Below are 225,209 nucleotides of genomic sequence, written 5' to 3' on the forward strand. Positions count from 1 at the left end.
CTGTGCGAAACGACGCTGGCCTTCGGCAAGGCCGAGGAACCGGCGCCGTCGCTGTCGCGCTTCAACCTCTCGGCGCTGGTGGCCGAGGTGACCGAGGGCGAGGCCATGGCCGCAGACCGGCTGGACGGGGCCGAGCCGATCGAGTTCCTGACCGACATCCCGCCCAGCCTGACCATCCGCGCGGACCGCGACCAGTTGTTCCGGGTGCTGTCGAACCTGGTGCGCAACGCCCGGCAGGCCATCGAGGCCACGCGGCAACCCGGCACCATCGAGATCGGCGCCGGCGAGGACGAGACGGAATGGTGGATCCGCATCGGCGACACCGGCCCCGGCCTGCCGAAGAAGGCGCGCGACTTCCTGTTCCAGCCCTTCTCGGGCGGCTCGCGCAAGGGCGGCACCGGGCTGGGCCTTGCCATCGCGGCGGATCTGGTGCGCAACCATGGCGGCCGTCTGGAGCTTCTGCGCAGCGACGAGGAGGGCACGCAGTTCATCCTGCACCTGCCGCGCCAGCTTGCCATGGTCGCGCCGCGCCCGGAATCCGCGGTGGAATGAGGCGCAGGGGGCGGTGCCGGAAAAAGATTTCCGAAATGGTGATTTTGGGTCTTGCACCCCCCCGGCACTGTCTCTAGATAACCGCCTCACAGCGGACCCGTAGCTCAGCTGGATAGAGCACCAGACTACGAATCTGGGGGTCGGGCGTTCGAATCGCTCCGGGTCCGCCATGTAATCCCCCAAAAAACTGTGAAGCGTCGCCCGGCTTTGTGACGCTCCGGCTCGCGGCCGGGGGCCTGTGTCCCATGAAAAAGGCCGCCATGCAGGCGGCCTTTCGGTCCCTTACCGGGCCGCCGTCACTGGCGCGCCAGCCATTCCGTGATGCAGCGGCGCAGGTTGGTCTCGCCCAGATCGCGGGCATCGTCGATCACCCGCCGCAGCTCGGCCAGGTTCACGCGCCGGATCAGGTGCTTGACCGGCCCGATCGAGGCCGGGCGCATCGACAGCCGCCGGAAACCCAGCGCGGCGAAGGTCACCGCCTCGATCGGCCGGCCGGCATCCTCGCCGCAGAACGACACCGGCACCCGCGCCTCGTCGCAGCGCTGCACGATCTGGTCCAGCAGGGTGATGAACGAGGTGTTCAGCGTGTCGTAGCGCCGGCGCACCCGCTCGTTCTCGCGGTCGGCGGCAAAGAAGAACTGCTTCAGATCATTGCCGCCCACCGAGATGAAATCGCACATCTCGAAGAACTTCTTCGGCGCGAAGGCCAGCGAGGGGGTTTCCAGCATGGCGCCGACCCGGATGTCCGAGGGCATGGCATGGCCGAGCCGCTGCTCGCGCGCCAGCTGCTCCATCAGCAGCTTATGCGCCTCCTCGAACTCGTGCATCTCGGTGATGAAGGGGAACATCACGTGCAGCGGCCGGCCCACCGCGGCGCGAATCAGCGCCTGCAACTGCATCCGCAGCACGCCGCGCTTGTCGAGACCCACCCGGATCGCCCGCCAGCCCATCGCCGGGTTCGGCTCGTCCTGCGGTTTCATATAGGGCAGCACCTTGTCCGAGCCGATATCCAGGGTGCGGAACATCACCGGCTTGCCATGGGCATTGTCCAGCACATGCGCGTAAAGCGCCGCCAGCTCGCCCCGGCGCGGGACGCGGGTGCGGGTCAGGAACTGCAGCTCGGTGCGGAACAGGCCGACGCCCTCGGCGCCCGAGCTTTCCAGGCTGGGCAGGTCGGCCATCAGGCCCGCATTCATGTAAAGCTGGATCGTGGTGCCGCAGGTCGCGGTCGCCGGCAGGTCGCGCAGGCCGGCATAGCGCTTCTGCGCCTCGGCCTGCATGGCCACCTTGTCGCGAAAGGCCTTGGTGATCGATTCCTCGGGGCGCAGATGCACGGTGCCCATGTCGCCGTCCACCAGGATCTGGTCGCCGTTCAGCGCCTCGGAGGTGATGCGCTCGGTATGGATGACCAGCGGGATCGCCAGCGCCCGGGCGACGATGGCGGCATGGCTGCCGACCGAGCCCTCTTCCAGCACCACGCCGCGCAGCCTGCGGCCGTAATCCAGCAGCTCGGCCGGGCCGATATTGCGGGCGACCAGGATCGGATCCTCGGGCATTTCGGCGCCGGTGTCGCGGCCCTGCCCGGTCAGGATGCGCAGCAGCCGGTTCGACAGGTCGTCGAGATCGTGCAGACGGTCGCGCAGATAGGGGTCGGCGGCGCTTTCCAGCCGGGCGCGGGCCTGGCTCTGTTCTTTCTCGACCGCCGCCTCGGCCGACAGGCCCAGCTCGATCGCCTCCTCCATCCGCCGCAGCCAACTGCGGGAATGGGCGAACATGCGATAGGTCTCCATCACCTCGGCCGAATCGCCCGACCCCATGTCGGTGGCGGCCAGCAGGGAATCGACCGTGGTGCGCAGCATGGCCACGGCTTCGACCAGGCGCGCCTTCTCTTTCAGCGGATCGTCGGCGACCGGATTGGTCACCACCACGCGCGGCTCGTGCAGCCAGACACGGCCCTCGGCGCAGCCCTCCTGCCCGGTGCTGCCGCGGAACATCACCGGGAAACGGTGCTGCAGGGGCAGGCTGTCGGCCTGCGAACCAAGGAAGGCGCCCAGCTCGGCCATCTCGGCCAGCACCATGGCGACGACCTCGAGGCCATAGACCTCGTCCTCGGAAAACTGGCGGGCGTCGCGGGACTGCACCACCAGCACCCCCAGCCTTTCGCCGACGCGCTGGATCGGCACGCCGAGAAAGCTGGAAAAGATCTCCTCGCCGGTCTCGGGCATGTAGCGGAAGCCGGGCTCGGCCGGGGCGTTGGCGGTGTTCACATGTCGGCCGGTGCGGGCGACGCGGCCCACCAGCCCCTCGCCCAGCCGCAGCCGGGTCTGGTGCACCGATTCGGGCTTCAGCCCTTCGGTGGCGCAAAGTTCCAATGTGTCGGGATCGCGGAAAAGATAGATCGAGCAAACCTGCGTTCCCATCGAATCAGCGATGTGATGGGTGATCTGATCGAGACGATGCTGGCCGCCCCCGGGGGCGGCCAAGGTTTCGCGCAGCCGCAGCAGCAGCTTGCGCGAGTCACTGTCCTTGCGTTCGGGCATAATCCTCCCGCTTCAGCCTGTCGGGCCGGGCTCAGGCCCGTTCCAGTTCGAAGGCATCATGCAGCGCCTGCACCGCCAGTTCCATATATTTGCGGTCGATCAACACCGAAATCTTGATCTCGCTGGTGGAGATCACCTTGATGTTGATGTTTTCATCGGCCAGCGCCTTGAACATGCGCGCGGCGACCCCGGCATGGCTGCGCATGCCGATGCCCACCACCGAGACCTTGGCGACCTCGGTATCCACGACCAGCTCGTCATAGGCGATGGTGCCGGCGGCCCTGGCCTCCTCCATCGCCTTCTTGGCGCGGGCGACCTGGTTCACCGGGCAGGAAAAGGTCATGTCGGTCACCGCGCCCGGGTGATCCTCGTAATCCTTTTCCGAGATGTTCTGGACGATCATGTCCACGTTGACGCCGGCATCGGCCAAGGGGGCGAAGATCGCCGCCGAGATGCCGGGCCGGTCCTCGACGGTGACCAGGGTGATCTTGGCCTCTTCACGGGAATAGGCGACGCCGCTGACGACTTTCGATTCCATGATTTCATCCTCATCGCAGACCAGAGTGCCGCTGGTCTCATCCGTATCCTCGAACGAGCTGAGCACCCGCAGGCGGACCTTGTAACGCATGGCCAGCTCGACCGAGCGGGTCTGCAGCACCTTGGCGCCCAGGCTGGCCAGTTCCAGCATTTCCTCGAAGGCGATCCTGTCAAGCTTGCGCGCCTTCGAGGTGATGCGCGGATCGGTGGTGTAGACCCCGTCCACATCGGTATAGATGTCGCAACGCTCGGCACCGAAGGCGGCGGCGAAGGCGACGGCGGTGGTGTCCGAGCCGCCGCGGCCCAGCGTGGTGATGCGGTTGTCCGAGGCCAGCCCCTGGAAGCCCGCGACCACGGCCACCCGCATGCCCTCGGCGAATTTCTGATTGATGTTGTCGCAGGGGATCGACACGAACCGCGCCGAGGAATGCTGCGCGGTGGTGTTGATCGGCACCTGCCAGCCCTGCCAGCTGCGCGCGGGCACGCCCTGCTCCTGCAGGGTCAGCGCCATCAGCCCGGCGGTGACATTCTCGCCCGAGGCGACCACGGCGTCGTATTCGCGGGCATCGAACAGCGGCGAGGTCGCCTCGACCCAGCCGACCAGTTCGTTGGTCTTGCCCGACATGGCGCTGACGATGACGATCACGTCATAGCCGCGCTCGACCTCGCGTTGAACCTTCAGTGCGGCATTCTTGATGCGGTCCAGGTCGGCCACCGAGGTGCCGCCGAATTTCATCACCAGAAGCGGCATTCCCTTGCCCCCCAGCAGTTTCCGGGGCGGGTTCTATGGGCGGGCCGGGGAAAGAACAAGGGGCGGCGGGTATTTCCGCCCCTGTCCGGCGCATTTTTTGCCGCGCGCCCCGGCCCGGACCGCGACCGGTCTTGATGGCGGGGCGGCGGGGCCGCAAAAGGCGGCCATGAAAGCCACCCATGACGAATCCACCTTCACCCTGACCGGCAACATCTGGTCCGCCACCTATCCGCTGGAGGAGCTGCCGAAATGGCTGGACTTCTATCGCGACCGGTGCGAGCGCTTCCCCAGGGCCGCAAGCAGCTACGCCGCCACCATCGCGGCGCTTGAGGCGCTGGAGAAGGCGCTGGCTGCGCAGACATGACCCCGACCGGCTCAGGTGCCGGACAGATCCCGCCAGCGGCTGTGGATGTTCTCGCAATGCGCGTTTTCCGCGAATGCCCGATCCATCAGGGCCATGAAAGCCGTCCGCCACAAAGACGGCGGCTGCCGATAGACCCGCGAACAGAGGGGCTCGGACTGCTGTCCTCCAAGAATCCTGTTGATGCGGACTGACGTGCTCCACCAAGCGTTCATGGGAACCTCGTTTACTCTTCAAATGCCTTCCAACAGAAAAAGGTGACGCCTTTGAAACAGGCGGCGGCCCCTTGGAACATGAACCGCTTCTGATGCAACAAAGTCACGCTGGCTTTTTGGTCAGGCGGATAGTCCACCGGCCCGAAAGCGGTTGACTGGCCGTCGCCGAAAAGAGGAATGGTCGGGGCGAGAGGATTCGAACCTCCGGCCTACGGTACCCAAAACCGTCGCGCTACCAGGCTGCGCTACGCCCCGAACCTGAGCCGCTGTCTAGCGGCTGGCCGCGCGGGGGGAAAGGGGAAAAGCGGCCGCCGCGCTTAGTCGCAGGGCGCCAGCGCGGTGGCCTGCGGCAGTCCGGGATGGGACAGCGCCATGCCCTTGAAGATGCCCAGCCGGGCGGCGTCGCCCCCCGGCACCTCAAGCACCATCAGCCGATCCGGCGCCGGATCGCCGGGTGCCGCGCCGGGAATCGCCGTCTCGTCCAGCGGCCGGGCCATCGGATGGACATGCCGCACCTCGCCCCGCGCGTCGATAAAGACCAGATCCAGCGAAATCAGCGTGTTCCGCATCCAGAAGCTGACCGGCTGCGGTGTTTCATAGATGAAAAGCATCCCCTGCCCCGGCGGCAGATGCCGGCGGAACATCAGGCCCCGCGCCCGCTCCTCAGCGGAATCGGCGATTTCGACCTGGACCCGGACCGGCGCGCCCCGGCCGCTGAACAGGGCCAGGTCGGATTGGCAACCGGCCGCCTGGGCCGGGGAAGGACTGGAATTTAACTGAACCAGAGCAAGAAGAACCGCAACGGCTCGTAACTTCATACCGCGCCCGCAACCAGCCGCAATTTAGCGAGCGCGGCCGCCCCCCCCGGTTGCACCAACCGCGCCTCGATCGCGGCTCGTTCCCAAGAGAGGATTTGCGCGGCCATCATCCCCCGCCGGCCATCGACGACGCGAATGGCGATCGCCTCGCCCACCGCCAGGTCGGAAAAGCCCGAATGCCGCAGCACCTCGATATGCAGGAAGACATCGGCCTTGTCGGCGAAGACATTGGCAAAACCAAAACCCTTGGCCTTGTCGAACCATTTCACCCGCGCCGGCAGCAGCGGCAGCTGCGCCACTTCCTCGGGCGTGGCCGAGCACAGGTCGGCGATGGCCGGCATCGGCTCGGCCGCCGGCGGCGTGATCTCCAGCACCGCGACGGCCTGCATGCCGCGTGGGGTCTTCTGAATGATGGCCGTGACATGCGAACCTTCGGCGACCGAGCTTTGGCCGAAGTTCCTCAGCACGTTGGCGTGCAGGAGGATGTCGGCCCCGCCATCGGGATCGGTCAGGAACCCGAAGCCCTTGCCGCCATCGAACCATTTCACGACGCCCGCAATCTTACGCTGTTGTTCGTCGTCTTCGTCCATCTCTCTTCATCACCCGTCTGAAAACCAGAAACGACCCGAAACTCCGGCTCTCTCCCTCATGCAGAACTGAACGAAGGCGTCGCCGGGTTGGTCAGGTTTTCCATACCATGGATAAATCGCGAACCCGCATCAAGGGCTAAGACGGCTGACATGCCAGAAACTTTGCACGATTTCCTGATCGCCCCCCTGCAATAGCCTGTTTTCTTGGTCATAATCCTGTCTTGTCCAGCGAAAGCGGTCATGCAGGCGGAAGGCGCCGTCCGCCCAGAACTCGATCTGGACCGGACGGATGCGATACCCGCCCCAGTGAGGCGGGCGCGCGGGGTGCAACCCAAGATTGATTCCCTGCCGCGCCACCTCGGCCATCAGCGCGCTGCGGCTGGCCAGCGGCCGGCTCTGGCGCGAGGCCCAGGCGCCGATCCGCGACTGCAGCGCCCGCGACCGGTAATAGGCATCGGCCAATTCGTCCTCGACCCGGCTGACATGGCCGCGCACCCGCACCTGCCGGCGCAGGGATTTCCAGTGCATGACGAAGGCGGCGGCGCCGGTGGCTTCGATCTCGGCCGCCTTGGCGCTTTCGAGATTGGTATAGAAGACGAAGGCGCCGTCGGTGCCGGCGCCCTCGATCTCCTTCAGCAGGACCATGCGCACATCGGGCATGCCCTGGGCGTCCACGGTGGCCAAAGCGATGGCATCGGGGTCGTTCGGCTCGGTCCGCACGGCCTCGGCCAGCCAGCTTCGCGCGATGGCAAAAGGGTCGTCGCCCGCGAAAATTCCGCTACGATCGCTCACGGCAGCCTGCTTACCGACACTTGATGCCCCCTTGCAACTGTCCTAATCCTGCTGAAAACTGAAGAAGCGCAAGGGGCAGCATCATGTCAAGTGAAGCCGGTATCGGGCTGATGAAAAGTCGCCGCGGCCTGATCATGGGGCTAGCGAACGACAAGTCGATTGCCTGGGGCATCGCCAAGGCACTGGCCGACCAGGGGGCCGAGCTGGCCTTTTCCTATCAGGGCGAGGCGCTGAAGCGCCGGGTCGAGCCGCTGGCGGCGCAGGTCGGGTCGGATTTCCTGGCCGAATGCGACGTCTCGGACGAGGCCTCCATTGACGCGCTGTTCGAGACGCTGCGCGGGCGCTGGGACAGCCTGGACTTCATCGTCCACGCCATCGGCTTTTCCGACAAGGAGCAGTTGCGCGGCCGCTATGCCGAAACCACGCGCGACAACTTCCTGATGACGATGGATATTTCCGTCTATTCCTTCACCGCCGTCGCCCGCCGCGCCGCGGCGATGATGCCGAATGGCGGCTCGATCCTGACCCTGACCTATTACGGCGCCGAACGCGTCATGCCGCATTACAACGTCATGGGCGTCGCCAAGGCGGCGCTGGAAGCATCGGTGCGCTATCTCGCCGAGGATTTCGGCAAGGACGGCATCCGCGTCAACGCCATCTCGGCCGGGCCGATCAAGACCCTGGCCGCCAGCGGCATCGGCGATTTCCGCTATATCCTGAAATGGAACGAGCTGAACTCGCCCCTGCGCCGCAACGTCAGCCAGGAGGATGTCGGCAAGTCGGCGCTCTACCTGCTCTCGGACCTGGGCTCGGGCGTGACCGGCGAGACGCATCACGTCGATTCGGGCTATCACATCGTCGGCATGAAGGCGGTGGACGCGCCCGACATCGCCACGACGAAAAAGGACTGATCCCCCGCGATGAGCGCCGAGCAGGTCATCGCGCTTGTCTCGGCGCTGTCGCTGGCGATCCTGACCCCCGGCCCGGCGATCATCGCCACCGTGCAGACCGCTTTCGCCCATGGGCGCGAGCGCGCCCTGCCCTATGCGCTGGGGCTGGCCGTCGGCGCATCGCTGTGGTGCATCGCGGCGCTCGGCGGGCTGGCGGTGCTTTTCAAGCTGCATCCGGGCTGGTTCGCCGGGATGAAGATCCTCGGCGGGCTCTATCTGCTGTGGTTCGCCTGGCGGCTGTGGCGCGCCTCGACCCGGCCGCTGCCGCAGGCGGCGGGCGGCGCCTCCAGGGGGTTCTGGGGCGGAATCGCGCTGAATCTCTCGAACCCGAAGCCGGCATTGTTCTATGCGGCGCTGATCCTGTCGGTCTTTCCCGAGCCGATGGGCGCCGCGCGCCAGACGCTGATCTACGGCATCTGCCTGGCGACCGAACTGTGCTGGTACGCGCTGGTCGCGGTTCTGATGTCGACAGCAGCGATGCGCTCGCGCTATTTTGCCGCCAAGTTCTGGATCGACCGGGCCGCCAGCATCGCCATGGCGCTGTTGGGCCTGTTGTTGATCGCCAACCACTAAGGAGCCAGCATGAACGATCGCCTGCCCCATGAACGCGGATTCCACATCAGTTGGGATCAGATCCATCGCGATTCCCGCGCGCTTGCCTGGCGCCTGGAAGACCGCGAATGGCGGGCGATCCTGGCCATCACCCGGGGCGGGCTGGTGCCGGCGATGATCGTCGCCCGCGAGCTGGACATCCGCGTCATCGACACGATCTCGGTCAAATCCTATCGCGGCAAGGGCGGGCAGGAGCGCGGCGAGGTCAAGGTGCTGAAGGCCCCCGACCCGGCGGTGATGCAGGACGGCGACGGCATCCTGGTGGTGGACGACCTGGTCGATTCCGGGCGCACGCTGGAGCATGTGCGGACCATGTATCCCAAGGCGCATTTCGCCACCGTCTATGCCAAGCCCAAGGGCCGGCCGATGGTGCAGACCTATGTCACCGAGGTCAGCCAGGACACCTGGATCTTCTTTCCCTGGGACATGGCGCTGCAATACGTCCAGCCCTATCGCGGCGAGGATTGATGAAGCATATCAAGGGGAAGCACGGACCGCTGCACTGGCTGTTCGAGTCGACCCTGCTGCTGAAGGCGACCTTCGCGCTGTTCGAGGTCATGGCCGGCGCCGGCTTGTGGTGGCTGCCGCACCGGCGCCTTGCCGATTTCACCGCATGGCTGACCCGCAACGAGCTGATCGAGGGCCATCGCAGCCCGGTCTATGGCCGCGTGGCGGCGGCGCTGGCCGAGTTCTCGGCGACGAGCCAGCATTTCTATGCGCTCTACCTGCTCGGGCACGGCGCGATCAAGCTGGTGATCGTGGCCCTGCTGATGCGGCGGGTGGCCTTCGCCTATCCGCTGGGGATCGCGGTCTTTTCCGGCTTCATCGCGATGCAGATGCACCGCTGGACGCATACGCAGGCGCCCACCCTGCTGGCGCTTTCGGCCCTGGACGCGGTGGTGATCTGGCTGACCTGGCGCGAATGGCGCGGCAAGGCCGGCTAGGCGCGCAACGGCAGCGTGCGTTGCGCGCTGCCGCGCGGCGGGACGCAAGCGGAAAATCCCAGCATTTGCTGGGATTTCCGCTGTGACCGGCGTGCAGCGCCCGTACACCGCGCGTACACGGGGCGTGCACCGCAGAACCCGCAGGGAGTCTTTTCCGGCTTGGGGCCGCAATGCCGCCCCGCCCCCGCGTCAAGGTCCGGGGCGGCGACGGAGACGGCGGGACGGCGGGACGGCGGGACGGGACGCGGGGGACCGAGACGGGGACGGGGACGGGAACGGAGACGGAGACGGGAACAGCGGCGCCGGAGGGCAACCGGCTTCATCCCGGTTGGGTGACGATGATCGCGCCGCGGTCGGTCGCCACCACCGTATGCTCGTATTGCACCACGGCGGCGCGCGGCTCGCTATAGAGCGTCCAGCCGTCCGCGCCGTCGGTCGCCCACATCCCGCCCATGGACAGGAAGGGTTCGACGGTCAGCACCAGCCCCTTGCCGATCCGCCGCCGGTCGCCCCGGGTGGGCCAGGTGGCGATCTCGCCCGGGTCTTCGTGCAACGCCCGGCCGATGCCGTGGCTGGCCAGGTTGCGGATCAGCGTGTAGCCGCGACCGGCGGCGAAATGCCCGATGGCCTTGCCGATCCCCGCCAGCGGCTTGCCGCTGCCGACCTGCGCGATGCCGATCTGCATGGCCCGCCGGCCGTCGCGGCAAAGCCGGTCCAGCGCCGGCGGCGTGGGCGCGACGCGGAATGTCGCCCCGGTATCGGCGAAATAGCCGTCCTTCGAGGCTGACACGTCGATATTGACCAGATCTCCGGCCTCGATCCGGCGTTCGCCCGGAATGCCATGGGCGACTTCCTCGTTCACGCTGATGCAGGTGGTGCCGGGGAAGCCGTAGGTCGAGCGCGGCGCGGAAACCGCGCCCTCGGCCTCGAGCATGGCGCGGCCGATCTCGTCCAGCTCGCGGGTGGTCATGCCGGGCTCCATCGCCCTGGCCATGGCCTGCATCGTATTGGCGACGATCCGGCCGACGGCCTTCAGGCCGTCCAGCTCGTCCTGCTTGGTGATCGTCATTCCCGCATGCTCCCGACCATGGTGGCCAAGGCCGGCATAGCACAGGATGGCAGCCCTGTCCCGCCGGCCTGCACCGCCCGGCCTGTCCTGCCGCGCCTAGCCGTTCCCGCGCACGAAACGCGCCGCTTCCTCGGCGGCGCGGCGCAGGGCGCGGCTCTTGTTCACCGTTTCCATGAACTCGGCCTCGGGGTCGCTGTCATAGACCACGCCGCCGCCGGCCTGGATGTAAAGCTGGCCGTCCTTGATCACCCCGGTGCGCAGGGCGATGCACATGTCCATTTCGCCATTGGCGGCGAAATAGCCGACGCCGCCGGCATAGACGCCGCGCTTCTCGGGCTCGAGCTCGTCGATGATCTGCATCGCCCGGACCTTGGGCGCCCCCGAGACGGTGCCGGCCGGCATCCCCGCCAGCAGCGCCGACAGCGCGTCCTCGCCCGCGCGCAGCTCGCCCACCACGTTCGAGACGATGTGCATGACATGGCTGTAACGCTCGACGATGAACTGCTCGGTCGGGGTGACGGTGCCCATCTTGGCGACCCGGCCGACATCGTTGCGGCCCAGGTCCAAGAGCATCAGATGCTCGGCCAGTTCCTTCTGGTCGGCCAGCAGGTCGGCTTCCAGCGCCCGGTCCTCCTCGGGCGTGGCGCCGCGCGGCCGGGTGCCGGCGATGGGGCGGACGGTGACCTGGCCCTCGCGCAGCCGCACCAGGATCTCGGGCGAGGCGCCGACGATCTGGAAGCCGCCGAAATTCAGGAAGAACATGAAGGGCGACGGATTGGTGCGCCGCAAGCTGCGGTAGAGCGCGAAGGGCGGCAGCGGGAAATCCATCGCCCAGCGTTGCGAGGGCACCACCTGGAAGATGTCGCCGGCGCGGATGTAGTCCTTGGCCTTTTCCACCGCGGCCAGATAGGCTTCCTTGCTGAAATTGCTGCGCAATTCGCCGATCTTCAGGTCGTGGCCCAGGGCGCGCGGCTCGCTGGGCTGGCGATCGAGCGAGCGCAGCGCCTCCATCAGCCGCTCGGCCGCCTGGGCATAGGCGGCGCGGGCCGGCGTGGCCGCGTCGTGCCAGGCGGGGGCGCAAAGCGCCACCTCGCCCTTGACGCCGTCCAGCACCGCCACGACCGAGGGGCGCATCATCATCGCGTCGGGCAGGCCAAGGGGGTCGGGGTTCACGTCGGGCAGCCGCTCGACCAGCCGGATCATGTCATAGCCCAGATAGCCGAACAGCCCCGCCGCGCCGGCCGGCACGCCGTCGGGCATGTCGATGCGGCTTTCGGCGATCAGGGCGCGCAGGCTGTCCAGCGCCGGGCGGTCGTCTTCCGCGTATTCGTCCGAATAGCGGGCGTTGCGGTTGATGCGCGCCTTGCCGTCCCGGCATTCCCAGATCAGGTCCGGCTTCATGCCGACGAAGGAATAGCGGCCGCGCACCTCGCCGCCGGTGACGGATTCCAGCATGAAGGAATTCGGCGCCGCCTCGGCCAGCTTCAGCATCAGGCTGACCGGCGTGTCGAGGTCGGCGGCCAGGCGGATGGTCAGCAACTGGTTGCGGCCCTGCGCCCAGCCGCGCTCGAACGCGGCATATTCGGGGGTGATCTCCATCACTGGACCTGCGCGTTCACCGCATCCACGGCGGTCTGGTTCAGGGTGACGCCGCCCTGGGCCTGCAGCGCGCGGGCGAAATAGTCGAACACGTCCTGGCGCAGCGAATCCGCCAGCCGGTTGGCGATGCCCTCGCGCACCTGCTCGGCCTCGTCGCCCTCGGTCACGGCAGGATGGATCTTGTCGAGCGTGACCAGGAACACCCGGTTCTCGGCATCGACCACCTCGGCATCGCCTTCCCTGGCGATCTCGAAGGCCTGGCTGACCAGATCCTGCGGGGCGTCGCTGATGAAGCCGCCGCGCGCCAGGTCGGTGACGGCGGTGCCGGCATCGGGGCCGGTCGCCGGGTCGGTCGCGGGGGCGGTGGGCGGCGCCTGCGGCGGGGTGACGGCGGCATTGCCGGCGGCGGCGCCGACGGCCTGGGCCACCGGCGCGGTCGCCGCCGCCGGGGCGGGCTCGGCGGCCGCCTCGGCCTGGACCTTGCGCTCCTCGGCCAGGGCCAGAAGCTGGCGATGGGTCTCGTTCCGGCTCCAGTCCTCGGCCACGCGGTCCTTCACCTCGGCGAAGGGGATCAGCGCCGGCGGCTGGATGCCGTCGAGGCGCAGGGCGAAGACGCCGCCATCGTCCAGTTCCAGCAGTTCGGGGAAGTCCTTCTCGCCGATCTCGGCGGCCTTCTGGCGGAAGACCGGATAGGCGTCGATGCCGTTCGGATCGGCCTCGGCCCCGGCGCTCCAGTCGATCTGGCCCAGCTTCATCGGGGTTTCCTTGGCCATGTCCTCGAGCGTGGCGCCGCCGGCCAGCATGTCCGAGAATTCGGCCGACTGGTCCTCGATCACCCGGCGGGCGCGGTCCACCGCGGCCTCGACGCGCAGCTCGTCCTTGGCCTGCTCGAAGGGGATGTCGACCGGATCGAGGATCGCGTTCATCGAGAACAGCGCCGGCCCCAGCTCCGAGCTGGCCGGGCCGGCCACGCCGGGCTCGTCCAGCGCGAAGACCGCCTCGCCGGCGGCACCCAGGTCGGCCTGGCTGACCTCGCCCAGGTCGATGTCGTTCAGCGTCAGGCCGCGCGCGGCGGCCAGCTGCTCGAAGGTGATCTCGCCGCCCTCGATGCGGGCCTTGGCTTCCTCGGCGGCGGCCATGGTCGGGAAGACCAGCCGCTCGACCATGCGGCGCTCGGGCTGCTGGAACTCGTCGATGCGGTCCTGGTAGAGGTCGCGCAGCGCCTGCTCGTCCACCTCGACCTCCTTCTCCAGCATCTCGGGGATCAGCCAGATATAGGTGATCTTGCGGGTCTCGGGCGCGGTGAAGCGGTCGGCATTGGCCTTGTGCCAGGCTTCCAGCGTCGCGTCGTCCGGGGTGGCGATCGGCTCGGGCAGATCCTCGGGCTTCAGCTCGCGCCAGCGGATGTCGCGGGTCTCCAGCAGCCAGCCCTGGGTCAGCGCGGTGACGGCCTGCGGCGCGCTGACCCCGGCCAGCGCCGCCTGCTGCAGGATCAGCCGCGCCTCGTCCATGCGCAGGTCGTGCTCGAACTCGGCCTCGCGGATGCCTTCGCGGCGCAGGGTGTCGGCATAGAGGCTGCGGTCGAACTGGCCGTTCATGCCGCGGAAGGCCGGCGAGCCGGTGATCTGCTTGGCCACCGCCTGGTCGCCGACCGAGATCCCCAGCCGGTTCGCCTCGGCCTCGAGCGCGGCGCCGGTATAGAGCCGGGCCAGCGCCGCCTGGTCGATGCCGAGAGCCTTGGCCTCGGCCGCGTTGACCTGCCGGCCGGTGCGGGCGGCGAAGTCCTGCATCTCGGCGCGCAGGGTGCGGGCATAGTCCTGCGACGAGATCCCGACCTCGCCCACCGAGCCGATATCGGCCGAGCCGCCCGAGAAATTGGTGACGCCGAAGCCGCCCAATCCCAGGACCAGCATCCCCATAAGCAACCAGACGATCGTCGATTTGCCCTTGCCGCGCATGATGATGCCGTGCCCCGCCACTTGTTCTTGTCAGTCAGCGCAAGTCTTTAGGGCGCCAAGGGCCCGGCGGCAAGGGCCGCGGTGCCCGTGCCGCCGCCTGCTGCGCTTCACGATCCGGTTGGCGCCATCAGGGCCGGAAGGCCTCCAGCCGCCGCATCAGCGCCGCGATGCCGTCGCGGTCGGCATTGGCGAAGGCGATGCGCAGGTGGCGCGCGGCCTCGGGATCGTCCGCGGGCATGAACATGCTGCCGGGCAGCAGCAGCACCCCCGCCTGACGCAGCAGGCGTTGCGCCAGCTCTGGCGCGGGCATGGCGAAGGGATGTTCGACCCAGGCGAAATAGGCGCCGCAACCCTTGACGCGCCAGCCCGGCAGCGCCGCCATGCCCTGGGCCATGGCGCGGCGGCGGGCCAGGATCTCGGCCCGCTCGCCGGCCAGCCAGTCGCGCAGATTCGCCATGCCCCAGGCGGCGCCGATCTGGCCGAGCTGGCCGGCGCAGATGGCGACGGTGTCGAGGAACTTTTCGACCTCGGCCATGCGGGCGGGACTGGCGATCAGCGCGCCGACGCGATGCCCGGTCAGCCGATAGGCTTTCGAGAAACTGTAGAGATGGATCAGCGTGTCGCCCCAGTCGGGATCGGCGAACAGGTCGTGCGGCGCACCTTCGCGCGCGTCGAAATCGCGATAGGTCTCGTCGAGGACCAGCGCCAACCCGCGCGACCGCGCCAGATCGAAGAAGCCGCGCAGCAGTTCGGCCGGGTATTCCGCGCCCGAGGGGTTGTTGGGGCTGACCAGCACGATGGCGCGCGACCGGTCCGAGACCAGCCGGGCGGCCTCGGCCGCGTCAGGCAGCATGCCCGGACCGCAGCGCAGCGGCACGGCGCGGATGCCCTGCATGTCGAGCCACATCTTGTGGTTGAAATACCAGGGCGTGGGCAGGATCACCTCGTCCCCTGCCCGGGCCAGCGTCTGGATGGCGGCGCAGAACGCCTGGTTGCAGCCCTGGGTGATCGCGACCTCATCGGCGCGGATGGTGCCGGCATAGGCGCGGCTCCAGTCGCGGGCCACCGCCTCGCGCAGGTCGGGGCGGCCCAGCACCGGACCGTAGAGATGCGCGTCGGGCCGCTGCAGCGCCGCCTCGGCCATGGCGCGGCGCAGGGCCTCGGGCGGCGGCTCGACCGGCGCGGCCTGGCTGAGATTGATCAGCGGCCGCTCGGGCGGGAAGGTCAGCCCTTCCAGCCAGCGGCGGGCCTCCATCACCGGCGGGCGGAAGGTGGCGGCCAGGGCGGGGTTGAGCGGCAGCATGGGCAGGTCTCAGTCGGTGAGGCGCAATCCGCCGAAATCCGGCGGCGTGGACAGGTCGAAGCCCGAGCCGGCGGCGGGCGGCGGGGCGGCGGCTGCCTTCGGGCCCGGCTCGGCCGGGGCAGCCTCGGCCGGCGGCTCCGGCGGGCCGGCGGCCGTCGGGGCAGCGGCGGGCAGCGCCCGCTCGGGCACCCGGTCGAGGCTGGGCACCACCACCCTGCCGGGCGGCGGCACCGGGATCGGCGCCTCGGCCGCCGGGTCGGGCAGATCGGCGGGGCCGGCCTCGGGCGGGGCCATCTCGGGGGCGCTGGGGGCCTCGGCCGGGGTTTCGGGCCGGCTGTCGGCGGCATCGGCCCGGGTCGGCGCGGCCTCGCCGGCGGGCGGCGGGGCGGCGGGGGCGGCGGCCCGCGCCGGCGGCTCGGCGGCCAGCGGCGCGGGGCGCTGCGGCTGCATGTCGGTGCCGCGGGCAAATTCGGATTCGGCCGGCACCGAGAGCGCGGTGGTTGCCGGCGGTTCGGCGGGTCCGACCGGGCCCGGCCGGGCGGCCGGTTCCGCAGGCTTCGCCACCTGGTCTGCCGGCGGTTCGGCGGCGGGCGTGACGGCGGGCGTGGCGGCGGCCGATTCCGGGGGCTTTTGCGGCGCAACCGGCGGTTTCGCGTCCCCGCCCCGGTCGGTGGCGGGCAGCGCGGCCGGGCGCGGCGGCTGCGGCAGGGCCAGCGACAGCGCCGCAAGCCCCAGCCCGCAGATCAGCGCGCCATGAACCAGACCTGCCGCAAATCCCCTCGCCATGCCTCGACCGTCCCGCCCTTGGCTTTCACGCCGGTTTTTCTTGCCCGCGGTCTTGACCCGCCGCAAGGCTTTAGCCCATCTATAGCCGCAGATTTCCCGGGGTTCACCCCCCAATGCAAGGCGCCCGCCATGATCCTGCTCATCGACAATTACGACAGCTTCACCTGGAACCTGGTGCATTACATGGGCGAGGCCGGGGCGGATGTGGTCGTGCGCCGCAACGACATGCTGACGGTCGAGGAGGCGCTGGACATGGGCGCGCAGGGCATCGTGATCTCGCCCGGGCCCTGCGACCCGGCCCAAGCCGGGATCATCGTGCCGCTGATCCGCGCCGCTTCGGACCGCGGCCTGCCGCTGCTGGGCGTCTGCCTGGGCCATCAGGCCATCGGCGAGGCTTTCGGCGGCAAGGTGGTGCGCGCCGCGCGCATCGTGCATGGCAAGACCGACGCCATCAGCCATGACGGCAGCGGGGTCTTTGCCGGCCTGCCCTCGCCGCTGACCGCGACGCGCTATCACTCGCTGACGGTCGAGCCGGAAAGCCTGCCCGACTGCCTGCGCGTCACCGCCACCGCCGCCGACGGCACCATCATGGGGCTGGTGCATCGCACGCTGCCGGTCGAGGGCGTGCAGTTCCACCCCGAAAGCATCGCCTCGGAATACGGCCATGACATGATCCGCAATTTCCTGCGCCGCTGCCAGAACCTGGGCGCCGCCGCATGAGCGCCGCCGCCACCGACATCCGGCCGCTGATCGGCCTGGCCGCCAGCCGGCCGCTGACCGGGACCGAGGCCGAGGCGGCCTTCGGCGCGCTGTTCGAGGGCGCCGCCACCCCCGCCCAGATCGGCGGGCTGCTGATGGCCATGCGCGTGCGCGGCGAGACCGTCGAGGAGATGGCCGCCGCCACCCGCGCCATGCGGGCGCGGATGAACCGCATCCAGGCGCCGGCGGGCGCCATGGACATCGTCGGCACCGGCGGCGACGGCAAGGGCACGCTGAACATCTCGACCGCCACGGCCTTCGTGGTCGCCGGCGCCGGCGTGCCGGTCGCCAAGCACGGCAACCGCAACCTGTCGTCCAAGTCGGGCTCGGCCGACGCGCTGACCCATCTGGGGCTGAACGTCATGTCCACCCCCGAGATCGCCGAGCGGGCGCTGGCCGCCACCGGCATCTGCTTCATGATGGCGCCGGTGCATCACCCGGCCATGCGCCATGTCGGCCCGGCGCGGGCGGAACTGGGCACCCGGACGATCTTCAACCTGCTGGGGCCGATGACCAATCCCGGCGGGGTGCGGCGGCAGCTGACCGGCACCTTCGACCGGGTCTGGAACCGCCCGATGGCCGAGACCCTGCGCGAGCTGGGCAGCGAGGCGGCCTGGCTGGTGCATGGCGGCGACGGCACCGACGAGATCTCGATCGCCGGGCCGACCTGGGTGGCGCAACTGAAGGACGGCGAGATCACCGAGTTCCAGATCGCGCCCGAGGATGCCGGCCTGCCGGTGCACCGGTTCGAGGCGATCCTGGGCGGCGACCCGGCGCAGAACGCCGCGGCGCTGCGGGCGCTGCTGGACGGTGCGCCGGGCGCCTATCGCGACGCGGTGCTGCTGAACGCCGCCGCGGCGCTGCTGATCGCCGGCAAAGCCGCCGATCTGCGCGAGGGGGCCGAGATCGCCCGCGACGCCATCGACAGCGGCAAGGCCAAGGCCAAGCTGGCCGCGCTGGCGGCCCGGGTCGGCGCCCCGGATGCCGATGGCTGAACCCCGCATCCCCGGCGCCTGGGCCGAGCTGCCGTTCTTTCGCCAGGACTGGCCGGCCATCGCCGCCCGGCTGCGCGGCGGCGACTGGCTGCCCGGCCCCGGCCGCGTCTTCGCCGCGCTGGAACTGACCCCGCCCGAGCGGGTGCGGGTGGTGATCCTGGGTCAGGACCCCTATCCGACGCCCGGCCATGCCAACGGGCTGGCCTTTTCGGTCACGCCGGAAACCGCGCTGCCGCGCTCGCTGCGAAACATCTATGCCGAGATGCGCGACGACATCGGCGCCGCCCCCCCGAACGGCGACCTGAGCCATTGGGCGCGGCAGGGGGCGCTGCTGCTCAACACCTCGCTTTCCGTGCTGCCCGGACAGGCCGGGGCGCATGCGAAATGGGGCTGGGACCGGCTGGCGCGACAAACCGTCGCGCGGGCGCAGGCCGAAGGGCCGCTGGCCTTCGTGCTTTGGGGCGCCCAGGCGCAGAAGGCGCTGGCCGGGCTGCCGCGGCCGCAGGATCTGGTGATCGAAAGCGCGCATCCCTCGCCCTTGTCGGCGCGGCGCGGCTTCTTCGGCTCGCGCCCGTTCAGCCGGGTGAACGACTGGTTGCGGGCGCGGGGCGAGCCGGCGATCGACTGGGCCCTTTCCGAAACCGCCGCCGCGGGGTAAACCGACATCATGGACATTCTCGAGCGCATCAAGGCCTACAAGCTGGAAGAAATCGCCGCCGCCAGGGCCGCCCGGCCGCTGTCGGACATCGAGGCCGCGGCCCGCGCCGCCTCGGCCCCGCGCGGCTTTGCCCGCGCGCTGGAGGGCAAGGCGGCGACCGGCCATGCGCTGATCGCCGAGATCAAGAAGGCCAGCCCCTCCAAGGGCCTGATCCGCCCGGATTTCGACCCGCCGGCGCTGGCCCGCGCCTATCAGGCCGGCGGCGCCGCCTGCCTGTCGGTGCTGACCGACGCCCCCAGCTTCCAGGGCGCACCCGAGTTCCTGACCGCCGCGCGCGAGGCCTGCGACCTGCCGGCGCTGCGCAAGGATTTCCTTTACGACCCCTATCAGGTGGCCGAGGCCCGTGCCTGGGGGGCCGATTGCATCCTGATCATCATGGCCTCGGTCGATGACACGCTGGCCGCCGAGCTCGAGGATGCGGCCTTCCATTGGGGCATGGACGCGCTGGTCGAGGTCCACGACCGCGCCGAACTGGACCGCGCGCTCAGGCTGAAATCGCCGCTGATCGGGGTGAACAACCGCAACCTGAAGACCTTCGAGGTCAGCCTGGACGTAACGCTGGAACTGGCGCCGCATGTGCCCGCCGACCGCGAGCTGGTCTGCGAAAGCGGGCTGTTCACCCCCGCCGACCTGAACCGCATGGCGGCGGCCGGGGTCCGGCGCTTCCTGATCGGCGAAAGCCTGATGCGGCAAGCCGACGTGACCGGCGCCACCCGGCAGATCCTGGGCCTTGCGGCATGAGCCTGACGCATTTCGACGCCCAGGGCCAGGCGCATATGGTCGATGTGTCCGAGAAGCCCGAGACGGCGCGCGAGGCGGTGGCCGAGGGCGTGGTCATCATGGCGCCCGAAACCCTGGCGCTGGCGCAGGGCGGCGCGGCCAAGGGCGACGTGATGGGCGTGGCGCGGCTGGCCGGCATCATGGGCGCCAAGCGCACTGCGGACCTGATCCCGCTCTGCCACCCGCTGCCGATCACCAGGGTCTCGGTCGATCTGGCGGCGGACCCGGCGCTGCCCGGCATCCGCGTCACCGCCACGGTGAAGACCGCCGGCAAGACCGGGGTGGAGATGGAGGCGCTGACCGCCGTTTCCACCGCCTGCCTGACCGTCTACGACATGCTCAAGGCCGCGCAGAAGGACATGCGGATCGAGGGCATCCGCCTGCTTTCCAAGACCGGCGGCAAATCGGGCGCGTTCCGCGCGCCCTGAGGGGGAAGAATGATCAGCGTCGAAGAAGCCCGCAGCCGCGTCCTGGCCCTTGCCCGCGCCCCCGAGCCGGAACAGGTGGCGCTGGATCAGGCGCTGGGCCGCGCCATGATCGCGCCGGGTGTCGCCCGGCTGACGCAACCGCCATTCGACGCGGCGGCCATGGACGGCTATGCGCTGCGCTCGGCCGAGCTGCCCGGCCCGCTGACGGTGATCGGCACCGCGGCCGCCGGCGTGCCTTACGAGGGCGAAACGCCGCCCGGCAGCGCCATCCGCATCTTCACCGGCGCCCCGGTGCCCGCCGGCTACGACCGCGTGGTGATGCAAGAGATCGTCACGCGCGACGGCGACCGGATCAGTATCGCCGATGTCGGGTCCAACCTGAACATCCGCCGCAAAGGCAATGATTTCGCCGAAGGCTCGACCTTTCAGCCGCCGCGCCCGCTGCGTCCTGCCGATCTGGCGCTGCTCGCGGCGATGAACGTGCCGCGGCTGACGGTCGCACGCCGGCCGCGCGTCGCGGTGCTGGCCGGCGGCGACGAGCTGGTGCGCCCCGGCTCGGACCCGGCGCCGGGCCAGATCATCAGCTCGAACGACATCGCCATCGCCGCGCTCGCACGCGAGGCGGGGGCCGAGCCGGTGGTCCTGCCGCTGGCCCGCGACACCGAGGAAAGCCTGCGCGACCGCTTCGCCGAGGCCGAGGGCTGCGACCTGATCGTCACCATCGGCGGCGCCTCGGTGGGCGACCACGACCTGATCGCCAAGGTCTCGGCCGAACTGGGCATGGAGCGCGCCTTCTACAAGCTGGCCATGCGCCCCGGAAAGCCGCTGATGGCCGGCCGCATCGGTCCGGCCGCCATGCTGGGTCTGCCGGGAAACCCGGTCTCGGCCGCGGTTTGCGCGAAACTCTTCATGCAACCGCTGATCCGCGCCATGCAGGGCCTGCCGCCGGGCCCCGAGCCCCTGCAGGCCGTGCTGACCCGCGACCTGCCGCCCGAGGGCGACCGGCAGCACTACCTGCGCGCCCGGCTTGTGCCCGGCGACGGCCTGCCCGGGATCGAGCCTTTCCCCGACCAGGATTCCGCCCGGCTGTGGGTGTTGGCCGAGGCCGATGCACTGCTGATCCGCCCCGCCGGCGATCCGGCACGCAAGGCCGGCGAGCGGATGAGCTATCTGCCGCTTTAGCCGGTTAACCGGAAATTTACCCGAATCGCCATAAAGATTGACGCAAGGGATCGGCCGCGCTAGAACATTCGATGAACATGATGGCGGCCGCAGCAGATCGGGGGCAGAGCATGCTGACGAAGAAACAGATCCAGCTTCTTGAATTCATTCAGGCGCGGATGGCTCGCGACGGGGTGCCGCCCTCGTTCGACGAAATGAAAATCGCGCTGGACCTGCGCTCGAAATCGGGAATTCATCGCCTCGTGACCGCTCTTGAGGAACGCGGATTCATCCGCCGCCTGCCGCATCGCGCCCGCGCGCTGGAAATCGTCCGCCTGCCCGACAGCCTCAGCAAGGGGCCCGGATTCCAGCCCCGGGTGATCGACGGCGACGCGCCCGAACGCCCGGCGCCGCTGCCGCGCGGCGCGATGGAAATCGCCGTTTCCGCCGTGGAACTGCCGGTCATGGGCCGCATCGCCGCCGGCGTCCCGATCGAGGCGATCTCGGAGGTTTCGCATCACATCGCCGTGCCGGGTTCGATGCTCTCGGGCCAGGACCGGCATTACGCGCTGGAGGTGCGCGGCGATTCGATGATCGAGGCCGGGATCAACGACGGCGACGTCGTGGTGATCCGCGAACAGGACACGGCCGAGAACGGTGACATCATCGTCGCCCTGGTCGAGGGTTTCGAGGCGACGCTGAAGCGCTATCGCCGCAAGGGCGGCATGATCGCGCTCGAGGCCGCGAACCCGGCTTACGAGACCCGGGTGCTGCCCGAGGACAAGGTGCGCATCCAGGGCCGGCTCGTCGGGCTGATCCGCAGCTACTAGACCGGCGCCGGCCGTTCACTTGCCCGGCACAGGCGGCCCTGCGGCGTTGCGGGTTCCGGCCCGCTGCGCTAACCATGGCGCAAACGCGACAGGTCAAGGACAATCCATGCGCGCACTGACGTTCCGCATCTTCGCTCTGATCATGGTGCTGGCGCTGCCGGCGCAGGCATTCGACACCAATGCCCGCGCCGCTTGGGTCTATGACGTGGCGACCGGCACCGTGCTGATGGAGAAGAATGCCGACGAGCCGCTGCCGCCCGCCTCGATGTCCAAGCTGATGACCCTGAACATGCTGTTCGAGGCGCTGGCCGACGGCCGGGTGGCAATGGACACGACTTTTCCGGTCTCGACCAAGGCCTGGCACATGGGCGGCTCGAAAATGTTCGTCGAGCCCGCCGACCGCCCCGCCGTCGAGGAGCTGATCCACGGCATCATCATCAATTCCGGCAACGATGCCTGCGTGGTGGTGGCCGAAGGGCTGGCCGGCACCGAGGAAGCCTTCGCGCGGCTGATGAACGACCGCGCCCGGCAGCTTGGCATGATGGATTCGCATTTCGCCAACGCCTCGGGCTGGCCCGATCCGCAGCACCGGATGTCGATGCATGATCTCGGCCTGCTCGCCACCCGGCTGATCACCGAATTCCCCGAGCTTTACAAGAATTTCGCGCTGACCGAATACAATTACAAGGGCCGGGTGCCCTCGAATGCGAACAACCGCAATCCGCTGCTGCGCCTGGGCACCGGCGACTGGAAGGCTGACGGGCTGAAGACCGGCCACACGCAAGAGGCAGGCTATGGCCTTGTCGGCTCGGCGGTGCAGGGCGACCGGCGCATCGTCTTCGTCATCGCCGGCTTGCCCAGCGAAAAGGCCCGCGCCGAGGAGGCCGAGCGGATCGTGAACTGGGCCTATCGCCAGTTCACCATGCGCACCATCATTCCCAAGGACGAGATCGTGACCCAGGCGCCGGTCTGGCTGGGCGACAAGGGCCGCATCGGCCTGACCACCAGGGACGGCGTCCGGGTGCTGATCCCGGCCGGTTCGCACGCGGGCGTCAAGGCCGAGGCGGTTTTCAGGGGCCCGATCGAGGCGCCGATCGCCAAGGGCGACCAGCTGGGCGAGCTGATCGTGGACATTCCCGGCGTCGGCCAGTCGCGCCTGCCGCTGCTCGCCGCCAGCGACGTGGCCCGCACCGGCGTCTTCGGCCGGATCCAGAGCGCGGCCTTCCGCCTGGGCGAGCGCGCGATCCAGTCGGTACGGAACTGAACCCGCGCGGCCATGTTCATCAGTTTCGAGGGCATCGACGGATCGGGAAAGTCCACCCAGGCGCGCCGGCTGGCGCAGGCATTGAACGCGCGCGGTACCGAAACCGTGCTGACGCGCGAGCCCGGCGGCAGCGAGGGCGCCGAGGAGATCCGCCGCCTGCTCGTCGAGGGCCGGAGCGAACGCTGGTCGCCCGAAACCGAGCTTCTGCTGTTCACCGCCGCCCGGCGCGACCATGTCGAGCGGCTGATCCGGCCGGCATTGGCACGCGGCGCCTGGGTGGTCACCGACCGCTTCGCCGATTCCAGCCGGGTCTACCAGGGCCTCGCCCGCGCCGATCTGCGCCAACTGGTCGAGGAGCTGCACCGGCTGACCATCGGCATCGAGACGGACCGGACCTTCGTCATCGACATCGACCCCGAGATCGCATTGACGCGCGGCCAGGCCCGCGGCGGGGTCGAGGATAGGTTCGAGACGCTCGGTCTCGACTTCCAGCGGCGGCTGCGTGACGGGTTCCTCGCCCTCGCCGCCGAGTTTCCGGCGCGTATCCGCGTGATCGACGGCAGCGGCAGCGGGGACGAGGTCGCCGGCCGCGTCCTGGCGGCGCTGGCATGAGCGACGAGCCGCTGCCCGAGCCCGACCGCGTGCCCGGCGCCCCGCATCCGCGCGAGGCTCTGCGCATCATCGGCCAGGACGCCGCCGTCGCGGATTTCCTGGCCGCGGCCAAGGCGCATCGGCTGCACCATGCCTGGCTGATCTCGGGCCCGCGCGGCACCGGCAAGGCGACGCTGGCCTGGAGCATCGCAAAATGGCTGCTGAGCGGCGGCGCGGAATCCGGCCTGTCGACCGCGACCGACGATCCGGTGGTGCGCCGCATCCGCGCGCTGTCGGAGCCGCGGCTGCATCTGATCCGGCGGCCCGTCGACGAAAAGACCCAGCGGCTGCGGGCCGAGATCACCGTGGACGAGATCCGCAGGCTGCAGGGTTTCTTCCATATGAGCGCGGCCGAGGGCGGACGCCGCGTCGCGATCATCGACGCCGCCGACGAAATGAACCAGGCCGCCGCCAATGCGCTGCTGAAGCTGCTCGAGGAGCCGCCGCCGGCGGCGACGATCCTGCTGGTGGCGCATCAGCCGGCGCGGCTGCTGCCGACCATCCGCTCGCGCTGCCGCGAGCTGCGGCTGCACCCGCTGGGCCCCGAGGACATGGCGGGGGTCTTGCAGGGCCTGGGCCTTGACCAGGACGCGGCGCGGCTTGCGGCGCTGTCCGGCGGCTCGGTCGGCGAGGCGCTGCGGCTGGCCGGCCAGGACGGGCTGGCGGTCTATCAGCGCCTGATCGGGCTTTTCGCAGAATATCCCCGCATGGACCGCCGCGCCGCCGCCCAGCTGGCCGAGACGGCGGCGGGCCGGGCCAGCGCCGATGGCGACCCGTTCGACCTGGTGGTGACGCTGATCGACCGCTTCCTGACCCGCGCCGCCCGAACCGGCCTGATGGGCGCCCCCCTGCCCGAGGCAGCCGAGGGCGAGGCCGAGGTGCTGAGCCGCATCGCCCCCGGCCCCGCAGCCGCGCGGCTTTGGGCCGGGGCGCAGGCCGAGCTTTCGGCGCGGGCCCGCGCCGGGCGGGCGGTCAACCTTGACCCTTCCGCGCTGGTGTTGGATATGCTGATCGGGCTTGCGAACCAGCCCGCCCTCTGACGGATCAGCCGATGTCTGAACATCCTCCCTTCGCCCTGGTGGACAGCCATTGCCACCTGGACTTCCCCGATTTCGCCGGCAAGCAGGCCGAGCTGGTCGCGCGCGCCCGCGCGGCGGGCGTCACCCGCATGGTGACGATCTGCACCCGGCTGAAGAACGAGCCGGCGGTGCGCGCCATCGCCGAGGCGCATCCCGAGGTGTTCTATGCCGCCGGCACCCATCCGATGTATGCCGCCGAGGAGCCGCTGGTCACGGTCGAGGATCTGGTGGCCCTGGCCGCGCATCCGAAATTCGTCGGCATCGGCGAGACCGGGCTCGACTATCACTACACCGCCGACAGCGCGGCGGTGCAGGCCGAAAGCCTGCGCATCCATATCGAGGCCGCGCGCCGCACCGGCCTGCCGCTGATCGTCCATGCGCGCGATGCCGACGCCGACATGGCCCGCATCCTGACCGAGGAGCATGGCGCCGGCGCGTTCTCCTGCGTGATGCATTGCTATACCAGCGGCCCCGAACTGGCCCGGGCGGCGCTGGACCTGGGCTTCTACCTATCCATGTCGGGGATCGCCGCCTTTCCGCGCTCGACCGAGATCCGCGAGATCTTTGCCGCCGCGCCGCGTGACCGCGTCCTGGTCGAGACCGACGCGCCCTATCTTGCCCCGCCGCCGCATCGCGGCAAGCGCAACGAGCCGGCCTATGTCGCCCATACCGCCCGGATCGGCGCCCAGGCCCTGGGCCTGACCGAGGCCGCGTTCGCCGCCCTGACCACCGCGAATTTCGAGCGGCTGTTCGCCAAGGCCGCGGCATGATCCGCGCCACCATCCTTGGCTGCGGGTCTTCGGGGGGCGTGCCGCGGCTGGGGAACCGCTGGGGCGAATGCGACCCAGCCAATCCGCGCAACCGCCGCCGGCGCTGCGCGCTGCTGGTCGAGCGTTTCGGCCATGATGGCGCGACCCGGGTGCTGATCGACACCGGCCCGGATTTCGTGCCGCAGATGCAGGATGCCGACGTCGGCGAATTGGACGCGGTCGCCTATACCCATGCCCATGCCGATCATATCCACGGCATCGACGACCTGCGCCAGATCGTCTTCAACATGCGCCGCAAGATGCCGGTCTGGGCCGATCGCCCCACCGCCGCGGCGCTGATGACCCGCTTCGGCTATATTTTCGAGACGCCCGCGGGTTCGTCCTATCCGCCGATCTGCGAGTTGATGCCGATCACCGGCCCCTTTGCCGTCGAGGGCGCCGGCGGCACCATCGAGCTTGCGCCCTTCGCGGTCGATCACGGCGACATCGCCGCGCTCGGCTATCGCATCGGCGGCATGGAGCAGAGCCTGGTCTACCTGCCCGACGTGCTGGCCATCCCCGAGGATGCCTGGCCGCTGATTGCCGGCTGCGACGTGTTCATCTGCGACGCGCTGCGCCGTATCCCGCATCCCAGCCATGCGCATCTGGCGCTGGCGCTGGACTGGATCGCGCGCTCGGGCTGCGCGCAGGGCATCATCACCAACATGCATATCGACCTGGATTATGACGACGTCATGCGCGAGACGCCCGAGAACGTCATCCCGGCCCATGACGGCATGCGGATCGAGCTGATATGACCGCGCTGTTCGATGTCATCCTGCCGGTCTTCCTGGTGGTCGGCTTCGGCTATGTCGCCTGCTGGCGGCGGATGCTGTCCGAGGTCGCCGTCGACGGCATCATGCGCTTTGCCCAGACCTTCGCGGTGCCGGTGCTGCTGTTCAACGCCATCGCCCATCTGGACCTGGGCACGAATTACAACCCGCTGCTGCTGCTGGCCTTCTATGCCGGCGCATTCCTGTCCTTTGCCCTGGGCATGGGTCTGGCGCTGCGCTGGCTCAAGCGCCCGGTCGAGGATGCCATCGCCATCGGCTTCGTCTGCCTGTTCTCGAACTCGCTGCTGCTGGGCGTGCCGATCACCGAGCGCGCCTATGGACCCGAGGCGCTGGTCGGCAACTTCACCATCATCTCGATCCATTCGCCGCTGCTCTATACCTTCGGCATCACCGCGATGGAGTTCGCGCGGGCGCGCGGGCACGACCTGTCGCTGGGCCGGGTGGCGCTGCGCGCCCTGTCGGGGGTGCTGCATACGCCGATGGTGATCGGCATCCTTTGCGGTTTCGTGATGAACCTGCTGATCCAGGCCGGGCTGGTCATGCCCGAGGGTTTCTGGGGCGCGGTCCGGATGATGTCCAGCGCCGCCCTGCCCGTGGCGCTGTTCGGGCTGGGCGGCATCCTCTATCGCTACCGTCCCGAGGGCGAGGCGCGGGCCATCGCGCTGTGCTGCGCCGGCTCGCTGCTGCTGCATCCGGCTGTGACCTTCGGGCTCTCCAAGCTGTTCGGGCTGGGCGTGGCCGAGATCCGCTCGGCCGTGGTCACCGCTGCCATGGCGCCGGGGGTGAACGCCTATCTCTTCGCCTCGATCTACGGGGTGGCGAAGCGGGTCTCGGCCTCGGCGGTGCTGGTGGCGACGGCGCTGTCGATCCTGACCATCTGGTTCTGGCTGAGCATCCTGCCCTGACGGCGGACGCCGCCCGGCAAGGGGCGGCGTCGCTGGCCTTTCGCGGCGTCCGGCCGATCAGCTTGGCGTGAGCCCCCGGAGCCGTTCCGACCGGCGGCGCAGCAGTTCCACCGTGGTCAGCAGGGCGATGGAGAAGATGACCAGCAGCGTCGCCACGGCAAGGATGGCCGGCGAGATCTGCTCGCGGATGCCGTTCCACATCTGCCGCGGGATGGTCTGCTGGTCCGGCCCGGCGATGAACAGCACCGCCACCACCTCGTCGAAAGAGGTCACGAAGGCGAAGAGCGCCCCCGAGATCACCCCGGGCAGGATCAAGGGCATGGTGATGCGGAAGAAGGTGGTGCGCGGGTTCGCCCCCAGGCTTGCCGCCGCCCGGTTCAGCGACTGGTCAAAGCCGATCAGCGTCGCCGTCACCGTGATGATGACGAAGGGAATGCCCAGCGTGGCATGGGCCAGGATCACCCCCAGATAGGTGCCGGCCAGCCGGCCGCATTCCGGGTTCAGCCCGATCCAGGTCAGCGGTTCGCAGGGGTTCGAGTAGAAGAAGAACATCCCGGTCGCGGTGATGATGATCGGCACGATCATCGGCGAGATCAGCACCGCCATGATGATGCGGCGGAACGGCATCTCGGGCCGCGACAGGCCCAGCGCCGCCAGCGTGCCCAACACCGTGGCCAGGATGGTCGAGAAGAAGCCGATGATGATCGACGACTTCGCGGCGTTCACCCATTTCGCGTTCTGCCAGGCATCCGCCCACCAGCTGAGTCCCCCCGGCGCGTCCGGATTGGCCATGCCGAAGGTCAGCAGGCTGCGATACCAGCGCATGGAATAGCCCTCGGGGTCGAAGGACAGCATCTTGTCGGTGAAGGTGAAATAGGGCTCGGCGTTGAAGCTCAGCGGGATCACCACCACGATGGGGGCGATCAGGAAGAAGAAGATCGCCGCGCAGAGCGCCAGATAGGCATAGTGCCAGACCTTTTCCAGCGGGGATGCGTAAGTCGGAAGCGCCATGGCGGTTACCCCAGTTTCAGATTGTCGATGCCGACGAGACGGTCATAGACCCAGTAGAGGATCAGCACCCCCGCCAGCAGCAGCGAGGCCAGCGCCGCCGCCATCGACCAGTTCAGCGTCTGCGTCATGTGCATCGCGATCAGGTTCGAGATCAGCTGCCCCGACGAGCCGCCGACCAGCGCCGGGGTGATGTAATAGCCCACCGCCAGGATGAACACGAGCAGCGCCCCCGCCCCCAGCCCCGGCAGGGTCTGCGGGAAGTAGATGCGACGGAACGCCGTCCAGCTTGTCGCGCCCAGCGAGCGCGCGGCGCGGACATAGCTGGGGTTGATGGTGCGCATCACCGAATAGAGCGGCAGGATCATGAAGGGCAGCAGGATATGGGTCATGGCGATGATCGTGCCGGTCTGGTTGAAGATCATCTGCAGCCGCTGGTTGTTGCCGATCACCCCCAGCCACACCAGCACGTCGTTGACCACGCCCTGCTGCTGCAACAGCACCATCCAGGCCGTGGTCCGGACCAGCAGCGAGGTCCAGAACGGCAAAAGCACCAGGATCATCAGCAGGTTCGACTTGCGCATCGGCAGCGTCGCCAGCAGATGCGCGATCGGAAAGCCCAGCAGGAAGGTGGTGAAGGTGATGACCAGCGACAGCCAGAAGGTGCGCTGGAACAGCGTCAGGTAGATGCGCTGCTGCTCGGGTGCCTGAACGATATTGCCGGCATCGTCGCGGGTGCGGTCGACGGCGGCGAGGTAGAAGTTCGTCGTATAGGCCGAGGAGGCCTCGCGCATCACCGACCACAGCTTCGGGTCGCCCCATTTCTCGTCCATCTCGAGCATGGCCGCGCGATAGGGCGGCTCGATGCCGCGGCGGGCCTTGCGCCCGGCCGAGGTGAACAGCGAGCGGGTGCCCGGCATGTCGTAATTGACGCGGGTGCCGATGACGCCGACGGTGCGCGCCTCGGCGGCGGCGGTCAGGTCGGCGGCCAGCGCCGCCCAGGCCGCCTCGTCCGGCTCGGTGCCGCGGGGATGCTCGGCGAACCAGGCCGAGAGCTGCGGCATGTTGGCCGAGAAGCCGTCGTTCTTGACCGAGCGCTGCAGCATCTGCCCGATCGGCAGGACGAAGGTCAGCAGCACGAACAGCAGAAGCGGCAGCACCAGGAAGAACGCCCGCCGCCGCGCCCGGCGCGAGCTGCGCGCCAGCGCCGCCTTCAGCGGGCGACCGTCCGCGGTTCTCAGTGTTCCGCCCTGGTCGAGGCCGCCGGCCTCGGTCACGATGGCGGCATGGGGGTCAAGCGCGTTGGACATCTTGATCCTTCGTCGGGCAAGAGCTTCGTCGTGGGGCTGCCGCCCGATCCCCCGGGCGGCGGCGCGGGATCAGTTCGCGGCCAGCCAGGCGTTGAAGCGCTCGGCCATCTCGGCGTCGTGGTCGGCCCACCATTCCGGGTCGTCCATGACGGCGGTCTTCATGTGCTCATCGCTGGTGGGCATATGCGGCGCCATCTCGGTCTTGCCGTCCTGATAAAGCCCGACCAGCGCCGCCGAGCTTTTGCGCGACGGGCCATAGGCGATCCATTTCGCCTGATCGGCCAGGCGCTGCGTGTCGGTGGCAAATTTCAGATAGGCCATCGCCGCCTCGGGGTTGGGCGAGCCCTTGGGAATGGCGAACATGTCCATGTCCATGAACTGCCCGTCCCAGATGATCTCGAAGGGCTTGCCCTCGGCCACCATGGCATCGAAGAAGCGGCCGTTATAGCCGGTGGCCATGGTCACCTCGCCATCGGCGAGCAGCTGCACCGGCTGGGCGCCGGCTTCCCACCAGACCACGCTGTCCTTGATGGTGCCGAGCTTGGCGAAGGCGCGGTCCACGCCTTCGGGCGTGTCCAGAACCTCGTAGACCTGATCGGGCGCCACGCCATCGGCGATCAGCGCCAGGTAGAGCGTGCGCTTCGGGCTCTTGGGCAGGCCGCGCTGGCCCGGGAACTTGGCGGTGTCGAAGAAATCCGCGGCGGTGGTGGGCGGACCGTCGGGGAACTTGGTCTTGTCATAGGCGATGACCGTGCCCCAGAAGATGTTCGCCACCGCGCAGTCGCGCAGCGCGCCGGGGATGAAGTCGTCGGCGGCCGGGGTGCCGTCCGGCGCCGGCGGCAGGCTGGCCGGGTCGATCTCGACCAGCGCGCCCTCGTCGCAAAGCCGGATGGCGTCGGAAACCTCGATGTCGAACACGTCGCCGGTGATGTTGCCGGCCTCGATCTGCGCCTTGAGCGGCGCGGCCGGGTTGTCGGCGGCGATCATGTTGACCTTGATGCCCGTTTCCTTGGCGAAGGGGATGTTATAGGCCTCGACCTGCGATTTCTCGTAGGCGCCGCCCCAAGAGACCACGTTGACCTCCTTGTTCTGCGCCTGGGCCGCGAAACCCAGCCCGCACAGGGCCGTGGTCAGGATAAGCAGTCTGTTCATGTCTTTCCTCCCGTTGGTGTTCTTCGGCGCGTTGGCCGTTTCCTGCCCGTTCGGGCTTGGCGTGCCGCGGCGGGGTCGGCCCCGCCGCGGCGATGCGTCAGTTCGCCGCCAGCCAGGCGTTGAACCGCTCTTGCAGTTCGGCGTCGTGATCGACCCAGAAATCCAGGTTCGAGGCCAGCGCCTGCTTCATGTTGTCGGCAAAGGTCGGCAGGTTCGGCCCCATGGGAACCTCGGTGCCCTCGATATTGCCGACCAGCGCGGCGGCCGACTGGCGCGGCGGGCCGTAGCTGATGAACTCGGCCGCGCGGGCCTGCGGCTCGGGCGAGGTCGAGTAGGTCACGAACTCCTTGGCGGCCTCGAGATGCGGCGCGCCCTTGGGGATGACCCAGCCTTCCATCTCGTAGATCTGGCCGTCCCAGACGATCTTGAAGGGCTTGCCCTCTTTCTGCGCGGCGTCGAAGATCCGGCCGTTGAAGGCAAAGGCCATGCTGACCTCGCCATCGGCCAGAAGCTGCGGCGGCTGCGCGCCGGCTTCCCACCAGATCACGTCGTTCTTGATGCTGTCGAGCTTGGCGAAGGCGCGGTCGACACCCTCGGGGGTGCCCAGCAGCTCATAGACCTGATCGGGTGCCACGCCATCGGCCATCAGCGCGAATTCCAGGTTGAACTTGGCGCCCTTGCGCATGGTGCGCTTGCCGGGGAATTTGGCGGTGTCGAAGAAATCCGCCGCGCCGGCCGGCTTGGCATCGGGGAATTTCGTGTCGTCATAGGCCAGGATCATCGAATAGACATCGGTGCCGACGAAGCAGTCGGTCACGGCGCCCTCGATGAAATCCTCGGTCGCCGCCGTGCCATCGGCGGCCGGGGCCAGGATCGCCGGGTCGATCTCCTCCAGCAGCCCCTCGTCGCAGAGGCGCACCGCGTCGGCATATTCGACCGAGGCCACGTCAGTGGTGACATTGCCCGCCTCGACCTGCGCCTTGAGCGGCGTCGCGGGGTTGTCGGCATCGGCGATGGAAACCTTGATGCCGGTCTTTTCCTCGAACGGCTTGGCATAGGCCTGGACATGGCTGTTGCCGTAGGCACCGCCCCAGGACAGCAGGTTCACCTGCTTGTCCTGCGCATGGGCGGTCGCCGCGACGGCAACCAGCGCAGAGGTCAGGATCAGCGTGCGTTTCATCGTAACTCCTTGACTTGTAAGCGAAATCATACCGGATCGAGGGCGCGGGCATCCTCGGGGTGCCAGCCGATGCGGATGGTCTGGCCCGGCGACAGCCGGACCTGGCCAAGCGTGTTGCGGTATTTCATGACGAAACCGTCCTGGCCGGCGACATGCAGCCGCGCGCGCAGGATATCGCCCATATAGATCACATCGCGCACCTGCGCCTCGATGGTATGGGCGCCGGCGGGCATCAGCTCGGGCTTGAACTCCACCCGCTCGGGCCGGATCGAGACGGTGGTGGTCTGCCCGACCTCGCGGATATTGACGGCGGTGGCGTCGATCAGCTCGCCATTGCCGAGCCGCACCAGCGCCTTGTCGCCGTCGAGCTGCTCGATGCTGCCGCGCAGGGCGTTGTTCTCGCCGATGAAGCCGGCGACGAAGCTGTTGCCGGGCTGTTCGTAAAGCACCGGTGGCGGCGCCAACTGCTGGATGCGGCCGTCGTTGAACACGGCGATGCGGTCCGACATGGTCAGCGCCTCGCCCTGGTCATGGGTGACATAGACCACGGTGATGCCCAGCCGGTCGTGCAGCGCCTTGATCTCGAATTGCATGTGCTCGCGCAGCTGCTTGTCGAGCGCGCCCAGCGGCTCGTCCATCAGCACCAGCTTGGGATCGAAGACCAGCGCCCGGGCCAGCGCGATGCGCTGCTGCTGGCCGCCCGAAAGCTGCGCCGGGCGGCGGGTCTTGAACTTGCCCATCTGCACCATGTCCAGCGCGCGGCTGATGCGGCTCTCGCGCTCGGCCTTGGACATGCCGCGCACTTCCAGCGGAAAGGACAGGTTCTCGCCCACCGTCATGTGCGGGAAAAGCGCGTAGTTCTGGAACACCATGCCGATGCCGCGCTTGTGCGGCGGCACGTCGTTGATGTTCCTGCCGTCGAGCCGGATTTCGCCATGCGTCGCCGTCTCGAATCCGGCCAGCATCATCAGGCAGGTGGTCTTGCCCGAGCCGGACGGGCCGAGCATGGTCAGGAATTCGCCCTTGCCGATGGAAAGGTTCAGGTCTTTGACGACAAGTGTCTGGCCGTCATAGCTTTTCTGGACATGGTCAAAGACAACGAACGCGTCGTTGCCGGATTGCGCTGTCACGATGCGGGCCCCCTGTTTCTATTGGTTCTTTGTTCCGCCGGATCAGACTAATCGGCGGTCCTTGCCGATTGCAACCGGCTTCTGCGGGGGCACACGGAACCGGCGCGACGAATGTCATGTCTGGCCGCGTCACCGGCCTTTCGCTCGGCGTCAAGATCAGCTTGCGGCCGGCAGGGCGCGCGGCCGCCCGGCCTCGTCCAGGGCCACGAAGACGAAGGTGGCCTGCGTCACCTTCTGCGTCTCGGCCCCGTCGCGCGAGCGGCGCCAGGCCTCGACATGCAGTTGCATGGAACTGCGCCCCTCGCGCAGGATGCGGGCAAAGACCGACACCTCGTCGCCGACCTTGACCGGCAGGTGAAAGCTGAAGCTGTCCACCGCCACCGTGGCGCAACGCCCCCGCGCCCGCCGCGCGGCGACATTGCCCGCCGCCAGATCCATCTGCGACATCAGCCAGCCGCCGAAGATGTCGCCCGAGGGGTTGGTATCGGCCGGCATGGCCATGGTGCGAATCGCCGGCTGGTCCTGCGGATAGTCGTCCTGTGTCATACGCATCCCTTGTTGCTTGCCCGCCGCTTGCCAAGGCGCCAAAACGGCCGCCCGCGCAGGCTGGCCCGCCGCCGCGGGTGCCGTCAATGCCCCGCGGGATCAGCGGAAGCGATCCGGGCCGACCTCGGGATCGGCGTGGCCGTCGATGCGCCGCGCGGGCACTTCGGCAGCGAGGTCAGGTCGAGACGATCCGATGATGCGCCGGGACGGGTCGCGGCAGGAACACGTGGCCGGTGCGCAGCCGCCGCTGGCCGGCGCGGCGCGCGGCGGTCACGACTTTTTCGCCCAGGCCATTTCGCCCGGCGGCAGCGCCGGCGGCTGGTAGAGCCCGGCCATGCCGCCACGGTCCCGAGTCAGCACCGACAAGGCGCCATTCGCCTCGATGATGGCGAACTTGATCTCGTTCAGGTCGGTGATGCCCTTTTCACGCAGCTTCAGATAAAGCTCGCCCTCGCCCATGCCCAGGCGGCGCAACCGGCCCCCGTGCACCCGCCCCTCGGTGACGACGATGCGCGGCCGGCCTTCGAAGATCCGCGACAGCAGGTCCGAGGACAGGATCGCCTCGTCCACCAGCTTGTTGAAGGCGGCGACCAAGAAGATGGCGAACATCGCCGGCAGCATCGGCACGTCGGGATAGAACAGCGAATCGCCCACCGCCGAGCCGATGGCGATGACCAGCAGGAACTCGACGATGGAAAGCTGCGCCACCGTGCGCCCGCCCAGCCAGCGCATCAGGGCCAAGGTATAGAAATAGATGATGAGGGTGCGCAGAAACACCTCCCAGGCGAAACGAAGCTGCTGATCGCCCAGGAAGATGCGGTTCAGTTCTTCTAGCATGGCGGCTGTCCCCTGCCCGCGCCGAAGCTGGCGCCAGAAGACAAGCCGGGATGCCCGGTGCCGGTTCCCCCCCGGGGCCGAAAGCCGGAAGCGCCTAGACCGCCAGGAAACCGCCATCCAGCGGCAGCACAGCGCCCGAGACCATGCTGCTGTCCGTGGACAGCAGCAGCGCGATGCCCTGCGCCACCTCCTCGGCCTCGGCAAAGCGGTTGAGCGGATGGCGCACCATCATCGGCTGGCTTTTCGCCGGGTCAGACCAGGCCTCGGCCGCCAGTTCGGTCAGGGTGATGGTGGGCGCCACGGCATTCACGCGGATGCCATGCGCGCCCAGCTCCTTGGCCAATACCCGCGTCGCGCCCTCGAGCCCCGCCTTCGAGGCGGCATAGCACAGGTGGTCCTGGAAGCCGCGATGGCCGGCGATCGAGGTGATGTTGACGATGGCGCCGCCGCCGCCCGCCGCCACGCGGGCGCGGGCGAATTCCTGGCAGCAGATCAGCGCCGCGCGCAGATTGATGCCCAGCACCGCCTCATAACCGGCCTCGGTCATGTCGAGCACGCTTTCCAGCACGTTGATGCCGGCGCTGTTGATCAGGTAGTCGGCGGCCCCCGCCTGCGCCATGGCGGCGCGGGTTGCGGCCGGGTCGGCCAGGTCGACGCGGATGCCGCGCGCGCCGATCTCGGCCGCGAGGCTGTCGAGGTCGGACTGGGTGCGGCTCAGCGCCACGACCCTGGCGCCGCGCCCGGCCATGAGCCGCGCGCAGGCGCGGCCGATGCCCTTGCCGGCGCCGGTGATGATGACGGTCTTGCCCGAGAATTGCATGGTTCCTCGCAGGTTCGGTTCGGCGGCAGGGCCGCCGGTGTTCAGTTTTGCGGCAAGGCCGCCATGGCGGCGCGGATCTGCCGCGCCGTGGATTGCAGCGCCAGGAAGGCGGCGTGACGCGCGTCCTGCCGCGCCCGGCTGGCGGGATCGGGGGCGCAGCGCGCGGCGATGCGCGACATGGCGGGCATGGCGCTGTGCAGGTCGGGAAACAGCCCGGCCGCCACCGCACCCAGCATGGCCGAGCCGAGCAGCACCGGCTCGGGGCATTCCGTGACCTCGACCGGCAGCCCGGTGGCATCGGCCAGCACTTGCCGGGTCAGCGGATGCGTGCCGGCGCCGCCGCTGACGCTGATCGTTTCGACCGGAGCGCCGTTCTGCGCCTGGGTCTCGATGATCTGTCGCAGCCCGTAGCCAAGGCCGCAGATCCCCGCGACATAAAGCGCGACCAGCGAATCCGGCCCGGTCTCCATCCCCTGCCCCATGATCACGGCGCGGGCATGGGGATCGGCGAAGGGCGCGCGGTTGCCCAGGAACTCGGGCACCACATGCAGGTCATCGGCCAGCCGCAGGGCGGCGCTGGCAGAGCCCGCCAGTTCCAGCGCCCGGTCGGCCAGCCATTGCGGCAGCGGCTTGCCCGCCGCCGCGGCCAGCGCCGTCGCCTCGGCCGTGGCGGGGTGCAGCTGCACCAGCTGGTCGATGGCAGCGCCGGCGGCGGATTGCCCGCCCTCGTTCAGCCACATGCCGGGCACCATGGCGGAATAATACGGCCCCCAGACGCCCGGCACGAAGGCCGGCTCGCGCGTGGTGGTCATGGTGCAGGAGGAGGTGCCGAAAACATAGCCCAGGCAGGCCGTGGCGTCGCCCCCGGCCGCGACCGTGCCGACGCCGCCGGCATGGGCGTCGATCAGCCCCGCCGCCACGGCGATGCCGGGGCGCAGCCCCATCGCCTCGGCCGCGGCCTCGGTCAGCCCCTGACCCAGCGGCGTGCCGGGATCGACGACGCGGGCGCCGATGCGGGCGAAACCGTCATCGGCCAGGTCGCCCAGGCCGATCTGGCGGAAATAATCCGCGTCCCAGCGCCCCTCATGCGCCAGATAGGTCCATTTGCAGGTGACGGTGCAGGCGGACCGCTCCAGCGCCCCGGTCGCCTTCCAGGTCAGGAAGTCGGTCAGGTCGAAGAAATGCGCCGCCGCCGCATAGACCTCGGGCCGGTTCTCGCGCAGCCACAAGAGCTTCGGCGTCTCCATCTCGGGCGAGATGCGGGTGCCGACATATTTCAGCACGTCGTGCCCTTGCGCATTGATGCGCTCGGCCTGCTCGACGGCGCGGTGGTCCATCCAGACGATGATGTCGCGTTCGGGATGGGCGGGGTCGCCAACCGGCAGCGTCGCCTGCCCAGCCCCGCGCACGACCAGCGAACAGGTGGCATCGAAGCCGATGCCCGCGACGCCGGCCGGGTCGATCCCGGCCAGCGCCACGCATTCCCGGACCGAGTCGCAGACCGCAAGCCAGACCTGCTCGCTCGACTGCTCGGCGATCACGCCGCGCTCGCGATGCATCTCGATGGGGCGCTTGGCGGTGGCAAGCAGGTGGCCGGCCCGGTCGAAGACCCCGGCCCGCGCCGAGCCGGTGCCCACGTCGATGCCGATCAGATACTGGTCCATGGCGGTTCTCCGTTCCGGGCGCTTCGGTCAGACGCGGTCGAAATTGGTGGGCAGCACCAGCATGTCGCGGATGGTGACGGTGCGCTTGCGGGTCAGCATGTATTCGACCGCGTCCGCCACCTCTTCCGGGTCGATCAGGCTGCCGGATTCCTTGGCCTTGCGCAGGTTCTCCTCGGGCCAGTCGGCCAGCAGCGCCGAGACCACCGGGCCGGGCGAGACCTGCATGACCCGCACGCCATGCGGGATCATCTGCCGGCGCATGCCCTGCACGAAGCTGGTAATCGCCCATTTCGAGCCGGAATAGACCGGTTCCCACCAGGTCGGGAAATGGCCGGCGATGGAACAGGTGACGACGATGTCGCCGGTTTTGCGTTCGATCATGTGCGGAACGACCGCGCGGACGTTCTTCATCACCGCGTTGACGTTGAGGTTCAGCATCCGGTCGATGGCCTCGGGCGTCGACTCGGTCAGGTCGCCGCCGATATAGGTGCCGGCGTTGCAGTAGAGAATGTCGATGTGATCGACCTTGGCCAGGATCCCGGGGATCATGGCGTTGCAGCTTTCGGGGTCGAGCAGGTTCGTCACCTGCGGGATCGCCTTGTCGCCCAGCCGGGCGGCCAGCTCGGCCAGCGCCGCCGCGTTCCAGTCCACCATGACCACGGTGGCGCCGCGCCCGAGCAGCCGCTCGGTGGTGGCAAGCCCGATCCCCGAGGCCGCGCCGGTGATGACGGCGACCTTGCCGTCCAGCGATTCAGACATTCCGTTCTCCTGTCTTTTGAATGGGTTGGGCGGGGCTCAGCGCCATTCGCGCCCGATATAGATGGCCAGCAGGATGATCGCGCCCTTGATCACGTCCTGCAGATAGGGGTTGATGCCCATCAGGTTCAGGCCGTTGTTCAGGATGCCCAGCAGCACCGCGCCGATCAGCGTGCCCAGGATCAGCCCGCGCCCGCCGGCGATGGCGGTGCCGCCCAGCACCACGGCGGCGATGGCGTCCAGTTCGAAGCCCACGCCGGCATTGGGCTGGCCGCTCATCAGCCGCCCGGTCAGGATCACCGCCGCACAGGCCGAGGTCAGGCCCGAAATGCCATAGACCGCCAGCTTGACGCGCTGGGTCTTGACCCCCGAAAGCCGCGCCGCCGTCTCGTTGCCGCCCAGCGCATAGACATGGCGGCCGAAGGCGGTGCGCTGCAAAAGCACCCAGGCCAGGGCATAGATCACCACCATGGCGATGACCGGCACCGGGACCACGCCGACGCGGCCGACCCCGAACCAGGAAATCCAGCTGGGAATGCCGCTGATCGGATAGCCGCCGGAATAGATCAGGCCCAGGCCGCGCGCCATGCCCATGGTGGCCAGCGTGACGATGATGGCCGGCATCCGGCCCCAGGCGACCAGAACGCCGTTCGCCAGCCCGATGCCCAGGCCGACCAGCAGCCCGACCAGCAGCGCGGCCGGCGCGGGCCAGCCCATATTGACCATCAGCCCGGCGCTCAGCGTGCCGACCAGCGCCATCACCGCGCCGACCGACAGGTCGATGCCGCCGGTCAGGATGACAAAGGTCATGCCGACCGCCAGGATGCCGACGATGGAAACCTGGCGCAGCACGTTCATGATGTTGCCCAGGCTGAAGAAATTGTCGCTGGCCAACCCCATCAGGCAGGATACGACGATCAGCCCGATCAGCGGCAGCGCCAGCGGCGACTGCAGCAGGCGGCCAAACGAAAAGCCGCCGGTTTTCCCGGCCGCGCCGGTGTTTGCGTCATGCGACATGGTCAACTCTCCCGGTCGTGGCATGGGTCATGATGGTTTCGGAATCGATCTCGGCGCCCTCGACCGTGGCCACGATCCCGCCCGAGCGGAACACGCAGACCCGGTCGGACATGCCGATCACCTCGGGCAGTTCGGACGAGATCATGATGATGGCGCCGCCCTTCTCGGTGAAGGCGCGCATCAGCGCATAGATTTCCGCCTTGGCGCCGACGTCGATGCCGCGCGTCGGCTCGTCGAAGATCAGCACCTGCATGTCGTGGTTCAGCCAGCGGGCGATGACGACCTTTTGCTGGTTGCCGCCCGACAGCGTGTCGACGCGGGCGTGCGGGCCCTGCGCCTTGACGCGGACCTGCGCCATGGCGGTCTCGGTCGCGGCCAGTTCCTTCTTCAGGTCGATGAACCAGTGGTTCTTGCGATACTTGCCGTAATTGTTCAGCGAGACGTTCTGCAGGATCGAGAAGCTGGTGATCAGCCCCTGCTCCTTGCGGCTTTCCGGCAGCAGGCCGATGCCATGCGCCAGCCCCTCGTCCGGGCCGCGGAAGCGTTTCTCGATCCCGTCCACCTTCAGCTTGCAGCGTTGGGCCGGATATGCCCCCAGCATCGCCAGCACGGTTTCGGTGCGGCCCGAGCCGACCAACCCGGCAAAGCCCAGGATCTCGCCCTTGCGCAGGGCGAAGCGCGAGACGGGGCCGCCCTTCTTCAACTGCACCTCCTCGACCTCGACCACCGGGGCGGCGGCCGCGGCGGCGGCAGGCTTGGGCGGGAAGTTCTGCTCGATGCGGCGGCCGACCATCATCTCGACCAGCCGGTCGTTGTCGACCTCGGAAACCGCGCAGGAGCCGATGAATTCACCGTCGCGCAGCACGGTGATGCGGTCGCAGATCTCGAAGATTTCCTCGAGGTGATGCGAAATGAAGATGATCGCCACGCCCTGCCGGCGCAATTCGCGCATGACCTTGAACAGGTGCTCGACCTCGGAGGGGGTCAGGGTCGCGGTCGGCTCGTCCAAGACCAGGATGCGGGCGTTCAGCGACAGGGCCTTGGCGATCTCGACGAATTGCTGCTCGGCCACCGACAGGCGGTGCACCGGCACGTCCAGCGGTACGTCGACGGCCAGCTGGCGCATGATCTCGGCGGCGCGCTTGCGCATCGCCCTGCGGTCCAGCATCCCCAGCGGCCCGCGCATCTCGCGCGCCAGGAACATGTTCTCGACCGCGTCCAGATAGGGGATCAGGCTGAATTCCTGGAACACGATGCCGATGCCGGCGGCGATGGCCTGGTCGTAATCGGCGAAATGGCGCTCGGTCCCCTCGATGCGGATCGTGCCCTTGCTGGGCTGGATGATGCCGCAAAGGATCTTCATCAGCGTGGACTTGCCGGCGCCGTTCTCGCCCAGCAGCGCATGGACCTCGCCGGCGCGGACCTCCATGTCGACGCCGTGCAGGACCTCGATCTTGCCGAAGCTTTTTCGGATTCCGTTCAGTTCCAGCATGATGCCCTCCTGAATGGCTGGGAAATGTCCCGCCCCCGCGACATGCGGGGGCGGGCGCGGGGAGGAACCGTTACCAGCTGAACTCGGCAGCGTTCTTGGCGTCCACGACCATGACGTCGATCGGCACTTCCTTCGGCACCACGCGGGCGCCCCATTTCTGCGCCAGCGCCATGGCCAGGCCGACCCGGACCTGGTCGCGGGGGAATTGCGCCGTGGTCTCGATGAACGGGCCGCCGTCGGCGATGGCCTTGACCGCCTCGGGCGCGCCATCGACCGAGGTCAGCTTGATGTCCTTGCCCGAGCCCTGGATCGCCGCCAGCGCGCCCATGGCGCCGCCGTCGTTGACCGAGAAGATGCCGGCCAGATTCGGCTTGGACTGGATCATGTTCTCGACCACGCCCAAGGCGACCGAACGGTCCTGCCGGCCGTTCTGGGTGTCGACCAACTGGATCTCGGGAAATTCCTCCAGCGCGGCCTTGCAGCCTTCGACCCGCTGCAGGATCGGCACGACCGGGATGCCGTCAAGGATCGCCACCTCGCCCTTGCCGCCCAGGGCCTCGCCCAGATACTTGCAGGACATATAGCCCGCGTCGCGGTTCTTCGAGCCGACGAAGGTGTCGACCGGGCCGTTCGCGTTCGCATCGACCGCGACCACGATGACGCCGGCGGCCTTGGCGGCGTGCACGGCGGCCTCGATCCCGGCGCTGTCGGTGGGGTTCAAAAGCAGGATGTCGATGTTTTGCTGCAGCATGTCCTCGACATCCGAGATCTGCTTGGCGACGTCATGGCCGGCATCGGTCACGACCACCTCGGCGCCCAGGCTGGCGGCGGCCTCGTTCAGCGCCTCTTGCATGGACACGAAATAGGGGTTGTTCAGCTCCTGGAAGGTCATGCCGATCTTCAGCTTGTCCTGGGCCAGCGCCGGAGCCGCCACGAGCGCCAGCGCGGCCGATGCGGTGAGCAGTTTCGATTTCATCGGGGTTTCCCTCCCATCTGGATGAAAGCAGGCATGGCCTGCGCGTCTCCGGGCAGCGCCGCGCCGCCCGAATTGGTGAAGTTCGCGTTGCGGGTCGTCGTCAGTCCGCCATGACCAGCGCCTTTTGCGCCGCGAATGTCGCGCGGAATTGCGAGGGGGACATTCCCTTGAGCTTCAGGAAATGCCGGTTGAAGTTCGACAGGTTCGAGAAACCGACCTCGTAGCAGATCTCGGCCACCTTGATGTCGGGATCGGTCAGCAGCATCTGGCAGGCCAGATCGACGCGCAGCTGATTGCGATAGCGCACCAGCGTCGTGCCGGTATGGCGCTTGAAGGCGCGCGAAAAGGCGCTTTGGCTTTGCCCGACCATCTCGGCCAGCTCGCCCTCCTCGACCTGCTCGGTCAGGTGCTCGCGCAGATAGGCCAGCGCGCGGTTGATGCCGCCGTCATGGGTGCGGGTCAGGTCAAGCTCGAAGCTCAGGCTGGCCAGCACCTCGTATTCCGAGGCGTTGGCCAGGATGTCCAGGATCTCCCAGAACAGCGCCAGGCGGCGGATACCCTGCGACTCGATCAGCCGCTCGACCAGCGGGCGGATGCGGGCGCTGGTCTCGTCGCCGAAAAGCAGGCCGCGGCGCGAGCGCTCCAGAAGCGGGCGCAGCGCCGCCATCTCGGGCATGGCGGCGCAGGCATCCTCGATGAAGGGTTCGGGGAACTGGATCACCAGCGAGCGCAGCGGCACGATCTCGCCCGGCGGGATATCGCTGATCCAGTTCTGCGGCAGGTTCGGGCCGGTCATGATCAGCTGGCCGGGCCGGAAGCTGCCGACATGATCGCCGACATAGAAGGTGCCCGAAGTGGCGACGACCAGATGGATCTCGTATTCGGGATGATAATGCCAGCGCACCGTGCGGAACGGATAGCCATGCATCCACGCGGCGAAGGATTCGCCCTTGCGGATGTGGACCAGTTCCAGATCGGGTTGCATCGCCTTCCTCCCTGCCCGTCTCGAAGCCTGACGGGCCGTCGCGGACGTTCGGCAACCATAGGCTTGCGACCGGCCGGCGATCCACATCAGCGCGGAAAAAATACCGATACTTTTTTGATCGAAATCACGCAGGAATTGAAGATCCCCGCCACCGGCCGGACGAGAGAAGCTCGCTGCACAGCAGAAAGCCTATGCCGCATTGCAGCGACATGGGCTTGCTTTCCGGGGAAAACCCTTGATGCCGCTATTGCGCGGCAGGTCCGGTCAAATCCCGCAACCGCGGATAAGCGGTGTGATAGCGCTCATACTTTTCCGCATAGGCTGCGGCCAATCCGGCATCAGGCACAACTTCGGCGCGAATGGCCGGCTTGGCAAAGACGCGTTCGGAAGTATCGCCCGTCGCGCATGCCGCCGCCAGCTTGGCGGCGCCGAAGGCCGCGCCAAAATCGCCGTCCTCGGGCTCCAGCAGCGTCAGGCCGGTGGCCGAGGCCATGATTCGCAGCCAGTCCCGCGACCGCGCGCCGCCGCCCACCGCATAGGCGGCCTCGATGGGCGTGCCGGCCTTGCGTAGCGCATGGACGCAATCGGTGAAGGCCATGGCCACGCCTTCCATGGCCGCCTGCGCCAGATCGGCCAGCCCGGTGGCGCGGCGCAGGCCCAGGAAGGCGCCGGTGGCCTCGGGATCGTTCAGCGGCGTGCGCTCGCCCGAGAGATAGGGCAGGAACAGCACCGGCGAGGGTGCGGTCACGTCGCCCACCAGCGCGGCGAGTTCCGGCACCGTCTTGCCGGTGATCTCGGACAACCAGGTCATGCTGTCGGTCGCCGACAGGATCACCCCCATCTGGTGCCAGGTGTTCGGCACGGCATGGCAGAAGGTATGCACCGCATCGCCGGTATTCGGCGCGTAAGTCTCGGTCGCGGCAAACAGCACGCCCGAGGTGCCCAGAGACAGAAAGCCGGTGCCGGGCGTCATCACCCCCATGCCGCAGGCGGTCGCGGCATTGTCGCCGCCACCGCCCGCCACCGGCACCCGCGGGATGCCCCAGCGCTCGGCCAGTTCGGCGCGTAGATGACCGGAGACATCGCTGCCCTCGACCAGCCCGGGCATCTGGGCGCGCGTCAGCCCGGTCGCGGCCAGCAACGCATCCGACCAGTCGCGCTTGCCCACGTCCAGCCACAGCGTGCCCGCCGCGTCCGACATCTCGGCCACATGCTCGCCGGTCAGCCACAGCCGCAGGTAATCCTTGGGCAGCAGCACCTTGACGGTCCGCTCGAAGATCGCGGGCTCGTTCTGGGCGACCCACAGCAGCTTGGGCGCGGTGAAGCCCGCCATGACCAGATTGCCGGCGATGCCGTGAAAATCGGCCCGCGCCGTCAGTTCCGCGCATTGCGGACCCGAGCGGCCGTCGTTCCACAGGATGCAGGGCCGCAGCACCCGGTCCGAAGCGTCGAGCAACGTCGCGCCGTGCATGTGCCCGGACAGGCCGATGGCCTGAAGCCGCGCCATCGCGGCCGGATGTTCGCGCGCGAGCTGGCCGATGGCGGCTTCGCAGCCGGCGATCCAGTCAGCGGGCGCCTGCTCGGACCAGCCGGGATGCGGCCGGCTGACGCTCAGCCCCGCATGGGCGACGCCGACGGTCGCGAAGGTCTCGTCCACCAGCATCGCCTTGATGCCCGAGGTGCCAAGGTCGATCCCCAGATACATGGCATTCACTCCGGCATGACGATCTGCAGCTTCACATCGGTCTCGCGCGCCTCGACGGCACGGTCGAAGCCGGCGATGCTGTCCGCGAAGGGGATCGAGGCCGAGATCAGCGGCTTCAGGTCCACCTTGCCCGAGGCGATCAGCGCGATGGCCCGGTCATAGACATTGGCATAGCGGAATACCGTCTCGACCCGCAGTTCCTTGGCCTGCAGCCCGACGATGTCGACCGGCACCGGATCGACCGGCATGCCGACCAGCACGATGGCGCCACCCGGCCGCGCAAGCTGGTGCATCGACAGGATCGCCGGCGCGGCGCCCGAGCATTCAAAGACCAGGTCGGCGCCCCAGCCGTCGGTCGCCTCGGCCACCGCCTGAGCCAGCGGGCGGTGGCGGATGTTGACGGTCTCGATGCCGTCATAGGCGCCGATGATGTCCAGCTTGGGCTGGGCAAGATCGGCGACGATCACCTTGGCGCAACCGCCGGCCAGCGCCGCCAGTGCCACCATCATGCCGATCGGGCCGGCGCCGGTGACGACAGCGATGTCGCCGGGCTGGATGCGGGCCCGCAAGGCCGCCTGCATGCCGATGGCAAAGGGCTCGACCATCGCGCCCTCGGCAAAGCTGACACGCTCGGGCAGCTTGTAGGTGAAGGCGGCGGGGTGGATCACCTCGGGCGTCAGGCAGCCATGCACCGGCGGCGTCGCCCAGAAGGTCACGGCGGGATCGACATTGTAGATCCCCAGCTTGGCGGCGCGCGAGGTCGGGTCCGGAATCCCCGGCTCCATGCAGACCCGGTCGCCGGGCTGCAGATGCGTGACCTCGGCCCCCGCCTCGATCACCGTGCCGGATGCCTCGTGCCCCAGCACCATCGGCTCGCGGACCACGAAATGCCCGATCTTGCCATGGGTATAATAATGCACGTCCGAGCCGCAGATGCCGACCGTATGCGTCCGGATCCGCACGTCCCTGGGCCCCAGCGTGGCAGGGATGTCGAAATCCCGCAGCGTCAGCTTGCCCTTTTCTTCCAGCACCAATGCCTTCATCGCCCGTTCTCCTGATCGCCGCGCCGCCTCGGGCGCCCTCGACTCGCGTCTTTGGCGGCGAGTCGGGACGCATGTAAACAAAAACCCGCGCCACGCGCGAGCTTTTGCCCATCAGAAGAATAATTGTATCAGTTTCGAGTCGTGAAAGCTATGCGCCCCGGCTCCGGCGATGCGCCACCCGCCCCGAGCCGGGAGAATCACGTCACTTCATCAGCCGGTCCTTGACCACCGGGCCGACGGCGCCGAAATCCATCTGCCCGGCATGGCGGCTGCGCAGCTCGGCCATGACCCGGCCCATGTCGCGGATCGACTCGGCGCCCAGATCGGCGATGGCCTTGTCGATGGCGGCGCGGGTCTCCGCCTCGTCCAGCTGGCGCGGCAGATAGGATTGGATCACCCTGATCTCGTCCTGCTCGCGCTCGGCCAGCTCCAGCCGGCCGCCCTCTTCATAGGCCCTGGCCGATTCCTGGCGCTGCTTGACCATTTTGGACAGGATGGCGGTCAGGTCGGCCTCGCTCAGCCCGGCCTCGTCGCCGCTTTCGGTGCGGGCGGCGATCTCGCGGTCCTTGATGGCGGCCGAGATCAGCCGCAGCGTCGAGAGCCGCGCCGTCTCCTTGGCTTTCATCGCGTCCTTGGTGTCGGCCAGAATACGCTCGCGCAGTCCCATGTGATCCTCGCTGAATGAATTCCGCCGGGTGGTGCCCGGCTTCGCCCCCGCCGTCAAGCCGTGCCCTCAACCCCGGCCATCCGTCAAAGTTCCGCGCGCCGCCGGTTCCCGCCTTGACGCCCGCCCGCCCTTTACCTAGGTTCCCGCCGATTTACCCGGAGAGTGACGATGCCCCAGAAACCGACCGCATGTCTTGCGCTTGCCGACGGCACCGTGTTCCACGGCCAGGGCTTCGGCGCGGTCGGGGAAGTGGTGGCCGAGCTGGTCTTCAACACCGCGATGACCGGCTATCAGGAGATCATGACCGATCCCTCCTATGCCAGCCAGGTCGTGACCTTCACCTTCCCGCATATCGGCAATACCGGCGTGACCGAGCAGGACGACGAGGCGCCCGAGCCGGTCGCCTCGGGCATCGTGGTGAAATGGGACCCGACCGAGCCCTCGAACTGGCGCGCCAGCGCGGACCTGGTCGACTGGATGGCGCGGCGCGGCCGCATCGGCATCGGCGGCGTCGACACCCGCCGCCTGACCCGGGCGATCCGCCAGCAGGGCTCGCCGCATGTGGTGCTGGCCCATGATCCGCAGGGCAATTTCGACATCGCCGCCATGGTCGCCAAGGCACGCGACTGGCAAGGCATCGTGGGGCTGGACCTTGCGAAAGAGGTCAGCTGCCGGCAAAGCTATCGCTGGGACGAGGGTCTGTGGTCCTGGCCCGGAACCTTCGGCCAATCGGAGGAAAAGAAGCCCTTCCGCGTCGTCGCCGTCGATTACGGCGCGAAACGCAACATCCTGCGCTCGCTGGCGCAAAGCGGCGCCGAGGTGACGGTGCTGCCCGCCACCGCCACCGCCGAGGAGGTGCTGGCCCATGATCCCGAGGGGGTGTTCCTGTCGAACGGCCCGGGCGACCCGGCCGCGACCGGCACATATGCCGTGCCGATGATCCGGGAGCTGCTGGACCGCGACCTGCCGATCTTCGGCATCTGCCTGGGCCACCAGATGCTGGCCTTGGCGCTTGGCGCCAGCACCATCAAGATGAACCACGGCCATCACGGCGCCAACCACCCGGTCAAGGACGTGGAAACCGGCAAGGTCGAGATCACCTCGATGAACCACGGTTTCGCGGTGGATGCCCAGACCCTGCCCGAGGGCGTGATCGAGACCCATGTCAGCCTGTTCGACGGCTCGAATTGCGGGCTGCGGGTGGCGGAAAAGCCGGTCTTCTCGGTGCAGTATCACCCCGAGGCGAGCCCCGGCCCGCAGGACAGCACCTATCTGTTCGAGCGTTTCACCGAGGCGATGCGCGCCCGCCGCGCCTGAACCCGGCAAAAAGCCGGCGCGATTAACCCGTTCTTAACCCTCTGCATGGCAGAGATCGGGTCGGAATGACCTGGACCGGGAAACGCGCTATGGCCCGCACCGCTGTTATCAAGCCCTTCCCGACCGGGCCGGCCCCGGTCGTCCCGGCCGCGCCCGCGGCGACGCTGGTCGCGCCGCGCGACCTGCGCCCGCTGGGCCAGATCCTGATCGAGGACGGCGCAGTCGATCCGCGCAACCTGCTCAAGGCCGTGGTCATGCGCCGCCGCCAGCAGGCGCGGCTGGGCGAGATCCTGCTGGCGAACGGCTGGGTGCAGGAAGAGGCGCTGACCCGCGCCCTGTCCCGGCAATGGCGCAGCAGCGTTCTCGACCTCAAGGCGCTGCCGCCCGATCCGCGCCTGGTCGACGCCCTGGGCGCGCAGCTTTGCCTGGCCGAGGGCGTGGTGCCCTGGCGGCGCGTCGGCGGCGTGACCTTCATCGCCACCGCCCGGCCCGAGGATTTCGAGGCGCTGCGCGCCCGCCTGCCCGCCGGCTTCGGTGCCGTGCGCATGCTGCTTTGCTCGGAAAATGCCGCGCGCGAGGCGATCCTGACCCTGCGCCGCACCGCGCTGATCCGCCAGGCCGAGACCCGGGTGCCGGCCCAGGAAAGCTGCCGCACCCGCAACGAACGCCGCTTCGGCCGAATCGCCATGGGCGCGATCGCGGCGGCGGCGCTGGGGCTGCTGCTGGCGCCGATCGCGGTGATCGCGCTGCTGACCGCCTGGGCGGTGCTGACGCTGATCGCCTCGGCCTCGCTGAAGCTCGTCTCCTTCGCCGCCATCCTGCGCCGGCACCGCCGCGACCGGATGCTGGCCAAGGCCATGGCGCGCGGAGCCGCCCCGCGCGCCGAGATGACGGCGCCGCTGCCGGTGATCTCGGTCATGGTGCCGCTGTTCGCCGAGGCGAATATCGCCGACAAGCTGATCGGCCGGCTGTCGCGGCTGGACTACCCGCGCGAGTTGATGGACATCCTGATCGTGGTCGAGGCGACCGACCGCATCACCTGCGAGGCGCTGGAGGGCGCCCGGCTGCCGCGCTGGCTGCGGGTGGTGACGGTGCCGGACGGCCCGATCCGCACCAAGCCGCGGGCGCTGAACTACGCGCTGAACTTCTGCCGCGGCGCGATCATCGGCGTCTGGGACGCCGAGGACCGGCCCGAACCCGACCAATTGCACAAGGTCGCGCGCGGCTTTCATTTCGCGCCCGCCGACGTGGTCTGCCTGCAGGGCGTGCTGGACTATTACAACCCGCGCAGCAACTGGCTGGCCCGCGCCTTCACCATCGAATATGCCTCGTGGTTCCGGGGCACGCTGGCCGGGGCGGCGGCGCTGGATCTGGTGGTTCCGCTGGGGGGAACGACGCTGTTCTTCCGCCGCGAGGCGCTGGAGGCGGTCGGCGCCTGGGACGCCTGGAACGTCACCGAGGACGCCGATCTGGGCGTCCGCCTGACCCGGCGCGGCTATCGCACGCAGATGCTGGACACCGTAACCCATGAAGAGGCGAATTGCCGGCTGATCCCCTGGGTCAAGCAGCGCTCGCGCTGGCTCAAGGGCTTCGCCATGACCTGGAGCGTGCATATGCGCGATCCGGCGGCGCTGTGGCGCGACCTGGGCCCGCGCCGCTTCATCGGGCTGCAGGTGCAGCTTTTCGCTTCGGTCTCGCAATATCTGCTGGCGCCGGTGCTGTGGAGCTTCTGGCTGCTCAGCCTCGGCCTGCCGCATCCGATGCGCGGGGTGCTGTCGGGCCTGCTGGGCGGCCATGCCATCGCCCTGCTGTTCACGCTGTTCGTGGCCTCGGAATTGCTGAACATCGCCATCGGCTGCTGGGCGGTGCGCGGGCGCCGGCATCGCCATCTGCTGCCCTGGGTGCCGACGCTGCACCTGTATTTCCCGCTCGGCTGCCTGGCGGCCTGGAAGGCGATCTACGAAGTGGTGGCGAAGCCCTTCTACTGGGACAAGACCCAGCACGGCCTCTTCGACGCCGGCCAGGACGAGACGCCGGACGCCGCGCCCGTGGCGAAACCGGGCCAGCTGATTCCCCTGCATCACGGGACCGAAGCCGAGTCGGCCGCGAAACCTTCCGACGGGGGGCGGTCGCAACGGCTGGTGCCCATGCTGGGCGAGGTGAGCTAGAACCGGCCGCAGGCCGAGCCACCGCCCCTCTGCCACGAAGCGCGCTTCTGATCCGGCCGCCGGGTGCTCTCGGCCGGTCAAACCCGATCCGCGGCCCCCCGGCTGCGCCCGGCTAGCCGGCGGCGGCCCGCGCCTCCACCCCGGCCAGAATGCCGTCGATGACGCCGCCGGCCGTCTCGACCGTCCCGGCCAGCCGGGCGGCGAGGTGCTCGAGCGTATCGCAGCCGGTCTCGCGCAGCAGGAAGGCCTGCCCGCCCTTGCCGAGATTGTCCATGTCCAGCGGTTTTTCGGTCAGCAGCCGGCCCGCGCATTGCAGGTTCCACAGGAAGCGCCGGGCCGCGGCAAGCCTTTCCGCCTCCTCGCGCCCGACCAGGCCGGCGCGCGGGCCGGCGCGCAGCTGTGCCGGCGCCGCACGCGCCGCCGAACCGGCGCGCAGCGCGAAACATTGCGCCAGCAATTCGATGTCCTGCAAGCGGCCGCGGCCGATCTTGGCCTCCCAAGCGCCGTCCGGGGCCTTGGCGGCGAAGATGCGTGCCCGCATCTCGGCCAGGTCGGGCAGGACGCGCGGATCGCCGCCGCGGCTCTGCAGCACCTCGACGCGCAGCGCCTCGACCTCATCGGCCAGCGCGGCGGCATCGGCGCCGCAGATGCCGATGACCCGGGCACGGGTCAGGGCCAGATGCTCCCAAGTCCAGGCCTCGGTCATCTGGTAGTCGCAAAAGCTCTGCACCGAGGTCGCCACCGGCCCCTGCCGCCCCGAGGGCCGCAGCCGCATGTCCACCTCGTAAAGCCGTCCGGCCGAGGTCGGCGCCGAGATCGCGGTGATCACCGCCTGGGTCAACCGCGCGTAATAGGCCCGCGTCGCCAGGGGCTTCGTCCCGTCCGAACTGTCCTGACCGGCGGCATCGTAGATCACGATCAGGTCGAGATCCGACGCGGCATTGAGCTGCCGGGCCCCCAGCGAGCCCATGCCCAGCACCACCGCCCCGCGACCCGGCGCCGGGCCGTGCCGGCGCGCGAATTCCGCCGCCACCACCGGAAACAGCGCCGCCACCGCCGCATCGGCGATGTCGGCATATTGGCCGCCCGCCTCCTCGGCACCGATCAGGCTGCGCAGGTGATGGACGCCGACGCGGAACTGCCATTCATGCGCCCAGCGCCGCGCCGCATCCAGCGCCTGTTCATAGCCGCCGTTCGGCGCCGTCAGCGCCGAGGCCAGCACCTGGTCAAGCTGGCGGCGCAGCTCGGCCACGCCCGGCCAGGCCGCGAAGAAGCTGCCGCCCAGCACCGCGTCCAGCACCTCGGGATGGCGGGCGAGATAGGCGGCAAGCCCGGGCGCGGTGCCGCAGATGTCGACGATCAGCTCGATCAGTTGCGGATTGGCCTCGAAAAGCGAGAAAAGCTGCACCCCGGCCGGCAGCCCGGCCAGGAAGGCATCGAACCGGGCCAGCGCCTCGCCGGCATGGGCGGCGGCGGTCAGCCGGGTCAGCAGGTCGGGCTCGATCCGGGCAAAGACCTCGCGGCCGCGGGCCGAACGCAGGGCGGGATAGCCGCGCCAGCGTTCCACCATCGCCTCGGCCTCGGGCGAAAGCTGCGGGCGCGCCCGCCGCTCGCCGGGGGCGAAGAAATCGCCGGTCAGCGCCTCGACCCGGCGCAGGCGGTCGGCCAGGCGCGTCGACCAGGCGGCGGAATCGGCCTCGCCCATCATCCGGGCGATGGTGTCCAGCCCCTCGGCCGAGTTCGGCAGCGAATGGGTCTGGGCGTCGTTCACCATCTGGATGCGATGCTCGATCTCGCGATGCTCGCGGTAATGCGCGGTCAGTTCCTCGGCCACGTCAGGGGGCACCCAGCCCTTTTCGGCCAGCCGCGCCAGCCCCTCGACCGTGCCGCGCACCCGCAGCTCGGGGTCGCGGCCGCCGGCGATCAGCTGACGGGTCTGGGTGAAGAACTCGATCTCGCGGATGCCGCCCTGACCCAGCTTCATGTTGTGGCCGGGCACTTCGATGCGGCCATGCAGGCCCTTGTGCTCGCGGATGCGCAGCCGCATGGCATGGGCGTCCTGGATCGTGGCGAAATCCAGGTGCCGGCGCCAGACGAAGGGCCGCAATTCGCGCAGGAAACGCTCGCCCGCCGCAAGATCGCCGGCACAGGGACGCGCCTTGATATAGGCGCTGCGCTCCCAGGTGCGGCCCTCGGCCTCGTAATAGGCCAGCGCCGCCGAGAGCGAGATGCAGACCGGCGTCACCGCGGCATCGGGCCGCAACCGCAGGTCGGTGCGGAAGACATAGCCCTGATCGGTATTGTCCGAGATGGTCGCCGCCGCCTTGCGGGTGGCGCGGATCAGGCTGGCGCGGGCCTCGTGCTGGTCGTCGCGGGCATAGGCGCTGTCGTCGTAAAGCACGATCAGGTCGATATCCGAGGAATAGTTCAGCTCTCCGGCGCCCATCTTGCCCATGGCGAGCGCGACGATGCCGCCGGCATCGGCTTCGGTCGGCGGCAGCTTGCCGCGCGCCTGTTCGGCCGCGACATGGACGCGCAACGCCAGGTCGGTGGCGCGATCCGCCAGATCGGTCAGCGCCGCCGTCACCTGCTCGAGCCGCCAGACGCCCCCCAGATCGGCCAGCGCCGTCCACAGCGCCACCCGCCGCTTGGCGCGGCGCAGGGCCGGGCCGAGGGCATCGGCGGAAAGCGCCTCGAACCCGGCGGTTTCGCGGGCGACGACATCCTCATGCGCCAGCGCCCCGGGCAGCCAGTCGGCCTCGCGCGCGATCAGCCCGGCCAGATAGGGGCTGCAACCGGCGGCCCCCCGGATCAACTCGCCCAGACGGGGATCGGCGATGCCGGTCGCCTGCAGCGCGGAAAGGCCGCGGGCAGGATCGACGGGGATGGGCAGGCGGGTGATGCGGGCGGTGAAATCCATGCCCAGAGCCTAGCTGCCGCCGGCGCCGCGTCAATGCCGCGCGGTTGCGATGCAACGCTCAATTCTTACGGTTTTCCCTGCTTGGCGTTGGGGGGAACTGTTGTTAGGCTCGACCCGAGTGCAACTGACAGCAGAGCCTAGGCCGCCGCCCATGCGCGCCGAAACGAGAACCACCCGACCGCATGCGCCCACGGGTGCGGCGCGCCCCAGAAGCCGGGGGCGCGGCTGATGCGGCACAGCCTGCCTCATGCCCCGCAATTCTATGTGACGGCCCCGCAGCCCTGTCCCTATCTGCACGGCCGGGCCGAGCGCAAGCTGTTCACGGCGCTGGCCGGCGATTCGGCCAATGAACTGAACAACACGCTGTCTCGCCAGGGCTTCCGCCGCTCGCAGAACGTGCTTTACCGGCCCAGTTGCGAAAGCTGCGTCGCCTGCATGTCGGCGCGCATCCGGGTGTCCGAGTTCCGGCCCTCGCGCACGCAGCGCCGGGTGGCGCGCAAGACCACGCATCTGCGCCGGCTCGCCACCAGCGCCTGGGCGACCGAGGAACAATACGACCTGTTCCGCGCCTATCTGGACGAGCGTCATGCCGATGGCGGCATGGCCGACATGGACATCTTCGAATTCGCCGCGATGATCGAGGAGACGCCGGTGCGCAGCCGCGTCATCGAATATCGCAGTCATCAGGGCGACGGCGGCGACGCCCCGGGCAGCGACCGGCTGGTCGCGGTCTGCCTGACCGACGTGCTGGATGACGGGCTGAGCCTGGTCTACAGCTTCTACGACCCGGCGCTGGACAACCTCAGCCTGGGCACGCATATCATTCTGGACCATATCGAACTGGCGCGCAGCGCCGGGCTGCCCTTCGTCTATCTGGGCTATTGGGTGCCCGGCAGCCGCAAGATGGATTACAAGGCGAAATTCTCGGCCCTGGAGATCTACAAGGGCGGGGTCTGGCAGCCGATCGGCGACCCGGCGCAGCACAGTTCGGACATCCATCCGCTGTCCATCGACCCGATCGTCGAACAGGTGGCGCGCATCACCCTGCCGCCCAATCGGAGATGATTACCGAAAAGCCCCGGTTTCGGTAAGAATATTTCAAGATTCAGCGGCAGCGGGTCATTTTATTGGACAATCGGCATTGACCATGCCGCGCCGCCCTCATAGTTTCCCGCGACGCAGCACGGGACCAGCAGGCCCGGCCGCGAAGGTTCAGAAATGGAGAATGGGCATGTCCCGAGAAATGACCGGTGCAAGGATGGTTATCGAAGCTCTGCGCGATCAGGGCGTCGACACCGTATTCGGCTATCCGGGCGGGGCGGTGCTACCCATTTACGACGAGATCTTCCAGCAAAACGACATCAAGCACATCCTGGTCCGCCACGAACAGGGCGCCGTCCACATGGCCGAAGGCTATGCGCGTTCCACCGGCAAGCCGGGGGTGGTGCTGGTCACCTCGGGGCCGGGCGCGACCAATGCCGTCACCGGCCTGACCGATGCGCTGATGGATTCGATCCCGCTGGTGGTGCTGACCGGCCAGGTTCCGACCTTCCTGATCGGCACCGACGGTTTCCAGGAGGCCGACACCATCGGCATCACCCGCCCCTGCACCAAGCACAACTGGCTGGTGAAGGAGACGGACGAGCTGGCGGCGACCATCCACAAGGCTTTCCACATCGCCACTTCGGGCCGGCCGGGGCCGGTACTGATCGACATCCCCAAGGACGTGCAATTCGCCACCGGCGCATATGTCGGGCCGAAACAGATCGAGACGCCCAGCTACCAGCCGGCGAAAAAGGGCGACCTGGCCACCATCACCCGGCTGGTCGAGCTGATGGAGACGGCCGAGCGGCCGATCCTCTATACCGGCGGCGGCGTGATCAATTCCGGAACCGGCGCCAGCCAGCTGCTGCGCGAGCTGGCGGATGCGACGGGCTTCCCGGTCACCTCGACGCTGATGGGGCTGGGCGCCTATCCGGCCTCGGGCAAGGGCTGGATCGGCATGCTGGGCATGCACGGCCTTTACGAGGCGAACATGGCCATGCATGACTGCGACCTGATGATCGCGGTCGGGGCGCGCTTCGACGACCGCATCACCGGGCGGGTGGCGGATTTCAGCCCCGGCTCGGTCAAGGCGCAGATCGACATCGACCCCAGCTCGATCAACAAGGTGATCCATGTCGACCTGCCCATCGTCGGCGATGTCGGCCATGTGCTCGAGGACATGCTGAAGGTCTGGAAGGCCCGCGGCCGCAAGACCAACACCGCCGCCATGCAGAAATGGTGGGTGCAGATCGAACAGTGGAAGGCGCGCAACTGCCTCGCCTATCGCAACTCGGACAAGGTCATCAAGCCGCAGCACGCGCTGCAGCGGCTGCAGGCGCTGACCGCGGGCCGCAACCCCTATGTCACCACCGAGGTCGGCCAGCACCAGATGTGGGCGGCGCAGTTCCTGCATTTCGAGGATCCGCATCACTGGATGACCTCGGGCGGGCTGGGCACCATGGGCTACGGCCTGCCGGCCTCGATCGGGGTGCAGGTCGCGCATCCCGAAGCGCTGGTGATCAACGTCGCCGGCGAGGCGAGCTGGCTGATGAACATGCAGGAAATGGGCACCGCGGTGCAGTTCCGCGCCCCGGTCAAGCAGTTCATCCTGAACAACGAACGGCTGGGCATGGTCCGGCAATGGCAGCAGTTGCTGCATGGCGAACGCTACAGCCAGAGCTGGTCGGAAAGCCTGCCCGATTTCGTCAAGCTGGCCGAGGCCTTCGGCTGCGGCGGGCGCACCGTGGCCGACCCGGCCGACCTGGACGCGGCCATCCAGGAGATGATCGACTACGACGGCCCGTTCATCCTGGACGTGCTGGTCGAGAAGCACGAGAACTGCTTCCCGATGATCCCCTCGGGCAAGCCGCATAACGAGATGCTCTTGGGCGAGACCTCGACCGAAGGCGCCATCACCGGCGCCGGCGCGGCCCTGGTCTGAGTGGAGGAGAAGAACATGGCGGCACTGAACATCCAGAAGGGCGCATCGAGCCATTCGGCCTATGACCTGCGCGACCCCAACGCCCAAACCATCGAAAGCCACACCCTCGCGGTGCTGGTCGAGAACGAGCCGGGGGTGCTGGCCCGGGTCATCGGCCTGTTTTCCGGCCGGGGCTACAACATCGACAGCCTGACCGTGGCCGAGGTGGACCATCTGGGCCACCGCTCGCGCATCACCATCGTGACGCGCGGCACCCCGGCGGTGATCGAGCAGATCAAGGCGCAGCTGGGCCGCATCGTGCCGGTGCACGAGGTCCACGACCTGACCGTGGAAGGCCCCAGCGTCGAGCGCGAACTGGGCCTGTTCAAGGTCACCAGCAAGGGCGACAAGCGGGTCGAGGCGTTGCGCATCGCCGAGATCTTCCGCGCCAGCGTCGTCGATTCGACCCTGGAGAGCTTCGTTTTCGAGATTACCGGCACGCCGGAAAAGCTGGACGCCTTTGCCGATCTGATGCGGCCGCTGGGCCTGTCCGACCAGGCCCGCACCGGCGTCGCCGCGCTGGCGCGCGGCGCCTGAGGCGTCTCAGCGAGCGGCCGCGAGCTTCAGCGGCCGCTTTTCCAGCCCGCAATCGCCGTTCGAGATCACCCGCAGCACTGGGCGCGGCTGCCCGGGCTTGTCCCCCATGCCGCGCAACAGATCCGGCAGTTCCGAACGCCGGTTGCCCGAAATCATGCTGACCGCGCGGGCATGGCGCAGATCGTTGATCGTCTCGAACTCCAGCTCGACAAGATCGCCGGCGTCCGGCCAACCCTCTGCCGCGGCAAGATTCTCCTGGCCTTGCAGATAGGCTAGGGCGCCATGATCCTCGCACCAGATCACGGCCTTTTCCTTGGCCGGACTGCTCCACAGAATGACCCCGATCATCAAAGCTCCTAAAACAATCCGCCCTTCCCCAGAGGCGCAGCACAACCCAGACCGGAAACTATCGGCAGTTTCTCGCCTATAAAAGCAGATTCTGGAGGAGCCGGTCAGTTTGACGCGCAGTCATCCGGACAAATTGGTCTAATCCGCGACGATTTGTCCTGATCGGCGAGGGCTTTGCCGCTGATTTTCTGGATAAACCCTGGGCAAAAGCCCGATCCACACGATGCAGGAATGCAACAGAACAGGGGAATTATCGGACACGGCCGGCCCGGTAATCCGCCACGGCGCGCGCCACCTGCCCCATCCGGGCGGCGTTCGAGGGATGAGTGCCCAGAATCTTGTCACCAGGATCGGGAATGCGAGCGAAAAATTGCGCACCGTGCTCGGGATCGTATCCGGCATTCAGGGCGATGATCGCGCCGAGATAGTCAGCCTCCAGCTCCCAGTCGCGCGAATAGTAGCGGGCGCCGAACTGCGCGCCGAAATCCTGGGCCGAGCGAATCGCTTCGGAATTGCCGCCATAGGCGCTGGCAAGCCCGCCCAGGATCACCGCGCCCATGGAGGCGGCGCTGGTCTTGCGGTTGATATGGCCCAGGATGTGGTGGCTTGCCTCGTGCCCGACAACGAAAGCCAGTTCGTCGGCATTGCGCGCCTCTCCGATCAGCGAAAGCGTAAAGCCGATCACCGGCCGCCCGGTCGGGTCCACGGTCTGGAAGGCGTTCGGCTCCAGCCCCGGACGATCATCGACCACGAACTGGAAGTCGCAGCTGATCGGCTGGGTGCGCCTGGCGACGCATTCGCGTTCGACCGCCGGCTCCATGCGGCTGATCACCGCGATGAAGGCCCGGGCCGAGGCGCGGGCGCCGGCGGGGGTGTCCGGCGCCGGGGTGATGATCACATCGGGCAGCGGCTTCTGGATATCGCCGGGCTGGGGCACCGGCGCCGCGACGCAGCCCGCCAGGACCAGCAGAATCGCCGCCGCCGCTTGCCATGTCCCGCGCATCTGCCGCCCCTTGCCCTTGCCCAATTCGCGCCACTCTAGCCGTGGCCCCGCCCCGCCGCCAAGCCCCGGGCTTGCTCCGCCCGACATATCACGCGATTGTTGAGAAAAGCTGAACCGGAAGGATCGCGATGTTCACCATCGAACACGACTTCGACGCCACCGTCATCACCCTGATCGACGAATTGCCCGAGGCAGAGACCGGCACCCGGCCGCTGAACGAGGACGTGGTGATCCAGAGCTTTGACGACCGGGTGGTGATCGAGCAGTTCGATCCCGACACCGGCGAGCTGGCGCAGATCGTCATGACCATCGAACAGCTCGAGGAACTGCGCGCCGCGCTGAACCTGCCCGAGGGCAACTACCGGCTGGAGCGCCGCTAATCCAGCCGGAACAGCTTGTCGCGCGCCGTGGCGCCGCGCACCAGCACCAGCCGCGACTTGGCCACCCCCAGCGCCTTGGCCAGCAGCTTGACCACGGCGGCATTGGCCTTGCCGTCCTCGGGGACGGTGGTGACGGTGACGCGGATCGTTCCACCGTCCAGGATCACCGCATTGCGCGAGGCGCGCGGGGTGACCCGCACGGCGATCTCGGCGCCCGGCCGGGCAAGGTGGCTCAGATCGGTCATGCCTCGTTGAAGCCGGGTGCGGCGAAAAAGGCAATCCCGACTGGCGCCGGCAGATCCGGATGGCTATCTGGAAGCCGAGGTCCGCGCGAACCCGAGGAGACGCGAATGCAGCACACCGATCCCGCCACTCTGGCCTTCCTGCGCCATCGCCGCTCGCATCCGCCGAAGCTGCTCGGCGGCCCGCCCCCCTCGCGCGATGCGCTGATGGAGCTGCTGGAGCTGGCCGCCCGCGTCCCCGACCACGGCAAGCTGGAACCCTGGCGCTTCGTGGTGCTGGAGCGCGCCACGCTGGACCGGCTGGCGCCGGTGCTGGCCGAGCATGTCGCCGAGGCCGGCGGCGACGAAGCCACGGTGGCAAAGGCCCGCTCGGCCTTCGCCTCGCCGGTGATCGTCGCGGTGGTCTCGGCCCCGGTCGACAGCCCGAAGATTCCGGAATGGGAACAGTTCCTCTCGGCCGGCGCGGTCTGTCTCGAGCTGCTGAACGCGGCGCTGGCGGCGGGCTATGGCGCCGCCTGGCTGACCGGCCCGGCGGCCGAGCCGGGTTTCGCCCGCGCGCATCTGGGCATCGGCGCGGACGAGCGCGTGGTCGGCCTGATCCATATCGGCCAGCGCGGCACCACCCCGCCCGACCGGCCGCGCCCGGATGTCGCGGCCAAGACGACGTTCCTGTAATGGTGATCCGCGCGCTGCTCCTTGCCTGGGGCGATCTGCTGCGGCCGCGCATTTTCGGCGTGGTGGCGCTTGGCGTGGCGCTGACGCTGGGCCTGTTCGTCGCCCTGCAGGCCGGCGCCTTCTGGGCCATCCGCGTCTTCGCGCCCGAGACGCTGACCCTGCCCTGGATCGGCGCTGTGCCGCTGGCCCCGGCGCTGTCCTGGAGCTCGCTGCTGCTGTTTCCGCTGATGAGCATCTTCCTGATGATCCCGGTGGCGGCGGGCTTATCCGGCCTCTTCGCCGAGCGCGTCGCCGAGGCGGTCGAGGAGACGCATTACCCCGCAGCCAAGGGCCTGCCGGTCGATTTCTGGGAGGGGCTCTGGGAATCGCTGGCGGTCATGGGCGCGGTGATCCTGGTCACGCTGGTGACGCTGGCGCTGACGTCCTTCCTGGGGCCGCTGGCCTCGGTGCTGTTCTATGGCGGCAACGGCTGGCTGCTGGGGCGCGAGTTCTTCCAGATGGCGGCACGGCGCCACCTGCATCAGCCGCAGGCAACGGCGCTACGCCGCCGCCTGGCGGCGCAGGCGACCGCGCTGGGGGTGCTGATCGCGGCTTTGCTGACCGTGCCGCTGCTGAACGTCGTCGTTCCGGTGCTGGCCGCGGCGGGTTTCACCCACCTTTACCACATCAGCGCGTCCAGGCCTCGAGATCGGCGCGGGTGATGATGCCGCCGATGATGACATAGGCGATCACCCCCCAGATCAGCGCGGCGATCAGCGTCGCCCACAGCATCTTCTTCTTCAGCTTCGGCTCGTGCGGGGCGCCGGCCGGGGTGCCGGGCGTCACCTGCCCGACATCGGCCTGGCTTTGCTGGCCAAAGGGCAGCAGCACGAACAGCACCAGAAACCAGAGCACGGAATAGAGGACGATGCCGCCGGTCAGGCTCATCAGACCTGCTCCAGTTCGATCAGGCAGCCGTTGAAGTCCTTGGGATGCAGGAACAGCACCGGCTTGCCATGGGCGCCGATCTTGGGCTCGCCATTGCCCAGCACGCGCGCGCCCTCGGATTTCAGCTTGTCGCGGGCGGCCAGGATGTCCTCGACCTCGAAACACATGTGATGGATGCCGCCCGAGGGGTTCTTGTCCAGGAAGCCTTTGATCGGGCTGTTCTCGCCCAGCGGATAGAGCAGCTCGATCTTGGTGTTCGGCAACTCGATGAACACGACGGTAACGCCATGGTCCGGCTCGTCCTGCGGGGCGCCCACCTTGGCGCCAAGGCTGTTTTCATACTGCGCGGCCGCCGCCTTCAGGTCCGGCACGGCGATGGCGACATGGTTCAGGCGTCCGATCATCACTTCCTCCGTCGTTTGCGCCCTTCTAGGGCCACAAGACGGCGGGGGAAAGGAAAAGAAATCACCGTTAACGGCTTCTTAGGGGAATCGCGCAATCCTCGGGGTCAGACGGTGATTCCCAGTAAGGATTTGCAAGATGGAACAGGACAGGATCGGTGCGGAAGAATTCCCCACCTGGCGGGCCACCCTGCCCGATCGACCGCTGACCGGCCTGACGGTGCTGGTGGTCGAGGATTCGCGCGTCGCCTCCGAGGCGGTGCGCCTGCTGTGCCTGCGCTCCGCGCGCATCCGTCGGGCCGACAGCATCCGTTCGGCGTTGCGGCATCTGCAGACCTATCGTCCCGGCGCGGTGATCGTGGACCTGGGCCTTCCCGATGGCGACGGCGCCGACATGATCGCCACCATCGCGAAGGCGCTGCCGCGCGTGCCGGTGATCCTGGGCATCTCGGGCGATCCGGCCAACCGGGACGCCGCGCTGCGCGCCGGGGCGGACGGGTTCCTGGTGAAGCCCATCGAAAGCCTCGCGGTGTTTCAGCAGGCGATTCTGGCCGCCCTGCCCCCCGAGGCCCGGCCGCAGGGCCTGCGCGTCCTGCCCGATGACGTGATCCCGGCCGATCCCGGCGCGCTGCGCGAGGATCTGGCCCATGTCGTCGATGTGCTGTCGCAGGCAGACGATACCGAGGCGATCGAATATATCGCCCGCTTCCTGGCCGGGGTGGCGCGCTCGGCCCATGACCGGATGCTCGAGGACGCCGCGACGGCGCTGGCGCGGGACCATGCCGACGGCCGGGCGCTGGCCATGGACCTGGCGCGGATCAGCGGGTTGGTGCAGGATCGGCTGGCGGCGGTGCGGATTTCCTGAGCCCCTAGCCCGCAGTCAACGCCGACAGGCTTTGCCGCTGCTGCCCGCTGGCGTCGAAATTCTTCGGGTCCAGCCAGGCCTGATGCGCCCGCGCCAGGGCCGGCCAGTCGCGGTCGATGATCGCATACCAGGCCGTGTCGCGATTGCGGCCCTTGTAGATCATGTGCTGGCGGAAGATGCCTTCGAAGGTGAACCCACATTCTCCAAGTAAGTCGCTGATTTCGCTGTCGTAATCGTGATATTTCGCATATAAATCATGGCGTTGACGGCTGCGAGGGGCGCGTTTCATGGATCACCTGGAGGGTGCGGGCTTGGCGCGGGGAGATCGGGTTGATTTCGACCGCCGTGTGCGTCTGGAGTTCCGTGGTGCGCAGATCAGTTCAGACGGTGGCCTGCTGGTGATGCGCGAGCTTGATGACGTGCTCGGCCTGTCCAATCTGGCGTCGGAGGCGCTGCGAGACAGCCGCACCGGGAAGAACACGCTCCATCGGCTTGACGGATTGTTCCGGCAATCGGTGTTCGGACGACTGGCCGGATACGAGGATGTGAACGATGCCGACCGCTTGGCCCTCGATCCCGTGATGCGTCAGGTCGTTGGCGGCAGGGCCGTCGAGGCGCAAGCTGCTTCGGCATCGCAGATGGGACGGTTCGAGACCGAGACGCTGGCTCTGGCCGCGAACCGGGCGGCGCTGGCCGATCTGAACGGCCAATGGATCGACCGGTTTCATGACCGCAACGGGTTGAAATACATCGTGCTGGACATGGACAGCTCGGTCAGCCCCACCCACGGCGATCAGGAAGGTGCTGCCTGGAACGGGCATTTCGACTGCACCTGCTATCACCCCATCTTCTTGTTCAACCAGTTTGGCATGCTGGAGCGCTGCGCCCTGCGTAACGGCAATGTCCACAGCGCCGATGGCTGGCGGGATGTCCTTGATCCCGTCATTGCCCGATATGCTGGCCGCGACCTTGGTGGACGCTTCTTCCGGGCCGACGCTGCCTACGCGATCCCCGCGATCTATATGCGGCTGGAAGAAGCCAGGTTCTTCTACGCCATCCGTCTGCCCGCCAACGCCGTCTTGCGCGAGAAGATCGCGCATCGGCTGACACGGCCCGTGGGACGGCCTTCGCTGACCAAGGTCAAACGGTTCTTCGAGGACTTCGAGTATCAGGCGGCGTCCTGGGACAAGCCGCGCCGCGTCATCGCCAAGATCGAATGGCATCCGGGCGAGCTGTTCCCCAAAGTCGGCTTCATCGTCACCAACCTGCCGATGGAGCCAGACTGGGTGGTGAGGTTCTACAACCAGCGCGGCACCGCAGAGCAGCACATCAAGGAAGGCAAATATGCCTTTCGCTGGACGCGGCTGTCATGCCGGAAGTTCCGGCACAACGAGGTGCGGCTGCAACTGCACGCGCTGGCCTACAACCTGGCAACCTTCCTGCGCTGCATCGAACTGCCCGAGGCCATGGCGGACTGGTCGTTGACCAGCCTGCAACTCAAGCTGATCAAGATCGGCGCCCGCGTCGTCCGCCACGCCCGCGCCATTACCTTCCAGTTGGCCGAGGTCGCCGTCACCGGCCCGATGGTGCGGGCCGTCCTTGCCGCCATCCGCCGTCTTCGAACGCCTCCGTCATGCGCATGACCACGATCCATGCCCAAGCTGAACGAAAGCGGCAGGACAGGTCCGTCTGCCGCGCGGAAAAGCGGCTCTGCCGGGCCAGAATGCTGCGGGTTCGAGGCTTGATCCACCCGACTTCGGCCGTTTGCGCGACGACAGACACCGCTCGGGGCGAAAAACGCTTGCCCAGCGAGCAAAATCAGGCGATCTTGAAGTCAAGCGGCAGGCCACTTGGGGAATGTCGGGTGAAGCCGTAGCGCAACGCAGCGCGACGCGAGGGGGCGTTCAGCGCATCGCATTTCCACTCCACCCGGCGGTAGCCGGCGCCGAAGGCCCAGCCGATCATCAGCGAGATCGCCTCGGTCGCGGCCGGGGTCCGCTGCATCGGCGGCGCGATCTCGATATGGCCGATCTCGATCACCCCATGGGCCGGGTCGATGCGCATGAACGAGGCGAGCCCGCCGACCCTGCCGGTCGTCCGCTCGCGCAAGGCATAGAAATACGGGTCCGTCCTGGCGGCCATCCCGGTCTGCCAGGCGCGATAGCCGGCAAGATCGGCGAAGGGGCCGTAGCCCAGATAATCCCAGACCCAGTCCTGCCCCTGGTTGGCGGCAAAAAGATCCTCGGCATGGTGCTGCGGATCCAGCCTTTCCAGCAGGACATGGCCGCCTTCGATCCGCTCGGGACCGGGTGCGGCTGGTGGGGCGAAGTCACGGATGACAGGGCCGGTCGGGCGGGCGGATGGCGTGGCGGCTTCTCCGCCGCCGTGACGGGCCGGCCTCCCCGCCATGCCGGTCAGAGGGATCTCTTGCCCGCCCGCGGCAGGGCCGCCGCGATCAGGCGCAGCGGCTGGGCGGGACGAATTGCCGGCGGGATCTTGGGACATGCGCGGACCTCCTGCAACATCCGGGGCAGCATCCGCCGTTCTCGGCCAAGGTCAAGACCGGGAAGCGGCGCGGCCAGGCGATGCTGCCCGTATCGAGACCTGACCGGCGCCCCCTGCCCATGCGCAAAACCGCGATACCGGCCCCCAGGGCCGGCGCGGCCGCCGCCCGCAGACACAGGCCGGGATGCGCCGGCCCATCGCCAAAGACGGCGCGGCCACCCATCCGCGTTTCGGCAGCCACGGTGTTGCGACCGGGTACCGGCGCCGATCGGGGCAATCAAGCCGGGAGCAGGCCGCGATCCGGAACCCGCCGCCGGAACCGGGGCCGCGCAAGATCGCTTCCCCGGACGCCCGCCTGAAGACCGCTGCCCCTCTTATCCGGCCATGCGGCAACGCCTTTCCTCGGCTTTGCGGGTGCGCGAGGGTATTGCGCACTGGCGGGGTCGGGCGCTCGGCAGCCGGTCGAGTCGCCGGATGATCGGCCGACGGGCGCCACAGATCAGGACCGTGCCTGCGACATGCGGCCGCTGCCATCGCGGACTCTTGAGCGCAGGAACGGCGGCGTGAGAGCGGGTTGGCGGTTGGAGATACCGGCACGCCGCCCGGATCGGCGCGCCGGCAGGGCCGCGCTTTCCGCGACGCATCGCCATCCACCCTGCTGCCGGGCGACGGGCATAGCGGCGGGGCGCTCCGTCGGAAATAGGCCGGACGGGCGGATTGCCGCCCGGATCGGGGCGCTGACAAGGCCAGAGGCGCCGCAATGCCGGCCAAGGCCCGCTGCCGAGAGAGGGCGCTGCGGCTTCGCCGCGCCATGGACCGCGCGGCTGCAAGGCGGCGATCTGCTAATCCGGCTTCCCGCTCAAGCGAGCATCCCCGGATCGCCGCCCAGATCGAGACCGGGAAAGATCGAGCGTTCCAGCGCGTCGCGCCCGATTCCGAACAGCCCGTGCATCGCCCAGGCGGCATAGGCACGGATGTCGCGGGTCGGCATCAGGTCGCGGTCGGCGTAAAGCTGGCCCTCGCCCAGGCCCGGCCAGTCGCCGAAGGCCCGGCCGCCGCGGATCGCGCCGCCCGCCATCAGCAGCGCGCCGCCGGTGCCGTGATCGGTGCCGCCCGAGCCGTTCTCGCGCACGGTGCGGCCGAACTCGGTCATCGCCAGCACCGAGGTCCGCGCCCAGTTGCCGCCCAGCCCGTCGCGCAGCGCCAGGATCGCCGCCGCCAGCCGGTCCAGCGCCCGGCCCAGCACCGCCGGCTGGCGGGCATGGCTGTCCCAGCCGGGGATCGAGAAGGCGGCAATGCGGCTTTCCGCATTCAGCCGATTGGCGGCGAAGCGGGCCAGCGCCTGCGCGTCGCCGGTCGGCCCGGCGATGCGCTCGACCTCCGAGCTTTCCGCGCCGATCTGCATGGCGTCCCGGGCCGCGTCGCGAAACAGCGGATCGTCGTGATAGACGTGCTCCAGCAGCGTCTGCGCCTGCGGCGACAGGCTCAGCGAGGCGGTCGGCGCCCAGCTCAGATGCGCGGCCTTGCCGGACAGGATCTTCATCTGCTCGACGCCCACCGAATAGGCGGTCTCGGCGGTGGTGCCGGGCGTGGCCTGCAGCAGGCGGTTCAGCCAGCCGCCGATGCGGCGATCCACCGGCAGGTCGTTGCTGGTGCCGGCCTCCAGCAGGTCCTGGCCGTCGAAATGGCTGCGCTTGTCGCGATAGGGGGTCGAAGCGGCATGGGCAAAGGCCAGCTCGCCCTTTTGCCACAGCGGCATCAGCGGCGCGAGGCGCGGGTGCAGCGCATAGAACCCGTCCAGGTCCAGCGCGCCGTTTTCCGGTCCGACCGACAGGTCGCGGCGCAGCTGGCGCAGCATCGGGTCGCCATAGGGCTGGATGGCGTCCAGCCCGTCCATGGCGCCGCGCAGGATGATCACCACCAGCCGGTTGTCCGAAGGCAGGGCGGCGAAGGTCATCGAGTTCAGCAGCGGATGCGCCGCCGCCGAGCAGCCCAGCAGCGCCGAGCCCTTCAGAAACAACCTGCGGTCCAGTGTCGGCATCGGTGCCTCCTATCGGCGGTTGAAGTCGCCCGAGGCGAGGATCAGCACCACGCCTTCGGCCGCGCTTTCGGCCTTGGGCACCGCCCAGGCCAGCTCGCTGGACTGGGTGCCGCCGAAGGCCGAGACCAGCATCTCGCGCGGGTCGGGCAGATCCTTCTGCAGCAGCCGCGGCATGCGCAGCGCCCAGTTGATGCGCGCCGCCATGGTCTGCGGCGCGATCCAGGCATCGGCCGCCTCGGGCCAGCCGTCCGGGCCCTTGGGCTGGCCCCAGGGCTGGCCCATCGCGATCAGGTGGTTCCAGATCGCGCGGCGAAAGACCGGCCGTTCCAGCGCCGCCACCTGCGCGCCGCGCAGCCCCAGGGCGCGCAGCCCGGCCACCTGCAGGTCGAAGGGCTGGCGCACCTTCCGGCGCAGGTTCGAGGCCAGCGCCGGATGGGTGACCAACACGCGATAGACCTGCGGCAGGTCGCCGCCGGTGTCGCGCCAAACCGCCGCCATGGCCTCGACCAGATCCTGCGGCGGATCGTCGGCGACGAAATGCGCCGCCAGCTTGTGCGAGACATGCCGCGCCGTCTCGGGGTGGCGGGCCAGGTCGCGGAAGGCGGCCCGGATATCCTCGAGCCCGCCGCGGCGGCGCCCGCCATAGCTCTGGCCCAGCACCGTCTCGGGCCCCGGCTCGGCCAGGACCGGCTTGAAGGAGAAGCCCTCCTGGAACGAGAAGCTGAGCCCGGTCAGCAGCTCGGCCAGCTCGCGCACGTCCTTTTGCTGGTAATCGGCGCCGACACCCAGCGAATGCAGTTCCATCGCCTCGCGCGCCAGATTCTCGTTCAGGCCCAGCTTGCGGTCGGGCCGGCGCTTGACGAAGGGCGAGTTCGGCCCGCGGCTGGCGGTCTGGTCCAGATAGACCAGCATCATCGGATGGGTGTCGGCGGCGAAGAACAGGTCCTCGAACCGGCCGTTCACATGCGGGCGGATCGCCTCGTCCTGGAAGGCCAGCGCCAGGCCATGATTGACCTTGTTGATCGCCCGGACGGTGAAATGGTCGCACCAGAACTGCACCAGCCGCTCGCCGAAACCGACCGGGTCATCGACGGCGCGGATCATCCGGCGGCGCAGATCCTCGATCTGCAGGGCGCCCAGCAGCCGGCTTGCCTCCTGCGCCTCGGGCGGCTCGGGCAGGCCCTTGGTCCTGGCCCGGACGCCTTCGCGGAACTGCAGCGCAATCTCGCTGGCGGTGGCGGTGGTCATCGCCTCTGGGCCGGGACCGGCCTGGGCCGGATTGGCCAGCACCGCCTCGGCATCGGCGGGGGGCGGCATCAGCGGCGACAGGCCGAAACCCAGACGGATCGCCGCCAGCTCGGGAAATCCAAAGCTCATGCAATCATCCTTGCGGGGGAAATCGCCCCCTTGCGCAAGTTTATGCCACGATCCCGGCCCGAGGTCAGTTCACGCTTTCTTCAGCACGCCGCGCTGCGGCAAGGCGCCGCCGAAACCGCCTATTCGCGCGGCAGCACCCGCAGGCGCAATTCGCGCAACTGCTCGTTGGTGGGCTCGCTGGGGGCGCCCATCATCAGATCCTCGGCGCGCTGGTTCATCGGGAACATGATGACTTCGCGGATGTTCTGCTCATCCGCCAGCAGCATGACGATGCGGTCGATGCCCGCCGCGCAGCCGCCATGCGGCGGCGCGCCGTAGCGGAAGGCCTTGACCATGCCGCCGAAGCGCTTCTCGACCTCGTCGCGGCCATAGCCGGCCAGCTCGAAGGCCTTGAACATGATCTCGGGACGGTGGTTCCTGATCGCGCCCGAGATCAGTTCGTAGCCGTTGCAGGCCAGGTCGTATTGATAGCCCTTGACCGCCAGCGGATCGCCCGACAGCGCCTCGAGCCCGCCCTGCGGCATCGAGAACGGGTTGTGGCTGAAGTCGATGCGGCCGTCCTCGCCCTTTTCATACATCGGGAAATCGACGATCCAAGCGAATCTGAACTGGTGCTCATCGGTCAGGCCCAGCTCGCGGCCGATCTCGTTGCGGGCCCGGCCGGCGACGGCTTCGAAGGCCTCGGGCTTGCCGCCCAGGAAGAAGGCGGCGTCGCCCTCGCCCAGACCCAGCTGCAGGCGGATCGCCTCGGTCTTGTCAGGGCCGAGCGCCTTGGCGATGGGGCCGGCGGGTTCGGTCGAGCCGTCCTCGGCCTTGCGCCAGAAGATATAGCCCATGCCGGGCAGGCCCTGCTGTTGCGCAAAGGCGTTCATGCGGTCGGCGAACTTGCGCGAGCCGCCGGTCGGCGCGGGAATGGCACGGACCTCGGTGCCCTCCTGCTCCAAGAGCTTGGCGAAGATCGCGAAGCCCGAGCCGCGGAAATGCTCGCTGACCACCTGCATCTCGATCGGGTTGCGCAGGTCGGGCTTGTCGCTGCCGTATTTCAGCATCGCCTCGGCATAGGGGATGCGCGGCCAGTTGGCATCGACCGGGCGGCCGCCGCCGAACTCCTCGAACAGGCCCTGGATCACCGGCTGGATGGCGCGGAACACGTCCTCCTGCTCGACGAAGGACATTTCCAGGTCGAGCTGGTAGAAATCGGTGGGCGAGCGGTCGGCGCGCGGGTCCTCGTCGCGGAAGCAGGGCGCGATCTGGAAATACTTGTCGAAGCCGGCGACCATGATCAGCTGCTTGAACTGCTGCGGCGCCTGCGGCAGGGCGTAGAACTTGCCCGGATGCAGGCGCGAGGGCACCAGGAAGTCGCGCGCCCCCTCGGGCGAGCTGGCGGTGATGATCGGGGTCTGGAATTCGGTGAAACCCTGGTCCCACATCCGGTTGCGGATCGAGCGGACCACCTGCGAACGCAGCATGATGTTGTTGTGCAGGCTTTCCCGACGCAGGTCGAGGAAGCGATAGGCCAGCCGGGTTTCCTCGGGATAGTCCTGGTCGCCGAAGACCGGCAGCGGCAGGTCGTCCGAGGCGCCCAGCACCTCCATGTCGGTGGCATAGATCTCGATCTCGCCGGTCGGCAGCTTGGGGTTGACCAGGCTCGGGTCGCGCAGCTTGACCCGGCCGTCGATGCGGATCACCGTCTCGGCGCGCAGCTTTTCCAGCGCGGCAAAGGCCGGGCTGTCGCTGTCGGCGATGACCTGGGTGATGCCGTAATGGTCGCGCAGGTCGATGAACAGCACGCCGCCATGGTCGCGGACCCGGTGGACCCAGCCGGACAGACGGATCTCGGTTCCGGCATTCGCGGCGGTCAGTTCGCCGCAGGTATGGCTGCGATAGGCGCTCATCACTTTTCCCCTTCGTATCGGCCACGCATCAACCGCGACCAGCGGGCGAAGTCAAGCAATCAGAACGGCCGCACCACGTTGCCCGAGTAGAAATACACCCCCATTCCCACGGTGAAGAGCGTGTTCCCCGCCACCGCATGCAGCACCCAGGCCGAGGGGAAGCCGCGCAGCAGATAGGCGCGGGCGAAGAACAGCCCGCCGACGAAGGTCAGCGCCGCCACGACGAAGGACCAATACATCAGATGGGCAAAGGAGAAGATGGCGGCGTTCAGCACGATGGCCGCCTGCCCCTCGGGCAGGATCGCCGCGTAGCGGTGGAAGAACAGCGGCCGGAAGATCAGCTCCTGCGGCAGGGCCGAAAGCAGCGGATAGAAGGCCCAGATCACCAGCAGGAACTCGGGCTCGCGCCGGGCCATGCCGAAGATGGCGCCCGGGCGGGACACCCACAGGATCGCCACGCCCAGCGCCAGGGTGATCGCGATCATGCCGAGGATCTCGAGCCAGGGCAGGCGGCCCCAGCCGAAGACCAGGCTGCGCCAGTCGAAGCCGCCGGTGAACCACAGCAGCGCCAGCCCGGCGGCGCTGAACATGGCCAGCGCCGCGAACAGCATGTGGCCGGGCATGAACAGCGCAATGGCCAGCGGCGCCCCGATATAGAGCGCCGCGAACTCGGCCCAGAGCAGGGCGCGGGCTATTGCATCCTCCGGTTCAGCCACATGCGCCATTGCGCGGGCGAGCCGGCGAAGACGTTCAGGTCCACATTGCCGCCGATGCCGGGCACCACGCCGGTGCCGGTATATTGCCAGAAGCTGTAGCGCTGGCCGGGATAGACGATGCGCGGATGGCCGGCGACCGAGCGCAGCCAGAATTCCTCGTTCCAGGAGGCCAGGTTGTTGTCGCGGTAGAAGTCGACCGTCGTGTAGATGATCGGGCGCTGGCCGTAATACTGGTGCAGGATGTCCTTGAAGATCTTGGCCTCGCGCAGCACCTCATTCGCCGGCGGACGCCGCGGGCAGGTGCGCGAGGCGGTCCATTCCAGGTCGATCACCGGCGGCAGCGCGCCGCGCTCGCGCGGGACGTTCTGGATGAACCAGGCCGCCTGCTGCCGGCCCGAGCGGCAGAAGTAGAAATAGTGATAAGCGCCGCGCGGGATGCGGGCCTGCGCCGCCTCGGCCCAGTAGCGGCGGAAATTCGGGTCGGCATGGTCTCCGCCCTCGGTCGCCTTGATGAAGGCGAAGCTGACGCCCGAGCCGCGCACCGTGCTCCAGTCGATGCTGCCCTGATAGCGCGATATGTCGATGCCGTGCACCGGATGGTCGTAGGGATGGCCTCCGACCCAGGGATGCGGCGCCGAATCGCCGAATTTGGGGCCGAGCCCCTGCCCCGCCATCACCGCCCGTTGCTGCGACGGTCCGCGTCCGCAGGCCGCCACCGCGACCAGCAGCAGCACCATCAGAATCCTGCCCAGGAATTTCATCTCTGCCCTCTGCCTCATGCGCCTGTCCGCGGCGCTTTTGTCCCTTATCGCAAAGGTGCGACGCGCTGTCACGATGGCGTGACAGTCACGAGTTTGTCAGAGAGGCCGTGGCCCCGGCGCAACAGCAACGCGCGCTGCCATCCCTGCCGGGACGGCGCCGCCGGCGGATTGCCCAGCAAATGCTGGAGATTGCGCTGCGCCAAGCGTGCAGCGCCCGTGCACCGGCCGTACACAGGGCGTGCACCGGAACGGCGTCAGCCCAGCCGGCCCCAAAGATCGTATTCGCCGGCCTCGTCCACCGTCACCGTCACGATGTCGCCGGGCGAGAGCGCCTCGAAGCCTTCGTCGATGAACAGGTTGCCGTCGATTTCCGGCGCGTCGGCCTTGGTGCGGCAGGTGGCGCCATCGGCGTCCACCGCATCGACGATCACCTCGATGCGGCGGCCGACCTTGGCGGCCAGCTTCGCCTCGGAGATCGCCTGGGCCTTTTCCATGAACCGGTCCCAGCGCTCCTGCTTGACCGGATCGGGAACGTGGTCGGGCAGGTCGTTCGCCCGCGCGCCCTTGACGTTTTCATACTGGAAGCAGCCGACGCGATCCAGCTGCGCCTCGTCCAGCCAGTCGAGCAGGGTCTGGAACTCGGCCTCGGTCTCGCCCGGGTAGCCGACGATGAAGGTCGAGCGCAGGGTGATGTCCGGGCAGGCGGCGCGCCAGGCGGCGATCTCGTCGAGCGTCTTCGCCGCCGCCGCCGGCCGGGCCATGCGCTTCAGCGTGTCCGGATGCGCGTGCTGGAACGGGATGTCGAGATAGGGCAGCACCAGCCCGCCCGATTCGGAATGGGCCGCCATCAGCGGGATCAGGTCGCGCACATGCGGATAGGGATAGACGTAATGCAGCCGCACCCAGGCGCCGAGCGACCCCAGATCGCGGGCCAGGTCGGTGATATGGGCGCGGTGGCCGCGTTCGGTCACGAACTTGCGGTCGAGGCCGTAGGCCGAGGTGTCCTGCGAGATCACCAAAAGTTCGCGCACCCCGGCCTCGACCAGTTTCTCGGCCTCGCGGATCACCGCATGCGCCGGGCGGCTGACCAGACGCCCGCGCATGTCGGGGATGATGCAGAACTTGCAGGCGTGGTTGCAGCCTTCGGAAATCTTCAGATAGCTGTAGTGCCGCGGCGTCAGCTTCACGCCCGAGGCCGGCAGCAGGTCCACGAACGGATCGGGCGACGGCGGCACGGCGGAATGCACCGCGTCCAGCACCTGTTCGTATTGCTGCGGGCCGGTCACCGCCAGCACGGAAGGGTGCGCGCCGGTGATGTATTCCGGCTCGGCCCCCAGGCAGCCGGTGACGATGACCTTGCCGTTTTCCGACAGCGCCTCGCCGATGGCCTGCAGGGATTCGGCCTTGGCCGAATCGAGGAAGCCGCAGGTGTTCACGATCACCGCGCCGGCGCCCTTGTAGTCGGGGCTGATGGCATAGCCCTCGGCCCGCAGCCGGGTCAGGATGCGCTCGCTGTCCACCAGCGCCTTGGGGCAGCCGAGGCTGACCATGCCGATGGTCGGTTGCCCGTCCCTTCGCCCCCCCTTTTCCCGGGCGGAGTCGAAGATCGGGCGGGGGGCTAGATCGGGGCGCAGCAGGGGCGGGTTCTGGCTCATGATGCGCGGCATATAGTGGCAAGCGGGCCGCTTGTTAAGCGCCAAGCGCAGCTCGCCGGAACGTCATTTGGACTTGCGCGTTCGGGGAGGCATAGCTGAGGACATGAGCATGAGACCCATCCCGACCCGCCTTACCGTTCCGCTGCTGCCGGCGCTGGCCGCGGTCGCCATGCTGGCCGTCACGCTGTCCGCCCTGCCCGGCCCGGCCGAGGCGCAGGGCCGCGGCAAGCCGATCGTGATCTGGAACAACAAGGGCGGCAACGTGATCGAGGCGATCCAGTATCGCAACGAGCTGGCGCGCAGCGGCCGGCGGGTCGAGGTGCGGGGCTATTGCCGCTCGGCCTGCACGATCTACATCACCCTGCCCAATGCCTGCCTGGGCCCGGGCGCCACGGTCGGCTTCCATGCGCCGCGGATCCCCGGCACCACCATCATCCCGCCGATCGTGGACGAGCTGATGGCGCAATATTATCGCGGCGGCATCCTGCGCATGTGGAACACCCAATGGAAGCATTCGCTGAAGATGCACAAGATTTCGGCCCGGCAATATGTCAAGCTGGACCCGCAGACGCGGCTGTGCCGGAACTGAGGCGAAGCGCCGCAATGCCGGCCCCGGCGCTTAGTCGCTGCGGCCCATCACCCGCGATTGCAGGCTGATCATCAGAAAGGCCGGGCCGGGATCGACCTTGCGCTTCGGGGATATGTCCTCGTGCCCCAGCACGTCCTGGATCAGGTATTTCTCGCGCAGGGCCAGGCATATGTCCGAAACCGCGTCGAATTGCGCCTGGATATAGGCCTGCCATCCGGCCGGTGCGGTTTCATGCTTGTGGACCAGCAGGTAAACCTCGTCCGCATCGACGACATTTCCCGCCCAGTTTTGGGGATTTGTCCACGAGACTCATTATATAGCACAAATTCGGCCCGGAGGATCGCCAACATCGGCGGCATCGGCGGCGGCGGCAGGCCTTGCCGCCGGGATCACCGCCGATGCCGGCCGCGCGCGGTTGCATCGGCGGGGGCAGAGGCATAATCGCCTGGTAAACAGGGGGGACGAGGGGATGCGGATCACATATGCCATGCCCTGGCTGATCGCCGATCTGGGCCGGGCGCGGCGGGTGCTGTCCTTTGCGCCGCATCGGCCGGGCTTCCGCCGCGCCCGGCATATCCTGTGGCGGCAGGTGCGCGACGCCGATCTGGGCCCCGGCTTCGACGCCACCGCCTGGCTGGCCGCCGAGATGGCGCGCATCGGCCATGGCGCCGAGGTGGGCATGATGACCTCGCGCGGGCTGGAGCATGCCGTGCAGGCCGAGGCCGGGCCGGCGCGCTGCCTGGCCACCGTGGGCCTGGGCAATGCCGAGCGGGTCGGCCGGCGCCGGGCCGCCGCGCCCGCGGGCTACGGCACCATCAACATCGCGCTGCTGGTCGAGGCCGGGCTGACGGACGCGGCGATGATCGAGGCGCTGACCATCGCCGCCGAGGCCCGCACCGCCGCGGTGATCGCGGCCGGGGTGATGCTGCCCTGGGGTGTCGCGACCGGCACCGGCACGGATTGCATCGCCCTGGCCTGCGATCCCGGCCCCGAGCGCCATGCCGGGCTGCATACCGCGCTGGGCGAGGCCATCGGCCGCAGCGTCCACGACGCGGTGCTGCGCGGCGCCGAGGCCTGGGTGGCGCGGCACGGCCGGGACGCGGCGGCGGTTATTCCCGCAGCCGCCAGCCGCTGAGGAAGATCCAGCGGATCGCCGCCATGCAGACCAGGATCATCAGCCCGACCGCGACCAGCGACACCCCGACCGGCACGTCGGCCAGGTCGAAGAAGCTCCAGCGGAAACCCGAGATCAGGTAGAGCACCGGGTTGAGCTTCGCTACCCCCTCCCAGAAGGGCGGCAGCATCGAGGCCGAGTAGAAGGCGCCGCCCAGGAAGACCAGCGGCGTGACCACCATCATCGGCACGATCTGCAACTGCTCGAAGGACTTGGCCCACAGCCCGATGATGAAGCCCAGAAGCGAAAAGGCGATGGCGGTCAGCACCAGGAAGGCCAGCATCCAGAACGGATGCGCGATATGGACGCCGTTGAACCAGAAGCTGGTCAGCAGGATCACCAGCGCGATCAGCACGGCTTTCGCGGCGGCGGCGCCGACGAAGCCCAGCGTCACCTCGATCCAGCCGGTGGGGGCGACCAGGATCTCGTAGATGGTGCCCGAGAATTTGGGGAAGTAGATGCCGAAGCTGGCATTGGCCACCGATTGCTGCAGCACGGTCAGCATCATTAGCCCCGGCACGATGAAGGCGCCATAGGGCACGCCCTCGACCGACTGGATGCGGCCGCCGATGGCGGCGCCGAACACCACGAAGTAAAGCACCGTGGACAGCACCGGCGAGGCCAGCGATTGCCAGACGGTGCGGAAGAAGCGCGCCATCTCGTGATTGAACACCGCGCGGGCGGAACGCCAGTTCATGCCGGCACCTCCTGGCTTTCGGCCGGTTCGTCCTCGACCAGCGACATGAAGATTTCCTCGAGGCTGCTCTGCTTGGTCGAGACGTCGCGCACGGCGATGCCGCAGCCGGACAGATCGGCCAGCAGACGGGCGATGCCGGTGCGTTCGGCGCGGGTGTCGTAATCGTAAAACAGCGTCGCCCCGTCGGCCGACAGCACCAGGCCGCGGTCCTGCAGCTCGGCCGGCAGCCCGGCCAGCGGCTTGTCCAGCGCGATGGTCAGGCGCTTCTTGCCGAACTCGCCCATCAGCGCGTCCTTGGACTGCACCAGCAGCAACTCGCCGCGGTTGATGACGCCGATGCGGTCGGCCATGTCCTCGGCTTCCTCGAGGTAATGCGTGGTCAGGATGATGGTCACGCCCTGCGCCCTGAGTTCGCGCACCACCTGCCACATCTCGCGGCGCAGGGTCACGTCCACGCCGGCCGTCGGCTCGTCGAGGAACAGCACCTTGGGCCGGTGCGACAGCGCCTTGGCGATCAGCACCCGCCGCTTCATGCCGCCCGACAGCTCGCGCGTCCTGGCCTGGCGCTTGTCCCACAGCGCGAGGCTGCGCAGCAGTTGCTCGATATAGGCCTCGTCCGGCCCCTCGCCGTAAAGGCCGCGGGTGAAGCGCACGCTGTCGATGACGGTCTCGAAGGGTTCGAGCGCGATCTCCTGCGGGACCAGGCCGATCATCTTGCGCGCCGCGCGCCAATCCCTGCGGATATCGTGGCCGCCGACCCGGACGGTGCCGCCGCTGGGCACCACCAGGCCGCAGATGATCGAGATGAGCGTGGTCTTGCCGGCACCGTTCGGACCCAGCAGGGCGAGGATCTCGCCCTCCTCGATCTGCAGGGACACGCCGTTCAGCGCCACGGTGCCGCTGTCGTATTGCTTTGAAATATGGTCAATATCAATAATCGGACGCATGGATCCCCCTCAATTCTGGCCGCTGGGGCGGATTGGAAGGTAGGGTTCGCATCGCCGCTGCACAATGACCCCGCGCGGCATTTCCTTGCCACGGGGCCGCGGCCCGCGGCGATGCGGGGCTTCGCGGCGGAAACGGTCCGCGGCTGGGCGGAAGAACGCGGATGGTCTGGAAGCGGCATTGACCATGATCGGGGCTCCGGCCTATAAGCGGAACCGCCCACAGAAGGAGACTTATGCACAGAGGCCTCGATTGACCCGCGCATAGCGGAATCGCTCGGCATATTTCATGCCGTTCCTTTTTGCATGATTTCTGTGGAGTTCTCATGGAGAACCAAGACGTAGTGATCCGGCCCTTCGAGGCGGAAACGGATCTCAAGACGCTATCGGACATCTGGTTCAGCGCGTCATTGAAGGCACATCCCTTCATCGGCGAGCCGAAGCTGGTTGAGCAACGTCAGCTGATCGAGACGGAATACCTTCCGAAAGCAGAGACCTGGGTGGCCTGTTCCAATCAGGAGGCGATCGGTTTCATCAGCTTGCTAGGCAGTTTCATCGGCGGGATATTCATCTCTCCGGACCGGCAAGGCATGGGCGTTGGAAGCAAGCTTGTCACCCATGCGCTGGACAAGAAGGGGGAACTGTCCCTCGATGTCTATATCGCGAACGAACAGGCCGTCCGTTTCTACACCTCGCTGGGATTCCGCGAGGTGTCACGGCGCGACAGGGATGATTTCGGCTATCCGTTCCCGAACGCCACCTTGCATTTGAAGCGTTGAACAACGGACCGGGCAGGAACCTTTCTTGCCCGGTTTTCCACCTGCATCAACGCTGCGCAGGACCGTCCGCTTCCGTCTCGCAAAGCCGCCATGGATCCGGACGGCATCTCAGCAAGTGCCCCGCCCCGACCGCTCTGCGAGGGCGCAAAGCGCGGCGCGGGCCGTCCGCGATGGATCGCGCCGCCCGGTCAAGCGCCTTCCGCCCGCCCCCCCGCCTCGGCGAAAAGCCGGGCGCTGGCGGTTTCGATCCGTTCCTCCAGCAGGTCCATCACCTGCGTCGAGCGGTGGCCGACCGGGATCGGCTCCAGGAACTCGACCACCGCGGTGCCGCCGCGGATCGGGATGCCGCGCTTGGGCCAGAACATGCCGCAATTCACCGCGACCGGCTGGATGGTCAGGCCGGTGGCGCGCTGGATGGTGCCGGCGCCATGCTTGTAGGGCAGCCGATGCCCGGGGCGGGTGCGGGTGCCCTCGGGATAGATGATCAGCTGGCCCAGCCCTTCGGGCCGGGCTCGGGCGGCCTCGACCTCGGCGATGATGCGCTTCATCGCCTCTTTCCCGCGCGAGCGGTCGATGGGGATGCAGCCGACCTTGCGGGCGAACCAGCCCATGATCGGCACCCGCAGCACCTCGCGCTTCATCACGAAGGCGCGGCGCGGGCAGGCGCGGGCCAGCGCCAGGATGTCGAGAAAGCTTTGGTGTTTCGAGGCGATGATGCAGTCGCCGGCCGGCGGCGTGCCGCGATATTCGATGCGCACCCCCAGGATCACCCGCGCCGCGCCCAGCATCTGGTCCAGCCACAGGCTGGCGACGCGGTTCGCCGCCTCGGTGCCGCGCAGCGCCTGCGGCAGGCCCCAGAGCCCCAGCACCAGGGTCGCCAGCGCGATATAGAGGTAATAGGCCACCGCCCGCGGCCAGTCCAGGATCGAGGGCGGACGCGGATGGCGGCGGGTCATCAGCGCACCTCGCGCAGGATCTTCAGCGCCGCCCAGCGGGTGGCCGCGAAGCCGATGGCGGCGGCCAGCGCCGGGATCAGCAGCGGCCAGAGCCAGCCCCAGCCCTGGAAGCCGAGCCCGGTCAGGAAGCCGCCGGCCTGATCGACCGAGGGCAGCGCCCAGACCGCCGCCATGCCCAGCACGGTGCCGCCGGCCGCGCCCGTGGCGGCGCGGCGGGTGAAGCGGCGCACGAAGGCGGTGGCGATGGTGATGTCGCGCGCCCCGATCAGCCGCAGCACCCGGATCACCTGGCCGTTCGCCGCCATCGCCGCCTTGGCCGCAAGCGTGATCATCGCCGCCGAGGCGGCGGCGATCAGCAGCAGCGACACCAGCCCCAGCACCCGCAGCCGGTTCGCGGCCGAGACCAGCGGCTCGCGCCAGCGGGTATGGTCGTCCAGCACCGCGCCCGGCGCCTCGCCCTGCAGCCGCAGGCGCAGCGCCTCGGCATCGAAGCCCTCGGCGGCCTCGGTCACCTCGATCAGCCGCGGCACCGGCAGCGCTTCGACCGGGATGTCGGGGCCGAACCACGGCTCCAGCAGCTTCTCGACCTCGTCGCCGGGCAATTGCCGGGCCTCGGCGATGCCGGGGGTGGTCTTCAGCACCTCCATCACCGTGGCGGTCTGCCGGTCGATCTGCTCCTCGGGGGCCGAGACGCGCACAGTGACGGTCTGCGCCAGTTCGCTGGACCAGCGCTCGGCCAGCCTTCCGGTGGCCAGCGCCAGCGCCAGGGCGAAGACGGCCAGGAAGGCCATGGCCCCGGCCGAGAACACCGTCAGCTGGGCGGTGAAGCCGGTGGGCGGCACCACCCGGTCATGGCCGGCGGGATCGGGCCGGGTCAGCCCCCGCCACAGCGCCGCCAGGTCGAGCGATTTCAGATCGGCTTTCTTCACAGGTCCGCCCCCGCCAGTTGCAGCCGCTTGCCGGCAATCCGCAGCACCCGCGCCTGCACCTGCTGCTTGGCGGCGCGGATCAGGTTCAGGTCATGCGTGGCGATCAGCACCGCCTTGCCCGAGCGGTTGAGTTCGATCAGCAATTGCAGCAGCCGCATCGACATGTCCCAGTCCAGGTTGCCGGTCGGCTCGTCCGCCAGGATCAGGTCGGGCGACATGACCACGGCGCGCGCCAGCGCCGCCCGCTGCCGCTCGCCCCCCGACAGTTCGGGCGGCAGGGCGCGGGCCTGGCCCGTCATCTGCACCCAGGCCAGCAGGTCGCCCAGGGCGCGCATGTCCACCGGCTCGCCCGAGACGATCAGCGGCAGGGCGATGTTTTCGGCCACCGGCAGATGGTCGAGGAATTGCGTGTCCTGATGCACGACGCCGACGCGCCGGCGCAGCGCGGCGATGCCGTCGCGGGACAGCGCCCGCACGTCCTGGCCAAAGGCCGACATGCGCCCGGCGCTCGGCAGCAGCTCGGCATAGCAGAGCCGCAGGAAGGTGGTCTTGCCCGAGCCCGAGGGGCCGGTGAGGAAATGGAAGGAACCCGGCTGCAGGGACAGCGACATATCGGCCAGCAGCGGATCTCCGCCGCTGTAACCGAAGGACAGGTTCTGCATTTCGATCACGGGTGACTCCTTGCCTTGCGGCGGCTTGGCCCCTGCGGGCTGCTTGGCGCGCGGTTCGTGGCTTGATAGAACAGTCCCGCGGCGAATGCGAGACGCCCGCTTGATGGAAAGCCGCCGGAAAACGGCCAGGAAACACGCCAGGAGAGACGATTTCATGCGCCTGACCTGCCCGCGCTGCGGAGCCCAGTACGAGATCGCCGAATCCGCCATCCCGGCGCTCGGCCGCGAGGTCGAATGCTCGGCCTGCAGCCATGTCTGGTTCCAGCCGGGCGCGGGAAAATCCGCAGCCGAGGCCGCTGCCGGGCCCTATGATCCGCAGGAGCGGCCGGCGCTGAACCGGGCGCTGGACGAGTCGGTGCTGGCCATCCTGCGCGAGGAGGCCGCCCGCGAGCTGCAGGCGCGCAAGGCCGAGATCCGCCCGGACGGCGCCGATCACATTCCCGCGACGGCGGCGGCCGGGCCGGACATGGGCGGCGGGGATGCCGGCACCGCGCCGGCAATCGACTGGCCGGCCACGACGCTGACCGAAACCGCGATGCCGGTGGCGGCGGCGGCCGGGCCGATCCGGGCCGAAACCCCGGACGCGGACGCGGATACAGACGCGCAGGCGGCCGAGGCCGCAGCACCGGCCGGGGCCGGGCCGGAGGCGGCGGCAAAGCAGGCAGCCGAAACCCGCCAGACCGACGCCGCCGGGCCGGGGCTTGGCGAATTCCGGACCGCTGAACCGCTGGCCGACGAACCGCTGGCCGACGAATCGCAGCCCGGCGCAATCCGGCCTGACGTCCCCCGGCCCACCGAAACCGCACCGGCCGCCGACTGGCCCGAGGCGGTGGCGCCCGCCCTGCCCGACGCGGCGGAACTGGCGGCGACGCTGACCCGCCCCGGCCCGCCGCGCCCCGAGACCGAGGAGCCGGCCGCAGCGTCCGAGCGTCCGCTGCTGCGCCCCGCCCTGCCCGAACAGGAACCCGCCCCGGCCGAGGCAGCCCCGGTCGCGGCGCTGGTGCCGGCGCTGGTGCCGCCGCCCGCCCCCCGCCGCTCGGGCTATGCGGCGGGTTTCGGCCTGGCGGCGATGCTGGCGCTGGGGGTGGTGGCGCTTTACGCGCTGGCGCCGCAGATCCCGGCCGAGCAGGGCGGCGGGGTGCTGGCGGAATGGCGGCAGGACATCGACCGCGGCCGGCTTTGGCTGCATGACCGCATCCTGGGCCAATAGCGCCGGCTTGCCGCCGCGGCCGGCCTGAGCGCGGCCGCGCGGCGCGGCGCTAGAAATTCTCCAGCAGCCGGCCCAGATAGTCGCGCTCCTCGCGCGGCCGGTCGCGCTCGCCGCTGCGACGGCGGATCTCGTCCTGCAGGTCACGGGCCTTGCGCGCGGGGTCCGGCCCCTCGGCCAGGGGATCGCCGCCATTGATCGCACTGCCGTCGCCCGACAGCGCCCGGCCCAGCGGATCGGTCTGCGGCTGGCGGTCATAGGGCTGTTCCAGCCCGCGCCGACCGCGCGGATCGCCCGAGGGGCCTTCCGGTCCGTCCTGCTGTCCGCCCTGCCGGGCCTGGCCCTGCTGCCCCTGTTGCTGGCCCTGGGCCATCATGTCGCCCAGCGCCCGCATCCCCTCGCGCATGGACTGGATCGCCTGGGCCTGGCGCTCCATCGCCCCCGAGGGATCGCCCTCGCGCAGCGCCTGTTCGGCATCCTCCATGGCGCGCCCGGCCTCGTCCAGCTGGCGCCGCGCCTCGTCGCCCTGTTCGGTGCCACGCCCGGGCAGCAGGCCGCGCTGGCGGCCCAGATCCTCGCGCAGCGCCCGCTGGCGGTCGGCGAGCTGCTGGTTGTCCTGGCTGCCCTGCCCCTCCTCGCCCTGCTGCCACTGGCCGTATTGGTCCTGCATCTGGCGCATCGCCTCGTCGGCCAGCTTCTGCTGGTCGCGCAGCGTCTCGGCCAGCCGGTCCGAGGGGCGCTGGCGGCCGCCCTCGCCGCCCTCGGATTGCGTCACCTGCAGGTTCTGCATCATGCGGTTGAACTGCTCCAACAGTTCCTGGGCCTCGGCCATGCGGCCCTCGTTCATCAGGCGCTGGATCTCGTCCATCATCTGCTGGATCTGGTCGCCGGTGATCTGCTGGCGATCCTGCGGCGACCGGTCGAAGCGCTCGGCCGGATCCTCGCCCTGCTGCTGGGCCAGCATGTCCAGGTAATCGTCGGTGGCCTGCTTCAGCTCGTCCATCAGGCGCTGCACCTCGTCGGGGCTGGCGCCGTTGCGGATCGCCTCGGAAAGCCGCTCCTGCGCCTGCTGCATGCGCTGCAGCGCATCGGCCAGCCCGCCATCCTCCAGCGCCACCGCGGCATCCCAGAGCACCTGCGCCAGCTTGTTGCGCGTCTCCTCGGTCAGGTTGCCGGATTCCAGCGTGCCGATGGCGCCCTGCAAGCCTTTGTACAGGTCTTCGTCCATGAAACCCTCGGGCTGCCAACTGGCGGCGCGCAGAAGCTGGGCGCTGCGGGCGGCATTGCCGCGCGACCACAGCAGATCGCGCCGCAGCTCGATCAGCGCCGCCGCCAGCGGGTCGAAGAAGCGCCGGCCCGGCAGCACCATGCGCATCGGCGCCGAGACGCCCTGCTGCGCGATGCCGTCCTCGACCTTCAGCGAGACGGTGACGGGCAGGTTGGCCCAGGGATGGCGCGACAGGTCGCCGACCAGCCGGCCGCGGATCTGCTTGCGGCTGCCGGTCGCGGGCAGGGGCAGGTCCAGCGCCACCGCCTCGCGCGGCTCGGGATCAAGCGCCAGGCCGAAACGGCGGTCGACCGCCGCCAGGTCCAGCGCGATCACCGCCTGACCCGCCGCGACGCCGTTATCGTCGCTGGCGGTGAAATCCTGCACCAGCCGGCCGTCGGCGCGCCGCTGGGGCGCCTGGCCGGGCGCGACCTCGGGCGCGGCATCGGGCAGCACGGTCACGTCGAAGCGCCGCCCGGCGACCTCGATCACCCCGTCGCGCTCGGCCATGAACTCGGGCGCCGCGGGGTCGCCGCCCGCGACGGCGGCGCCGATATCCTGGTCGATTCCGGCCCCCTCGCCGTAAAGCCGGAAGCTCAGCTTCGAGCCCTTGGGCAGCTCCAGCCGCTGACCCTCGGGCAAGGCGTTCAGGTAAAGCGTCGGACGGCGGGTATAGGCGGGGGGCTCGGCCCAGCCCTCCCATGAGGGACCGGCCTCGGCGCCCGGACGCGCGTCGGGCGCGGGACGGAAGGTCGCGCCCAGCGCGGCGATGCCCTGCCCCAGCTGCCCGGTCGGCGCGAAGATCAGCGCCATGGCCAGCGCCACCATGCCGACCAGCCGCAGCGCCACCGGATCGCGCCAGCGCAGCCGCGCATCGGGAACGATGGGCCGCGCGGCCAGGGCGGCGGCCTGCATCCGCGCCAGATGCGCCTGCCACAGGGCGGCGGCGCCCGCATCGCCGGCCCCGACCGCGACCCGGTCGCGCAACGCCGAAAGCGGCCGGCCCGGCAGCGCCAGGTCGACCCGCAGCCGCGCCGCCTCGGCCAAGGGGCGCCGGACGCGGCGCAGCCCCCAGCCGGCAGCCAGCAGGGCGGCCAGCGCCACCGCAGCCATCACCCAAAGCAGCGCCCGCGCGGACAGAAGATCGGTCGCGCCAAAAGCCAGCGCCGCCAGCACCAGCGCCAGAACCACGGCCAGCGGCCAGAAGGCCGCGGCCAGAGCCTCCCACCACATGCCGGCGCGGGTCAGCCCGACCGCCCAGCGAATCCGGCGCGGCTCAGCTGGATCCACGGCCCCGCCCCCTTCTTCTCCGTTTGGGAAATACCCCACGGGGGCCCGGGGGTGTGAGACCCCCGGCCGCAGCGGCGCGGGAATGAGCGATCAGAGCCATTCCGGGATGGTATCGCGTCCCAGCATTTCCTCAAGCGTCGGCCGGGCCCGGATGACGGCGAATTGATCGCCGCTGACCAGAACCTCGGGCACCAGCGGCCGGGAATTGTATTCCGAGGCCATCACCGCCCCGTAAGCCCCAGCCGAGCGCAGCGCCACCAAGTCGCCGGGCGCCAGCGCCGGCAGCTCGACCGCCTTGCGGAAGGTGTCGCCGGTCTCGCAGACCGGGCCGACCACGTCATGGGGCGCGACCTCGGCCCCCGGGGCGGGTTCGCGCACCGGCACGATGTCGTGATGCGCCGCATACATCGCCGGCCGGATCAGGTCGTTCATGGCGGCGTCGAGGATCAGGAAATCCCGGCCCTCGCCCTGTTTCAGATAGATCACCGAGGACAGCAGGATGCCGGCATTGCCGGCGATGTTGCGGCCGGGCTCGATCTCGATCTCGCAGCCCAGATCGCCCACCGCCTCGCGGATCACCTGGCCGTATTCGATGGGCAGGGGCGGGGCGTTGTTGTCGCGGCGATAGGGGATGCCCAGGCCCCCGCCCATATCCAGCCGCCGGATGTCGTGCCCCTCCGCGCGCAACGCCCGCGTCAGGTCGGCCATCTTGGCATAGGCCAGCCGATAGGGCTCGAGGTCGGTCAACTGGCTGCCGATATGCATGTCGATGCCGACGACCTCGATCCCCGGCAGCGCCGCCGCCCGGGCATAGACCTCGCGGGCCCGGGCAATGGGGATGCCGAACTTGTTCTCGGACTTGCCGGTGGCGATCTTCTCATGCGTCCTGGCGTCCACGTCCGGGTTCACCCGCACGGCGATCGGCGCCACCACCCCCAGTGAGCTGGCCACCTGCGACAGCAGCTCCAGTTCCGGCTCGGATTCGACGTTGAACTGGCGGATGCCGCCCTCCAGCGCCATGCGCATCTCGGCCGCGGTCTTGCCGACGCCGGAAAACACGATCCGCGCGCCCGGCACGCCCGCCGCCCGGGCCCGCGCATATTCGCCGGCCGAGACGATATCCATGCCCGCGCCCAGGTCGCCCAGCAGCTTCAGCACCGCGATGTTGGAATTGGCCTTGACCGCGAAGCAGACCAGATGGTCGCACCACGCCAGCGCCTGCTGGAACAGCTTGAAATGCCGGGTCAGCGTGGCGGTGGAATAGACATAGACCGGGGTGCCGACCTCGGCCGCGATGCGGGCCAGCGGCACCTCCTCGGCATGCAGCCAGCCGTCGACATAGTTGAAATGATCCATGGCGTTTCCGGGTCAGAGTTTCGAAACGACGCCGATCCGCGCCTCGCCGCTGACCTGCAGGCCCGGCTCGGGCGCGGGATCGGGGCGGGTGGGCGCGCCGTCGACGCCACAGGCGGCCAGCGTCGCCAGAAGCAGCGCCAGGGCCGCCAGCAGCAGGGGATGCGTCATGCCTTCTCTCCCAGTTTGTCCTGCCAGCGGGCGATCTGGGCGCGGACCTGCGCCGGCGCGGTGCCGCCATAGCTGATGCGCGAGGCGACCGAGTTGTGCACGCCCAGCACGCCGTAAATGTCTTCGGTGATGGCCGGATTGACCGACCGCATCTGCTCCAAGGTCAGCTCGGGCAGGTCCACGCCCTGCTTCTCGGCCATGGCCACCAGCGCGCCGGTGACGTGATGGGCGTCGCGGAAGGGCAGCCCGGCCTCGCGCACCAGCCAATCGGCCAGGTCGGTCGCGGTGGAAAAGCCCGAACCCGCCGCCGCCTCCAGCCGGTCCTTGTTCGCCGTCAGGTCCGACAGCATCCCGGTCATCGCCGCCAGTGCCAGCATCAGGTTGTCGGCGGCGTCGAAGACCTGCTCCTTGTCCTCCTGCATGTCCTTGGAATAGGCCAAGGGCAGGCCCTTCATCACCACGAACAGCGCCACGGCGGCGCCAAGGATGCGGCCGATCTTGGCCCGGATCAGCTCGGCCGCGTCGGGGTTCTTCTTCTGCGGCATGATCGAGGAGCCGGTCGAGAAGCGGTCCGACATGGTCACGAAGCGGAACTGGGCCGAGGACCAGATCACCAGCTCTTCGGCCAGCCGCGACAGGTGAACGGCGCAGATCGCCGCCGAGGACAGGTATTCCAGCGCGAAATCCCGGTCGCTAACCGCGTCGAGGCTGTTGGCCATCGGCCGGTCGAAGCCCAGCGCCTTCGCCGTCGCCTCGCGGTCGATGGGGAAGCCCGTCCCGGCCAGCGCGGCGGCGCCCAAGGGCGATTCGTTCATCCGCCTGCGCGCGTCCTGAAAGCGCGACAGGTCGCGGCCGAACATCTCGACATAGGCCATCATGTGATGGCCCCAGGTCACCGGCTGCGCGGTTTGCAGATGGGTAAAGCCCGGCATCACCCAATCCGCGCCCTTTTCCGCCTGCGACAAAGCCGCGCGGATCAGGGCGTCCAGCCCGGTGATCGCCGCGTCGCACTGGTCGCGCACCCAGAGCCGGAAATCCGTCGCCACCTGGTCGTTGCGCGACCGCGCCGTATGCAGCCGCCCCGCCGGCTCGCCGATCAGCGCCTTCAGCCGCGATTCCACGTTCATGTGGATGTCTTCCAGCGCGGCCGAAAAGGGAAAGCCGCCCGCCTCGATCTCTGACAAGACCGTGAGCAGCCCTTCCCCGATCGCCTCGGCATCGCTAGTGCTGATGATGCCTTGTGCGGCAAGCATCGCCGCATGGGCGCGGCTGCCCCGGATGTCCTGGGCATAGAGCCGCTGGTCGAAGCCGATCGAGGCGTTGATCGCCTCCATGATCGCGTCCGGGCCTGCGGCGAAACGTCCGCCCCACATCTGGTTGGCGGTGTTGGCGGGCTGCTCGGTCATGACTTGTCCTTCGGGGGGTGGAATGCGTTGGCTGGTTCTTTATACGGCGATGATCCTTGGTGCAAATGCCGGTTACGCGGGGGAAATCGACTGGCAGGCCGCGCATGACGGCGGGCTGGCGAAGCTGGCGCAAACCGACCCGACCCCGGTCCCGGCGACGGAATTCACCGATCCCGAGGGCGGCACGCACAGTCTGGCCGACTGGAAGGGCAAGGTGGTGCTCTTGAACTTCTGGGCGACCTGGTGCGCGCCCTGCCGCGAGGAGATGCCCTCGCTGGACGCCTTGCAGGCCGAGATGGGCGGCGAGGATTTCGAGGTGGTGGCCATCGCCGCCGGCCACAACCCGCCGCCGGCGGTGAAGAAATTCCTGGACGAGGAGAAGATCGCCAACCTGCCGGTGCGGCTGGACCCGCGCCAGAAGCTGGCGCGCGAGATGGGGGTGATGGGCATGCCGGTGACGGTGCTGATCGACCGCGACGGCAACGAGATCGCCCGGCTGATCGGCGGCGCCGACTGGTCCTCGGACGTGGCCAAGGCGCTTATCCGGCAGGCGACAGCGCCTTGATGCGGCCGTGGCAGGGACAATGGGTCATGTGGTCGTTGACCAGCCCGCAGGCCTGCATGAAGGCATAGGCGATCACCGGCCCGCAGAAGTTGAAACCACGCTTTTTCAATGCCTTGGCCATGGCGTCGGACTGATCCGTCCTGGTCGGCACCTCGGCCATGCCGGCGAAATGGTTCTGCACGGGACGGCCGCCGACGAAGGACCAGATGAAGGGCGAGAAGCCCTGGGACGATTCGATGTCCAGAAACAGCCGCGCGCCCTTGACGGCGGCCTCGATCTTGCCGCGATGGCGGATGATGCCGGGGTTCTGCAGCGCGGCCGCGACCTCGGCCTCGCCCCAGCGGGCGACGCGCTCGGGGTCGAAGCCCTCGAAGGTCTCGCGGAAGGCGTCGCGCTTGCGCAGGATGGTGATCCAGCTCAGCCCGGCCTGGAAGCCGTCCAGCACCAGCTTTTCCCAGAGCGCGCGGGGATCGTATTCCGGCACCCCCCATTCCTCGTCGTGATAGGCGACATAAAGCGGGTCGGTCCCGCACCAGGCACAGCGTTCGGTCATGTCAGGCAAGGGTCCGTTAACCTCGAGTCGAGAAAGCATCTGGAGTTTACGCGATCTTAGGGGATGATCGCCAGACTTGCGCCGATGACAGGAGTCTAGGCATGACCGACACGTTTGATTCGCCACAGGAAATGGGCTCTCCGCTGGATTTCGCGGTCGAACAGCAATCGCGCGTGACCATGGCCACGGTGCGCCGGGCGGTCTCGCGCGGCGATGCCGTGCTGGCCTATCAGCCGGTGGTGCGGGCGGACCGGCCCGACCATGCGGCCTTCCACGAAGGGCTGATCCGCATCATCGACGAAACCGGCCGCATCGTGCCGCTGCGCGACTTCCTGCCGCTGGCCGAGACCACCGAACTCGGCCGGCAGATCGACTGCCTGTCGCTGGCGCTCGGCCTGAAATCCCTGGCCGAGGAACCTGCGCTGCGGCTGTCGATCAACATGTCGGCGCGCTCCATCGGCTATCCGGCCTGGTTGCGTACCCTGCGCGAAGGCATCGCCGGGCAGGACAGCCTGGCGGAGCGGCTGATCCTCGAGATCACCGAAAGCTCGGCCATGGGCATGCCCGAGGTGGTCGGCCGTTTCATGCAGGAACTGCAATCCCACGGCGTCAGCTTCGCGCTGGACGACTTCGGCTCGGGCTATACCTCGTTCCGCTACCTGCGGGATTTCTGCTTCGACATGATCAAGATCGACGGGCAGTTCATTCGCGACATCGCCGAGCAGCGCGACAACCAGGTGCTGACCCGCGCCCTGCAATCCATCGCGCATCACTTCGACATGTTCACCGTGGCGGAATCGGTCGAGACGGCGGATGACGCGGCCTTCCTGATCGACATGGGCATCGACTGCCTGCAGGGCTATTACTTCGGCGCACCGACCATCGTGCCGCCATGGAGATCCCCGAATGCCGCCGCAAGGCGCAGCTGAGCGGCAGCGGCCCGCAGCATGCACAGACACAGGCACAGGCACAGGCACAGGCACAGGCACAGGCACAGGCACAGGCACAGGCATTCGGGGGGCCGTTGCGGTGGGTTTTCAAGGTGACGCTTGCTGGCGGCCGGCTTGCACATGCGCGGTGAAACCCGGCGACACAGCCAGCCCCTCGCCCCTCGCTTTCGGCCGCCGCATGGCATCGCCGCCGGCCGGGGGCCTGCGGCAGGGAATCGGCGGCGCCCAGCGGTTTCGGGCACGACGCGGCGGGGGATGCGGCGGGCGATTGCGACACCGCCCCGCGGCTTCGCGTCGGGAAGCCTGCTTGACCTCGCGGAACGAAACGGCAAAGTCACCCCGTTGCCGGACTTATCGGCCATATGGGAAGGAGCCCGCCATGACCAAAGCTGTAATCGTATCCGCTGCCCGGACCCCCGTGGGCAGTTTCCTCGGGTCCTATGCGAATCTGCCGGCGCATGACCTTGGCGCCATCGTCCTGAAGGCCATCGTCGAGCGGGCCGGCATCGATCCTTCCGAAGTGTCCGAAACCATTCTCGGCCAGGTGCTGACCGCCGCCCAGGGCCAGAACCCCGGTCGCCAGGCGCATATCAAGGCCGGCTATCCGCAGGGCTCCGCCGCCTGGGTCATCAACCAGGTCTGCGGCTCGGGCCTGCGCTCGGTGGCGCTGGCGGCGCAGCAGGTGCTTTTGGGCGACGCCACCGTGGTCGCGGCGGGCGGCCAGGAATCGATGTCGCTGGCGTCGCATGCCGCCTATATCCGCGCCGGGCAGAAGATGGGCGACCTGAAGATGCTCGACACCATGATCAAGGACGGGCTCTGGGACGCCTTCCACGACTACCACATGGGCACCACGGCCGAGAACGTGGCGACGAAATGGGGCATCACCCGCGCCGAGCAGGACGAATTCGCCGTGGCCTCGCAGAACAAGGCCGAGGCGGCGCAGAAGGCCGGGAAATTCGCCGATGAGATCGTGCCGGTGACCATCAAGACCCGCAAGGGCGACACCGTGGTCGATGCCGACGAATACATCCGCCACGGCGCCACGCTGGAAGCCATGCAGAAGCTGCGCCCCGCCTTCAGCAAGGAGGGCACGGTGACCGCCGCCAACGCTTCGGGCCTGAACGACGGCGCCGCCGCGGTGCTGGTGATGGCCGAGGACGAGGCCGCCCGCCGCGGGCTGACGCCGCTGGCGCGCATCGCCTCCTATGCGACCGCCGGTGTCGACCCGCAGATCATGGGCACCGGCCCGATCCCGGCCAGCCGCAAGGCGCTGGAAAAGGCCGGCTGGTCGGTCGGCGATCTGGACCTGGTCGAGGCGAACGAGGCCTTTGCCGCCCAGGCCATCGCCGTCAACCGCGACATGGGCTGGGATCCGGCGATCGTGAACGTCAACGGCGGCGCCATCGCCATCGGCCACCCGATCGGCGCCTCGGGCTGCCGCATCCTGAACACGCTGCTGTTCGAAATGCAGCGCCGCGATGCCAAGAAGGGCCTGGCCGCGCTGTGCATCGGCGGCGGCATGGGCGTCGCCCTGTGCCTGGAACGTCCCTGATCGAAAAAGGCGCGCGCAACTATCTTGCGCGCGCCCGCCGGGTTCGGTAACACAATTTCAAGACCATTTTCAAAGGGGGACGAGAAATGGCAAAAGTGGCCCTTGTGACCGGCGGCTCGCGCGGCATCGGCGCGGCAATCTCGAAGGCGCTGAAGGAGGCGGGCTATACGGTCGCCGCGAATTACGCCGGCAATGACGACGCCGCCCGCGCCTTTACCGAGGAAACCGGCATCAAGACCTATAAATGGTCGGTCGCGGATTACGATGCCTGCGCGGCGGGCATCAAGCAGGTCGAGGAAGAACTAGGCCCGGTCGCCGTGCTGGTCAACAATGCCGGCATCACCCGCGACGCGATGTTCCACAAGATGACCGCGCAGCAGTGGAAAGAGGTCATCGACACCAACCTGACCGGCCTTTTCAACATGACGCATCCGATCTGGTCGGGCATGCGCGACCGCAAGTTCGGCCGGATCGTCAACATCAGTTCGATCAACGGCCAGAAGGGCCAGGCCGGCCAGGCGAACTATTCGGCGGCCAAGGCGGGCGACCTGGGCTTCACCAAGGCCCTGGCCCAGGAAGGCGCCCGCGCCGGCATCACCGTGAACGCCATCTGCCCGGGCTATATCGGCACCGAGATGGTGCGCGCCATCGACGAAAAGGTGCTGAACGAACGCATCATCCCCCAGATCCCGGTCGGGCGGCTGGGCGAACCCGAGGAGATCGCGCGCTGCGTCGTCTTCTTGGCCTCGGACGAGGCCGGCTTCATCACCGGCTCGACCATCAGCGCGAATGGCGGCCAGTTCGTCGTCTGACCGCCGCACCGGACGGACCCCGGAATGACAACGGCCCGCGAGATCTCGCGGGCCGTTTCTCATTCCACGGTGAAAGCCTCGGGCGGGACGAACCCGCCCGGCGTCACAATCTAATGCGACAGGCGTGTGATCTCTTCCTTGAGGCGAAGTTTTTCCTTCTTCATCTGGGCGATGGCGAGGTCATCCGTGCCGGGGCTGCGATGCGCGGCCTCAATGGCGTTCGAAAGTGACTGATGTTTGCGGCGAAGCTCCTGCACATGGGATTCAACCGACATTCCGTCCTCCTCTTGGATTGATCGAACCCAGGGATTGCAGCACAGAATCGTCACATTGTCACCGAAAATCCGGCCCTGCGGGCGAAAGCGCCGCACCCTCGCGCAAAACCGCCTGCGCGGCCTCGGTCAGGTCCTCGCCATCGCCAGAATGTGACGGATTTGCGTGCATGACAAAGGGGGATAGCAGCCGCAGCGGCGCCCGCGCGCCCTTGCGGGCCGAGAGGATGATCCGGCCCGCCTCGCGCCCCTCGCGCGCCGCCACTGGCAGGATCGTGATCGCCCCGGCCGCGGTCGAAAGCGCCGAGAGAATCGCCCCCAGCCGCTCGGCACGCTGGATCAGCGTCAGCCGGCCGCCGGTCCGCAGCCGGCGCAGCCCTGCGGCGATCCAGGTCTCCAGCGGCGTATCCTCGTGCCGGGCCCGGCCGCGCCCGGCATCGGGGGCCACGGTGCCGGCGGTGAAATAGGGCGGATTGGCGATGACATGGTCGAAGCTCAGGGCGCGCAGCGCGGCCGGCGGCCGGGCCAGGTCGCCCTGGAGGATCTCGGCCGCGACGCCGTTCGCCGCGGCGCTGCGCCGGGCCAGCGCGGCGTAATCCTCTTGCAGTTCCAGCCCGAACAGCCGCAGGCCCGGCACCCGCGCGCCAAGGCACAGCAGCGCCACCCCGGCGCCGCAGCCCAGTTCCAGCACGCTTTCGCCGGCTTGCGCCGGGCAGGCTGCGGCCAGCATCACCGCATCCGCCCCGGCGCGATAGCCCTGCGCCGGCTGGGCGATGCGCAGCCGCCCGCCAAGGAAGCCGTCCTCGCGCAGCTCAGTCATGATGGATGCGGTTGTCGCGCAGGATGGCGCGCGCCATGAACAGGTCGCGATCCGCCACCATCAGCCGCCGCGGCAGGATGCCCAGCGAGCCTTCCAGCACGCTCATGTGCTGGTCCAGCGGGAACGACTGGATGCCCTCGGCCGCCAGCAGATCGGCGACGCGGGTGATCAGAAGCGGGTCGGTGGTGCGCAGAAGCTCTTTCATGTCCCCAGAAAGTTAAGCGGCAGTTGCGATTGTGTCCATGGCATGGCAATGGCTTGCGGCGAAAGGGGATCGCTGATGGGCATGAACGAAAACGTCTCCAAGCCGCTCGACCGGCTTTCGGCCGAACTTGCCGGGGATATGGACCGGGTGAACGCGCTGATCCGCGACCGCATGGCCAGCCGCCATGCGCCCCGCATTCCCGAAGTGACCGCGCATCTGGTCGAGGCCGGCGGCAAGCGGCTGCGGCCGATGCTGGTGCTGGCCGCGGCAAGGCTCTGCGGCTATCAGGGCGACAGCCATCTGCTGCTGGCCACCGCGGTCGAGTTCATCCATACCGCGACGCTTCTGCACGACGACGTGGTCGACGAAAGCCGGCAGCGCCGCGGCCGGCCGACCGCCAACCTGCTGTGGGACAACAAGTCCAGCGTGCTGGTCGGCGACTACCTGTTCGCGCGCAGCTTCCAGCTGGTGGCCGATACCGGCAGCATGCAGGTCATGCGCATCCTGGCCAATGCCAGCGCCACCATCGCCGAGGGCGAGGTGCTGCAGCTGACTGCCGCCCAGGACATCGCCACGACCGAGGACACCTATATCCAGATCGTGCGCGGCAAGACGGCGGCGCTGTTTTCCGCCGCGACCGAAGCGGGGGCGGTGGTGGCTGGCGCCGATCCGGCGGTGCAGCAGGCGCTGTTCGATTACGGCGACGCGCTGGGGATCGCCTTCCAGATCGTCGACGACCTTCTGGATTACGGCGGCTCGACCACCACCATCGGCAAGAATGTCGGCGACGATTTCCGCGAACGCAAGCTGACCCTGCCGGTGATCAAGGCCATCGCCCACGCCGACGCCGATGAGCGCACCTTCTGGGAGCGCACCATCGGCCAGGGCCAGCAGGAGGAGGCCGACCTGGCCACCGCGCTGGAGATCCTGCGTCGCCGCGAGGCGCTGGCCGCGGCGCGCGCCGATGCCATCGCCTGGGCGGAACGCGCCAAGGCGGCGCTGGCCCCGGCGCCCGCTCTGCCGCTGCGGGCGATCCTGTCCGACCTCGCGGATTTCGTGGTCTCGCGGCTGTCCTGACCCGACCGGCCTGCGATGTGAAAAAGCCCCGCCATCGGCGGGGCTTTTGCTTGTCTCGGCATGGGCCTCAGCTGTTGTAGGCGTTCTCGCCATGGGTGGTGACGTCCAGGCCCTGACGCTCGTCGGCGGCCGAGCTGCGCAGCCCGGTGACCGCCTTGACGATCATCAGCGCCACGAACGAAACCGCCGCCGACCAGACCACCGCGACCCCCACGCCCAGCGCCTGGGTCGTGACCTGTCCGGCGATGCTGTAATCCGCCGCGACCGCACCGGCCGCGTAATCGTAGATGCCCGAACCGCCCAGCGACGGCGCGGCGAAGACGCCGGTCAGGATGGCCCCGACGATACCGCCCACGCCGTGGATGCCGAACACGTCCAGGCTTTCGTCGATGCCCAGCTTGCCCTTGAGGCTGATCACGAACCACATGCACAGGAAACCGGCGGCAAGGCCGATGACGATGGCACCCATCGGCCCCACGAAACCGGCCGCCGGGGTGATGCCGACCAGGCCGGCGATGGCCCCCGAGATCCCGCCCAGCAGCGAGGGATGGCCGCGGAACAGCCATTCGCCGAAGGCCCAGGCCAGCGCCGCGGCCGAGGTGGCGACGGTGGTGTTCAGGATCGCCAGCGCCGCGGTGCCGGTCGCCTCCATGTTCGAGCCGGCGTTGAAGCCGAACCAGCCGATCCACAGCAGGCAGCCGCCCAGGAAGGTGAAGGGCAGGTTGTGCGGCGCCATCAGCTCCTTGCCGTAGCCCAGGCGCGGCCCGACCACCAGCGCCGCCACCAGCCCGGCGATGCCGGCATTGATATGGATGACGGTGCCGCCAGCGAAGTCCAGGTCGCCATGGCCGAACAGGAAGCCGCCGGGCGCGTCATAGGCCGAGGGACCGCCCCACCACCAGACCATATGGGCCATCGGCAGGTAGGAGAAGAAGAACCAGATCACCACGAACAGCAGGATGGCCGGGAACTTCATCCGCTCGACCGTGGCGCCGACGATCAGCGCCGGCGCGATGCAGGCGAAGGCCATCTGGAAGATGACGAAGACATATTCCGGCACGAAAACGTTCTGGGTGAAGGTCTCGGCCAGCGACGAGGTGTCGACGCCGGCCAGGAACGCCTTCGACAGCCCGCCGATGAAGGGGGTCAGCCAGGTCGCCGCCTCGGCCGAGCCGGCGCCGGTGAAGGCCAGCGAATAGCCGAAGCAGACCCAAAGGATCGACATGATGCAGAAGACGGTGAAGACCTGCATCAGCACCGACAGCATGTTCTTGGCGCGCACCAGGCCGCCATAGAACAGCGCCAGTCCCGGAATGCTCATCATCATCACCAGGATGGCCGAGACCATCATCCAGGTGGTGTCGCCCTTGTCGACGATCGGCGCCACGGTCGCGGCGACCGTCTCGGCCATGGTGGCGGGGGCCTCGGCATCCTGCGCCAGCGCCGGCACCGCCAGCCCGATCAGCGGAAGGACGAGCGCCGGGATCATGGATTTGATCGCGGTTGGTCTGATCATGTTTCCTGCACCTCTTTCTGCATCGCGGCAGTTCCGTGTCCCGGCCAGAAAACCTGCGGGCCCGGCGGTCGCACAAGCATTGTGCAGCTTCCCGCCGGGCCCGCCCCCCGACTGCCCGAATTTTACGCGCTTCTGCCGGGGTTTGCGCCCTCTCGCGGCAGTTCACTGATCGGTCATCGCGGTTCTCAAGCCCGGCGCTTTGCTGTATTGTCCGCGCCAACAGGCCGGAGGACTCGGCCGGGCAGGATAGCAGGCATGAAGAAACCGACCGGCGGGGGCCGCATCGTTGCGGACAAGCGCAATTTTGACCAAGCCCCTCAGAAAAGACAGAAACAGCCCCAGGAACCGCGCCGCAAGCCGCCGCGCCGCCCGCGCCGCGGCAATGTCGTGACGCGGGGAATCGCCGGCTTCGTGACCCTGGTCTGGCGGGTGATCTGGGGCTCGTTCTGGCGGCTGGGCCTGACGGTTGCGCTGATTCTCGCTGCCGCGACCTTCTATTTCTACACCACCCTGCCCGAGGCTTCGGCGCTTTTCGACGGCCGCGCCCGCGGTTCCGTCACCATGCAGGACAACGAGGGGCGGGTCTTCGCCTGGCGCGGCGAAACCTTCGGCATGGTCAGCGCCGACAAGATCGCCCCGGTGCTGAAAAGCGCCGTGGTCGCCACCGAGGACAAACGCTTTTACGGGCATTTCGGCGTCAGCCCGCGCGGCATCGCCTCGGCCATCAAGATCAACCTGGCCGCCGGCCGCGGCCCGCTGGAGGGCAACGGCGGCTCGACCATCACCCAGCAGGTGGCCAAACTTCTGTGCCTGGGCGACACTTTCGACCCGATCCGCTGGAAGTCCGAGGCCGAGTTCGAGGCCGAATGCCGCAAGTCCTCGATCTGGCGCAAGGTGAAGGAAGTCCCCTATGCGATCGCCATGGAGGCGAAATACTCCAAGGAGGACATCCTCAACATCTACATGAACCGTTCGTATCTGGGTGCCGGTGCGCGCGGCTTCGAGGCGGCGGCGCAGCGCTATTTCGACAAGTCGGCGGCCGAGGTGAACGCCTCGGAGGCGGCGATGCTGGCCGGGCTCCTGAAGGCGCCCAGCTATTTCGCGCCGACCTCGAACCTGCAGCGGGCGCAGGACCGGGCCTCGGTGATCCTGGGGCTGATGCACGAGCAGGGCTTCCTGGACGACGCGCAATATGCCGATGCCCAGGCGCAGCCGGCGGTGCTGTCCAAGGCGGCGGCGGCGCGGGCCGGCGGCTATTTCGCCGACTGGGTGATGGAATCCGGCCCCGGATTCCTGACCAGCGAGACGACCGAGGACGTGACCATCCAGACCACCTTCGACCAGCGCGTGCAGCGCGCGGCCGAGCGGGCGCTGAAGCGGGTCTTCGACGAAAAGGTCGCCAAGGGCTCCACGGCGCAGGCCGCCGTGGTGGTCATGTCGCCGGACGGCGCCGTGCGCGCCATGATCGGCGGGCGCGACAACACCGTCTCGGGCACCTTCAACCGCGCCACCCAGGCCAAGCGGCAGACCGGATCGAGCTTCAAGCCCTTCGTCTTCGCCGCGGCGCTGGACCAGGGCTATGGCCCCAACGACATGGTGCTGGACGCGCCGCTGACCATCAACGTGCGCGGTTCCGGCCCCTGGTCGCCGCAGAACTACACCCGCCGCTATTCGGGCGAGGTCACGCTGACCCGGGCCTTGACCCAATCGCTGAACACCGCGACCATCCGCCTGCAGGAGATCGCCGGCCGCGACGCGGTGCGCCGGGTGGCGCGCGATTTCGGCGTCTCGGACGAGATGGCCAAGGGGCCGTCGCTGGGGCTGGGCGTGTCCGATTCGACGCTGCTGAACATGACCGCCGCCTATGCCGGCATCCGCAATGGCGGCACCGCCGTCAGCCCCTATGGTCTGGTCGAGCTGCGCATCAAGGGCGACGACCAGGCGCTGATCGGCCAGGCCGGCGGCATGGGCCAGAGGGTCATCTCGCAAAAGGCGGCGGGCGAGCTGATCGGCATGATGCAGCAGGTGGTCGAACGCGGCACCGGCGGCCGCGCCCGGCTGAAGGGCCGGCCGGCGGCGGGCAAGACCGGCACCACCTCGAGCTATCGCGACGCCTGGTTCATCGGCTTCACCGGCCAGTATGTGACCGGGGTCTGGATGGGCTATGACGACAACAAGCCGCTGAAGGGCGTGACCGGCGGCGGCCTGCCGGCCGAGATCTGGCAGGCGGTGATGACCGAGATCCACGAGGGCCTGCCGGTCGAGCCGCTGGGCAATTTCGTCTTCGACCCGAACAGCGCCGTGCCGCAGGTGGTCAGCTCGGACGAGGCCGGCGCCGGCGATCCGCTGGCCGCGGCGCTGTCCGAGGCGCTTGGCCAACCCGCGCAGCAGGGTCAGACGCAGCCGCAGGATCCGGCCGGGCAGCCGATGGACCAGGGCGGCGGGCGCGTGCTGCCCGATCCGGGCGTCGAGCAGCCCGGCGGGCCGCCCACCTTCCCGGCCGAGACCGTGACCAGCGACCCCGAGGCCGAGATGCCGGCCGACGACCCGCTGACCCAGGCCCTGCGCGGCATCGACGGCGTCTATCAGCAATAGCAAAAGGCCGGTCCCGCGGGGCCGGCCTTTCTGCTTGGCGGATCCTGTTTCCGGCAGCGCGGGCTTCGCCGCTGCGGGGGTATTTGGACAACCGAGAAGCGGATTTCCGCGAGAGCGGCGGGTTCAGCCCGCCTGCTGCAGGTCCGCGGTCAGGCCCGCCAGGTCGCCGCCGCGCCGCGCCAGCATCGCCCCGATTTCGGCCCGTTCCGAGGCGAGCATGTTCACCCCCTCGATGATGATGTTGAAATAGCGGCTTTTCCCGGATTTGTCCGAGACATGCCACTCGACCTCCATCGGGCTGCGGCCCTTCAGATAGGCGACCGAGGTCACCGCATAGAAGGATTTGACCGGCTTGGCGCCCGTCACCTCGATCCTGGAGCCGATGAATTCGCGGAAGCGCTTGCCGTATTTGCGGCCGATATAGCCCTGGAATGCCTGCCGGTAGGCCGCGAACTCGGCGGCGCCGGCCTGCCGCGCCGCCGGCCCCAGGGCCGAGCGCGCGATGATGTCGACATCCGCATAGCGCGCGAAGATCGCCTCGAAGGCCTTGTACATCTGCGCCGGCGGCTGGCCGGAATTGATCACGGTATAGACCTCGTCCAGCGAGGTCTGGATCAGCGCCCGCGCCTCGTTCGTGTCCAGCGCCCATGCCGGGGCGGCGGCCACCGCCAGGCCACCGGAGAGCAGGCTCCCGGTCACCAGGCCCAGGAATCCGCGGCGGGTCTCATTCGGCATAAGGGTCAATGTGCTCTCCTTCCTCGCCCAGTTCGTGGCGGCGATGCTGAAGCCAGATCAGCCGCGTCTGGGCATAACTATCGGCGCTTTCGTGCAGGATGCTATCGACGGAATCGCCGAAACGCCCCCGCTCACCGGCTTTTGAGACGACGCGCGCGCCCATGCCGATCAGATACTGGTCGCGGTTCAGCCAGCCCCGCATCGGGTCGATGGCGATATCGACCACGCGCCCGGCCGCATCGCGCGCCGTCGAGGGGCCGATCAGCGGCAGTTCCAGATAGGCGCCCTCGCCTACGCCCCAGGCGGCCAGCGTCTGGCCGAAATCCGTATCCTCCTCGGGCAGGGCGAAATCCTTGCCCGCGGGATCAAGGAAGCCCGCGAAGCCCAACGTGGTGTTCACCACGAAGCGAAAGGTCGTGCGCACCGCCGGCGCCGGCTTGCCCTGCAGCAGGTGGTTCACGGCCTTGCCGGGCAGCGCCAGGTTTGCGCCGAAATTCCCCACCGCTTCGGTGAGTTGTCCGCCGCCGCCGCCCGAAGCGCCGCGGCTGACCGGCTTGACCAGATGCGTGTCCACCCCCTTGTTGAAGGCATGCACCCTGCGGTTCATCGGCTCCAGCGGGTCGTTGATCTGCCCCGGCTCGCGGGGGGTGGCGCAGGCGGTGAGAGCCAGCGTCGCGACAAGAGGAATCCAGCGGTTCAATATTTTGCTAACTTTCCGTTGCTAACCGTGATTTTTCAGGCCGAATCCCCCGCATCGGGAATACAATCTGTTCTGCTGCGTAGAGTTGGGATAAGCGCTGCGACAACGCCGGGCAAGCCCGGCCAGACGATGAGGAAAGGAACCGGCATGGCTTCGCCGCCGATGCGACATGACGGCCGAAAAGAGCTTGCCTCCGCGCGCGGCAGGGCATGGCAGCTCTATGCCTTCGTCGGGCTGTTTTCATTCGCGGTGAACACGCTGATGCTGACCGGGCCGCTGTTCATGATGCAGGTCTATGACCGCGTGCTGGCCAGCCGCTCGGTCGAGACGCTGACGGCGCTGTTCCTGCTGGTGGTGTTCCTGTTCGCGATGATGGGCGTGCTGGACCTGGCGCGCAACCGCATCATGGCCCGCGTCGCCGCCCGCTTCCAGGAACGGATGGAGGGGCGGGTCTTCACCTCCGGGCTGCAGGACGGCCAGGCGGCGGGTTCGGACCTGGTGGTGCGCGGCGGCATGCGCGACCTCGAGGCGGTGCAGCGGCTGATCGGCTCGCCGGTGCTGATGGCGATTTTCGACCTGCCCTGGGCGCCCTTCTTCCTGGCCGCGGTCTTCATCTTCCACCCGCTGCTTGGCGCGGTCGCCACGGCGGGCCTGCTGGTGCTGGTGATCGCCACGGTGCTGAACCAGTGGCTCAGCCGCGATTCGCTGCAGCAGGCCGCCATCGCCGGCCAGTCGGCCGAACGCATGTCCGACCTCTACCGCGACGAGGGTGAGCTGATCGGCTCGCTCGGCATGCGGGCCGCGGCCTTCCACCGCTGGCAAGAGGCCCGCGACCGCGCGACCGAGGCGACGATGCGCGGCAATGACCGCGCCACCAGCTTCACGGTGTTTTCCCGCACCTTCCGGCTGTTCCTGCAAAGCGCGCTGCTGGCCGCCGGCGCCTGGCTGGTGCTGCGGCAGGAGGTGACGCCCGGCGCCATGATCGCCTCGTCGATCCTGATGGGCCGGGCGCTGGCGCCGATCGAACAGGTGGTCGGCGGCTGGGCCATCGTCCAGCGCGCGCAGGACGGTTGGAAACGCCTGTCGGACCTTCTGGCGCGCCGGCCGCCGCCGACCGCCCGCACCCCCCTGCCCCGCCCCGACGCCCAGCTCGAGGTGCGCAACCTGACCGTGGTGCCGCCCGGCCAGGGCGTGGCGACGCTGCGCGGCGTCAGCTTCGATCTGAACCCCGGCCAGGCCCTGGGGGTGATCGGCCCCTCGGGCGCCGGCAAGACCACGCTGGCGCGGGCGCTGATCAGCGCCTGGCCCATCGCCGGCGGCTCGATCCGGCTGGCCGGGGCGACGCTGGACCAATACGACCCGGACGTGCTGGGCGGGCTGATCGGCTACCTGCCGCAGCAGGTCACCCTGTTCGATGGCACCATCGCCGAGAACATCGCCCGGCTCTCGCCCGAACCCGATCCGCAGCGCGTCGTCGCCGCGGCCACCGCGGCGGCCGCGCATCGCATGATCCTGGACCTGCCGCAGGGCTACGACACGCCCGTCACCCAGACCGGCGGCCGGCTGTCGGGCGGGCAGATCCAACGCATCGGCCTGGCCCGGGCGCTCTATGCCGATCCGGCGATCTTCGTGCTGGACGAGCCGAACTCGAATCTCGACAACGAGGGCTCGACGGCGCTGAACATCGCCATCCGCAACATCAAGGCGCGCGGCGGCGCGATCATCATCATGGCGCATCGCCCGGCAGCGATCACCGAATGCGAAATGCTGTTGGTGCTCGACCAAGGCATGCGCCGCGCCTTCGGCCCGCGCGACGAGGTGCTGAAATCGCTGGTCAAGAATGCCGACCAGATCGTCCGTGCGCAGGGCCATGGCGGAGGCGTCACATGAGCGATCCAGGCAATATCGGCCGCGCGCCGGTCGAAAAGCTGTCGGCGACGCCCGCCGACCCCGCGGGCCCGCTCCCGCATTTCCGCGCCCGCCGCGCCGAACTGCCGCATCCGCCGCCGCCGCCCCCGCCCAGACGCCCGGAATGGTCGGCCCGCGGCTCGGTGCTGCTGGGAATGGTCGCGCTGCTGGTCATGCTTGGCGGCTTCGGCCTCTGGGCTTGGACCGCGCGCATCGCCGGGGCGGTGGTCGCGCCCGGCCAGGTCGAGGTCGAACAGCGCCGCCAGGTCGTCCAGCATCCCGATGGCGGCGTGGTGGCCGAGATCCTGATCCATGACGGCCAGGCGGTGACGGCCGGCCAGCCGCTGATCCGCCTGGACGGCGCGCTGCTGAACACCGAGCTTGCCATCGTCGAGGGCCAGTATTTCGAGATCCTGGCCCGCCGCGGCCGGCTCGAGGCGGAACGCGCCGACCGCAAGGAGATCGCCTTTCCCGACCCGCTGATCGAGGCGGCGGCGACCCGGCCCGAGCTGAAGGCGTTGATGGACGGGCAGGAAAGCCTGTTCCGGGCGCGGCTGGACACGCTCAACCAATCGCTCGGCCAGCTTGCCAAGCAATCCGAACAGGTGCAGTCGCAGATCGGCGGCATCGACGCCCAAAGCGACGCCCTGCAAAAGCAGCGCGACTTCATCGCCGAGGAACTGCGCGACCAGCGCTCGCTCTTGGAAAAGGGCCTGGCGCAGGCGCCGCGCGTGCTGGCCCTGGAACGCGAGGCCGCGCGGCTGGACGGGCTTCTGGGCGAAACCACCGCCACCCGCGCCCGCGCGGTGACGCAATTGGCCGAGATCGACCTGTCGCGGCTGGAAAAGACCGCCACCCACCGCGAAGCCGCCGAGACCGAGCTGCGCGACCTTGGCTATCGCGAGCTGGAACTGGCCGAGCGCCGCCGCTCGCTGACCGAGCAGATCACCCGGCTGGAGGTCCGCGCCCCGGTCTCGGGCGTGGTGCAGGAATTGCAGGTGACCACGCCCCGCGCCGTCATCCGTCCGGCCGACCCGATCCTGTACATCATCCCGCAGGACCGGCCGCTGGTCGTCGCCGCCCGCATCGCCACCATCAATGTCGACGAGGTGCATCCGGGGCAGGAGGTGGTGCTGCGCTTCTCGTCCTTCTCGTCGCGCACCACGCCCGAAATCGACGGGGTGCTGAGCCGGGTCTCGCCCGACACGCTGGTCGACCAGGCCACGCATATCCCCTATTACCGCGCCGAGGTGACGATCCCGCCCGAGCAGGTGGAAAAGCTCAAAGGGCTGGAACTGGTGCCCGGCATGCCGGTCGAGGTCTATGTCCAGACCGGCGAGCGCAGCCCCCTGGCCTATCTGGTCAAGCCGCTGAGCGACTATTTCACCCGCGCCTTCCGCGAGAACTGAAACCGCGCCGCGCCGGCTTTCTCGGTTTCCGAAATACCCTGGGGGAGTCGTGCATCCGCACGACGGGGGCAAAGCCCCCACTCCCCGGAGGGGCCCGGCGCCCGGGCCGGGCAGGTCTCTCCCCTCCCGGCCAGCCCGCCCGCAGCGGCAGCCGCGCCGCTTGTCGTCAACGCCGGATCACCGCCAGGGCCGCGGCCCCCTCAGACGCCCAGGCACCAGCGCATGATCGCCTTCTGCGCGTGCAGCCGGTTCTCGGCCTCGTCGAAGATGACCGAGTTCGGGCCATCCATCACCGCGCTCGTCACCTCGTCGTCGCGATGCGCCGGCAGGCAATGCATGAACAGCGCGTCGGGCCGGGCCCCCGCCATCAGCGCCTCGTTCACCTGATAGCCGCGCAGCTGGTTGTGCCGCCGCTCGCGCGCCGATTGCGGGTCGTGCATCGACACCCAGGTATCGGTCACCACCAGATCGGCGCCCTCGACCGCCTTGGCCGGGTCGCGCTCGATCCGCACCTGCACGCCCTGGGCACGGGCGAATTCCACCGCCTCGCGCTCGGGGTCCAGCGTGGCCGGGCCGGTAAAGGTGAAGTCATAGCCGAACTGCCCGGCGGCATGGATCATCGAGCAGCAGACATTGTTGCCGTCGCCCGACCAGACCACCTTCTTGCCGGCGATGGGACCGCGATGCTCCTCGAAGGTCATCACATCGGCCATGATCTGGCAGGGATGGGTGCGGTTGGTCAGGCCATTGATGACCGGGACCGTGGCATATTCGGCCATTTCCTGCAGCGTCGCCTCCTCGAAGGTGCGGATCATGATCAGATCGACATAGCGCGACAGCACCCGCGCGGTGTCGGCGATGGTCTCGCCATGCCCCAGCTGCATCTCCTTGCCCGACAGCACCATGGTCTGCCCGCCCATCTGCCGCACGCCCAGGTCGAAGCTGACCCGGGTCCGGGTCGAGGGTTTTTCGAAGATCAGCGCCACCATGCGGTTCTTCAGCGGCAGGTCGGCATCGGGCGTGCCTTTGGGCTGGCCGTTGCGGGCATCCTTCATCCGCCGCGCGGTGTCGATCATGCCGCGCAGATCTGCCTTGTCGGTGGTATGGATGTCGAGGAAACTGTTCATCTGTGACTGTCTTTCGGATTGATCCGGCAAGCAAGCCGCTTTGCCGAAGGGAGGTCAAGGCCCAAGGCCCGGTATCGCGGCAGAATTCGACGCAGCCTCATCGGTGCCGGGTCATGACGCGGGCCAGGGTCCCGTCCTCGGTGGGGCGCAGCTCCTCGCCGCGAAAGCCAGCCTTCCGATAGGCTCGGATCGCGCGCAGGTTGCCGGGTTCGGGGTCGATGACCAGGATCGACGCCTCGGCCAGCAGCCGGTCGCCCAAGGCGCGCAACCAGGCGCCGCCATGGCCGAAACCCTCGGGTCCGGAAAAACAGTCGATCGCCAGCGCGTCAGTCGGCAGGCCGGCGAAATGCGGCGCGCCCCAGTGATGCGCCGGGTAGAATTGCGCATAGGCGATGGCCGTGCCGTTCAACAACACCAGCCATTGCCGCATCGCCGGCTCGTCCAGGTCCTCCTCGATCCCGGCCAGTTGCGCCTCGGCGCCGCGCCACCAGCGCGCCACCTCGGGCAGGTGCAGCCAATCCGCCAGCAGGGGCAGATCGGCGTGCGTCACCGGCCGGAAGCCGAACCTATCCATCCAGCCTGCCGGCCGCCCGGTCGAGCCGCGCGACCGCCTCGGCGATCTCCTCATCCGAGATGGTCAGCGGCGGCAGCAGCCGCAGCGTGTCGTCCGCCGCCGCCACGGTCAGGAGATGCTCGGCATAGCCGGCCTTGACCACCTCGCCCGGCGCGACCTTGCATTTCAGCCCCAGCATCAGCCCCTGGCCGCGCACGAAGTCGAAGACATCGGGATGCGCCGCCACCAGCCCCTCGAGCTTCTGGCGCAACAGCGCCGCCTTGCGATTCACCTCGGCCAGGAATTCCGGCGCCGCGATGATCTGCATCACCCTGGCACCCACCGCGCAGGCCAAGGGGTTGCCGCCATAGGTCGAGCCATGCGTGCCGACCGCCATGCCGGCGGCCGCCTTTTCCGTGGCCAGCACCGCGCCCAGCGGGAAGCCGCCGCCGATGCCCTTGGCGACCATCATGATGTCGGGGGCGATGCCGGCATATTCATGGGCGAACAGCTTGCCGGTGCGGCCCATGCCGGACTGCACCTCGTCCAGCACCATCAGCGCGCCGGTCCGGTCGCAAAGCTCGCGGATCAGGCGCAGGTCGGCATCGGGCAGCGGGCGGATGCCGCCCTCGCCCTGCACCGGTTCCAGCATGACGGCGGCGGTGCGGTCGGAAATCGCCGCCTTCAGCGCCTCCATGTCGCCCCAGGGCAATTGCCGGAAGCCGGGCATCAGCGGGCCGAAGCCCTTGACCATCTTGTCCGAACCCGCCGCCGCGATGGCGCCGGTCGAGCGGCCGTGGAAGGCACCCTCGAAGGTCAGGATCTCGTTGCGGTCCGGATCGCCCGCCTCGTGCCAATATTTGCGCACCATCTTGATCGCCAGTTCCGCGGCCTCGGTGCCGGAATTGGTGATGAAGGCGGTGTCGGCGAAGGTATGCTCGATCAGCAGATCCGCCAGCTTCTCCTGCTCGGGGATCTGGTAGAGGTTCGAGACATGCCAAATCCGGTTCGCCTGCTCGGTCAGCGTGGCGACCAGATCGGGGTTGGCATGGCCCAGCGCGTTCACGGCGATGCCGGCGCCCAGGTCCAGGTATCGCGTCCCGTCCGTCGCGATGGCCCAGGAGCCCTCGCCCCGCTCGAAGGCGATGGGCGCGCGGTTATAGGTCGGCAGGACGTGCGAAATCATGGAGTTACCCTCTCTGGGAACGGCCGCGTGGCGGCACCATGGCTGACGAAAAGACGGGAAGGCAGGCGGGATCGGTCGTTGACGGCGTCAACGTCGGGGACGGGCGATATGGACGGTCCGCGTGATCATGGCCCGTCGCATAGCGCGGAAGCGCGGCCGGCGCAACGGTCATTTCTGCGGTCATTTCTGCGGTCCGAGCGGCAGCCATTTCAGGGCTTCATCCGATAGCCGGTGGCCAGCCAGCGCCAGGCGGTGAACAGGACCAGCGCCACCGTCAGCGCGCAGACCACCAGCCCGTGCAGCGCCGGCGCGTCGGAAACCCCGGCGATGCCGTAACGGGCGCCGTCGATCAGATAGAAGATCGGGTTCCAATGCGCCAGCGCCCGGAACGGCTCGGGCAGCGCCTCGACGGAATAGAAGGTGCCCGACAGGAAGGACAGCGGCGTCACGATGAAGTTGGTGATCACCGCCATCTGGTCGAATTTCTGCGCCACGATCCCGGCCAGCAGCCCCAGCCCGCCCATCAGAAGCGCCCCCAGCACCACGAAAGCCAGCGTCCAGGCCGGATGCGCCACCCCCTGGCCCAGGACCAGCGCCATGCCCGTGGCGATGGCGGCGGCGACGATCAGCGCCCGCGCCACGGCGCCGATCAGATAGCCGGCCAGGATCTCGGCCGCCGACAGGGGCGGCATCAGCGTGTCGACGATATTGCCCTGCATCTTGGCCGAGATGATGCTGGACGAGGTGTTGGCAAAGGCGTTCTGGATCACTGTCATCATCAGGATGCCCGGCCCCAGGAAGGCCAGGTAGGGCAAGCCCATCACCTCGCCCCGGCTGCGCCCCAGCGCCAGGGCGAAGACGATCACGAACAGCGCCGAGGTCATCAGCGGCGCGAAAATGGTCTGCTGCCAGACGCTCATGAAGCGCATGATCTCGCGCCGGCTGAGCGTATAGAGGCCCAGCCAGTTCATCCGGCCAAAGCGGCGCACGCCCATCTGGCGGAATCCGGGACTGGTCGGGGTCTGTCGCATCGGCGCTCCTTGAATTTGCGGGCTCGGACGGGTAAATCTGGCTATCCCCGGATTTAAGGCCGGGTCTAGCGGAATTGAAGCCACGAACACGAAGGGCACCGGAACCAAGCCGGTGCAGGAAAGGCAAGACATGTCCTGGACGGACGAGCGCGTCGAGACGCTGAAACGCATGTGGGCCGAGGGCCAGTCGGCCAGCCAGATCGCCAAGGAACTTGGCGGCGTGACCCGCAACGCGGTGATCGGCAAGGTTCACCGCCTTGGCCTGTCGAATCGCAGCGAGGAGGGCGAGGCCGCGCCGGCCGCGGCCCCGGTCGCAGAAGCCCGGCCCGCCGCCCCGGCGGCCGCACCGCCGCCCGAGCCGAAGCCGGCCGCAGCCGCCGCGCCGGCGCCGCAACCCAAACCCGCGGCGGCCCCCGAGCCCGCCCCGGAACCGGCAGCGGCGGCGCCGCAGCCCAGCTTCAACCGCCGGTCCATCGTGCCGGCCGGCCAGCCGCTGCCGCCGCAGCCCTCGGCCAATGAGATCAGCCCCGAGGCGCTGGCCTCGGTCCGCGAGGTCGAGAAGCGCGCCCGCAAGCTGACGCTGATGGAACTGACCGAGCGCACCTGCAAATGGCCGATCGGCGACCCGGCGACCGACAAGTTCTGGTTCTGCGGCCTGCCGTCGGCCCCCGGCAAACCCTATTGCGAGGCGCATGTCGGCGTGGCCTTCCAGCCGATGAGCTCGCGCCGCGACCGCCGTCGCTGAGGTGGGATTCCCCCGGCTTGCCGCGCTGGCCGTGACGCTGGACGGCTCGGGCGACATGACCCGCGTGCTGCTGGTGCAACGCCGCAACCCTCCCGATGCCGGGCTTTGGGGTTTCCCCGGCGGCCATGTCGAGCCGGGCGAGACGGCGCTGCAGGCCGCCGCCCGCGAACTGGCCGAGGAAACCGGCGTCATCGCCCGGCCAAGGGCCTATATCGACAATATCGACGTGATCGAGTGCGGGCCGGACGGCGCCCTGCGCTTTCACTTCCTGCTGGCCGCGGTGCGCTGCGATTATGTCTCGGGCGTGCCGGCGGCGGCGGATGACGCGCTGGACGCGCGCTGGGTTCCGGTCGCCGAGATCCGCCGCGCCGCCCTGCCGCTCAGCGCCCGGGTGGCGGACACGGTGGCCAGGGCGTTGCTGCTGGAACGGCTGGGCGACTGACCGCCCTTCGGAGACGAGCAGGCGACGCCGACGGCACCTCGATACTGCATCCCGATACTGCATCCCGATACTGCGGCCCGCCATGACGGTCGACGTGGCCTGCGTCTGGATCGGCGGCCTATGGACGCTGGCCTTCACCCGATCCGATGGCTAAATACGGGCGACGAACCTTACAGGATCCGCATATGGCCCGGCATCTCATCACCTCGGCGATCCCTTACATCAACGGGATCAAGCACCTCGGCAATCTCGTCGGCTCGCAGCTTCCGGCGGATCTTTATGCCCGCTACCTGCGGGGCCGCGAGCATGAGGTGATGTTCATCTGCGCCACCGACGAGCATGGCACCCCCGCCGAGTTGGCCGCGGCCAAGGCCGGCAAGCCGGTGCCGGTCTATTGCGCCGAGATGCACGAGATCCAGGCCGAGATCGCCCGCAACTTCGGCCTGTCCTTCGACCATTTCGGCCGGTCGTCCAGCGAGCGCAACCATGTGCTGACCCAGCATTTCGCCGGCAAGCTGGACGAAAACGGCTGGATCTCCGAGGTCGAGGAAAAGCAGGTCTATTCGATCGACGACGGCCGCTTCCTGCCCGACCGCTATATCGAGGGCACCTGCCCGAATTGCGGCTATGACAAGGCGCGCGGCGACCAGTGCGAGAACTGCACCAAGCAGCTGGACCCGACCGACCTGATCGAGCCGCGCAGCGCCATCAGCGGCTCGACCAACCTGGAGGTGCGGGCAACGAAGCACCTCTATCTGCGCCAGCGCGCGCTGAAGGACCGGATCGCCGCCTGGATCGACAGCAAGGCCGACTGGCCGATCCTGACCACTTCGATCGCCCGGAAATGGCTGAACGACGGCGACGGGCTGCAGGACCGCGGCATCACCCGCGACCTGGACTGGGGCATCCCGGTGAAGAAGGGCGACCGGCCCTGGCCGGGGATGGAAGGCAAGGTCTTCTACGTCTGGTTCGACGCGCCCATCGAATATATCGCCGCCACCGCCGAGGGTGCCGACAAGCGCGGCGAACCCGACAGCGCCTGGCGCCGCTGGTGGCGGCTGGACGAGGGCGCCGAGGACGTGACCTATACCCAGTTCATGGGCAAGGACAACGTGCCCTTCCACACCCTCAGCTTCCCGGCCACGATCATCGGCTCGGGCGAGCCGTGGAAGCTGGTCGATTACATCAAGAGCTTCAACTACCTGACCTATGACGGCGGCCAGTTCTCGACCAGCCAGGGCCGCGGCGTGTTCATGGACCAGGCGCTGTCGATCCTGCCCGCCGATTACTGGCGCTGGTGGCTGCTGTCGCACGCCCCGGAATCGGGCGACAGCGAGTTCACCTGGGAGAATTTCCAGCAATCGGTGAACAAGGATCTGGCCGACGTGCTGGGCAATTTCGTCAGCCGCATCACCAAGTTCTGCCGCAGCAAGTTCGGCGAGACCATCCCCGAGGGCGGCAGCTACGGCCCCGAGGAGGAGGCGCTGGTCGAGGCGCTGACCACCCGCATCCGCGCCTATGAGGGTTTCATGGACCATGTCGAGGTCCGCAAGGCGGCGGCGGAACTGCGCGCGATCTGGGTTCTGGGCAACGAATACCTGCAATCGACCGCGCCCTGGTCCACCTTCAAGACCGATCCCGACAGGGCGGCGATGCAGGTCCGTCTGGGACTGAACCTGATCCGGCTCTATGCCGTGCTGTCGGCGCCCTTCATCCCCTTCGCGGCGGATGCGATGCTGGCGGCCATGCGCAGCAACGACCGCGACTGGCCCGATGATGTCCGCGCCGCGCTGCAGGCGTTGCCGGCCGGCCATGGCTTCACCGTGCCCGAGGTGCTGTTCGCCAAGATCAGCGACGAGCAGCGCGACGAATGGCAGGAGCGGTTCAAGGGCATTCGCGGCTAAGGCAGGGCTGGCGCCGCTGACGTGGACGGTGGACTTCCGCCGCCGGGCAAGGGCATGATCGCGCACATCCCGACCGACAAGCGCAGAGGCCAACATGACCCATTGCATCCTGATCGGCGCCCCGGTGGACGAGGGCCAGCGGCGGCCCGGCTGTCTGATGGGCCCCGCCGCCTATCGCGTGGCCGGGCTGACCGCGACCCTGGCCGCGCTGGGGCACACGGTCGAGGATCGCGGCGATCTGCGGCCCGCCCCCGGCCGCGGCCAGAGCTGCGCCAGCCCCGCCGTGCATCACCTGCCCGAGATCATCGCCTGGACCGAGACGCTGCGCGCCGCCGGCTGCGCGGCGATGGAAGAGGGCATGCCGATCTTTCTGGGCGGCGACCATGCGCTGGCGCTGGGGACACTGGCCGGGGTGGCCGCGCATGCCCATGCGGCGGGCCGGCCGCAATTCGTGCTGTGGCTGGACGCGCATAGCGATTTCCACACCGTCGAGACCACCCAATCGGGCAACCTGCATGGCACGCCGCTGGCCTATGCCGCGGGCCGGCCGGGCTTCGACGCCTTCCCCGCCTTCCCGGCGCCGATCCCGCCTCGGAACATCTGCATGTTCGGGATCCGCAGCGTGGACGCCGCCGAATCCGCCGCGCTGCGCGAGACCGAGATCGTGGTGAACGACATGCGCGTTCTGGACGAGCGCGGCATCGTCGCGCCGCTGCGCGAATTCCTCGACCGGGTGCGGCAGGAGAACGGGCTGCTGCACGTATCGCTGGACGTGGACTTCCTCGATCCCTCGATCGCGCCGGCCGTCGGCACCACCGTCCCCGGCGGCACCACCTTCCGCGAGGCGCATCTGGTCTGCGAACTGCTGCATGAAAGCGGGCTGATGACCTCGCTGGACCTGGTCGAGCTGAACCCGTTCCTGGACGAGCGCGGCCGCACCGCCAAGCTGATGGTCGATCTGGTCGGCTCGCTGATGGGCCGCAAGGTCTTCGACCGGCCGACGCGCAGTTACTGAAACGCGGGCTCCCTACAGCCGAAGCCCGGGCGCAAGGAGGGCCGGCTGTGGCGGTTCAAGGAATGTCCGGAACCCGCCATGGCGGCCCTGCCGTGCAGGCGGCGGCCTGTTGCGCGCGACCGGTCGGCCATCCGCCGCGCGCCGCCCCGGCATGCGCCACCCGCGCGCTGCACGGCAAAACGTCGCCGCGGATATCCGGGCCGAGACCTGACGCGCCCCATGCGTCTAGCCGCCGCCGATCCAAAAGCCGGTCTCCGACGGTTCCGCCGGCCGCATTGCGGCCGCCCTGCCCGCGCCAAGGCTTGCCAATCCCCACCGCGCCGGCTAGCCAATCCCCCGGCGCGGGCGTGGCGGAATGGTAGACGCATGGGACTTAAACTCCCTGGGGCGCAAGCCTGTGCGGGTTCGAGTCCCGCCGCCCGCACCACCCTGCCCGTCCCATATGTCAAATAAGCGCGAAATTCCTGCCCTGCCTTCATCCGCAGATTGCGCCCGGCAGAGACGAGACCGCAGGCGGCCATCTGTGGACAGCCACCCGCGATCGCAGAAAGAGGGCAGGAAAAGCGCACCGGTTCGCCCTTCCCGGCCACCCGAAACACCCTCACCACCACGATTGGGCAATCCGGGGATGGTTCCCTCTATCGGCCTTTCCTGCTTACTCCGGCTGTCGATTCGTCGCAAATGTCAACAGCGGTCCATTTTAAACAAATCTCCTTGGTTCGCCGGTTTACCTCGGCTAGGGTCGCGCCGAAAATCCGAACCCAGGAGACCATGATGGCGCAGCGCCTTCACCTCGTTTTCGGCGGCGAGCTTGTCGATCCCACCCGCACCGAATTCCGCGACACCAAGAACATCCACATCGTCGGCGTCTATCCGAACTATGCCGAAGCGCATGCCGCCTGGAAATCCGAGGCGCAGCGCACCGTGGACAGCGCCCATACCCGCTATTTCATCGCCCATCTGCACCGTCTGCGCGACGAGGAGCGGGAGGTGAGCCCGACCGAGGAACTGGGCAGCTGAGCGCAAGCGAATCGCGATGCTCCCCTTTCAGGCCACCGCGTCCCTGGCGCTTTGGCTGCATCTGCGGCGACGGGCGGCGATTGGCAGCGGACAGGCCCAACCCTTCGAGCCGCCGCCGGGCGCCGGACCGCTGGTCATGGTGCATCTCTCGGAGCGGGGCGAGGAGCCCCCGCCCCTCGGCGCGCTGCTCAAGGTGATGCTGGCCCGCCGGCCGGGGCTGCGCTTCGCCTTCACCGGCGCGGCGCCGCCGCCGGATGCGCTGCCGGCCGGCCTGCCCGCCGTCGCCCTGCCCCGCCCCACCGATCCGGGCGCCGCCCGCGAGGTCATCCAGGCCCTGTCGCCGCGCGTGCTGCTGATCCTCGGCGACCAGCTTCCGGCCTCGCTGATCGCCGGCATGGCCGATGCGGGACTGCCGGTGATCCTGTCCGAGGCGCGGCTGGTCGCCTATACCCGCCGCGGTTCGTGGCGCGGCGCCATCAATCGTGGACTGATGGGCAGGATCACCCGCATCCTCGCCCCCGACCTGACCGCCGGCGCGGCCGCGCGGCAACTGGGTGCGCCGCCCGACCGGATCGAGCTGACCGGCCCGGTGACGGAGACCCGCGCGCCGCTCGGCGCCAACGAGGCCGAGCGGCGTGCCCTGGCTCATATCCTCGCCGGCCGCCACATCTGGCTGGCCGCCGCCCCCACCCTGCCCGAGGCCGGTGCAGCGCTGGCCGCGCATCAGGCCATGCTGCATCACAACCACCGCGCGCTGCTGATCCTGGCCGGGCTGCCCCCCGAGACCATCCCCGGGATCCAGGCCGAGGCCGAGGCCCTGGGCCTTGCCTCGGTGCTGCGTTCCGAGGATGACGACCCCTCGCCCGACGACCACGTGCTGATCGCCGAGGACACGCATGAGCTGGGGCTGTGGTATCGCCTGGCGCCGGTCTGTTTCATGGGCGGCACGCTGCTGCCCGGCCCGGGCCTCGCGCCGCGCCACCCGTTCGAGCCGGCGGCGCTCGGCTCGGCCATCATCCACGGCCCGATCACCGACCCGCACGGGCCGGAATGGATGCAGCTCGACGGCGCCTCGGCCGCCCGGCTGGTCACCGATGCGCAGGCGCTCTCGCGGGCGGTGGCCGACCTGACGGCGCCGGACCAGGCGGCGATGCTGGCCGGCAACGCCTGGTCGGTCAGCACCGGCGGCGCCGCGGTGCTGCGCCGCATCGCCGACACCGTGCTCGAGGCGATGGAGCCCGCCGCATGAGCCGCCGCGCCCCCGATTTCTGGTTCCGCCCGCCGGGCCTTACGGCGCGGCTGCTGGCGCCGCTGGGCGCGCTTTACGCCGCCGCCACCGCCCGGCGCCTGGCGCGCGGGCCGCGCATCCGGCCGGGCGTGCCGGTGATCTGCGTCGGCAACCTGAACGCCGGCGGCACCGGCAAGACCCCGACCGCGATCATGCTGGCCCAACTTCTGCAGGCGCGCGGCGTGGCGGTGCATATCGTCTCACGCGGCTATGGCGGCAGCGAAAAGGGGCCATTGCGGGTCGAGGAATCGCGCCATAACGCCGCCCAGGTCGGGGACGAGCCGCTGCTGATGGCGGCCTTCGCGCCGGTCTGGGTCGCCGACGACCGGCTGACGGGGGCGCGGGCGGCGGTCCAGGCCGGGGCGCGGGCGATCCTGCTCGACGACGGCTTCCAGGACCCGGCGCTGGCGCATGACCTGTCGCTGGTGGTGGTCGATGCGGCCAAGGGCTTCGGCAACGGCTTCTGCCTGCCCGCCGGACCGCTGCGCGAACCGATGGACCGCGGCCTGGCCCGCGCCGACCTGCTGCTGTCGATCGGCGACGCCGCGGCTCAGGCACGCTTCGCCGCCCTATGGGGGCGGCGGTTGGCGCTGCCGCATCTGACCGGGCAACTGGCGCCGCTGCAGACCGGCATGGACTGGCAGGGCCAACGCGTCCTGGCCTTTGCCGGCATCGGTCATCCCGAGAAATTCTTCGCCACCCTGCGCGGCCTCGGCGCCGAGGTGGTGCGCGCCGAGGCGCTCGAGGATCACCAGCCCTTCACCCCGCAATTGCTGACCCGGCTGGAGGCCGAATCGCGGCTGCTCGGCGCGCAGATGGTGACCACGGAAAAGGACGCCGCGCGACTGCCGCGCAGCTTCCGGCCCAGGGTGCTGGCGTTGCCGGTGCGGCTGCAGCTCGACGACCCGGCGCCGCTGACAGATCGTCTGGAGGCGCTGGGGCTGTGAAAGGCGCCGCAAGCCCGTGCCCGGCGCCTTCACCGTTTTCCAAATACCCCGGCGACCGCGCCGCCGGGCGAAGGCTCAGCCCTTCTCGGCCAGCTTGGCGTCGATGATCTTCTTCAGCTCGTCCCAAGGCTGGTTCTGGATCTTTTCGCCGGCGATGATGAAGGTGGGCGTGCCCTCGATCTGATCGGCGGTGGCATTGGTCTGGAAGGTGGTGACCAGGTCCGCGACCTTCTGCTTGTCGTTCCAGCAGGCATCCATCTGTTCTGTGGTCATGCCGGCCTTGGCGCCGATCTTGCGCAGATTGGCGGCGATCTCGTCGCCGGACTTGGCGTCCAGCCATTGCTTCTGGTCGTCGAAGATCAGGTCCGAGACGGCATAATACTTGTCGTCGCCGCCGCAGCGCGCCAGGATCCCGGCCCACAGGCCCACGGCATCGAAATAGACGTCGCGCTGGATGAATTTCACCTTGCCGGTATCGACATATTCGGCCTTCAGCTTCGGCAGGTTCTCGGCATGGAAGGCCGCGCAATGGCTGCAGGTGAAGCTGGCATATTCGATGATCGTCACCGGCGCGTCTTCCTGGCCCAGGGCGATGTCGGGCAGGACCTTGCCCTCGGGCATCTGCTCGGCGGTCTGGGCGTTGTCGGCGGGTTTCGCCTCTTGCGCCAACGCGGGCAGCGCAGAGACGGTCAGCGCGGCCGTGGCGGCGGCGATCAGAGAACGGCGAAGCAGCATCATGGATTGGCCTTTCGGTCGTTGACGTCCCGGCGGGACAGGATGTTCAGTGCCAGCCGCCGCATGGCGGCGGACAGCGCGGGATTGTCGAAGCCCGAGGCGATGTCCTCGGCCTGGGCGAGCTTCTGCGGATCGGGCGCGGCGGAACGGCGCGGCGCGGCGGTGAACTCGGCCTGGCCCTCCGCAAAGCCGATCGGCGCGGTCTGGGTCAGCACGATGCGCGAGACGGCGTTGAAGCCGTAGCAGGCATTCACCCGGGCGCGGATCTGGTCCACTTGCATGGCGACCAGCGGCGCATGCGCGCCCGGCACCAGCAGCGTCAGCGTGGCACCGAACCCTTTGCCATGGCTGATCCGGACCGGGCGGGTATGGGCGGCAAGCTCGGCGCCGACCACCTCCTGCCAATGCGTCAGCAGCCGGGCCACCGCGAAACCCCGCCCCTCGCCCACGGTCTTCACCCGCTGCGCAACCAGTTGCGCGGCGGCCTCGAAGCCGCGCATCCGGCGGCGGGGCTGGGTCTCGGGTTTCTTCTGGGCCATCGGGCAACCATATGGTTTATCTGCGCCGCAGTCTGGACCGCGACGCGCCCGGACGCCAGAGAGACGAAGCTGAACGAGGCTGAAAATTGCGTGACCCGAAGGTGATCCCCACCGAGCTGCTGGCTTGGTACGACCGCCATGCCCGCGCGCTGCCCTGGCGGGTGGCGCCCGGACAAGGCCGCGCCGACCCCTATCGCGTCTGGCTGTCCGAGGTGATGCTGCAACAGACCACCGTCGCCACGGTGAAAGCCTATTTCGAGCGTTTCACCAGCCTCTGGCCCACGGTCCACGCCCTCGCCGCGGCCGAGGATGCGCAGGTGATGGCGGAATGGGCCGGGCTCGGCTATTACGCCCGCGCCCGCAACCTGGTGGCCTGCGCCCGCGCCGTCGCCGCCCTGGGCGCATTCCCCGACACGCGCGCGGGGCTGGCGGCGCTGCCCGGCATCGGCGCCTATACCTCGGCCGCCATCGCCGCCATCGCCTTCGACCGGCCCGAGACGGTGGTGGACGGCAATGTCGAACGCGTGGTGGCCCGGCTTTTCGCGGTCGGAACGCCGCTGCCCGCCGCCAAGCCGGAACTGGTGGCGCTGGCCGGCAGCCTGACCCCCGACCGGCGGCCGGGCGATTTCGCCCAGGCCATGATGGATCTGGGCGCGACGATCTGCACGCCGCGCAGCCCGGCCTGCGGCATTTGCCCGATCATCCCGCATTGCGCCGCCCGGGCGCAAGGCATTGCCGCCGAACTGCCGCGCAAGGCGCCGAAGAAACCCAAGCCGCTGCGCCGGGGCACGGTCTGGATCGGCTTTGCCGAGGGCGCGGTGCTGGTCGAGACCCGGCCCGACAAGGGCCTGCTGGGCGGCACGCTGGCCTTTCCCTCGACCGGCTGGGACGGCTCGCACCAGCCGCCGCCCGCCCGCGCCGACTGGCAGGAGATCGGCCTTGTCCGCCATGTCTTCACCCATTTCGCGCTGGACCTGACGGTGATGAGCGCCCGCTTGACCGCGGCGCCGGAACGCGGCAGCCTGACCCCGCTTGGCGCCTTCCGCCCCAGCGCCCTGCCGGGGCTGATGCGCAAGGCCTGGTCGCTCGCCAAGGACCGTTCCGAAACAGCCCGCCCCGCGACACCGCGTCGCCATGGCAAGCCACAGCAAAAGCCGTGATGGTTGCACCCATGCAAACCGCGTTCCGCGCCCGCCTGATCGACGCCCTGCCCTTCTGGCTCTCCCTCGGCATGGTGCCGCTGGCCCTGCTTGCCACGCGGCTGGGCGGCTGGTGGTTCGCGCTGATGCCGCTTTATGCTTGGTATCTGATGACCATGCTGGACGCGGTGCTGGGCCTGAACCAGGAAAACCCCGACACCGAGACGCCGGAATCGCAGCTGATCTGGTATCGTGCCATCACCGTGATCTGGTTCCCGATTCAGGCGGCGATGATTTTCGGCGCGATCTGGTATGCCACCCGCAGCGACCTGTCCGGCTGGGAAAAGCTCGGCCTGTTCTTCGGCATCGGCGTCGCCTCGGGCACCATCGGCATCGTCTATGCCCATGAGTTGCTGCACCAGCGAAACAAGCTGGAACGCTGGCTGGGCGACCTGCTGCTGGCCTCGACGCTGTATTCGCATTTCCGCACCGAGCACCTGCTGGTGCATCATTCCTGGGTGGCGACGCCGCGCGATGCGGTCTCGGCCCGCTACAACGAGGGCTTCTTCCGCTTCTTCCTGCGCGTGCTGATCGAGTGCCCGAAAAGCGCCTGGACGGCCGAGACCCGGCGCCTGACCCGCTCGGGCCGGTCGAAATTCGACCGCCGCAACCCGTTCTGGCGTTACGGCGCGCTGCAATTGGCCATGCTGGCGCTGGCCCTCATCCTCGGCGGCTGGCAGGGGCTGCTGCTGTTCCTCTGGCAGGCCTTCGTCGCCGTCTGGCAGCTCGAACTGACCAATTACGTCGAACATTACGGCCTGACCCGCAAGCATCTGGGCGACGGGCGCTACGAACATGTCCTGCCGCGGCACAGCTGGAATTCTTCGCATACCGCGACCAACTGGCTGCTGATCAACCTGCAGCGCCATTCGGACCATCACTACAAGCCCGACCGGCGCTTTCCGCTGCTGCAGACCTATTCCGACGAAGAGGCGCCGCAACTGCCGATGGGCTATCCGGCGATGACCTTCCTGGCCATGGTCCCGCCCCTGTGGCGGCGGCGGATGAACCCGCGCGTCCGGGCCTGGCGGCGGCAGTTCTATCCCGAGATCACCGATTGGCAGCCCTATAACCGCGGCGCGCTGCCGATGCCGCGCGGGGCGCTGTAGTTCCGAGACCCGGCCGGAAAACCAAAAAGGCCCCGCCCGGCACAAGGCCGAACGGGGCAAGGCGGTCCCGGCCGCGCCAGAGCTCGCGGAGCTTCGGGACTTGGCGAAACCTTGGAATCAGTGGGCGCGGCCTTCCTCGGCCTCCATCTCGGCGCGGATCTGCTGGCGCAGGATGTCGATGGGCACCATCCGCCCCTCGCGCCGGAAATGCCAATAGGTCCAGCCGTTGCAGCTGGGCGCCCCCTCCAGCGCGGCGCCGACCTGGTGGATCGAGCCCTTCACGTCATTGCCGATCAGGCTGCCATCGGCGCGCACCTTGGCCTTGTGGCGGTTGTTCATCGAATAAAGCTCCTCGCCCGGGCGCAGCATGCCGCGCTCGACCACCTGGCCGAAGGGCACGCGCGGTTCGGCGCGCTTGGGCTTGATGGTGGCGATGGCCTCGCTGTCGAACTTGCGGATGCGGGCCAGGCGCTTCTCGGCCACCGCGCGATAGGCGGCTTCGCGCTCGATGCCGATGAAGTCGCGGCCCAGCATCTTGGCCACGGCGCCGGTGGTGCCGGTGCCGAAGAACGGATCCAGCACCACGTCGCCGGGATTGGTCGAGCCGACGAGGATGCGGTGCAGCAACGCCTCGGGCTTCTGGGTCGGATGCGCCTTGGCGCCGCCGGCATCCTTCAGCCGCTCGCCGCCGGTGCAGATCGGCAGCACCCAGTCGGAACGCATCTGCACGCCCTCGTTCAGCGATTTCAGCGCCTCGTAGTTGAAGGTGTATTTCGCGCCCTCGGACTTGCTGGCCCAGATCATCGTCTCATGCGCGTTGGTCAGCCGCTTGCCGCGGAAGTTCGGCATCGGATTGGCCTTGCGCCAGACCACGTCGTTCAGGATCCAGAAACCCTGGTTCTGCAGCTCGGCGCCGACGCGGAAGATGTTGTGATACGAGCCGATGACCCAGATCGCGCCATCGGGCTTGAGAATGCGGCGGGCCGCCGCCAGCCAGTCGCGGGTGAAGCGGTCATAGGCCGCGAAGCCCGAGAACTGGTCCCAATGGTCGTCCACCGCATCGACGCGGCTGTTGTCGGGTCGGTGCAGCTCGCCCTTGAGCTGCAGGTTATAGGGCGGATCGGCAAAGATCAGATCGACGCTGGCCTCGGGCAGCGCGTTCATGATCTCGATGCAGTCACCGGCCAGAATCTGGTTGAGCGGAAGGGTTCGCGCCGCAGCGCGGGATTTGATATCAGGTTTCGTCATCACTGCCTCGGGGTTCGGCTATTGGGTTGCCGATTTGCTGAGGCCGATAATGAGTCAGAGCCGATTCGCCGTCAAATTCTTTTTCGAATCAACAGCTTGTGGTTTCTTCTTTACACAAGATGTTGTGGACGGGGGCGAAGCTGCGCCTATGATATGGGGTCACGCCCAGATCTAGCAGCGCCTGGCGATGCGCCGCGGTCGCATAACCGGCATTCGCCTCCCAGCCGTATCCGGGGTGCTGTTGCGCCAAATCCACCATGATGCGATCGCGCAACAGTTTGGCCAGGATCGAGGCCGCGGCGATGGACAGGCAGCGCCCGTCGCCGCCCACCACCGCCTGCCCCGGCAGATCCAGTTCGCGCGGCAGCATGTTGCCGTCGATCAGCACCAGACAGGGCCGCTGCCGCAGCCCGGCGATGGCCCGGCACATCGCCAGATGCGAGGCGCGCAGGATGTTCATCGCGTCGATCTCCTCGACGCTGGCATGGCCGACGGCCCAGTCGCAACGCGCCATCAGCAGCTCGGCCAGCGCCTCGCGGCGCTTGGCGGTCAGCTTCTTCGAATCGTTCAGCCCTTCGGGGATGCAGGCGGCATCCAGGATCACCGCCGCCGCCGTCACCGGCCCGGCCAGCGGCCCGCGCCCGACCTCGTCCACGCCGGCCACGAAGCGCGCGCCGCCGCGCAGCGCCGTCGCCTCGAAGGAATAGTCGGGAAGGCTCATGCCTCGACGGTGACGGGGGCGATCTCGACCTCTTCCAGGTTCACGCCCTCGCCCTCGCGGTCCACGACCAGGAAATCCGCCGGACGGTCCAGCGGCGTCAGCACGCCATGCCAGACTCCGGCACGCAGATTCACCCCCATGCCTGCCGGCACCAGGAAGGCGATCGGCGCCCCCGGCCGCCCGCCTTCGTCCGGCGCCACGATCGACAGCCAGGGATCGGTCCCCAGCGGCACGAAGGCCTGCGAGCCCAGCGGATGCCGCTCCAGCAGCGCGCAGTCATAGGGCAGGCTTACCGGCTCGGAGCGGAAGATCGAGATGATCGCCTCGCCGCCGCCGCGCTCGACCGTGGCCAGCGCGTGATGCCGCGCGCAGCGCCCGGCATTGATCATCTTCGAGGGCGCCCCGCGCGGGGCCAACAGCTCGCCGAATGGGGCGAATGCCTCGGCGGTGATGGGCTTTGCCTTGATCCTGCTCATTTTTCTCCGTTTCCCAAATACTCCGGGGGTCCGGGGGCAGCGCCCCCGGTCCGCAGCTTACAACCGCTCCATCCGCGGCAGGAAGATGGTCAGCAGACCCATCAGCGGCAGATAGGAGCAGATCTGATAGACGTATTCGATCCCCTTCGCATCCGCCACCACGCCCAGCACCGCGGCGGCAATGCCGCCCATGCCGAAGGCGAAGCCGAAAAAGATCCCGGCGATCATCCCGGTCCGGCCCGGCACCAGCTCCTGGGCAAAGACCACGATGGCCGGAAAGGCCGAGGCCAGGATCAGCCCGATGATCACCGTCAGCACCCCGGTGGTCGCCAGGCCGACATGCGGCAGCGCCAGGGTGAAGGGCAGGATGCCCAGGATCGAGAACCAGATCACCTTCAGCGGCCCGATCCGGTCGCCGACCAGCCCGCCCAGCATGACGCCGCCGGCCATGCCGCCCAGGAACAGGAACAGCATCACCTGCGCCTGCTGGGTGCTCAGCCCGAATTTCTCGATCAGGAAGAAGGTGTAATAGCTCGAGAGGCTGGCGGTGTAGATGTTCTTGGTAAAGGTCAGCAGCGCCAGGACCACGATCGCCACCGCCACCCGGCGCCGCGAAAAGGCCGAAGGCCCGGCGACCCGCGCGCCGGCGGCCTTGCGCCGCCCCTCGGCCCAGGTGCCGATGCGCCACAGCACCGCCGAGCCCAGCATCGCCGCGATCGAGAAGATCGCCACCGATGGCCGGCCCAGCGGCACGACGATGAAGGCGGCCAGCAACGGGCCCAGGGCCTGGCCGAAATTCCCGCCGAGCTGGAACAGCGATTGTGCGGTGCCGAAGCGCCCGCCCGAAGCGATTCGCGCCACGCGCGAACTTTCCGGGTGGAACACCGCCGAGCCGACGCCGATCAGCATCGCCCCGGCCAGAAGCACCCAGTATTCATGCGCCAGAGCCAGCAACAGCACCCCGCACACGGTCGAGCCCATGCCCACGGCCAGCGAGCGCGGCATCGGCTTCTTGTCGGTGACCGCGCCCACCACCGGCTGCAAGAGCGAGGCGGTGACCTGGAAGGCAAAGGTCATCAGGCCGATCTGCCAGTAGGAAAGCGTGAACTCCTGCTGCAGCAGCGGGTAGATCGCCGCCAGCATGGACTGCATGATGTCGTTGATCATGTGGCACAGGCTGATTGCGATCAGCACCGTCCAGGCCGTGGCGGAGGCGCCTTGGCCGCGGAACATCGTAGCTTCCGACACGGGCTTACCCTCTTGTGGATCGTTCGCCTTGTCATGCCGGGTTCCGGAATTGTCAACAACCCGGGGGAAGCCCGCCTATCGCCGGAATTGCGCTTGACCCCCAAGGAAATTTGCCATCAAAACTGAACCAGAGTGTTTACTTGCGTTAACCGGTCAGTCGGCCCCGCCAGCCGGCGCGCCGCCCGGCCATTCAGCCGAGCCTGTCGGACCGGGCATATCGAGTCGAGAAACCCCCGTCATAAAAAGCCATAAATCTATAAAAATGATCAGATTCCCCAGCCATCTGGCCCAGGCTCTTTCAGCGCAGGAACAAGAGCGCAAGCGCAGGAACATGACCTGGCAGGCGGTGCAGGAGGAGGTTCTGAACCGCATCCAGAACGGCGATTGGTCCGAGGGCAGCCTGATCCCGACCGAGGCCGAGCTGGCGACCGAATTCGGCTGCGCCCGTGCCACCGTGAACCGGGCGCTGCAGACCCTGGCGCAAAGCGGCGTGCTGGAACGGCGGCGCAAGGTCGGCACCCGGGTGGCGCAGCATCCGCGCGTGCAGATGGTGCGGACCCTGCTGCGGCGCGAGATCGAGGCCTCGGGCAAGGTCTATGGCTATGCCCTGCTGGATTGCCAGGAATGCTCTCCTCCGGCCGATGTGGCCCAGGCGATGCTGCTGCGGACCGAGGACGTGCTGCTGCGCGTCCAGGCCCGCTTCAGCGCCGACGGCGCGCTTTACTGCTGCGAGGAGCGCTGGATCAACAATTACGCCACCCCCGGCCTGACCCGCGAGGTGCTGGAGGAGATGAGCCCCTGCGAATGGCTGCTGGGCCATGTGCCGATCAACCGCGGCAGCATGGCCATGGCCGCCGCGCGCGCCGGCGAAGACTTCGTGTCGCAGGCCCTGGAACTGACCCCGGCCGATCCGGTGCTGCTGCTCGAGCGTCTGGACTGGCTGGGCAACATGCCGGTCTCGCTGACCCGGCGCTATTTCCCGGAAACCCACCGCTTCACCGCGACGATCTAGGGCGCCGTTCAAGCCGAGTTGACCGCCGCTTGCTTGCCTTGGCCGGCGCATTTGGCCAAAGCTGCGGCAAAACGACAAACACGACAGGCAACCAGAGCGGATCCGAGCATGTTCCCGACACGCCCGAAGGCGGGCCTCTTTTCACGCCTCGCGCTGACCGGCGCGGCGCTTCTCCTGCCGCTGACGCCCGGCTGGGCGCAGCCCGCGCCCACCGCGCCGACCACCACCCCGCCGGTCATCGCGCCGGTGGCGCCGCCCAAGCCCCGGGCGCTGACCTCGGTCACCCGCGACGAGATCGAGCAGGCGCAATATGACGGCGGCGACCTGCCCGCCGGCCAATCGGCGCTGACCGCCAAGGTGCAGATCCTGCTGGACCGCTCGGGCATCTCGCCCGGCGTGGTGGACGGCTGGCGCGGCGGCATGAGCGAAAGCGCCATCAAGGCCTTCCAGCGCCGCGCGGGGCTGGCGACCACCGGACGCATGGATCATGCGGTCTGGGATCTGCTGCAGGGCTATGGCCTGTCGCCGCTGACGGCGGACTACGCCATCACCGACGAGGACGCGGCCGGTCTCGTGGACAATATCCCCTCGGATTATGCCCGGAAGGCGGCGATGACCTCGCAGGGGTATACGAACGTGCTGGAAAAGCTGGCCGAGCGTTTCCACATGGACGAGAAATTCCTCGCCAAGCTCAATCCCGGCGCGGCTTTCCAGCCCGGCGAGACCATCCATGTCACCCTTCCGGCCAAGCCGATTCGCGCCAGCGTGACCCGGATCATCGTGGACAAGCAGACCCGCCGCGTCGCCGCCTATGACGCCAAGGGCAATCTGGTCGCGGATTATCCGGCCACGGTGGGCTCGGCCGACACGCCCTCGCCGCACGGCAATCACACCGTCGATGCGGTGGCGCTGAACCCGACCTATACCTACAACCCGCATCGCAACTTCAAGCAGGGCAAGAACGACCGTGTGCTGACCATCCCGCCGGGGCCGAACGCCCCGGTCGGCAATGTCTGGATCGACCTGAGCGAGCCGACCTATGGCATCCACGGAACCGCCACCCCTTCGCAGCTGTTCCTGAACCAGTCGCATGGCTGCGTGCGGCTGACGAACTGGGATGCCTGGGAACTGGCGCATATGGTGAAGCCGAAGGTCACGACCGTCGAGTTCCTCGCCCCGGGCGTCAGCATCGCCGACGTGACCGGCGCCTCGCCGGTGGTCGCGGCGACGCAGACGGCGGTGACCGCCACCATCGCCGGCACCCGCCCGCCGGCGCGCGGCACCCGGCTGCCGCCGCAGGTGCTTGCGGCCGAGTCGCCGGTTCCGGCCGAGGCGGCCGCCACCGCATCGGCCGCCGCCACGATCACCGAAGCCGCCGCATCCACCACCGCCGCCACGGTCGCGGCCCCTGCGCCGCTGGTCATCACCCCGGCGACGCCCGGCCCGACCGAGCCGCTGGTGCCCGCGACGCCGGCACCCGCCAGCCCCGGAGAGGAACCGGAATATCCGTCGGATGTCGGCCTGCCCGAAACCCTTCCGGGCCAGCCCTCGGGCAGCGTGACGCTGTATCCGCAGGTCCAGGCGCCCTGAGATGCGCGGGCTGGCGGTGATCCTGATGGCGCTGCCAAGCCTGGCCCTGGCCCAGGAGGCGCCGACGCCGCGTCCCGCAACCACCGCCGCCTCCGAGGAACGCCCGGCTCCGCGCCCCGACCCCAAGACCGCTCTGCCCACCGCCGAGACAGGGGAAAAGGCCGATCCCAAACCCGAGCGGGACAGGCAATCCGGGCCGGCACCGGCGGACCCCGCCGCCGCCGAAACGGACCCGCCGGTAACCGAGCCCGCCGGTCCGCCCGGCCCGCCCATCCATGCCACCTTGCGGGAAAGCGATTTCGATCATTCCGCCTGCCTGCTCGCGCTGACGCTGCTCGGCGCGGATTACAGCGAGGAGGCTCCGGTCACCGATCCCGAGCAGCGCGACTGCGGCATCGACCGGCCGATCCTGCTGCGCGCGCCGCTGCCGGGCATCGAGATTCCGGGCGGCGCGCTGATGCGCTGCGACACCGCCCGCCACCTGGCGCATTGGCTGCGCGACTTCGTGCGTCCGGCGGCGGCCCTGCTGCCCGGCCAGCCCAGGCTGGCGGCGCTGGAGCCGGGCTCGACCTATCAATGCCGGGCCACGGTCGGCAATGACAGCGCCAAGCTCTCGGAACATGCCTTCGGCAACGCCTTCGACATCGCGGCCTTCCGGTTCGGCGACGGCACCCGGATCGCCGTCGAGCCGCGCCAGGACAGCGGCGACCTGCAAGAGGCCTTCCAGCGCGCGGTGCGCGGCACGGCCTGCCTGCATTTCGCCACGGTCCTCGGCCCCGGCGCCAACGCGGCGCATGACAGCCACCTGCATCTGGACATCAAGCAACGGAACGGCGGCTGGCGGCTGTGCCAATGACTCAGCGCTTGACCCGGTCGAGTTCCAGATATTCCGGGTCGAAGCGCGCCAGCCGCGCCAGCCCGTGCCAGTCGAGGATCTCGATTTCGCCCCCGGACCAACGGATCAGCCCGCTGGCCCGCAGGTCGCGCACCGCGCGGTTCACATGGATCGAGGTATAGCCCAGGATATCGGCCAGTTCCTTCTGCAGCAGCGGCAGGACGAAGCGGTGATCCTGCGCCGCGCCCACGCTGGCCAGCCGGGTGTAGAGTTCGCACAGCAGATGCGCCAAATGCGCGCTGGAGCGCAGCGATGCCGCCGCCACCAGCCATTGCCGATGGATCGCCGCGTCGATCACCGTGGACATCCACAAGAGCCGGGTCAGGTGGGCGAAATGCCGCGTGACCCGTCGCAGGTCGGCGTGATCGACGAATTCGACCTCGGACTCGCCGACCGAGATCACGTCATGCTCAAGCCCCGCCAGCACGAAGCCGTGCAGGTCGACGAAATCCCCCGGCACGTGCAAGGCGGTGATCACCCGTTCGCCCGGGCGGCCGGCCAGTTCATGCTGGCGCGCCGCCATGCCGCGCAGCATCATGCAGCTGCGCGTCGCCAGCCGGCCGCGCGGCACGATCACCTCGCCCGGGCGGAAACAGGCATGCGTGGTCGGAATCGCACGAAGGCAGGCAATATCGGATTCGGAAAGCAGATCCCGTCTTTGCAGGTAGCGGACAAAATACTCGGTGATCGCCATGACGCTCCTCGGCTCGACCGCGGGAGATTGTCAACTCGGCGGCGGCGCCGCAATGATCTCGGGGCTGCGGTCAACATTTATCAATCATGCCACAAACCTGCGGGATTCGCAGGCTTCTTTCCGATCAGGCGGCCCGTGCCGGCGCCCCGCCCAGCGCCTCGGCCAGAAGGGCGAAGCTGCGTTGCGCATCGGCGCCGGACCGGGTGAAGAACTGGTCCAGCGCCGGGTAAAGCCGCACCGCCTCGTCCAGCTTCGGGTCCGATCCCTGCGCGTAAAGCCCGGCCCGGATCATCAGCTCGGATTCGGCGTAAAGCCCCAGGATCGCCCGCGCCCGGGCGATCAACACATTCTCGGCCGGCGTCGCCGCCTGCGGCAACGAGCGCGAAACCGAACGCAGCACGTCCACCGCCGGGAAGCGCCCGCGCTCGGCGATGGCGCGGTCCAGCACCACATGGCCGTCCAGCACGCCGCGCAGGATGTCGGCCACCGGCTCCTCCATATCCGAGCCGGCGACCAGCACGCTGAAGATCGCGGTGATGTCGCCCGAACCCTGCGGCCCCGGCCCCGAGCGTTCGGCCAGCGACATGATCAGATGCGAGACCGAGGGCGGAAAGCCGCGATAGCTGGGGCTTTCGCCGGCAGCCAGCGCGATCTCGCGATGTGCCTCGGCGAAGCGGGTGATTGAATCGGCCAGGAACAGCACATGCCGGCCCTGGTCGCGGAAATGCTCGGCCACCGTCATCGCCGCCCAGGCGCAGCGCCGCCGCATCAGCGGCGACTGGTCCGAGGTCGCCGCCACCACCACCGACCGCGCCATGCCCTCATCGCCCAGGGTTTCCTCGACGAATTCGCGCAGTTCGCGCCCGCGCTCGCCGACCAGCGCGATCACCACCACGTCGGCCGAGACCCCCTTGGCCAGTGCCGACAGCAGCGTCGACTTGCCGACGCCCGAGCCCGCGAACAGCCCCATGCGCTGGCCGCGCACCAAAGGCAGAAGCGTGTCGAAGACCGCCAGCCCTGTATCCAGCCGCCCGCCCAGCCGGTTGCGCAGCGCGGCAGGCGGCGGCGCGGGGCGATAGCCGCGCTCCTCGCCGCCGGCCAGGATGGGGCGGCCGTCCAGCGGCCGGCCGAACGGGTCGATGATTCGTCCGATCCAGGCATCGGCCGGCGCCAGAAACGGGGCGAAGACCAGTTCGACCTGGGTTCCGATCGACAGCCCGTCCATTGGCCCCTCGGGCAGGATCGCCACCTGGTCGGAATGCAGCGCCACGATCTCTCCGGTCAATCCGCCATCGGAACCAATTGAAAACACTACGCGATCCCCCAAAGAGCTATGGCTGCCAAGCCCGCTAGCCAGGATCAGCCCGCCCTGGACGGCGCTGACGCGGCCGAAATGCCGGGTCATGCGGAGGCGGCGCATGCGGGCCGCGATCGACTGCATTTTATCCATTCCGTTTCCCTTTTCTGCGGCGGGCCGGGGCCTCGAAAGGGTTTTTAAACCTATTGGGGTTAAGACCGGGTTATCGGAACAGGGGAGAAACCTCGATGTTTGACCGGATCGAAACCTTGCGGATGGCCGGCGCGCTGACAGCCCATGCGGCCGAGCGCCAGAAGCTGATCGCCCGCAACGTCGCCAATGCCGACACGCCCGGTTTCCACGCGCGCGATCTTGCCGGCTTCGCGGACACCTATCGCTCGGATGTCGCGACCGAGATGCGCGCCTCACGCCCCGGCCATCTGACCGGGGTCGGCTGGGGCGACGGAATCGGCCGGGTCGTGGACGGCGGCGGCGAACCGGCGCCGAACGGCAATACCGTCTCGCTCGAGGAGGAGATGTTCCGCAGCGCCGCGGCAAAGCGCGAATTCGACCTGTCGCTGGCGGTGACGAAATCCTCACTCACGCTGATCCGCACCAGCATCGGCCGGAGGGGCTGACGATGAGCGATTCGCTTTCGGCGACCGAACTGGCCGTCTCGGGGATGAAGTCGCAATCCGTGCGGCTGCGCCATATCTCGGAAAACATCGCCAATGCCGATACGCCCGGCTATCGCCGCAAGGTGGTGGCCTTTCAGGAACAGGTCGATTTCGGCCGCCCGACCGGCGCCGTCGCCGCCGGCCCGACCCGTTTCGACCGGCGCGACCTGCCGCGCGTCTTCGATCCGGCGCATCCGATGGCCGATGACGAGGGCTATTATGCCGGCTCGAACGTCGACCTGGTCATCGAGATCGCCGACGCGAAGGAGGCCAGCCGCAGCTACGAGGCCAATCTGCGCGTCTTCGAGCAATCCCGCCAGATGGGCAGTTCGCTGCTGGATCTGATCCGCCGCTAGGAGAGCCGCCATGATTTCTTCGACACTCGCCGCGACCGCTTACGACCGCGCACGCCCCGCCGTCACGCCGGCCGAGGGCCTGCCGCAAGGCGTGACCGCCGCGGCCAGCGATTTTGCCAAGGTGATGGAACAGGTCGATCTGGCCGCCACCGGCGCCATGGCGGGCCAGGGCGACACGCATGACCTGGTGCAAAGCATCGCCCAAGCCGAGATCGCGCTCGAGACCGTGGTCGCCATCCGCGACAAGGTGGTCGAGGCCTATCAGGAAATCCTGCGCATGCCGGTCTGAGGGGCAACCATGGACGAGAACCTGATCTTCGACCTGACCCGCCAGGCGCTGTGGATCGCGGTGCGCATGTCGGCGCCGCTGCTGATCGTGGCGCTGGTCGCCGGCGTGGTGATCGGCCTGTTCCAGGCGCTGACCTCGGTGCAGGAAATGACGCTGACCTTCGTGCCCAAGATCGGCCTGATGCTGGTGGTGTTCTGGGTCAGCATGAGCTTCATGACCGCGACCCTGGCCAGCTTCTTTACCGACCAGATCCTGCCGCAGATCGCGGGATCCTAGGCCATGGACAACGGGATCTATGCCGCCCTGACCCGGCAATCCGGCCTGATGCGCGAAATGCGCACCGTGGCCAACAACATCGCCAATGCCAACACCACCGGCTTCCGGCGCGAGGGGGTGGTGTTCTCGGAATACATGGTGCCGCTCGACCGCCGGGGCGAGACGCTGGCCATGGCCAATGGCCGCGGCCGGATGATCGACCTGAGCGCCGGCGGCATGACCCAGACCAACGGCCAGTTCGACATGGCGCTCGACGGCGACGGTTTCCTGATGGTGCAGACTCCGCAGGGCAACCGCCTGACCCGCGCCGGCGCCTTCATGACCAATGCCGAGGGCGAGCTGGTCAACCCGGACGGCTACCAGTTGCTCGACGACGGCCAGGCGCCGATCGTGATCCCGGCCGGGGTGCGCAGCGTCGGAATCGGCATCGACGGCACCGTCTCGGCCGACGGCAACCCGGTCGGTCGGATCGGCGTCTTCGCCGCGCCGGAACTTGCCAAGCTGCGACACGAAGCCGGCACGCTTTTCGACCCGGGCGGCGCGGTCGAGCCGGTAGAGGCGCCGGTGCTCCGCCAGGGCTTCCTCGAGGAGTCCAACGTCGATCCGGTGCTGGAGCTGTCGCGCATGATCGAGGTCCAGCGCGCCTATGAACTCGGCCAGAGCTTCCTCGACCGCGAGGACCAGCGCATCCGCCAAACCATCACCTCCCTGACCCGGTGAAAGGACAGCACATGAGAGCCCTTCAGATCGCAGCGACCGGGATGAGCGCGCAGCAGATGCGCGTCGAGGTCATCTCGAACAACCTCGCCAACATGTCGACCACCGGCTACAACGCCCGGCGGGCCGAATTCGCCGACCTGCAATACCAGCAGGCCACCCGGCCGGGCACGCTGACCGCTACGAACGGCGCGATGGTCCCCGCCGGCGTGCAGCTGGGCCTGGGCGTGCGGCCGGCCAGCGTCACCATCATGCCGGCGCAGGGATCGCTGACCGAAACCAAGGGCGATCTGGACATCGCCATCGACGGCAGCGGCTATCTGGAAGTCACCCTGCCCTCGGGTCTCTCGGGCTATACCCGCGACGGCAGTCTGAAACGCTCGGCCGAGGGGCAGGTCGTGACCTCCGAGGGCTATCCGCTGGTGCCCGACATCACCATCCCCGAGGACGCGCGCAGCATCTCGATCAACGCCAATGGCGAGGTCTTCGCCTATTTCAGCGACCGCGTCGAACCCGAGAACCTGGGCCAGATCACCCTGGCCAATTTCATCAACGAGAAGGGGCTCGAGGCGGTCGGATCGAACCTGTTCCTGGAAACCGTGGCCTCCGGCCCGCCGCAGGTCGCCACGCCGGGGCAAGAGGGGCTGGGCACGATCCGCTCGGGTTTCCTGGAGGAAAGCGCCGTCGATCCGGTGCGCGAGATCGCCGAGCTGATCAAGGCGCAGCGCGGCTACGAGCTGAATTCAAAGGTGATCACCGCCGCCGACCAGATGCTGGGCACCACGGTGCAGGTGCGCTGATGAAAGCCCTGCTTCTTCTGCTGCTGATGCTGCCGCAAGCGGGGCTGGCCGGATCGGTGGTGGCCACGCGCACCCTGCCCGCCGGCACCGTGATCGCCCCCGGCGACGTCGCCATCGCCGAGGACCAGCCCGGCGGGGTCGCGGATGTCGCCCAGGTCGCCGGCCAGCAACTGCGGGTCATGGTCTATCAGGGCCGCCGGATCGACCCCTCCTTCCTGACCGCGCCCACGCTGGTCGGCCGCAACCAGATCGTCACCATCGCCTATGAGAAATCCGCCCTGCGCATTGAGGCCGAGGGGCGTGCCCTGTCCGCCGGCAGCGTCGGGCAGATCATCCGCGTCATGAACAACGCATCGCGCGTCACCGTCTCGGGCCGTGTCGCCCCGGACGGAACCGTCATCATCGAGCAGCACTGAAAGAGAGACCATGCCCGACGCCACGCCCCGACGCCCCGATCTGCTGATCGGCGCCGCGCTCATCGCCTTGTCGCTATCGGCCTGCGGGCGGGTCTCGCAGATCGGTCAGGCGCCGGACATGACCGAGCCGGAAAGCAGCGTCGAGTTCCAGGCCATGACCTCGCAAGGATATGGCTCGCAGGAGTTGCCGGACCGCCCGGACAGCGCCGCATCGCTCTGGACCAGCGCGCAGAATTCACTGGTCGCGGACCGGCGCGCCTCGACCCGCGGCGACATTCTGACCGTCGTCATCGAGATCGACGACCGCGCCGAGATCCAGAACAGCTCGGGCCGCAGCCGCAGTTCGGCCGACAAGGTCAGCATCCCCTCGATGATGGGTCTGCCGCAGCGCATCGACGAAGTGTTGCCCGAGGGCGCCAGCATGGACGAACTGGCCGAGGCCAAGGCCTCCTCCAGCTTCAAGGGCAGCGGCAACATCTCGCGCCGCGACAAGCTGACCCTGCGTGTCGCCGCGACCGTGGTCGACCGCCTGCCCAACGGCGTGCTGCGCATCCAGGGCACGCAGGAGGTGCGGGTCAATTACGAGGTGCGCGAACTGACGGTCAGCGGTTTCGTCCGCCCCTCGGATATCGGCCGGCGCAACGAGATCTCCTACGACCGGATCGCCGGCGCCCGCATCTCCTACGGCGGTCGCGGCCAGATCAGCGACGTCCAGCAGCCGCGTTACGGCCAGCAGATCGCCGATATCGTCCTGCCTTACTAAGGAAGCCCACCCGTGAAGAAGATCCTGATCCTGCTTATGCCCCTGCTGACCTTCGTCGGCGGCGCCATCGGCGGCGACATGCTGCATGCGGCGAAAAGCGCCTCTGGCACAACGGCGACACCGTCCGATGCCGATGCCGATGCGGCGCATGCCGAGGCGGAGGCAGAGGCGGAGGCAGAGGCGGAGGCGGAAGCCGAGGCAGGCGCCGGCCATGGCGCGGAAGGCGGCACCGCGGGGGCCGGGCACGACGCAGCGGCCGACGGCCATGCCGCCAGCACCGAAAGCGAAGCTGGCCAGGACTGGTTCAAGTTTCCCAACCAGTTCTTCGTGCCGATCCTGCGCAACGGCAACCCGACGGCGATCATGGTCCTGTCGCTGACCATCGAGATGCCGGCCGCGGCCCGGCCCGAGATCGAGGCACAGGAACATCGCCTGCGCGACGCTTTGCTGAACGCGTTGATGATTCAGGCGAATACCGGCGGGTTCGATGGCAATTTCACCGCCGAGCCGGCCCTGGAGCGCCTGCGCGAGGCATTGCTGGCCGCCGCCCGGAAAGCGGCCGGACCCAGCGTGCAGCGCATCCTGATCGAGGATATCGGCCGGCAGGAGCAATAGGTTCGGCCCGCCTGGCCTGCACTGGCCGACCGGCGCCGATCGGTATATGGGCATCGCGACGCTTCGGAGAATGCATGCACCCGCCGATCACCATCGCCCTGGCCTGCTATAACGGCGCGCGGTTCCTGCGCGCGCAGCTCGACAGCATCGCCGCGCAAAGCGTGACCAACTGGCGGCTGCTGGTGTCCGACGACGGCTCGACGGACGGCTCGCGGCAGATCCTGGGCGAATTCGCCGCCAGCCGGCCGCAGGGCCAGGTCGAGGTGATCGAGGGTCCCAGGCGCGGATCGACGCAGAACTTCCTGCATCTGACGGCGCGGGCCGATCCGGGCGGCTGGCTGGCCTATGCCGACCAGGACGATCTCTGGCATCCCGGGCGCCTGGCGCTTGGCGCGGCTTTCCTGGCGGAACGGAAAGGCGCCGCGATCTGGGCCGCGCGCACGACGGTCTGCGACGAGGCGCTGATCCCCATCGCCCCCGCGCCGCATTTCCCCGGCCCCTTCGGCTTTCGCAATGCGCTGGTGCAATCCGCACTGCCGGGCAACACCATCCTGGCCAATGCCGAGGCGCTGCGGATCCTGCAAGCGGCAACCCCCGCGGCCCAGGCCGCCGATGTCCATGCCCATGACTGGTGGGCCTACCAGGCACTTTCCGGGGCGGGAGCCGCGATCCGGCGGGACAGCGCGCAGGTCCTGCTCTATCGCCAGCACCCGGGCAACCTGATGGGCCGCAACGACACGGCGCGGGCCAAGGCCGGCCGCGCCTCGATGCTGATGGATGGCAGCTTCGCCGGCTGGCTGAGGCGCAATCAGCGCGCGCTGGAGCCTGTGGCCCATCTGTTCCTGCCCGAAAACAGGGAATTGCTGCGGCGTTTCGGCCAGATGCTGCAAGCGAGCGGACCAGAGGCGCTGGTCCAGATCCTGAGGATGCGGCTTTACCGGCAAAGCCGCAGCGGAAGCGTTGCGCTGCTCGGCGCAGCGCTTGCCGGTCGTCTGCGCCAGCGGCGGCAGAAGAGCGCCTAGGCGCGCAACGAGGCCCGCCCTATCCCAGCAAGCGCGCCAGATAGGCACCATACTGGTTCTTGGCGAATTTCCGCGCCTGATCCTGCAATTTCTCGGCGTCGATCCAGCCCATGTCGAAGGCGATCTCCTCGGGGCAGCCGGTCTGCAACCCCTGCCGCTGTTCCAGCGTGCGCACGAAATTGCCGGCATCCAGCAGGCTCGCATGCGTGCCGGTGTCGAGCCAGGCAAAGCCGCGGCCCATCCTCTCGACCGTCAGGCTGCCCTCGTGCAGGTAGGTTTCCAGCAGGGTGGTGATCTCCAGCTCGCCCCGGGCCGAGGGGCGCACCTCGCGCGCGCGGGCGGGCGCGGTGCCGTCCAGGAAATAAAGCCCGGTCACCGCGTAATCCGAGGGCGGGACCTGCGGCTTCTCGATGATGGCGCTGGCCTTGCCCTGTTCGTCGAAGGCGACGACGCCATAGCGCTCCGGGTCGGCGACGCGATAGCCGAAGACCGTGCCGCCCGCATTGCGCCGATCGGCGGCGTCAAGCAGCAGGGGCAGGCCGTGGCCGAAGAAGATGTTGTCGCCCAGCACCATGGCCGAGGGCGCGCCGGCCAGGAAATCCTCGGCCAACAGATAGGCCTGCGCCAGCCCGTCGGGCGAGGGCTGCACGAGATAGTCGAAGCGCAGCCCCCATTGGCTGCCGTCGCCCAGCAGGCGGCGGAACTGCTCCTGGTCCTCGGGGGTGGTGATGATGGCGATCTCGCGGATGCCGGCCAGCATCAGCACGGTGATCGGGTAATAGATCATCGGCTTGTCATAGATCGGCAGCAGCTGTTTCGACACGCCCATGGTGATCGGATAGAGCCGCGTGCCCGAGCCGCCGGCCAGAATGATGCCCTTGCGGCGGTTGGGAGGATTCTCGGGTCGGGTCATGGTTTCAGCTCCTGCAAGACCTTGGCGAGACCGGCGCGCCAGTCGGGGCGACTGATGCCGAAATCCCGCAAAATGGCGGCGCAATCCAGGCGCGAATTGGCCGGGCGCCGGGCGGGGGTGGGATAGTCCGCCGTGGAAATTCCGGTGACGCGGCAGGAAAGTCCCGCCTGCGCCATGATCTCGCGCGCGAAGCCGGCCCAGCTGGCATCCGGCGCCCCGGCAAAGTGATACAGACCGCCGCGCGCCACATCCGTCCGCATGGCGGCCAGCATGGTCAGGCAGGCGGCGGCGATATCGGCCGCCGGGGTCGGACCGCCGTGCTGGTCGGCGACGACGCGCAGTTCGTCGCGCTCGGCCGCCAGCCGCAACATGGTCCTGACGAAATTCGTGCCATGGGCCGAGAACACCCAGGAGGTGCGCAGCACCGCCCATTGCCCGCCGGCGGCGGCAATACCCCGTTCACCGGCCAGCTTGGTGGCGCCGTAGACGCCCAGCGGGCCGGTCGGGTCGGTCTCGGCCCTGGGCTGTTCGCCCGAGCCGTCGAAGACGTAATCGGTCGAGATATGCAGGAAAGGCACCCGCCGTTCCGCCGCCGCCCGGGCCATGGCGGCGGGAGCCTCGGCATTGATCCGGCGCGCCAGGTCGGATTCGGATTCGGCGCGGTCGACGGCGGTATAGGCCGCGGCGTTCAGCACCGCCGCGCAACCCGATGCCTGGATCGCCGCGGCGCAGGCCGCCGGATCGGCCAGATCGACCCGGTCGCGGCCCAGGAAGCGCGCATCGGGAACCAGCCGCGCCAGTTCGGTCGCGACCTGTCCGGTGCGGCCGAAGACCAGCAGGCCCGTCATGCCGTGCCGAGCCTTTCGCCCACCCCCTGCCGGGTCAGCAGCGGCCGCCACCAACCCTCGTTCGCCAGATACCATTCGACGGTCCGCCTCAGCCCCTCCTCGACCGTGACCGAGGGGCGCCAGCCCAGTTCGGTGCGGATGCGGGTCGGGTCGATGGCATAGCGCCGGTCGTGGCCGGGGCGGTCGGCGACGAAGGTGATCAGCCGCTCATGCGGCGCGGAATCGGGGCGCAGCCGGTCCATATGCGCGCAGATCGTGCGCACCAGGTCGATGTTCTTCGCCTCGTTCTCGCCGCCGATGTTGTAGCTTTCGCCCAGGGCGCCCTTTTCCAGCACCAGCAGCAGCGCGTCGGCGTGATCCTCGACATAGAGCCAGTCGCGGACATTGCCGCCGTCGCCATAGACCGGGATCGGCCTTCCGTGCAGCGCGTTCAGGATCACCACCGGCACCAGCTTTTCCGGGAAGTGGAAGGGCCCGTAATTGTTCGAGCAATTGGTCAGCACCACCGGCAGGCCATAGGTCTCGTGCCAGGCCCGCACCAAATGGTCCGAGGCGGCCTTGGAGGCCGAATAGGGACTGCGCGGGTCATAGGGCGTGGTTTCGGTGAACTGGCCGGTCTCGCCCAGCGAGCCGAAGACCTCGTCGGTCGAGATATGGTGAAAGCGGAACCGCTCGGGCAGGCCCTGCCCCATCCAATAGGCCCGCGCGGCTTCCAGAAGGTTGTAGGTGCCGGTGACATTGGTCTCGATGAAGGCGCCCGGCCCGTCGATCGAGCGGTCGACATGGCTTTCGGCGGCCAGATGCATGATCGCATCGGGCCGATGCGCGGCCAGGATGCGGTCCAGCGCCGCGCGGTCGCGGATATCGGCCTGCTCGAAGGCATAGAGCGGGCTGGCCGAAACCGAGGCGACGTTTTCGAGATTGGCGGCATAGGTCAGCGAATCCAGGTTCACCACCCGATGCCCGCGCGCCACCGCCAGCCGCACCACCGCCGAACCGATGAATCCCGCGCCGCCAGTCACCAGAATCTTCATAATCTCGCCTCGTAATCAAAAGGCCCCTCATAGGTGAAGGGGCTGTCGAACTCGTTCAGGGCCGGGGCCTCGGCATCCTTGGCCGAAAGGATCGGCCGGCCTTCAAGGCCCCACTCGATGCCGATACTGTCCCAGGCCACCGCCCCATCGCAATCCGGGGCGTAATGATCTGTACATTTGTAGAGGATTTCCGTCTCGGGTTCCCGGGTCAGGAAACCGTGCAGGAAGCCCGGCGGAATCCAGAGCTGGCGGCCGTTCTGGAAGGACAGTTCGGCCCCGACCCATTGCCCATAGGTCGGGCTGCCCTTGCGGATATCGACGGCCACGTCGAACAGCCGCCCGCGTCCACAGCGCACCAGCTTGCCTTGGGCATGCGGCGGCGCCTGAAAATGCAGACCGCGCAATGTCCCCGAAACCAAGGATAACGAATGATTATCCTGCACGAATTCCGGCAGGTCGACCCCGGCCTCGTGCAGCAGCCTCCGGTTCCAGCTTTCCGAGAAGAATCCACGGTCATCGCCAAAGCGCCGGGGAACAAGCACCAGAACCCCGGGCAGCGCGGTCTTTTCGATCTGCATCTACACCAACCAGATTGGCCCCACGCAGAGGCGTATGGAGGAACCCGACACGGCGCACAAGGGCTGCGCCGGCGCTCAACCTAGGCCCGCGGCCGTTAAAATGCACGGGGAATAATGCGTGACTTCGCGACGCAAGTGACCGCTTTGTCAGGTCATGGGGAATTGTCCCGAACCACCATGATCTGCCACAAGCGAAGCCAGCGATGCGCTATCGTCACGTTGCCACCTATACGGGCGCCGACGCGCCTTTCGTGACCAATATCACCGACCTGCAGACCCATGCCGGACCCGACGGGCATGCGCTTTACAGCCTGACCCATGTCGGCGGCGGCATGGTGGCCTGGCGCATCGGCGCCGCCGACCAGCCGATCGAGGTGATGACCACCCGCGCCTATCCGGCGGGCATCGGTCATGCCGGCCCGCCCTCGGCCAGCATCGTGACGCTGGGCGGCAACCCGGTCCTGATCGGCACCGGGCTGCGCGTGGGACCGGACCCCGGCCTCCGCCTGGACAGCCAGGGCGGTTTCCAGGACGGCGCCGGGCCGGGCGCCCTGCCCGCGGATCTGATCGGGCTGCAGCAGTTCCAGACGCCGCTGGGCGATTTCCTGTGTTCGGCGCGGAACGGGCAGACCGCCATCGACATCTGGCGCATCGGCGCCGATGGCGGGCTGGGCCATGTCACGCGGGCCGCGCTGCCGGCCGGTTCGGGCATACAGGGAACCGAGATCGACGCGCTGCATGTCACCACCCTGGCCGACCGCAGCTTCATCATCGCGGCCTCTGGCCTGGGCAATTACGTCTCGGTGCAGATGGTGATGGCCGATGGCACGCTTGGCCCGGCGCAGATGCTCTGGTCCTATCGCGGGCTCGGCATGGACCAGCCCAGCCACCTGGACACGGTCACGGTGGCCGGGGTGACCTATCTGGTGGTCGCCGGCGCGCAAAGCTCGTCCCTGACCACCATGCGGCTGACCTATGGCGGCGAACTGCTGCCGGCCGACCATGTCGTCGACGAGCGCAGCACCCGGTTTGCCGGCGCCACGGCGCTGGAGACGGTGACCATGGACGGCCGCGCCTTCGTCTTTGTCGGCGGCGGCGACGACGGGATCAGCGTCTTTACCGTTTTGCCCGATGGCAAGCTGCTGCACCTGACCGCGCTGGTCGATACCGACGACCAGACGCTGGCCGATGTCTCGGCCCTGTCGGCCGCGGTGATCGACGGCCGGATCGCGCTGTTCGTCTCGTCCCGGACCGAAAGCGGGATCACGCAATTCGTCCTTGAACCGGGCAGCATCGGCAAGACCGGGGTGGTCGGGGCGGGCCGCCAGACCGGAACCGGGGCCAGCGACCTGATGCAGGCCAGCGCCGGCACCACGGTTCTCGACGGCGGGGCGGGCGACGACATCCTGATCGCCGGGGCCGAGCCGCTGCGCATGACCGGCGGCGCCGGCGCCGATGTCTTCGTCGTCAAGGAGGTCGGCGGCAAGATCACCATCACCGATTTCGAACCCGGCGTGGACCGGCTGGACCTGTCCTTCCTGGGCATGATCCGCAGCACCGACCAGCTGGTGTTTCGCCCGCAGGCCTTCGGAATCAAGATCTTCTACGGCAATTCGGTGATCTGGGTCACCACGCCCAACAACAGCATGCTGCAGGCCGGCGCCTTCGACAATTCGCTTTTCCCCATCGCCCATTACGAGGCCCCCGACATGCGCACGACCGTCTCTGGCACCTTGCGGAACGATACCCTCAGCGCCGGCCGCAACGGCTCGAACGTCTTCGGCTATGCCGGCAACGATCTGCTGCTGGGCGGGGCCGGCAACGACGATCTTTCCGGCGCGCTCGGCAATGACACGCTGCGCGGCGGCGATGGCAACGACCGGCTGTTCGGCGGCGACGGCAACGACCGGCTGTTCGGCAGCACCGGCAACGACCGGCTATGGGCCGGCAGCGGCGATGACGCGCTGGCCGGCGGCGCCGGCGCCGACACCCTGCGGGGCGAGACGGGCCACGACCTGCTCTATGGCGAGGGCGGCGACGATGCCATGTTCGACCTGCTGGGCAACAACACGCTTTGGGGCGGTGACGGCAACGACCTGATGCAGACCGGCACCGGCAACGACCGGCTGTATGGCGGGCCGGGCAGCGACACGCTGATCGCCGGCGCCGGCCTGGACTATCTGTTCGGCGGGCTGGGCAATGACAGCATGGCGGGCGGGGCTGGGATCGACACCCTGCTTGGCGGCGAGGGCAATGACTGGATCGACGGCGGGGCCGGGAATGACAGCCTGGACGGCGGCAACGGCAATGACACCCTCTATGGCGGCGATGGGCACGACCTGATCCTGGGCGGCGGCGGTCACGACCGCATCACCGACATGCTGGGCAACGGCGTGCTTTGGGGTGGCGACGGCAACGACCTGATGCAGTCCGGCGCCGGCAACGACCGGCTGCATGGCGGGCCGGGCAACGACACGCTGATCGCCGGCGCCGGTTTCGACTATTTGCTGGGCGGGCTCGGCAATGACAGCCTGAACGGCGGCGGCGGCTTCGACACGCTGATCGGCGCCGAGGGTGACGACCGCATGGATGGCGGCGCCGGCATCGACAACCTCGACGGCGGCACGGACAACGACACCCTGGCCGGCGGCGACGGCCATGACGTGCTGAACGGCGCCGAGGGCAATGACGCGCTGCATGGCGGGACCGGCCATGACACGCTTTACGGCATGGCCGGCGCCGACCTGATGAATGGCAATCAAGATCACGACCTGATGTTCGGCGGCGCCGACAACGACACGATGCTGGGCGGCTTCGGCAACGATGTCATGCAGGGCGAGTCGGGCGACGATTCGCTGGACGGCGGGCCGGAGAACGACACGCTGTACGGCGGGGCCGGCAACGACGTGATCCTGGGCGGCGGCGGGCACGATGTCATCGACGGCGGCAGCGGCAACGACCTGCTTTACGGCGGCAGCGGCCACGACCTGATCCTTGGCGGCGAGGGCGACGACCTGATCCATGCCGAGACCGGCAACAACACCGTGCAGGGCGGCGCGGGCAGCGACGCGATCCTTGGCGATGCCGGGGCGGATTGGCTGCAAGGCGACGACGGCCGCGACACGATCCAGGGCCTTGCCGGGGGCGATACGCTGCTGGGCGGGGCGGATGACGATCTGCTGGATGGCGGCGACGGCGATGATCTTCTGGACGGCGGCCAAGGCAATGACAACCTGATCGGCGGGCTTGGCGGCGATCGCCTGGCCGGTGCGGCCGGGGATGACACCCTGACCGGCGGCCTGGGCAACGACCTGCTCGAAGGGGGCGAGGGCGCCGACCGGCTGGAAGGCGGGCGCGGCTTCGACACGCTGACCGGCGGCACCGGCGCCGATGTCTTCGTCTTTGCCGATGCCGGCGACCTGGATGGTTGCAGCGATGCGATCACGGATTTCCGCGCCGGCGAGGACCGGATCGACCTGTCTGGCCTCGGCCTCGTCTTCATCGGCGGGACCGCCTTTTCGGCCAATGGCAGCGGGCAGGTGCGCCTGGACTGGACGCAGCCCGAGGCGCATCGGCTTCTGGTCGACCGGGACGGCGACGGCCGCACCGACCTGACCATCGACCTGGGCGCGCTGGCGACGCTGAACGCGTCGGATCTGCTGCTCTAGCGCTCCAGCAGGTTGCGATAGGTGCGCTCCAGCAGCATCAGCCCCAGGACCAGCAGCACCAGCGAGACGGCGATCACCAGCTCCTGGTTGATATAGCTGCCCTGATAGGTCGGGTAGAGGCCCCGGCGCATCAGGCCGATGCAATGGATCAGCGGGTTGTACCACAGGATGTTCTGGGCCTGGCTCGGCATCAGGTCATAGGTGAAGAAGATGCCCGACATCAGGAAAAGCGGCCGGGTGATGATCTGCCAGACCCGCTCCCAGATCGGGAAGGCGGTCATCAGGTAGCAGTTCATCGTGCCCACCCCGACCGCCAGCAGGGTGATCAGCAGCAGCGCCTCGAAGACCGAGGCCAGGTTCACCACCACCGGCAACTGGTAGATCACATAGATGCCGGTGATCACGATGGCGATCACCGCGATATGCGTCAGCGCGTTCAGCAGCACCCGGGCGATCATCGCGTCGATGAAGGTGACGCTGGGATAGGCCAGGAACGGCCGCGAGAAGCGGATCGAGGTGGCGACCTTGTTCGTCAGGTCGTTGAACATGGCAAAGGGCAGGAAGCCGGTCGCGTAGAACAGCGGGAAGTTGGTGCCCAGCCCCGGCGTCTGCAGCGCCAGGCTGAAGATCACCGACAGCAGCGTCACCCCCAGCACCGGCTCGAGCACCGCCCAGATATAGCCGCCGGCCGACCGGCCATAGGTCGTCGCCATCTCGCGCAGCATCAGCGCGAAGATGATGCGCACCATGCGAAAACGCGGCCCGTGGCGATACGGGCGCTGGGGACGACGGTTACCGGTGGAAATGTCGGACATGTGAACGCAAAAGCTGGTCTTGGCGAGCGGCAATATGTAACAACTGCACAGAAAAGGTAAACCAGCGAAAGCGCCACTGCTGTGACCACCCCCACCACCCCGGCCAGCGGCCAGACCGGCCAGCCGACCGCCCAACAGCAAGATCCCGCGCGTCCCGCCCCCAACCCGGCGCCGGCGGGCCCAGCCCAGCCCGGTCCGAACCGGCCGTTTCAGGCGCAGCCCGCGCCCGGCCCGCAGGCCCCGCGCCCGGCCGCGCCGCCGCAGCAGCCCCAGCCGCCGGGTCAGCAGCAACGGCCGCAACAGGCCCGTCCGCAGCAGGCGCAGCCGCATGCCCCCCGGCCCCAGGGCCCGGGGCAGCAGGGACAGGGACAACGGCCGGCGCCGGGCAATCACCAGCCGCCCGCCATGCGGCCGCAATCCCAACCGATCCCGGTGCGGCCGATGGGCCAGGCCGTGGCCCAGCCCGGCCCCCGGCAGATGCCGGCGGTGCCGCCGGCGGCGCTGCACCCCATCCGGCCACCGGTCGGCATCGCGCAACCGCGGCGCCGGCACTGGCTGCTGCTCGCCTCGTTCCTGGCGCTGGTGGTGCTGCCGACGGTGCTCTGGGCCTGGTATCTCTGGGCGCGGGCCAGCGACCAATATGTCTCGACCGTCGGCTTTTCGGTCCGCAAGGAGCAGTCGGTGCCCTCGATCGACCTGCTGGGCGGGCTCTCCTCGTTCGCGGGCGGCGGCGGCGGCGGCGCCTCGGATACCGACATCCTTTACGAATATATCCGCAGCCAGGACATGGTGGAGAAGATCGACGCCGAGCTTGACCTGCGCACACGCTTCTCGCGCGACTGGCCGCATGATTTCGTCTTTGCCTTCGATCCCGAGGGGCATGTCGAGGATCTGACCGATTACTGGCAACGCCAGGTCAAGGTGCTTTACGACAGCTCGACCGCGCTGATCACGCTGAACGTCAGCGCCTTCAGCCCCGAGGATGCCCAGCAGATCGCCGCCGCGGTGTTCAAGCAAAGCTCGGACAAGATCAACGAGCTTTCGGCCATCGCCCAGGAGGACGCGACGCGGCTGGCCAAGCTGGAGCTGGACAAGACCCGCGACGAGCTGACCGTGACCCGCCAGGCCATGACCGCCTTTCGCATGAAGTCGCAGATCGTCGATCCCGAGGCGGATCTGGCCGGGCAGATGGGCGTGCTGAGCGGCCTGCAGGCGCAGCTGGCCGAGGTGCTGGTCGCGCATGACCTGCTGATCGAAAACGCCCAGCCCACCGATCACCGCGTCACCCAGTCGCAGCAGAAGATCGACGCCCTGCGCCGCCTCATCGACGCCGAACGCAGCAAGTTCGGCGCCGAGGGCCAGGGCCCGGCGGGCGAGAGCTATGCCCAGCTCATGGCCGAATACGAAAAGCTGGCGGTGGACCGCGAATTCGCCGAGGGCGCCTATCGCACCGCCCGCATCGCCTATGAGACCGCCCTGGCCGAGGCGCAGCGCCAGTCGCGCTATCTCGCCGCGCATATCGAGCCCAAGGTGGCGCAAAGCTCGACCGAGCCGAACCGGGCCTGGCTGCTGCTGATGGTCGCAGGCATGCTGTTGGCCGGCTGGTCCATTCTTGTCCTGATCTATTACAGCATCCGCGACCGCGGCTGAGCGATGATCTGGCTGGAGAATCTGACCAAGGCTTACCGGCTGAAGGGCCGGCAGACCGTGGTGGCCGACAACATCAACGCGGTGTTCCCCACCGGCGTCTCGGTCGCGCTGCTGGGCCGCAACGGGGCCGGCAAGTCGACGCTGCTGCGCATGATTGCCGGCACCGTCTCGCCCAGTTCGGGGCGGGTGCTGTCGGATGGCACCATCTCATGGCCGGTCGGCTTCATGGGCAGTTTCCATGGCGAGCTGACCGGGGCACAGAACGTGCGCTTCGTCGCCCGGATCTATGGCGTCGACACCGACGAGCTGGTCGATTATGTCGCGGATTTCGCCGAGCTCGGCCAGCATTACCACCAGCCCTTCGCCAGCTATTCCTCGGGCATGCGTTCGCGGCTGGCGATGGGGACCAGCATGGGCATTCATTTCGACACCTATCTGGTCGACGAGGTGACCAGTGTCGGCGACGCGGATTTCCGCGCCAAGTCGCAGCGCGTGTTCAACGAGCGGATGGAGACCTCGGGGGCCATCGTGGTCAGCCACTCGATGCCGATGATCCGCAACATGTGCCAGATGGGCGCGGTTCTGGATCGCGGCCATCTGACGGTCTTCGAGAATCTCAACGAGGCCATCGCCTATCACGAGGCCATCCTGCGCGTCCCGCCCGCGGTGCCCGGCGACTAGGCCGGCCCGGCCAGCAGCGCCTCGATCTCGGCGCGCTTCGCCGCCACCAGCCCGGCATCGCCGCGCGATTCGACGTTCAGCCGCACCACCGGCTCGGTGTTCGAGCGGCGCAGGTTGAAGCGCCAGTCCGGAAGTTCCAGGCTGATGCCGTCGGTTTCGTCGCGGCGGATCGCCTGCGGCGCGAAATGCGCCACCACCCGGTCGATGGCCGCGCCGGGATCGTCAAGGCGGAAGTTGATCTCGCCCGAGGACGGGAAGGCGCGCATTCGCTCGGCCAGCAGTTCGCCCAGTCCGACGCCCTTGCGACTGACCAGCTCGACCACCAGCAGCCAGGGCACCATGCCGCTGTCGGCGAAATGGAAGTCGCGGAAATAATGATGCGCCGACATCTCGCCGCCATAGATCGCCCCCGATTCGCGCATGGCGCGCTTGACGAAGGCGTGGCCGGTGCGGGCCTGCACCGCCCGGCCGCCGGCGCTGGCGATCATGTCGCGGGTGTTCAGCACCACGCGCGGGTCATGCACGATCTTTTCGCCCGGATGCTTTTCCAGGAAGGCCGCGGCCAGCAGGCCCACGACATATTCGCCGGGGATGAACCTCCCCTGCGCATCGAAGAAGAAGCAGCGGTCGAAATCGCCGTCCCAGGCCACGCCCAGGTCGGCGCCATGATCGCGCACCGCCTCTGCGGTCATCGGCTGGTTTTCCGGCAGCAGCGGATTGGGAATGCCGTTCGGGAAGGCCGGGTCGGGCTGGTGGTTGATGCGGATGAAGCGCAGGGGCGCGCCGCGCCGCTCAAGCTCGGCCGCGATGGCGTCGAAGGTCGGGCCGGCGGTGCCGTTGCCGGCATTGACCAGCACGGTCAGCGGGCGCAGCGCCGCCACGTCGATGAAATCGGCCAGGGCCCGGGCATAGATCGCCCGCGCCTCGGGGAAGTCCCGCGTCTCGCCCCGGCGCTCGGGCTCGGGGAACGCGCCCGATTGCGCCAGCGCCGCCAGGGTCGCGAAATCCCCTTCGGGGTCCAGCGGCGCGGCGCCGCGGCCGACCAGCTTCATGCCGTTATAGTCGATCGGGTTGTGCGAGGCCGTCACCTCGATGCCGCCATCGGCGCCGAAATGCGCGGTGGCGAAATACATCTCCTCGGTGCCGGCCAGACCGAGGTCGCGGACATCGGCGCCGGCATCGTTCAGTCCCCGGATCAGCGCCGCCGCCAGTTCCGGCGAGGTGGCGCGCGAATCGCGGCCCACGATCACCTGCCGCGCGCCCAAGACCTGCGCGAAGGCGCGGCCGATGCGATAGGCGACATCCTCGTCCAGTTCCGAGCCCAGCCGGCCGCGCACGTCATAGGCCTTGAAGCAGTCGATCCGCCGCGCGGGCATCGTCACCATGGCATGTCCCCCTTTGTGCTGCCCCCCTCGCTACACCAGCCGTCCGGCGATGGGAATAATGCGTCAGGATCGCTGGATGGTCGGGCCTCCGCCAAAGGGCGGAGGTGACGCGGCCCGCCGCCCACGCTAGACGGGACAAAACAAGGAGGTTCCGATGGATACCAAGGCCCTGATCGCCGCCTATTACGACGCCTTCAACGCCGGCCGCACCGACGAGATGCTGGGCTATCTGCATGACGAGGTGGAACATCACGTCAACGAGGGCGGCATCCGTCGCGGCAAGGACACGTTCGCCGAGTTCAACGCCCACATGACCCGCAGCTACCGCGAGGAGCTGACCGACATGGTGATCTTCGCCAACGAGGCCGGCGACCGGGCGGCGGCGGAATTCGTGGTCAACGGCACCTATCTGGCCACCGACGAGGGCCTGCCCGAGGCGAAGGGCCAGAAATACGTCCTGCCCGCCGGCGCCTTCTTCACCATTCGGGACGGCAAGATCGCGCGGGTGACGACCTATTACAACCTCACCGACTGGACGCGTCAGGTTTCGGCGTGATCCGCACCGAAAGCCTGACCGGGGATGCCGTGGCAACCGTGCTGGACGACCTGGCACGGCTGCGCATCGCGGTGTTCCGCGACTGGCCCTATCTCTATGACGGCGATCTGGAATACGAACGGAACTACCTGCGCGCCTACCAGTCGCCCGGCGCGGTGGTGATCGCGGCCTGGGACGGCGACCGCATGGTCGGCGCCTCGACCGGGGCGCCGATGGAGGATCACGCGGATGATTTCGCCGCCGCCTTCGCCGGCCGGCCCGAGCGGCTGGACGAGATCTTCTATTGCGCGGAATCGGTGCTGCTGCCCGAATATCGCGGCCACGGCCTGGGCCATGCCTTCTTCGACGGGCGCGAGGCGCAGGGCCGCGCCCTTGGCCGCCGCTACAGCGCCTTCTGCCGCGTGGTCCGGCCCGAGGATCACCCGCTGCACCCGCAGGATTATCGCCCGCTGGACGGGTTCTGGCGCAAGCGCGGCTATGCCCCCCTGCCCGGCGTGGTCGCGGAATTCGAATGGAAGGACATCGGCGATGACCGACCCTCGCGCAAACCGCTGCAATTCTGGATGAAAACCCTGTGACCCGGACCGTCAAGATCGCCGCCGCCGCCTATCCCTTCGACTGGCTTCGGGATTTCGACGCCTATCGCGCCAAGATCACCCGCTGGGTCGGGGACGCCGCCGATTGCGACCTGCTGGTCTTTCCCGAATATGGCGCGATGGAGCTGGCCTCGCTGGGCGGGCCCGAGGTGGCCGGCGATCTCGAGGCGTCGCTGCACGAGGTCGCCCGGCACGAAGCGGCGCGCGACGCGCTGCATGCCGCGCTGGCGGCGCAGCATGGGCTGCATATCCTGGCCGCCTCGGCGCCCTGTTTCGATGGGCCGCGCCCGGTCAACCGCGCGGTGCTGTTCGGGCCCGGGGGGCGGATCGGCCATCAGGACAAGCAGGTGATGACCCGCTTCGAGCGCGAGGACTGGGACGTCGTCGGCGCGCCGGGTCTGCGGGTGTTCGACACCCCCGTCGGACGGCTGGGCGTGCTGATCTGCTATGACAGCGAGTTTCCGCTGCTGGGCCGGGCGCTGGCCGAGGCCGGGGTCGAGGTGATGCTGGTGCCCTCCTGCACCGACACGGTGGCGGGGTTCAACCGGGTGCGCATCGGCGCCATGGCCCGGGCGCTGGAGAGCCAATGCGTCGTCGTGCAGGCGCCGACGGTGGGCGACGTGGATTGGAACCCGGCCATCGACGAGAACCGTGGCGCCGCCGCGATCTATGCGCCGGCGGACGGGCTGTGGCCGGAAAGCGGCGTGGTGGCCGAGGGGGCGATGGACGTGCCCGGCTGGGTCAAGGCAAGCGTGGACCTGGACCGGGTGGCGGAAAGCCGGCGGGACGGGCGGGTGCTGCCCTTTGCGCATTGGCCGGAAAGCGCAGCGGTGCGGGTGGTGAAGTAACCCGCCGACCGCCGTCAGCCGGATGATGCGGCGGCAAAGACCGCACGCTGGGCATCGTAGGCCCGCTGGAAGGCCGGCCGCGCCTCGCCGCGCGCGACATAGGCAGCCAGGTTCGGATGGGTCTCCAGCAGATCCAGGCCGTTCAACCGGCGCAGCACCGTCACCATCAGCAGATCGCCGGCGCTGAAAGCGCCGTCCAGCCAATCGGCATCGCCGAGATGGCGGGAAAGGTCGGCAAGACGGTCGCGGATACTGGCCTCGAGGCTCTGCAACCGGTGACCGTACCAAGGCTTGTCGCGGTCGAGGATCTTGAGCAGGGTGTGATCGAAGATCGGCGGCTCTACCGTGTCGAGCGCCGCGAACATCCACATGATCGCCCGCGCCCGGGCATTGGCATCGCCTGGCAGCAGACCGGAATGGCGCTCGGCGATGGCGAGCACGATCGCACCGGACTCGAACAGGACCAGATCGCCCTCCTGATAGGTCGGGATCTGCCCGAATGGCTGCAGCGCGCGATGCGCGTCCCGCTTCATCGCCGCGAACGACAGCAGGCGGACTTCGTAGGGTTGGCCCACCTCCTCCAGCGCCCAGCGGACCCGCATGTCGCGCGCCAATCCCCTGCCGCCATCAGGCGAGTTTTCGAAGGCGGTAATGGTGATGGTCATCGTCCTTCTCCCTGGCTTTGTCTGTCCCAAGGACGTCCGGCCAGGCGGGAATCCGACAATGCGTCCCCGAAATAATGCCGGCAGGCGGTCCGGCTTGGGCGGATTTTCCGCAGCCGGGCAGCCCCGACCAGAGGCAACCGCCTATTGCGCCGGTCCCGTCGCCGGCTCGTCCGGCACCGCCGCCTCGGGCGGCGCGGCGCCCTCGGGTTCCGCGCCCTCGTCGGGCACGGCCAGCCGGTTGTCCTCCCATTCGCCCGAGGCGACCTGGCCGGTGGCATAGCGCATCACCCCCGCCCCCTGCCGCTTTCCGGCGATGAAATGGCCGGTATAGACATCGCCATTGGCATAGGTCGCGACGCCCTCGCCGTCGATCTCGCCTTCCTTCCAGCTGCCCTCGTAGCGGAAGCCGTCCGGCGCGATCAGCCGGCCCTTGCCATGGCGCAGCCCGTCCACGAAGGAACCGTCATAGGTGGTGCCGTCGGGATAGGTCGCCTGCCCCTGCCCGTGCCGCTGGCCGTCGCGCCAGGCGCCGTTATAGACATAGCCGTCGGGATAGGTCATCCGGCCCTGCCCCTCGTTGCGGCCGCGCTTGAAGCCGCCCTCGTAGACCAGGCCGTTGGCGTATTTGGCGACGCCCTGCCCCTCGATCACGCCCGCGACCCAGTCGCCGTCATAGCTGGCGCCGTCCGGATAGGTGATGAGCCCGCGGCCATGCGGCAGGTCGGCCAGCAGCGCCCCCTCATAGACCGAGCCGTCGGGATAGGTGATGCGGCCCAGCCCCTCCATCCGCCCCTCGACCCAGTCGCCGGTATAGACATAGCCGTCGGTGCCGGTGAAGGTGCCCGTCCCCCAGCGCTTATCGGCGCGGAAATCGCCCTCGTAGCGGTCGCCGTTGGCATAGGTCGCCACGCCCTTGCCCTCGCGCTTGCCATTGGCGAAGCGGCCCTCGTAGCTGTCACCCGAGGGCTGGGTCAGCTTGCCCTGCCCGGCCATCTGGCCGGCCGACCAGCTGCCTTCGTATTTCAGGCCATCCGCCATGGTCAGCTTGCCCTCGCCGGAGCGCTGGTTCGCCTTCATCTCGCCTTCATAGCCGGCACCGTCGGGATAGGTGATCTTGCCGAAACCTTGCTTGACGCCGGCCTTCCAGTCGCCCTCGTAGCGATAGCCGTTGGGTTGGGTCAGCACGCCCTTGCCGTCGTGCAGCGCGTTCAGGAAGCCGCCCTCGTAGACCGAGCCATTGGCGTAATGCGCCACGCCTTGGCCGGTGATCTGGCCATCCAGCCAGTCGCCCTCGTAGCTGCCGCCATCGGCATAGGTGATCTTGCCCTTGCCATGCGGCTTGCCGCGGGCAAAGGCGCCCTCGTAGACCGAGCCGTTGGGGAATTTCGCCGTGCCCTGGCCCAGGATCTCGCCCTCGACCCAGTCGCCGGTATATTCGTAGCCCGAGGGCAGCGCGTAGGTGCCCCGCCCGTGCTGCTTGCCGTTGCGGAAGGTTCCCTCATAGACGCCGCCGTCGTCATATTGCTTGGTGATGACCGCCTGTGCGCCGGCCATGCCCGCGCCGGCCAGGATCACCGCGCAGGCGACAAGGGCTGCCTTCATGGATGCTGCACTCCGCCTCGTTGCTGCTTTTGGCATCGGTTTATCGCAAGGGGCCTGCCGGCGCAAAGCCCGACTTTTCCTTTGCCGCGCGCTGACCTATCAACGGGGCGAGACCCGGGTAAAGGAAGCGCCATGACCGACACGTTCCGCATCACCCTTGGACAGCTGAACCCGACCGTGGGCGACCTGCCCGGCAATGCCGCCAAGGCACGCGAGGCCTGGGCCGCGGCGCGCGAGGCCGGCGCCAACCTGCTGGCTCTGCCCGAGATGTTCATCACCGGCTACCAGACCCAGGACCTGGTGCTGAAGCCCGGCTTCACCCAGGAAGCCATGGCCCGCATCGTCGATCTGGCGCGGGACTGCGTGGACGGCCCCGCCATCGGCATCGGCGGCCCTTATGCCGAGGAAGACCGGCTTTACAACGCCTATTGGATCCTTCGCGGCGGCAAGGTGGTGGCGCGGGTGCTCAAGCACGAATTGCCGCACAAGCAGCTTTTCGACGAATGGCGGCTGTTCAATGTCGGGCCGATCTCGGGCCCCTACAGCCTGGACGGGCTGCGCATCGGCAGCCCGATCTGCGAGGACGCCTGGTGGCCCGAGGTCTGCGAAACCCTGGCCGAGACCGGGGCCGAAATCCTGCTGGTCCCGAACGGCAGCCCCTATCACCGCAACAAGCTGGACCTGCGCATGGGCCACATGGTCGCCCGGGTGGTCGAGACCGATCTGCCGCTGATCTACCTGAACTCGGTCGGCGGGCAGGACGACCAGGTCTATGACGGCGGCAGCTTCGTGCTGAACCCGGGCGAGGACGGCGGCGCGGTCAAGGTCATGCAGCTTGCCCCCTTCGACGAGATGCTGGCCCATGTCGATTTCACCCGCACACCGCAGGGCTGGCGGGCGGTGCCGGGCCGCATGGACCATCAGCCCGACGAGTGGGAGCAGGACTACCGCGCCATGATGGAGGGCTTGCGCGACTACATGCGCAAGTCCGGGTTCCGCAAGGCGGTGCTGGGCCTGTCGGGCGGCATCGACTCGGCGCTGGTCGCCACCATCGCCAGCGACGCCATCAGCCCCGAGAACCTGCGCTGCGTCATGCTGCCCAGCGAATACACCTCGCAGGCCAGCCTCGAGGATGCCGCCGATTGCGCCGGGCGGCTGGGCACCCGGCTGGATACCGTGAAGATCGAAGGTGCCCGCGACGCGGTGGAGGATGCCCTGGCGCATCTGATGGAAGGCACCCAGCCCGACATCACCGAGGAAAACATCCAGTCCCGGCTGCGCGGCGTGATGCTGATGGCGCTGTCGAACAAGTTCGGCGAGCTGCTGCTGACCACCGGCAACAAGTCCGAGGTCGCGGTCGGCTATGCCACGATCTATGGCGACATGGCCGGCGGCTACAACCCGATCAAGGATCTTTACAAGACCCGCGTTTTCGAGACCTGCCGCTGGCGCAACCGGAACCATCGCGACTGGATGCAGGGCCCGGCGGGCGAGGTGATCCCGCCGCAGATCATCTCGAAACCGCCCTCGGCCGAGCTGCGGCCGAACCAGAAGGACCAGGACAGCCTGCCGCCCTATGAGGTGCTGGACGCAATCCTGGAAGGGCTGGTCGAGAAGGACCTGGCGCTGAAGGATCTGGTCGCGCAAGGCTTCGAGCCCGAAACGGTCAAAAAGGTCGAGACCCTGCTTTATGGCAGCGAATGGAAGCGTTACCAGGCAGCGCCCGGGCCGCGCATCTCGACCAAGGCTTTCTGGCTGGACCGGCGCTACCCGCTGGTCAACCGCTGGCGCGATCGGATTTGACCAACGGCATGATCGTGACCCTACGTCACGATCATGCCGCCCCTTCCGGTTCCCGCATCGCGGATTCTGTGCAACTCATTGAAATTCTTGCGATGCTATGCGCAGATGAGCGGAAACCTGCCCATTTCGACAGGTTAATAAAAGTCGAATCATCCTTTAGCTAACGGGTAGAGACGCGCGGTTTTGTTTTTCCGCCCTGTCTCCTCCATGCGGCGATCGGCACTGCCGATCCGGCATGGCGCAGTGGTTGAATGTGTTTTGTCCCCTCATCTGCGGGGGTTTGTTAGCGATTAGGGTCTGCCATGCCGACAACGACGTCGATCCGTGTCATCTATCTTGGAACGCATCGGGATCTGGATCCCGACGAATTCAGCGCCGGCGCCGAGAACGCCTCGGAGCTGGTGGGATCCACCTTCGGCAGCGCCGATCAGCCGCTGGCGCGCGAGATCAATACTATCACACTGCATGACGGCAACGACGACAACGCCATTTCCTTCAACAATCCATGGGGCTCGCCCCCGAACGAATACGGCGTCCATAACGGCGTGAGCCATTACGCCGATACCGGGATCATCTATCGCGGCACCGTGACCTATGCCGACGGCACCAGCGCCAGCGATGTGCAGCTGCGCGTCCTGCAGGACACCGGCGGCAGCCTGGTGCTGCTGCCGCCGCCCGCCTCGGCCACCCAGGCCGAGATCGACGGCGTCACCAGCAAGGCGATCCAGTCGATTACCCTGACCAGCTATGAGCGCAGCAATTTCAACAGCATAGACACCTCGCGCTACGGGCTTGAGGATGCTCCGGCTTTCGTCTGCTTCCGCCACGGCACGCTGATCCTGACCGAGCGCGGCGAGGTGCCGGTCGAGGATCTGCGGGTCGGCGACATGATCGTCACCCGCGACCACGGCACGCAGCCGCTGCGCTGGATCGGCTCGAAACAGATCGACGGCGCGTTGCTGCGGGCCTTCGAGAAGCTGCGCCCGGTGCGCATCCGCGCCGGCGCGCTCGGCCCGGACCTGCCCAGTCGCGACCTTTACGTCTCGCAGCAGCACCGCATCCTGGTCAGTTCGAAGATCGCCGAGCGGGTCTGCGGCACGGCCGAGGTTCTGGTCGCCGCCAAGCATCTGACCGACATCGACGGCATCGAACTGGTCGAGGATTGCGAGGCGCTGACCTATTATCACCTGCTGTTCGACCGGCACGAGATCCTGTGCTCGGAAGGGGCGCAGACCGAATCGCTGTTCACCGGCGCCGAAGCGCTGAAAGCGGTCTCGCCTGCCGCCCGCGCCGAAATCCTGGCGCTGTTCCCCGAACTGCTGTCGGAAACCTGCGCGCGGGAACCTGCGCGCAGGATCGGCAACGGTCGCGAGGGACGGCAGCTCGCCAAGCGCCATGCTGCCAACCGCCGCGAGCTGCAACCGGCGCTTTCGCGCTGACACCCAAGGCCCCGGACCACCACATGCCGGGGCCTGCCCATTTCCCGGTCTAGACCACCACGTCCATGCGCTGCTGGCGGCCGACGCCGAAGATGCGCTTGTAACGCTCGATCTCGTCCTGCGGCCCAGTGGCCTTTTCGGGATTGTCGGACAGCTTGACGGTCGGCCGCCCCTCGGCCGCCACCGCCTTGCAGACCAGCGAGAACGGCGCCAGCCCGTCGCCCGGCACCAGCCCGCGGAAATCGTTGGTCAGCAGCGTGCCCCAGCCGAAACTGACCTTCACCCTGCCGTGGAAGCGCTGGAACAGCGCCTTGATCCGGTCCACGTCCAGCCCGTCCGAGAAGATGATCAGCTTGTTGCGCGGATCCTCGCCGCGGTCCTGCCACCAGCGGATCGCCGTCTCGGCCCCTTCGGCCGGGTCGCCGCTGTCGACGCGGATGCCGGTCCAGCCGGCCAGCCAGTCCGGCGCGTGCTCGAGGAAGCCCTTGGTGCCATAGGTGTCGGGCAGGATGATGCGCAGCATCCCGTCATGTTCTTCATGCCAGTCGGCCAGCACGCGATAGGGCGCCTGGCGCAATTCCTCGTCGCTGTCGGCCAGCGCGGCATAGACCATCGGCAGTTCGTGGGCATTGGTGCCGATGGCCTCGATGTCGCGGCGCATGGCGATCAGGCAGTTCGAGGTGCCGATGAAGCGCTGGTCGCCCAGCCCCTCGACCATGGCCTGCACGCACCAGTCCTGCCACAGGAAGCTGTGCCGCCGTCGGGTGCCGAAATCGGCGATGCGCAGGTCGGGGCCGAGCTTGCGCAATTCCTCGATCTTTTCCCATAGCCGGGCCATGGCGCGGGCATAAAGCACCTGCAGCTCGAACCGACCCATGTCCTTGAGCACGGAGCGCGAGCGCAGCTCCATGATGATGGCCAGCGCCGGGATCTCCCACAGCATGACCTCGGGCCAGCGGCCCTCGAAGGTCAACTCGTACTGGCCGTCGCGCTTTTCCAGATGATAGGCCGGCAGGCGCAGGTTTTCCAGGAACTCCATGAAATCCGGGCGGAACATCTGCCGCTTGCCATAGAAGGTATTGCCGCGCAGCCAGGTGCTTTCGCCCCGCGTCAGCGACAGGCCGCGCACATGGTCCAACTGCTCGCGCAGCTCGCCCTCGTCGATCAGCTCGGCCAGGCGGATGCGGCTGGTGCGGTTGATCAGGCTGAAAGTGACTTGCGTGTCGGGCCGGTTGCGAAACACCGACTGGCACATCAGCAGCTTGTAGAAATCGTCGTCGATCAACGAGCGGACGATCGGGTCGATCTTCCATTTATGGTTATAGACGCGGGTGGCGATATCGACCGTCGGGATCATCATGCCAATGTCACCCCCGCGTTGCGCATGCCGTCGCGGGCCGCCTCGCGCGAGCCGTGCAGGTCGATGGCGCGGGTGGCCCCCTCGATCACCGTGGCGGAAAAGCCCAGCTTCGCCGCGTCGATGGCCGACCAGGCGACGCAGAAATCATGCGCAAGGCCGACGAAGGTCAGATCGTCCAGCCCACGTTCGCGCAGGTAGCCGGCAAGGCCGGTGGGCGTGCGGCGGTCGTTCTCGAAAAACGCCGAATAGCTGTCGATCAGCGGGCGGAAACCCTTGCGGATGACCAGATCGGCGCAATCCACGGCCAGCGTCGGATGGAACCCCGCCCCCACCGATCCGATCACGCAATGCGCCGGCCACAGCACCTGCGGGCCATAGGGCATCTCGACCTGCGAAAATGCGGCGATGCCGGGGTGGTTGTCGGCAAAGCTGGCATGGTCGTGCGGATGCCAGTCTTGGGTCAGCACCACGGCATCGTAATCCGCCATCAGGTCGTTGATCGGCGCCACGATCTCGTCTCCGCCGGCCACGGCAAGCCGCCCCCCCGGACAGAAATCCAGCTGCATGTCGATGACGATCAGGGCTTTTGCCACGGCGCCTCTCCTGTTTTCCCAGGGAAATTGGTAGGCGCAGGCGGCCGAGGCGTCAATGCGGCAACTTGATTGCACCTCTGCGCGGCGCTATGGCCAGCCCATGCTGATCGTCGCCGCGCTTTACCATTTCACCCGCTTTCCCGACCCCGAGACGCTGAAGGCGCCGCTGGCGAAATGCGCCTGCGCGCAGGGGGTCAAGGGCACGCTGCTGCTGGCGCCCGAGGGCATCAACGGCACCATCGCCGGCACGCGCCAGGGTGTCGACGCGGTGCTGGCGCATATCCGCGCCCTGCCCGGCTGCGCGGCGCTGGAGTGGAAGGAAAGCCCCGCCGAGACTATGCCCTTCGGCCGCATGAAGGTGCGGCTGAAGCGCGAGATCGTCACCATGGGCCAGCCCGAGGTCGATCCGCTGGCCGCGGTGGGCCGGTATGTCGCGCCGCAGGACTGGAACGCGCTGATCAGCGCCCCCGACGTGGCGGTGATCGACACCCGCAACGATTACGAGGTCGAGATCGGCAGCTTCGCCGGCGCCGTCGATCCCGGCACAAGCAGCTTTCGCGACTTCCCGGCCTGGTGGCGCGCGAACCGCGACCGTTTCGCGGGCAAGCGCATCGCCATGTTCTGCACCGGCGGCATCCGCTGCGAGAAATCCACGAATTTTCTGCTGGGCGAGGGCGTGCCCGAGGTATTTCACCTGAAAGGCGGCATCCTGAAATACCTTGAGGAGATGCCCGAAGAGAGCAGTCTCTGGCGCGGCGAATGCTTCGTCTTCGACAAGCGGGTCAGCCTGGGCCACGGGCTGCGCCAGGGCCGCCACGCGCTTTGCCATGCCTGCCGCCGCCCCCTGGCGCCCGAGGATCGCGACCGCCCGGAATACGAGGAAGGCGTCAGCTGCCACCGCTGCGCCGGCGAATATGCCGAGGCCGACCGGGCCCGATTCCGCGAACGCCAGCGACAGGCCGCGCGGGGGGAGTGTTTCGGCGACGTTCGGGACTGACGGCGCGGCAGCATTCGTTGATCGTAGCAACGATCTGAAAAACAACAGGTTTGCCCGATCACGCCTGTTCAAGACCGCTTGAGCGGTTAAGCCGTTCATCCCTTTGCATTTCCCCTGTCCCGGCAGAGGGCGCCGGTCACCGGCTGACACTTGTCCGTGCTGCGGTGCCGCAAAAGCTTCCATCCGGCGGTTGGGATGTTAGGCATTGGGCCCGAGTGATCTGGGCCGCACCGGCCCGCAAGAAATGGAGAACTCAAAATGAAAGCAATTGGTTACGCAACCCTCGTCTCGCTGATCGCGGGCGGTGCCTATGCCGGCGGCTATGTCGCCCCGGTGGTCGAGCAGCCGGTCGTCGCCCCGATCGAGCCGATGACGATCGAGCCGAGCAACTGGAACGGCTTCTATGCCGGTCTGCAATACGGCAAGGGCAGCGGCGATCTGGGCAACCGCGGCACGCAGCCGGATTTCGGCGATTTCGACGCCTATGGCGTGCATGCCGGCTATCAGCGCGGCTTCGGCAAGTTCGTGCTGGGCGGCGAGCTGGACTACAACAAGCTCTCGCCGGACGAAGAAGCCTATAGCGACGGCGACATGACCCGGCTGCGGCTGCGGGCGGGCTATGACATGGGCAAGTTCCTGCCCTATGCCACGCTGGGCGCGGCCAAGCTGGACACCGACGAATTCTCGGATACCGGCCTGAGCTATGGCCTGGGCGTCGACTACAAGGTCGCCGAGCACTTCACCGTCGGCGCGGAATATACCCGCAACGATTTCAAGGATGTGCTGCAGGACAGCGCCGGCGTGGACGGCAACGACCTGGATATGGACATGGTGCAGATCCGCGCGTCCTACAAGTTCTGACTTATGACGGGCGCCCCGTGGCCGGGGCGCCCGCCTGCCTATTTCACCTGCCCCAACCGGCCTGCCGCGATGGCGGCCATGTTCAGGATGTCGTTCACCGTCGAGCCGGTCGAGCAGATCTGGATCGGCTGCGGCACCCCGGTCAGGATCGGGCCGATCACCGTCGCCCCCGCCATCTCCTGCAAGAGCTTCACCGAGATCGAGGCCGAGTGCCGCGCCGGCACCACCAGCACATTGGCCGGCCCCTTCAGCCGCGAGAACGGGTATTTCGCCGCCTGCGACGGGTTCAGCGCCACGTCGACGGTCATCTCGCCCTCGTATTCGAAATCGACGCGGCGGGCGTCCAGCACCTCGGTGGCATGGGCCATCTTCACCGCCCGCTCGCTGACCGGATAGCCGAAGTTCGAGAAGGACAGGAAGGCGACCTTCGGTTCCAGCCCCAGCCCGCGTGCGACATGGGCGCCGCGGGTGGCGATGTCGGCCAGGTCCTCGGCCTCGGGCCATTCATGCACCAGCGTATCGCCCATCAGGATGATGCGGCCGTTATGCAGCACCGCGGTGATGCCCACGGCGCCGTCGGCGGGGGTCACGTCGAAGACCATGCCGATCTGCGACAGCACATGCGCGTTCTTGCGCGTCGCCCCGGTCACCAGCCCGTCGCCATGGCCATGCGCCAGCATCAGCGAGGCAAAGACATGCCGGTCGCGATTGGCCAGCTTGACCGCATCCTCGCGGTCATAGCCCTTGCGCTGCAACCGGGCGTAAAGCGTCTCGTGATATTGCTCCAGATGCCGGGAATTGCCGGCATTGACCACCGAAATCTCGCGCGCCGCATCGCCCAGGCCGGCCGCCTCGAGCTTGTCCTTCACGTCGTTTTCGCGGCCGACGACGATGGACTGGCCCATGCCGCCGCGCTGCCAGGCCACGGCGGCGCGCAGCACCCGCGGGTCGTCGCCCTCGGCAAAGATCATCCGGGCCTGGGCCTGCCGGGCGCGGGCATGGATGCCCTGCAGGATGGCGGCGGTCGGGTCCATGCGCGCCTTGAGCGACTGGACATAGCCTTCCATGTCGATGATCGGCCGGCGGGCGACGCCGGTATCCATGCCCGCCTTGGCGACCGCCGGCGGCACGACATGGATCAGCCGCGGGTCGAAGGGCGTCGGGATGATGTAATCGCGGCCGAATTGCAGCTTGCGGCCATAGGCGACGGCAACCTCGTCCGGCACATCCTCGCGCGCCAGTTCGGCCAGCGCCCGGGCGCAGGCGATCTTCATCTCGTCATTGATGGCACGGGCATGGATGTCCAGCGCGCCGCGGAACAGATAGGGAAAGCCCAGGACGTTATTGACCTGGTTCGGGTAGTCCGAGCGGCCGGTGGCGACGATGGCGTCGGGGCGCACCGCATGGGCCTCCTCGGGGGTGATCTCGGGATCGGGGTTGGCCATGGCGAAAATGACCGGATTTTCGGCCATGCTCTGCACCATGTCCTGCGTCACCGCGCCCTTGGCCGACACGCCCAGGAACACGTCGGCGCCCTTCATCGCCTCCTCCAGAGTCCGCGCCTCGGTCACGACGGCATGGGCGGATTTCCACTGGTTCATGCCCTCGCTGCGGCCCTGGTAGATCACGCCCTTGGTGTCGCACATGATGCAGTTCGCATGCCGCGCGCCCATGGATTTCAGCAGCTCCAGGCAGGCGATGCCGGCGGCGCCGGCGCCGTTCAGCACGATCTTCACGTCCTCGATCTTCTTGCCCGACAGCTCCAGTGCGTTGATCAGCCCGGCGGCGCAGATCACCGCCGTGCCGTGCTGGTCATCATGGAAGACCGGAATGTCCATGAGCTCCTTGAGCCGCTGCTCGATGATGAAGCATTCCGGCGCCTTGATGTCCTCAAGATTGATGCCGCCGAAGGTCGGGCCCATCAGCCGCACGGCGTTGATGATCTCGTCCGGGTCCTCGGTGTCCAGCTCGATGTCGATGGCGTTCACGTCGGCGAAGCGCTTGAACAGCACCGCCTTGCCCTCCATCACCGGCTTCGAGGCCAGCGCGCCCAGATTGCCAAGGCCGAGGATCGCGGTGCCGTTCGAGATCACCGCGACCATGTTGCCCTTGACGGTATAGTCATAGGCGGTCTCGGGCCGTTCGGCGATGGCCTCGACCGGAACGGCGACGCCGGGGGAATAGGCCAGCGACAGGTCGCGCTGCGTCGCCATCGGAGTCGAGGCGACGATGTCGTATTTGCCCGGACGGGGCTCCAGGTGATAGGCCAGAGCCTCTTCCCGCGTGATGCGGGACTTGCGCGGGGTATTGTCGTCGCTCATCCGGTTTCTCCTCGTGACGTGGCTTTATGCAATAGCCCCGGCACCAAAGAAACCGAAAGGGGAAAAATGTTTGAAGCTGACCTAGGAAAACAGCGCCCCCACAACCGCTTGGCGATGCGCGAACAGCACCGAGCCGGCAGCGCCCAGGGCAACCAGCGCGGCGATCAGGTCGTGGCGCGGGTCCCAGCAGCCATGCCGGCGCGCCAGCCAGACCGTCACCGGATAGCAGAAGATCTGCGACAGCGCTTGGCCGACCAGCAGCCCCGGCAGGCCGTAAAGGAAGGCGCCGCCCGCGACCAGGGTGAAATAGATTCCCGCCCGCGAGGATTGCATGATGAAGAAGCCCCGCGAATCCCCCGCCGCCAGCGCCGAATATTCATAGCTGATCGGGATGACCTGCAGCATCTGGATGCAGGCGATCGCCACCAGAATCCCGCCGGCGCTGGCATAGCGCGCATCATAAAGCAGGCCGACCAGCGGCGGCCCGGCCCAGGCCAGAACGATGGCGGCAAACAGCAGCAGCGCCGTCAGCCCGGCGCGGGTGCGCGCCAGCGTGCGGCGGTGATGCTCGCCCTCGGATGGCGGGTGTTCGCGATATAACGGGATGAACAGCCGTCCGCCGATCGAGGAGCCCAGCATCGCCGGCACCGTGGCCAGGAACAGGCCGATATTGTAGATGCCCAGTTGATGCAGGGTCAGCACCCGTCCCAGGATGATGCGGTCGCCCTGGAACAGCAGAAAGCCGCAGATGGTGCTGAAAAAGATCCATTTGCCGAACTTCATCACCTCGGCCCGCGCCTCGGGTTCAAGCCGGAAGCGGTTGCGGTGGCCGGGCAGGAACAGGCGGAACATCAAAAGCTGCGCAAAGGCGCCCAGCACATTGCCCCAGACCAGCGCCCAGACCGATTGCAGGATCAGCGCGGCGGCGATGGTGATCAGGATGCCGATCAGCTGGTTGCCAAGCTCGATCACCGTCAGCCGGCCGATCTGCAGATGGCGCGCCGCGGTGTCGATGCGGGTGGGCAGGAAGCCCCCGACGATCATCGAGGTGGCGGCCACCGGAAAGACCCAGCCGAACAGCGGCGCGTCGTAGAACACCGACAGCGGCCAGGCCATCGCCATGGCGGCCAGGAAGATCAGAAAGCCGCGGACGATCTTCAGCGTCCAGATCGTGTCGAGGAAATCCGGGTCGTCGCCGCGCTTGCTCTGCATGATCGACGGGCCGAAGCCCATGTCGCTGAACATGCTGAGCCCGATCAGGAAACTGGTCACCAGCGCCATCAGGCCGAAATCGTCGGGGCTGAGGATGCGGGTCAGGATCAGGTTCGAGCCCAGCCGCATGATCTGGCCCAAGCCGAAATTGGCCATGGACCAGGCACCGCTGCCCAGGGCACGCGATGCAAGGCCCTTGCGCGGCGCCGCGGCGGGGGCTTCCAGGGCCGGTTCCTCCATCACCCCATCCCGTCGGTCGGGGTGGGGACGACGCCCGGCGAGGGCAGGCCGGGGATGCGGCCCAGCAGCCACAGCGCCACCACCGCACCGACCACCAGCAGGACAACCAGATAGATGTTGCGGCGGCGGCGGGCGCGCAGCTCGGCCTCGGACAGCCGATAGGGCAGCGAGATCACCGGCCGGGTTCCCGTCGCCCGCGCGAATTGGGTGCTGCGGCGCAGGACCGGGTTCATCAGCTCCAGCGCGAAGGCGACGATCAGCGCCAGGGTCATGCTGCCGGCGGCGCCCATCACCGCGCTTTTCTTGCGGTTGGAAAGCGCCGGATATTCCGGCGGCAGGGCGCGTTCCAGCAGCACGAAGCGCTCGGTCTGGTCGTTCTCCATCAGCATCTGCTGGGTTTCGACCTGGGCGAGCTGGCGCGAGATCTCGTTGTAGCGGTCCTGCAGGCGGCGCTGCTCGCGCTGCATCGCCTCAAGCTCGCGCGTGACTTCCGGGGCGCGGGCGCGGGCCTGGTCGATTTCGGTGCGGCGCGTGCCGATGCCGGCCTTCTGCTCGTTCAGCTTGACCAGCTGGGCGTCGATCAGCTCGGCCTGGCGGCGAAGCACGTCCGATCCGCCGATGCCCGCGCCGCTGTTCAGCCGCGCCAGGCTTTCCTCGAGCCGCTTGATCTCGGGGTGGTCGGGGTCCAGCGTGCGGCGGGCCTGCGCCAGCTCGATCTCGGCGCCGCGGATCTGCTGCACCAGCGAGGCCGAGGGCCGCGCATCCGCCGCGGTGCCGCCCGCCTCCAGCGACAGCCGTTCGCGCTGCAGGGTCATGATGTCGCGGTCCAGCGCGGTTTCGATCTCGGTCAGCTGGGCCAGCTCGGTCTGCAGGAATTCTTGCGAGGTCGGCAGCGAATCCTCGTTGCGGGCGCTGTATTCGACGACTTTGCGCTCCTGCACCGAAAGCTGCTCGTTCAGGCGCATCTCCTCGCTGCGCAGATATTCCTGCGATTCCAGGATGCGCGCCTTGCGGTTCTCGCGGTCGCGGTTCACGACGCTGTCGGCGAAATCATTGGCGATCGCCGCGGCCATGGCCGGCGTCTCGGCCTGCGAGGTGATGACGATGGCGGCCAGGGCCAGCCGCGAATCCACCGACACGCCGGGCGCGGTGATGCTTTCGATGCGGGTCGAGCTGCGCAGCGCCCCGATCTTCTCGGTCTCGCTGAGGCCGGTGGTGTCTGCGAACAGCCCCAACCGCTCGATCACGTCGCGCAGGTTCGCCCGCGCCATCAGCCGCTGCTCGATCAGCTGCACGCGGCGCGAGGCGGGCAGCGAGCTGTCGACGCCCTGGTCCACCGCCGGCATGTCCAGCTGGATCACCGCCGAAGCCTGGTAGACCCGGGGCGAGGACACGATCAGGTAGAATGAAATCAGCACGCCCAGGACCACGATCGTCATCACCAGCGGCAGCCGCCGCCAGATCATCGAGATCAGATCCTGCAAGGATTGAATCGGTCCCAAAATTCCGAACCCTGTCTCTTAAAAAAACAATGTCAATCTTCCGACTTGTTCAGGACGACACCCATCACCGGGGGCATCCCGACCAGCAGCCGCTCGGCCTCGGCCATGTCGGCGGCGGTGCCCTGGCGGCCGTCGGCGACCAGCAGCAACGCATCGGCCAGCGGCAGGGCGGCCAGCGCCGCATCCTCGGCCAGAAGCGGCGCGGTGTCGAGGATCATCATCTCGGCCGGATGGCTCTCGTGCAGCTTCCGCATCGCCTGGGCCAGCGCCTCGTCCTGCAGCAGCTCGGCCGCGGCCGGGTCGGCGCGCTCGGGCGCGAGCACCGACAGGTTCGGCGCCTCGTCCACGCGGACCAGCAACCCGTCCAGCCCGCCACCCTCGCGCAGCCTCTCGCCGACCGAGGTGCAGCCCGGAATCGCCAGTTGCCGCGCCACGTCCGGCCCGCCCAGGTCCAGATCGACCAGCGCCACCTGGGTATGCGGCTGCCGGGCCAGCGCAAGCGACAGGTTCACCGCCACGAAAGTGCCCCCCGCGCCGGGCGTCAGCGGGACCACGGCCAGTCTGCTCCAGTCGCGGCTGCGCATTTCGCGCAGGATGCGGGTGCGCAGCAGCGAAAAGCGCTGCGCGATGATCTTGGCATGTTTCGCGTCCGACGCGGCCAGCGCCGCCTCGCGCCGGATAAACTTGCTGGAAACATGGCTGCGCGCGGTCTCGGGCGCAGCCTGTCCTGCCGGCGTCCTGTCCGGTTCATTCCCTGTCGCGGGCTTCAAACCTGTGGCCCCTCTGCCTCTGGTGGAACGCGGCCGCCCTTAAGGCTGCCGCCTGCCGATGACATTCACGGCAGCGGCATGGTAGCGTCCGCGCCATGAACGCGACAACCGAAAACACGCAGGTTCACGATAATGCGCCGCATTTCCCCGCGCCGCCTTGCCGAAACCGGCTCTCCGGCCGCGCCCGGCCCGCCGGCCCCGGGGGCAGCGCGAGCGATGCGCATCATATTCAACCCAAGATTGACAAGCGCCGAATCGGCCGGCGCCGCCCCTGCAGCCTGTTCCGGACCAGATGACCCCCTGCACCATCATCCTGCCCGCCCATGACGAGGCGGATTACATCGGCCCGTGCCTCGACCACCTGTTGCGGCAGGACCACCGGGGCCCGGTGGCGGTGATCGTGGTCGCCAATGGCTGCCGGGACGATACCGCCGACCGGGCGCGGGCCCATGCCCCCGGCTTTGCCCAGCGCGGCTGGACGCTGCGCGTCGAAGAACTGGCGCAGGGCGGCAAGATCGGCGCCCTGAACCACGGCGATGCCTGCGCCGACCCGGGGGTGCGGGTCTATCTGGATGCCGATATCCGCATGGGTCCGCGGCTGCTTTCCGGCCTGATGCGGGCGCTGGAGGCGCCCGAGCCGCGTTATGCCGGCGGCCGGCTGGTGGTGGCACCGGCGCGCAGCCCGGTCTCGCGCGCCTATGCGCGATTCTGGCAGAAACTGCCCTTCGTGGCGCAGGGCGTCACCGGCGCCGGGCTGTTCGCGGTGAACCAGGCGGGACGCGCGCGCTGGGGCGCCTTCCCGCAGATCATCTCGGACGACACCTTCGCCCGGCTGCAATTCGAGGAAGCCGAGCGTTTCCTGGTGGACGAGCCCTATGAATGGCCGCTGGTCGAGGGCTTCCCGCGTCTGGTCCGCGTGCGCCGCCGCCAGGATCTGGGCGTGGCCGAGATCGCCCGGCTGTTTCCCGACCTGCCGCGGCGCCAGGGCCATGTCCGGCCGGGCCGCGGCGCGTTGCTGCGGCTGGCCGCTGCCGATCCCCTCGGCTTCGCCGCCTATGCCGCGGTGGCGCTGGCAGTGCGCATGCGCCGCGACCAGCCCGGCTGGGCGCGCGGCCGCTAGGACGGCGCGTCATTTCCCGGCGCCGAACTCCTGCACGGTCTCCCAAGCCAGGGCCTGCAGCACGGCGGCCTGATCCTTGGGCACCTCGGGATAGGGGCCGCCGCCGCCGGGAATCTGGTTGATCAGCCCCACCGGGCTTTCGCCGGTCAGCACGGCATAGTGAATCATGGCGAGATAGTAGAAGCCCCCGCCTTCGGTCGGGTGGATATCGTCAACGAAGAAATCGCGGATCGTCGTGGCGCCGGGCACCCTGCCCGCCTCGATGGCATCATGCAGCCGGACCATGCCCAGCCCGGCCGGGATCAGCCGCATCGGCTCTTGCCCCTTGGCAAGATCCTGATTCACCTGGTCGGCGATCGCCTGCCATTGCGGCAGATCCGCCAGGATCCGGTCGCGCCAGGGCTTGGTCGACCCCGGCTCGATGTAATCCCAGGTCTCGTAAAGATAGGGCTTCACCTGCGGGTTGGACTGCCGGGCCAGGTCGACCCATTTCGCGGCATAGCCGGCGGTGTCGTGATAGTCGGCGGCCGAGGCCAGCGGCACGCGCTCGGTGATGACCAGCGCCCGGACGGGATGATTCGGCAGCCATTCGCGGCCGTTCACGCCCTGCGCGTATTGCGGGCCGGTCCACTGGATCTCCAGCGGTGCGCCGTTGATGATCTGCATCTCGACCGGCTCGCCCAGCAATTCCTGCAGCATCCCCGGCAGCGCCGGGCTGACAAGACTGTGGCCGATGTAGAGCGCCGAGACGCCTTCAATTAGAAATTGCAGAATACCGGTCATTTTAACAACCCTGACTTGTGGAAAACCTTTTGCCAAGATTACACTCAGTCTTTTCGGATTCCACAGCTTTCAACCGATAGTTGCCGGATATTATCGCGATCAACCTTTTGCTGCGCCAGCCGGGCCGATCACGCATTGACACAAGTCCGAAAGCCCGGGAAGCGGTCCGCCAAAAGTCGCGCAACACATTGAAAACAAACAAACCTATACTTTTCGTTAGGCCTTCGTTTCGTTCTAGTTTTATTCAAATGCAAGGCTATACTGCCCCCGTAGTGATTAGGACAGGTTTTAAAATGCGGCACAGTACCCATTTCGATATCGAGTCGCTCGACTCGGTGCTGCAAGCGGTCCCCAACGGCACCATCAAGCCTATCGGAGCCCGTTCGTTTTACTCCCGCTTTCTCAAGCGCCCCCTGGATCTGGTGGCAGTCATCCTGACCGCTCCGATCGTCTTGCCGCTGGTGATCATCCTGGCGCTGGTCATCCTGGGGCATGGCGAAAAGCCCTTCTATACGCAGTCGCGCGTAGGGCGCTCGGGCCGCAGCTTCCGGCTGTGGAAACTGCGCACCATGGTCGACGATGCGGACCAGCGGCTGGCGGAGTATCTGGCCGCCGACCCCCAGGCCAAGGCCGAATGGGATCTGACGCAGAAGCTGAAGAACGACCCGCGGATCACCAGAACCGGACATTTCCTGCGCAAGACCTCGCTCGACGAACTGCCGCAGTTGTGGAACGTGTTCCGCGGCGACATGAGCCTGGTCGGTCCGCGTCCGATGATGCTGGAACAGGCGCAGCTTTACCCGGGGGCGGATTATTACCACCTGCGTCCCGGCGTCACCGGGCTCTGGCAGATCTCGGACCGCAACGACAGCACCTTCGCGGCCCGCGCCACCTATGACGCGCGCTATGCCGCCGAACTGAGCCTTGCGGGCGACGTCACCATCATCGCCAAGACGGTGGGCGTGGTCCTGCGCTGCACCGGCTACTAGGACCGGTGCCCAGCCTGCTGGCGGTGCATCTCATTGCCTTCGATACACCTGAAGCGCCGCCATGCGACGAAAAGCGTGGCGGCCGTTCCGCTGACAGAGTATAGCAACAGCGCAGCCCAGAACGAGAGATCGAAGGCCATGACCCCGATCGCCGCACAGCCCAGCGCGATCGCCACGCCTATCGTCAGAATGCCGCCCAGGGGTCCTCTCCTCGAAATGCTCTGGTCCTCCCATGATACTGCCAAAGAAAAAACGAATCGCCAGACAAACTTTGGTGTCGTATTTGGTGTACTGCATATTTGCTCATTCATGACAAAAAATAGGCGCAATTCAGCCAGAATCTGATGCAGCGCTGATATTGGTAGGTTTTCCCTTTGCAGATAAGGAGCTGCCCTTGCGAATCGGCTATCTGGTCAACACCTATCCCCGCCCTTCGCACAGCTTCATTCGCCGCGAAATTGCCGCGCTCGAGGCCGAGGGACTGGAAATCCATCGCTTCGCCATGCGCGGCGATGCCGCGGCGCTAAGCGATCCCGCCGACCTGGCCGAACATGCCCGGACCGAGCGCGTGCTCGAGGCCGGAGGCCAGCGTTTGCTGGCCGGACTGGCGCGGCAAGCCCTGGCGCGGCCGGCACGGTTCCGGGCCGCCCTGCGCCTGGCGCGCCGCCGCGCCCGGGCCGGGGAATCGAGCCTGGCGCGGCAGATTATCTACCTGGCGGAAGGCGCCCATGTCGCGGCGCGGGCGCGCGAATTGGGCCTTCGCCATATTCACGCGCATTTCGGCACCAATTCGGCGCGGGTTGCGGCTTATGCGCGGCTTCTGGGCGGTCCGGGTTTCAGCTTCACCGTACATGGGCCCGAGGAATTCGATAACACCCAGCCGCTTGATCTGGGCGGAAAACTGGGCTTGGCCGAATTTTGCGCCACCGTCAGCAGCTATGGCCGCTCGCAAATGTATCGCTGGGCGGCACCGGGCGATTGGGAAAAGCTGCGCGTGGTGCATTGCGGGCTGGATCTCGACCGCTGGACGGACCCTGCGCCGCTGCCCGCCGGCCCCTTCCACATGGTCGCGGTGGGCCGCTTTGCCGAGCAGAAGGGGTTCGGCCTGCTGATCCGCGCCTTCGCCCTGGCCTGGCGCCGCAATCCCGCCTTGCGCCTGTCGCTGGTCGGCGATGGCGAACTGCGGTCGCAGATCGAATCGCTGATCGCGACCGAAGGCATGGGCGAGGCCGTCCGCCTGCTCGGCTGGCAGGACGAGGCCGGCGTCCGCGCCGCCATGAATGCCGCCCACGCGCTGGTCACCCCCAGCTTCGCCGAGGGTCTGCCGGTCGTCATCATGGAAGCCATGGCCTGCGCCCGCCCGGTGATCGCCACCTATATCGCCGGCATCCCCGAACTGATCCGGCCCGGGCAAGAAGGCTGGCTGGTCCCGGCCGGCGATGCCGAGGCGCTGGCCGAAACCATGCTGCATGCCGCCGAGACCGGTCGTGACACGCTGGAACGCATGGGCGCCTCGGCCCGCGCCCGGGTCACGGAACGCCACGACATCCGCGAATCCGCCCGGCGTCTGGCGGCGCTGTTCAGCCGCGCCACAGGCTGACCGCCAGCCAATAGCCCTCTGCCCGCCCCCAGCGCCCACGGATCAGCCGGTCGCCCATGCAGGCGCGGAACCGCGCCGGGCCGATCACCACCGGCACTTCGCGGAAATCCAGCATCCGCGCCGTCAGCGGATATTGCGCCTTGAACATCGCCTCCTTGGCGCAAAAGGCCAGCAAGGCATCCCCCGCATCGTTCAGCCGGAAGGGCATGATGGTCTCGGCCAGCCCTTCGGGCAGGGTTCGGTCGCATGGTTCCAGATCGACGCCGACGCTTGCCCCGCCCGGCGGGGCGGCGATGGCAATGCAGTAATCGCCGCCATGCGACAGGCTGGCGCTGATGCCCGGCGGCAGGTCGGGCTGGCGGTCGGGGCGGGCCGGAATGGGGCGATCCGCCGGCAGGTCATGCCCGGCCTGCCGGATCGCCGCCCGCAGCGCCATGCGCCCCAGGGCAAACTCGCGCCGCCGCTTCGGGACGGCGCGGGCGATGGCCTCGGCCTCTCCGGGCAAAAGCGGCGCGGGCTCGGCCGCCAAGGGCAGCACCGCGCAGCCATAGCCCCGGGGCAGCAGGCGCCGCGCCAGCGCGTCGAGCGCCTGGGCGCCGCTCACCGCCCGCCACGCAATTGCGCCCGCAAGGCCCGGCGCCGGGCCATGGCATCATCGCCGGCGCCCTCCGGTTCGGGCTCGGGGCGCACAGGCGCCACCGGCGCCGACCCCGCCACCGCCGGAGTGACATTGTTCGCCGGCGCCAGCGAGGCGACATGCTTGAGGAAATCCGCCATGACCGGGAAGCGGAAGATATCCGTCACCCCCAGCCGCGGCAGCGCCAGCCGGTCGCGCATGGTCCGGTGCAACTGGATCGCCAGCAGCGAATGCCCGCCCAAAGCGAAGAAGTTGTCGCGCGGCGCGATCTGCTCGACGCCCAGCACCTCGGACCACAGCGCCTGCACCGCCTGCGCCAGATCCTCGGTCGGGGCGTTGGCGGCGACAGCGGTGGTGGTCTCGATGACCGCCGCCACCGCCGGAGCAGCGGCGACGGCCCCCGGCACCGGCAGATGCTTGCGGTCGATCTTGCGGTTCGGGGTCAGCGGCATCTTCTCCAGCCGCAGGATCCGGCCCGGCACCATATGCGCCGGCAGATGCGCCAGCAGCGCCTCGCGCAGCCCCTTTTCGCACAGCTCGCCCGCGCCGGTGACATAGGCCACCAGCCGCTTGTCGCCGGGCGCATCCTCGCGCACCAGCGCCACCGCCTCGCGCACGCCGGGCTGGGCGGCCAGCTGCGCCTCGATCTCGCCCAGTTCGATGCGGAAGCCGCGCAGCTTCACCTGGTGGTCGGCGCGACCGATATAGTCCAGCCCGCCATCCTCGCGCCAGCGTACCAGATCGCCGGTGCGATACATGCGCGCGCCCCAAGGCGCGCCGCGATCCGCGGGCACGAAGGGATCGGGCCGGAAGGCCGCCGCGGTCAGATCCTCGCGCCGCCAATAACCACGGGCGACGCCATGGCCGCCGATCCACAGCTCGCCCGGCGCGCCGGGGGGCACCGGTGCCCCGTCCGCATCCAGCACGTAAAGCTGGGTATTGGCGATCGGCCGGCCCAGCGTCACCTCGGCCGCATCGGTCAGGTCGGCTACCGTGGACCAGATCGTCGTCTCGGTCGGGCCATACATGTTCAGCACCCGCGCCCGCGTCGCCGCCCTGATCTCGGCCAGCAGCGAGGGCGGCAGCGCCTCACCCCCCACCATCACGCATTTCAGCCCGCCCATCGCCGCCGCGACCTGCGGGTCCGAGACCAGGATGCGCGCCATGCTGGGCGTGCATTGCAGATGCGTCACCTTCCAGCGCCGGATCTGCGCCGCGATCGAGAAATCGCCCTCCTCGGGCTCGGCGCCATGCGGGTTCACCTCGGCCCGCAGCCGCGCCAGCAGCGGGAAGCCGGCCATGACCTGCTCGGGCGCGATGCCATAGTCGATCAGGCAGGCGATCTCGCCCACGCCGATGGCCTTGAGCTGTTCGACCCGCGCGATCCCGTCCTCGATGGACCCGAACAGGCCCGAATCCTCGAAATAGCGCAGGAAGGCGAATTCCAGGATGCCGTCCAGCTCCTCCTCGGAGAGCGTGCCCAGGTCGATGGCCATCGGATTGGTCATGCCCGCCGGACGGCGGAAAGCCGGGAAATCCCAGGCATATTGCTTGACCAGCGCCGCGGCGCTTTTCAGGTAGTTCTTCATCGGCTCGCGGGCGATCTCGCGCGCCGTCTCGCGATCCTCGGCCAGGCAGGTGTGCAGCATCAGCGTGACGGTGAAGCGCGCCGGGTCATGGCCGGCCTCGCGCAGCGCGGCGTGATAGTCCTTGATGCGGCTTTCCACCGTGTCGATGCTTTGCCCCAGCAGGTGGGTCAGCACGTTCATGCCCAGCCGCCCGGCCTCGACCCAGGTTTCCGGGTTGCCGGCGACGGTCATCCACAGCGGCAGTTCCTTCTGCACCGGCCGCGGCTGCGTCACCACGCCGAACAGGCTGCCGTCCTTGCGCGGGAACTCGACCGCCTCGCCCCGCCACAGCCGGCGCAGTTGGTCGATGCCCTGGGCCAGCGCGGTCTTGTTGTTCGGCGGCGCGTTTTCCGGGCGCAGCACGAAATCGTCCGGCTGCCAGCCCGAGGCGATGGCCAGCCCCGCCCGGCCGGAGGTCAGGTTGTCGATCACCGCCCATTCCTCGGCCACCCGGGCCGGGTGGTGCAAGGGCAGCACGCAGCTGCCGGCGCGGACCGAGATGTTCCTGGTCACCGCCGCCACCGCCGCGCCGGACACCGCCGGGTTCGGATAGGGGCCGCCGAAAGCGTGGAAATGCCGTTCCGGCGTATAGACGGCGACGAAGCCATTCTGGTCGGCAAACCGCGCGCCCTCCAGCAGAAGCTGGTATTTCTTCGGGCCGGGGCCGTCGTCATTGCCCCAGTAGAACAGGCTGAAATCCATGCCGCCCGCGACCTCGCGCCGCAGCTGGGTCGGGGTCGAGGAAACCGCCAGCCGCGATTCCTCGCCCGCGATCACCAGCCGCAATCCGCGCGCCAGCGACCAGAAGATCTCCAGCACCGAGATGTCGAAGGACAGGCTGGTCACCGCCAGCCAGGCATCGCCCTGCTGATGCGGGATCACCGCGTCCATGCCGGCGAAGAAATTGGCGACGTTGCGATGCTCGACCATCACCCCTTTGGGGCGGCCGGTCGAGCCCGAGGTGTAGATCAGATAGGCCAGGTTTTCCGGCGCCACGGCCGAGACCGGCGCCGCGACCAGACCGTGCGGCAGGTCGGACGGGATGGTCACAACCTGTACACCGCGCGTCGGCAGCCGGTCGGTCAAACCGTCCTGGACCAGCACCACCCGGGCCGCCGAATCCTCGAGGTAAAGCTCGACGCGTTCGGCGGGATAATCGGGGTCCAGCGGCACATAGGCGCCGCCCGCCTTCCAGATCGCCAGCGCGCCGATCACCAGCTCGGGCGAGCGTTTCGCGAACAGACCCACCGGCTGGTCCGGGCCGACGCCCATCGCCACCAGCTTTTCGGCCAGCGCATTGGCGGCGCGGTCCAGCTGGCCGCGGGTCAGGCTGTGATCCTCGAAGGCCAGCGCCACCGCATCCGGGGCCTCGGCGGCCTTTGCCGCGATCAGCTCGTGAATGCAGGCCAGAGGCACGTCCACCTGGGTAGCGTTGCGAGCAACCAGCAGCGCCTCGCGCTCGGCCGCGTCCATCAGCGGGATGTCGCGCAACGCCGTGCTGCCGGGCAGCGCCAGGCCCGCATCCAGCGCCCGGGCCAGCCGCTGCGCCTGCGCCGGCGTCACGCGGGCCGGGTCATGGTCCAGCCAGGCGCCGTCCCCGGTCAGGGTCACGGTCAGCGCCGCGCCGCGGACCGGGCCGCGGGCATCGAGGCTGAGCGCCAGATCCGGCGTGGCCATGTCGCGCAGCTCGGGGGCGCGATGCAGCAGGTCGGCCATGAAGAAGCCGCGCGGCGCCTGTTCGGCGATCCGCGCCGCCAGCGCCTGCCCCAGATCGGCCAGGCTGCGGTCGCTGCGAGCCTCGACCGCCAGCGGCTGCCAGTCGGCGACGATCCCCGCCGCCTCGGGCTGGCCCTGCGGTCGCAGCGCCAGGTCGAATTCGGCCTGCCCGGCCAGACGCGCCAGCAGCGCCGCGGCCAGCGCGATCCGCTCGGGCGCGGCGCCGGGCAGCAACGACACGCGCTGCGTCACGCCCGAACCCTCGCCCGGCAGCACCGCCGGGTTCATCCGCGCCAGCCGGCCCCGCCAGAAGCCGTCATGCTTGGCGGCCTGCGCGGCGAGATCGGTCAGCCGCGCGGCCTCATCGGCGGCCAGCGCCGGGATCACCGCGCCGACCGGCGGCAATTCGCCGCGGAAGATCAGCCGGATCGCCGCATCCGCGGCGGCAATGGTCGCGACATCGCCGTGATGGGCCAGCACGGTGCCGGGCGCCGCACTGGCCGGCTCGGTCCCGGCCGAGGCGGAGACCGCCAGCACCCGGCCATCGGCCAGCCGCACCCCGGCCTCGGCCAGCGGGTTCCAGTAGCCGCCATGGTCGAGCCCGCGCACCAGCGCGCAGATGCGCCCGGCCGGCTGGGCAAAGTCGATCAGGCCTGCCGCCTCGGGGCGCGTGTCGCGGCCGACATAGCTGCGGCTCGCCAGATCCTGGCTGACCCGCTGCGGGCCGGCCCCCTCGAGCTGCGCCACCACATCGGCAAAGCTCTCGGCCCCGCGCGCGAAGCAGCGGGCGTTCAGCGTCAGGGCGGTGTCGTCGGGACGGATCTCGAACAGGGTCTGGGCCAGGATATCGCCCTCGTCCACGCCGCCTTCGATCATGTGCCAGGTGATGCCGTGCTGCGCCTCGCCGCCGATGATCGCCCAGACCGGGGCATTCAGCCCCGCCAGCCGCGGCAGCGGCCCGTCATGGAAGTTGATCGCGCCCAGCCGGCCGCGCGCCAGCATCTCGGGGCGCAGGATCGACAGGTTGGCGACGCTGAACAGCCAGTCCGCCGCCGGCGCCCCGGCGGCCATCGCCGCGTCCTGATCCTCGACCGCCAGACCGGCGCCCTGCGCCCAGTCGCGCAAATCGGGATTGCGCGTCACCACCGCAGCGATGCGGTGCCCGCGCGCCAGCAGCGTCTCGGCCGCGTGGCGCAAGAGAGATTCGTTACCCACCAGAATCGCGGAAAATTGCGTCATGGCTTACCCTTTTCAACATGAACGGGCTTTGGTTGTGGACGGAAGGCGTGGCGCGTCAAATGCGCCAGATGGCCGGGCGGCCCATCCGGCTTGCGCCCCGACAGAAGGCAGCGCAGGCGGAACACGCCCGCGCCCCCCAGATGCGCGACCGTGGCCCAAAGCGCGCCCAGACGCCCATGATGTTTCTCGAAATAGCGGCGCCGGGAATCGTACCAGTAATCCGGCGCGCGCTTCCATTCCTTCATGCCGGTGCTGACCGAACCGATATGCAGCACCAGGCTTTCGACGACGTAATGGGTCTGCCAGCCCGCCAGCGCGGCGCGGCGGCACAGGTCGGTCTCCTCGTAGTAAAGGAAGAAGCCCTCGTCGAAGAGACCGATTCGATCCAGCACATCCATGCGGATCATCATCGACGCCCCGGCCGACCAGTCCACGCGACCCGATGTCTCGGGCTGCGGCAGCGCCACCACCTTGCGCCGCAGCAGGCGCGAGATCGGGCCGGTGCGGCATTCCGATTCGAACTCGCCAAGCGCGGTGGGAAAGCGGAAGGCGGTGCTGTGCCCCACGTCGTCGGTGCCGCGCAGGCGCGAGCAGGCGATCCCGGCCCGCGGATGCGCGCCCAGATAATCGACCAGCGCCCGGATCGAGCCGGGCTGCGGGATCGCGTCGGAATTCAGCAGATAGACCAGATCGGCGCGGCGTCCGTTCGGCAGGCCCTGGCGGATGCCGTGGTTGTTGCCGGCCCCGAAACCGCCGTTCCAGCCCGATTGCACCACGGCGACCCGGTCCGCGGGCCAGCCGCGCGCCCGCACCGCGTCCTGCATCGCCTGGTAGCTGCCGTCGCCGGAATCGTTGTCCACAAGGGTCAACCCGCCGTCGAGGCCCTCCATTTCGCGCAATGCGGCCTCGGCGGCCTGCAAGGACATCTCTGGCGTGCGCCAGTTGAGCACGATGACATGCACGCTGGGCGGGGTCGGGTTCCGGGTCATGGTCACTCTGCCGCCTTGATCCCGGCCGGGACGTCCATGTCGGCATCGGCCTCGCGCAGGATCTCGCGCAGGACCGAGGACAGGCGCCGCACATTCGGCTCGAGCACCATCGAATCGTGGTCGCCCGGCACCTCGATCACCCGCAGGCTCGGCATCCAGGGCGTCCAGCCATTGTCTTCGACCACATAGTCGCGGCCGGAATTGATCCAGCGCCCGCCGGTCGCCTTCCAGCGCTTGTCCAGAGGCGGCCGGAACATCGCCACCGGCCCGTCCCAGACCGAAAGCCGCAAGCTGGGCAATGCCGCCAGGAAGGCGGCCTCGATGGCCAGGTCGTGGAAGGCGCCGGTCGCCTCGGCAGCCACCTCGGCCTCGGCGGCCTTGGCCTTGCTGCGGCGCTGGAATTCATAGGCGACGCGGTCGCGCAGCCATTTCCAGACGAAGCCGGGCCCGCCCTCGCGCAGCTCGCCCAGCCGGATCGCCAGCCGGTCCTTGCGGCTGACCGGTTCGCGCTCCGGCAGGGGCGTGTCGAGCATGACCAGCATCGCCACCTCCTCGCCCGCGGCGCGCAGCTGCCGCGCCATCTCATAGGCGGTCAACCCGCCGCCCGAGAAGCCGCCGATCAGATAGGGGCCGGTCGGCTGCACCTGGCGCAGCTCGGCGATATAGTCGCGGGCGGCGTCGGTGAAATCCTCATGCGGCTTGTCCTCGCCCAAAAGGCCGCGCGCCTGGATGCCCCAGAAACGGCGGTCCGGCCCCAGCCGCTGCGCGAGCTGGCGCAGGTTCATGATGTTGCCGAACATGCCGGCGACCATGAAAAAGGGCGTGCCCTCGCCCCGCCCGCCCATATCGACGAGGAAGCGGAAGCGCGGCCGGGCCGAGACCGGCAGTTCGCGCACATTGTCGGGCGAGACCAGCTCGCGCGGGCCGGCGCGTTCCTCGACCAGCGCCGCCAGTTCGGCGATGGTCGGCGCCTCGAACAGCGTCGAGATCGGCAGGTCGACGCCGAAGGCCTTGCGCAACTGGCCGAACATGCGCACCGCGATCAGCGAATGGCCGCCCAGGTCGAAGAAGCTGTCGGCGGCACCGACCTGGGCGATGCCCAGCAGTTCGGACCAGATCGTCGCCAGTTCGGCCTGAATGCCCGGCGCCGGCACGACGAAATCGCTGTCGAGATCGGGGCGCTCGAAACCGCCTTCGGCGGGCGCGGCAGTCTCGGTCACGCCGGCCTCGGCGATCAGCGCCGGCAGCGCCAGAGACGAGACATAGACCTGCGAAAGCCCGGTCGAGATGGCGCGGCTGAGCATGGCGGGGCCGATGGCGGCCGGGATGCCCTGGCTGATGTTGTGATGCAAGCGCCGCTCGGCCGGGGACAGGCTGCGGGCGGGCTGCACCCGCGCCGGCGGCGTGGCGGAAATCGCCGCCGCCAGCTTGCGCAGCGCGAAGCCCTTGATCTCGGCGCAGACGGTTCCGTCCGGCGCGGCCAGGGTGATGTCGAACTGCGCCATGCCCTGCGCGTCGCTGTTTTCGCCCGCGTTGCGGATGCGGCTGGTGACCTGCGCCGGCAGCGGCGCGTAAAGCCGGATCGAGCGATAGCCCATCGGCACCCAGAGGGCTCCGGGCGTCCAGCCCTTGATCAGCGGCATCGCCCAGCCGGTGGCGATGTCCAGCAGCGCCGGATGCGCCAGCCATTCCCCGGCCTCGGCGGCGTATTCGGGCGGCAGGGCCAGCTCCGCCACGCCCTCGTCTTCGGCGATGCGATAGCGGCGCAGCACCTGCCAGCGCGGGCCGAAGGCCATCTGGCCTTCCTGCGCCGAGGGCAGCGCCGCGCCCTGCCCGTCCCGGTCCCAGCCGCCGGCGGTTTGCAGCGCCTCGGGGGCGGCCTCGGGCAATCCGGCGATCAGGGCCGAGACGTTCGGCTCGCCCTGCGGGTCGTCGAGGATCTCGATGCGCATCGCATCGCCCTCGGGCTGGACGCGGGTGCTGACCAGCGCGGTGTCCGCGACCAGCACCGGGCGGCGGAATTCCAGATCGCGGATCACCAAGGGCAGGGTCAGCCCGCATTCCAGCGCGGCTTCCGCGATCAGCTCGATCCAGCCGGTGCCGGGCATCAGCGCCTGGCCGCTGGCGGTCTTGTGGCCACCGATGATCCAGTCCTGCAGCTTCAGCGCGGTGCGGAATTCGCGCCCGCCCGGCATGGGCAGGCTTTCGTCCAGCAGCGGCCGGCCCTGCGGCACCGCCACGGCCGAGGCGGTGTCGAGCCCCATGGCCCGCGCCGCCATGCCGGCATCGGCCCAGACGCCCCAATTGACCGCGACCACCCGGCCCAGCGCCGCCGGCGCCGCCCGCGCCACCGCGTTCAGGTATTCGTTGGCGGCGACGTAATCCGCCTGCCCCGCCGGCGCGATCACCGAGGAGGTCGAGGAGAACAGCACCGTCAGCGTCGCGGGATTCTCTGCCAGCGCCTCGATCAGCGCCCGGGTGCCCAGCAGTTTCGGCGCCAGCACGTCCCAGGCGTCGTCGTCGGTCTTGGCGGCGATCAGGCTGTCGCGGATCACGCCCGCCGCATGCAGCACCACGTCGAGGCTGCCGAAACGCGCCTTGGTCTCGGCCACGGCGCGGGCCATGTCCTCGGGGCTGGTCACGTCGGCGCGCAGCGCCAGCACCTCGGCGCCCAGCGCTTCCAATTGCCGCACCGAGGCGGTGACGGCCGGCGAATCCACCCGGCCGCGCGTGGTCAGCGCCAGCTTCGCGCCGCCGTGCCGCGCCAGTTCGCGGGCAATGGCCTGGCCGATGCCGCCGAAGCCGCCGGTGATCAGACAGGCGGCGCCCTGCGGGATGGCGGCCATGCCGTCATCGGCCAGCGCAACCTTTTCAAGGCTTTGCTTAAAGCGGCGCCCGTCGCGCCAGGCGGCGACGGCGGCGCCCGAGGGGGCCAGCGCCTCCTCCAGCAGATTGGCGGCCAGCGCGACCAGACCGCCCTTGGCCGGCACGCGGATGTCCACCAGACGGGCCGAGACATTCGGCATCTCATGTGGCATGACGCGGACCGGACCGGCTGCGGCGGCCTTTTCCGGCGCCGGCGCCGGTTCGTCCGCGACGCGCAGCGCGTCGTTGCAGACCGCGATCAGTTCCAGATTCGCATCGGGCAACTCGGCGCCGATGGCCTGCGCCAGATGCAGAAGGCCGAAGAAGCCGCGTTCGAGCTGGCTGTTGAGCAGGCTGGAGCCGGGGCGGAAGCGCGCACCTTGCGTCACCGACCACAGATGCAGGATGCGGTCCGGCACCATGTCCTGCGCCGCCAGCGCGGCCAGCAGCATCTCGTAACCCTCGCGGTCGGATTCGACCGGCAGCAGGAAGCGGCCGTCGCCGCCCGGAACCGTCTTGTCGGCGAAGGTGTCGCCGACCTCGACCACCGCGACGCGCTGGCCGCGCGATCGCAACCCCTCGGTCACCCGCTCGGCAAGGCCCAGGTCGTCGGCAAAGACCAACCAGTTCCGCGCGCCCTGCGCCACCGGCCCCTGCGGCCCGATCTCGATATTGGGCGAGGCGAGTTTCCAGGCCGGGCGCCAGCCCCATTCCGCCGGTTCCTCGATCCGCGCCAGTTCTTCGGCGGTCTCGGCCGCGGCATGGGCGGCACGCTCGATGAAATAGCGCTTGCGCTGGAAGGCATAGCCGGGCAGCGACAGGCGCCGGCGCCGGGCGCCGCCCCAGACCTGATCCCAGTCGATCTGCCCGCCGCAGGCCCAGAACCGCGCCAGCGCACCCATGAAATAGCTGTCGTCGCCGGTCGCATGGTCGCGGTGGCGCAGGGTCGAGATCACCTGGTTGGCGGCGACCGCCGGATGCGCCTTGGTCATGGCCTGCATGGCGCGGCCCGGCCCGACCTCGACGAACACCCGTCCCGGCACCTGCGCCAGATGCGCGATGCCGTCGGCAAAGCGCACCGTGCCGCGCAGATGCCCGACCCAATAGTCGGGGCTGGTCGCCTCGGCCGCGGTCAGCACCTGGCCCGAGCGGTTCGAGATGATCGGGATTTTCGGCGCGTTCAGCCGGATCGAGGCGAGATAGGCGCGGAATTCGCCCAGCACCGGCTCAAGCAGCCGCGAATGCGCGGCGATGGCGATGGCGATGCGCTGGCATTCCACCTCGCGCGCCGCCATGCGCGCGGCGAAACGGTCCAGCGCCGCGTCGGGGCCCGAGACCACCGACAGACCCGGCCCGTTCACCGCCGCAAGGTCCAGCTCCAGCTCGGTCAACTCGGCGGCGAAATCCTCGGGCGGCAGCGGCACCGACAGCATGCCGCCGGCCGGCACCCGGTCCATCAGCAACCCGCGCAGGCGCACCAGGCCGATGCAATCTTCGAAGGACATCACCCCGGCGATGCAGGCGGCGGTATTCTCGCCCATGGAATGGCCGATCAGCGCGGCGGGCGTCACGCCCCAGCCGATCCACAGCTGCGCCAGCGCGTATTCGGTGATCATCAGCAGCGGCAGTTGCAGCGACGGCTGCAGAAGCCGCCGATCCGCCTCGGCCTCGGCCCCCGGCTCGGGCAGCCAGAGCGCGCGCAGGTCGGTGCCATGCGCCTGCGCCATGTGGTCGAGGCCGCGGTCCATCCATTCGCGGAACACCGGCTCGGTCTGGTAGAGCCCGCGCGCCATCCCGGCATATTGCGCGCCGCCGCCGGGCAGCATGAACACCGCCTCGGCCGGGTCGCCCACCGGCTGGTGATCGAAGACCAGCAGCGGATCGGGATCGGCCAGAAGCCGCGCCGCCTCGGCCGCCGTCTCGGCGACCAGCACGCGGCGGCGGTCGAACTGCCGCCGGCCCTGGGTCAGGGTAAAGGACAGGTCGGCCATGTCCACGTCCGGATTGGCCGAAAGCCAGCCCGCCAGCGCCGCCGCATTGGCGTCCAGCGCCGCCTTGTTGCGGCCCGAGACGGCGATGATGTGGAAGGGCCAGTCGGATTCGCCCGCAGCCTCGGCCGCCGGCGGCTCTTGCAGGATCACATGCGCATTGGTGCCGCCGACGCCAAGCGAGTTCACCCCCGCCCGGCGCGGCCCCGGCATCGGCCAGTCCGAAAGCCGGTCGTTGACCTGGAACGGCCCGCCCTCGAAGTCGATGGCGGGGTTGGGCTTTTCATAGTTCAGGCTGGGCGGGATCTTGCCGTGATGCACCGCCAGGGCCGATTTGATCAGCCCGGCGCCGCCCGCCGCGGTGTCCAGATGGCCGATATTGGTCTTGACCGAGCCGATGCGGCACGGCCCTTGCCGCCCGCCTTCCGAAAGCCGGGCATAGGCCTGGTTCAGCGCCGCAACCTCGATCGGGTCGCCCAGCGCAGTGCCGGTGCCGTGGCATTCGACATAGCCGATGCTGTCCGAGGACACCCCGGCCATCACCAGCGCCTCGGCCACCGCCTGCGCCTGGCCCTCGACGCTGGGCGCCAGGTAGCCGGCCTTGGCCGCACCGTCATTGTTGATGGCCGAGCCCTTGATGACCGCCCAGATATGGTCGCCATCGGCCAGCGCATCGCGCAGCCGGCGCAACGCCACCACCGCCGCGCCGCTGCCGAAGACCGTGCCCTGCGCGCGATGGTCGAAGGCATGGCAATGGCCGTCGGGCGACAGGATCTCGTTCTCCTTGTAGAGATAGCCCAGGCCATGCGGCAGCTCGATGGTCACGCCGCCGGCCAGCGCCATGTCGCATTCGCCCGATTGCAGCGACTGGCAGGCCATGTGGATCGCCACCAGCGAGCTGGAACAGGCGGTCTGCACGCTGAGGCTGGGCCCCGTCAGGTCGAAGACATGGCTGACGCGGGTGGACAGGAAATCCTTGTCGTTGCCGGTATGGCGCAGCAGGAAATGCCCGACACCGTCCACCAGGTCGCGGTTCGAGCAGAGGTTCGAGTGGTAATAGGTGCCCATGCCGCAACCGGCCCAGACGCCGATATTGCCGGAGAAACGCTCGGGCGGGTGGGCGGAATCCTCCAGCGCGTGCCAGCAGGTTTCCAGGAACTTGCGGTGCTGCGGGTCCATGATCGCCGCTTCCTTGGGCGAAAGCCCGAAGAACTCGGCATCGAATTCGTCGAACTGCGCAAGGATGGCGGCCGAAGGCACATAGTTCGGATCCGCCAGCCGCGCCCGCGACTCGCCCCGCGCCAACAGCTCGGCTTGCGACAGGCGCTGGATCGATTCGACCCCGCGGCACAGATTGTCCCAGTAGTCCGCGACGCCCGCGGCACCCGGCAATTGTGCCGCCATGCCGACGATAGCGATATCACTGTCCTCAACGACGGTCTTGTCGAAGGCCATGGAAGTGCCTCTTTCAACTCGTGGAACGCCCCTGCGGGCCCAAATCATTCAACAACTGGCAGGCGTGTCCGGCATACCGAATTCTACGCCCCGGACCAACCGTTAAAACCAGTCGAATGCCTGCCTTTTTAGGCAGAATCGGCCCGACCGGGGCCGGATCGGCCCGGGGCCGCGACACCCTGCCGCAGGGGTGGCGGCCGCGCGGCGGGCCCTGGCCCCCGCCCTTGCCGGCCAGACGCCGGGAAGGGCGTTGCAATCCCGCCGCCGCCGCCACATCCTGCCGGGAAATCCCGGCCCCATCCCCGAGGCACATCATGCATTTCAGCTTTCCCGACGGCAGCGCCGTGCAGATCAACTGCCCGGATTCCGCGGCGCTTCTGGCGGCGGTGCGGCAGCGGCTGCAGGACGGGCGCGGCTTCGCCATCGCCACGCTGAACGTCGATCACCTGCAACGGCTGGGCGAGGATGCCGGCTTTCGCGCCGCCTATGCCGCGCATGACCTGGTCTGCGCCGACGGCAATCCCATCGTCTGGCTGTCCCGCATCGCCCGCCGCCCGGTGGCGCTGGCCCCCGGCTCGGACCTGGTGCTGCCCCTGGCGGCCGAGGCGGCGCGGGCCGGCCTGCCCGTCGCCCTGATCGGCAGCAGCGACGACTCGCTGGCGCGGGCGGCGCAGAGCATGGCCCGCGCCGTGCCCGGCCTGCGCGTCGCGCTGACCCATGCGCCGGGCTTTCCCTTCGATCCGCTGGGCGAGGAAGGCGCCGAGATCATCGCCCGCATCCGCGCCTCGGGCGCAAGGCTGTGCTTCCTGGCGCTGGGCGCGCCGCGGCAAGAGCTTTTCGCCATCCGCGCCCGCGACGCGCTGGGCGATACCGGCTTCGCCTCGATCGGGGCGGGGCTGGATTTCCTGTCGGGCCATCAGCGCCGGGCGCCGGGGCTGCTGCGCAGGCTCAAGCTGGAATGGCTGTGGCGGATGCTGTCCGATCCGCGGCGGCTGTTTCTGCGCTATGCCAAGGGCTTCGCCATCCTGCCCGGCCATGTCCGCCAGGCTTTGGCACTGCGCCGCGACGGTCGGGGCGGAGCCGGCGCGCGCAGTTAGCCGGCAAGCACCAGCCAGCCGGTCCGGGCGGCGGCCAGATGCACCTGCGCGCCCGGCTGCGGCAGGGCGGCGCAGGGCTCGTTGAACCGGTCCAGCACCACCTCGCGCCCCGCCACCCGGGCCCGCAACCGCTGGACCGAGCCGAGGAACTCGACGCCGGCGATCTCGGCCGGGATGCCCTCGGGGGCGATGCGCAGGCTTTCCGGCCGCGCCGCCAGGGTGACGCGGCCGGCAGGCAGCGGACGGTCCAGCGCGATCTCGGTCCCCTCGACGCGGACCAGGCCGCGGGCCGGGTCCAGCACCTCGGCCGGGAAGCGGTTCAGCGTGCCGACGAAGCCGGCGACGAAATCGGTGGCGGGCCGGTTATAGATCTCGGCCGGGGTGCCGGTCTGGTCGGCCACGCCCTTGTGCATGACCACGATGCGGTCGGAAATCGACAGCGCCTCTTCCTGGTCATGGGTGACGAAGATGGTGGTGATGCCCAGCTGCTGCTGGATCTCGCGGATCTGGTTGCGCAGGCTGACGCGGATCTTGGCGTCCAGCGCCGACAAGGGCTCGTCGAGCAGCAGCACGCGCGGCCGCGGCGCCAGCGCCCGGGCCAGCGCCACGCGCTGCTGCTGGCCGCCCGAAAGCTGCCACGGGTAGCGGCCGCCCAGGTCCGGCAGGCCGATCAGCTCCAGCATCTCGGCCACGCGGCCCGCGCGGTCGGCCCGCGCGACGCCCGCGACCTTCAGGCCGAAGCCCACGTTCTCGGCCACGGTCAGGTTCGGGAACAGCGCATAGGACTGGAACACCATGCCGATGCGGCGCTGGTTCGGCCGCGACCGGGTCACGTCCTGGCCGTCGATGCTGATGCGGCCGGCGCTGGGGGTTTCGAACCCGGCGACCATGCGCAGCACCGTGGTCTTGCCGCAGCCCGAGGGGCCGAGGAAGGACACGAACTCGCCCTTCTCCACCGACAGGTCGAAGTCGTGGACGACCTTGGTCGGGCCGAAGGATTTCTGCAGATGGTCGAGGGTCAGGAAGCTCATGTCGGTTGAATCCGTGTGCCGAACAGGCGGGAGATCAGCTGCATCAGCCCCATGCAGCCCCAGGTGACGGCGAAGGCGATCACCGCCAGCGCCGCCGGCTCATAGGCGCGGTTGGCGCCCAGCAGCTGCATGTAGGGGCCGAAGGCGGGACGGTTCAGCAGCGCCGCCATGGTGAATTCGCCGATGACGATGGCGAAGGACAGAAAGGCGCCGGACATCACCGCGCCCAGCACATTGGGCAGGATCAGCCGGCCGATGATCCGCACCCAGCCGGCGCCCAGCGATTGCGCCGCCTCGGTCAGCGAGCGCACGTCCAGCGTGGACAGCCCGGTGTCCACCGCGCGATACATATAGGGCAGCGCCAGCGTGGCATAGCCGCAGAGCAAGAGCAGGTTGGTGCCGGATGCCGTGCCGGTCAGCGGCAGGATCGAGCTGGTGTTGTAAAGCCGGATATAGCCGAAGACCACGACGATGGCGGGAATGACCAGCGGCAGCAGGGTGATGAACTCGATCACCGGGCGCAGCCGCGGCAGGCGCAGCCGCACCCAATAGGCGGTCGGCACCACGATCAGCACCCCCAGCACGATGGTCAGCAGCGCCATCACCACGGAATAGCTGAAGGTCTGCCGGAAGGCCGCGTCCGACAGCACCGAGCGATAGGCGTCCAGCGAATATTCCCCGCGCCGCATCCGCAGCGAGAATTCGATGGTGCCGATCAGCGGCAGCAGGAAATACAGCCCGCCGACCACCAGCGCCGCCCAGGACCACAGCCGTTTCATCGCATCCACCTTTCGGCGCGGGTGCGCATGATGACATAGGCCAGATTGGCAAGCCCCGTGACCACGATCATGCCGAAGGCCATGGCATAGCCCAGATGCGGGTCTTGCAGCACGTCGCCGCGGATCTGCGCGAACAGCATGATCGGCACGATGGACAGCGACGAGCCGGTCAGCGCATAGGCCGTCGCCACCGCGCCGAAGCTGTTGGCGAACAGCAGCGCAAAGGTGCCCAGCAGCGACGGGAACAGGATCGGCAGCGCCACCATGCGCCAATACTGCCCGGTCGAGGCGCCCAGCACCTCGGCCGCCTCGCGCCATTCGCGCTTCAGCCCCTCCAGCGCCGGGGTGATGATCAGGATCATCAGCGGGATCTGGAAGAACAGATAGGTCAGCGTCAGGCCCCAGAAGCTGAGCAGGTTGAAGCCCATGGCATAGATGTTGATGCCGAACCATTGCCGCAGCAGCATCGTGACCAGCCCCACCCGCCCCAGCGTGGCGATGAAGGCGAAGGCCAGCGGCACCCCGGCGAAGTTCGAGGCGACGCCCGAGAAGGTCATCAGCGGCGCCTTGATCCAGCGCGGCACGCCGCCCATCACCACCGCCGCCGCCATGGCGAAACCGATCAGGCAGCCCAGGATCGCCGAGGCCAGCGACACCTTGATCGAAATGGCGAAGCTGTCGACGATCCGCGGCGAGGCGAGCCCGGCCAGATTGGCCAGGGTGAATCCGCCCTGCGGATCCTGAAACGCGCCGATGACGATGTTCATCGTCGGCAGCACCAGGAACAGAGCCGCGAAGGCGAAAAAGGGCAGGACGCCCAGCCAGTTCCAGCCGATCTGTCTCATTCCGCCTCGCCCGTTCGGGACGGCCCCGCCGCGTCGGGCGGGGCCGGTTCTTGTCTTATTCCTTGACCGCCGCGCCGACGACGCTGTCCCAGCCCTCGGTCACCACCTTCTTGTTGGCCTCCTGCTGCTCCAGGGTCGGGAAGATCGCCTTCTCATAGGCCTCGGCCGGGGGCAGCGCGTCCAGCAGCTCCTGCGGCACCTTGCCGTTCTTGACCAGATCGTTGAAGCGGATCGGGTGGCAATAGCCCTTGAGCCAGGCCAGCTGGCCCTCGTCCGAATATAGATATTCCATCCACAGCTTCGCCGCGTTCGGATGCGGCGCATAGGCCGAGATCGCCTGGACATAGACGCCGGCCACCACGCCGTCCTCGGGGATCACCACCTCGACCGGCGGGTTGCCGTTCAGCCCGTCGCGCCACGACAGCAGGTTATAGTCCCATGCGGTGACGATCGGCGTCGCGCCCTGGGCGATGGTCGCCGATTTGCCGATGACCGGGACAAAGTTGCCGGCCTTGTTCACCTCGGCCATCAGCTCCATGCCCTTCTGGCCCGAAGCCTCGCCCGCCTCGCCGCCATTGGCGATGCCGGCCGCCATGACCGAGATGATCGCCTGCGCCGAGGCGCGCGGATCGCCGGCCAGCGCGAAGGCATTGGCGAATTCGGGCTTGGTCAGGTCCTTCCAGCTTTTCGGCACCGTGTCGATCAGGTCCGAGTTCACGCCGAAGGCCATCACGCCGTAATAGTCGCCATACCAATAGCCCTCGGCATCCTTGGCATCCTCGGGGATCGAGTCCCAGGTGGCGACCTTGTAGGGCTGGATCAGCCCCTCGTCCTTGGCCTGCGGGCCGAAGGACAGGCCGACGTCGATCACGTCGGGCGCCTGCGGGCCCTTGTTGTCCTTGTTGGCGCGGATCGCCTCCAGCTCGTCGGCCGAGCCGGCGTCGGGGTTCAGCTCGTTGACCTTGATCTCGGGGTATTTCGCCTTGAAGCCCTCGATCACGCCGCCATAGTTGCACCAGTCATGCGGCAGGGCGATGGTGGTCAGCATGCCCTCGGCCTTCGCGGCTTCTTCCAGCGCCGCCAGATCCTGCGCCGAAGCGGCGCCGGAACTCGCCAGCAGGGCCAGGGCGGCAAGCCCCGCCGCGGTCGATTGAATGGTCATTGGTCAACTCCGTTACAGAACACGCCCGCTGCAGGCGGCTGCTGCCACCTAGCGGCCCCGAGTGACAGTGTTGCGACACAGCCCCCCGCAAAGCAAAGGTTTTTTCCCGATCTGCCGAAACAGGCAGGCTGGCCGGCAACCTGACCCAAGGTCAGGGAACCAGCGTCACGCCCACCTTCATCGCCCGGCCGCCGACGCGGTAATCCGCCTCGACCCGGTGGCCGGGCCAGGCGGGATGCAAAGAGCCCAGCGAACCCAGCGAGATCACCGAGCCCGGCTTGAGCTCGTAGCTGCCTTGTTCGACCAGCCACAGCACCACATCCAGCGGATGGCCCAGCAGCATCTCGCCCGAGCCGGTGCCGATGCTCTTGCCGTCCAGCTTCAGGTTGACGGTCAGCGCCGCCAGGTCCGCGACCGGATCGTCCAGGTCGGCCATGGCGATGCCGCGCCCCAGCACGCCGCGCCACGGCGTCACGCCATAGGCCGCCATCAGCGGCCCGGTCGGCGCCACGTCCTTTTGCAGGGCGATGTCGGGCAGCTCGATAAAGGGCCGCACGTCGCGCAGCGCCGCCGCCACCTCCTCGCGCGTGCGGGCCTGCATGATGGCCGCGCTGCCGACCGTCACCACCAGATCGGCCTCGAAGAACGGCGCCCGGCTGCCCTTGAGGCTCAGCCGCGCGCCGTCGGGCAGCAGCATCGGCGCGAACAGCGCGCCGGTGACCGGGGCGGTCACGCCGAACCGCTCCTGCACCGGCTTCGAGGTGAAGCCCACCTTCACGCCGACCGGCGGGCCCAGCTCGGCCTCGAGAATGCTGCGGAAGGCGGCATAGGCGCAGATCCCGTCCTCGACCGTGCGCACCAGCGGATCGGGCAGGCGCTGGCCGGCGATCCAGCCGCGGGCGGCGTTCTGCATCAGCGAGACATCCGGGCAGGCCGCGACGGCCGCGCCCGCCAGAGGCAACAGCATTGCGCCCAGAATCAAGGATTTCATTCCCATGCCTCACGAATATCTTTCGCCAGACGATGCCGCAACAAAGGCCGGCTGTCACCGGGATTCTTGCGCCCCTGCGGCAACCTGGCGGCATACGGTTTGCATCGGCCCGCGCATCCCCTAGAAGAACGGGACCGAGGCGACAAGGCTGGACATGAGCGATCAACCCACCCCGATGATGGCGCAGTATCTCGCGATCCGCGAGGCCAATCCCGGCGCGCTGCTGTTCTATCGCATGGGCGATTTCTACGAGATGTTCTTCGAGGACGCCGTGGCCGCCGCCGCGGCGCTGGACATCGCGCTGACGAAACGCGGCACGCATCTGGGGCAGCCGATCCCGATGTGCGGCGTGCCGGTCCATGCGGCAGAGTCCTATCTGCTGGCGCTGATCCGCAAGGGCTTCCGCGTCGCCATCGCCGAACAGATGGAGGATCCGGCCGAGGCCAAGAAGCGCGGCTCGAAATCGGTCGTGGCCCGCGACGTGGTGCGGCTGGTGACGCCCGGCACCCTGACCGAGGAATCGCTGCTGGAGGCGCGGCGGCACAATTTCCTGGCCAGCTTCGCCGCCGTGCGCGAGGATTCGGCGCTGGCCTGGGTGGACATCTCGACCGGCGCCTTCCGGGTCATGCCCTGCCCGCCGGCACGGCTGACCCCGGAACTTGCCCGCCACGCGCCGCGCGAATTGCTGGCCGCCGAAGGCTCGCAGCTTGACGAGATCGCCGCCGAGGCCGGCGCGGCGCTGACCGAACTGCCCGGCGGCAGCTTTGACAGCAGCGCCGCCACGCGCCGGCTTTGCGCGCTGTTTTCGGTCGAGACGCTGGACGGTTTCGGCCAGTTCAGCCGCGCCGAACTCGCCGCCATGGGCGCCATCGCCGATTACCTGGAGCTGACGCAAAAGGGCCGGATGCCGCTGATCCGCCCGCCGGTGCGCGAGGCGCTTGGCGGCGCCATGCAGATCGACGCCGCCACCCGCCGCAACCTGGAACTGACCCAGGCGCTGTCCGGCGGCCGCGAGGGCTCGCTGCTGGCCGCCATCGACCGCACGGTGACGGCGGGGGGCGCGCGGCTGCTGGAACGCCGCGTCGGCGCCCCCTCGCGCGATCTGGCCGAGATCCACGCCCGGCAGGCCGCCGTCGCGCATCTGGTGGACGACCCGCGGCTGACCGGCGACCTGCGCGAGGCGCTGTCGCGCGCGCCCGACATGGACCGGGCGCTGTCGCGGCTGGCGCTGGAACGGGGCGGGCCCCGCGACCTGGCCGCGATCCGCGCCGGGCTGACGCAAGGCGCGGCCATCGCCGCCATGCTGGGCGATGACGAGATCGCCGTGCTGGCCGAGGCGGCGCGCGACCTGACCGGCCATGACGCATTGATCGACCTGCTCGACGATGCGCTGGTGGCCGAGCCGCCCTTGCTGACCCGCGACGGCGGCTTCGTCGCGCCGGGCCATGACGGGGATCTGGACGAGACCCGCCGCCTGCGCGACGAGGGCCGCGGCGTCATCGCCCGGATGCAGGCCGATTACATCGCCGAGACCGGGGTGCAGAGCCTGAAGATCAAGCACAACAACGTGCTGGGCTATTTCATCGAGACCACCTCGACCCATGCCGAACGCATGCTGGCCCCGCCGCTGAACGAACGCTTCATCCATCGCCAGACCACCGCGAACCAGATCCGCTTCACCACCGTCGAACTGTCGGAACTGGAAACCCGCATCCTGAACGCCCGCGACCGGGCGCTGGAGATCGAGCGCGAGATCTTTGCCCGCCTGTCCCGCGCGGTGCTGGACCGCGCCGGCCCCATCGGCCAGGCGGCCCGCGCCCTGGCCGAGATCGACCTGACCGCCGCCTTTGCCGATCTCGCCTCGGGCGAAGGCTGGGTGCGCCCCGAGGTCGATGCCAGCCGCGCCTTCGTGATCGAGGGCGGCCGGCATCCGGTGGTGGAACGCGCGCTCAAGCGCAAGGGCGAGGCTTTCGTCGCCAACGACTGCGCGCTGACCGAGGGCGAGACCCCGGCGATCTGGCTGCTGACTGGCCCGAACATGGCCGGCAAATCGACCTTCCTGCGCCAGAACGCGCTGATCGCCATCCTGGCCCAGGCCGGCGGCTTCGTGCCCGCCCGCCGCGCCCATGTCGGCCTGGTCAGCCAGCTTTTCAGCCGCGTCGGCGCGGCGGACGACCTGGCGCGGGGGCGGTCCACCTTCATGGTCGAGATGGTCGAGACCGCGGCGATCCTGAACCAGGCCGACGACCACGCGCTGGTGATCCTGGACGAGATCGGCCGCGGCACCGCGACCTGGGACGGGCTGTCCATCGCCTGGGCGGTGATGGAGCATCTGCACGGCCAGAACCGCTGCCGGGCGCTGTTTGCCACCCATTACCACGAGATCACCAGCCTGTCGGCCCGGCTTCCGGGCGTCGAGAACGCCACCGTCGCCGTGCGCGAATGGGAGGGCGAGGTGATCTTCCTGCACGAGGTCAGGAAGGGCGCCGCCGACCGCAGCTATGGCGTGCAGGTGGCGCGGCTGGCCGGGCTGCCGCCCGCGGTGGTGGACCGGGCCCGCGACATCCTGCACCAGCTGGAAAGCGGCGAGCGGCAGGGCACCGGCAAGCCGGCGGCGCTGCTCGACGACCTGCCGCTGTTCCGCGCTGCCCCGGCGCCGGCGCCGGCGGCCAGGGCGCAGCCCTCGGCGGTCGAGGCGCGGCTGCGCGACCTCAATCCCGACACGATCAGCGCCCGCGAGGCGCTGGACCTGGTCTATGAGCTGCGGGGCATGCTGGGTTCCGAGGGTTAGGGCGCCGCGTCCTGCGCCAGCGCCTCGTCCACCAGCTCAAGGATGCGGCGGGTGGCGTTGCGGCCGACATGCACGCCCAGCAACCCTTCCGAGACCGGCGGCACCTGCCCCAGGTCGGAAAGGCCCGCGATATCGGCGAAGACGGTATCGTAACGGCAGCGCGAGACATGCGCGGCGGGCAGGAAATCGCCCCAGCGATGCAGCTGGGTCTGGCGGGTGCCGATCTCGATCACCAGCGCGCCGGGCCGGGCATAGACCATGTTCGCCAGCCCGGCGCCGTGCGGCGCGATCAGGATATCCGCCGCCTGCATCTGCGCGATCTGCTCGAGCGGGCTCAGGTGCTCGAACGCCACCACCCGGAAGCCGCGGGCGGACAGTTCGGCCAGCAGCGCCTTGTGGCCGGTGATGCCGCGCGCCCGGGCGTCGCCGGCCTCGTCGCGGCCCATCCAGACCAGGCGCGGCCGCTCCTCGACCAGCTTGCCGGGCAACTGGCGCAGCGCATGTTCGCGCAGCAGCCGCAGGCTGCTGTCATAGGAGGCCATGAAGACGGCCTTGCGTTGAAGGGATTTCGAGCGCAGCTGGTCGGCCCAGCGCGGATCCACCCCCGGCTCGGCGATGGCGGCCAGGATGCGCTCGTCGCCGGTCTGATAGAGATAGTGCCGGTGGCTGTAATGCGCCCGCACCCGTTCATAGCTCTGCCGGCCCGTGACGAAGGCCACGCGATCCGCGATGCCGGGAAAGACCGCGGCGATGAAGCCGGGGATGAAATCCCGCACCTCGTCCTGCGGCAGATGCAGGTTGATCGGCTGGCCGCTGTCGTCATCGGCAAAGGCGGCCAGGCAGCCCAGGGTCTCGACGGTGAAATGGTAATAGTTGAAGCCGTTCTTCAGCTCGATGGCGATGGGCAGATCCTCGGCCAGTTCCTTCCAGACCGGCAAGGGCAGATCGGCGTCACGGCGCGCGCGCCGGAAGGCGTCGTGCAGCCGGGACTGGCGCTGCTCGTCCGGGTTCTTCTGGTCATAGCGGGTCCGCATCCGGCCGCCCGCGGCGCCGTTCAGCCAGACCCGCTCGCCGATCATGGCGAATCCGTGCCGGAAGGTCGCGTCTTCCAGCAGCACGGGCGCGCAGTTGATCTCCATCACGCTGGCCAGCGCCCGCTGCTGCTGCCGGTCGATGGCATTCTGCTGCGCGCCGCGCAGCGCCGGATCGTCGCTTTCGGCGAACAGCCGCACCCGCGCGCCCTCGGTCGGGCGCATGATCCAGCCCGGACGGGGCGGCAGATAGGACAGGCCGGGATGCAGGCCCGGCATGTGGAACACCGACATCGGGGGACGGGCAAGATCAATCTTCATCTGCCTCTCCTCGGTCTTGGGTCCGCGGGGGCTGCGGTCAGATCGTGACCTTCACGAAACTGTCGCGCAGCGCCGCGAACCGGGCGGCGGACATGGCCATGAAGGCCGGGTCGCCCTCCAGGATACGGCGGGTATGCGGGACCGCGCACGCATCCTCGCGGATGACGGCCAGGTCCAGAGGCATACCCACCGACAGATTCGAGCGCAACGCCGAATCCCACGACAACAGCACCGCCTTCTGCGCATCGGCAAGATTCGTCTCAGGCCGCACCACCCGGTCCAGGATCGGCTTGCCGTATTTGCGCGCGCCGATCTGCAGGAAGGGCGTTTCCTCGGCCCGGTCCAGCATGCCGTAGCCGCCCGAGCCCTGCATTGGTCATGACCTGGCGATAATCCTCGTCCTTCCACAGCGTCCAGGTCGGGACGTTGCGCAGGATCGGCTGCTCTCCCAGGCAGAGGCGGACCATCTCGGGCACAAAGGTATAGACCGCCTTGTCGTCGGCCACGCCGGCGCCCGGCGCCGCGGCGATGCCGACCCCGCCCGAGCGATAGACATCCATCAGCCCGGGCACGCCCAGCATGGAATCGCGCCGGAGGCACGGCGGGTCCAGGAACGGATCGTCGATGCGGTCAGCCGGTCCGGGTCGCCGCCCCGCCATAGACCGCGAAGGTGATGCCGATGCGGCGGAACAGCGCCTCGGCCTCGGCCCGCTTCATCCGGCGGATCTCGGCGGGCATGGTGTCGATCCCGTCCGAGAGCATGGCTAGGGCTCGCGCACCCGGCTGCCCTCGACCATTTCATGGCAATACATCGTCATCGCTGGACCCTCGCCGCTGCCGCTGGTCTTCGCATCCGGGCGGGCGCTGCCCACGGCCCCTACCCTGGCGGCAGGGGGTCTTCCGCTTGGCAGGATCGCGGCAGCCTGCTGCCGAAAATCAAGGCGGCGCGGGGGCCGAAGGGTCCGGCTTTCGGCAGCCAAAAGGCGGCGCGGGCCCGCGACGCCTTCTTGGTCGGGCAAGGCGGCCGGTCAGACGACGATCAGGTCGTTCTGCAGGGCGGCGATGCTGGTCAGGCCGTTCAGAGTCAGCGTATTGCCGTTGCCGAAGTCGAAGACGATATTGCCGCCCGCCACGCTGGCATGGGACAGGATCTGCGCCACGCTGCGCACCCCGCCGCCCCACAGCGCATCGTCGATGCGCAGCGTGTCGACATCGTCCCGGAAGTCCTGGATCACGTCGCGCCCGCCATGAAAGGCGAAATGATCGGCACCAAGGCCGCCAAACAGCGTGTCATTGCCCGCCAAGCCGGCCAGGACGTCGTCGCCGACCCCGCCATGCAGGGAATCGTTGCCCAGCGCGCCGAACAGCGTGTCGTTGCCCGCCAAGCCGAACAGGCTGTCATTCCCCAGCCGCCCGTCCAGCAGGTTGGCATGGCCGTTGCCGATCACCCGGTTCGCCAGCACATTGCCGGTGCCGTTCTGCGCCGTATTCGAGATCAGCGTCAGGTTCTCGAGATGCGCGCCAAGCTGCATCGAGACAAGGGACCGCACCATGTCGATGCCCTGCCCGGCCATCTCACGCAGCTGGTCGCGCCCATCGGTGACGTAGAAATCGTTGCCGGCCCCGCCGATCAGCACATCGGCCCCGGCGCCGCCATCCAGCCAGTCATTGCCATGGCCGCCGTTCAGCGTGTCGTTCCCGGCCAGACCGAACAGGCTGTCATGCCCCAGCAGCCCGTTCATCTGGTTGGCATAGAGGTTGCCGGTCAGCCGGTTCGCCAACTCGTTGCCGGTGCCGTTCTGCACCCCGTTCGCGATCAGTTCGAGATTCTCGAAATTGGCGCCGAGCTGCATCGAGACCAGCGCGCGCAGTGTATCCACCCCGGCATTCGCCGCCTCGGCGATGCTGTCATGCGCATCGACGACATAGGTGTCGTTGCCGGCGCCGCCCTCCAGCCGGTCCTGGCCGCCGCCGCCGTTCAGCGTGTCATCGCCGTTGTTGCCGCGCAGCGTGTCGTTGCCGGAACCGCCACGCAGCAGGTTGTTGGCCCAGTTGCCGATCACCAGGTCGTGGCCGTGGCCGGCCTGCACGTTCTCGATCACCGTGCCGAAGGCGATCGAGATATTGCCGACCAGCCCATAGGCGTTCGATACCGTGCCCGGCGCCAACGAGATGCGCTGGTTGTGGCTGTCGCCGGCCAGGTCCAGCATGTCCACGCCGCCCTGGTCGAAGATGGCGAAGGTGATGTCGTCGCGTGTATGCGCGTTGCGCAGCATGCCGGCGATGGTGGCATAGGCCGCGCCGGCATTGGTGTGCTCGCCATAGGTGTTGCTGCCGGTACGGATCGCGGTCGGGCCGTAAAGTTCCTGCATCGCCATGATGTCCGCGATCATCGCCGAGGCGACATAGGCGCGGGTGGCGTGGACGGCCGTGTTCTGCTGCTGATTGAAATAGGACATGATCGTGGCCTGCCAGCTATCGTTCAGATAGTGGTTGTCCACGCCGTAAACCGCACTGCCGTTGTAGTTGCCGGCATGGCCCAGCCCCAGCGCATGGCCGATCTCGTGGATATAGGTCTGGTAGCTGTAGCCGTTGAAGCCGGTGCCATAGGCGCTCAGCCAGTCCAGCCCGACATTGACATGCGAGTTGATGATGCGGCCGCCGCTGACGACCGAACTGGAATAGGCGCCGGTATCGTTGTCGTCGAAGGTGATGTGAAGGGTAGCATTCGGACCCGGGTTGCGGTTGAAGCGGATGCCGGTCACCGCCTCCCAGGCGTTCAGCGCCATATTGGCCAGCGTGCGGCCGGCCGCCGTCAGGCTGGACAGGTCCACGTTCAGCACGTCGCCCTGCCCCACGTCGAAGGCCCGGCGTTCGCGGCCGGTGCTTTCCCAATAGCCGTCGGTCAGTTGCTCGGCGATCTCGGCCATGGTGAAGTTGCGCAGCGGCTGCCGCGCCGCGATGCCCAGGCTGTAATTGCCGGAATAGGCGCCGGCATAGCTGCCCGCCTCGAGGTAATAGGTGCCGGGCTGCGTGACGGTCAGGACCAGGCGCGAGTTCAGCGAGCCGCTGTCGTCGTTATGGGCGACCTCGATGCCGGCACCGTTCATCACCCGCAGATAGGGGTCGTACAACCCGGCGCCGCCGCGTCCTTCCAGCGAGATGATGTAGGTGCCGGGCTGCAACTGCACCCGCACCCAGTCGGCGTCGCCGGCCCCCAGGAAGCCGTTGAACGTATCGCCCACGTTGATCCTGTAGCCGGTCCCGGTCGAGGCCGGGGCATCGCCGCCCTCGCTCCGCACGGCGCGCGCCACATCGGCCGCGGCGCCGAATTGCGGGTGGTCCGGCGCGCCTGCGTCGAAACTCCTGGCAAGACTCATGGCCAATTCCTTGTTTGAACTCATTTCCGGGAAAGCGCCTCGCCCAACAGCAGCCGCGCAAAGGATCTCAGCTGCGCCTCGGGGATCGTGGCGCGATCCATGACCGAAAGCTCGATCTCGTCGCCATCGTGCCGGCCCGAGGCGTCCTCGACGATCAGCCGCGCCCGCAGCCGGTCCGGGCGCTGGCTTTCCGCCTCCAGCCGCAGCCGCAGCGGCGCATCGGCCGCCGGCAGCAGGGAATGGCCGGACTGGCGCAGCTCGTCCTGCAGGGCGGCACAGACTTGCGCGACCACCGCATTGCCGGGTTCGGGGCAGGTCAGGGCGACGGGGCCGGCCCGGCCGGGCGCTCCGCTCATGACAAGGGCCGCAAGCACGAACGCGGGCAGGAAGGCGGGACGCATGGGCTCATCTCTTGTCCGGGGCAGGCCACTCATTCACCGGCAGATTAACTCGCCGCTCTGGGTAACATCAACGTGTCTGCACCCGGCCCCGGCCTGATCTTTCGGACAGTTCCGACACCGTTTCGCGGCCGATGCGGAGCATTCGACGCAGATTTCCAGGGCTTGTGGCAGGCCGGGCCGGCCTCCGCTTACCGATCGGTAAGGTTTGCGCGCTAGAACAGTCCTGGAAAAGACCAACGGCGGAACCAGACATGCAACTGACCTTGCTGCCCCAACCGGACGGGGTGACGATCCGCGTCGACGAAAAGCGCCTCGACGCCGCCATCGCCACGGCTTTCAAGGACCGCGTGCGCAGCATGATCGCCGATGGCGGCGCGCTGGTGGTGCTGGACCTGCGCGGCGTCGATTTCATCGACAGCTCGGGCCTTGGCGCGGTGATCGCGCTTTTCAAGGCGATGCCGGCCGACCGCCGGCTGGTGCTGACCGGCCTGACCCCCAATGTCGAGCGGGTGTTCCAGTTGACCCGCATGGACACGGTGCTGACCATCCGCAAGGATCCGCCGCCCGGCCAGAAAGGCCCCGCGCCATGAACGTCCCCCCGCTCCCGCCCGACAGGCGGCTGCACCGGCCATCGGCGGGCCCCCGGCCGATGTTCCACCGCATCTTCCGCGCCGATCCCGAAACCGTGCGCGCGGCGCTGCTGTTCCTGCGCCAGCGCTTCGACGGCAGCGCCGAGGACGAGGTGGTCGCCAGGCTGGAACTCGCGCTGGCCGAGGTGCTGAACAACATCTGCGAACACGGCACCCGGTCCGAGGCGACGCGGTTGGGCGGCCGGCCGCACGCGCCGCTGATCCATCTTTGCGTCGCCCGCCATGTCGGCGGCATCGCCTGCGCGGTGACCGATGACGGCCGGCCGCTGCCGCTGTCCTGTCTCGACCCCAGATGCCTGCCCCAGCCCGGCTTCGACGCCGGGGATTCCGCTTCGGTCCTGCTGCTGCCGGAAGGTGGTTTCGGCTGGTTCCTGATCCAGGAACTGACCGCCTCGCTCAGCTATTTCCGCGAAGGCCGGCGGAATTTCCTGGCCTTCATCGTGCCGGTGACCGAACCGCTGATGCAGGGCGCCCCCGCGCCCGGACCGGCCAAGGACACCGCTCCGCTCAGTTCAGCCCGAATTGCAGCGGATAGCGGCCGTCCTGGAATTCGCCGAACATCTCGGTGACCTCGGGATGTTCCAGCGGCTCGCCGGAATGGTCCGGCACCAGGTTCTGTTCCGAGACATAGGCGACGTAATAGGTCGCCTCGGTCTCGGCATAGAGATGGTAAAAGGGCTGGTTGCGCGACGGCCGCGATTCCTCGGGGATGGATTCGTACCATTCCTCGGTATTGGCGAATTCCGGGTCGACGTCGAAAATCACCCCGCGAAACGGATGTTCGCGGTGGCGGACCACCTGGCCCAGATTGTATTTCGCCGTCTTGGACGGAATCCGCATCGCATCTTTCCCGTTTGGCGCGGCTCATACAGCGAGCCCGCGCCACTGTCCACCGTCCCGGGCAGCACAGGACGGTCGCGCCCTGGGCTGCGGCCGCGGTGGCGCACGCCTTTCGCCCGCGACCGGGCGGCAGGATCGTCGTTCAGCGCCCTGGTCGGGCGGCGATTCCCGGTCGGGTACCGGCGCCATGGTCGGCAGCGCCATCTTGACCGCGCCGTCCTTCACCTGGTCTGGCATGCGCCGGACAGATCGGCACCCGGTTCTGCGCGTCATGGATCCGCTTCACCGGCAGCGGCCCGAGCTGGGCAGCGACCGCCGCGCAGGCGTTCGGACGGGAACCAATCAGCAGCCAGGGCAGCCCTTCGGACCCGCCGGGACGGCGTTTCTCATGAGGCGCTCCGCCAGCCCGGAGCCCTACCCCCTTTTCAGCCGGCTTTCGATCAGCAGGTCGGCCTCGTCCAGGATCGGATGCGCCACCGAGACGACATGCGCATTGATCCGCTTGAGGTCGCGCAGAAGGTCCAGGTGCAGCGACGAGGTTTGCTGGCTCTCCGCCCGCCCTTCGCGCAAGCGCATCAGGTGGCGCTGCGCCGACAGCCGTTCCAGCCGCCGGATCTCGACCTTCTCCTCCATCAGCTGCCGCGCCAGGTCGCGGTCGCGGGTCATGAACACGGTCTGGGCGACGCGCAGGTTCTCGATGGTCAGCAGGAACAGGTCGTCCAGTTCGCGGTAACCCTCGTCCGAGAAGCGCAGCCCCAGCCCGGCCTTCTTGCGGATCTCCGGCGCCAGCCCCTTGTCGATGATGTCGCCGACATGCTCGAGATTGATCACGTAGTCCAGAATGGTGATGGCCTGGCGCCGCTCGGCCTCGCCCGCCTCGCGGCCCAGCCGGGACAGGAAGCTCTTCACCTCCTGCTGCATGCGGTCCACCCGATCCTCGAGCACGCGGACCTCGGCCAGCGGCGCGTCGTCGCCGCGGGCGAAGGCGGTGCGCGCCTGCTGCAACATGCGTTCGACCACGTCGCCGATGGCCAGGGCGGCGCGGCTGGCGCGCGCCAGCGCCACGGCCGGCGTGTCCAGCGCCGAGCCGTCGAGCAGTTGCGCCTCGATCGGCGGCGACTGCTCCTCCTCGGGCAGGATGGTCGCGGTCAGCCGGGTGACCAACCCGGCAAAGGGCCAGAGCGCCGCGGCAAGGATCAGGTTGAAGGCCAGATGCGCCTCGACCGCCAGCCCGGTCTCGGGCAGCGGCATCACGGTCAGCAACTGCGCCGCCTGCCCGGCCAGCGGCAACGCCACCAGGCAGCCGATGCCGCGCACGATCAGGTTGCCCAGCGCGACCCGGCGCGCGGCGATGCCCTGCCCGGCCGTCGCCATCACCGGCGGGATCGCCCCGCCCAGATTGGCCCCCAGCACCAGCGCCACGGTCAGCGCCGGCTCCATGCCCAGCGACAGGACCAGCATCACCACGGCGAGCGAGGAGGAACAGAGCACCGCCAGCCCGGCCGCGAAGGCCAGCGCCACCGGCCAGGCATTGCCCAGCATCGCCAGGAACGCCGCCATGGCCGGCGATTCCCGCAAGGGCTCGGTCGCCTGGGTCAGCAGCGACAGCGACAGCAGCATCAGCGCGATGCCGATCAGCGCCAGCCCGCCCCCCGACCAGGCGCGCTGGTGGCGCCGCCGCAGCACATAGCCGACCAGCAGCAGCGCCGGCACCAGCGCCTCGAGCCCCGAGGCGACGATCCAGGCCGTCAGCGCCGTACCCAGATTCGCCCCCAGCAGCACGATCTGCGCCATCTTCGGCCGGATCATGCCGCGATCCACGAAGGACGCCGTCATCAACGCCGTCGCGGTCGAGCTTTGCAGCCCCAGCGTCGCCACCAGCCCGGACAGGAAGGCGCGCGCCCCGGTCTCGGTGCCGCGTCCCAGCACCATCTTCAGCTTCATTCCGAAGGCACGCACCATGCCGTCCCGGACCAGGCCAAGGCCGAAAAGCAGCAGCGCCACCGCGCCTGCCAGCTGAAGAATGACCGAAAGCGACTGCACGGCGCCTCACCTCCTGGAACATAACGGGAAACCGCCCGGATCGTTTCCCCGAGTATCCGGCCCCGCCGGCCCGCCGGTCAACGGATGTGAGGCATCTGCGAGATTTCCCGCCGGCGTCCTGGCGCCATTGCCACATGGGGCCGCAGGTCAGGCGCGCGGCACCGGCTGTCGCCCCTCCTCGGCCAGCAGATGCAGCCCGGTTTCGTCAAAGACCACCACGCTCAGCGGCCCGCCATAGGCGGCGCCGGTGTCGATGGCCAGGCGATTGCCGAAATGCGTTACCCGCTCGACCGGGGTATGGCCATGCACGATCAGCACCCCGTGGTCGGTGGCATCATCCAGGAAGCCCTTGCGGATCCAGACCAGGTCATGCTCGGTCTGCCGCGCCAGATCGACGCCGGGCCGGATGCCGGCATGCACGAACAGCGCCGGCGGAATCAGATGCCAGAGCGGCAGCGCGTCCAGCCAGCGCAGATGCGGTTCGGGCACGGCGCGCAGCACCTCGGCATGGGTGCGGGCGCGGCCGCGGATCTCGACGCCATAGGATGCCAGGGTCTCGGCCGCGCCCAGGGTCTCGTGCTCCAGCCAATGCTTGCCCGAGCCGAGCCCGGCGTCGATCCAGTCGGGACGCGCGGCAAAGATCGGCAGGAAGCGGTCGTGATTGCCCTTGAGCACAATCCAGGCCCGGCCTTCGGCCTGGCCGCGCAGCAGATAATCCACCACGCCGCGCGAATCCGGGCCGCGATCCAACAGGTCGCCGACATGCACAACCGTCCCGCCGCCGCCATGCGCCGCGTCGTCGCGGGCGATGCGTTCATGCGCCGCCTTCAGCAGGTCCAGATGCCCATGAATGTCGCCGATGGCATAGGTCCGCATGCCGCCTCCGCAAATGAAAACCCCCGGACCCTAGTCCGGGGGTTCGCAAGGTTCAAACCTCGAATTGCAGCGGCCGCACCTGCAGGAACTTGCCGGTGGCCCGCAGCGCCTCCAGCGCCTCGGGCTTCAGCGCCTCGTCAAGATAAAGGATGGCGATGGCATCGTCGCCGGTCTTGGTGCGGCCCAGGGTGAAATTGGCGATGTTCACGCCCAGGTCGCCCAGCGTCATGCCCAGCGCGCCGATGACGCCCGGCACGTCCCTGTTGCGGGTATAGAGCATGTGCTCGCCGATCTCGGCATCGACATTGATGCCGCGGATCTGGATGAAGCGCGGCTTGCCGTCGCTGAACACGGTGCCGGCGATCGAGCGCTCGCGCTTGTCGGTGACGACGGTGGCCTTGATATAGCCGTCGAAGACCCCCGACTTGCCCTGCGTGGTGGTGGCGACCTGCACGCCGCGCTCTTGCGCCATGACCGGGGCCGAGACCATGTTCACATCCGGGTTCGTGGCCTTCATCACCCCGGCGATCACCGCGGCATTCAGTGCCTTGAGGTTCATCTCGGAGGCGACGCCGTCGTAAAGCACATTGATCGCCTTGATGGGCTCGTCGGTCATCTGGCCGATGAAGGCGCCGAGATGGCCGGCCAGCTTCAGCCAGGGGCCCATCACCGCCGCTTCCTCGGCCGTGACCGAGGGCATGTTCAGCGCGTTCTGCACCGCGCCGGTCAGCAGGTAATCCGACATCTGCTCGGCGACCTGCAGCGCCACGTTCTCCTGCGCCTCGGTGGTCGAGGCGCCCAGATGCGGCGTCACCACAACGTTGGGCAGGCCGAAAAGCGGGCTCTCGGTCGCCGGCTCGGTGGCGAAGACGTCCAGCGCCGCCCCGGCGACATGCCCCGATTTCAGCAGCTCGGCCAGCGCCTGCTCGTCGATCAGGCCGCCGCGGGCGGCATTGACGATGCGCACGCCCTTCTTGGTCTTCTCCAGGTTCTCGCGCGACAGGATGTTCTTCGTCTTCTCGGTCAGCGGCACGTGCAGGGTGATGAAATCGGCCTTGGCCAGCATCTCGTCCAGCTCGACCTTCTTCACGCCCAGTTCCTTGGCCCGCTCCTCGGACAGGAAGGGGTCATAGGCCAGCACCTTCATCTTCAGGCCCAGCGCCCGGTCGATGACGATGGAACCGATGTTCCCCGCCCCGATGATGCCCAGCACCTTGTTGAAGACCTCGACCCCCATGAAGCGGTTCTTCTCCCACTTGCCCTCATGGGTCGAAACGCTGGCCTCGGGCAACTGCCGGGCCACGGCGAACATCAGCGCAATGGCGTGCTCGGCGGTGGTCACCGAATTGCCGAAGGGCGTGTTCATCACGATCACGCCCCGCTTCGACGCGGCCGGAATGTCGACATTGTCGACGCCGATGCCGGCGCGGCCGATCACCTTCAGGTTGGTGGCGTTCTCCAGCAGTTTCGCGGTCACCTTGGTCGCGGACCGGATCGCCAGCCCGTCATACTGCCCGATGACCTCGGCCAGCTTTTCCTTGTCCTTGCCGAGATCCGGCAGGTAATCCACCTCGACGCCGCGATCGCGAAAGATCTGCACGGCGGTCTCCGACAGCTTGTCCGAAACAAGAACCTTGGGCATTTTTCTATCCTCTTGGATATGCGGGGCCAGCGGGCAACCTTGGCCCGATCCGGCTTTCATCGTTTCACAAATACTCCCGGGGTCCGGGGCAGAGCCCCGGTCCGCCAGGTCAAGCCAGGGCGGCCTGCGCCTCGATCTCGGCCTCGAAGGCATATTCGATCCAGGGCATCAGCGCCGCCACGTCCGAGACCTCGACGGTCGCGCCGCACCAGATCCGCAGGCCCGGGGGCGCATCGCGATAGGCGCCGGCGTCCAGCGCCACGCCTTCCTTCTCCAGCCGCTTGGCGACGGCCTTGGCGAAAGCCGCCCCGTCCCGAATGCGGGGATCGGTGAACTTCAGGCAGACCGAGGTGGTCGAGGCGGTGGCCGGGTTCTCGGCCAGGTCCGCGATCCAGTCCTTATCGGCGATGAAATCGCGCACCGCGCCCGCATTGGCCTCGCACCGCGCGATCAGCCCGGGCAGGCCGCCGATGGATTGCGCCCATTTCAGCGCCACCAGGTAATCCTCGACGCAAAGCATCGAGGGCGTGTTGATGGTTTCGCCCTTGAAAATGCCCTCGATCAGCTTGCCGCCCTTGGTCATGCGGAAGATCTTCGGCAGCGGCCAGGCGGGGGTGTAGCTCTCCAGCCGCTCGACGGCGCGCGGCGACAGGATCAGCACGCCATGCGCGCCCTCGCCGCCCAGCACCTTCTGCCAGGAAAAGGTCACCACATCGAGCCTGTCGAAAGGCAGATCCATCGCAAAGGCGGCCGAGGTGGCGTCGCAGATGGTCAGCCCGGCCCGATCCGCCGGGATCGCATCGCCATTCTGCACCCGCACGCCCGAGGTGGTGCCGTTCCAGGTGAACACCACGTCATTGTCGAAATCGACCTCGGCAAAATCCACGATCTTGCCGTAATCGGCCTTGCGCACCACCGCATCCAGCTTCAGCTGCTTCACCACATCGGTGACCCAGCCCTCGCCGAAGCTTTCCCAGGCCAGCATCTCGACCTTGCAGGCACCCAGCAGCGACCACAGCGCCATCTCGATCGCGCCGGTATCCGAGGCGGGCACGATGCCGATGCGGTAATCCGCCGGCACGCCCAGCACGTCGCGGGTCAGGTCGATGGCCTCGGCCAGCTTGGCCTTGCCCACGGCAGCACGATGCGAACGGCCCAGCGGCGCGTCGGCAAGCATGTCCAGCGAGAAATGGGGGATCTTGGCACAGGGGCCCGAAGAAAAGCGCGGATTGGCCGGCCGCGCGGCCGGAGCAGTCTTGCCCATGATGTTAGCCTTCCAGCTATAAGCGCCGCGTTGGGGCGGCGTGTCCCGCTGACCGCCTTAGCGCCGCCGGGGGATTCCCGCAAGAAAAATTTGCAAGCGATGATTGCGACAGATTCGCGGCATGAATCCGACCGATTGATCCGCCGCACCGCTTTGGCTAGTGCTGCCGCAAACAACCGCCAAGGGGTCTGCATGTTCACCGTCACCATCCTTGCCGCGCCCGGCCGCGCCGACCTGTCCGCCGCGCTGGTCGAGGAACTGCGCGGCGCCTGGAACGGCGGCCGCCCGCTTTGGCTGGCCCCCGGCATCGCCGCCGAATTCCCGGTCGCCGCCGAGCCGCAGGATTTCTGGCAAGCCTGGGACAGGCTGCAGGCCGAGGGCTTCGACCTGGCTATCCAGTCGACCGCAGGCCGGCGCAAGGCGGTGCTGCTCGCCGACATGGATTCGACCATGATCCAGCAGGAATGCATCGACGAGCTCGCGGATGTCGCCGGCGTGGGCGAGCGCGTCGCCGCCATCACCGCCCGCGCCATGAACGGAGAGCTGAACTTCCACGAGGCGCTGCTGGCCCGCGTCGGCCTGCTGGCCGGCCTGCCGGAAACCGCCATCGGCCAGGTGCTGGACAGCCGCATCACGCTGGCCCCCGGCGGCCGGCAGCTGGTCGCGACCATGCGGGCGCAGGGTGCCTATGCGGCGCTGGTCTCGGGCGGCTTCACCGTCTTCACCGGCCCGGTCGCCACGGCGCTCGGCTTCGACGAGCACCGCGCCAACACGCTGCTCTCCGAGGGCGGCGTGCTGACCGGCCATGTCGCCCTGCCGGTGCTGGGCCGCGAGGCCAAGGTCGAGGCGCTGCAGGACATCGCCGCCACGCGCGGCCTGTCGCCCGCCGACGTGCTGGCGGTGGGCGACGGCGCCAACGACCTGGGGATGCTGCAGCTGGCCGGCACGGGCGTGGCGCTGCACGCCAAGCCGGTGGTCGCGGCGCAGGTCGATCTGCGAATCAACCACGGCGACCTGACCGCCCTGCTGTATCTGCAAGGCTACGCGGCCGAGGAATTCGTCGAATAGGCCGCCGCTTGCGGGACTTCCGCGCATCACCTGCCGGCAAAGCACGCGGCCGCGGGGGGCACGAACTTGCGGTCATGACCGTTCGGTGACAGAAGCGGGGGATGAATCTGCGTCTCAAAGCCCTGTTCGTGCATCTGCTGACCGCCACCGGCGCGGTGCTGTCGATGCTTGCCCTTCTGGCCGCCGCCCGGGCCAACTGGTCCGAGATGTTCTTCTGGCTGGTCGTCGCCCTGATCGTGGACGGCGTCGACGGACCATTGGCGCGCCGCTACCAGGTCAAGACGAACTGGCCGACCTATGACGGCGTGTTGATGGACATGATCATCGACTACCTGACCTATGTGTTCATCCCGGCCTATGCGCTGTTCATGTCGGGGCTGCTGCCCGGCTGGACCGGCTGGATCGCGATCATCGCCATCACCTATGGCAGCGTGGTCTATTTCGCCGATACCCGCATGAAGACCCGGGACAATTCCTTCGCCGGCTTTCCCGCCTGCTGGAACATGGTGGTGCTGGTGCTGTTCGCGCTCAAGCCGAATTTCTGGATCATCCTGCTGATCGTGGTGGCGCTGGCCGCGACCATGTTCACGCATGTGAAGTTCATCCATCCGGTCCGCACCGAGCGCTGGCGGCTCATCTCGCTGCCGGTCTGCGCCGCCTGGGTCGGCTTCGCGGTCTGGGCGGTGCTGGTCGATTTCCACCCCGAAAGCTTCGCGCGCTGGGGCCTGCTCCTGACCTCGCTCTGGCTGCTCTTTGCCGGCCTCGCCCAGCAACTGACCGAGAGACGGGGTTGATCGCCGGGCATTTTGCCCGGATTGTGCCCTTGGGATCAGCCAAGGGGACAGAGATGTTCGCGAAACTCATGCAGGCGGCCGCGGCGGCGGCGGTGCTGGCCACGCCGGCGCTGGCGGCGCCGGATTCGATCACCCTGGCCATGGTGCTCGAGCCGCCGAACCTGGACCCGACCGGCGGCGCCGCCGCCGCCATCGACGAGGTGGTCTATGCCAATGTGTTCGAAGGCCTGACCCGCATCGCCCCGGATGGCGGCGTGCAGCCCGGCCTTGCCGAAAGCTGGGACAGTCCCGACGGCAAGACCTACACCTTCCGCCTGCGCCCGGACGTGACCTTCCACGACGGCAGCGCCTTCGACGCGCAGGACGTGATCTTCTCGCTGGACCGCGCCCGCGCCCCGGACAGCACCAATGCCCAGAAGACCCTGTTCGAGGGCATCGAGGCGGTCGAGGCCCTGGACCCGCTGACCGTCCGCATCACGCTGAAGGCCCCGGACGGCGGCTTTCCCTTCAAGATGGCCTGGGGCGACGCGGTGATGGTCGATCAGGCCAGCATCCAGGACATCGCCACCCGCCCGGTCGGCACCGGCCCCTTCAAATTCGGCGAATGGCGGCAAGGCGACCACATCCGGCTGGATGCCTTCGAGGGCTATTGGGGCCGGAAGCCGGCGCTGAAAACCGCCACCTTCCGTTTCATCGCCGATCCCAGCGCCGCCTTCGCGGCGATGATGGCCGGCGATATCGACGCCTTCCCGATCTATCCCGCCCCGGAAACCCTGACCCAGCTGCAGGCCGATCCGCGCTTCAAGGTGCTGGTCGGCACCACCGAGGGCGAGACGATCCTGGCCATGAATCACAAGCAGCCGGCGCTGGCCCAGGCCAAAGTGCGCGCGGCCATCGCCCATGCCATCAACCGGCAGGAAATCATCGACGGCGCCATGTTCGGCTATGGCACGCCGATCGGCACGCATTTCGCGCCGCATCATCCCGATTACGTCGACCTGACCGCGAAATCGCAATACGACCCCGAGCTGTCGAAGACGCTGCTGGCCGAGGCGGGGGCCGAAAACCTGACCCTGCGCCTGGCCCTGCCGCCGACGCCCTATGCCCGCCGCGGCGGCGAGATCGTCGCGGCCGAGCTGCGCGCCGTGGGCATCCAGACCCGGATCACCAACATGGAATGGGCGCAGTGGCTGGAACAGGTGTTCAAGAACGCCGATTACGACCTGACCATCATCAGCCATGTCGAGCCGATGGATATCGGCATCTACGGCCGCGCCAACTACTATTTCAACTACCGCAACCCGGCTTTCGACAAGGTGATGGCCCGGCTCGACGCCGCGACCGAGCCGGCGGAACGCTCGGCGCTGCTGAAACAGGCGCAGCAGATCCTTGCCGACGATCACGCCAATGCCTTCCTGTTCCAGCTCGCCAAGACCGGCGTCGCCAAGGCGGAGATCGAGGGGCTTTGGGAAAACGCGCCGATGCCCGCCAACGACCTGACCGCGGTGCACTGGAAGGAATAAGGCGCCGCGCCGCGCTTCCTCGTCCCCATGCCCCAGAAGCCGGCGCCACCAGCGCGGCCGTCCCGGCCGGGGCGCCGGGGCCCTTCACCGTTTCCCAAATACCCCGGAAACCGCCGCCACCAGCGCCGCGGCTCAGTTCCTCAGCACCAGGCAGCGGCCGCCGACGCCGCGCAGGCGGTTACAAAAGGCATAGGCCTCGGTCTTGGACGAATAGCCGATCTGCGCGGTATAGACCTTGCGCGGCCCGCCCGAGATCTTGCGGCGCACATAGCTGACCCGCTTGCCGCCCAGGATCGGCCGCAGCTGCCGGTTCAGCCGCGAGACCTGCGCCGAAACCCCCGACTGGCTGGGATGGGTGGCGACGATCACGCCCCAGGGCCAGGGATGGTCCTGCGTCTTGAACTCGCGCAGCTTGCGCGACCCGGCCAGGTCGATGCAGGCTTCGCGGAAGCTGCGTTGCTTGTCCAGCCGGATGTCCAGCACCTGCGGCGGGCTTTCGCGCCAGCTGGCGGCGGTCAGACCGGTGATGGCCTGGACATAATCCTGGGTCTCCCAGGGCAGGCTGCCGCCCTCGGCGATGAAGCGCGCGGCGCGGTTCTCGCCGCCGTTATAGGCCACGGCGGCCAGCCCGACATTGCCGAAGCCGTCGGTCAGCTTGCGCAGGTAGCGCGCCGAGGCGGCGATGGCCTTGGCCGGGTTGAAGGGATCATCCAGGCCGACCATCTCAGCCGTGCCGGGCATGAACTGGGCGATGCCCATGGCGCCGACCGGGCTGATGGCGCCGGGCTCGAACAGGCTTTCCTTCCACAGCAGCCGGGCGAAGAAATGCGGGTCCAGCCCGTTCTGCCCGGCCGCCCGCTCGATGGCCCAGCAGACGTCCGAGACATAGGTCGCGGCCGAGATGCAATAGATCCCGTCATCGGTGCAGCGCAGCTTGTCCGAGACCCGCGGCGCGCGCAGGCCCAGGATCGCGTCCACCGCCTCATAGGCGGGGGCGGGGGTGACGGCGGTCGAAATGGCGGCGGCAAGGGCCAGAACCAGGCGGCGCATCGTGAAACTCGGATGGGACGGGCAGGTCTCGCATAGCAGGCGGGGCGCGGTTTGGAAACCGGGCCCGCAAGGTCAGCCGGCTTTCGGACCCTTGCCGTCCCCGGCCTGGCCGTTGCCGCCCTGGCCTTTCTGGCGGGCGGGCTTGCCGGCCTGGCCGGCGGCGCTGGCCCTTTCGGCCTGGCGCTGCGCCTTGGCGGCTGCCTTCTCGGCGGCGCGGGCGGCCTGTTTCGCGGCCTTGCGCTCGGCCTTCTCGGCCTCCTTCACCCGCTTTTTCTCAGCCTTCTCGGCCTCCTTGATGCGCTTCCTTTCGGCCTTGTCGGGCCTGGGCAGGATCGCCTGCAGCGGCGGTGCGGCGGCGGGGGGCGCAGCGGCGGGGGGCACAGCAGCGGGGCGCGCGGCGGCGGGGGGCGCAGCCTTGGGCGCGGTGTCGGGCGCGCTTTCGGCGGCGGGTTCCGCGCCGGCGTCCTGTTCCTTGCGGCTGCGCTTTTCGGCGGCGGCGCGGCGCATCGCCTGGGCCAGGGCCTTGCGCACCGCCTCGTCCCGCTCGCTCGCCTTCATCGCCCGCAGGTCGCGCTGCAGCGCGTTCAGCGCCGGCATGTCCAGCAGCCGCAGCGCCGCAGGTTGGGTCTGCTCGACAAGCGCATCCAGATCGCGCGAGGCGGTTGTGGTCTGATCGACGGGCTTGGCCATGGAATTCTCTCCTCTCAGCCGCGTTGCGCGCGAAATCTGCCACGAGCCGCCGCCGCTGACCAGAGCAACGCGCCCCGGCCTTGCACGGGCCGGGGCGCGAAAACGGTCGGAACGGCGGGCGCGGTTACTGTGCGGGCGCGGCCTCGGCGGTCTGCGCCTCGTGCGCCGGCGCCAGATAGCCGTTCGGCAATTCGACCAGCGGCCCTTCCAGCGCCAGGCTTTCGCCCTGGGTGCGGACCTTGACCCGCGTGCCGCTGGGGATCTCGCCGAACAGGTCCATGATGTCCTGGTTGAACAGCCGGATGCAGCCGGCCGAGGTCGCCTTGCCGATCGAGGACGGGTCCATGGTGCCGTGGATGCGATACATGGTGTCGCGGCTGCCCTTGTAGAGATAGAGCGCGCGCGAGCCCAGCGGGTTGTTCACGCCGCCGGCCAGGCCGCCCTTCAGCGGACCGTAGAGGTCGGGCTGGGTGCGGACCATGTTCGCGGTGGGCGTCCAGCTGGGCCAGGCATGCTTGCGGCCGATGGTGGCATTGCCCTGGAAATTCTTGCCCGCCTGGCCGACCGCCACGCCGAAGCGCATCGCCTCGCCATTCTCCAGCACGTGGTAAAGGAAGCGGGCATAGGGATCGACGACGATGGTGCCGGGCGCGTCAGGACCGTTATAGGCGACGCGCTGGCGGCGATTGCGCTCGGTCAGGTAGGCGGGGCGGACGGCGTTGATCTCGATCGGCTCGCCATTCGGGCCGGCATCGGTGCGGGCGCCGTAGATGCCGGTCTCGGCCGTGGTCGGGGCGGTGGTGGCGGGAGGTGTGGGGGCGCAAGCGGCCAGTCCCAGGCCCATCGCCAGCATCAGCGGTGCAAGGCGCATCGGTAGTTCCCTTCATATCGTGCCGCGCCTCTGCAAACGCGGTCGTGGCAGCGGCGACATAGCGTCGCATCAAGTGCCCGGCCCGAGCAGAGGGCGGACACGATTCGTGTTTCCGTATCAGCCTTCCCCGGCCCGCTGCGTCAAGTGGCGGGTCCGGAGACCAGCGCGATCGTTACCTAACTGTTGCCGAATGGCGCGGGTTCCGCGAAGAAACCGCCGGAATACAGGCGCTTTGCCAGATCACCCCGGAACCGCCGCCACCGCCGGCGCGTTTTCCGACAGACCGGCCGAAAAGCCGGAGGTTAGCAAAGGACCTGTCCCATGACCCTGACTGCCTTGCTCATCACTCTCATCATCGGCGCGATCGCCGGCTGGCTGGCCGGGCTGATCGTGAAAGGCCACGGCCAGGGCCTGCTGATGAACATTGTCGTCGGCATCGTCGGCGCGGTGATCGCCGGCTGGCTGTTCCCGATGCTGGGCATCGGCATGAATGCCTCGGCCCCGATCCTGAGCACGATCATCTTCGCCACCATCGGCGCGGTGATCCTGCTGGTGCTGCTGCGCCTGATCAAGCAGGCCTGACCGCGGCCACCGAAGACGAAGAAAGAAGAAAGGGGCCCAGACGGGCCCCTTTTCTCGTTGTTCCGGCTGCGTCGCCCGGTCAGGCATTGGCCGGCTGCAGCGTCCTTCCCGCCTCGGCCTTGCGGCCGCGCAGATAGCGGGCATAGCCCAGATCCTCGGCCTCGATATCCGGCCTGCGGCCCGAGATCAGGTCGGCCAGCACCCGGCTCGAGCCCGCCGACATGGTCCAGCCCAGCGTGCCGTGGCCGGTGTTCAGGAACAGGTTCGGAATCGGCGTGGCGCCGACGATGGGCGTGCCGTCCGGCGTCATCGGCCGCAGCCCGGTCCAGAACAGCGCCTTGTCCGGGTCGCCCGAACCGCCGAACAGCTCACCGACCGATTTCGCCAGCGTGGCGCGGCGGCGCGGGTTCAGGCTCAGGTCGTAGCCGGCGATCTCGGCCAGGCCGCCGACGCGGATGCGGTCGCCCAGCCGGGTGATCGCGACCTTGTAGGTCTCATCCATCACGGTCGAGACCGGGGCGCGGCTTTCGTCCTCGATGTCGATGGTCAGCGAATAGCCCTTCAGCGGATAGATCGGCAGCCTGATGCCCAGATGCCGGACCAGCAGCGGCGAATGCGGGCCCAGCGCCAGCACATAGCGGTCGGCCTGCATGCGGCCCTGGTCGGTGCGCACGGCGCTGATGCGGCCGCCCTCGGCCTCCAGCGCCTCGATCGAGACGCCCCAGCGGAAGGTCACGCCCGCCGCCGCGGCCATCTCGGCCAGACGATTGGTGAACTTGAAGCAATCGCCGGTCTCGTCGCCCGGCAGGCGCAGGCCGCCGACGATGCGTTCGGCGGCGCCGGCCAGCCCCGGCTCGGCCGCGATGCAGCCGGCGCGGTCCAGCACCTCGAAGGGCACGCCGTCGGCCTTCAGCACCTCGATATCCTTGCCGGCGCCGTCCAGTTGCTCCTGCTTGCGGAACACCTGCAGCGTGCCCTGCGTGCGCTCGTCGTAATGGATGCCGGTCTCGGCCCGCAGCTCGCCCAGGCAATCGCGGCTGTATTCGGCGATGCGGACCATGCGGCTTTTGTTGACGGCATAGGCCGAGGTCGTGCAGTTCGCCAGCATCCGCGCCATCCAGGACAGGCGCTGCCAGTCCAGCCGCGGCTGGATGACCAGCGGCGCATGGCGCTGGAACATCCATTTCAGCGCCTTCAGCGGAATGCCCGGCGCCGCCCAGGGCGAGGAATAGCCGGGCGAGATCTCGCCGGCATTGGCGTAGCTGGTTTCCAGCGCCGGACCGTCCTGGCGGTCGATCACCGTGACCTCGTGGCCGGCCTTGGCCAGATACCAGGCCGAGGTGACGCCGAGAACGCCGGCTCCAAGAACGATGACCTTCATGTTCGCGCACCCTGTTCGGAAGAGATTGCGGCAAGAATAGCAGCCGGCGAAGAAATGAAATCCCGATCTTGCCGTGGTTTTGGCCGTTATTGGCATTCTTATACGAAAAACTGTGCATTTGTAGAAAGATTCTTCGACATTTCACGGAAACCGCAGGAGATATGGCTGCCACGGCAAGAATCGGCCCGCGCCGATTGCAGCCTGCGGGGGCTCTGCCTAAGGTTGGGGTCACCCGTCCCAGGTTTTACGGATCATGCCAGCGACCGCCCGCAAGAGCCCCTTCGCCCCGTTTCGACACCATGACTTCCGCCTGCTGTGGTCGGCGACGCTGATCTCGAATTTCGGCGGGCTGGTGCAGGCGGTGGGCGCGGCCTGGATGATGACGCAGCTGACCGATTCCGCGACGCTGATCGCGCTGGTGCAGGCCTCGAACACGCTGCCGATCATGCTTTTCGCGCTGCTTTCCGGCGCATTGGCCGACATCTTCGACCGCCGCACCCTGCTGCTGGGGGCGCAGGTGTTCATGGCGCTGGTCTCGGTGCTGCTGGCGGTGCTGACCTGGCAGGGCTGGATGACGCCGCTGATCCTGTTGTCGCTGACCTTCCTGATCGGCGTCGGGCAGGCGATCTACAACCCGCCCTGGCAGGCCAGCATGCAGGATCTGGTGCCGCGCGACGACCTGCCGGCGGCGGTATCGCTGAACTCGGTCGGTTTCAACCTGATGCGCTCGGTCGGGCCGGCGGTGGGCGGCATCATCACCGCCGCCTTCGGCGCGGCGGCGGCCTTCGCGGTCAACGCGGCCAGCTACATCCCGCTGCTCGGGGCGCTGCTGCGCTGGCATCCGGTAAGCCCGCCCCGCACCACCACGCCCGAGCCCTTCGTCGCCGCCGTGGGCGCCGGGTTGCGCTATGTGGCGCTGTCGCCGAACCTGATGCGGGTGCTGATGCGCGGGGCGCTGTTCGGCTTTTCGGCCATCGTCGTCATGGCGCTGCTGCCGCTGGTCGCCAAGCAGAACCCCTCGGGCGGCTCACTGCTGTTCGGCCTGCTGCTGGGCTGCTTCGGCCTGGGCGCCATCGCCGGCGCGCTGATCAACCCGCTGGTGCGCGAGCGGCTGGACAACGAGAACGTGGTGCGCGTGGCCTTCGCCGCCTTCGCTGCCTCGGCGCTGCTGCTGGCGCTGACCGAAAGCACCTGGCTGCACGCGCTGGCCATGCTGCCGGCGGGGGCAAGCTGGGTGCTGGCGCTGTCGCTGTTCAACGTCATCGTGCAGCTTTCGACGCCGCGCTGGGTGGTGGCCCGGGCGCTGGCGCTTTACCAGACCGCGGTCTTCGGCGGCATGGCGGTTGGGGCGTGGATCTGGGGCTCGGTCGCCAACATTTACGACGTGAACACGGCGCTGATCGCCGCCGCGGTGCCGCTGTTGCTGGGCGCGGTGCTGGGACATTGGCTGCGCATCCCGGAATTCGGCACGCTGGATCTGGACCCGGTGAACCGTTTCCGCGAGCCCGAGCTGGCGCTGGATCTGCGCGGCCGCTCGGGCCCGATCATGGTGATGATCGACTACGAGATCGACCAGCCGGATGTGCCGGAATTCCTGCGGCTGATGGCGCTGCGCCGCAACGTCCGCCGTCGCGACGGCGCCCGCAACTGGGCGCTGCTGCGCGACCTGGAACACCCCGAGCGCTGGACCGAAAGCTATCACATCGCCACCTGGGACGAATATGTCCGCCACAACCTGCGCCGCACCAAGGCCGATTTCCAGACCTACGAAGACCTGCACAAGCTGCATCGCGGCGCCGAACCGCCGGTCGTGCATCGGATGATCGAACGCCACACCGTCAGCCTGGACGACGACGTGCCGCTGATCGGCAAGATCGAGGTGCCCTGACCCCTTAGCCACCTTTACCGCCGCCCGGGGCCGGATTAGCGTCGGCCCATGCTGCGCTATCTGACCCGCCGCCTGATCTCGCTTGGCCTGAGCCTGCTCGTGGCCTCGGCGCTGATCTTTTCGGTGGTCGAGCTGGTGCCGGGCGACCCGGCCAGCTTCATGCTGGGCACCGGCGCCCAGCCCGAGACGGTGGCGGCGCTGCGCCAGCAGCTGGGTCTGGACCTGCCCTTGCCGCTGCGCTACCTGCACTGGCTGGGCGGCGTGCTGAGCGGCGACCTGGGCCACAGCTTCACCTACAAGACGCCGGTGGCCGGAATGATCCTCGACCGGATGCAGGTCTCGCTGCCGCTGGCGTTGATGGCGCTGGTGCTGGCGGCGCTGATCGCCCTGCCCATCGGCATGTTCGCCGCAGCAAGGCACGGCCGGGCGGGCGACACATTGGCGATGGGGGCGACGCAGATCGGCATCGCGCTGCCGAATTTCTGGTTCGCCATGCTGCTGGTGCTGGTTTTTGCGGTGAACCTGCGGCTGCTGCCGGCCGGCGGCTTTCCCGGCTGGGACCATCCCGGCGCTGCGCTGAAGGCACTGATCCTGCCGGCTTTCGCGCTGGCCCTGCCGCAGGCGGCGATCCTGGCGCGCGTGCTGCGCTCGGCCCTGATCGAGACGCTGGGACAGGACTACATCCGCACCGCCCGCGCCAAGGGGCTGACTGCCGGGCAGGCATTGTCGCGCCATGCGCTGCGCAACGCGCTGATCCCGGTGCTGACCATCCTGGGCATGCAGTTCTCGTTCCTGCTGGCCGGGGCGATCATCATCGAGAATGTCTTCTACCTGCCCGGCCTCGGCCGGCTGATCTTTCAGGCCATCACCCAGCGCGACCTGATCGTGGTGCAAAGCGCGGTGCTGGTGCTGGTGGCGGCGGTGATCCTGGTCACCTTCCTGGTCGACCTGTCCTATGCGCTGATCGACCCGAGGCTGCGCAGATGAGGGCCTCGCTGATTCTGGGCGGACTGCTTTCCGGGCTGGCGCTGGTCGCGGCGCTGGTCTCGTTCCTGTGGACGCCGGCGGACGTGACGCAGCTTGCCATCGCGCAGAAGCTGCTGCCGCCCTCGGGCCAGCATTGGCTGGGCACCGACCATTTCGGCCGCGACATGCTGTCGATGATCATGGTCGGCGCGCGCACCTCGATCGCGGTGACGCTGGTCGCCGTCGGAATCGGCATGGGTTTCGGCGTGCCGCTGGGCCTGCTCGCCGCGGCGCGCGGCGGCTGGATCGACGAGGTGGTCATGCGCGGCAACGACCTGGTCTTCGCCTTCCCCAGCCTGGTCATCGCCATCCTGATCACCGCGGCGCTGGGGCCCTCGGCGCTGAACGCGATCATCGCCATCGGCATCTTCAACATCCCGGTCTTCGCCCGCGTCACCCGCGGCGCGGCGCTGCCGATCTGGACGCTGGACTATATCCGCGCCGCGCAGGTCGCCGGCAAGGGCGCGCGCCGGATCAGCCTGCAGCACATCCTGCCGAACATCGCCAACCTCTTGATCGTGCAGGGCACCATCCAGTTCAGCCTGGGCATTCTGGCCGAGGCGGGCCTGTCCTATGTCGGCCTTGGCGCGCAACCGCCCACGCCGAGCTGGGGCCGGATGCTGGCCGAGGCGCAGACCATGGTGGCGCTGGCCCCGCATGTCGCGATCATCCCCGGCCTTGCCATCATCGTGACGGTGCTGGGGCTGAACCTGCTGGGCGACGGGCTGCGCGACGCGCTGGACCCGCGATTGCGCAGGGCGCCATGATCCAGACCGCCAATCTCTCGGTCGAGATCGGCGCGCATGAGATCCTGCGCGGCCTCGACCTGCAACTGCCGCCCGGCCGGATCACCGGGCTGGTCGGCGAAAGCGGCTCGGGCAAGTCCATGGCGGCACTGGCGATCATGGGCCTGCTACCCGAGGGCATGCGGACCGAGGGCCGGGTGGATCTGGACGGCCTGAACCTGCTGGACCTGCCCGAACGCGCGCTGTGCCGCATCCGCGGCAAGCGCATCGGCATGATCTTCCAGGAGCCGATGACGGCGCTGAACCCGCTGATGACCATCGGCGACCAGGTGGCCGAGGTGCTGCGCATCCATCAGGGCCTGGACCGCAAGGCGGCGCTGGAACGCGCCCGCGACCGGCTGGATCGGGTGGGCCTTTCCGCGCCGCGCTTTCCGCTGACGCTTTACCCGCACGAGCTGTCCGGCGGCCAGCGCCAGCGCGTCGCCATCGCCCTGGCCATCGCCCTGCGCCCCGAGCTGCTGATCGCCGACGAGCCGACGACGGCGCTGGACGTGACCACGCAGGCCAGGATCCTCGACCTGCTGCGCGGGCTGGTGCGGGACGAAGGCATGGCGCTGCTGCTCATCACCCACGACCTGGCGGTGGTCGCGGGCATTGCCGACCGCGTGGCGGTCATGCAGCAGGGCCGCATCGTCGAGGAAGGCCCGACCGAGGCGGTGTTCCGCCAGCAAAGCCACCCCTATACCCGGGCGCTGTTCGCGGCCTCGACCCATCAGCCGCGGCTGGTGCTGCCCGCCGCGAACCCCCGGCCGCTGCTGCAGGTGGAAGGGGCAATCCGCGCATACCCCCTGCCCCGCCGCGGCCTGACCGCGCCGCGCGGCAGCCTGCGGGCGGTGGACGGCGTCAGCTTCCGCATCGAGGCCGGGGAATCGGTCGGGCTGGTCTGCGAATCCGGCTGCGGGAAATCGACGCTGACCCGGGCGATCCTGGGCCTGGATCCGCTGCAGGGCGGCCGCATCCTGCTGGACGGGCAGGAAATCCACGCCGGCCGCGCCATGCCGGCCGATCTGCGCGCCCGGATGCAGGTGGTGTTCCAGGATCCGTTCGGCAGCTTCGATCCGCGCTGGCGGGTCGAACGGCTGGTGGCCGAGCCGTTCCACCTGACCGGCCTGCCCCGCGACTGGCGCGAGCAGGTGGCCGAGGCGCTGTTCGAGGTCGGCATCACCGGCGGCGACGCCATGCGCCGGCGCATCCACGAATTTTCCGGCGGCCAGCGCCAGCGCATTGCCATCGCCCGGGCGCTGATCATCAAGCCGCGCCTGATCGTGCTGGACGAGGCGGTCAGTGCGCTGGACGTGCGGGTGCGGGCGCAGGTGCTGGACCTGCTGGCGCGGCTGCGGGTCAGCCACGGCCTGTCCTACCTGTTCATCAGCCACGACCTGTCGGTGGTGCGCCAGATCACCGACCGGGTGATGATCATGGAAAAGGGCAGGATCGTCGAAACCGGCCCCACCCATGCGGTGATGGACGCGCCGCAGCATCCCTATACGCAAAGCCTGCTGGCGGCGACGCCGCGGATCCCGGCCGCCTGGCAGGCTCACATTCCGGTCAGCCTCCTTGCGCTTGCCCCGCCGGCTTCATAACTGCTGCGGACCCGGACGAAGCGAGACAGGACAGGACAGGACACGCGAAGATTGCGGCAGAACCTCGCCGCCGGCCGGGAAAATCGTCCGGCGGGCGCCGGAAAGCCCCGCCTTTCGCCCGCTGATGGGCAGCGGCCTTCCCGCCATGCCCGAATCACCGATTCCCGACCTGGCCCGGCGCAACCGCACACCGGACCCGCTGCAACCGCAGCCGGCCAAGGATGGTCAAGGATGCTCAAGGCGCCAGCCCCCGCCGGCCGGCGGCAGACGAAATGGCGATGACATTGAATTGTCATGAAAATCGACGGAAGTCCGCACGCATGCCCTGAATGACAACAGGCCCTGCGCAGCCGCAGGGCCTGTTGCTCCTCCCCTGTCATGGCGGCCAGCCTCCCCGCGTAGCCGCCCAGGTATTCCTGATGATCAGGCGCCGATCAATTCTGCCTGACGCACGATCACTTGTGCCTGACGGATGGACGCGATGTCAACCAGTCTACCTTTGTATACGGTCGCGCCCGCGCCGGTCCGCTTGGCTTCCTCCATCGCCGCCAGGATCTCGCGCGCCTCGGTCACCGCCTGCTCGCTGGGCGAAAACACCTCGTTCGCCAGCGCCACCTGCTTGGGATGGATCGCCCATTTGCCGACCATGCCCAGCGTGGCCGAGCGGCGGGCCTGGGCCCGGAACCCCTCGTCATCGCTGAAGTCGCCGAAGGGGCCATCGACCGGCAGCACGCCATGGGTGCGGCAGGCGGCGACGATGGCGGTCTGCGCCCAGTGCCAGGGATCGGACCAGTGTTTCGCCCCTTCGTGCAGCATGTAGTAGTTTTCCTGGGTGCCGCCGATGCCGGTGGTGGCCATGCCCATGCTGGCGGCGAAATCCGCCGCGCCCAGGCTCATCGCCTGCAGGCGCGGGCTCGCGGCCGCAATCTCCTCGACATGGGTGATGCCGGCGGCGGATTCGATGATCACCTCCAGCCCGATGCGCTTTTGCCGGCCCTTGGCGGCCTCGATGGCCGTCACCAGCGCGTCCACGGCATAGATGTCGGCGGCATTGCCGACCTTGGGGATCATGATCAGGTCCAGCCGCTCGCCGGCCTGCTCCAGCAGGTCCACCACGTCGCGATACCACCAGGGCGTGTCCAGCCCGTTGATCCTGACCGAGAGCGTCTTGGTCCCCCAGTCGATGTCGCCGATGGCCTGGATGATGTTGCGCCGCGCCTGCGCCTTGTCGTCGGGCGCCACCGAATCCTCGAGGTCCAGGTTGATCACGTCGGCGGCCGAGCCGGCCATCTTGGCAAACAGCGCCTCGCGCGAGCCGGGACCGAAAAGCTGGCAACGGTTCAGGCGGGCGGGCGGGGCGGGTTGCGTGCGGAAGGACATGGCTTGCCTTTCGGGTAAGGATGTTTCAAACGGATCTGCGAAACCGATAGATAATTGCCGCGACTGCATCAAGCCTGTTTTGCAGTTGCGAAAGGACCGAAACCGCCGCCATCTTGACGCCCTGCCGCTTTGGGCGCAGGACCGCGCCACCAGCCGTTGCGAATGGAGAAGGAAAGATGACCCGCACCGTCTATCTGAATGGCGACTATCTGCCGGAAACCGAGGCCAAGGTTTCGATCTTCGACCGCGGCTTCGTCATGGCCGATGGGGTCTACGAGGTGACGAGCGTGCTGAACGGCAAGCTGCTGGACTTTCCCGGCCACCTGAAGCGCCTGGCGCGCTCGCTGGCCGAATTGCGGATGGGCAACCCGCTGGCGGACGAGGATTGGCTGGCCGTGCACCGCAAGCTGGTCGAACTGAACGATATCGACGAGGGTATCATCTATCTGCAGGTCACCCGCGGCAATCCCGGCGACCGCGATTTCGCCTTCCCGCCCGAGGACACGCCGCAGACCGTGGTGCTGTTCACCCAGGCCAAGCCCGGCCTTGCCGACAATCCGCAGGCCAGGACCGGCCTGCGCGTGGTCTCGGTCGAGGATCTGCGTTGGGCGCGGCGCGACATCAAGACCGTGCAGCTGCTCTATCCGTCGCTGGCCAAGATGGAGGCCAAGGCCCAAGGCGCCGACGACGCCTGGCTGGTCGAGGACGGCTTCGTGACCGAGGGCACCTCGAACAACACCTATATCGTCAAGAACGGCCGGATCATCACTCGCGAGCTGTCGAACGATATCCTGCACGGCATCACCCGCGCCTCGCTGCTGCGCTATGCCGCCGAGGCGCAGATGCAGATCGAGGAACGCCCCTTCACCATCGAAGAGGCCCAGGCGGCGGACGAGGCTTTCTTCACCTCGGCCTCGGCCTTCGTGCTGCCGGTGGTCGAGATCGACGGCGTGTCGCTGGGCGGGGGCAAGCCCGGCCCGGTGGCGACCCGGCTGCGCGAGCTCTATCTGGAAGAATCGTTGAAATCGGCGATCTGAAACGGATGCCCCGGCGCCCTATCCCTGCGCCGGGGCCGCCTGCCCCCGTCGCAGGGGTATTTGCAAAACGGTGAAAGCCTGAGGGAGGCGCGGTCGGCAAGGACCGCGCCTGCGGCGCTTAGCTGGCCGCGGCATTCACCACGCTGATGCTGCCGACCGCGTTGACCAGCGTGTCGCGCAGGATCGCCACATCGGCGCCGTCCAGCACCACGCGCACATGGTCGCCGTCCTGCACCAGCTCGTATTCGCCCTCGCCGCTGTAATCCTCGGCCAGGGTGATGACGATATCGTCGTCGTTGCTGTAGGTGATGTCGGCCGCGCCGCCGGCATCGGAACTCAGCATGTAGGTGTCGTCGCCATCGCCGCCGTCGACAAGATCGCCACCGCCGGCATGGATGGTGTCGTTGCCGTCGCCGCCCAGCAATGTGTCGGGGGCGTCGGCCTCGGAATCATCGGGCGACAGGATCAGGTCATCGTCATCCTCGCCGTCGATGAAGACCGAGCCGCCATTGTCGGTGATGCTGTCGTCGCCGTCGCCGCCGGTGATCGAATGGTTGCCCAGGTTGGTGACGATCGTGTCGTCGCCCTCGCCGCCGTCGATGGTGTCGTCGCCCTCGTTCACGCCGGGGTTCTCGGCGCCGTAGAGGTCGTCGTCATAGCCCAGATAGATCTCGTCGTCGCCCGCATCGGCGCTGACCGTGTCATTGCCATAGCCGGTATAGATCAGGTCGTCGCCGACCCCGCCATCGACCGCGTCATCGCCGCCCCTGGTGCGGATACCGTCGTCGCCCGCACCGCCCTGGACCGTGTCGTCGCCATCATCCGCCAGGATGCTGTCGCCATCCTCGGTTCCGACCAGGTTGTCGCCGTTCTCGTCGCCGTTCCCGGTAATCTCGTTGCCGTCGAAAAGCCTGGGGTCATCCGGCTCGGCTTCCGGCGCGTGGTCGTCGTCGTTGCTGGACACCAGCGAGCCGATGCCGACGATGCTGAGAAGGCCGAGCATCAGGAAAATGGTCTGGTTCATGATGAATTCTCCGAAGCGGTTGCCGGCAAGATAGACCGGCCCCGGCCCGGCCGGCAACCGCCGGAACGGGCCTCCGGCCCGGCCTGAGGCAAATATCCCGCAGGGGGCCCCGCCGCATGCCGCGGCCGCCGGACCCCGCGCTCAGTGGCCGAGGATCTGCGACAGGAACAGCTTGGTCCGCTCGCTGCGCGGATTGTTGAAGAATTCCTTCGGCGTGTTCTGTTCGACGATCTGGCCCTGGTCCATGAAGATCACCCGATGCGCCACCGCCTGGGCGAAGCCCATTTCATGCGTGACGCAGAGCATGGTCATGCCGTCCTCGGCCAGCTCGATCATGGTGTCGAGCACCTCCTTGATCATCTCGGGGTCGAGCGCCGAGGTGGGCTCGTCGAACAGCATGATCCGCGGCCGCATGCACAGCGCGCGGGCGATGGCGACGCGCTGCTGCTGGCCGCCGGACAGCTGGCCGGGATATTTGTTCGCCTGCTCGGGGATCTTGACCTTGGCCAGGAAATGCATCGCCGTCTCCTCGGCCTCGCGGCGCGGGATCTTGCGCACCCAGATCGGCGCCAGGGTGCAGTTCTCCAGGATGGTCAGATGCGGGAACAGGTTGAAATGCTGGAACACCATCCCGACCTCGGAGCGCACCTTGTCGATGTTCTTCAGGTCATGGGTCAGCTCGGTGCCATCGACGATGATCTTGCCGGACTGGTGCTCTTCAAGCCGGTTGATGCAGCGGATCAGCGTCGACTTGCCCGAGCCGGAGGGACCGGCGATGACGATGCGCTCGCCCCGGCCGACATTCAGGTCGATGTCGCGCAGCACGTGGAAGGTGCCGTACCACTTGTTCAGCTTGACGATGTCGATGGCGGTCTCGCCAAGCGGCGTCTGGGTCTGGGTCTGCATTGCCATGAATTGCTCCTCAGCGATGGTCGCGCTTCAGGCGGCGCTCGAGATACATCGAATAGCGCGACATGCCGAAGCAGAGGATGAAGAAGATCGCGCCGACGAAGATATAGGGCTCCCAATAGGCGCCCTTCCATTCGAAGCTGGCGCGGATGGTGTCGGACATGGCCTTCAGCGGATCGAACAGGCCGACGAAAACCACCAGCGTGGTGTCCTTGAACATGCCGATGAAGGTCGAGACGATGCCGGGGATCGAGATCTTCAGCGCCTGCGGCAGGATGATCAGCCGCTGCGCCTTCCAGTAATCCAGTCCCAGCGCGTCGGCGGCCTCGTACTGGCCCTTGGGCAGGGCGGCCAGGCCGCCGCGGATCACCTCGGCCATGTAGGCGGCGGCGAACAGCGTCACCATGATGATGACCCGCAGGATGATGTCGAAGCTGGTGCCCGGCGGCAGGAAGTAGTTGAGCAGCAACGAGGCCACGAACAGCAGGGTGATCAGCGGCACGCCGCGGATGAACTCGATGAACATCACCGCCAGCAGCTTGACCACCGGCAGGTCCGAACGCCGCGCCAGCGCCAGCACGATACCCAGCGGCAGCGACAGCGCGATCCCCGAGACGCCGATGGTGATCGACAGCACGAAGCCGCCGAACTGGTCCGAGGAGACCGGCACCAGCCGCAGCGGCAGGATGGCGGCCAGCGCCTGCGCCGCCGGCTCGGACAGAAGCAGCCACCACAGGGCGGCGGCGACCACCGCCGCGGCAAAGGCGAACATGCCGTAGCGCGCCAAGAGCCGCCAGACCAGGAAGGCCAGGATGAAGCCGGCCAGCGCCATCGCCGGCAGCCACAGCGTACCGCCCCAGAGCAGCCACACCGCGGCGAAGGGATAAAGGCAACTGGCCAGCAGCGCCCAACCCGGCCGGGTCTCGATCAGCGCCGCCCAGGCCGCCATGGCCAGCAGGATGCCCGGCAGCGCCCAGCCGGGGGCGCCGAGCGACAGGGCGATGATCAGGGTCAGCGCCACCGCCAGCCCGATGACGATGCGCCGCGCCTTGCGGCTTTCGGAAAACAGCACCGGCGCCAGCGCCAGGAACAGCATGCCGAAGGCCAGCACCGGCCGCCAATACAGCTCGGGCGGGTAGAAGCCGAAGATGAACTGGTTCCAGCGGTGCTTGATCAGCGCGAAACAGGCGCCGCTCGCCTCGGCGCCCCAGGTCTCGGCGATGATCTTGCGGCACTCGGCCATGCTGCCGGCGTTCCAGACCGAATGCGACAGCCAGGGGCCGACGGTGCCGACGATCACCCAGACGATGCCGACGCCCAGCAGCGTCAGCAGGATGTTGAGCGGCCCCGAGAACAGGTTCTCGCGCAGCCATTTGATCGCGCCGGACTGGGCGACCGGCGGCGGTTCGGGCGGCAGCATGGTCTCGCGCACATAGGCGACGGTTTCGGAATGCGTCTCGCTCATCTCAGCGCTCCTTCAGCTTGACGCGGCTGTTGAAGACGTTCATGCCGCCCGAGATGATCAGGCTGAGCGCCAGGTAGATGCCCATCATCAGCACCATGCATTCCATCTCGCGCCCGGTCTGGTTCAGCGTGGTGCCGCCCAGCGTGCCGCGCAGGTCCATGTAGCCGACGGCGATGGCCAGCGAGCTGTTCTTGGTCAGGTTCAGATATTGCGAGATCAGCGGCGGCACGATCACCCGCAGCGCCTGCGGCAGCACCACCAGCGACATGGTGCGGCGCGGGCGCAGGCCCAGGGCGAAGGCCGCCTCGGACTGGCCGCGGCTGACCGCCAGGATGCCGCCGCGCACGATCTCGGCGATGAAGGCGCCGGTATAGAGCGTCAGCGCCAGCCACAGCACCACGAAGGCGTTGTCCAGATTGATGCCGTCGGCGAAGTTGAAGCCGCGCAGCACCGGCGGGATCAGGTGCAGGCCGAAATACCAGGTCAGCAGCAGCAGCGGCACGGCAAAGAAGGCCAGGCTGATCCACCAGGTCACCGGCCGGCGGCCGGTCCGGTCCTGCACGCGCTGCGCCCGGCGGCGCAGCAGGTGCCGGGCGACGAAGGCGGCGGCGATCACCACCACATAGGCGACGAAAGCCCAGCTGAGCGACTCGCGCCCCAGCGAGATGGTGCCGGGCGGGTTGCTCATGCCCAGCGAGGGGATGGCGGTATAGCGGTTGGTCGGCGCGACCAGGTCGAACAGGATCATGCTCGCGGCCGGGTTGTCGCCGCGATAGGCGTTGGGCGGCGGCATCACCTCGGTGAAGATCGCCAGGCAGACCAGGATCCACAGCAGCAGCGGAATGTTGCGGAAGACCTCGACATAGACGGTCATCAGCCGGGCGATCAGCCAGTTCGACGACAGGCGCAGCACGCCGACGGTCACCCCCAGGACGGTTGCGGCGATGCAGCCCAGCACCGAGACCTGCAGCGTGTTGAGCAGGCCGACGATGGTGGCGCGCAGATGCGTGTCGTCGGAATTGTAGGGGATCAGCTGCTGGGGAATGTCATAGCCCGCGCGGCGGAACAGGAAGTCGAAACTGAAGGACTTGCCCATGATGGCAAGGTTTTTCAGCGTATTGTCGATCAGCCAGCTTGCCGCCAGCATGACCAGGATGAAGACCACGGCCTGGATGGTCAGCGAGCGGTAGCGCCGGTCGTAGATAAGCATCGACAGGCGGAAAGGTGGTTGATCCACCCCCGGATAGGAAACCATATGTCATACCCCCTGCAGCCGGACTTGCTTGCGGGCCTTTGGCCTCTGTTTGCCGGCTTTCCTGTTCGGCGCGCGCGGAAGAGATGCCCCCCGCGCGCCCGGTTCTCAGATGCGCTTACCGGAACGGCATCGCATACATCAGCCCGCCCTGGGTCCATTGCGCGTTCAGGCCGCGCGCCAGCCCGATCGGGGTCTGCTCGCCGATGGTGGCGGCGAAGATCTCGCCATAGTTGCCGCTGGCCTTGATGGCGCGCTTGGCCCATTCGGCATCCAGCCCGATCATCTTGCCCAGGTCGTCGGTGGTGCCCAGCAGGCGCTGCACCTCGGGGTTCTGCGAGGACTTGGCCAGCTCGTCGATATTGGCCGAGGTGACGCCGTATTCCTCGGCGGCGATCAGCGCGTAAAGCGTCCAGCGCGCAATGTCGCCCCAGTTGTTGTCGCCATGGCGCACCGCCGGCCCCAGCGGCTCCTTCGAGATGATCTCGGGCAGGATGATGTGGTTTTCCGGGTCGGCGAAGGCGGCACGGGTGGCGGCCAGGCCCGAGGCATCGGTGGTATAGGCGTCGCAGGCACCGGCCATGTATTGCTGCTCGCCCTCGGCATTGCTGTCGATATTGACCGGCTGATACTCCATGTTGTTGGCCTTGAAGTAATCGGCCAAGTTCAGCTCGGTCGTGGTGCCGGTCTGGATGCAGATGGTGGCGCCGTTCAGTTCCTTGGCCGAGCTGACACCCAGGTCCTTGCGGACCATGAAGCCCTGGCCGTCGTAATAGTTCACGCCGATGAAATCGAGCTTGAGGTCGGTGTCGCGCTGGAAGGTCCAGGTCGAGTTGCGGGCCAGGATGTCCACCTCGCCCGAGGAAAGCGCGGTGAAGCGGGTCTGGCCGGTGGTCGGAACGTATTTCACCTTGGCCGGGTCGCCCAGCACCGCGGCGGCCATGGCCTTGCAGAAGGCGACGTCGAAGCCGGACCAGTTGCCGCTTGCATCGGGGGCTGCGAAGCCGACCAGGCCGGTGTTGACGCCACAGTTCAGCTCGCCTCGTGCCTTGACCTCTTTCAGCGTGTCGCCTTCGGCGGCCAAGGCGCCCGTGGCAGCAAGCGCGACCGCCGTCACGGAGCCGAAGAATACGGATTTCTTCATTGATTTCCCCACTGTTGTTTCGGTCCCGCCAAGGCTTGAGCCGAAGTCGGGGCAGCCGACGGGTCCGATTTACCGGGGGACCTGGAGTGCCCCCATAAGCGGCATTGTGCCGATGAAGACCCCTGCGTCAAGAAAGAAGAAAAACGATCTCCTCAGCCCCGGCTCAACAGCCAGAAACGCTCAGAATCGCGCATGGCGGCCAAACGGCCTGCCGCAGCCGCCTCGGCCTCCTCGTCACGGCCCCAGCGTTCCGCCTGAAATTCCTCGTCAATTCGGGACAGCGCATGGGCGGTTCCGGCATCGACCCGGCCGCGGATCACCGCCAGCCCCAGGATCAGCGAGCCGGGCAAAGTCACCAGATCGTGCAGCGCCGTCAGCCCGAAAGGATCCAGCGCCGCGACCTGTGCGCGCAGTTTCAGCAGCACGGCCGGATCCTGCGGCACCGGAATGACCCCATGGGTGATGCGCAGCGGCGCCCGAAGCTCGGTCGCCGCCCAGTCGATCAGCGGATCCCAGCCCTCGGCCTGGGCGCGCACCAGCGCCTCGGGCGCATCGGCGCGATAGGACAGCAGGTCGGTGCCGCCGTAATCGGCCAGCATCCCGACCACCTCGGCGCATTGCGGCATCACCTTCTCGATGGCGGAATTGGCGGCGCGGGTCAGCGGCATGCGGTTCGGGTCGATGACCTGCTGCTGCGCGTCCCATTCCGCGGCGATGGCCGCCGCCAGCGCCTGGGTCGGCAGGATCAGCGGGCTTTTGCCCGGCGTGCGCAGCGGCCGTTCGTCCAGCACCACCTCCCAGCCGCCGCCGGCCGGCCGGGTCGAGGCGGTTGCCCAGAAGCGTCGCGCCTGCCACTCACTCATCGGCCCACTCCTTCAGGGCGCCGGTCAGCGCCGGGTAATCGGGCGCGACCAGCCGTGCCCCGGCGGCCTGCAGTTCGGCAGCCGGGCAGAAGCCCCAGCCGACGCCGAAGCCGGCCACGCCCGCGGACCGCGCCATTTCCATGTCGAAGGTGGAATCGCCCACCATCACCGCCCGCGCGGCCGGCACGCCGGTTTCCGCCAGCGCGCTATGCAGCATCGCCGGATGCGGCTTCGAGGGATGGCCGTCCGCCGATTGCCGGGTGGTGAAGCGGCCGGTCAGCCCATGAGCGTCCAAAATCGCCGCCAACCCCCGCGCCGGCTTGCCGGTGGCGATGCCCAGCACCACCCGGTCCAGCGAGGCCAGCGCCTCAAGGCAGTCCAGCGCGCCGGGATAAAGCGGCGGCAGCGCGCCGGCCGCGCGCGCGGCGATGAAGGATTCGCGATAGCCGGCCACCACGCGCTGCTGCAGGTCGGCCGCGACCTCGGGCAGCAGCCGCTCGACCGCGACCGGCAGCGACAGGCCGACGATGGACAGGATGCGGGCGGGTTCCAGCTCGGGCAGGCCGGCGGCGCTCATGCCGCGGTTCATCGCCTGGGTGATTTCCTGCTGGCTGTCGACCAGCGTGCCGTCGATGTCGAAGATGACCAGTTTCATGCTGTCTCGGCGAAAGGGTCTTCGGGCACGTCGGTTTCCGACCAGCCCAGCGTCTTCCAGGTGCGCGCCATATGCTCGGGCAAGGGCGCGGTGACGGTAATCAGCTTCTTGGTGATCGGATGCTCGAAGCGGATCATGCGGGCGTGCAGATGCAGCTTGCGGCTGATCTCTCCGCCCAGCTGGGCACCCCAGCCGTCGCCCAGGTTCTCCTGCCCCGAGCCGCCATATTTGCCGTCGCCGACAATGGGGTGGCCGATCTCGGCCATATGGGCGCGCAGCTGATGGGTGCGGCCGGTCACCGGGACCATGGCCACCCAGGAGACCCGGCCGCCAAGCGCGGACAGCACGGCGTAATCGGTATGGGCGCGCTTGGCGCCCTCGGTCGCCGCGACGTCCGAGGGATGCACGGCCATCATCTTCTCGCCCTCGCCGCCCCGGCCGCGGCCAGGCGCCTTGACCAGCCCGTATTTGATCGAGCCCATGCGCGGATGCGGCACGCCGGCCACCGCGGCCCAATAGATCTTGCGGGTCAGCCGGTGGCGGAACGCCTCGGACAGCGCCCGGGCGATGCGGTCGGTGCGCGCCAGCAGCAGCACGCCCGACGTGTCCTTGTCCAGCCGGTGCACCAGCTTCGGCCGGTCCTTGTAGCCGAACATCAAGGCCTCGGTCAGCCCGTCGACATGCCGGTCGCCCTGCCCCGAGCCGCCCTGCGAGGGCAGGCCCGGCGGCTTGTTCAGCGCGATGATATGCTCGTCGCGCCACAGCACGCAGGACTGGATCATCTCGGCATCGGACTGCTTGACGCGCGGCTTCGCCGCCGGCGCGGGGGCGGCGCCCTCGGGCAGCGGCGGCACCCGCACCTCTTGTCCGGCCTCGATGCGGGTATTGGCCTTGACCCGGCCGCCCTCGACGCGCAGCTGGCCGGTACGGCACATCTTTTCCACCGCGCCCTGCGTGAGCTGCGGGAACCGCTTCTTCAGCCAGCGGTCGATGCGCTGATCGCCCTCGTCCGCGCCGATGCGGATGGTCTGCACGTTGCTCATGCGAAGATCCCCCGGCCGATGGCCAGCCCGGCGGTGACCGCCGCCAGCGACAACAGCACCGAGCCCAGCACATAGCCGAGCGCGGTGGCGGCGGCGCCGCGTTCCCACAGCGTCATGGTGTCCAGCGCGAAGGCGGAAAAGGTGGTGAAACCGCCCAGCATCCCGGTCAGCAGCAAGGGCGCCAGATGCTGGCCGCCCTTATGCGCCAGCAAGGCGGCCAGCAGCCCCATCGCCAGGCAGCCGGCGACGTTCACGCTCAGCGTGCCCAGGGGGAAGCCGGGGGTCAGCCGGCCAGCCAGGATATTGACCCCGTGGCGCGCCGCGGACCCCAGGGCCCCACCCAGCGCGACCTGAAGAAAGGTGTGTTTCATGCTTTGTCCTCTGCCCGCCGCTTCTGGCGCAGCCCGGCGAACCATTCAACGCGCTTTTTCAGATCGCGCTCGAATCCGCGCTCGACCGGCAGATACAGCACCGGCCGTTTCATCCCGTCCGGAAAGTAGTTCTGGCCCGAGAAGGCGTCCTCGGCATCGTGGTCATAGGCATAGCCCGCGCCATAGCCCTGGTCCTTCATCAGCGCGGTCGGCGCGTTCAGGATATGCGCCGGCGGCATCTGGCTGCCCGATTGCCGCGCCAGCGCCCGCGCGCCCTTGTAGGCGACATAGCCGGCGTTGGATTTCGGCGCCAAGGCCAGATAGATCACCGCCTGCGCCAGCGCCAGCTCGCCCTCGGGACTGCCCAGGCGTTCGTAAAGCGCCCAGGCGTCCAGGCAATGGCGCTGCGCCGCCGGATCGGCCAGGCCGATATCCTCGACCGCCATGCGGGTGATGCGGCGCGCGAGATAGCGCGGATCCTCGCCCCCCTCCAGCATGCGGGCGAACCAGTAAAGCGCGGCGTCGGGGTCGCTGCCGCGCACGGATTTGTGCAGGGCCGAGATCAGGTTGTAATGCTCGTCGCCGGACTTGTCGTATTTCGCCGCGCGCCGCATCAGCCGCTGCGCCAACTGGTCGATGTCGAGCTTGCCGGTCACCTTCCAGGCCATGATCTGCTCGATCAGGTTCAGCGCGGCGCGGCCATCGCCATCGGCCATCTCCAGCAGCCGGTCGCGGGCCTCGGCGGTCAGCGGCAGCGGACGGCCCAGCTCTTGCTCGGCGCGCTGCGCGAGGCGCTCCAGATCGGCGAGGCTCAGGCGCTCCAGCACGATGACCTGGGCCCGCGACAGCAGCGCGGCGTTCAGCTCGAAACTGGGATTCTCGGTGGTGGCACCGACCAGGGTGATGGTGCCGTCCTCCATATGCGGCAGGAAGCTGTCCTGCTGCGCCTTGTTGAAGCGGTGGATCTCGTCGACGAACAGCAGCGTGCCGCGCCCCTGCTGGCGGCGCAGCCGGGCGGCGTCGAAGACCTTGCGCAGTTCCGGCACCCCGGAAAAGATCGCCGAGATCTGCACGAAGGCCAGGTCCGTCTGCTGCGCCAGAAGCCGGGCGATGGTGGTCTTGCCGACCCCGGGCGGTCCCCAGAGGATCAGCGAGGACAGGCTGCCGGCGCCAAGCATGGCGCCAAGCGGGCCGTCGGGGCCAAGCACCTTGTCCTGGCCAACGACATCGGACAGCCGCGCCGGACGGATCCGGTCGGCCAGGGGGCGCGCTGCGCTGCGCGCGGGTTCGCCCGAGGCGGGCTCTGTGTCGAATAGGTCTGCCATGCGGGCGGCATGTTACGTCGCCCGCATCACCGGCGAAAGGCCCTCGATCCGGCGTGACGCATCAGTGCATCTTGGCCGCCAGATTGATCGAGACGCATTGGAAATAGCCGTCGTCGATCCAGACCACCGGGCCCAGGGCCTGCGCGTCCAGGCCGCAGGGCACCAGCCAGCGCGGCCAGGTCGAGGCGACCAGGCAGACCAGCCGCGAGGCGCCAAGCTCGCGGGCGGAATTGGTCATCTCCTGCACCAGGTTGATATGCACCCGGCGGCGTTCCCGCTGCGGGATGGTGTGATCGACGAACAGCCGGCTGGCTTCCCAGGTCCCCGATTCGACCGGCGCCGGACCGTCCAGCAGGTTCTGCGGGATCGAGCCGCCCAGAAGGTCAAGCTGGGCGTCGCGGATCATGTAGGAATACATGCCGCAGCGCGCCGTGGTGGGCGTCAGCCGCACGCCGGCAAGAACGCGGCCGGTTTCGTGGATCGCCACCCAGCGGCTCATGGGCGTGTCGTACTGGTCGAACTCCATGTCGTCGGTCTGGGGCAGGTTCCAGCGTTTCTGGACGATGAAGCTTTGCTTGCGGGCGCGGAAGATGTTCGCGAACAGTTCGCCGTGATTGTGCAGGTTGGCGAAGGAAAGTGTGGTGGTCTGCATTGGTCTTCTCCTGGGGTTTGTGGTGGTGGTGGCCCCCAGGTGTAAACCGCAACGGTGGACGGACCGTTTATAGCAAGCGGTAATCCTTGGCCCGTTGCAGCGCCTCGGCAGTCGTGCGCGCCATCAGCCTTTCGCGCGCCGAAATGAGACGAGCCTTGAATGCGCTTTCCGTAATACCAAGTTTGGCAGCCGCCGCTGCATGACGATCCCCCTCTGCGATACACCGAAGGGCCTCTTGCTGAGCCTTCGTCAGGCTCTCCGGCGGCTCTGTGATATCGTGAAGCCGTCGTACCATTGTCGAGATCGTTTCGATCTCGTCATCCGTGAATTCCCGTTTGTCATGGGCAAAGCAGCAAATCGTGCGCGACTTGATCGGGCCATGCGCCACCGCCAGCCCGTAGCGCAGCCCATGATCCGCGGCGTCCTGAAGAATCGAAAACGGGTCCGGGATGGGCAGCACGCTCCACCGGCAGGTTCCGGTGGTCGAGAAGCCCCAGGCGATGGTGGGATCGCGCAGGGCATAGGCCCGCTCGGAATAGCGCTGCGCCCAGTCCTTGTTATAGGTCTGGAACTGCATCAGCGGTGCAGCGAAGCGAATATGCAGCCCGATGAAATAACCCGCCGGGGCGAGTTTTTTCAGCTTGGCTAGTGCTGCGTTGATTTCCGCGCGAGATGACATGACTTTTTGGACAGATTGCGTTTTCTTGGGTTACCACGAAAAATGGCATGGTTCGCAATGTATTCAAGCAATACCGTGCTTGCGAGTGCCGTTTTTCGCAGTGCCGCAGGGTCAACCTGTCGGCATGTCAACCCATAGCCGCGACCAGCCATCAAAGGCAAGCGTCGCGCTGCCGCAGCAATTCCCGTTTGTTTTCCGACAGCCCCGCACCACCCCAGGCTGCGATTCGTGCCGCAGCGCAGGATTTCCGCCTGCGCGAGGATTTGCGCGGCTGTTGCAAAAAGCCCGCAGCCAGGATTTGGCTGCGGGCTTGAACGGTCTCTTAACCCTAAGAAAGGGCTAAATTTCTTACGATTCGTCGGCAGCCGATTCGGCTTCCAGGCGGGCGCGGTCAGCGGCGCCCTT

209 protein-coding genes, 3 tRNA genes and 3 pseudogenes (2 of these 215 only partly in view) are annotated in these 225,209 nt (G+C 68.4%); 91 read left to right on the top strand and 124 right to left on the bottom strand.

Annotated features, from left to right (window positions below; all coding sequences use genetic code 11):
* Both NBE95_RS01350 and NBE95_RS01355 read left to right on the top strand, forming a co-directional pair.
* Positions 1–552, top strand: partial view of a HAMP domain-containing sensor histidine kinase gene (locus NBE95_RS01350; protein WP_289894114.1) — the 3' end only. 879 nt of this gene lie to the left of the window's left edge; the window shows 552 of its 1,431 coding nt (coding positions 880–1,431); the start codon falls outside the window, past its left edge; its stop codon occupies positions 550–552.
* A gap of 93 nt (positions 553–645) precedes the next feature.
* Positions 646–722, top strand: a tRNA-Arg gene (locus NBE95_RS01355).
* A 126-nt stretch (positions 723–848) separates the two neighbouring features.
* Here NBE95_RS01355 and ptsP read toward each other — a convergent pair.
* Both ptsP and NBE95_RS01365 read right to left on the bottom strand, forming a co-directional pair.
* Positions 849–3,092, bottom strand: a complete 2,244-nt coding sequence (gene ptsP / locus NBE95_RS01360; protein WP_289894115.1) for a phosphoenolpyruvate--protein phosphotransferase — start codon at positions 3,090–3,092, stop codon at positions 849–851.
* 31 nt (positions 3,093–3,123) lie between these two features.
* Positions 3,124–4,380, bottom strand: coding sequence for an aspartate kinase (locus NBE95_RS01365; protein WP_289894116.1), 1,257 nt, complete (start codon positions 4,378–4,380; stop codon positions 3,124–3,126).
* A gap of 166 nt (positions 4,381–4,546) precedes the next feature.
* On the opposite strand from NBE95_RS01365, the gene NBE95_RS01370 reads away from it, so the two are divergent.
* Entirely contained in the window at positions 4,547–4,744 is a 198-nt protein-coding gene (locus NBE95_RS01370; protein ID WP_289894117.1) for a hypothetical protein, read from the top strand.
* A 390-nt stretch (positions 4,745–5,134) separates the two neighbouring features.
* Here NBE95_RS01370 and NBE95_RS01375 read toward each other — a convergent pair.
* The 4 genes from NBE95_RS01375 to pdxH form a co-directional block, all read right to left on the bottom strand.
* A tRNA-Pro gene (locus NBE95_RS01375) sits at positions 5,135–5,211 on the bottom strand.
* Between the two features lie 62 nt (positions 5,212–5,273).
* Complete coding sequence (locus tag NBE95_RS01380; protein WP_289894118.1) at positions 5,274–5,774, bottom strand: DUF192 domain-containing protein; 501 nt, start codon at positions 5,772–5,774, stop codon at positions 5,274–5,276.
* Positions 5,771–6,364: a cold shock domain-containing protein gene (locus tag NBE95_RS01385; protein ID WP_289894119.1), complete on the bottom strand. Its 594-nt coding sequence runs from the start codon at positions 6,362–6,364 to the stop codon at positions 5,771–5,773. Before NBE95_RS01385 ends, NBE95_RS01380 begins: the two co-directional genes overlap by 4 nt.
* Before the next feature lie 129 nt (positions 6,365–6,493).
* A complete protein-coding gene (gene pdxH, locus NBE95_RS01390; protein ID WP_289894120.1) occupies positions 6,494–7,156 on the bottom strand; it encodes a pyridoxamine 5'-phosphate oxidase in 663 nt (220 codons plus the stop codon).
* Between the two features lie 83 nt (positions 7,157–7,239).
* Between pdxH and fabI the strand changes: the two genes are divergently transcribed.
* From fabI to NBE95_RS01410, 4 genes are read left to right on the top strand one after another with little or no spacing between them, the layout of a single operon-like run.
* Positions 7,240–8,067 (top strand): enoyl-ACP reductase FabI, encoded by an 828-nt coding sequence (gene fabI, locus NBE95_RS01395; protein ID WP_289894121.1) that lies wholly within the window; start codon positions 7,240–7,242, stop codon positions 8,065–8,067.
* A 9-nt stretch (positions 8,068–8,076) separates the two neighbouring features.
* Complete coding sequence (locus tag NBE95_RS01400) at positions 8,077–8,679, top strand: LysE family translocator (protein WP_289894122.1); 603 nt, start codon at positions 8,077–8,079, stop codon at positions 8,677–8,679.
* A gap of 9 nt (positions 8,680–8,688) precedes the next feature.
* Positions 8,689–9,186 (top strand): xanthine phosphoribosyltransferase, encoded by a 498-nt coding sequence (gene gpt / locus NBE95_RS01405; RefSeq protein ID WP_019352165.1) that lies wholly within the window; start codon positions 8,689–8,691, stop codon positions 9,184–9,186.
* A complete protein-coding gene (locus NBE95_RS01410; protein ID WP_289894123.1) occupies positions 9,186–9,662 on the top strand; it encodes a DUF2127 domain-containing protein in 477 nt (158 codons plus the stop codon). The genes gpt and NBE95_RS01410 overlap by 1 nt, the downstream gene beginning before the upstream one ends.
* A gap of 319 nt (positions 9,663–9,981) precedes the next feature.
* Here NBE95_RS01410 and map read toward each other — a convergent pair whose 3' ends face one another.
* From map to NBE95_RS01435, 5 genes are all read right to left on the bottom strand, one after another.
* On the bottom strand, positions 9,982–10,731 hold the full coding sequence (gene map, locus NBE95_RS01415; RefSeq protein WP_289894124.1) for a type I methionyl aminopeptidase: 750 nt from the start codon (positions 10,729–10,731) through the stop codon (positions 9,982–9,984).
* A 96-nt stretch (positions 10,732–10,827) separates the two neighbouring features.
* On the bottom strand, positions 10,828–12,330 hold the full coding sequence (trpE, locus tag NBE95_RS01420; protein WP_289894125.1) for an anthranilate synthase component I: 1,503 nt from the start codon (positions 12,328–12,330) through the stop codon (positions 10,828–10,830).
* Entirely contained in the window at positions 12,330–14,309 is a 1,980-nt protein-coding gene (locus NBE95_RS01425; protein ID WP_289894126.1) for a peptidylprolyl isomerase, read from the bottom strand. The genes trpE and NBE95_RS01425 overlap by 1 nt, the downstream gene beginning before the upstream one ends.
* Positions 14,310–14,415: 106 nt before the next feature.
* A complete protein-coding gene (locus NBE95_RS01430; RefSeq protein ID WP_289894127.1) occupies positions 14,416–15,591 on the bottom strand; it encodes an aminotransferase in 1,176 nt (391 codons plus the stop codon).
* 9 nt (positions 15,592–15,600) lie between these two features.
* Positions 15,601–16,377 (bottom strand): hypothetical protein, encoded by a 777-nt coding sequence (locus tag NBE95_RS01435; protein WP_289894128.1) that lies wholly within the window; start codon positions 16,375–16,377, stop codon positions 15,601–15,603.
* Between the two features lie 129 nt (positions 16,378–16,506).
* On the opposite strand from NBE95_RS01435, the gene NBE95_RS01440 reads away from it, so the two are divergent.
* From NBE95_RS01440 to NBE95_RS01500, 13 genes are all read left to right on the top strand, one after another.
* Positions 16,507–17,097: an aminodeoxychorismate/anthranilate synthase component II gene (locus NBE95_RS01440; protein WP_289894129.1), complete on the top strand. Its 591-nt coding sequence runs from the start codon at positions 16,507–16,509 to the stop codon at positions 17,095–17,097.
* Positions 17,094–18,131, top strand: coding sequence for an anthranilate phosphoribosyltransferase (gene trpD / locus NBE95_RS01445; RefSeq protein WP_289894130.1), 1,038 nt, complete (start codon positions 17,094–17,096; stop codon positions 18,129–18,131). The genes NBE95_RS01440 and trpD overlap by 4 nt, the downstream gene beginning before the upstream one ends.
* On the top strand, positions 18,124–18,789 hold the full coding sequence (locus tag NBE95_RS01450) for a uracil-DNA glycosylase (protein WP_289894131.1): 666 nt from the start codon (positions 18,124–18,126) through the stop codon (positions 18,787–18,789). Before trpD ends, NBE95_RS01450 begins: the two co-directional genes overlap by 8 nt.
* A gap of 9 nt (positions 18,790–18,798) precedes the next feature.
* On the top strand, positions 18,799–19,590 hold the full coding sequence (trpC, locus tag NBE95_RS01455) for an indole-3-glycerol phosphate synthase TrpC (RefSeq protein WP_289894132.1): 792 nt from the start codon (positions 18,799–18,801) through the stop codon (positions 19,588–19,590).
* Complete coding sequence (moaC, locus tag NBE95_RS01460) at positions 19,587–20,057, top strand: cyclic pyranopterin monophosphate synthase MoaC (RefSeq protein WP_289894133.1); 471 nt, start codon at positions 19,587–19,589, stop codon at positions 20,055–20,057. Before trpC ends, moaC begins: the two co-directional genes overlap by 4 nt.
* 9 nt (positions 20,058–20,066) lie before the next feature.
* On the top strand, positions 20,067–21,239 hold the full coding sequence (gene glp, locus NBE95_RS01465) for a gephyrin-like molybdotransferase Glp (RefSeq protein ID WP_289894134.1): 1,173 nt from the start codon (positions 20,067–20,069) through the stop codon (positions 21,237–21,239).
* 110 nt (positions 21,240–21,349) lie between these two features.
* Positions 21,350–22,048, top strand: a complete 699-nt coding sequence (lexA, locus tag NBE95_RS01470; RefSeq protein WP_289894135.1) for a transcriptional repressor LexA — start codon at positions 21,350–21,352, stop codon at positions 22,046–22,048.
* 106 nt (positions 22,049–22,154) lie between these two features.
* Positions 22,155–23,312, top strand: a complete 1,158-nt coding sequence (locus NBE95_RS01475; RefSeq protein ID WP_289894136.1) for a D-alanyl-D-alanine carboxypeptidase family protein — start codon at positions 22,155–22,157, stop codon at positions 23,310–23,312.
* A gap of 12 nt (positions 23,313–23,324) precedes the next feature.
* Positions 23,325–23,924: a dTMP kinase gene (gene tmk, locus NBE95_RS01480; protein ID WP_289894137.1), complete on the top strand. Its 600-nt coding sequence runs from the start codon at positions 23,325–23,327 to the stop codon at positions 23,922–23,924.
* A complete protein-coding gene (locus NBE95_RS01485) occupies positions 23,921–25,003 on the top strand; it encodes a DNA polymerase III subunit delta' (protein WP_289894138.1) in 1,083 nt (360 codons plus the stop codon). The genes tmk and NBE95_RS01485 overlap by 4 nt, the downstream gene beginning before the upstream one ends.
* 11 nt (positions 25,004–25,014) lie before the next feature.
* A complete protein-coding gene (locus tag NBE95_RS01490; protein ID WP_289894139.1) occupies positions 25,015–25,812 on the top strand; it encodes a TatD family hydrolase in 798 nt (265 codons plus the stop codon).
* Positions 25,809–26,609 carry an MBL fold metallo-hydrolase gene (locus NBE95_RS01495; RefSeq protein WP_289894140.1) on the top strand — a complete coding sequence of 267 codons (801 nt, stop codon included), beginning with the start codon at positions 25,809–25,811 and terminating at the stop codon, positions 26,607–26,609. Before NBE95_RS01490 ends, NBE95_RS01495 begins: the two co-directional genes overlap by 4 nt.
* The gene (locus NBE95_RS01500) at positions 26,606–27,550 is read left to right on the top strand and encodes an AEC family transporter (protein ID WP_289894141.1); all 945 of its coding nucleotides are present in this window, start codon (positions 26,606–26,608) and stop codon (positions 27,548–27,550) included. The genes NBE95_RS01495 and NBE95_RS01500 overlap by 4 nt, the downstream gene beginning before the upstream one ends.
* A gap of 57 nt (positions 27,551–27,607) precedes the next feature.
* Here NBE95_RS01500 and NBE95_RS01505 read toward each other — a convergent pair whose 3' ends face one another.
* From NBE95_RS01505 to NBE95_RS01585, 17 genes are all read right to left on the bottom strand, one after another.
* Positions 27,608–28,561 (bottom strand): ABC transporter permease, encoded by a 954-nt coding sequence (locus tag NBE95_RS01505; RefSeq protein WP_289894142.1) that lies wholly within the window; start codon positions 28,559–28,561, stop codon positions 27,608–27,610.
* 5 nt (positions 28,562–28,566) lie between these two features.
* Positions 28,567–29,868 carry an ABC transporter permease gene (locus NBE95_RS01510; protein WP_289894143.1) on the bottom strand — a complete coding sequence of 434 codons (1,302 nt, stop codon included), beginning with the start codon at positions 29,866–29,868 and terminating at the stop codon, positions 28,567–28,569.
* Positions 29,869–29,937: 69 nt separating this feature from the next.
* On the bottom strand, positions 29,938–31,020 hold the full coding sequence (locus NBE95_RS01515; protein ID WP_289894144.1) for an ABC transporter substrate-binding protein: 1,083 nt from the start codon (positions 31,018–31,020) through the stop codon (positions 29,938–29,940).
* A 97-nt stretch (positions 31,021–31,117) separates the two neighbouring features.
* Entirely contained in the window at positions 31,118–32,200 is a 1,083-nt protein-coding gene (locus NBE95_RS01520) for a polyamine ABC transporter substrate-binding protein (RefSeq protein WP_289894145.1), read from the bottom strand.
* A 26-nt stretch (positions 32,201–32,226) separates the two neighbouring features.
* Entirely contained in the window at positions 32,227–33,330 is a 1,104-nt protein-coding gene (locus tag NBE95_RS01525) for an ABC transporter ATP-binding protein (protein WP_289894146.1), read from the bottom strand.
* A 156-nt stretch (positions 33,331–33,486) separates the two neighbouring features.
* Entirely contained in the window at positions 33,487–33,876 is a 390-nt protein-coding gene (locus NBE95_RS01530; RefSeq protein ID WP_289894147.1) for an acyl-CoA thioesterase, read from the bottom strand.
* Positions 33,877–34,146: 270 nt separating this feature from the next.
* Positions 34,147–34,713 (bottom strand): YetF domain-containing protein, encoded by a 567-nt coding sequence (locus NBE95_RS01535; protein ID WP_289894148.1) that lies wholly within the window; start codon positions 34,711–34,713, stop codon positions 34,147–34,149.
* Between the two features lie 94 nt (positions 34,714–34,807).
* Positions 34,808–35,533: an SDR family oxidoreductase gene (locus NBE95_RS01540; protein WP_289894149.1), complete on the bottom strand. Its 726-nt coding sequence runs from the start codon at positions 35,531–35,533 to the stop codon at positions 34,808–34,810.
* A gap of 41 nt (positions 35,534–35,574) precedes the next feature.
* Complete coding sequence (locus tag NBE95_RS01545) at positions 35,575–37,197, bottom strand: FGGY-family carbohydrate kinase (protein WP_289894150.1); 1,623 nt, start codon at positions 37,195–37,197, stop codon at positions 35,575–35,577.
* Between the two features lie 27 nt (positions 37,198–37,224).
* A complete protein-coding gene (locus NBE95_RS01550; RefSeq protein ID WP_289894151.1) occupies positions 37,225–37,956 on the bottom strand; it encodes an SDR family oxidoreductase in 732 nt (243 codons plus the stop codon).
* Between the two features lie 36 nt (positions 37,957–37,992).
* On the bottom strand, positions 37,993–38,970 hold the full coding sequence (locus tag NBE95_RS01555; RefSeq protein WP_289894152.1) for a ribose ABC transporter permease: 978 nt from the start codon (positions 38,968–38,970) through the stop codon (positions 37,993–37,995).
* A complete protein-coding gene (locus NBE95_RS01560) occupies positions 38,960–40,462 on the bottom strand; it encodes a sugar ABC transporter ATP-binding protein (RefSeq protein ID WP_289894153.1) in 1,503 nt (500 codons plus the stop codon). The genes NBE95_RS01555 and NBE95_RS01560 overlap by 11 nt, the downstream gene beginning before the upstream one ends.
* Positions 40,463–40,532: 70 nt before the next feature.
* Entirely contained in the window at positions 40,533–41,438 is a 906-nt protein-coding gene (locus NBE95_RS01565) for an ABC transporter substrate-binding protein (RefSeq protein ID WP_289894154.1), read from the bottom strand.
* 100 nt (positions 41,439–41,538) lie between these two features.
* Positions 41,539–42,423 (bottom strand): AraC family transcriptional regulator, encoded by an 885-nt coding sequence (locus tag NBE95_RS01570; protein WP_289894155.1) that lies wholly within the window; start codon positions 42,421–42,423, stop codon positions 41,539–41,541.
* A 244-nt stretch (positions 42,424–42,667) separates the two neighbouring features.
* The gene (gene xylB, locus NBE95_RS01575) at positions 42,668–44,128 is read right to left on the bottom strand and encodes a xylulokinase (RefSeq protein WP_289894156.1); all 1,461 of its coding nucleotides are present in this window, start codon (positions 44,126–44,128) and stop codon (positions 42,668–42,670) included.
* Positions 44,129–44,133: 5 nt separating this feature from the next.
* Entirely contained in the window at positions 44,134–45,171 is a 1,038-nt protein-coding gene (locus NBE95_RS01580) for an NAD(P)-dependent alcohol dehydrogenase (RefSeq protein WP_289894157.1), read from the bottom strand.
* A 202-nt stretch (positions 45,172–45,373) separates the two neighbouring features.
* Positions 45,374–45,838, bottom strand: a complete 465-nt coding sequence (locus tag NBE95_RS01585; RefSeq protein WP_289894158.1) for a GatB/YqeY domain-containing protein — start codon at positions 45,836–45,838, stop codon at positions 45,374–45,376.
* Between the two features lie 168 nt (positions 45,839–46,006).
* Between NBE95_RS01585 and carA the strand changes: the two genes are divergently transcribed.
* The gene (gene carA / locus NBE95_RS01590; protein ID WP_289894159.1) at positions 46,007–47,155 is read left to right on the top strand and encodes a glutamine-hydrolyzing carbamoyl-phosphate synthase small subunit; all 1,149 of its coding nucleotides are present in this window, start codon (positions 46,007–46,009) and stop codon (positions 47,153–47,155) included.
* Positions 47,156–47,244: 89 nt separating this feature from the next.
* Positions 47,245–49,323 carry a glycosyltransferase gene (locus NBE95_RS01595; RefSeq protein WP_289894160.1) on the top strand — a complete coding sequence of 693 codons (2,079 nt, stop codon included), beginning with the start codon at positions 47,245–47,247 and terminating at the stop codon, positions 49,321–49,323.
* Between the two features lie 112 nt (positions 49,324–49,435).
* Here NBE95_RS01595 and NBE95_RS01600 read toward each other — a convergent pair whose 3' ends face one another.
* On the bottom strand, positions 49,436–52,243 hold the full coding sequence (locus tag NBE95_RS01600; protein ID WP_289894161.1) for a glutamine-synthetase adenylyltransferase: 2,808 nt from the start codon (positions 52,241–52,243) through the stop codon (positions 49,436–49,438).
* A 228-nt stretch (positions 52,244–52,471) separates the two neighbouring features.
* On the opposite strand from NBE95_RS01600, the gene NBE95_RS01605 reads away from it, so the two are divergent.
* From NBE95_RS01605 to ilvN, 3 genes are all read left to right on the top strand, one after another.
* Complete coding sequence (locus NBE95_RS01605) at positions 52,472–53,308, top strand: arginyltransferase (protein ID WP_289894162.1); 837 nt, start codon at positions 52,472–52,474, stop codon at positions 53,306–53,308.
* A gap of 166 nt (positions 53,309–53,474) precedes the next feature.
* Positions 53,475–55,229 carry an acetolactate synthase 3 large subunit gene (locus tag NBE95_RS01610; RefSeq protein ID WP_289894163.1) on the top strand — a complete coding sequence of 585 codons (1,755 nt, stop codon included), beginning with the start codon at positions 53,475–53,477 and terminating at the stop codon, positions 55,227–55,229.
* 15 nt (positions 55,230–55,244) lie between these two features.
* Complete coding sequence (gene ilvN / locus NBE95_RS01615) at positions 55,245–55,805, top strand: acetolactate synthase small subunit (RefSeq protein WP_289894164.1); 561 nt, start codon at positions 55,245–55,247, stop codon at positions 55,803–55,805.
* A 6-nt stretch (positions 55,806–55,811) separates the two neighbouring features.
* Here ilvN and NBE95_RS01620 read toward each other — a convergent pair whose 3' ends face one another.
* Together NBE95_RS01620 and NBE95_RS01625 are read right to left on the bottom strand one after the other, a co-directional pair.
* A complete protein-coding gene (locus NBE95_RS01620; RefSeq protein ID WP_289894165.1) occupies positions 55,812–56,153 on the bottom strand; it encodes a hypothetical protein in 342 nt (113 codons plus the stop codon).
* 250 nt (positions 56,154–56,403) lie between these two features.
* Positions 56,404–57,156, bottom strand: a complete 753-nt coding sequence (locus NBE95_RS01625) for a M48 family metalloprotease (protein WP_289894166.1) — start codon at positions 57,154–57,156, stop codon at positions 56,404–56,406.
* Between the two features lie 128 nt (positions 57,157–57,284).
* Here NBE95_RS01625 and NBE95_RS01630 point away from each other — a divergent pair, with 128 nt between their 5' ends.
* Positions 57,285–57,536: a hypothetical protein gene (locus tag NBE95_RS01630; RefSeq protein ID WP_019353302.1), complete on the top strand. Its 252-nt coding sequence runs from the start codon at positions 57,285–57,287 to the stop codon at positions 57,534–57,536.
* On the opposite strand, the gene NBE95_RS01635 is transcribed toward NBE95_RS01630, so the two are convergent.
* Positions 57,533–57,781 carry a DUF167 domain-containing protein gene (locus NBE95_RS01635; protein ID WP_289894167.1) on the bottom strand — a complete coding sequence of 83 codons (249 nt, stop codon included), beginning with the start codon at positions 57,779–57,781 and terminating at the stop codon, positions 57,533–57,535. The genes NBE95_RS01630 and NBE95_RS01635 overlap by 4 nt on opposite strands.
* A 105-nt stretch (positions 57,782–57,886) precedes the next feature.
* Here NBE95_RS01635 and NBE95_RS01640 point away from each other — a divergent pair, with 105 nt between their 5' ends.
* Entirely contained in the window at positions 57,887–58,453 is a 567-nt protein-coding gene (locus tag NBE95_RS01640; RefSeq protein WP_289894168.1) for a nitroreductase family protein, read from the top strand.
* The gene (locus NBE95_RS01645) at positions 58,453–59,154 is read left to right on the top strand and encodes an EI24 domain-containing protein (RefSeq protein WP_289894169.1); all 702 of its coding nucleotides are present in this window, start codon (positions 58,453–58,455) and stop codon (positions 59,152–59,154) included. Before NBE95_RS01640 ends, NBE95_RS01645 begins: the two co-directional genes overlap by 1 nt.
* Here the strand turns inward: NBE95_RS01645 and NBE95_RS01650 are convergent.
* A complete protein-coding gene (locus NBE95_RS01650) occupies positions 59,120–59,380 on the bottom strand; it encodes a DUF1467 family protein (RefSeq protein ID WP_289894170.1) in 261 nt (86 codons plus the stop codon). The genes NBE95_RS01645 and NBE95_RS01650 overlap by 35 nt on opposite strands.
* The gene (mce, locus tag NBE95_RS01655) at positions 59,380–59,784 is read right to left on the bottom strand and encodes a methylmalonyl-CoA epimerase (RefSeq protein WP_019351994.1); all 405 of its coding nucleotides are present in this window, start codon (positions 59,782–59,784) and stop codon (positions 59,380–59,382) included. The genes NBE95_RS01650 and mce overlap by 1 nt, the downstream gene beginning before the upstream one ends.
* 136 nt (positions 59,785–59,920) lie before the next feature.
* On the opposite strand from mce, the gene NBE95_RS01660 reads away from it, so the two are divergent.
* Complete coding sequence (locus NBE95_RS01660; protein WP_289894171.1) at positions 59,921–60,646, top strand: response regulator; 726 nt, start codon at positions 59,921–59,923, stop codon at positions 60,644–60,646.
* Positions 60,647–60,650: 4 nt separating this feature from the next.
* Here the strand turns inward: NBE95_RS01660 and NBE95_RS01665 are convergent.
* Positions 60,651–60,842, bottom strand: a pseudogene (locus NBE95_RS01665) (GNAT family protein); the annotation flags it as partial.
* Between the two features lie 91 nt (positions 60,843–60,933).
* On the opposite strand from NBE95_RS01665, the gene NBE95_RS01670 reads away from it, so the two are divergent.
* Positions 60,934–62,289, top strand: a complete 1,356-nt coding sequence (locus NBE95_RS01670) for an IS1380-like element ISPme1 family transposase (protein ID WP_012112698.1) — start codon at positions 60,934–60,936, stop codon at positions 62,287–62,289.
* Between the two features lie 175 nt (positions 62,290–62,464).
* Here NBE95_RS01670 and NBE95_RS01675 read toward each other — a convergent pair whose 3' ends face one another.
* The 7 genes from NBE95_RS01675 to rimO form a co-directional block, all read right to left on the bottom strand.
* Positions 62,465–63,151, bottom strand: a complete 687-nt coding sequence (locus NBE95_RS01675) for a GNAT family protein (protein ID WP_289894172.1) — start codon at positions 63,149–63,151, stop codon at positions 62,465–62,467.
* Positions 63,152–64,010: 859 nt separating this feature from the next.
* The gene (locus NBE95_RS01680) at positions 64,011–65,192 is read right to left on the bottom strand and encodes a DUF1501 domain-containing protein (RefSeq protein ID WP_289894173.1); all 1,182 of its coding nucleotides are present in this window, start codon (positions 65,190–65,192) and stop codon (positions 64,011–64,013) included.
* A 9-nt stretch (positions 65,193–65,201) separates the two neighbouring features.
* Positions 65,202–66,569 (bottom strand): DUF1800 domain-containing protein, encoded by a 1,368-nt coding sequence (locus NBE95_RS01685; RefSeq protein ID WP_289894174.1) that lies wholly within the window; start codon positions 66,567–66,569, stop codon positions 65,202–65,204.
* A 119-nt stretch (positions 66,570–66,688) separates the two neighbouring features.
* Positions 66,689–68,464, bottom strand: a complete 1,776-nt coding sequence (aspS, locus tag NBE95_RS01690) for an aspartate--tRNA ligase (RefSeq protein WP_289894175.1) — start codon at positions 68,462–68,464, stop codon at positions 66,689–66,691.
* 59 nt (positions 68,465–68,523) lie between these two features.
* Positions 68,524–69,189 (bottom strand): CPBP family glutamic-type intramembrane protease, encoded by a 666-nt coding sequence (locus NBE95_RS01695; RefSeq protein ID WP_289894176.1) that lies wholly within the window; start codon positions 69,187–69,189, stop codon positions 68,524–68,526.
* On the bottom strand, positions 69,156–69,959 hold the full coding sequence (locus NBE95_RS01700; RefSeq protein ID WP_289894177.1) for a GH25 family lysozyme: 804 nt from the start codon (positions 69,957–69,959) through the stop codon (positions 69,156–69,158). Before NBE95_RS01700 ends, NBE95_RS01695 begins: the two co-directional genes overlap by 34 nt.
* 236 nt (positions 69,960–70,195) lie before the next feature.
* On the bottom strand, positions 70,196–71,596 hold the full coding sequence (rimO, locus tag NBE95_RS01705) for a 30S ribosomal protein S12 methylthiotransferase RimO (protein ID WP_289894178.1): 1,401 nt from the start codon (positions 71,594–71,596) through the stop codon (positions 70,196–70,198).
* A gap of 103 nt (positions 71,597–71,699) precedes the next feature.
* Here rimO and NBE95_RS01710 point away from each other — a divergent pair, with 103 nt between their 5' ends.
* Together NBE95_RS01710 and NBE95_RS01715 are read left to right on the top strand one after the other, a co-directional pair.
* The gene (locus NBE95_RS01710) at positions 71,700–72,185 is read left to right on the top strand and encodes a hypothetical protein (RefSeq protein ID WP_289894179.1); all 486 of its coding nucleotides are present in this window, start codon (positions 71,700–71,702) and stop codon (positions 72,183–72,185) included.
* A 487-nt stretch (positions 72,186–72,672) separates the two neighbouring features.
* Positions 72,673–73,320: an adenosylcobinamide amidohydrolase gene (locus tag NBE95_RS01715; protein ID WP_289894180.1), complete on the top strand. Its 648-nt coding sequence runs from the start codon at positions 72,673–72,675 to the stop codon at positions 73,318–73,320.
* On the opposite strand, the gene NBE95_RS01720 is transcribed toward NBE95_RS01715, so the two are convergent.
* Complete coding sequence (locus NBE95_RS01720) at positions 73,295–74,056, bottom strand: ABC transporter permease (protein WP_019352967.1); 762 nt, start codon at positions 74,054–74,056, stop codon at positions 73,295–73,297. The genes NBE95_RS01715 and NBE95_RS01720 overlap by 26 nt on opposite strands.
* A complete protein-coding gene (locus NBE95_RS01725; RefSeq protein ID WP_289894181.1) occupies positions 74,053–75,003 on the bottom strand; it encodes an ABC transporter ATP-binding protein in 951 nt (316 codons plus the stop codon). The genes NBE95_RS01720 and NBE95_RS01725 overlap by 4 nt, the downstream gene beginning before the upstream one ends.
* A 323-nt stretch (positions 75,004–75,326) precedes the next feature.
* Between NBE95_RS01725 and NBE95_RS01730 the strand changes: the two genes are divergently transcribed.
* The gene (locus NBE95_RS01730) at positions 75,327–75,779 is read left to right on the top strand and encodes a GNAT family N-acetyltransferase (RefSeq protein ID WP_289894182.1); all 453 of its coding nucleotides are present in this window, start codon (positions 75,327–75,329) and stop codon (positions 75,777–75,779) included.
* Between the two features lie 188 nt (positions 75,780–75,967).
* Here the strand turns inward: NBE95_RS01730 and NBE95_RS01735 are convergent, their stop codons facing one another.
* Genes NBE95_RS01735 through NBE95_RS01745 form a run of 3 tightly spaced genes read right to left on the bottom strand, consistent with a single transcriptional unit; the run spans position 75,968 to position 78,335 of the window.
* The gene (locus NBE95_RS01735) at positions 75,968–76,735 is read right to left on the bottom strand and encodes a lysophospholipid acyltransferase family protein (protein WP_289894183.1); all 768 of its coding nucleotides are present in this window, start codon (positions 76,733–76,735) and stop codon (positions 75,968–75,970) included.
* Complete coding sequence (locus tag NBE95_RS01740; RefSeq protein ID WP_289894184.1) at positions 76,735–77,664, bottom strand: FtsX-like permease family protein; 930 nt, start codon at positions 77,662–77,664, stop codon at positions 76,735–76,737. Before NBE95_RS01740 ends, NBE95_RS01735 begins: the two co-directional genes overlap by 1 nt.
* Positions 77,661–78,335, bottom strand: a complete 675-nt coding sequence (locus tag NBE95_RS01745; RefSeq protein WP_289894185.1) for an ATP-binding cassette domain-containing protein — start codon at positions 78,333–78,335, stop codon at positions 77,661–77,663. The genes NBE95_RS01740 and NBE95_RS01745 overlap by 4 nt, the downstream gene beginning before the upstream one ends.
* 154 nt (positions 78,336–78,489) lie before the next feature.
* Here NBE95_RS01745 and NBE95_RS01750 point away from each other — a divergent pair, with 154 nt between their 5' ends.
* Positions 78,490–79,545: a zinc-ribbon domain-containing protein gene (locus NBE95_RS01750; RefSeq protein WP_289894186.1), complete on the top strand. Its 1,056-nt coding sequence runs from the start codon at positions 78,490–78,492 to the stop codon at positions 79,543–79,545.
* Positions 79,546–79,594: 49 nt separating this feature from the next.
* Here NBE95_RS01750 and NBE95_RS01755 read toward each other — a convergent pair whose 3' ends face one another.
* The 4 genes from NBE95_RS01755 to argH all read right to left on the bottom strand — a co-directional run bounded on the left by NBE95_RS01755 (position 79,595) and on the right by argH (position 85,029).
* On the bottom strand, positions 79,595–82,099 hold the full coding sequence (locus tag NBE95_RS01755; protein ID WP_289894187.1) for a DUF4175 family protein: 2,505 nt from the start codon (positions 82,097–82,099) through the stop codon (positions 79,595–79,597).
* Positions 82,100–82,189: 90 nt separating this feature from the next.
* A complete protein-coding gene (gene lysA / locus NBE95_RS01760; RefSeq protein ID WP_289894188.1) occupies positions 82,190–83,455 on the bottom strand; it encodes a diaminopimelate decarboxylase in 1,266 nt (421 codons plus the stop codon).
* A 12-nt stretch (positions 83,456–83,467) separates the two neighbouring features.
* Positions 83,468–83,623: a hypothetical protein gene (locus tag NBE95_RS01765; protein ID WP_289894189.1), complete on the bottom strand. Its 156-nt coding sequence runs from the start codon at positions 83,621–83,623 to the stop codon at positions 83,468–83,470.
* Positions 83,620–85,029, bottom strand: coding sequence for an argininosuccinate lyase (argH, locus tag NBE95_RS01770; RefSeq protein WP_289894190.1), 1,410 nt, complete (start codon positions 85,027–85,029; stop codon positions 83,620–83,622). The genes NBE95_RS01765 and argH overlap by 4 nt, the downstream gene beginning before the upstream one ends.
* A gap of 22 nt (positions 85,030–85,051) precedes the next feature.
* Here argH and NBE95_RS01775 point away from each other — a divergent pair, with 22 nt between their 5' ends.
* Complete coding sequence (locus NBE95_RS01775) at positions 85,052–85,594, top strand: TlpA disulfide reductase family protein (protein ID WP_289894191.1); 543 nt, start codon at positions 85,052–85,054, stop codon at positions 85,592–85,594.
* Here the strand turns inward: NBE95_RS01775 and NBE95_RS01780 are convergent.
* The gene (locus NBE95_RS01780) at positions 85,569–86,147 is read right to left on the bottom strand and encodes a DNA-3-methyladenine glycosylase I (protein ID WP_289894192.1); all 579 of its coding nucleotides are present in this window, start codon (positions 86,145–86,147) and stop codon (positions 85,569–85,571) included. The genes NBE95_RS01775 and NBE95_RS01780 overlap by 26 nt on opposite strands.
* A gap of 101 nt (positions 86,148–86,248) precedes the next feature.
* Here NBE95_RS01780 and NBE95_RS01785 point away from each other — a divergent pair, with 101 nt between their 5' ends.
* The 3 genes from NBE95_RS01785 (at position 86,249) to phbB (ending at position 89,464) form a co-directional block, all read left to right on the top strand.
* Entirely contained in the window at positions 86,249–87,076 is an 828-nt protein-coding gene (locus NBE95_RS01785) for an EAL domain-containing protein (RefSeq protein ID WP_289894193.1), read from the top strand.
* A gap of 400 nt (positions 87,077–87,476) precedes the next feature.
* Positions 87,477–88,652, top strand: a complete 1,176-nt coding sequence (locus tag NBE95_RS01790) for an acetyl-CoA C-acetyltransferase (RefSeq protein WP_289894194.1) — start codon at positions 87,477–87,479, stop codon at positions 88,650–88,652.
* A gap of 86 nt (positions 88,653–88,738) precedes the next feature.
* On the top strand, positions 88,739–89,464 hold the full coding sequence (gene phbB, locus NBE95_RS01795; protein WP_289894195.1) for an acetoacetyl-CoA reductase: 726 nt from the start codon (positions 88,739–88,741) through the stop codon (positions 89,462–89,464).
* 110 nt (positions 89,465–89,574) lie between these two features.
* On the opposite strand, the gene NBE95_RS01800 is transcribed toward phbB, so the two are convergent.
* The 3 genes from NBE95_RS01800 to NBE95_RS01810 are packed head-to-tail and all read right to left on the bottom strand — an operon-like array spanning position 89,575 to position 90,761.
* Positions 89,575–89,739, bottom strand: a complete 165-nt coding sequence (locus tag NBE95_RS01800) for a YdcH family protein (RefSeq protein ID WP_114349765.1) — start codon at positions 89,737–89,739, stop codon at positions 89,575–89,577.
* Positions 89,740–89,797: 58 nt separating this feature from the next.
* Complete coding sequence (locus NBE95_RS01805) at positions 89,798–90,556, bottom strand: methyltransferase (protein ID WP_289894196.1); 759 nt, start codon at positions 90,554–90,556, stop codon at positions 89,798–89,800.
* Positions 90,549–90,761 carry a DUF2007 domain-containing protein gene (locus NBE95_RS01810; protein WP_019352147.1) on the bottom strand — a complete coding sequence of 71 codons (213 nt, stop codon included), beginning with the start codon at positions 90,759–90,761 and terminating at the stop codon, positions 90,549–90,551. The genes NBE95_RS01805 and NBE95_RS01810 overlap by 8 nt, the downstream gene beginning before the upstream one ends.
* 75 nt (positions 90,762–90,836) lie before the next feature.
* Here NBE95_RS01810 and NBE95_RS01815 point away from each other — a divergent pair, with 75 nt between their 5' ends.
* A complete protein-coding gene (locus tag NBE95_RS01815; RefSeq protein WP_289894197.1) occupies positions 90,837–91,838 on the top strand; it encodes a polyprenyl synthetase family protein in 1,002 nt (333 codons plus the stop codon).
* A 67-nt stretch (positions 91,839–91,905) separates the two neighbouring features.
* On the opposite strand, the gene NBE95_RS01820 is transcribed toward NBE95_RS01815, so the two are convergent.
* Positions 91,906–93,327, bottom strand: a complete 1,422-nt coding sequence (locus NBE95_RS01820) for an ammonium transporter (RefSeq protein ID WP_289894816.1) — start codon at positions 93,325–93,327, stop codon at positions 91,906–91,908.
* A gap of 282 nt (positions 93,328–93,609) precedes the next feature.
* On the opposite strand from NBE95_RS01820, the gene NBE95_RS01825 reads away from it, so the two are divergent.
* Positions 93,610–95,949, top strand: a complete 2,340-nt coding sequence (locus NBE95_RS01825) for a transglycosylase domain-containing protein (RefSeq protein ID WP_289894198.1) — start codon at positions 93,610–93,612, stop codon at positions 95,947–95,949.
* A gap of 123 nt (positions 95,950–96,072) precedes the next feature.
* Here NBE95_RS01825 and NBE95_RS01830 read toward each other — a convergent pair whose 3' ends face one another.
* Together NBE95_RS01830 and NBE95_RS01835 are read right to left on the bottom strand one after the other, a co-directional pair.
* Positions 96,073–96,684: an ABC transporter substrate-binding protein gene (locus NBE95_RS01830; protein ID WP_289894817.1), complete on the bottom strand. Its 612-nt coding sequence runs from the start codon at positions 96,682–96,684 to the stop codon at positions 96,073–96,075.
* Complete coding sequence (locus tag NBE95_RS01835; protein WP_289894199.1) at positions 96,674–97,384, bottom strand: VacJ family lipoprotein; 711 nt, start codon at positions 97,382–97,384, stop codon at positions 96,674–96,676. The genes NBE95_RS01830 and NBE95_RS01835 overlap by 11 nt, the downstream gene beginning before the upstream one ends.
* 147 nt (positions 97,385–97,531) lie before the next feature.
* Here NBE95_RS01835 and NBE95_RS01840 point away from each other — a divergent pair, with 147 nt between their 5' ends.
* Both NBE95_RS01840 and NBE95_RS01845 read left to right on the top strand, forming a co-directional pair.
* Positions 97,532–99,274 (top strand): type I secretion system permease/ATPase, encoded by a 1,743-nt coding sequence (locus NBE95_RS01840; protein ID WP_289894200.1) that lies wholly within the window; start codon positions 97,532–97,534, stop codon positions 99,272–99,274.
* On the top strand, positions 99,271–100,701 hold the full coding sequence (locus NBE95_RS01845; protein ID WP_289894201.1) for an HlyD family type I secretion periplasmic adaptor subunit: 1,431 nt from the start codon (positions 99,271–99,273) through the stop codon (positions 100,699–100,701). Before NBE95_RS01840 ends, NBE95_RS01845 begins: the two co-directional genes overlap by 4 nt.
* Before the next feature lie 200 nt (positions 100,702–100,901).
* On the opposite strand, the gene argF is transcribed toward NBE95_RS01845, so the two are convergent.
* The 4 genes from argF to NBE95_RS01865 all read right to left on the bottom strand — a co-directional run bounded on the left by argF (position 100,902) and on the right by NBE95_RS01865 (position 104,598).
* Positions 100,902–101,828 carry an ornithine carbamoyltransferase gene (gene argF, locus NBE95_RS01850; protein ID WP_289894202.1) on the bottom strand — a complete coding sequence of 309 codons (927 nt, stop codon included), beginning with the start codon at positions 101,826–101,828 and terminating at the stop codon, positions 100,902–100,904.
* A gap of 97 nt (positions 101,829–101,925) precedes the next feature.
* Positions 101,926–102,402, bottom strand: coding sequence for a GNAT family N-acetyltransferase (locus NBE95_RS01855; RefSeq protein ID WP_289894203.1), 477 nt, complete (start codon positions 102,400–102,402; stop codon positions 101,926–101,928).
* Positions 102,395–103,567: an aspartate aminotransferase family protein gene (locus tag NBE95_RS01860; protein ID WP_289894204.1), complete on the bottom strand. Its 1,173-nt coding sequence runs from the start codon at positions 103,565–103,567 to the stop codon at positions 102,395–102,397. The genes NBE95_RS01855 and NBE95_RS01860 overlap by 8 nt, the downstream gene beginning before the upstream one ends.
* Before the next feature lie 209 nt (positions 103,568–103,776).
* Entirely contained in the window at positions 103,777–104,598 is an 822-nt protein-coding gene (locus tag NBE95_RS01865) for an ABC transporter permease (protein WP_289894205.1), read from the bottom strand.
* Positions 104,599–104,728: 130 nt separating this feature from the next.
* Between NBE95_RS01865 and NBE95_RS01870 the strand changes: the two genes are divergently transcribed.
* The 8 genes from NBE95_RS01870 (at position 104,729) to lpxK (ending at position 111,959) form a co-directional block, all read left to right on the top strand.
* On the top strand, positions 104,729–105,343 hold the full coding sequence (locus tag NBE95_RS01870; RefSeq protein WP_289894206.1) for a GcrA family cell cycle regulator: 615 nt from the start codon (positions 104,729–104,731) through the stop codon (positions 105,341–105,343).
* 55 nt (positions 105,344–105,398) lie between these two features.
* Positions 105,399–105,785 (top strand): NUDIX hydrolase, encoded by a 387-nt coding sequence (locus tag NBE95_RS01875; protein ID WP_289894818.1) that lies wholly within the window; start codon positions 105,399–105,401, stop codon positions 105,783–105,785.
* Positions 105,786–105,970: 185 nt separating this feature from the next.
* Entirely contained in the window at positions 105,971–107,689 is a 1,719-nt protein-coding gene (metG, locus tag NBE95_RS01880) for a methionine--tRNA ligase (RefSeq protein ID WP_289894207.1), read from the top strand.
* Between the two features lie 94 nt (positions 107,690–107,783).
* Positions 107,784–108,704 carry an arginase gene (gene rocF, locus NBE95_RS01885; RefSeq protein ID WP_289894208.1) on the top strand — a complete coding sequence of 307 codons (921 nt, stop codon included), beginning with the start codon at positions 107,784–107,786 and terminating at the stop codon, positions 108,702–108,704.
* Between the two features lie 341 nt (positions 108,705–109,045).
* A tRNA-Leu gene (locus NBE95_RS01890) sits at positions 109,046–109,131 on the top strand.
* 347 nt (positions 109,132–109,478) lie between these two features.
* Positions 109,479–109,724 carry a DUF4170 domain-containing protein gene (locus tag NBE95_RS01895; protein WP_289894209.1) on the top strand — a complete coding sequence of 82 codons (246 nt, stop codon included), beginning with the start codon at positions 109,479–109,481 and terminating at the stop codon, positions 109,722–109,724.
* A gap of 16 nt (positions 109,725–109,740) precedes the next feature.
* On the top strand, positions 109,741–110,973 hold the full coding sequence (locus NBE95_RS01900) for a glycosyltransferase N-terminal domain-containing protein (protein WP_289894210.1): 1,233 nt from the start codon (positions 109,741–109,743) through the stop codon (positions 110,971–110,973).
* A complete protein-coding gene (lpxK, locus tag NBE95_RS01905; protein WP_289894211.1) occupies positions 110,970–111,959 on the top strand; it encodes a tetraacyldisaccharide 4'-kinase in 990 nt (329 codons plus the stop codon). The genes NBE95_RS01900 and lpxK overlap by 4 nt, the downstream gene beginning before the upstream one ends.
* Positions 111,960–112,034: 75 nt before the next feature.
* Here lpxK and NBE95_RS01910 read toward each other — a convergent pair whose 3' ends face one another.
* A complete protein-coding gene (locus NBE95_RS01910) occupies positions 112,035–112,697 on the bottom strand; it encodes a DsbA family protein (protein WP_289894212.1) in 663 nt (220 codons plus the stop codon).
* Complete coding sequence (locus tag NBE95_RS01915) at positions 112,694–113,233, bottom strand: DUF721 domain-containing protein (protein ID WP_289894213.1); 540 nt, start codon at positions 113,231–113,233, stop codon at positions 112,694–112,696. The genes NBE95_RS01910 and NBE95_RS01915 overlap by 4 nt, the downstream gene beginning before the upstream one ends.
* An 86-nt stretch (positions 113,234–113,319) precedes the next feature.
* Between NBE95_RS01915 and NBE95_RS01920 the strand changes: the two genes are divergently transcribed.
* Positions 113,320–114,393 carry an A/G-specific adenine glycosylase gene (locus NBE95_RS01920; protein ID WP_289894214.1) on the top strand — a complete coding sequence of 358 codons (1,074 nt, stop codon included), beginning with the start codon at positions 113,320–113,322 and terminating at the stop codon, positions 114,391–114,393.
* A gap of 11 nt (positions 114,394–114,404) precedes the next feature.
* Positions 114,405–115,541, top strand: a complete 1,137-nt coding sequence (locus NBE95_RS01925) for an alkane 1-monooxygenase (RefSeq protein ID WP_289894215.1) — start codon at positions 114,405–114,407, stop codon at positions 115,539–115,541.
* Positions 115,542–115,658: 117 nt separating this feature from the next.
* Here NBE95_RS01925 and NBE95_RS01930 read toward each other — a convergent pair whose 3' ends face one another.
* The 4 genes from NBE95_RS01930 to NBE95_RS01945 form a co-directional block, all read right to left on the bottom strand.
* A complete protein-coding gene (locus tag NBE95_RS01930) occupies positions 115,659–116,789 on the bottom strand; it encodes a site-specific DNA-methyltransferase (protein WP_289894216.1) in 1,131 nt (376 codons plus the stop codon).
* 88 nt (positions 116,790–116,877) lie between these two features.
* Positions 116,878–117,510: a ribonuclease HII gene (locus NBE95_RS01935; RefSeq protein ID WP_289894217.1), complete on the bottom strand. Its 633-nt coding sequence runs from the start codon at positions 117,508–117,510 to the stop codon at positions 116,878–116,880.
* Positions 117,507–117,986 carry an ureidoglycolate lyase gene (locus NBE95_RS01940; protein WP_289894218.1) on the bottom strand — a complete coding sequence of 160 codons (480 nt, stop codon included), beginning with the start codon at positions 117,984–117,986 and terminating at the stop codon, positions 117,507–117,509. The genes NBE95_RS01935 and NBE95_RS01940 overlap by 4 nt, the downstream gene beginning before the upstream one ends.
* 57 nt (positions 117,987–118,043) lie before the next feature.
* A complete protein-coding gene (locus tag NBE95_RS01945; protein ID WP_289894219.1) occupies positions 118,044–119,219 on the bottom strand; it encodes an MFS transporter in 1,176 nt (391 codons plus the stop codon).
* 277 nt (positions 119,220–119,496) lie between these two features.
* Here NBE95_RS01945 and NBE95_RS01950 point away from each other — a divergent pair, with 277 nt between their 5' ends.
* The 3 genes from NBE95_RS01950 (at position 119,497) to NBE95_RS01960 (ending at position 122,692) form a co-directional block, all read left to right on the top strand.
* On the top strand, positions 119,497–120,246 hold the full coding sequence (locus NBE95_RS01950) for a GntR family transcriptional regulator (protein WP_289894220.1): 750 nt from the start codon (positions 119,497–119,499) through the stop codon (positions 120,244–120,246).
* Positions 120,247–120,354: 108 nt separating this feature from the next.
* Positions 120,355–121,836 (top strand): L,D-transpeptidase, encoded by a 1,482-nt coding sequence (locus NBE95_RS01955; RefSeq protein WP_289894221.1) that lies wholly within the window; start codon positions 120,355–120,357, stop codon positions 121,834–121,836.
* Between the two features lies 1 nt (position 121,837).
* The gene (locus NBE95_RS01960) at positions 121,838–122,692 is read left to right on the top strand and encodes an extensin family protein (RefSeq protein ID WP_289894222.1); all 855 of its coding nucleotides are present in this window, start codon (positions 121,838–121,840) and stop codon (positions 122,690–122,692) included.
* A 1-nt stretch (position 122,693) separates the two neighbouring features.
* Here the strand turns inward: NBE95_RS01960 and NBE95_RS01965 are convergent, their stop codons facing one another.
* Together NBE95_RS01965 and NBE95_RS01970 are read right to left on the bottom strand one after the other, a co-directional pair.
* The gene (locus tag NBE95_RS01965) at positions 122,694–123,425 is read right to left on the bottom strand and encodes a Crp/Fnr family transcriptional regulator (protein WP_289894223.1); all 732 of its coding nucleotides are present in this window, start codon (positions 123,423–123,425) and stop codon (positions 122,694–122,696) included.
* Between the two features lie 124 nt (positions 123,426–123,549).
* Positions 123,550–124,866, bottom strand: a complete 1,317-nt coding sequence (locus tag NBE95_RS01970) for a FliI/YscN family ATPase (protein ID WP_289894224.1) — start codon at positions 124,864–124,866, stop codon at positions 123,550–123,552.
* A 104-nt stretch (positions 124,867–124,970) separates the two neighbouring features.
* On the opposite strand from NBE95_RS01970, the gene NBE95_RS01975 reads away from it, so the two are divergent.
* From NBE95_RS01975 to NBE95_RS02020, 10 genes are all read left to right on the top strand, one after another.
* Positions 124,971–125,360, top strand: coding sequence for a FlgB family protein (locus NBE95_RS01975; RefSeq protein ID WP_289894225.1), 390 nt, complete (start codon positions 124,971–124,973; stop codon positions 125,358–125,360).
* A 2-nt stretch (positions 125,361–125,362) separates the two neighbouring features.
* Positions 125,363–125,755, top strand: a complete 393-nt coding sequence (gene flgC, locus NBE95_RS01980) for a flagellar basal body rod protein FlgC (protein ID WP_289894226.1) — start codon at positions 125,363–125,365, stop codon at positions 125,753–125,755.
* A gap of 10 nt (positions 125,756–125,765) precedes the next feature.
* Positions 125,766–126,044: a flagellar hook-basal body complex protein FliE gene (locus NBE95_RS01985; RefSeq protein ID WP_289894227.1), complete on the top strand. Its 279-nt coding sequence runs from the start codon at positions 125,766–125,768 to the stop codon at positions 126,042–126,044.
* 9 nt (positions 126,045–126,053) lie between these two features.
* On the top strand, positions 126,054–126,320 hold the full coding sequence (locus tag NBE95_RS01990) for a flagellar biosynthetic protein FliQ (RefSeq protein WP_019352202.1): 267 nt from the start codon (positions 126,054–126,056) through the stop codon (positions 126,318–126,320).
* Between the two features lie 3 nt (positions 126,321–126,323).
* Complete coding sequence (locus NBE95_RS01995; protein WP_289894228.1) at positions 126,324–127,040, top strand: flagellar hook-basal body complex protein; 717 nt, start codon at positions 126,324–126,326, stop codon at positions 127,038–127,040.
* 11 nt (positions 127,041–127,051) lie between these two features.
* A complete protein-coding gene (gene flgG, locus NBE95_RS02000; protein ID WP_289894229.1) occupies positions 127,052–127,837 on the top strand; it encodes a flagellar basal-body rod protein FlgG in 786 nt (261 codons plus the stop codon).
* Positions 127,837–128,253 (top strand): flagellar basal body P-ring formation chaperone FlgA, encoded by a 417-nt coding sequence (gene flgA, locus NBE95_RS02005; RefSeq protein WP_289894230.1) that lies wholly within the window; start codon positions 127,837–127,839, stop codon positions 128,251–128,253. The genes flgG and flgA overlap by 1 nt, the downstream gene beginning before the upstream one ends.
* Before the next feature lie 10 nt (positions 128,254–128,263).
* Positions 128,264–129,016 (top strand): flagellar basal body L-ring protein FlgH, encoded by a 753-nt coding sequence (gene flgH / locus NBE95_RS02010; protein WP_289894231.1) that lies wholly within the window; start codon positions 128,264–128,266, stop codon positions 129,014–129,016.
* 12 nt (positions 129,017–129,028) lie between these two features.
* A complete protein-coding gene (locus NBE95_RS02015; protein ID WP_289894232.1) occupies positions 129,029–129,631 on the top strand; it encodes a hypothetical protein in 603 nt (200 codons plus the stop codon).
* 74 nt (positions 129,632–129,705) lie between these two features.
* Positions 129,706–130,653: a glycosyltransferase gene (locus NBE95_RS02020; RefSeq protein ID WP_289894233.1), complete on the top strand. Its 948-nt coding sequence runs from the start codon at positions 129,706–129,708 to the stop codon at positions 130,651–130,653.
* A gap of 19 nt (positions 130,654–130,672) precedes the next feature.
* Here the strand turns inward: NBE95_RS02020 and rfbA are convergent, their stop codons facing one another.
* The 4 genes from rfbA to rfbC are packed head-to-tail and all read right to left on the bottom strand — an operon-like array spanning position 130,673 to position 134,026.
* Complete coding sequence (rfbA, locus tag NBE95_RS02025) at positions 130,673–131,566, bottom strand: glucose-1-phosphate thymidylyltransferase RfbA (protein WP_289894234.1); 894 nt, start codon at positions 131,564–131,566, stop codon at positions 130,673–130,675.
* Positions 131,563–132,414 (bottom strand): dTDP-4-dehydrorhamnose reductase, encoded by an 852-nt coding sequence (gene rfbD, locus NBE95_RS02030; RefSeq protein ID WP_289894235.1) that lies wholly within the window; start codon positions 132,412–132,414, stop codon positions 131,563–131,565. Before rfbD ends, rfbA begins: the two co-directional genes overlap by 4 nt.
* The gene (gene rfbB, locus NBE95_RS02035; RefSeq protein ID WP_289894236.1) at positions 132,411–133,448 is read right to left on the bottom strand and encodes a dTDP-glucose 4,6-dehydratase; all 1,038 of its coding nucleotides are present in this window, start codon (positions 133,446–133,448) and stop codon (positions 132,411–132,413) included. Before rfbB ends, rfbD begins: the two co-directional genes overlap by 4 nt.
* The gene (gene rfbC, locus NBE95_RS02040) at positions 133,445–134,026 is read right to left on the bottom strand and encodes a dTDP-4-dehydrorhamnose 3,5-epimerase (RefSeq protein ID WP_289894237.1); all 582 of its coding nucleotides are present in this window, start codon (positions 134,024–134,026) and stop codon (positions 133,445–133,447) included. Before rfbC ends, rfbB begins: the two co-directional genes overlap by 4 nt.
* Positions 134,027–134,229: 203 nt before the next feature.
* On the opposite strand from rfbC, the gene NBE95_RS02045 reads away from it, so the two are divergent.
* A complete protein-coding gene (locus NBE95_RS02045; protein WP_289894238.1) occupies positions 134,230–137,694 on the top strand; it encodes a M10 family metallopeptidase C-terminal domain-containing protein in 3,465 nt (1,154 codons plus the stop codon).
* Here the strand turns inward: NBE95_RS02045 and NBE95_RS02050 are convergent.
* Entirely contained in the window at positions 137,691–138,443 is a 753-nt protein-coding gene (locus tag NBE95_RS02050; protein ID WP_019352969.1) for an ABC transporter permease, read from the bottom strand. The two genes, NBE95_RS02045 and NBE95_RS02050, sit on opposite strands and share 4 nt — an antisense overlap.
* 471 nt (positions 138,444–138,914) lie before the next feature.
* Here NBE95_RS02050 and NBE95_RS02055 point away from each other — a divergent pair, with 471 nt between their 5' ends.
* Positions 138,915–140,159, top strand: a complete 1,245-nt coding sequence (locus NBE95_RS02055; protein ID WP_289894239.1) for a capsule biosynthesis protein — start codon at positions 138,915–138,917, stop codon at positions 140,157–140,159.
* 3 nt (positions 140,160–140,162) lie between these two features.
* Positions 140,163–140,840: an ABC transporter ATP-binding protein gene (locus NBE95_RS02060; RefSeq protein WP_289894240.1), complete on the top strand. Its 678-nt coding sequence runs from the start codon at positions 140,163–140,165 to the stop codon at positions 140,838–140,840.
* Here NBE95_RS02060 and NBE95_RS02065 read toward each other — a convergent pair.
* The gene (locus NBE95_RS02065) at positions 140,837–142,225 is read right to left on the bottom strand and encodes a phosphomannomutase (protein ID WP_289894241.1); all 1,389 of its coding nucleotides are present in this window, start codon (positions 142,223–142,225) and stop codon (positions 140,837–140,839) included. The two genes, NBE95_RS02060 and NBE95_RS02065, sit on opposite strands and share 4 nt — an antisense overlap.
* A 154-nt stretch (positions 142,226–142,379) precedes the next feature.
* Between NBE95_RS02065 and NBE95_RS02070 the strand changes: the two genes are divergently transcribed.
* Genes NBE95_RS02070 through NBE95_RS02080 form a run of 3 tightly spaced genes read left to right on the top strand, consistent with a single transcriptional unit; the run spans position 142,380 to position 144,225 of the window.
* The gene (locus NBE95_RS02070; RefSeq protein ID WP_019351567.1) at positions 142,380–142,781 is read left to right on the top strand and encodes a ketosteroid isomerase-related protein; all 402 of its coding nucleotides are present in this window, start codon (positions 142,380–142,382) and stop codon (positions 142,779–142,781) included.
* The gene (locus tag NBE95_RS02075; RefSeq protein ID WP_289894242.1) at positions 142,778–143,359 is read left to right on the top strand and encodes a GNAT family N-acetyltransferase; all 582 of its coding nucleotides are present in this window, start codon (positions 142,778–142,780) and stop codon (positions 143,357–143,359) included. Before NBE95_RS02070 ends, NBE95_RS02075 begins: the two co-directional genes overlap by 4 nt.
* The gene (locus NBE95_RS02080; protein WP_289894243.1) at positions 143,356–144,225 is read left to right on the top strand and encodes a carbon-nitrogen hydrolase family protein; all 870 of its coding nucleotides are present in this window, start codon (positions 143,356–143,358) and stop codon (positions 144,223–144,225) included. The genes NBE95_RS02075 and NBE95_RS02080 overlap by 4 nt, the downstream gene beginning before the upstream one ends.
* Positions 144,226–144,239: 14 nt before the next feature.
* Here NBE95_RS02080 and NBE95_RS02085 read toward each other — a convergent pair whose 3' ends face one another.
* The gene (locus tag NBE95_RS02085; RefSeq protein ID WP_289894244.1) at positions 144,240–144,890 is read right to left on the bottom strand and encodes a glutathione S-transferase family protein; all 651 of its coding nucleotides are present in this window, start codon (positions 144,888–144,890) and stop codon (positions 144,240–144,242) included.
* A 141-nt stretch (positions 144,891–145,031) separates the two neighbouring features.
* A complete protein-coding gene (locus NBE95_RS02090) occupies positions 145,032–146,492 on the bottom strand; it encodes a 2-isopropylmalate synthase (protein WP_289894245.1) in 1,461 nt (486 codons plus the stop codon).
* Between the two features lie 132 nt (positions 146,493–146,624).
* Between NBE95_RS02090 and NBE95_RS02095 the strand changes: the two genes are divergently transcribed.
* Entirely contained in the window at positions 146,625–148,295 is a 1,671-nt protein-coding gene (locus tag NBE95_RS02095) for an NAD+ synthase (protein ID WP_289894246.1), read from the top strand.
* A 302-nt stretch (positions 148,296–148,597) separates the two neighbouring features.
* Positions 148,598–149,734 (top strand): Hint domain-containing protein, encoded by a 1,137-nt coding sequence (locus tag NBE95_RS02100; RefSeq protein ID WP_289894247.1) that lies wholly within the window; start codon positions 148,598–148,600, stop codon positions 149,732–149,734.
* A 49-nt stretch (positions 149,735–149,783) separates the two neighbouring features.
* On the opposite strand, the gene pncB is transcribed toward NBE95_RS02100, so the two are convergent.
* The gene (gene pncB / locus NBE95_RS02105) at positions 149,784–151,094 is read right to left on the bottom strand and encodes a nicotinate phosphoribosyltransferase (protein WP_289894248.1); all 1,311 of its coding nucleotides are present in this window, start codon (positions 151,092–151,094) and stop codon (positions 149,784–149,786) included.
* Positions 151,091–151,687, bottom strand: a complete 597-nt coding sequence (gene pncA, locus NBE95_RS02110; RefSeq protein WP_289894249.1) for a bifunctional nicotinamidase/pyrazinamidase — start codon at positions 151,685–151,687, stop codon at positions 151,091–151,093. Before pncA ends, pncB begins: the two co-directional genes overlap by 4 nt.
* A gap of 100 nt (positions 151,688–151,787) precedes the next feature.
* On the opposite strand from pncA, the gene NBE95_RS02115 reads away from it, so the two are divergent.
* Together NBE95_RS02115 and NBE95_RS02120 are read left to right on the top strand one after the other, a co-directional pair.
* Entirely contained in the window at positions 151,788–152,684 is an 897-nt protein-coding gene (locus tag NBE95_RS02115; protein WP_289894819.1) for a rhodanese-related sulfurtransferase, read from the top strand.
* A 258-nt stretch (positions 152,685–152,942) separates the two neighbouring features.
* Positions 152,943–153,545, top strand: coding sequence for a porin family protein (locus NBE95_RS02120; protein ID WP_289894250.1), 603 nt, complete (start codon positions 152,943–152,945; stop codon positions 153,543–153,545).
* A gap of 38 nt (positions 153,546–153,583) precedes the next feature.
* Here the strand turns inward: NBE95_RS02120 and NBE95_RS02125 are convergent, their stop codons facing one another.
* The 4 genes from NBE95_RS02125 to NBE95_RS02140 all read right to left on the bottom strand — a co-directional run bounded on the left by NBE95_RS02125 (position 153,584) and on the right by NBE95_RS02140 (position 159,590).
* The gene (locus tag NBE95_RS02125; RefSeq protein ID WP_289894251.1) at positions 153,584–155,866 is read right to left on the bottom strand and encodes an NADP-dependent malic enzyme; all 2,283 of its coding nucleotides are present in this window, start codon (positions 155,864–155,866) and stop codon (positions 153,584–153,586) included.
* Positions 155,867–155,947: 81 nt separating this feature from the next.
* On the bottom strand, positions 155,948–157,318 hold the full coding sequence (locus NBE95_RS02130) for an oligosaccharide flippase family protein (protein ID WP_289894252.1): 1,371 nt from the start codon (positions 157,316–157,318) through the stop codon (positions 155,948–155,950).
* Positions 157,318–158,802, bottom strand: a complete 1,485-nt coding sequence (locus NBE95_RS02135) for a lipopolysaccharide biosynthesis protein (RefSeq protein ID WP_289894253.1) — start codon at positions 158,800–158,802, stop codon at positions 157,318–157,320. The genes NBE95_RS02130 and NBE95_RS02135 overlap by 1 nt, the downstream gene beginning before the upstream one ends.
* A 50-nt stretch (positions 158,803–158,852) precedes the next feature.
* Positions 158,853–159,590, bottom strand: coding sequence for a chromosome partitioning protein (locus tag NBE95_RS02140; RefSeq protein WP_289894254.1), 738 nt, complete (start codon positions 159,588–159,590; stop codon positions 158,853–158,855).
* A 292-nt stretch (positions 159,591–159,882) separates the two neighbouring features.
* On the opposite strand from NBE95_RS02140, the gene NBE95_RS02145 reads away from it, so the two are divergent.
* Positions 159,883–160,710 (top strand): glycosyltransferase, encoded by an 828-nt coding sequence (locus tag NBE95_RS02145; protein WP_289894255.1) that lies wholly within the window; start codon positions 159,883–159,885, stop codon positions 160,708–160,710.
* 9 nt (positions 160,711–160,719) lie between these two features.
* On the opposite strand, the gene NBE95_RS02150 is transcribed toward NBE95_RS02145, so the two are convergent.
* Positions 160,720–161,493 (bottom strand): hypothetical protein, encoded by a 774-nt coding sequence (locus NBE95_RS02150; protein ID WP_289894256.1) that lies wholly within the window; start codon positions 161,491–161,493, stop codon positions 160,720–160,722.
* Between the two features lie 293 nt (positions 161,494–161,786).
* Here NBE95_RS02150 and NBE95_RS02155 point away from each other — a divergent pair, with 293 nt between their 5' ends.
* The gene (locus NBE95_RS02155) at positions 161,787–162,482 is read left to right on the top strand and encodes a sugar transferase (protein ID WP_289894257.1); all 696 of its coding nucleotides are present in this window, start codon (positions 161,787–161,789) and stop codon (positions 162,480–162,482) included.
* On the opposite strand, the gene NBE95_RS02160 is transcribed toward NBE95_RS02155, so the two are convergent.
* Positions 162,479–162,658 carry a hypothetical protein gene (locus NBE95_RS02160; protein WP_289894258.1) on the bottom strand — a complete coding sequence of 60 codons (180 nt, stop codon included), beginning with the start codon at positions 162,656–162,658 and terminating at the stop codon, positions 162,479–162,481. The two genes, NBE95_RS02155 and NBE95_RS02160, sit on opposite strands and share 4 nt — an antisense overlap.
* Before the next feature lie 218 nt (positions 162,659–162,876).
* Here NBE95_RS02160 and NBE95_RS02165 point away from each other — a divergent pair, with 218 nt between their 5' ends.
* Positions 162,877–164,082, top strand: coding sequence for a glycosyltransferase (locus NBE95_RS02165; RefSeq protein ID WP_289894259.1), 1,206 nt, complete (start codon positions 162,877–162,879; stop codon positions 164,080–164,082).
* Here NBE95_RS02165 and NBE95_RS02170 read toward each other — a convergent pair.
* The 4 genes from NBE95_RS02170 to NBE95_RS02185 are packed head-to-tail and all read right to left on the bottom strand — an operon-like array spanning position 164,063 to position 176,599.
* Positions 164,063–164,686: a 4-phosphopantetheinyl transferase gene (locus NBE95_RS02170; protein ID WP_289894260.1), complete on the bottom strand. Its 624-nt coding sequence runs from the start codon at positions 164,684–164,686 to the stop codon at positions 164,063–164,065. The two genes, NBE95_RS02165 and NBE95_RS02170, sit on opposite strands and share 20 nt — an antisense overlap.
* Positions 164,683–169,302: a MupA/Atu3671 family FMN-dependent luciferase-like monooxygenase gene (locus tag NBE95_RS02175; protein WP_289894261.1), complete on the bottom strand. Its 4,620-nt coding sequence runs from the start codon at positions 169,300–169,302 to the stop codon at positions 164,683–164,685. Before NBE95_RS02175 ends, NBE95_RS02170 begins: the two co-directional genes overlap by 4 nt.
* Positions 169,299–170,291, bottom strand: a complete 993-nt coding sequence (locus tag NBE95_RS02180; RefSeq protein WP_289894820.1) for a glycosyltransferase family 2 protein — start codon at positions 170,289–170,291, stop codon at positions 169,299–169,301. Before NBE95_RS02180 ends, NBE95_RS02175 begins: the two co-directional genes overlap by 4 nt.
* A gap of 2 nt (positions 170,292–170,293) precedes the next feature.
* Entirely contained in the window at positions 170,294–176,599 is a 6,306-nt protein-coding gene (locus NBE95_RS02185; protein ID WP_289894262.1) for a type I polyketide synthase, read from the bottom strand.
* Between the two features lie 314 nt (positions 176,600–176,913).
* Here NBE95_RS02185 and NBE95_RS02190 point away from each other — a divergent pair, with 314 nt between their 5' ends.
* A complete protein-coding gene (locus NBE95_RS02190) occupies positions 176,914–177,696 on the top strand; it encodes a WecB/TagA/CpsF family glycosyltransferase (RefSeq protein WP_289894263.1) in 783 nt (260 codons plus the stop codon).
* Here NBE95_RS02190 and NBE95_RS02195 read toward each other — a convergent pair.
* The 5 genes from NBE95_RS02195 to NBE95_RS02215 all read right to left on the bottom strand — a co-directional run bounded on the left by NBE95_RS02195 (position 177,693) and on the right by NBE95_RS02215 (position 182,504).
* On the bottom strand, positions 177,693–178,727 hold the full coding sequence (locus NBE95_RS02195; RefSeq protein WP_289894264.1) for an ABC transporter ATP-binding protein: 1,035 nt from the start codon (positions 178,725–178,727) through the stop codon (positions 177,693–177,695). The genes NBE95_RS02190 and NBE95_RS02195 overlap by 4 nt on opposite strands.
* Complete coding sequence (locus tag NBE95_RS02200) at positions 178,724–179,506, bottom strand: ABC transporter permease (protein WP_289894265.1); 783 nt, start codon at positions 179,504–179,506, stop codon at positions 178,724–178,726. The genes NBE95_RS02195 and NBE95_RS02200 overlap by 4 nt, the downstream gene beginning before the upstream one ends.
* On the bottom strand, positions 179,503–180,351 hold the full coding sequence (locus tag NBE95_RS02205) for an ABC transporter permease subunit (protein ID WP_289894266.1): 849 nt from the start codon (positions 180,349–180,351) through the stop codon (positions 179,503–179,505). Before NBE95_RS02205 ends, NBE95_RS02200 begins: the two co-directional genes overlap by 4 nt.
* 55 nt (positions 180,352–180,406) lie before the next feature.
* The gene (locus NBE95_RS02210; protein WP_289894267.1) at positions 180,407–181,513 is read right to left on the bottom strand and encodes an ABC transporter substrate-binding protein; all 1,107 of its coding nucleotides are present in this window, start codon (positions 181,511–181,513) and stop codon (positions 180,407–180,409) included.
* Positions 181,514–181,664: 151 nt separating this feature from the next.
* Positions 181,665–182,504: a hydratase gene (locus NBE95_RS02215; protein ID WP_289894268.1), complete on the bottom strand. Its 840-nt coding sequence runs from the start codon at positions 182,502–182,504 to the stop codon at positions 181,665–181,667.
* A gap of 154 nt (positions 182,505–182,658) precedes the next feature.
* On the opposite strand from NBE95_RS02215, the gene mutS reads away from it, so the two are divergent.
* Positions 182,659–185,295 (top strand): DNA mismatch repair protein MutS, encoded by a 2,637-nt coding sequence (mutS, locus tag NBE95_RS02220; protein ID WP_289894269.1) that lies wholly within the window; start codon positions 182,659–182,661, stop codon positions 185,293–185,295.
* Here mutS and NBE95_RS02225 read toward each other — a convergent pair.
* The 6 genes and pseudogenes from NBE95_RS02225 to NBE95_RS02250 form a co-directional block, all read right to left on the bottom strand.
* Positions 185,292–186,647 (bottom strand): glycosyltransferase family 61 protein, encoded by a 1,356-nt coding sequence (locus NBE95_RS02225; RefSeq protein ID WP_289894270.1) that lies wholly within the window; start codon positions 186,645–186,647, stop codon positions 185,292–185,294. The genes mutS and NBE95_RS02225 overlap by 4 nt on opposite strands.
* 37 nt (positions 186,648–186,684) lie before the next feature.
* Positions 186,685–186,981: pseudogene (locus NBE95_RS02230) on the bottom strand (peptidase); the annotation flags it as partial.
* Positions 186,982–187,018: 37 nt separating this feature from the next.
* A pseudogene (locus NBE95_RS02235) lies at positions 187,019–187,276 on the bottom strand (circularly permuted type 2 ATP-grasp protein); the annotation flags it as partial.
* 1 nt (position 187,277) lies between these two features.
* On the bottom strand, positions 187,278–187,409 hold the full coding sequence (locus NBE95_RS02240; protein WP_289894271.1) for a hypothetical protein: 132 nt from the start codon (positions 187,407–187,409) through the stop codon (positions 187,278–187,280).
* 266 nt (positions 187,410–187,675) lie between these two features.
* Entirely contained in the window at positions 187,676–190,027 is a 2,352-nt protein-coding gene (locus tag NBE95_RS02245; RefSeq protein ID WP_289894272.1) for a M10 family metallopeptidase, read from the bottom strand.
* Positions 190,028–190,047: 20 nt separating this feature from the next.
* On the bottom strand, positions 190,048–190,383 hold the full coding sequence (locus tag NBE95_RS02250; RefSeq protein WP_289894273.1) for a hypothetical protein: 336 nt from the start codon (positions 190,381–190,383) through the stop codon (positions 190,048–190,050).
* Positions 190,384–190,679: 296 nt separating this feature from the next.
* Here NBE95_RS02250 and NBE95_RS02255 point away from each other — a divergent pair, with 296 nt between their 5' ends.
* Both NBE95_RS02255 and NBE95_RS02260 read left to right on the top strand, forming a co-directional pair.
* Positions 190,680–191,018: an STAS domain-containing protein gene (locus tag NBE95_RS02255; RefSeq protein WP_289894274.1), complete on the top strand. Its 339-nt coding sequence runs from the start codon at positions 190,680–190,682 to the stop codon at positions 191,016–191,018.
* Between the two features lie 59 nt (positions 191,019–191,077).
* Entirely contained in the window at positions 191,078–191,647 is a 570-nt protein-coding gene (locus NBE95_RS02260) for an ATP-binding protein (RefSeq protein ID WP_289894275.1), read from the top strand.
* On the opposite strand, the gene hspQ is transcribed toward NBE95_RS02260, so the two are convergent.
* From hspQ to NBE95_RS02285, 5 genes are all read right to left on the bottom strand, one after another.
* Positions 191,586–191,918 carry a heat shock protein HspQ gene (gene hspQ, locus NBE95_RS02265; RefSeq protein ID WP_289894276.1) on the bottom strand — a complete coding sequence of 111 codons (333 nt, stop codon included), beginning with the start codon at positions 191,916–191,918 and terminating at the stop codon, positions 191,586–191,588. The genes NBE95_RS02260 and hspQ overlap by 62 nt on opposite strands.
* 414 nt (positions 191,919–192,332) lie before the next feature.
* Positions 192,333–193,961 carry a Na/Pi cotransporter family protein gene (locus NBE95_RS02270; RefSeq protein ID WP_289894277.1) on the bottom strand — a complete coding sequence of 543 codons (1,629 nt, stop codon included), beginning with the start codon at positions 193,959–193,961 and terminating at the stop codon, positions 192,333–192,335.
* A 147-nt stretch (positions 193,962–194,108) separates the two neighbouring features.
* Complete coding sequence (locus NBE95_RS02275) at positions 194,109–194,837, bottom strand: metallophosphoesterase (RefSeq protein WP_289894278.1); 729 nt, start codon at positions 194,835–194,837, stop codon at positions 194,109–194,111.
* Between the two features lie 52 nt (positions 194,838–194,889).
* Positions 194,890–196,479 carry a phosphoglycerate dehydrogenase gene (serA, locus tag NBE95_RS02280; RefSeq protein ID WP_289894279.1) on the bottom strand — a complete coding sequence of 530 codons (1,590 nt, stop codon included), beginning with the start codon at positions 196,477–196,479 and terminating at the stop codon, positions 194,890–194,892.
* Between the two features lie 109 nt (positions 196,480–196,588).
* Positions 196,589–197,743 carry a phosphoserine transaminase gene (locus NBE95_RS02285; RefSeq protein ID WP_289894280.1) on the bottom strand — a complete coding sequence of 385 codons (1,155 nt, stop codon included), beginning with the start codon at positions 197,741–197,743 and terminating at the stop codon, positions 196,589–196,591.
* Positions 197,744–197,935: 192 nt separating this feature from the next.
* Between NBE95_RS02285 and serB the strand changes: the two genes are divergently transcribed.
* The 3 genes from serB (at position 197,936) to NBE95_RS02300 (ending at position 201,128) form a co-directional block, all read left to right on the top strand.
* Positions 197,936–198,811, top strand: coding sequence for a phosphoserine phosphatase SerB (serB, locus tag NBE95_RS02290; RefSeq protein ID WP_289894282.1), 876 nt, complete (start codon positions 197,936–197,938; stop codon positions 198,809–198,811).
* Between the two features lie 101 nt (positions 198,812–198,912).
* A complete protein-coding gene (locus tag NBE95_RS02295) occupies positions 198,913–199,605 on the top strand; it encodes a CDP-alcohol phosphatidyltransferase family protein (protein WP_289894283.1) in 693 nt (230 codons plus the stop codon).
* A 53-nt stretch (positions 199,606–199,658) separates the two neighbouring features.
* Positions 199,659–201,128 carry an ABC transporter substrate-binding protein gene (locus NBE95_RS02300; protein WP_289894284.1) on the top strand — a complete coding sequence of 490 codons (1,470 nt, stop codon included), beginning with the start codon at positions 199,659–199,661 and terminating at the stop codon, positions 201,126–201,128.
* Between the two features lie 132 nt (positions 201,129–201,260).
* Here the strand turns inward: NBE95_RS02300 and NBE95_RS02305 are convergent, their stop codons facing one another.
* The 3 genes from NBE95_RS02305 to NBE95_RS02315 form a co-directional block, all read right to left on the bottom strand.
* Complete coding sequence (locus NBE95_RS02305) at positions 201,261–202,178, bottom strand: lytic transglycosylase domain-containing protein (protein WP_289894285.1); 918 nt, start codon at positions 202,176–202,178, stop codon at positions 201,261–201,263.
* 72 nt (positions 202,179–202,250) lie between these two features.
* Positions 202,251–202,868, bottom strand: a complete 618-nt coding sequence (locus tag NBE95_RS02310) for a hypothetical protein (protein ID WP_289894286.1) — start codon at positions 202,866–202,868, stop codon at positions 202,251–202,253.
* A 124-nt stretch (positions 202,869–202,992) separates the two neighbouring features.
* A complete protein-coding gene (locus NBE95_RS02315; RefSeq protein WP_289894287.1) occupies positions 202,993–203,739 on the bottom strand; it encodes a L,D-transpeptidase in 747 nt (248 codons plus the stop codon).
* 321 nt (positions 203,740–204,060) lie between these two features.
* On the opposite strand from NBE95_RS02315, the gene NBE95_RS02320 reads away from it, so the two are divergent.
* The gene (locus tag NBE95_RS02320; protein WP_019352770.1) at positions 204,061–204,321 is read left to right on the top strand and encodes a GlsB/YeaQ/YmgE family stress response membrane protein; all 261 of its coding nucleotides are present in this window, start codon (positions 204,061–204,063) and stop codon (positions 204,319–204,321) included.
* Positions 204,322–204,400: 79 nt separating this feature from the next.
* Here NBE95_RS02320 and NBE95_RS02325 read toward each other — a convergent pair whose 3' ends face one another.
* On the bottom strand, positions 204,401–205,702 hold the full coding sequence (locus NBE95_RS02325; RefSeq protein WP_289894288.1) for a D-amino acid dehydrogenase: 1,302 nt from the start codon (positions 205,700–205,702) through the stop codon (positions 204,401–204,403).
* Positions 205,703–205,955: 253 nt separating this feature from the next.
* On the opposite strand from NBE95_RS02325, the gene NBE95_RS02330 reads away from it, so the two are divergent.
* From NBE95_RS02330 to NBE95_RS02345, 4 genes are read left to right on the top strand one after another with little or no spacing between them, the layout of a single operon-like run.
* On the top strand, positions 205,956–207,590 hold the full coding sequence (locus NBE95_RS02330; RefSeq protein WP_289894289.1) for an MFS transporter: 1,635 nt from the start codon (positions 205,956–205,958) through the stop codon (positions 207,588–207,590).
* A 48-nt stretch (positions 207,591–207,638) separates the two neighbouring features.
* Positions 207,639–208,577 (top strand): ABC transporter permease, encoded by a 939-nt coding sequence (locus tag NBE95_RS02335; RefSeq protein ID WP_289894290.1) that lies wholly within the window; start codon positions 207,639–207,641, stop codon positions 208,575–208,577.
* Entirely contained in the window at positions 208,574–209,383 is an 810-nt protein-coding gene (locus NBE95_RS02340; protein WP_289894291.1) for an ABC transporter permease, read from the top strand. Before NBE95_RS02335 ends, NBE95_RS02340 begins: the two co-directional genes overlap by 4 nt.
* Positions 209,380–211,005: a dipeptide ABC transporter ATP-binding protein gene (locus tag NBE95_RS02345; protein ID WP_289894292.1), complete on the top strand. Its 1,626-nt coding sequence runs from the start codon at positions 209,380–209,382 to the stop codon at positions 211,003–211,005. The genes NBE95_RS02340 and NBE95_RS02345 overlap by 4 nt, the downstream gene beginning before the upstream one ends.
* Before the next feature lie 423 nt (positions 211,006–211,428).
* On the opposite strand, the gene NBE95_RS02350 is transcribed toward NBE95_RS02345, so the two are convergent.
* Positions 211,429–212,385: an L-malyl-CoA/beta-methylmalyl-CoA lyase gene (locus NBE95_RS02350; RefSeq protein ID WP_289894293.1), complete on the bottom strand. Its 957-nt coding sequence runs from the start codon at positions 212,383–212,385 to the stop codon at positions 211,429–211,431.
* Between the two features lie 176 nt (positions 212,386–212,561).
* Here NBE95_RS02350 and NBE95_RS02355 point away from each other — a divergent pair, with 176 nt between their 5' ends.
* Positions 212,562–213,422: a D-amino-acid transaminase gene (locus tag NBE95_RS02355; RefSeq protein WP_289894294.1), complete on the top strand. Its 861-nt coding sequence runs from the start codon at positions 212,562–212,564 to the stop codon at positions 213,420–213,422.
* A 118-nt stretch (positions 213,423–213,540) separates the two neighbouring features.
* On the opposite strand, the gene NBE95_RS02360 is transcribed toward NBE95_RS02355, so the two are convergent.
* The 13 genes from NBE95_RS02360 to rplQ form a co-directional block, all read right to left on the bottom strand.
* Complete coding sequence (locus NBE95_RS02360; RefSeq protein ID WP_289894295.1) at positions 213,541–214,446, bottom strand: calcium-binding protein; 906 nt, start codon at positions 214,444–214,446, stop codon at positions 213,541–213,543.
* Positions 214,447–214,587: 141 nt separating this feature from the next.
* Positions 214,588–215,352 (bottom strand): amino acid ABC transporter ATP-binding protein, encoded by a 765-nt coding sequence (locus tag NBE95_RS02365; protein ID WP_289894821.1) that lies wholly within the window; start codon positions 215,350–215,352, stop codon positions 214,588–214,590.
* Between the two features lie 16 nt (positions 215,353–215,368).
* Positions 215,369–216,820: an amino acid ABC transporter permease gene (locus tag NBE95_RS02370; RefSeq protein ID WP_289894296.1), complete on the bottom strand. Its 1,452-nt coding sequence runs from the start codon at positions 216,818–216,820 to the stop codon at positions 215,369–215,371.
* Position 216,821: 1 nt separating this feature from the next.
* Complete coding sequence (locus NBE95_RS02375) at positions 216,822–218,075, bottom strand: ABC transporter permease subunit (protein WP_289894297.1); 1,254 nt, start codon at positions 218,073–218,075, stop codon at positions 216,822–216,824.
* A 115-nt stretch (positions 218,076–218,190) separates the two neighbouring features.
* The gene (locus NBE95_RS02380; RefSeq protein ID WP_289894298.1) at positions 218,191–219,216 is read right to left on the bottom strand and encodes an amino acid ABC transporter substrate-binding protein; all 1,026 of its coding nucleotides are present in this window, start codon (positions 219,214–219,216) and stop codon (positions 218,191–218,193) included.
* 152 nt (positions 219,217–219,368) lie between these two features.
* Entirely contained in the window at positions 219,369–220,079 is a 711-nt protein-coding gene (locus tag NBE95_RS02385) for an ATP12 family protein (protein ID WP_289894299.1), read from the bottom strand.
* A complete protein-coding gene (locus NBE95_RS02390; RefSeq protein WP_289894300.1) occupies positions 220,072–220,734 on the bottom strand; it encodes an HAD-IA family hydrolase in 663 nt (220 codons plus the stop codon). The genes NBE95_RS02385 and NBE95_RS02390 overlap by 8 nt, the downstream gene beginning before the upstream one ends.
* Entirely contained in the window at positions 220,731–221,777 is a 1,047-nt protein-coding gene (locus NBE95_RS02395) for an RluA family pseudouridine synthase (RefSeq protein WP_289894301.1), read from the bottom strand. The genes NBE95_RS02390 and NBE95_RS02395 overlap by 4 nt, the downstream gene beginning before the upstream one ends.
* On the bottom strand, positions 221,774–222,148 hold the full coding sequence (gene crcB / locus NBE95_RS02400) for a fluoride efflux transporter CrcB (protein WP_289894302.1): 375 nt from the start codon (positions 222,146–222,148) through the stop codon (positions 221,774–221,776). The genes NBE95_RS02395 and crcB overlap by 4 nt, the downstream gene beginning before the upstream one ends.
* Positions 222,145–223,473 (bottom strand): replication-associated recombination protein A, encoded by a 1,329-nt coding sequence (locus NBE95_RS02405; protein ID WP_289894304.1) that lies wholly within the window; start codon positions 223,471–223,473, stop codon positions 222,145–222,147. The genes crcB and NBE95_RS02405 overlap by 4 nt, the downstream gene beginning before the upstream one ends.
* 61 nt (positions 223,474–223,534) lie before the next feature.
* Entirely contained in the window at positions 223,535–224,125 is a 591-nt protein-coding gene (locus NBE95_RS02410; RefSeq protein ID WP_289894305.1) for an acyl-homoserine-lactone synthase, read from the bottom strand.
* A gap of 67 nt (positions 224,126–224,192) precedes the next feature.
* Positions 224,193–224,804: an autoinducer binding domain-containing protein gene (locus tag NBE95_RS02415; protein WP_289894306.1), complete on the bottom strand. Its 612-nt coding sequence runs from the start codon at positions 224,802–224,804 to the stop codon at positions 224,193–224,195.
* 348 nt (positions 224,805–225,152) lie between these two features.
* Positions 225,153–225,209: the end of a 50S ribosomal protein L17 gene (rplQ, locus tag NBE95_RS02420; RefSeq protein ID WP_019352041.1), read on the bottom strand. It continues 366 nt past the right edge of the window; only the last 57 of its 423 coding nucleotides appear in the window; its start codon lies beyond the right edge, outside the window — the gene reads right to left on this strand; its stop codon occupies positions 225,153–225,155.

The organism is Paracoccus sp. TOH, from assembly GCF_030388245.1.
GTDB lineage: Bacteria > Pseudomonadota > Alphaproteobacteria > Rhodobacterales > Rhodobacteraceae > Paracoccus > Paracoccus simplex.

Coding starts and splice junctions, on each gene's coding strand:
- ptsP (WP_289894115.1), bottom strand. CDS start 3,092: ATGCCCGAACGCAAGGACAGTGACTCGCGCAAGCTGCTGCTGCGGCTG.
- NBE95_RS01365 (WP_289894116.1), bottom strand. CDS start 4,380: ATGCCGCTTCTGGTGATGAAATTCGGCGGCACCTCGGTGGCCGACCTG.
- NBE95_RS01370 (WP_289894117.1), top strand. CDS start 4,547: ATGAAAGCCACCCATGACGAATCCACCTTCACCCTGACCGGCAACATC.
- NBE95_RS01380 (WP_289894118.1), bottom strand. CDS start 5,774: ATGAAGTTACGAGCCGTTGCGGTTCTTCTTGCTCTGGTTCAGTTAAAT.
- NBE95_RS01385 (WP_289894119.1), bottom strand. CDS start 6,364: ATGGACGAAGACGACGAACAACAGCGTAAGATTGCGGGCGTCGTGAAA.
- fabI (WP_289894121.1), top strand. CDS start 7,240: ATGTCAAGTGAAGCCGGTATCGGGCTGATGAAAAGTCGCCGCGGCCTG.
- NBE95_RS01400 (WP_289894122.1), top strand. CDS start 8,077: ATGAGCGCCGAGCAGGTCATCGCGCTTGTCTCGGCGCTGTCGCTGGCG.
- gpt (WP_019352165.1), top strand. CDS start 8,689: ATGAACGATCGCCTGCCCCATGAACGCGGATTCCACATCAGTTGGGAT.
- NBE95_RS01410 (WP_289894123.1), top strand. CDS start 9,186: ATGAAGCATATCAAGGGGAAGCACGGACCGCTGCACTGGCTGTTCGAG.
- map (WP_289894124.1), bottom strand. CDS start 10,731: ATGACGATCACCAAGCAGGACGAGCTGGACGGCCTGAAGGCCGTCGGC.
- trpE (WP_289894125.1), bottom strand. CDS start 12,330: ATGGAGATCACCCCCGAATATGCCGCGTTCGAGCGCGGCTGGGCGCAG.
- NBE95_RS01430 (WP_289894127.1), bottom strand. CDS start 15,591: ATGCTGCCGCTCAACCCCGCCCTGGCCGCCACCTTCCGCCCGCCGGTG.
- NBE95_RS01435 (WP_289894128.1), bottom strand. CDS start 16,377: ATGGCGAGGGGATTTGCGGCAGGTCTGGTTCATGGCGCGCTGATCTGC.
- NBE95_RS01440 (WP_289894129.1), top strand. CDS start 16,507: ATGATCCTGCTCATCGACAATTACGACAGCTTCACCTGGAACCTGGTG.
- trpD (WP_289894130.1), top strand. CDS start 17,094: ATGAGCGCCGCCGCCACCGACATCCGGCCGCTGATCGGCCTGGCCGCC.
- NBE95_RS01450 (WP_289894131.1), top strand. CDS start 18,124: ATGGCTGAACCCCGCATCCCCGGCGCCTGGGCCGAGCTGCCGTTCTTT.
- trpC (WP_289894132.1), top strand. CDS start 18,799: ATGGACATTCTCGAGCGCATCAAGGCCTACAAGCTGGAAGAAATCGCC.
- moaC (WP_289894133.1), top strand. CDS start 19,587: ATGAGCCTGACGCATTTCGACGCCCAGGGCCAGGCGCATATGGTCGAT.
- glp (WP_289894134.1), top strand. CDS start 20,067: ATGATCAGCGTCGAAGAAGCCCGCAGCCGCGTCCTGGCCCTTGCCCGC.
- lexA (WP_289894135.1), top strand. CDS start 21,350: ATGCTGACGAAGAAACAGATCCAGCTTCTTGAATTCATTCAGGCGCGG.
- NBE95_RS01475 (WP_289894136.1), top strand. CDS start 22,155: ATGCGCGCACTGACGTTCCGCATCTTCGCTCTGATCATGGTGCTGGCG.
- tmk (WP_289894137.1), top strand. CDS start 23,325: ATGTTCATCAGTTTCGAGGGCATCGACGGATCGGGAAAGTCCACCCAG.
- NBE95_RS01485 (WP_289894138.1), top strand. CDS start 23,921: ATGAGCGACGAGCCGCTGCCCGAGCCCGACCGCGTGCCCGGCGCCCCG.
- NBE95_RS01490 (WP_289894139.1), top strand. CDS start 25,015: ATGTCTGAACATCCTCCCTTCGCCCTGGTGGACAGCCATTGCCACCTG.
- NBE95_RS01495 (WP_289894140.1), top strand. CDS start 25,809: ATGATCCGCGCCACCATCCTTGGCTGCGGGTCTTCGGGGGGCGTGCCG.
- NBE95_RS01500 (WP_289894141.1), top strand. CDS start 26,606: ATGACCGCGCTGTTCGATGTCATCCTGCCGGTCTTCCTGGTGGTCGGC.
- NBE95_RS01505 (WP_289894142.1), bottom strand. CDS start 28,561: ATGGCGCTTCCGACTTACGCATCCCCGCTGGAAAAGGTCTGGCACTAT.
- NBE95_RS01510 (WP_289894143.1), bottom strand. CDS start 29,868: ATGTCCAACGCGCTTGACCCCCATGCCGCCATCGTGACCGAGGCCGGC.
- NBE95_RS01515 (WP_289894144.1), bottom strand. CDS start 31,020: ATGAACAGACTGCTTATCCTGACCACGGCCCTGTGCGGGCTGGGTTTC.
- NBE95_RS01520 (WP_289894145.1), bottom strand. CDS start 32,200: ATGAAACGCACGCTGATCCTGACCTCTGCGCTGGTTGCCGTCGCGGCG.
- NBE95_RS01530 (WP_289894147.1), bottom strand. CDS start 33,876: ATGACACAGGACGACTATCCGCAGGACCAGCCGGCGATTCGCACCATG.
- NBE95_RS01535 (WP_289894148.1), bottom strand. CDS start 34,713: ATGCTAGAAGAACTGAACCGCATCTTCCTGGGCGATCAGCAGCTTCGT.
- NBE95_RS01540 (WP_289894149.1), bottom strand. CDS start 35,533: ATGCAATTCTCGGGCAAGACCGTCATCATCACCGGCGCCGGCAAGGGC.
- NBE95_RS01545 (WP_289894150.1), bottom strand. CDS start 37,197: ATGGACCAGTATCTGATCGGCATCGACGTGGGCACCGGCTCGGCGCGG.
- NBE95_RS01550 (WP_289894151.1), bottom strand. CDS start 37,956: ATGTCTGAATCGCTGGACGGCAAGGTCGCCGTCATCACCGGCGCGGCC.
- NBE95_RS01555 (WP_289894152.1), bottom strand. CDS start 38,970: ATGTCGCATGACGCAAACACCGGCGCGGCCGGGAAAACCGGCGGCTTT.
- NBE95_RS01560 (WP_289894153.1), bottom strand. CDS start 40,462: ATGCTGGAACTGAACGGAATCCGAAAAAGCTTCGGCAAGATCGAGGTC.
- NBE95_RS01565 (WP_289894154.1), bottom strand. CDS start 41,438: ATGAAATCGAAACTGCTCACCGCATCGGCCGCGCTGGCGCTCGTGGCG.
- NBE95_RS01570 (WP_289894155.1), bottom strand. CDS start 42,423: ATGCAACCCGATCTGGAACTGGTCCACATCCGCAAGGGCGAATCCTTC.
- xylB (WP_289894156.1), bottom strand. CDS start 44,128: ATGTATCTGGGGATCGACCTTGGCACCTCGGGCATCAAGGCGATGCTG.
- NBE95_RS01580 (WP_289894157.1), bottom strand. CDS start 45,171: ATGAAGGCATTGGTGCTGGAAGAAAAGGGCAAGCTGACGCTGCGGGAT.
- NBE95_RS01585 (WP_289894158.1), bottom strand. CDS start 45,838: ATGGGACTGCGCGAGCGTATTCTGGCCGACACCAAGGACGCGATGAAA.
- carA (WP_289894159.1), top strand. CDS start 46,007: ATGCCCCAGAAACCGACCGCATGTCTTGCGCTTGCCGACGGCACCGTG.
- NBE95_RS01595 (WP_289894160.1), top strand. CDS start 47,245: ATGGCCCGCACCGCTGTTATCAAGCCCTTCCCGACCGGGCCGGCCCCG.
- NBE95_RS01600 (WP_289894161.1), bottom strand. CDS start 52,243: ATGGATTTCACCGCCCGCATCACCCGCCTGCCCATCCCCGTCGATCCT.
- NBE95_RS01605 (WP_289894162.1), top strand. CDS start 52,472: ATGCGGCACAGCCTGCCTCATGCCCCGCAATTCTATGTGACGGCCCCG.
- NBE95_RS01610 (WP_289894163.1), top strand. CDS start 53,475: ATGTCCCGAGAAATGACCGGTGCAAGGATGGTTATCGAAGCTCTGCGC.
- ilvN (WP_289894164.1), top strand. CDS start 55,245: ATGGCGGCACTGAACATCCAGAAGGGCGCATCGAGCCATTCGGCCTAT.
- NBE95_RS01620 (WP_289894165.1), bottom strand. CDS start 56,153: ATGATCGGGGTCATTCTGTGGAGCAGTCCGGCCAAGGAAAAGGCCGTG.
- NBE95_RS01625 (WP_289894166.1), bottom strand. CDS start 57,156: ATGCGCGGGACATGGCAAGCGGCGGCGGCGATTCTGCTGGTCCTGGCG.
- NBE95_RS01630 (WP_019353302.1), top strand. CDS start 57,285: ATGTTCACCATCGAACACGACTTCGACGCCACCGTCATCACCCTGATC.
- NBE95_RS01635 (WP_289894167.1), bottom strand. CDS start 57,781: ATGACCGATCTGAGCCACCTTGCCCGGCCGGGCGCCGAGATCGCCGTG.
- NBE95_RS01640 (WP_289894168.1), top strand. CDS start 57,887: ATGCAGCACACCGATCCCGCCACTCTGGCCTTCCTGCGCCATCGCCGC.
- NBE95_RS01645 (WP_289894169.1), top strand. CDS start 58,453: ATGGTGATCCGCGCGCTGCTCCTTGCCTGGGGCGATCTGCTGCGGCCG.
- NBE95_RS01650 (WP_289894170.1), bottom strand. CDS start 59,380: ATGAGCCTGACCGGCGGCATCGTCCTCTATTCCGTGCTCTGGTTTCTG.
- mce (WP_019351994.1), bottom strand. CDS start 59,784: ATGATCGGACGCCTGAACCATGTCGCCATCGCCGTGCCGGACCTGAAG.
- NBE95_RS01660 (WP_289894171.1), top strand. CDS start 59,921: ATGGAACAGGACAGGATCGGTGCGGAAGAATTCCCCACCTGGCGGGCC.
- NBE95_RS01670 (WP_012112698.1), top strand. CDS start 60,934: ATGGATCACCTGGAGGGTGCGGGCTTGGCGCGGGGAGATCGGGTTGAT.
- NBE95_RS01675 (WP_289894172.1), bottom strand. CDS start 63,151: ATGTCCCAAGATCCCGCCGGCAATTCGTCCCGCCCAGCCGCTGCGCCT.
- NBE95_RS01680 (WP_289894173.1), bottom strand. CDS start 65,192: ATGCCGACACTGGACCGCAGGTTGTTTCTGAAGGGCTCGGCGCTGCTG.
- NBE95_RS01685 (WP_289894174.1), bottom strand. CDS start 66,569: ATGAGCTTTGGATTTCCCGAGCTGGCGGCGATCCGTCTGGGTTTCGGC.
- aspS (WP_289894175.1), bottom strand. CDS start 68,464: ATGAGCGCCTATCGCAGCCATACCTGCGGCGAACTGACCGCCGCGAAT.
- NBE95_RS01695 (WP_289894176.1), bottom strand. CDS start 69,189: ATGGCGCATGTGGCTGAACCGGAGGATGCAATAGCCCGCGCCCTGCTC.
- NBE95_RS01700 (WP_289894177.1), bottom strand. CDS start 69,959: ATGAGGCAGAGGGCAGAGATGAAATTCCTGGGCAGGATTCTGATGGTG.
- rimO (WP_289894178.1), bottom strand. CDS start 71,596: ATGAGCCAGAACCCGCCCCTGCTGCGCCCCGATCTAGCCCCCCGCCCG.
- NBE95_RS01710 (WP_289894179.1), top strand. CDS start 71,700: ATGAGCATGAGACCCATCCCGACCCGCCTTACCGTTCCGCTGCTGCCG.
- NBE95_RS01715 (WP_289894180.1), top strand. CDS start 72,673: ATGCCCTGGCTGATCGCCGATCTGGGCCGGGCGCGGCGGGTGCTGTCC.
- NBE95_RS01720 (WP_019352967.1), bottom strand. CDS start 74,056: ATGAACTGGCGTTCCGCCCGCGCGGTGTTCAATCACGAGATGGCGCGC.
- NBE95_RS01725 (WP_289894181.1), bottom strand. CDS start 75,003: ATGCGTCCGATTATTGATATTGACCATATTTCAAAGCAATACGACAGC.
- NBE95_RS01730 (WP_289894182.1), top strand. CDS start 75,327: ATGGAGAACCAAGACGTAGTGATCCGGCCCTTCGAGGCGGAAACGGAT.
- NBE95_RS01735 (WP_289894183.1), bottom strand. CDS start 76,735: ATGACCCGCCGCCATCCGCGTCCGCCCTCGATCCTGGACTGGCCGCGG.
- NBE95_RS01750 (WP_289894186.1), top strand. CDS start 78,490: ATGCGCCTGACCTGCCCGCGCTGCGGAGCCCAGTACGAGATCGCCGAA.
- lysA (WP_289894188.1), bottom strand. CDS start 83,455: ATGGATCATTTCAACTATGTCGACGGCTGGCTGCATGCCGAGGAGGTG.
- NBE95_RS01765 (WP_289894189.1), bottom strand. CDS start 83,623: ATGACGCATCCCCTGCTGCTGGCGGCCCTGGCGCTGCTTCTGGCGACG.
- argH (WP_289894190.1), bottom strand. CDS start 85,029: ATGACCGAGCAGCCCGCCAACACCGCCAACCAGATGTGGGGCGGACGT.
- NBE95_RS01775 (WP_289894191.1), top strand. CDS start 85,052: ATGCGTTGGCTGGTTCTTTATACGGCGATGATCCTTGGTGCAAATGCC.
- NBE95_RS01780 (WP_289894192.1), bottom strand. CDS start 86,147: ATGACCGAACGCTGTGCCTGGTGCGGGACCGACCCGCTTTATGTCGCC.
- NBE95_RS01785 (WP_289894193.1), top strand. CDS start 86,249: ATGACCGACACGTTTGATTCGCCACAGGAAATGGGCTCTCCGCTGGAT.
- NBE95_RS01790 (WP_289894194.1), top strand. CDS start 87,477: ATGACCAAAGCTGTAATCGTATCCGCTGCCCGGACCCCCGTGGGCAGT.
- phbB (WP_289894195.1), top strand. CDS start 88,739: ATGGCAAAAGTGGCCCTTGTGACCGGCGGCTCGCGCGGCATCGGCGCG.
- NBE95_RS01800 (WP_114349765.1), bottom strand. CDS start 89,739: ATGTCGGTTGAATCCCATGTGCAGGAGCTTCGCCGCAAACATCAGTCA.
- NBE95_RS01805 (WP_289894196.1), bottom strand. CDS start 90,556: ATGACTGAGCTGCGCGAGGACGGCTTCCTTGGCGGGCGGCTGCGCATC.
- NBE95_RS01810 (WP_019352147.1), bottom strand. CDS start 90,761: ATGAAAGAGCTTCTGCGCACCACCGACCCGCTTCTGATCACCCGCGTC.
- NBE95_RS01815 (WP_289894197.1), top strand. CDS start 90,837: ATGGGCATGAACGAAAACGTCTCCAAGCCGCTCGACCGGCTTTCGGCC.
- NBE95_RS01820 (WP_289894816.1), bottom strand. CDS start 93,327: ATGATCCCGGCGCTCGTCCTTCCGCTGATCGGGCTGGCGGTGCCGGCG.
- NBE95_RS01825 (WP_289894198.1), top strand. CDS start 93,610: ATGAAGAAACCGACCGGCGGGGGCCGCATCGTTGCGGACAAGCGCAAT.
- NBE95_RS01830 (WP_289894817.1), bottom strand. CDS start 96,684: ATGCCGAATGAGACCCGCCGCGGATTCCTGGGCCTGGTGACCGGGAGC.
- NBE95_RS01840 (WP_289894200.1), top strand. CDS start 97,532: ATGGCTTCGCCGCCGATGCGACATGACGGCCGAAAAGAGCTTGCCTCC.
- NBE95_RS01845 (WP_289894201.1), top strand. CDS start 99,271: ATGAGCGATCCAGGCAATATCGGCCGCGCGCCGGTCGAAAAGCTGTCG.
- argF (WP_289894202.1), bottom strand. CDS start 101,828: ATGAACAGTTTCCTCGACATCCATACCACCGACAAGGCAGATCTGCGC.
- NBE95_RS01855 (WP_289894203.1), bottom strand. CDS start 102,402: ATGGATAGGTTCGGCTTCCGGCCGGTGACGCACGCCGATCTGCCCCTG.
- NBE95_RS01860 (WP_289894204.1), bottom strand. CDS start 103,567: ATGATTTCGCACGTCCTGCCGACCTATAACCGCGCGCCCATCGCCTTC.
- NBE95_RS01865 (WP_289894205.1), bottom strand. CDS start 104,598: ATGCGACAGACCCCGACCAGTCCCGGATTCCGCCAGATGGGCGTGCGC.
- NBE95_RS01870 (WP_289894206.1), top strand. CDS start 104,729: ATGTCCTGGACGGACGAGCGCGTCGAGACGCTGAAACGCATGTGGGCC.
- NBE95_RS01875 (WP_289894818.1), top strand. CDS start 105,399: ATGACCCGCGTGCTGCTGGTGCAACGCCGCAACCCTCCCGATGCCGGG.
- metG (WP_289894207.1), top strand. CDS start 105,971: ATGGCCCGGCATCTCATCACCTCGGCGATCCCTTACATCAACGGGATC.
- rocF (WP_289894208.1), top strand. CDS start 107,784: ATGACCCATTGCATCCTGATCGGCGCCCCGGTGGACGAGGGCCAGCGG.
- NBE95_RS01895 (WP_289894209.1), top strand. CDS start 109,479: ATGGCGCAGCGCCTTCACCTCGTTTTCGGCGGCGAGCTTGTCGATCCC.
- NBE95_RS01900 (WP_289894210.1), top strand. CDS start 109,741: ATGCTCCCCTTTCAGGCCACCGCGTCCCTGGCGCTTTGGCTGCATCTG.
- lpxK (WP_289894211.1), top strand. CDS start 110,970: ATGAGCCGCCGCGCCCCCGATTTCTGGTTCCGCCCGCCGGGCCTTACG.
- NBE95_RS01910 (WP_289894212.1), bottom strand. CDS start 112,697: ATGATGCTGCTTCGCCGTTCTCTGATCGCCGCCGCCACGGCCGCGCTG.
- NBE95_RS01915 (WP_289894213.1), bottom strand. CDS start 113,233: ATGGCCCAGAAGAAACCCGAGACCCAGCCCCGCCGCCGGATGCGCGGC.
- NBE95_RS01925 (WP_289894215.1), top strand. CDS start 114,405: ATGCAAACCGCGTTCCGCGCCCGCCTGATCGACGCCCTGCCCTTCTGG.
- NBE95_RS01930 (WP_289894216.1), bottom strand. CDS start 116,789: ATGACGAAACCTGATATCAAATCCCGCGCTGCGGCGCGAACCCTTCCG.
- NBE95_RS01935 (WP_289894217.1), bottom strand. CDS start 117,510: ATGAGCCTTCCCGACTATTCCTTCGAGGCGACGGCGCTGCGCGGCGGC.
- NBE95_RS01940 (WP_289894218.1), bottom strand. CDS start 117,986: ATGAGCAGGATCAAGGCAAAGCCCATCACCGCCGAGGCATTCGCCCCA.
- NBE95_RS01945 (WP_289894219.1), bottom strand. CDS start 119,219: ATGTTCCGCGGCCAAGGCGCCTCCGCCACGGCCTGGACGGTGCTGATC.
- NBE95_RS01950 (WP_289894220.1), top strand. CDS start 119,497: ATGATCAGATTCCCCAGCCATCTGGCCCAGGCTCTTTCAGCGCAGGAA.
- NBE95_RS01955 (WP_289894221.1), top strand. CDS start 120,355: ATGTTCCCGACACGCCCGAAGGCGGGCCTCTTTTCACGCCTCGCGCTG.
- NBE95_RS01960 (WP_289894222.1), top strand. CDS start 121,838: ATGCGCGGGCTGGCGGTGATCCTGATGGCGCTGCCAAGCCTGGCCCTG.
- NBE95_RS01965 (WP_289894223.1), bottom strand. CDS start 123,425: ATGGCGATCACCGAGTATTTTGTCCGCTACCTGCAAAGACGGGATCTG.
- NBE95_RS01970 (WP_289894224.1), bottom strand. CDS start 124,866: ATGCAGTCGATCGCGGCCCGCATGCGCCGCCTCCGCATGACCCGGCAT.
- NBE95_RS01975 (WP_289894225.1), top strand. CDS start 124,971: ATGTTTGACCGGATCGAAACCTTGCGGATGGCCGGCGCGCTGACAGCC.
- flgC (WP_289894226.1), top strand. CDS start 125,363: ATGAGCGATTCGCTTTCGGCGACCGAACTGGCCGTCTCGGGGATGAAG.
- NBE95_RS01985 (WP_289894227.1), top strand. CDS start 125,766: ATGATTTCTTCGACACTCGCCGCGACCGCTTACGACCGCGCACGCCCC.
- NBE95_RS01990 (WP_019352202.1), top strand. CDS start 126,054: ATGGACGAGAACCTGATCTTCGACCTGACCCGCCAGGCGCTGTGGATC.
- NBE95_RS01995 (WP_289894228.1), top strand. CDS start 126,324: ATGGACAACGGGATCTATGCCGCCCTGACCCGGCAATCCGGCCTGATG.
- flgG (WP_289894229.1), top strand. CDS start 127,052: ATGAGAGCCCTTCAGATCGCAGCGACCGGGATGAGCGCGCAGCAGATG.
- flgA (WP_289894230.1), top strand. CDS start 127,837: ATGAAAGCCCTGCTTCTTCTGCTGCTGATGCTGCCGCAAGCGGGGCTG.
- flgH (WP_289894231.1), top strand. CDS start 128,264: ATGCCCGACGCCACGCCCCGACGCCCCGATCTGCTGATCGGCGCCGCG.
- NBE95_RS02020 (WP_289894233.1), top strand. CDS start 129,706: ATGCACCCGCCGATCACCATCGCCCTGGCCTGCTATAACGGCGCGCGG.
- rfbA (WP_289894234.1), bottom strand. CDS start 131,566: ATGACCCGACCCGAGAATCCTCCCAACCGCCGCAAGGGCATCATTCTG.
- rfbD (WP_289894235.1), bottom strand. CDS start 132,414: ATGACGGGCCTGCTGGTCTTCGGCCGCACCGGACAGGTCGCGACCGAA.
- rfbB (WP_289894236.1), bottom strand. CDS start 133,448: ATGAAGATTCTGGTGACTGGCGGCGCGGGATTCATCGGTTCGGCGGTG.
- rfbC (WP_289894237.1), bottom strand. CDS start 134,026: ATGCAGATCGAAAAGACCGCGCTGCCCGGGGTTCTGGTGCTTGTTCCC.
- NBE95_RS02045 (WP_289894238.1), top strand. CDS start 134,230: ATGCGCTATCGTCACGTTGCCACCTATACGGGCGCCGACGCGCCTTTC.
- NBE95_RS02050 (WP_019352969.1), bottom strand. CDS start 138,443: ATGGTGCGCATCATCTTCGCGCTGATGCTGCGCGAGATGGCGACGACC.
- NBE95_RS02055 (WP_289894239.1), top strand. CDS start 138,915: ATGCGGCCGCAATCCCAACCGATCCCGGTGCGGCCGATGGGCCAGGCC.
- NBE95_RS02060 (WP_289894240.1), top strand. CDS start 140,163: ATGATCTGGCTGGAGAATCTGACCAAGGCTTACCGGCTGAAGGGCCGG.
- NBE95_RS02065 (WP_289894241.1), bottom strand. CDS start 142,225: ATGGTGACGATGCCCGCGCGGCGGATCGACTGCTTCAAGGCCTATGAC.
- NBE95_RS02070 (WP_019351567.1), top strand. CDS start 142,380: ATGGATACCAAGGCCCTGATCGCCGCCTATTACGACGCCTTCAACGCC.
- NBE95_RS02085 (WP_289894244.1), bottom strand. CDS start 144,890: ATGACCATCACCATTACCGCCTTCGAAAACTCGCCTGATGGCGGCAGG.
- NBE95_RS02090 (WP_289894245.1), bottom strand. CDS start 146,492: ATGAAGGCAGCCCTTGTCGCCTGCGCGGTGATCCTGGCCGGCGCGGGC.
- NBE95_RS02095 (WP_289894246.1), top strand. CDS start 146,625: ATGACCGACACGTTCCGCATCACCCTTGGACAGCTGAACCCGACCGTG.
- NBE95_RS02100 (WP_289894247.1), top strand. CDS start 148,598: ATGCCGACAACGACGTCGATCCGTGTCATCTATCTTGGAACGCATCGG.
- pncB (WP_289894248.1), bottom strand. CDS start 151,094: ATGATGATCCCGACGGTCGATATCGCCACCCGCGTCTATAACCATAAA.
- NBE95_RS02115 (WP_289894819.1), top strand. CDS start 151,788: ATGCTGATCGTCGCCGCGCTTTACCATTTCACCCGCTTTCCCGACCCC.
- NBE95_RS02120 (WP_289894250.1), top strand. CDS start 152,943: ATGAAAGCAATTGGTTACGCAACCCTCGTCTCGCTGATCGCGGGCGGT.
- NBE95_RS02125 (WP_289894251.1), bottom strand. CDS start 155,866: ATGAGCGACGACAATACCCCGCGCAAGTCCCGCATCACGCGGGAAGAG.
- NBE95_RS02130 (WP_289894252.1), bottom strand. CDS start 157,318: ATGGAGGAACCGGCCCTGGAAGCCCCCGCCGCGGCGCCGCGCAAGGGC.
- NBE95_RS02145 (WP_289894255.1), top strand. CDS start 159,883: ATGACCCCCTGCACCATCATCCTGCCCGCCCATGACGAGGCGGATTAC.
- NBE95_RS02150 (WP_289894256.1), bottom strand. CDS start 161,493: ATGACCGGTATTCTGCAATTTCTAATTGAAGGCGTCTCGGCGCTCTAC.
- NBE95_RS02155 (WP_289894257.1), top strand. CDS start 161,787: ATGCGGCACAGTACCCATTTCGATATCGAGTCGCTCGACTCGGTGCTG.
- NBE95_RS02175 (WP_289894261.1), bottom strand. CDS start 169,302: ATGACGCAATTTTCCGCGATTCTGGTGGGTAACGAATCTCTCTTGCGC.
- NBE95_RS02180 (WP_289894820.1), bottom strand. CDS start 170,291: ATGACCCGGAACCCGACCCCGCCCAGCGTGCATGTCATCGTGCTCAAC.
- NBE95_RS02185 (WP_289894262.1), bottom strand. CDS start 176,599: ATGGCCTTCGACAAGACCGTCGTTGAGGACAGTGATATCGCTATCGTC.
- NBE95_RS02190 (WP_289894263.1), top strand. CDS start 176,914: ATGCATTTCAGCTTTCCCGACGGCAGCGCCGTGCAGATCAACTGCCCG.
- NBE95_RS02195 (WP_289894264.1), bottom strand. CDS start 178,727: ATGAGCTTCCTGACCCTCGACCATCTGCAGAAATCCTTCGGCCCGACC.
- NBE95_RS02200 (WP_289894265.1), bottom strand. CDS start 179,506: ATGAAACGGCTGTGGTCCTGGGCGGCGCTGGTGGTCGGCGGGCTGTAT.
- NBE95_RS02205 (WP_289894266.1), bottom strand. CDS start 180,351: ATGAGACAGATCGGCTGGAACTGGCTGGGCGTCCTGCCCTTTTTCGCC.
- NBE95_RS02210 (WP_289894267.1), bottom strand. CDS start 181,513: ATGACCATTCAATCGACCGCGGCGGGGCTTGCCGCCCTGGCCCTGCTG.
- NBE95_RS02215 (WP_289894268.1), bottom strand. CDS start 182,504: ATGAAATCCTTGATTCTGGGCGCAATGCTGTTGCCTCTGGCGGGCGCG.
- mutS (WP_289894269.1), top strand. CDS start 182,659: ATGAGCGATCAACCCACCCCGATGATGGCGCAGTATCTCGCGATCCGC.
- NBE95_RS02225 (WP_289894270.1), bottom strand. CDS start 186,647: ATGAAGATTGATCTTGCCCGTCCCCCGATGTCGGTGTTCCACATGCCG.
- NBE95_RS02240 (WP_289894271.1), bottom strand. CDS start 187,409: ATGCTCTCGGACGGGATCGACACCATGCCCGCCGAGATCCGCCGGATG.
- NBE95_RS02245 (WP_289894272.1), bottom strand. CDS start 190,027: ATGAGTCTTGCCAGGAGTTTCGACGCAGGCGCGCCGGACCACCCGCAA.
- NBE95_RS02250 (WP_289894273.1), bottom strand. CDS start 190,383: ATGAGCGGAGCGCCCGGCCGGGCCGGCCCCGTCGCCCTGACCTGCCCC.
- NBE95_RS02255 (WP_289894274.1), top strand. CDS start 190,680: ATGCAACTGACCTTGCTGCCCCAACCGGACGGGGTGACGATCCGCGTC.
- NBE95_RS02260 (WP_289894275.1), top strand. CDS start 191,078: ATGTTCCACCGCATCTTCCGCGCCGATCCCGAAACCGTGCGCGCGGCG.
- hspQ (WP_289894276.1), bottom strand. CDS start 191,918: ATGCGGATTCCGTCCAAGACGGCGAAATACAATCTGGGCCAGGTGGTC.
- NBE95_RS02275 (WP_289894278.1), bottom strand. CDS start 194,837: ATGCGGACCTATGCCATCGGCGACATTCATGGGCATCTGGACCTGCTG.
- serA (WP_289894279.1), bottom strand. CDS start 196,479: ATGCCCAAGGTTCTTGTTTCGGACAAGCTGTCGGAGACCGCCGTGCAG.
- NBE95_RS02285 (WP_289894280.1), bottom strand. CDS start 197,743: ATGGGCAAGACTGCTCCGGCCGCGCGGCCGGCCAATCCGCGCTTTTCT.
- serB (WP_289894282.1), top strand. CDS start 197,936: ATGTTCACCGTCACCATCCTTGCCGCGCCCGGCCGCGCCGACCTGTCC.
- NBE95_RS02295 (WP_289894283.1), top strand. CDS start 198,913: ATGAATCTGCGTCTCAAAGCCCTGTTCGTGCATCTGCTGACCGCCACC.
- NBE95_RS02300 (WP_289894284.1), top strand. CDS start 199,659: ATGTTCGCGAAACTCATGCAGGCGGCCGCGGCGGCGGCGGTGCTGGCC.
- NBE95_RS02305 (WP_289894285.1), bottom strand. CDS start 202,178: ATGCGCCGCCTGGTTCTGGCCCTTGCCGCCGCCATTTCGACCGCCGTC.
- NBE95_RS02310 (WP_289894286.1), bottom strand. CDS start 202,868: ATGGCCAAGCCCGTCGATCAGACCACAACCGCCTCGCGCGATCTGGAT.
- NBE95_RS02315 (WP_289894287.1), bottom strand. CDS start 203,739: ATGCGCCTTGCACCGCTGATGCTGGCGATGGGCCTGGGACTGGCCGCT.
- NBE95_RS02320 (WP_019352770.1), top strand. CDS start 204,061: ATGACCCTGACTGCCTTGCTCATCACTCTCATCATCGGCGCGATCGCC.
- NBE95_RS02325 (WP_289894288.1), bottom strand. CDS start 205,702: ATGAAGGTCATCGTTCTTGGAGCCGGCGTTCTCGGCGTCACCTCGGCC.
- NBE95_RS02330 (WP_289894289.1), top strand. CDS start 205,956: ATGCCAGCGACCGCCCGCAAGAGCCCCTTCGCCCCGTTTCGACACCAT.
- NBE95_RS02335 (WP_289894290.1), top strand. CDS start 207,639: ATGCTGCGCTATCTGACCCGCCGCCTGATCTCGCTTGGCCTGAGCCTG.
- NBE95_RS02340 (WP_289894291.1), top strand. CDS start 208,574: ATGAGGGCCTCGCTGATTCTGGGCGGACTGCTTTCCGGGCTGGCGCTG.
- NBE95_RS02345 (WP_289894292.1), top strand. CDS start 209,380: ATGATCCAGACCGCCAATCTCTCGGTCGAGATCGGCGCGCATGAGATC.
- NBE95_RS02350 (WP_289894293.1), bottom strand. CDS start 212,385: ATGTCCTTCCGCACGCAACCCGCCCCGCCCGCCCGCCTGAACCGTTGC.
- NBE95_RS02355 (WP_289894294.1), top strand. CDS start 212,562: ATGACCCGCACCGTCTATCTGAATGGCGACTATCTGCCGGAAACCGAG.
- NBE95_RS02360 (WP_289894295.1), bottom strand. CDS start 214,446: ATGAACCAGACCATTTTCCTGATGCTCGGCCTTCTCAGCATCGTCGGC.
- NBE95_RS02365 (WP_289894821.1), bottom strand. CDS start 215,352: ATGCAGACCCAGACCCAGACGCCGCTTGGCGAGACCGCCATCGACATC.
- NBE95_RS02370 (WP_289894296.1), bottom strand. CDS start 216,820: ATGAGCGAGACGCATTCCGAAACCGTCGCCTATGTGCGCGAGACCATG.
- NBE95_RS02375 (WP_289894297.1), bottom strand. CDS start 218,075: ATGGTTTCCTATCCGGGGGTGGATCAACCACCTTTCCGCCTGTCGATG.
- NBE95_RS02380 (WP_289894298.1), bottom strand. CDS start 219,216: ATGAAGAAATCCGTATTCTTCGGCTCCGTGACGGCGGTCGCGCTTGCT.
- NBE95_RS02385 (WP_289894299.1), bottom strand. CDS start 220,079: ATGAGTGAGTGGCAGGCGCGACGCTTCTGGGCAACCGCCTCGACCCGG.
- NBE95_RS02390 (WP_289894300.1), bottom strand. CDS start 220,734: ATGAAACTGGTCATCTTCGACATCGACGGCACGCTGGTCGACAGCCAG.
- NBE95_RS02395 (WP_289894301.1), bottom strand. CDS start 221,777: ATGAGCAACGTGCAGACCATCCGCATCGGCGCGGACGAGGGCGATCAG.
- crcB (WP_289894302.1), bottom strand. CDS start 222,148: ATGAAACACACCTTTCTTCAGGTCGCGCTGGGTGGGGCCCTGGGGTCC.
- NBE95_RS02405 (WP_289894304.1), bottom strand. CDS start 223,473: ATGGCAGACCTATTCGACACAGAGCCCGCCTCGGGCGAACCCGCGCGC.
- NBE95_RS02410 (WP_289894305.1), bottom strand. CDS start 224,125: ATGCAGACCACCACACTTTCCTTCGCCAACCTGCACAATCACGGCGAA.
- NBE95_RS02415 (WP_289894306.1), bottom strand. CDS start 224,804: ATGTCATCTCGCGCGGAAATCAACGCAGCACTAGCCAAGCTGAAAAAA.